The sequence below is a fragment of the Dyella soli genome (assembly GCF_054482295.1).
Genome location: NZ_JBTFFU010000003.1, coordinates 166,888 through 397,573, shown reverse-complemented (window position 1 = coordinate 397,573; position 230,686 = coordinate 166,888). Strand labels below are relative to the sequence as shown.

At 66.8% G+C, this 230,686-nt stretch carries 201 protein-coding genes, 2 tRNA genes and 1 riboswitch (2 of these 204 running past the window's edge); of the genes, 105 read left to right on the top strand and 98 right to left on the bottom strand.

The features are described from left to right. Positions 1-153, top strand: partial view of a LysR substrate-binding domain-containing protein gene (locus tag ACXU4B_RS16095; RefSeq protein ID WP_165583203.1) — the 3' end only. The gene continues 750 nt to the left of window position 1, outside the view; 153 of the gene's 903 nt are visible here — the last part of the coding sequence; the start codon falls outside the window, past its left edge; its stop codon occupies positions 151-153. 186 nt (positions 154-339) lie between these two features. Here ACXU4B_RS16095 and ACXU4B_RS16090 read toward each other — a convergent pair whose 3' ends face one another. The 4 genes from ACXU4B_RS16090 to ACXU4B_RS16075 form a co-directional block, all read right to left on the bottom strand. Further along, the gene (locus ACXU4B_RS16090) at positions 340-1,872 is read right to left on the bottom strand and encodes a CehA/McbA family metallohydrolase (RefSeq protein WP_131410666.1); all 1,533 of its coding nucleotides are present in this window, start codon (positions 1,870-1,872) and stop codon (positions 340-342) included. Between the two features lie 73 nt (positions 1,873-1,945). Next, a complete protein-coding gene (locus tag ACXU4B_RS16085; RefSeq protein ID WP_240734103.1) occupies positions 1,946-4,747 on the bottom strand; it encodes a TonB-dependent receptor in 2,802 nt (933 codons plus the stop codon). A 128-nt stretch (positions 4,748-4,875) separates the two neighbouring features. Next, positions 4,876-5,991, bottom strand: coding sequence for a FecR family protein (locus ACXU4B_RS16080; RefSeq protein WP_131410668.1), 1,116 nt, complete (start codon positions 5,989-5,991; stop codon positions 4,876-4,878). Then, positions 5,984-6,499: an RNA polymerase sigma factor gene (locus tag ACXU4B_RS16075; protein ID WP_131410670.1), complete on the bottom strand. Its 516-nt coding sequence runs from the start codon at positions 6,497-6,499 to the stop codon at positions 5,984-5,986. Before ACXU4B_RS16075 ends, ACXU4B_RS16080 begins: the two co-directional genes overlap by 8 nt. Before the next feature lie 296 nt (positions 6,500-6,795). Between ACXU4B_RS16075 and ACXU4B_RS16070 the strand changes: the two genes are divergently transcribed. Then, positions 6,796-7,728: a LysR family transcriptional regulator gene (locus tag ACXU4B_RS16070; protein WP_131410672.1), complete on the top strand. Its 933-nt coding sequence runs from the start codon at positions 6,796-6,798 to the stop codon at positions 7,726-7,728. A 204-nt stretch (positions 7,729-7,932) separates the two neighbouring features. After that, on the top strand, positions 7,933-8,796 hold the full coding sequence (locus ACXU4B_RS16065) for a pirin family protein (protein WP_131410674.1): 864 nt from the start codon (positions 7,933-7,935) through the stop codon (positions 8,794-8,796). Between the two features lie 130 nt (positions 8,797-8,926). Here the strand turns inward: ACXU4B_RS16065 and ACXU4B_RS16060 are convergent, their stop codons facing one another. Together ACXU4B_RS16060 and ACXU4B_RS16055 are read right to left on the bottom strand one after the other, a co-directional pair. Continuing rightward, the gene (locus ACXU4B_RS16060; RefSeq protein WP_205746577.1) at positions 8,927-9,859 is read right to left on the bottom strand and encodes an HNH endonuclease; all 933 of its coding nucleotides are present in this window, start codon (positions 9,857-9,859) and stop codon (positions 8,927-8,929) included. 216 nt (positions 9,860-10,075) lie between these two features. Next, positions 10,076-10,151, bottom strand: a tRNA-Ile gene (locus tag ACXU4B_RS16055). Positions 10,152-10,309: 158 nt separating this feature from the next. On the opposite strand from ACXU4B_RS16055, the gene ACXU4B_RS16050 reads away from it, so the two are divergent. After that, a complete protein-coding gene (locus ACXU4B_RS16050) occupies positions 10,310-10,681 on the top strand; it encodes a nuclear transport factor 2 family protein (RefSeq protein ID WP_131410678.1) in 372 nt (123 codons plus the stop codon). Here the strand turns inward: ACXU4B_RS16050 and ACXU4B_RS16045 are convergent. Next, a complete protein-coding gene (locus tag ACXU4B_RS16045) occupies positions 10,669-15,327 on the bottom strand; it encodes a DEAD/DEAH box helicase (RefSeq protein ID WP_131410680.1) in 4,659 nt (1,552 codons plus the stop codon). The two genes, ACXU4B_RS16050 and ACXU4B_RS16045, sit on opposite strands and share 13 nt — an antisense overlap. Before the next feature lie 188 nt (positions 15,328-15,515). On the opposite strand from ACXU4B_RS16045, the gene ACXU4B_RS16040 reads away from it, so the two are divergent. Next, the gene (locus ACXU4B_RS16040; RefSeq protein WP_131410682.1) at positions 15,516-17,777 is read left to right on the top strand and encodes a TonB-dependent receptor; all 2,262 of its coding nucleotides are present in this window, start codon (positions 15,516-15,518) and stop codon (positions 17,775-17,777) included. A gap of 150 nt (positions 17,778-17,927) precedes the next feature. Further along, positions 17,928-18,779, top strand: a complete 852-nt coding sequence (locus ACXU4B_RS16035; RefSeq protein WP_338069390.1) for an alpha/beta hydrolase — start codon at positions 17,928-17,930, stop codon at positions 18,777-18,779. 12 nt (positions 18,780-18,791) lie between these two features. On the opposite strand, the gene ACXU4B_RS16030 is transcribed toward ACXU4B_RS16035, so the two are convergent. Both ACXU4B_RS16030 and ACXU4B_RS16025 read right to left on the bottom strand, forming a co-directional pair. Next, positions 18,792-19,694, bottom strand: a complete 903-nt coding sequence (locus ACXU4B_RS16030; protein ID WP_131410684.1) for a cation diffusion facilitator family transporter — start codon at positions 19,692-19,694, stop codon at positions 18,792-18,794. A gap of 105 nt (positions 19,695-19,799) precedes the next feature. Beyond that, entirely contained in the window at positions 19,800-20,750 is a 951-nt protein-coding gene (locus ACXU4B_RS16025; RefSeq protein WP_131410686.1) for an AraC family transcriptional regulator, read from the bottom strand. Positions 20,751-20,876: 126 nt separating this feature from the next. Between ACXU4B_RS16025 and ACXU4B_RS16020 the strand changes: the two genes are divergently transcribed. The 4 genes from ACXU4B_RS16020 to ACXU4B_RS16005 all read left to right on the top strand — a co-directional run bounded on the left by ACXU4B_RS16020 (position 20,877) and on the right by ACXU4B_RS16005 (position 25,468). Further along, a complete protein-coding gene (locus ACXU4B_RS16020) occupies positions 20,877-21,413 on the top strand; it encodes a carboxymuconolactone decarboxylase family protein (RefSeq protein WP_131410688.1) in 537 nt (178 codons plus the stop codon). A 175-nt stretch (positions 21,414-21,588) separates the two neighbouring features. Further along, on the top strand, positions 21,589-22,299 hold the full coding sequence (locus tag ACXU4B_RS16015) for a gluconate 2-dehydrogenase subunit 3 family protein (protein WP_131410690.1): 711 nt from the start codon (positions 21,589-21,591) through the stop codon (positions 22,297-22,299). Continuing rightward, entirely contained in the window at positions 22,296-24,071 is a 1,776-nt protein-coding gene (locus ACXU4B_RS16010; RefSeq protein ID WP_131410692.1) for a GMC family oxidoreductase, read from the top strand. Before ACXU4B_RS16015 ends, ACXU4B_RS16010 begins: the two co-directional genes overlap by 4 nt. Beyond that, entirely contained in the window at positions 24,068-25,468 is a 1,401-nt protein-coding gene (locus ACXU4B_RS16005; protein ID WP_131410694.1) for a cytochrome c, read from the top strand. The genes ACXU4B_RS16010 and ACXU4B_RS16005 overlap by 4 nt, the downstream gene beginning before the upstream one ends. A 24-nt stretch (positions 25,469-25,492) precedes the next feature. On the opposite strand, the gene ACXU4B_RS16000 is transcribed toward ACXU4B_RS16005, so the two are convergent. Next, positions 25,493-26,080: a TetR/AcrR family transcriptional regulator gene (locus ACXU4B_RS16000; RefSeq protein WP_131410696.1), complete on the bottom strand. Its 588-nt coding sequence runs from the start codon at positions 26,078-26,080 to the stop codon at positions 25,493-25,495. Positions 26,081-26,211: 131 nt separating this feature from the next. On the opposite strand from ACXU4B_RS16000, the gene ACXU4B_RS15995 reads away from it, so the two are divergent. From ACXU4B_RS15995 to ACXU4B_RS15980, 4 genes are all read left to right on the top strand, one after another. Further along, positions 26,212-26,916: an SDR family oxidoreductase gene (locus ACXU4B_RS15995; RefSeq protein WP_131410698.1), complete on the top strand. Its 705-nt coding sequence runs from the start codon at positions 26,212-26,214 to the stop codon at positions 26,914-26,916. 217 nt (positions 26,917-27,133) lie between these two features. Further along, entirely contained in the window at positions 27,134-28,153 is a 1,020-nt protein-coding gene (gene glk, locus ACXU4B_RS15990) for a glucokinase (RefSeq protein ID WP_131410700.1), read from the top strand. A gap of 104 nt (positions 28,154-28,257) precedes the next feature. Continuing rightward, positions 28,258-28,941, top strand: a complete 684-nt coding sequence (locus tag ACXU4B_RS15985; protein WP_131410702.1) for an HAD family hydrolase — start codon at positions 28,258-28,260, stop codon at positions 28,939-28,941. 74 nt (positions 28,942-29,015) lie between these two features. Then, complete coding sequence (locus tag ACXU4B_RS15980; protein WP_131410704.1) at positions 29,016-29,339, top strand: hypothetical protein; 324 nt, start codon at positions 29,016-29,018, stop codon at positions 29,337-29,339. A 400-nt stretch (positions 29,340-29,739) separates the two neighbouring features. Here ACXU4B_RS15980 and ACXU4B_RS15975 read toward each other — a convergent pair whose 3' ends face one another. The 3 genes from ACXU4B_RS15975 to secB all read right to left on the bottom strand — a co-directional run bounded on the left by ACXU4B_RS15975 (position 29,740) and on the right by secB (position 34,418). Further along, positions 29,740-32,766 (bottom strand): DEAD/DEAH box helicase, encoded by a 3,027-nt coding sequence (locus tag ACXU4B_RS15975; protein ID WP_131410706.1) that lies wholly within the window; start codon positions 32,764-32,766, stop codon positions 29,740-29,742. A gap of 113 nt (positions 32,767-32,879) precedes the next feature. After that, complete coding sequence (locus tag ACXU4B_RS15970; protein WP_131410708.1) at positions 32,880-33,905, bottom strand: NAD(P)H-dependent glycerol-3-phosphate dehydrogenase; 1,026 nt, start codon at positions 33,903-33,905, stop codon at positions 32,880-32,882. A gap of 9 nt (positions 33,906-33,914) precedes the next feature. Then, on the bottom strand, positions 33,915-34,418 hold the full coding sequence (gene secB / locus ACXU4B_RS15965) for a protein-export chaperone SecB (protein ID WP_131410710.1): 504 nt from the start codon (positions 34,416-34,418) through the stop codon (positions 33,915-33,917). A 311-nt stretch (positions 34,419-34,729) separates the two neighbouring features. Here secB and rpmB point away from each other — a divergent pair, with 311 nt between their 5' ends. Both rpmB and rpmG read left to right on the top strand, forming a co-directional pair. Continuing rightward, positions 34,730-34,966 (top strand): 50S ribosomal protein L28, encoded by a 237-nt coding sequence (gene rpmB / locus ACXU4B_RS15960; RefSeq protein ID WP_131410712.1) that lies wholly within the window; start codon positions 34,730-34,732, stop codon positions 34,964-34,966. Positions 34,967-34,976: 10 nt separating this feature from the next. Further along, on the top strand, positions 34,977-35,144 hold the full coding sequence (rpmG, locus tag ACXU4B_RS15955) for a 50S ribosomal protein L33 (RefSeq protein ID WP_008211962.1): 168 nt from the start codon (positions 34,977-34,979) through the stop codon (positions 35,142-35,144). 954 nt (positions 35,145-36,098) lie between these two features. Here the strand turns inward: rpmG and ACXU4B_RS15950 are convergent. Continuing rightward, on the bottom strand, positions 36,099-37,292 hold the full coding sequence (locus ACXU4B_RS15950) for a DesA family fatty acid desaturase (RefSeq protein WP_131410714.1): 1,194 nt from the start codon (positions 37,290-37,292) through the stop codon (positions 36,099-36,101). A 177-nt stretch (positions 37,293-37,469) separates the two neighbouring features. Here ACXU4B_RS15950 and ACXU4B_RS15945 point away from each other — a divergent pair, with 177 nt between their 5' ends. The 6 genes from ACXU4B_RS15945 to mutM all read left to right on the top strand — a co-directional run bounded on the left by ACXU4B_RS15945 (position 37,470) and on the right by mutM (position 43,191). After that, a complete protein-coding gene (locus ACXU4B_RS15945) occupies positions 37,470-38,225 on the top strand; it encodes an ABC transporter ATP-binding protein (protein WP_131410716.1) in 756 nt (251 codons plus the stop codon). Beyond that, entirely contained in the window at positions 38,222-39,007 is a 786-nt protein-coding gene (locus tag ACXU4B_RS15940; RefSeq protein WP_131410718.1) for an ABC transporter permease, read from the top strand. The genes ACXU4B_RS15945 and ACXU4B_RS15940 overlap by 4 nt, the downstream gene beginning before the upstream one ends. Further along, positions 39,007-40,362: a GldG family protein gene (locus tag ACXU4B_RS15935; protein WP_131410720.1), complete on the top strand. Its 1,356-nt coding sequence runs from the start codon at positions 39,007-39,009 to the stop codon at positions 40,360-40,362. Before ACXU4B_RS15940 ends, ACXU4B_RS15935 begins: the two co-directional genes overlap by 1 nt. Beyond that, complete coding sequence (locus ACXU4B_RS15930; protein WP_131410722.1) at positions 40,359-40,850, top strand: hypothetical protein; 492 nt, start codon at positions 40,359-40,361, stop codon at positions 40,848-40,850. The genes ACXU4B_RS15935 and ACXU4B_RS15930 overlap by 4 nt, the downstream gene beginning before the upstream one ends. Before the next feature lie 100 nt (positions 40,851-40,950). Continuing rightward, positions 40,951-42,360, top strand: a complete 1,410-nt coding sequence (gndA, locus tag ACXU4B_RS15925; RefSeq protein WP_131410724.1) for an NADP-dependent phosphogluconate dehydrogenase — start codon at positions 40,951-40,953, stop codon at positions 42,358-42,360. A gap of 3 nt (positions 42,361-42,363) precedes the next feature. Continuing rightward, complete coding sequence (gene mutM, locus ACXU4B_RS15920) at positions 42,364-43,191, top strand: bifunctional DNA-formamidopyrimidine glycosylase/DNA-(apurinic or apyrimidinic site) lyase (RefSeq protein ID WP_131410726.1); 828 nt, start codon at positions 42,364-42,366, stop codon at positions 43,189-43,191. 37 nt (positions 43,192-43,228) lie between these two features. On the opposite strand, the gene ACXU4B_RS15915 is transcribed toward mutM, so the two are convergent. From ACXU4B_RS15915 to ACXU4B_RS15905, 3 genes are read right to left on the bottom strand one after another with little or no spacing between them, the layout of a single operon-like run. Further along, positions 43,229-43,993, bottom strand: coding sequence for a hypothetical protein (locus ACXU4B_RS15915; RefSeq protein WP_131410728.1), 765 nt, complete (start codon positions 43,991-43,993; stop codon positions 43,229-43,231). Positions 43,994-44,020: 27 nt separating this feature from the next. Beyond that, positions 44,021-44,653, bottom strand: coding sequence for a thymidine kinase (locus ACXU4B_RS15910; RefSeq protein WP_131410730.1), 633 nt, complete (start codon positions 44,651-44,653; stop codon positions 44,021-44,023). Between the two features lie 53 nt (positions 44,654-44,706). Further along, on the bottom strand, positions 44,707-46,047 hold the full coding sequence (locus ACXU4B_RS15905) for an NAD(P)/FAD-dependent oxidoreductase (RefSeq protein WP_131410732.1): 1,341 nt from the start codon (positions 46,045-46,047) through the stop codon (positions 44,707-44,709). A gap of 124 nt (positions 46,048-46,171) precedes the next feature. On the opposite strand from ACXU4B_RS15905, the gene ACXU4B_RS15900 reads away from it, so the two are divergent. Beyond that, positions 46,172-48,154: a UvrD-helicase domain-containing protein gene (locus ACXU4B_RS15900; RefSeq protein WP_131410734.1), complete on the top strand. Its 1,983-nt coding sequence runs from the start codon at positions 46,172-46,174 to the stop codon at positions 48,152-48,154. Between the two features lie 100 nt (positions 48,155-48,254). Then, complete coding sequence (locus tag ACXU4B_RS15895; RefSeq protein ID WP_131410736.1) at positions 48,255-49,832, top strand: tetratricopeptide repeat-containing sulfotransferase family protein; 1,578 nt, start codon at positions 48,255-48,257, stop codon at positions 49,830-49,832. Positions 49,833-49,928: 96 nt separating this feature from the next. On the opposite strand, the gene ACXU4B_RS15890 is transcribed toward ACXU4B_RS15895, so the two are convergent. Together ACXU4B_RS15890 and ACXU4B_RS15885 are read right to left on the bottom strand one after the other, a co-directional pair. Further along, a complete protein-coding gene (locus ACXU4B_RS15890; protein ID WP_131410738.1) occupies positions 49,929-52,781 on the bottom strand; it encodes a TonB-dependent receptor domain-containing protein in 2,853 nt (950 codons plus the stop codon). 263 nt (positions 52,782-53,044) lie between these two features. Beyond that, positions 53,045-54,076: an AI-2E family transporter gene (locus ACXU4B_RS15885; protein WP_131410740.1), complete on the bottom strand. Its 1,032-nt coding sequence runs from the start codon at positions 54,074-54,076 to the stop codon at positions 53,045-53,047. Positions 54,077-54,210: 134 nt separating this feature from the next. On the opposite strand from ACXU4B_RS15885, the gene ACXU4B_RS15880 reads away from it, so the two are divergent. From ACXU4B_RS15880 to ACXU4B_RS15855, 6 genes are all read left to right on the top strand, one after another. Next, entirely contained in the window at positions 54,211-55,110 is a 900-nt protein-coding gene (locus tag ACXU4B_RS15880) for a 5'-nucleotidase, lipoprotein e(P4) family (protein WP_131410742.1), read from the top strand. Between the two features lie 298 nt (positions 55,111-55,408). Further along, the gene (locus tag ACXU4B_RS15875; RefSeq protein ID WP_131410744.1) at positions 55,409-56,539 is read left to right on the top strand and encodes a hypothetical protein; all 1,131 of its coding nucleotides are present in this window, start codon (positions 55,409-55,411) and stop codon (positions 56,537-56,539) included. Between the two features lie 44 nt (positions 56,540-56,583). Next, positions 56,584-59,241, top strand: coding sequence for a glycerol-3-phosphate 1-O-acyltransferase PlsB (gene plsB / locus ACXU4B_RS15870; RefSeq protein ID WP_425481411.1), 2,658 nt, complete (start codon positions 56,584-56,586; stop codon positions 59,239-59,241). A gap of 88 nt (positions 59,242-59,329) precedes the next feature. Further along, positions 59,330-60,685, top strand: coding sequence for a metal-dependent hydrolase family protein (locus ACXU4B_RS15865; protein WP_131410748.1), 1,356 nt, complete (start codon positions 59,330-59,332; stop codon positions 60,683-60,685). A 932-nt stretch (positions 60,686-61,617) separates the two neighbouring features. Beyond that, complete coding sequence (ubiE, locus tag ACXU4B_RS15860) at positions 61,618-62,370, top strand: bifunctional demethylmenaquinone methyltransferase/2-methoxy-6-polyprenyl-1,4-benzoquinol methylase UbiE (RefSeq protein ID WP_131410750.1); 753 nt, start codon at positions 61,618-61,620, stop codon at positions 62,368-62,370. A 62-nt stretch (positions 62,371-62,432) separates the two neighbouring features. Further along, complete coding sequence (locus tag ACXU4B_RS15855; protein ID WP_131410752.1) at positions 62,433-63,092, top strand: Pr6Pr family membrane protein; 660 nt, start codon at positions 62,433-62,435, stop codon at positions 63,090-63,092. 6 nt (positions 63,093-63,098) lie between these two features. Here the strand turns inward: ACXU4B_RS15855 and ACXU4B_RS15850 are convergent, their stop codons facing one another. Together ACXU4B_RS15850 and ACXU4B_RS15845 are read right to left on the bottom strand one after the other, a co-directional pair. Continuing rightward, the gene (locus ACXU4B_RS15850) at positions 63,099-63,782 is read right to left on the bottom strand and encodes a glutathione S-transferase family protein (protein WP_131410754.1); all 684 of its coding nucleotides are present in this window, start codon (positions 63,780-63,782) and stop codon (positions 63,099-63,101) included. 12 nt (positions 63,783-63,794) lie between these two features. Next, positions 63,795-64,721, bottom strand: a complete 927-nt coding sequence (locus tag ACXU4B_RS15845) for a DMT family transporter (RefSeq protein ID WP_131410756.1) — start codon at positions 64,719-64,721, stop codon at positions 63,795-63,797. A 108-nt stretch (positions 64,722-64,829) separates the two neighbouring features. On the opposite strand from ACXU4B_RS15845, the gene ACXU4B_RS15840 reads away from it, so the two are divergent. The 10 genes from ACXU4B_RS15840 to ACXU4B_RS15795 all read left to right on the top strand — a co-directional run bounded on the left by ACXU4B_RS15840 (position 64,830) and on the right by ACXU4B_RS15795 (position 78,110). Beyond that, positions 64,830-65,339 carry an Lrp/AsnC family transcriptional regulator gene (locus ACXU4B_RS15840; RefSeq protein ID WP_131410758.1) on the top strand — a complete coding sequence of 170 codons (510 nt, stop codon included), beginning with the start codon at positions 64,830-64,832 and terminating at the stop codon, positions 65,337-65,339. A gap of 110 nt (positions 65,340-65,449) precedes the next feature. Beyond that, positions 65,450-66,991: a S10 family peptidase gene (locus tag ACXU4B_RS15835; RefSeq protein WP_131410760.1), complete on the top strand. Its 1,542-nt coding sequence runs from the start codon at positions 65,450-65,452 to the stop codon at positions 66,989-66,991. A gap of 27 nt (positions 66,992-67,018) precedes the next feature. Next, a complete protein-coding gene (locus ACXU4B_RS15830) occupies positions 67,019-68,593 on the top strand; it encodes a S10 family peptidase (protein WP_131410762.1) in 1,575 nt (524 codons plus the stop codon). Beyond that, entirely contained in the window at positions 68,590-70,287 is a 1,698-nt protein-coding gene (gene acpA / locus ACXU4B_RS15825) for an acid phosphatase (RefSeq protein WP_240734104.1), read from the top strand. The genes ACXU4B_RS15830 and acpA overlap by 4 nt, the downstream gene beginning before the upstream one ends. A 97-nt stretch (positions 70,288-70,384) precedes the next feature. Next, positions 70,385-70,726, top strand: coding sequence for an EF-hand domain-containing protein (locus ACXU4B_RS15820; RefSeq protein WP_205746578.1), 342 nt, complete (start codon positions 70,385-70,387; stop codon positions 70,724-70,726). Between the two features lie 103 nt (positions 70,727-70,829). Continuing rightward, a complete protein-coding gene (locus ACXU4B_RS15815) occupies positions 70,830-72,689 on the top strand; it encodes a M1 family metallopeptidase (RefSeq protein WP_131410764.1) in 1,860 nt (619 codons plus the stop codon). 81 nt (positions 72,690-72,770) lie between these two features. Beyond that, the gene (locus tag ACXU4B_RS15810) at positions 72,771-73,775 is read left to right on the top strand and encodes an alpha/beta fold hydrolase (RefSeq protein ID WP_131410766.1); all 1,005 of its coding nucleotides are present in this window, start codon (positions 72,771-72,773) and stop codon (positions 73,773-73,775) included. 112 nt (positions 73,776-73,887) lie between these two features. After that, positions 73,888-74,535, top strand: coding sequence for a cupredoxin domain-containing protein (locus ACXU4B_RS15805; RefSeq protein WP_131410768.1), 648 nt, complete (start codon positions 73,888-73,890; stop codon positions 74,533-74,535). Between the two features lie 9 nt (positions 74,536-74,544). After that, on the top strand, positions 74,545-76,887 hold the full coding sequence (locus ACXU4B_RS15800; protein ID WP_131410770.1) for a putative bifunctional diguanylate cyclase/phosphodiesterase: 2,343 nt from the start codon (positions 74,545-74,547) through the stop codon (positions 76,885-76,887). Next, complete coding sequence (locus ACXU4B_RS15795) at positions 76,881-78,110, top strand: porin family protein (RefSeq protein ID WP_131410772.1); 1,230 nt, start codon at positions 76,881-76,883, stop codon at positions 78,108-78,110. The genes ACXU4B_RS15800 and ACXU4B_RS15795 overlap by 7 nt, the downstream gene beginning before the upstream one ends. A 12-nt stretch (positions 78,111-78,122) precedes the next feature. Here ACXU4B_RS15795 and ACXU4B_RS15790 read toward each other — a convergent pair whose 3' ends face one another. The 4 genes from ACXU4B_RS15790 to ttcA form a co-directional block, all read right to left on the bottom strand. Beyond that, positions 78,123-78,893 (bottom strand): M48 family metallopeptidase, encoded by a 771-nt coding sequence (locus tag ACXU4B_RS15790; RefSeq protein WP_131410774.1) that lies wholly within the window; start codon positions 78,891-78,893, stop codon positions 78,123-78,125. Positions 78,894-79,027: 134 nt separating this feature from the next. Further along, positions 79,028-79,945: a recombination-associated protein RdgC gene (locus tag ACXU4B_RS15785; RefSeq protein WP_131410776.1), complete on the bottom strand. Its 918-nt coding sequence runs from the start codon at positions 79,943-79,945 to the stop codon at positions 79,028-79,030. A 143-nt stretch (positions 79,946-80,088) separates the two neighbouring features. Then, complete coding sequence (locus tag ACXU4B_RS15780; protein ID WP_131410778.1) at positions 80,089-81,288, bottom strand: amino acid aminotransferase; 1,200 nt, start codon at positions 81,286-81,288, stop codon at positions 80,089-80,091. A 23-nt stretch (positions 81,289-81,311) separates the two neighbouring features. Next, on the bottom strand, positions 81,312-82,175 hold the full coding sequence (gene ttcA, locus ACXU4B_RS15775; protein ID WP_131410780.1) for a tRNA 2-thiocytidine(32) synthetase TtcA: 864 nt from the start codon (positions 82,173-82,175) through the stop codon (positions 81,312-81,314). A gap of 101 nt (positions 82,176-82,276) precedes the next feature. Here ttcA and ACXU4B_RS15770 point away from each other — a divergent pair, with 101 nt between their 5' ends. Together ACXU4B_RS15770 and ACXU4B_RS15765 are read left to right on the top strand one after the other, a co-directional pair. Continuing rightward, entirely contained in the window at positions 82,277-82,483 is a 207-nt protein-coding gene (locus ACXU4B_RS15770; protein ID WP_131411341.1) for a YdcH family protein, read from the top strand. 21 nt (positions 82,484-82,504) lie between these two features. After that, entirely contained in the window at positions 82,505-83,101 is a 597-nt protein-coding gene (locus ACXU4B_RS15765) for a GNAT family N-acetyltransferase (RefSeq protein WP_131410782.1), read from the top strand. A 48-nt stretch (positions 83,102-83,149) separates the two neighbouring features. On the opposite strand, the gene ACXU4B_RS15760 is transcribed toward ACXU4B_RS15765, so the two are convergent. The 6 genes from ACXU4B_RS15760 to ACXU4B_RS15735 all read right to left on the bottom strand — a co-directional run bounded on the left by ACXU4B_RS15760 (position 83,150) and on the right by ACXU4B_RS15735 (position 90,613). Next, positions 83,150-84,172, bottom strand: coding sequence for a biotin/lipoyl-binding protein (locus tag ACXU4B_RS15760; RefSeq protein WP_131410784.1), 1,023 nt, complete (start codon positions 84,170-84,172; stop codon positions 83,150-83,152). A 9-nt stretch (positions 84,173-84,181) separates the two neighbouring features. Then, on the bottom strand, positions 84,182-84,382 hold the full coding sequence (locus tag ACXU4B_RS15755) for a DUF1656 domain-containing protein (RefSeq protein WP_131410786.1): 201 nt from the start codon (positions 84,380-84,382) through the stop codon (positions 84,182-84,184). Continuing rightward, positions 84,372-86,513, bottom strand: a complete 2,142-nt coding sequence (locus ACXU4B_RS15750) for an FUSC family protein (protein WP_131410787.1) — start codon at positions 86,511-86,513, stop codon at positions 84,372-84,374. Before ACXU4B_RS15750 ends, ACXU4B_RS15755 begins: the two co-directional genes overlap by 11 nt. 4 nt (positions 86,514-86,517) lie before the next feature. After that, a complete protein-coding gene (locus tag ACXU4B_RS15745; RefSeq protein WP_131410789.1) occupies positions 86,518-87,012 on the bottom strand; it encodes a MarR family transcriptional regulator in 495 nt (164 codons plus the stop codon). Between the two features lie 217 nt (positions 87,013-87,229). Next, complete coding sequence (locus tag ACXU4B_RS15740; RefSeq protein WP_131410791.1) at positions 87,230-87,649, bottom strand: DUF4156 domain-containing protein; 420 nt, start codon at positions 87,647-87,649, stop codon at positions 87,230-87,232. Positions 87,650-87,739: 90 nt separating this feature from the next. Further along, a complete protein-coding gene (locus tag ACXU4B_RS15735; RefSeq protein WP_131410793.1) occupies positions 87,740-90,613 on the bottom strand; it encodes a M16 family metallopeptidase in 2,874 nt (957 codons plus the stop codon). 274 nt (positions 90,614-90,887) lie between these two features. Here ACXU4B_RS15735 and ACXU4B_RS15730 point away from each other — a divergent pair, with 274 nt between their 5' ends. From ACXU4B_RS15730 to ACXU4B_RS15695, 8 genes are all read left to right on the top strand, one after another. Further along, the gene (locus ACXU4B_RS15730) at positions 90,888-91,091 is read left to right on the top strand and encodes a hypothetical protein (protein ID WP_131410795.1); all 204 of its coding nucleotides are present in this window, start codon (positions 90,888-90,890) and stop codon (positions 91,089-91,091) included. A gap of 60 nt (positions 91,092-91,151) precedes the next feature. Continuing rightward, the gene (gene trmL, locus ACXU4B_RS15725; RefSeq protein WP_131410797.1) at positions 91,152-91,616 is read left to right on the top strand and encodes a tRNA (uridine(34)/cytosine(34)/5-carboxymethylaminomethyluridine(34)-2'-O)-methyltransferase TrmL; all 465 of its coding nucleotides are present in this window, start codon (positions 91,152-91,154) and stop codon (positions 91,614-91,616) included. Between the two features lie 64 nt (positions 91,617-91,680). Continuing rightward, positions 91,681-92,334: a ubiquinone biosynthesis accessory factor UbiJ gene (locus ACXU4B_RS15720; RefSeq protein WP_131410799.1), complete on the top strand. Its 654-nt coding sequence runs from the start codon at positions 91,681-91,683 to the stop codon at positions 92,332-92,334. After that, positions 92,331-93,977: a ubiquinone biosynthesis regulatory protein kinase UbiB gene (gene ubiB / locus ACXU4B_RS15715; RefSeq protein WP_131410801.1), complete on the top strand. Its 1,647-nt coding sequence runs from the start codon at positions 92,331-92,333 to the stop codon at positions 93,975-93,977. The genes ACXU4B_RS15720 and ubiB overlap by 4 nt, the downstream gene beginning before the upstream one ends. An 82-nt stretch (positions 93,978-94,059) precedes the next feature. Further along, positions 94,060-94,761 (top strand): pseudouridine synthase, encoded by a 702-nt coding sequence (locus ACXU4B_RS15710; protein WP_131410803.1) that lies wholly within the window; start codon positions 94,060-94,062, stop codon positions 94,759-94,761. Positions 94,762-94,810: 49 nt separating this feature from the next. Further along, positions 94,811-95,233, top strand: coding sequence for an alternative ribosome rescue aminoacyl-tRNA hydrolase ArfB (gene arfB / locus ACXU4B_RS15705; RefSeq protein ID WP_131410805.1), 423 nt, complete (start codon positions 94,811-94,813; stop codon positions 95,231-95,233). Further along, positions 95,230-95,826, top strand: a complete 597-nt coding sequence (locus ACXU4B_RS15700; RefSeq protein WP_131410807.1) for a 1-acyl-sn-glycerol-3-phosphate acyltransferase — start codon at positions 95,230-95,232, stop codon at positions 95,824-95,826. Before arfB ends, ACXU4B_RS15700 begins: the two co-directional genes overlap by 4 nt. Before the next feature lie 6 nt (positions 95,827-95,832). Continuing rightward, complete coding sequence (locus ACXU4B_RS15695; protein WP_131410809.1) at positions 95,833-96,468, top strand: LysE family translocator; 636 nt, start codon at positions 95,833-95,835, stop codon at positions 96,466-96,468. 24 nt (positions 96,469-96,492) lie between these two features. On the opposite strand, the gene ACXU4B_RS15690 is transcribed toward ACXU4B_RS15695, so the two are convergent. After that, positions 96,493-97,533: a LysR family transcriptional regulator gene (locus tag ACXU4B_RS15690; protein ID WP_131410811.1), complete on the bottom strand. Its 1,041-nt coding sequence runs from the start codon at positions 97,531-97,533 to the stop codon at positions 96,493-96,495. Between the two features lie 123 nt (positions 97,534-97,656). Between ACXU4B_RS15690 and aceB the strand changes: the two genes are divergently transcribed. Continuing rightward, complete coding sequence (gene aceB / locus ACXU4B_RS15685) at positions 97,657-99,252, top strand: malate synthase A (RefSeq protein WP_131410813.1); 1,596 nt, start codon at positions 97,657-97,659, stop codon at positions 99,250-99,252. Positions 99,253-99,301: 49 nt separating this feature from the next. Beyond that, positions 99,302-100,606 (top strand): isocitrate lyase, encoded by a 1,305-nt coding sequence (gene aceA / locus ACXU4B_RS15680; protein ID WP_131410815.1) that lies wholly within the window; start codon positions 99,302-99,304, stop codon positions 100,604-100,606. Positions 100,607-100,721: 115 nt separating this feature from the next. Here aceA and ACXU4B_RS15675 read toward each other — a convergent pair whose 3' ends face one another. The 3 genes from ACXU4B_RS15675 to ACXU4B_RS15665 form a co-directional block, all read right to left on the bottom strand. Next, positions 100,722-102,509 carry a cation:proton antiporter gene (locus ACXU4B_RS15675; protein ID WP_131410817.1) on the bottom strand — a complete coding sequence of 596 codons (1,788 nt, stop codon included), beginning with the start codon at positions 102,507-102,509 and terminating at the stop codon, positions 100,722-100,724. A gap of 316 nt (positions 102,510-102,825) precedes the next feature. Next, positions 102,826-104,325: a YifB family Mg chelatase-like AAA ATPase gene (locus tag ACXU4B_RS15670; protein WP_131410819.1), complete on the bottom strand. Its 1,500-nt coding sequence runs from the start codon at positions 104,323-104,325 to the stop codon at positions 102,826-102,828. Positions 104,326-104,488: 163 nt separating this feature from the next. Continuing rightward, the gene (locus ACXU4B_RS15665) at positions 104,489-104,737 is read right to left on the bottom strand and encodes an accessory factor UbiK family protein (RefSeq protein WP_131410821.1); all 249 of its coding nucleotides are present in this window, start codon (positions 104,735-104,737) and stop codon (positions 104,489-104,491) included. Positions 104,738-104,928: 191 nt separating this feature from the next. Between ACXU4B_RS15665 and glnK the strand changes: the two genes are divergently transcribed. Continuing rightward, a complete protein-coding gene (glnK, locus tag ACXU4B_RS15660) occupies positions 104,929-105,267 on the top strand; it encodes a P-II family nitrogen regulator (protein ID WP_131410823.1) in 339 nt (112 codons plus the stop codon). A gap of 7 nt (positions 105,268-105,274) precedes the next feature. Here glnK and ACXU4B_RS15655 read toward each other — a convergent pair whose 3' ends face one another. Continuing rightward, complete coding sequence (locus tag ACXU4B_RS15655; RefSeq protein ID WP_338069392.1) at positions 105,275-105,784, bottom strand: DUF1453 domain-containing protein; 510 nt, start codon at positions 105,782-105,784, stop codon at positions 105,275-105,277. Between the two features lie 129 nt (positions 105,785-105,913). Further along, the gene (gpmA, locus tag ACXU4B_RS15650; RefSeq protein WP_131410827.1) at positions 105,914-106,657 is read right to left on the bottom strand and encodes a 2,3-diphosphoglycerate-dependent phosphoglycerate mutase; all 744 of its coding nucleotides are present in this window, start codon (positions 106,655-106,657) and stop codon (positions 105,914-105,916) included. Positions 106,658-106,809: 152 nt separating this feature from the next. On the opposite strand from gpmA, the gene ACXU4B_RS15645 reads away from it, so the two are divergent. Then, positions 106,810-107,469, top strand: a complete 660-nt coding sequence (locus ACXU4B_RS15645) for a DUF4097 family beta strand repeat-containing protein (protein WP_131410829.1) — start codon at positions 106,810-106,812, stop codon at positions 107,467-107,469. Positions 107,470-107,564: 95 nt separating this feature from the next. Here ACXU4B_RS15645 and hemF read toward each other — a convergent pair whose 3' ends face one another. Beyond that, a complete protein-coding gene (gene hemF, locus ACXU4B_RS15640; RefSeq protein ID WP_131410830.1) occupies positions 107,565-108,467 on the bottom strand; it encodes an oxygen-dependent coproporphyrinogen oxidase in 903 nt (300 codons plus the stop codon). Positions 108,468-108,559: 92 nt separating this feature from the next. After that, the gene (locus ACXU4B_RS15635) at positions 108,560-109,270 is read right to left on the bottom strand and encodes a YdcF family protein (protein ID WP_240734106.1); all 711 of its coding nucleotides are present in this window, start codon (positions 109,268-109,270) and stop codon (positions 108,560-108,562) included. A 157-nt stretch (positions 109,271-109,427) separates the two neighbouring features. Between ACXU4B_RS15635 and ACXU4B_RS15630 the strand changes: the two genes are divergently transcribed. Genes ACXU4B_RS15630 through ACXU4B_RS15620 form a run of 3 tightly spaced genes read left to right on the top strand, consistent with a single transcriptional unit; the run spans position 109,428 to position 112,176 of the window. After that, on the top strand, positions 109,428-110,627 hold the full coding sequence (locus tag ACXU4B_RS15630) for a beta-ketoacyl-[acyl-carrier-protein] synthase family protein (protein WP_205746579.1): 1,200 nt from the start codon (positions 109,428-109,430) through the stop codon (positions 110,625-110,627). Further along, entirely contained in the window at positions 110,624-111,421 is a 798-nt protein-coding gene (locus tag ACXU4B_RS15625) for a beta-ketoacyl synthase chain length factor (RefSeq protein ID WP_131410832.1), read from the top strand. The genes ACXU4B_RS15630 and ACXU4B_RS15625 overlap by 4 nt, the downstream gene beginning before the upstream one ends. Further along, complete coding sequence (locus tag ACXU4B_RS15620; RefSeq protein WP_131410834.1) at positions 111,418-112,176, top strand: glycosyltransferase family 2 protein; 759 nt, start codon at positions 111,418-111,420, stop codon at positions 112,174-112,176. Before ACXU4B_RS15625 ends, ACXU4B_RS15620 begins: the two co-directional genes overlap by 4 nt. A 27-nt stretch (positions 112,177-112,203) precedes the next feature. Here ACXU4B_RS15620 and fabG read toward each other — a convergent pair whose 3' ends face one another. From fabG to ACXU4B_RS15580, 8 genes are all read right to left on the bottom strand, one after another. Further along, positions 112,204-112,941: a 3-oxoacyl-ACP reductase FabG gene (gene fabG, locus ACXU4B_RS15615; RefSeq protein WP_131410836.1), complete on the bottom strand. Its 738-nt coding sequence runs from the start codon at positions 112,939-112,941 to the stop codon at positions 112,204-112,206. Positions 112,942-112,957: 16 nt separating this feature from the next. Then, a complete protein-coding gene (locus tag ACXU4B_RS15610; RefSeq protein WP_131410838.1) occupies positions 112,958-113,392 on the bottom strand; it encodes a phosphotransferase in 435 nt (144 codons plus the stop codon). Beyond that, entirely contained in the window at positions 113,376-115,694 is a 2,319-nt protein-coding gene (locus ACXU4B_RS15605) for an MMPL family transporter (protein ID WP_131410840.1), read from the bottom strand. The genes ACXU4B_RS15610 and ACXU4B_RS15605 overlap by 17 nt, the downstream gene beginning before the upstream one ends. A gap of 2 nt (positions 115,695-115,696) precedes the next feature. Next, positions 115,697-116,344 (bottom strand): outer membrane lipoprotein carrier protein LolA, encoded by a 648-nt coding sequence (locus ACXU4B_RS15600; RefSeq protein WP_240734107.1) that lies wholly within the window; start codon positions 116,342-116,344, stop codon positions 115,697-115,699. Then, positions 116,268-117,221 carry an LpxL/LpxP family acyltransferase gene (locus ACXU4B_RS15595; protein ID WP_131410842.1) on the bottom strand — a complete coding sequence of 318 codons (954 nt, stop codon included), beginning with the start codon at positions 117,219-117,221 and terminating at the stop codon, positions 116,268-116,270. Before ACXU4B_RS15595 ends, ACXU4B_RS15600 begins: the two co-directional genes overlap by 77 nt. Next, positions 117,218-117,517: a hydroxymyristoyl-ACP dehydratase gene (locus tag ACXU4B_RS15590; protein ID WP_131410844.1), complete on the bottom strand. Its 300-nt coding sequence runs from the start codon at positions 117,515-117,517 to the stop codon at positions 117,218-117,220. Before ACXU4B_RS15590 ends, ACXU4B_RS15595 begins: the two co-directional genes overlap by 4 nt. Next, entirely contained in the window at positions 117,514-118,239 is a 726-nt protein-coding gene (locus tag ACXU4B_RS15585; RefSeq protein ID WP_131410846.1) for a COG4648 family protein, read from the bottom strand. Before ACXU4B_RS15585 ends, ACXU4B_RS15590 begins: the two co-directional genes overlap by 4 nt. A gap of 80 nt (positions 118,240-118,319) precedes the next feature. After that, positions 118,320-118,589: a phosphopantetheine-binding protein gene (locus ACXU4B_RS15580; protein ID WP_131410848.1), complete on the bottom strand. Its 270-nt coding sequence runs from the start codon at positions 118,587-118,589 to the stop codon at positions 118,320-118,322. Between the two features lie 91 nt (positions 118,590-118,680). Here ACXU4B_RS15580 and ACXU4B_RS15575 point away from each other — a divergent pair, with 91 nt between their 5' ends. Beyond that, a complete protein-coding gene (locus tag ACXU4B_RS15575) occupies positions 118,681-119,673 on the top strand; it encodes a chorismate transformation enzyme, FkbO/Hyg5 family (protein ID WP_131410850.1) in 993 nt (330 codons plus the stop codon). Positions 119,674-119,696: 23 nt separating this feature from the next. Here the strand turns inward: ACXU4B_RS15575 and ACXU4B_RS15570 are convergent, their stop codons facing one another. The 14 genes from ACXU4B_RS15570 to queD form a co-directional block, all read right to left on the bottom strand. After that, positions 119,697-120,260 carry a hypothetical protein gene (locus ACXU4B_RS15570; RefSeq protein WP_131410852.1) on the bottom strand — a complete coding sequence of 188 codons (564 nt, stop codon included), beginning with the start codon at positions 120,258-120,260 and terminating at the stop codon, positions 119,697-119,699. Between the two features lie 113 nt (positions 120,261-120,373). After that, entirely contained in the window at positions 120,374-121,744 is a 1,371-nt protein-coding gene (gene glmU, locus ACXU4B_RS15565; RefSeq protein WP_131411349.1) for a bifunctional UDP-N-acetylglucosamine diphosphorylase/glucosamine-1-phosphate N-acetyltransferase GlmU, read from the bottom strand. 84 nt (positions 121,745-121,828) lie between these two features. After that, on the bottom strand, positions 121,829-122,371 hold the full coding sequence (locus ACXU4B_RS15560; RefSeq protein ID WP_240734108.1) for an energy transducer TonB: 543 nt from the start codon (positions 122,369-122,371) through the stop codon (positions 121,829-121,831). 83 nt (positions 122,372-122,454) lie between these two features. Further along, complete coding sequence (locus tag ACXU4B_RS15555) at positions 122,455-122,880, bottom strand: F0F1 ATP synthase subunit epsilon (protein ID WP_131410854.1); 426 nt, start codon at positions 122,878-122,880, stop codon at positions 122,455-122,457. 94 nt (positions 122,881-122,974) lie between these two features. After that, positions 122,975-124,387 carry a F0F1 ATP synthase subunit beta gene (gene atpD / locus ACXU4B_RS15550; protein ID WP_131410856.1) on the bottom strand — a complete coding sequence of 471 codons (1,413 nt, stop codon included), beginning with the start codon at positions 124,385-124,387 and terminating at the stop codon, positions 122,975-122,977. Between the two features lie 130 nt (positions 124,388-124,517). Then, positions 124,518-125,447: a F0F1 ATP synthase subunit gamma gene (gene atpG, locus ACXU4B_RS15545; protein WP_131410858.1), complete on the bottom strand. Its 930-nt coding sequence runs from the start codon at positions 125,445-125,447 to the stop codon at positions 124,518-124,520. Positions 125,448-125,540: 93 nt separating this feature from the next. Continuing rightward, positions 125,541-127,091 carry a F0F1 ATP synthase subunit alpha gene (atpA, locus tag ACXU4B_RS15540; RefSeq protein ID WP_131410860.1) on the bottom strand — a complete coding sequence of 517 codons (1,551 nt, stop codon included), beginning with the start codon at positions 127,089-127,091 and terminating at the stop codon, positions 125,541-125,543. A gap of 24 nt (positions 127,092-127,115) precedes the next feature. Next, positions 127,116-127,649 carry a F0F1 ATP synthase subunit delta gene (locus ACXU4B_RS15535; protein WP_131410862.1) on the bottom strand — a complete coding sequence of 178 codons (534 nt, stop codon included), beginning with the start codon at positions 127,647-127,649 and terminating at the stop codon, positions 127,116-127,118. A gap of 3 nt (positions 127,650-127,652) precedes the next feature. Beyond that, entirely contained in the window at positions 127,653-128,123 is a 471-nt protein-coding gene (locus tag ACXU4B_RS15530) for a F0F1 ATP synthase subunit B (protein ID WP_131410864.1), read from the bottom strand. An 86-nt stretch (positions 128,124-128,209) separates the two neighbouring features. Continuing rightward, positions 128,210-128,476, bottom strand: coding sequence for a F0F1 ATP synthase subunit C (gene atpE, locus ACXU4B_RS15525; protein WP_131410866.1), 267 nt, complete (start codon positions 128,474-128,476; stop codon positions 128,210-128,212). Positions 128,477-128,553: 77 nt separating this feature from the next. Continuing rightward, positions 128,554-129,387 (bottom strand): F0F1 ATP synthase subunit A, encoded by an 834-nt coding sequence (atpB, locus tag ACXU4B_RS15520; RefSeq protein WP_131410868.1) that lies wholly within the window; start codon positions 129,385-129,387, stop codon positions 128,554-128,556. Positions 129,388-129,390: 3 nt separating this feature from the next. Then, a complete protein-coding gene (locus ACXU4B_RS15515) occupies positions 129,391-129,756 on the bottom strand; it encodes a hypothetical protein (protein ID WP_131410870.1) in 366 nt (121 codons plus the stop codon). A gap of 243 nt (positions 129,757-129,999) precedes the next feature. Next, positions 130,000-130,392, bottom strand: a complete 393-nt coding sequence (locus ACXU4B_RS15510; protein ID WP_131410872.1) for a phasin family protein — start codon at positions 130,390-130,392, stop codon at positions 130,000-130,002. 153 nt (positions 130,393-130,545) lie between these two features. Next, positions 130,546-130,908, bottom strand: a complete 363-nt coding sequence (gene queD / locus ACXU4B_RS15505) for a 6-carboxytetrahydropterin synthase QueD (RefSeq protein ID WP_131410874.1) — start codon at positions 130,906-130,908, stop codon at positions 130,546-130,548. A 276-nt stretch (positions 130,909-131,184) separates the two neighbouring features. Between queD and ACXU4B_RS15500 the strand changes: the two genes are divergently transcribed. Further along, complete coding sequence (locus tag ACXU4B_RS15500) at positions 131,185-132,120, top strand: hypothetical protein (protein WP_458910901.1); 936 nt, start codon at positions 131,185-131,187, stop codon at positions 132,118-132,120. Positions 132,121-132,460: 340 nt separating this feature from the next. Then, positions 132,461-133,363, top strand: coding sequence for a DUF1796 family putative cysteine peptidase (locus ACXU4B_RS15495; protein ID WP_131410878.1), 903 nt, complete (start codon positions 132,461-132,463; stop codon positions 133,361-133,363). Positions 133,364-133,851: 488 nt separating this feature from the next. Here ACXU4B_RS15495 and ACXU4B_RS15490 read toward each other — a convergent pair whose 3' ends face one another. The 5 genes from ACXU4B_RS15490 to ACXU4B_RS15470 all read right to left on the bottom strand — a co-directional run bounded on the left by ACXU4B_RS15490 (position 133,852) and on the right by ACXU4B_RS15470 (position 142,410). Next, complete coding sequence (locus ACXU4B_RS15490) at positions 133,852-135,840, bottom strand: HAD-IIIC family phosphatase (RefSeq protein WP_131410880.1); 1,989 nt, start codon at positions 135,838-135,840, stop codon at positions 133,852-133,854. A gap of 185 nt (positions 135,841-136,025) precedes the next feature. After that, positions 136,026-136,532, bottom strand: a complete 507-nt coding sequence (gene tagD, locus ACXU4B_RS15485) for a glycerol-3-phosphate cytidylyltransferase (RefSeq protein WP_338069393.1) — start codon at positions 136,530-136,532, stop codon at positions 136,026-136,028. Positions 136,533-136,536: 4 nt separating this feature from the next. After that, positions 136,537-139,374 (bottom strand): DUF4214 domain-containing protein, encoded by a 2,838-nt coding sequence (locus ACXU4B_RS15480; RefSeq protein WP_131410882.1) that lies wholly within the window; start codon positions 139,372-139,374, stop codon positions 136,537-136,539. A 165-nt stretch (positions 139,375-139,539) separates the two neighbouring features. Continuing rightward, a complete protein-coding gene (locus tag ACXU4B_RS15475) occupies positions 139,540-141,105 on the bottom strand; it encodes a glycosyltransferase family 4 protein (RefSeq protein ID WP_131410884.1) in 1,566 nt (521 codons plus the stop codon). A 135-nt stretch (positions 141,106-141,240) separates the two neighbouring features. Next, a complete protein-coding gene (locus ACXU4B_RS15470) occupies positions 141,241-142,410 on the bottom strand; it encodes a polysaccharide biosynthesis/export family protein (protein WP_458910900.1) in 1,170 nt (389 codons plus the stop codon). A gap of 404 nt (positions 142,411-142,814) precedes the next feature. Between ACXU4B_RS15470 and ACXU4B_RS15465 the strand changes: the two genes are divergently transcribed. From ACXU4B_RS15465 to ACXU4B_RS15450, 4 genes are all read left to right on the top strand, one after another. Further along, on the top strand, positions 142,815-144,080 hold the full coding sequence (locus tag ACXU4B_RS15465; protein WP_458910899.1) for a capsule biosynthesis protein: 1,266 nt from the start codon (positions 142,815-142,817) through the stop codon (positions 144,078-144,080). Positions 144,081-144,150: 70 nt separating this feature from the next. Continuing rightward, the gene (locus ACXU4B_RS15460) at positions 144,151-144,954 is read left to right on the top strand and encodes an ABC transporter permease (protein ID WP_131410890.1); all 804 of its coding nucleotides are present in this window, start codon (positions 144,151-144,153) and stop codon (positions 144,952-144,954) included. 50 nt (positions 144,955-145,004) lie between these two features. After that, positions 145,005-145,598 carry an ABC transporter ATP-binding protein gene (locus tag ACXU4B_RS15455; RefSeq protein ID WP_458910898.1) on the top strand — a complete coding sequence of 198 codons (594 nt, stop codon included), beginning with the start codon at positions 145,005-145,007 and terminating at the stop codon, positions 145,596-145,598. A 9-nt stretch (positions 145,599-145,607) separates the two neighbouring features. Beyond that, complete coding sequence (locus ACXU4B_RS15450) at positions 145,608-146,807, top strand: hypothetical protein (RefSeq protein WP_131410894.1); 1,200 nt, start codon at positions 145,608-145,610, stop codon at positions 146,805-146,807. A gap of 99 nt (positions 146,808-146,906) precedes the next feature. Here ACXU4B_RS15450 and ACXU4B_RS15445 read toward each other — a convergent pair whose 3' ends face one another. Both ACXU4B_RS15445 and ACXU4B_RS15440 read right to left on the bottom strand, forming a co-directional pair. Continuing rightward, complete coding sequence (locus tag ACXU4B_RS15445) at positions 146,907-147,950, bottom strand: capsular polysaccharide export protein, LipB/KpsS family (protein WP_131410896.1); 1,044 nt, start codon at positions 147,948-147,950, stop codon at positions 146,907-146,909. Positions 147,951-147,963: 13 nt separating this feature from the next. Continuing rightward, a complete protein-coding gene (locus ACXU4B_RS15440; protein ID WP_131410898.1) occupies positions 147,964-149,217 on the bottom strand; it encodes a glycosyltransferase family 4 protein in 1,254 nt (417 codons plus the stop codon). A 258-nt stretch (positions 149,218-149,475) separates the two neighbouring features. Between ACXU4B_RS15440 and ACXU4B_RS15435 the strand changes: the two genes are divergently transcribed. Next, positions 149,476-150,627 carry an acyltransferase family protein gene (locus ACXU4B_RS15435; RefSeq protein ID WP_131410900.1) on the top strand — a complete coding sequence of 384 codons (1,152 nt, stop codon included), beginning with the start codon at positions 149,476-149,478 and terminating at the stop codon, positions 150,625-150,627. A 248-nt stretch (positions 150,628-150,875) separates the two neighbouring features. Here ACXU4B_RS15435 and ACXU4B_RS15430 read toward each other — a convergent pair. After that, positions 150,876-150,952 (bottom strand) — tRNA-Met (locus ACXU4B_RS15430). Between the two features lie 185 nt (positions 150,953-151,137). On the opposite strand from ACXU4B_RS15430, the gene ACXU4B_RS15425 reads away from it, so the two are divergent. The 8 genes from ACXU4B_RS15425 to ACXU4B_RS15390 all read left to right on the top strand — a co-directional run bounded on the left by ACXU4B_RS15425 (position 151,138) and on the right by ACXU4B_RS15390 (position 156,242). Beyond that, the gene (locus ACXU4B_RS15425) at positions 151,138-151,695 is read left to right on the top strand and encodes an RNA pyrophosphohydrolase (protein WP_131410902.1); all 558 of its coding nucleotides are present in this window, start codon (positions 151,138-151,140) and stop codon (positions 151,693-151,695) included. A 76-nt stretch (positions 151,696-151,771) separates the two neighbouring features. Next, the gene (locus ACXU4B_RS15420) at positions 151,772-151,972 is read left to right on the top strand and encodes a (2Fe-2S)-binding protein (protein ID WP_131410904.1); all 201 of its coding nucleotides are present in this window, start codon (positions 151,772-151,774) and stop codon (positions 151,970-151,972) included. A gap of 135 nt (positions 151,973-152,107) precedes the next feature. Then, positions 152,108-152,578 carry a bacterioferritin gene (bfr, locus tag ACXU4B_RS15415; RefSeq protein WP_131410906.1) on the top strand — a complete coding sequence of 157 codons (471 nt, stop codon included), beginning with the start codon at positions 152,108-152,110 and terminating at the stop codon, positions 152,576-152,578. Between the two features lie 111 nt (positions 152,579-152,689). After that, on the top strand, positions 152,690-153,442 hold the full coding sequence (locus ACXU4B_RS15410; protein ID WP_131410908.1) for a DUF6776 family protein: 753 nt from the start codon (positions 152,690-152,692) through the stop codon (positions 153,440-153,442). Further along, positions 153,429-153,851 carry a bactofilin family protein gene (locus ACXU4B_RS15405; protein WP_131410910.1) on the top strand — a complete coding sequence of 141 codons (423 nt, stop codon included), beginning with the start codon at positions 153,429-153,431 and terminating at the stop codon, positions 153,849-153,851. The genes ACXU4B_RS15410 and ACXU4B_RS15405 overlap by 14 nt, the downstream gene beginning before the upstream one ends. Before the next feature lie 46 nt (positions 153,852-153,897). Continuing rightward, complete coding sequence (gene erpA, locus ACXU4B_RS15400) at positions 153,898-154,275, top strand: iron-sulfur cluster insertion protein ErpA (protein ID WP_131410912.1); 378 nt, start codon at positions 153,898-153,900, stop codon at positions 154,273-154,275. Positions 154,276-154,288: 13 nt separating this feature from the next. After that, positions 154,289-155,260, top strand: coding sequence for an NAD(+) diphosphatase (gene nudC, locus ACXU4B_RS15395; RefSeq protein ID WP_131410914.1), 972 nt, complete (start codon positions 154,289-154,291; stop codon positions 155,258-155,260). Positions 155,261-155,372: 112 nt separating this feature from the next. Then, complete coding sequence (locus ACXU4B_RS15390; protein WP_131410916.1) at positions 155,373-156,242, top strand: cobalamin biosynthesis protein; 870 nt, start codon at positions 155,373-155,375, stop codon at positions 156,240-156,242. A 43-nt stretch (positions 156,243-156,285) separates the two neighbouring features. On the opposite strand, the gene ACXU4B_RS15385 is transcribed toward ACXU4B_RS15390, so the two are convergent. Then, positions 156,286-158,160 carry an MFS transporter gene (locus ACXU4B_RS15385; RefSeq protein WP_131410918.1) on the bottom strand — a complete coding sequence of 625 codons (1,875 nt, stop codon included), beginning with the start codon at positions 158,158-158,160 and terminating at the stop codon, positions 156,286-156,288. 122 nt (positions 158,161-158,282) lie between these two features. Here ACXU4B_RS15385 and ACXU4B_RS15380 point away from each other — a divergent pair, with 122 nt between their 5' ends. The 6 genes from ACXU4B_RS15380 (at position 158,283) to ACXU4B_RS15355 (ending at position 161,333) form a co-directional block, all read left to right on the top strand. Beyond that, positions 158,283-158,741, top strand: a complete 459-nt coding sequence (locus ACXU4B_RS15380; protein ID WP_240734109.1) for a hypothetical protein — start codon at positions 158,283-158,285, stop codon at positions 158,739-158,741. A 125-nt stretch (positions 158,742-158,866) separates the two neighbouring features. Beyond that, positions 158,867-159,382 carry a hypothetical protein gene (locus ACXU4B_RS15375; protein ID WP_131410920.1) on the top strand — a complete coding sequence of 172 codons (516 nt, stop codon included), beginning with the start codon at positions 158,867-158,869 and terminating at the stop codon, positions 159,380-159,382. 127 nt (positions 159,383-159,509) lie between these two features. After that, positions 159,510-159,962, top strand: coding sequence for a RidA family protein (locus ACXU4B_RS15370; protein WP_131410922.1), 453 nt, complete (start codon positions 159,510-159,512; stop codon positions 159,960-159,962). Next, entirely contained in the window at positions 159,944-160,453 is a 510-nt protein-coding gene (locus tag ACXU4B_RS15365; RefSeq protein WP_458910897.1) for a hypothetical protein, read from the top strand. Before ACXU4B_RS15370 ends, ACXU4B_RS15365 begins: the two co-directional genes overlap by 19 nt. 77 nt (positions 160,454-160,530) lie before the next feature. Next, positions 160,531-160,869, top strand: a complete 339-nt coding sequence (locus tag ACXU4B_RS15360) for a VOC family protein (RefSeq protein WP_131410926.1) — start codon at positions 160,531-160,533, stop codon at positions 160,867-160,869. 56 nt (positions 160,870-160,925) lie between these two features. Beyond that, entirely contained in the window at positions 160,926-161,333 is a 408-nt protein-coding gene (locus ACXU4B_RS15355) for an SRPBCC family protein (protein WP_131410928.1), read from the top strand. Positions 161,334-161,386: 53 nt separating this feature from the next. On the opposite strand, the gene purD is transcribed toward ACXU4B_RS15355, so the two are convergent. The 6 genes from purD to ACXU4B_RS15325 all read right to left on the bottom strand — a co-directional run bounded on the left by purD (position 161,387) and on the right by ACXU4B_RS15325 (position 170,330). Then, on the bottom strand, positions 161,387-162,670 hold the full coding sequence (purD, locus tag ACXU4B_RS15350; protein ID WP_131410930.1) for a phosphoribosylamine--glycine ligase: 1,284 nt from the start codon (positions 162,668-162,670) through the stop codon (positions 161,387-161,389). 536 nt (positions 162,671-163,206) lie between these two features. Continuing rightward, positions 163,207-164,583 carry an AMP-binding protein gene (locus ACXU4B_RS15345; RefSeq protein WP_131410932.1) on the bottom strand — a complete coding sequence of 459 codons (1,377 nt, stop codon included), beginning with the start codon at positions 164,581-164,583 and terminating at the stop codon, positions 163,207-163,209. Positions 164,584-164,773: 190 nt separating this feature from the next. Beyond that, positions 164,774-165,346 carry an L-threonylcarbamoyladenylate synthase gene (locus ACXU4B_RS15340; protein WP_131410934.1) on the bottom strand — a complete coding sequence of 191 codons (573 nt, stop codon included), beginning with the start codon at positions 165,344-165,346 and terminating at the stop codon, positions 164,774-164,776. Beyond that, complete coding sequence (locus tag ACXU4B_RS15335) at positions 165,347-167,869, bottom strand: DNA topoisomerase I (RefSeq protein ID WP_131410936.1); 2,523 nt, start codon at positions 167,867-167,869, stop codon at positions 165,347-165,349. Positions 167,870-167,994: 125 nt separating this feature from the next. Further along, complete coding sequence (gene dprA / locus ACXU4B_RS15330) at positions 167,995-169,110, bottom strand: DNA-processing protein DprA (protein ID WP_131410938.1); 1,116 nt, start codon at positions 169,108-169,110, stop codon at positions 167,995-167,997. A 92-nt stretch (positions 169,111-169,202) separates the two neighbouring features. After that, a complete protein-coding gene (locus ACXU4B_RS15325) occupies positions 169,203-170,330 on the bottom strand; it encodes a LysM peptidoglycan-binding domain-containing protein (protein WP_131410940.1) in 1,128 nt (375 codons plus the stop codon). Positions 170,331-170,520: 190 nt separating this feature from the next. Between ACXU4B_RS15325 and def the strand changes: the two genes are divergently transcribed. The 4 genes from def (at position 170,521) to ACXU4B_RS15305 (ending at position 175,119) form a co-directional block, all read left to right on the top strand. Beyond that, complete coding sequence (gene def / locus ACXU4B_RS15320; protein ID WP_131410942.1) at positions 170,521-171,030, top strand: peptide deformylase; 510 nt, start codon at positions 170,521-170,523, stop codon at positions 171,028-171,030. Further along, a complete protein-coding gene (gene fmt / locus ACXU4B_RS15315) occupies positions 171,027-171,962 on the top strand; it encodes a methionyl-tRNA formyltransferase (RefSeq protein WP_131410944.1) in 936 nt (311 codons plus the stop codon). Before def ends, fmt begins: the two co-directional genes overlap by 4 nt. Continuing rightward, positions 171,959-173,257 (top strand): 16S rRNA (cytosine(967)-C(5))-methyltransferase RsmB, encoded by a 1,299-nt coding sequence (rsmB, locus tag ACXU4B_RS15310; RefSeq protein ID WP_131410946.1) that lies wholly within the window; start codon positions 171,959-171,961, stop codon positions 173,255-173,257. The genes fmt and rsmB overlap by 4 nt, the downstream gene beginning before the upstream one ends. A gap of 131 nt (positions 173,258-173,388) precedes the next feature. Continuing rightward, positions 173,389-175,119, top strand: coding sequence for an ArnT family glycosyltransferase (locus tag ACXU4B_RS15305; RefSeq protein WP_131410948.1), 1,731 nt, complete (start codon positions 173,389-173,391; stop codon positions 175,117-175,119). A gap of 8 nt (positions 175,120-175,127) precedes the next feature. Here the strand turns inward: ACXU4B_RS15305 and ACXU4B_RS15300 are convergent, their stop codons facing one another. From ACXU4B_RS15300 to ACXU4B_RS15280, 5 genes are read right to left on the bottom strand one after another with little or no spacing between them, the layout of a single operon-like run. Then, on the bottom strand, positions 175,128-176,249 hold the full coding sequence (locus ACXU4B_RS15300; protein WP_131410950.1) for a glycosyltransferase family 4 protein: 1,122 nt from the start codon (positions 176,247-176,249) through the stop codon (positions 175,128-175,130). Next, positions 176,246-177,088, bottom strand: coding sequence for a glycosyltransferase family 2 protein (locus ACXU4B_RS15295; RefSeq protein ID WP_131411357.1), 843 nt, complete (start codon positions 177,086-177,088; stop codon positions 176,246-176,248). Before ACXU4B_RS15295 ends, ACXU4B_RS15300 begins: the two co-directional genes overlap by 4 nt. Before the next feature lie 40 nt (positions 177,089-177,128). Continuing rightward, positions 177,129-178,067: a glycosyltransferase family 2 protein gene (locus ACXU4B_RS15290; protein ID WP_131410952.1), complete on the bottom strand. Its 939-nt coding sequence runs from the start codon at positions 178,065-178,067 to the stop codon at positions 177,129-177,131. Between the two features lie 2 nt (positions 178,068-178,069). Then, on the bottom strand, positions 178,070-179,014 hold the full coding sequence (locus ACXU4B_RS15285) for a UDP-glucuronic acid decarboxylase family protein (protein ID WP_131410954.1): 945 nt from the start codon (positions 179,012-179,014) through the stop codon (positions 178,070-178,072). Between the two features lie 44 nt (positions 179,015-179,058). Next, positions 179,059-180,249, bottom strand: a complete 1,191-nt coding sequence (locus tag ACXU4B_RS15280; protein WP_165583205.1) for an O-antigen ligase family protein — start codon at positions 180,247-180,249, stop codon at positions 179,059-179,061. Positions 180,250-180,494: 245 nt separating this feature from the next. Between ACXU4B_RS15280 and ACXU4B_RS15275 the strand changes: the two genes are divergently transcribed. The 4 genes from ACXU4B_RS15275 (at position 180,495) to ACXU4B_RS15260 (ending at position 184,927) form a co-directional block, all read left to right on the top strand. After that, entirely contained in the window at positions 180,495-181,310 is an 816-nt protein-coding gene (locus ACXU4B_RS15275) for a glycosyltransferase family 2 protein (protein WP_131410957.1), read from the top strand. Then, positions 181,307-182,335: a CDP-glycerol glycerophosphotransferase family protein gene (locus ACXU4B_RS15270; protein WP_131410959.1), complete on the top strand. Its 1,029-nt coding sequence runs from the start codon at positions 181,307-181,309 to the stop codon at positions 182,333-182,335. The genes ACXU4B_RS15275 and ACXU4B_RS15270 overlap by 4 nt, the downstream gene beginning before the upstream one ends. Before the next feature lie 545 nt (positions 182,336-182,880). Next, on the top strand, positions 182,881-184,587 hold the full coding sequence (locus ACXU4B_RS15265) for an ArnT family glycosyltransferase (RefSeq protein ID WP_131410961.1): 1,707 nt from the start codon (positions 182,881-182,883) through the stop codon (positions 184,585-184,587). A gap of 4 nt (positions 184,588-184,591) precedes the next feature. After that, positions 184,592-184,927, top strand: coding sequence for a hypothetical protein (locus ACXU4B_RS15260; protein WP_131410963.1), 336 nt, complete (start codon positions 184,592-184,594; stop codon positions 184,925-184,927). Between the two features lie 17 nt (positions 184,928-184,944). Here ACXU4B_RS15260 and ACXU4B_RS15255 read toward each other — a convergent pair whose 3' ends face one another. Further along, on the bottom strand, positions 184,945-185,826 hold the full coding sequence (locus tag ACXU4B_RS15255; RefSeq protein WP_131410965.1) for an LpxL/LpxP family acyltransferase: 882 nt from the start codon (positions 185,824-185,826) through the stop codon (positions 184,945-184,947). A gap of 116 nt (positions 185,827-185,942) precedes the next feature. On the opposite strand from ACXU4B_RS15255, the gene dtd reads away from it, so the two are divergent. Both dtd and rpoD read left to right on the top strand, forming a co-directional pair. Beyond that, positions 185,943-186,398: a D-aminoacyl-tRNA deacylase gene (gene dtd / locus ACXU4B_RS15250; protein WP_131410968.1), complete on the top strand. Its 456-nt coding sequence runs from the start codon at positions 185,943-185,945 to the stop codon at positions 186,396-186,398. 165 nt (positions 186,399-186,563) lie between these two features. Then, positions 186,564-188,420 (top strand): RNA polymerase sigma factor RpoD, encoded by a 1,857-nt coding sequence (gene rpoD, locus ACXU4B_RS15245; RefSeq protein WP_131410970.1) that lies wholly within the window; start codon positions 186,564-186,566, stop codon positions 188,418-188,420. Positions 188,421-188,504: 84 nt separating this feature from the next. Here rpoD and ACXU4B_RS15240 read toward each other — a convergent pair whose 3' ends face one another. The 3 genes from ACXU4B_RS15240 to ACXU4B_RS15230 all read right to left on the bottom strand — a co-directional run bounded on the left by ACXU4B_RS15240 (position 188,505) and on the right by ACXU4B_RS15230 (position 191,559). Beyond that, positions 188,505-188,876, bottom strand: coding sequence for a nuclear transport factor 2 family protein (locus tag ACXU4B_RS15240; protein ID WP_131410973.1), 372 nt, complete (start codon positions 188,874-188,876; stop codon positions 188,505-188,507). A 93-nt stretch (positions 188,877-188,969) separates the two neighbouring features. After that, positions 188,970-190,574, bottom strand: a complete 1,605-nt coding sequence (locus ACXU4B_RS15235; protein WP_131410976.1) for a S10 family peptidase — start codon at positions 190,572-190,574, stop codon at positions 188,970-188,972. Between the two features lie 127 nt (positions 190,575-190,701). Beyond that, positions 190,702-191,559: an EamA family transporter gene (locus tag ACXU4B_RS15230; RefSeq protein WP_131410978.1), complete on the bottom strand. Its 858-nt coding sequence runs from the start codon at positions 191,557-191,559 to the stop codon at positions 190,702-190,704. Positions 191,560-191,803: 244 nt separating this feature from the next. Here ACXU4B_RS15230 and ACXU4B_RS15225 point away from each other — a divergent pair, with 244 nt between their 5' ends. Then, on the top strand, positions 191,804-192,109 hold the full coding sequence (locus tag ACXU4B_RS15225) for a DUF1272 domain-containing protein (RefSeq protein WP_131410980.1): 306 nt from the start codon (positions 191,804-191,806) through the stop codon (positions 192,107-192,109). 11 nt (positions 192,110-192,120) lie between these two features. Here ACXU4B_RS15225 and ACXU4B_RS15220 read toward each other — a convergent pair whose 3' ends face one another. Then, complete coding sequence (locus ACXU4B_RS15220) at positions 192,121-192,519, bottom strand: DUF302 domain-containing protein (RefSeq protein ID WP_131410982.1); 399 nt, start codon at positions 192,517-192,519, stop codon at positions 192,121-192,123. A 59-nt stretch (positions 192,520-192,578) separates the two neighbouring features. After that, on the bottom strand, positions 192,579-193,331 hold the full coding sequence (locus tag ACXU4B_RS15215) for a GntR family transcriptional regulator (protein ID WP_131410984.1): 753 nt from the start codon (positions 193,329-193,331) through the stop codon (positions 192,579-192,581). A gap of 219 nt (positions 193,332-193,550) precedes the next feature. Between ACXU4B_RS15215 and zwf the strand changes: the two genes are divergently transcribed. The 9 genes from zwf (at position 193,551) to ACXU4B_RS15170 (ending at position 210,479) form a co-directional block, all read left to right on the top strand. Next, complete coding sequence (gene zwf / locus ACXU4B_RS15210) at positions 193,551-195,017, top strand: glucose-6-phosphate dehydrogenase (RefSeq protein WP_131410986.1); 1,467 nt, start codon at positions 193,551-193,553, stop codon at positions 195,015-195,017. 135 nt (positions 195,018-195,152) lie between these two features. Beyond that, positions 195,153-195,866, top strand: coding sequence for a 6-phosphogluconolactonase (gene pgl / locus ACXU4B_RS15205; protein WP_131410988.1), 714 nt, complete (start codon positions 195,153-195,155; stop codon positions 195,864-195,866). Between the two features lie 70 nt (positions 195,867-195,936). Beyond that, complete coding sequence (edd, locus tag ACXU4B_RS15200) at positions 195,937-197,754, top strand: phosphogluconate dehydratase (RefSeq protein WP_131410990.1); 1,818 nt, start codon at positions 195,937-195,939, stop codon at positions 197,752-197,754. Between the two features lie 36 nt (positions 197,755-197,790). Next, positions 197,791-198,432, top strand: coding sequence for a bifunctional 4-hydroxy-2-oxoglutarate aldolase/2-dehydro-3-deoxy-phosphogluconate aldolase (gene eda / locus ACXU4B_RS15195; protein WP_131410992.1), 642 nt, complete (start codon positions 197,791-197,793; stop codon positions 198,430-198,432). Between the two features lie 254 nt (positions 198,433-198,686). After that, positions 198,687-200,918, top strand: a complete 2,232-nt coding sequence (locus tag ACXU4B_RS15190) for a TIR domain-containing protein (protein WP_131410994.1) — start codon at positions 198,687-198,689, stop codon at positions 200,916-200,918. 79 nt (positions 200,919-200,997) lie between these two features. Next, positions 200,998-201,441 carry a hypothetical protein gene (locus ACXU4B_RS15185; protein WP_131410996.1) on the top strand — a complete coding sequence of 148 codons (444 nt, stop codon included), beginning with the start codon at positions 200,998-201,000 and terminating at the stop codon, positions 201,439-201,441. 82 nt (positions 201,442-201,523) lie between these two features. Further along, a riboswitch (cobalamin riboswitch) is annotated at positions 201,524-201,751 on the top strand. Between the two features lie 127 nt (positions 201,752-201,878). Then, complete coding sequence (gene btuB / locus ACXU4B_RS15180; RefSeq protein WP_131410998.1) at positions 201,879-203,777, top strand: TonB-dependent vitamin B12 receptor; 1,899 nt, start codon at positions 201,879-201,881, stop codon at positions 203,775-203,777. Positions 203,778-203,938: 161 nt separating this feature from the next. Continuing rightward, entirely contained in the window at positions 203,939-207,094 is a 3,156-nt protein-coding gene (locus ACXU4B_RS15175; protein ID WP_131411000.1) for an efflux RND transporter permease subunit, read from the top strand. 229 nt (positions 207,095-207,323) lie between these two features. Next, the gene (locus ACXU4B_RS15170) at positions 207,324-210,479 is read left to right on the top strand and encodes an efflux RND transporter permease subunit (protein ID WP_131411002.1); all 3,156 of its coding nucleotides are present in this window, start codon (positions 207,324-207,326) and stop codon (positions 210,477-210,479) included. A 52-nt stretch (positions 210,480-210,531) separates the two neighbouring features. Here ACXU4B_RS15170 and ACXU4B_RS15165 read toward each other — a convergent pair whose 3' ends face one another. The 5 genes from ACXU4B_RS15165 to ACXU4B_RS15145 all read right to left on the bottom strand — a co-directional run bounded on the left by ACXU4B_RS15165 (position 210,532) and on the right by ACXU4B_RS15145 (position 217,299). Continuing rightward, a complete protein-coding gene (locus ACXU4B_RS15165) occupies positions 210,532-211,002 on the bottom strand; it encodes a DUF3617 domain-containing protein (RefSeq protein ID WP_131411004.1) in 471 nt (156 codons plus the stop codon). Between the two features lie 68 nt (positions 211,003-211,070). Continuing rightward, positions 211,071-213,113 (bottom strand): alkaline phosphatase family protein, encoded by a 2,043-nt coding sequence (locus ACXU4B_RS15160; RefSeq protein ID WP_131411006.1) that lies wholly within the window; start codon positions 213,111-213,113, stop codon positions 211,071-211,073. 294 nt (positions 213,114-213,407) lie between these two features. Then, on the bottom strand, positions 213,408-215,060 hold the full coding sequence (locus ACXU4B_RS15155; RefSeq protein WP_131411008.1) for a multicopper oxidase family protein: 1,653 nt from the start codon (positions 215,058-215,060) through the stop codon (positions 213,408-213,410). Positions 215,061-215,192: 132 nt separating this feature from the next. Then, a complete protein-coding gene (locus ACXU4B_RS15150) occupies positions 215,193-216,656 on the bottom strand; it encodes an MATE family efflux transporter (protein WP_131411010.1) in 1,464 nt (487 codons plus the stop codon). A gap of 49 nt (positions 216,657-216,705) precedes the next feature. Next, on the bottom strand, positions 216,706-217,299 hold the full coding sequence (locus ACXU4B_RS15145; protein WP_131411012.1) for a DUF2239 family protein: 594 nt from the start codon (positions 217,297-217,299) through the stop codon (positions 216,706-216,708). A 152-nt stretch (positions 217,300-217,451) separates the two neighbouring features. Here ACXU4B_RS15145 and ACXU4B_RS15140 point away from each other — a divergent pair, with 152 nt between their 5' ends. Beyond that, positions 217,452-218,372, top strand: a complete 921-nt coding sequence (locus ACXU4B_RS15140) for a bestrophin family protein (RefSeq protein WP_131411014.1) — start codon at positions 217,452-217,454, stop codon at positions 218,370-218,372. A gap of 252 nt (positions 218,373-218,624) precedes the next feature. Then, positions 218,625-219,140, top strand: coding sequence for a lipid A 3-O-deacylase (locus ACXU4B_RS15135; protein WP_131411016.1), 516 nt, complete (start codon positions 218,625-218,627; stop codon positions 219,138-219,140). A 71-nt stretch (positions 219,141-219,211) separates the two neighbouring features. Here the strand turns inward: ACXU4B_RS15135 and ACXU4B_RS15130 are convergent, their stop codons facing one another. The 5 genes from ACXU4B_RS15130 to ACXU4B_RS15110 form a co-directional block, all read right to left on the bottom strand. After that, positions 219,212-220,735: a DHA2 family efflux MFS transporter permease subunit gene (locus ACXU4B_RS15130; protein ID WP_131411018.1), complete on the bottom strand. Its 1,524-nt coding sequence runs from the start codon at positions 220,733-220,735 to the stop codon at positions 219,212-219,214. Between the two features lie 59 nt (positions 220,736-220,794). Continuing rightward, positions 220,795-221,997, bottom strand: a complete 1,203-nt coding sequence (locus ACXU4B_RS15125; RefSeq protein ID WP_131411020.1) for an efflux RND transporter periplasmic adaptor subunit — start codon at positions 221,995-221,997, stop codon at positions 220,795-220,797. A gap of 12 nt (positions 221,998-222,009) precedes the next feature. Beyond that, on the bottom strand, positions 222,010-223,479 hold the full coding sequence (locus ACXU4B_RS15120; protein WP_131411022.1) for an efflux transporter outer membrane subunit: 1,470 nt from the start codon (positions 223,477-223,479) through the stop codon (positions 222,010-222,012). Positions 223,480-223,507: 28 nt separating this feature from the next. Then, positions 223,508-223,879 (bottom strand): MarR family winged helix-turn-helix transcriptional regulator, encoded by a 372-nt coding sequence (locus tag ACXU4B_RS15115; protein ID WP_205746583.1) that lies wholly within the window; start codon positions 223,877-223,879, stop codon positions 223,508-223,510. A 351-nt stretch (positions 223,880-224,230) separates the two neighbouring features. Next, positions 224,231-226,666 carry a S9 family peptidase gene (locus ACXU4B_RS15110; RefSeq protein WP_131411028.1) on the bottom strand — a complete coding sequence of 812 codons (2,436 nt, stop codon included), beginning with the start codon at positions 226,664-226,666 and terminating at the stop codon, positions 224,231-224,233. Between the two features lie 220 nt (positions 226,667-226,886). On the opposite strand from ACXU4B_RS15110, the gene ACXU4B_RS15105 reads away from it, so the two are divergent. The 4 genes from ACXU4B_RS15105 to hemC all read left to right on the top strand — a co-directional run bounded on the left by ACXU4B_RS15105 (position 226,887) and on the right by hemC (position 230,395). Beyond that, a complete protein-coding gene (locus tag ACXU4B_RS15105; RefSeq protein ID WP_131411030.1) occupies positions 226,887-227,552 on the top strand; it encodes an alpha/beta hydrolase in 666 nt (221 codons plus the stop codon). Between the two features lie 46 nt (positions 227,553-227,598). After that, complete coding sequence (locus ACXU4B_RS15100; RefSeq protein ID WP_131411032.1) at positions 227,599-228,666, top strand: sensor histidine kinase; 1,068 nt, start codon at positions 227,599-227,601, stop codon at positions 228,664-228,666. Beyond that, positions 228,647-229,351: a LytR/AlgR family response regulator transcription factor gene (locus ACXU4B_RS15095; RefSeq protein ID WP_131411034.1), complete on the top strand. Its 705-nt coding sequence runs from the start codon at positions 228,647-228,649 to the stop codon at positions 229,349-229,351. The genes ACXU4B_RS15100 and ACXU4B_RS15095 overlap by 20 nt, the downstream gene beginning before the upstream one ends. 126 nt (positions 229,352-229,477) lie before the next feature. Beyond that, positions 229,478-230,395 (top strand): hydroxymethylbilane synthase, encoded by a 918-nt coding sequence (gene hemC / locus ACXU4B_RS15090; RefSeq protein WP_131411037.1) that lies wholly within the window; start codon positions 229,478-229,480, stop codon positions 230,393-230,395. A gap of 67 nt (positions 230,396-230,462) precedes the next feature. On the opposite strand, the gene ACXU4B_RS15085 is transcribed toward hemC, so the two are convergent. Further along, positions 230,463-230,686, bottom strand: partial view of a DUF481 domain-containing protein gene (locus ACXU4B_RS15085; protein WP_131411040.1) — the final stretch only. 604 nt of this gene lie beyond the right edge of the window; only the last 224 of its 828 coding nucleotides appear in the window; the start codon falls outside the window, past its right edge; its stop codon occupies positions 230,463-230,465.

Below are 230,686 nucleotides of genomic sequence, written 5' to 3'. Positions count from 1 at the left end.
GAGGCTGGGCGACTCGTCCATGTATTGCCCCGCTGGCATGTGCCGCAGGGCACGGTAAGCCTTGTCCTCCCGTCAAAACGCGGCACGTCACCGGCGGTAAGGGCGATGGTCGACTTTTTGGCCGAGGCGCTACCGAAGTACCTCAACGTTTGATGGCCGCGCTGAAGCGCCTGCTTCCGGCCCGAAGCGGACACATGGGCGGCGTTGACGACTGGATCATAAGCCTTCATCCGCAACCAGCCCGCCCCCTCGCGGCGCGCTATGGCCTGGGTGCCGCCGGATGTTTGCTACTGAAGGTGGGGCGTACCGGTTGCGACATGCGGCTTCGCGCACGTCGGTCTAGCGATTGACATAGACGGGGTTGCCAACAATCAACAATGATCCATCGGCCCCGCGCACGTTGGCACGAATCCAATGCGGCTTGCCGTCGCCTGGCCATTCGAAGGAAAGCACGCGATGGTCGCTGCGAATGGCGAGGTCCGCCTTCGGCTCAAACGTGTTGCCGTCCACGATGATCTCCGCATGCGCACCATCGAGTGCCGCCGTATGCATGAGCACGTGAACGATGCTACCGGACGGCGCGGTCAGTGCATCGCCCATGTCTGCAGTCTGGCCCGCCGAGTCGGCCACAAAGTCCATGAATCGATCGCGGCTGCCCTGCACATCGACAAAAACATGCCCCGCCCGAATGGCCTCAAGGACGGCCTGCATCGACAACGCCTTGGCGTGGACGACCGTGGTCGGCAGGCCGATGGCGGTGTTGCCCCCGGGCACCGATACGGAAGCCTTCGCGTTGTGGTTGTCGCTGCCGCCGATCGCCGTCAAGCGAAACCCCCTGTTCAACTGTTGCTCCCAGAACGGGATGCCGGTGAAGTGGGGGCTCAACGCGTCCATGCCGTTGACCGCCTCGATGGCCTGCACGCGATGCATGTCGACCGGCTCGGTCGGCGTCCAACCACAGCCCATGCAGGTTTCATCGTTGGGGCGATTGGGGTGGTTGATCGACAGCACACCATGCAGGCCGGCAGCCTGTTTCAGCAAGGCGTCCATGGTCGGCACGAACTTGCTGCCGAGACGGAAATCGAGCGGCTCAAGCGTACCGAACAGGTTGGCGTGCCCCTGGAACGTGGTGACCTCGCGCGCCGGAATCAGCAGCAAGCGGTCGAAGCCTGGCTGCAGCTCACGGATGTCGTTGGCCTGGGAAACGGTGTTGTGGTCGCTCAATGCAATGAAATCGAGTCCGCGCCTGGCGGCGTCTTCCACGGTGAACACGAGCGGACACGGCGCGCGACCCTCGCCGCTCTGCGGCACGCAACTGCCGTCGCTATGTGCCCCGTGCATGTGCAGGTCACCGCGATACCAGCCCGGCCCCTTCTTCAGCGGTGGATTGAGCACGGCCGGCAGCCATGCCGGATCCCCGCTATGCCCGAACCAGATCCTCGCGGTGAAATCCGATGTCGATGATGCCCGGATATTCGGCACACCGAGCAGCAGTGCCCAACGACCCGGTTGAATGGGGCCCGGCGTGAACGACGGCGTGGCATCGATGGCGCCTACGGTGAACAGCTGCTTGCTTCCGCCTGTCCAGCCACGCAGACCCTGCTGACCGTGGAAACCGGTCGGATCTTCCAGGCCTAAATCGATCGTAGTGTGTTCGGGGCGGCCGCTGTATTCGAAGTCCACCGTGATGCGATTGACGCCCCGGGGGACCTGGAACGGTACTTCGCGATACGTGTGGTTGTCGCTACCTTGCAGCTGACCGTGCAATACCACGTCCGGTGCAACGTCGGATGCGCATGCAACGGCAAGCACGGCCAGCCATAGCCCAAGCAGCCCGAGGAGGCGGAAGGTACGAGGGGAGTACTCACTCATGACGTGCATCCGAAAGCGGAAGGGGCATCCCACGCGCCGCCAGGCGGCGCGGCGCGCAGGACGCCGGAGACAGTCAGAACCGGTACATGACCGATGCGCGGAACGAGCGGCCAAGCAGCGGACGCGCTATGAACACGCTCTTGCTCGCATCACTGCTTGCCAACTCACCCGCGCGCGGGTTGCCCTCGGTGAGGCCCAGCGAATTGTTGAGGTTGTCGGCGTACAGGAAGAACGACAGCTCCGGCGTCAGCTGGTAGCGCGCGCTGAAGCCGATCGTGTGGTACTGCGGCAGCACCACCGAGTTGGCGGTATCCACGTAGCGGCGGCCTTCATATTCGTACGTCATCTGCAGGCGCAGCTTGTCGTCGAGAAGATTCACGCCAGGCACCACGCGGAAGCTGGTCTTGGGCACACGGATGAGCTGGTTGTCGTCGTAGTCGACCAGCGACGGCGCACCCGCCGTGATGGTGGTGTAGCGCAGGCCCTTGTATTGCGGATCCTGAAGCGTCGCCGTGTACTGCACGTCGAAGTAGCGCGACGGATAGAACGTGCCCTCCAGCTCGAGGCCGTAGGTCTTGGTGTCGGCATAGCCGGTCTGGGGCGTGGATACGCCCGTGTTGGGATCAAACACGTAGTTGCTGAAGCTGACGTTGTTGTACTTGGTGTAGAACAACGTGGCGTAAGCGTCCATGTAGCGGTTGCTGTACTTGTAGCCCATCTCCGGCAGGATCATCGTCTGCGTGATCGGCGTCGCCGTCGGCGTGGTGATGTACGAGCTCAGGTTGGGCAGGCGAAAGGTCGAGGTGTAGCGCGCGAATACGCCCTGGTGATCGCTGAACTGGTAGTTCGCACCGATGGTCCAGCCCAGCTTGTCGAAGCTGTGGTCATAGCTGACGACCTGGCCCTTGCCAGTGAGGATGCTGGAAGTCGGCGGCGTCCCGAGGTTTACCGTCTGCGACAGTTCCGTCCAGCCGCTGGTGTTCACACGCTCCCAGCGAGCACCACCGTCGATGCGCAGCTTGTCGTTGATCTGCCACTCATCGGAAAGGTAGAACGCGTTGGTGTTGGACGTACCGCTGGCGTGGGCCCACTCGTAGCCATAGTTGTAGATGCCGCCGTCGGTGAGCTTGCCGATGGGATTGCCGGCGGCGTCCACGGCGACCAGGTTCAACAGGCGCGCGTTGTTGGTGGCGGTAAGCAGGGCGGTCGACGAATAGCGGTCGAAATCCTGGTTGAAATGGGCGTAGTAGTAACCCAGCGTCACGTCGTGGGTCTGGTCGCCGAATTCGAACTTGCGCAGCAGGCGCGTATTGCTGGTCCACTCGTTCACCGGCATGGTGATGCCGCGCAGGCCGCCAAGGATCACGAGGCCATTGTTGCCCTGGTTGGGGATATACGCCTGGCCATTGTCGCCGTACTGCAGTTGCATGCCGGCGGCGTTCGGGTAGTACTGCGCGAGGCGCTTCTTGGCCGACGCGAACAGGTCGCTGGTCGTTTCAACCGCATTCGGATACACGCCGTTTCGCTGCGTGTCGGTGTCGCTGTAGCGCAGGTCTTCGGCGATCTTCCAGTCGTAGCCAAGGTTGTAGTCGAACTTCACCGTGAACTGCGTGCGCTTGACCTGCGTACCGAGGCTATTGTCGAAGTTGTACAGGCTGCCGTTGCCCTGGATCATCTGCACGTGCTCGGTCTCGGGGCCGGCCAGCGTGCCGTAGTTGCCGTTGAAGCCCGGCACGGCGACCAGATCGCCGCTGCCGTTGCGGTACATCGGTATGCCCAGATCCAGCGCCACCTTGTCGTCCAGGCGCTTGATGTCGAAGCTGATGTTGCCGTTCTCGAACTGCTTGGACAGCGTGGCGCGCAACTGGCCGCCCTGGTCGTTCTTGAAACCCGGCGGGCGAATGCCGTTGTCCTGCCGATAGAAACCGCCCGTGCTCAGCTTCCAGCCGTCGCCAATGGGCGTGCCGTACCAGAAGTCCAGACGATTGAGGCTGTAGTTGCCCACGGTGTACTTCACCAGGCCCTCGGCGGTGTCACCGACCTGACGGGGAATGAAGTTGATGGCACCGGCCGGGGCGTTCGAATAGAAGATGGACGACGGACCACCGCGCACCACCTCGATATGATCGATGGTTTCGTCCAGGCGGAAGGACTGGTCGGCGTTGAGGTAACCGAGTGCCGGATCGTGCTGGACGGGAATGCCGTCTTCCAGCAGGTTCACCGATCCATAGCCGTCCACCGGAATGCCGCGCGCACGAATATTGCCGCTCGCCTCGCCGCCGGATGCCTCGACCCAGAAGCCGGGCACCGACTTCATCGCCTCGGTCACGCTGGTGGGCGCCTGCATGCGCAAGCGATCCTCATCGATGGTGGTGATCGAGTAACTCGTCTGCGCCTTGGTGCGCTCGTCCACGCCGGAACGCGCCGTCACCACGACCTGGTCCAGGTCCTTGGTGGTCTTGCCGTCGGTGGACGCCGGTGCCTGGCCACGGCTCGAGTCGGAGCCGCTGCTACCGGCCACCGTCGCCGCAGCGGAGGCCGGCTTCCCCGCATTGGCCACCACGTTTCCCGAGACCACCGTCACCATGTTCGGCGTCACGAAGCGGTACGTCAGGCCCGTACCCGCCAGCAGCTGCCGCAGTTGCTGTTCCGGCGCGAGGCCGGCATCGGCACCCGGGCTTTGGACACCGTCAGGAATCTCCGAGCCATACACGACCTGCATGCCCGCTTCGTGCGAGAAGTTTTCCAGCGCCTTCGACAGGGCCATCGGCGCAATGGCCGTGGTGTGCGGCGTGGCGGGCGTCTCCGCCAGGACACCGAACGGTAGGCTCACGCCAAGCACAAGGGCGATATGCAATGCCAAACGATTACGCATGTGGGGAGGGACCTTGGGTGAGAGAGTCGAGTGGCCGGCATCCGTGCGCATCGCACTTTTCACTGGCCTATATCTCTCAGGACGCGTCCCGCGGGAAATCGGGTACCGCTCATTGCATGAATCTTTTCTTACAGATGCGCGGCTTTCGTTTCAATCACATGATTTGCGACGACACGGACGCGATCGCGCTCTTCCACCACGCGTACATCCGGCAACGTCGCGAGATAAGCAGCAAATGCCTCGGGATTGTTCGCGAGAAAGATGCCGCTGATCCGCCTGTCGGCGATACGTGCGTCGTCAATGATCAGCGGCTTGCTCGTGTAAGCATTGAAACGACGGGCCACGTTGCCAATGGTTTCGTGCCGAACCCGGATTTCCGAAGGAAGCCACGCTGTCGCCCTGGCGACCTGCACGGGCTGCGCCACACCGTGACCAGCGTCATTGAAGGAAATCTGCTGCCCTGCCGTCAGGTCGGCCACGGCATCGCCGGTCAGCTCAGCCAGGTCCGCATCCCTGCGTGATGCGTCCTTTGCTTCCAGCACGCGTACCCGCCCGCTGATGACGGTGAGCGTGTCGCCTCCCGCGTCACGCTTGACGCCAAACACGGTGCCGATGTCTTGCAGCACATGGCCGCCCACGCTCACCAGCATGGGGCGCGCCCGGTCCTTGCCAACGTCGAACAGCGCATTGCCGCGTACCACCTCGATGCGGCGGTAGCGTCCATCGAAGTGCACGTCGATGCGGCTGTTGCGGTCGAGCTGAACCAGCGTGCCATCGGCCAATGAGACCGAGCGAACCGCAGACGCGTCGGCGGCAATGCTCTGCGCGACATAGCCATGCATGCCACGCCAGTAGTCAACACCCAACCAGGCCATCGCGACCGACGCCGCGACGGCGGCGACGCCTGCGGCTTTCCGCCACGTCCGGCCGCGCCGTGGTTCCGGTGTCCGGCGATTCGTGGCACGGCGCCCCGGAAACGCCACGATGGCATCCTCGCCACGAGCGCGCTCCAGCAGTTCCTCGACGGTGTCTGTCTTGCGACTGGCGACGGATTTGAAGTCGCCATGCATCTGCGCGACCGCAAAGTATTCGGCGACGTGGCGCGGCGAGGCACGCAGCCATTCAAAGAAGGCCACTCGCCGAGCCGCCGTCAGCGGTTCCTGTTGCTCGATATACCAGGACACCGCCTCTTCGGTGATGCGCCGCGCCTGGCGCGTGGCATCGAACGGCGTTGAGTTATTCATAGTCGGCCATCCTTTGCCGGCATGCTGCCAAGCCTTTGACGATGTATTTCTTCACCATGTTCGTCGAGATGGACATGCGCTCGGCGATCTCGCGGTAGGACATCTCATCGCGGTAGTGCATGAGAAGCACGGCCCGGCATTTCGGGGACAGGCGATCAATCAATGCGCCCAGGCGCTCCTGCCGCGCGTCACGGTCCATGTCCGCTTCGAGATTCACGGGTGCAACCAGCTGGTCCACGACCTGCTCGAGCTCGTCGCTCCCCAGCGGCTGCTGGTGTCGCAGCGCGGCATGATCCCGCACCAGGTTCGCGGCCACCGTAAACAGATACGCCTCTGGACTGCGGATGCCGGCCGCGTCGGCCGCCTCGATACGCAGCATGCGCAGATAGACCTCTTGTACGAGGTCTTGCGCATCCCAGCGGTGCGCCACGCGCCTCATGAAGTATTTGCTCAGCGTCGCCCCTTTTTCTGCGAACAACGCCGACCACGCCGCATGCTTTTCGCGCACTCTTCCTCCTTCAACCGTATTTGCCGAAGGAGGCGACGGCTCTCTGACGGAAGGGGAGCCTAAGCAGCGGTTGTGACGTGTGTATGAAACGAGCGCGATCTGGCGACTTGCAAGCCCGGGGATGTGCGCTGTGCTGCATTAGCCCAGGCATGCAGTACTGCCGAGCACTGGCATTGCGAGCGTCCGGTCGCGTTGAGACTGGCCGAGCCGGGCGGATGATTCGCGCGGAACATCGCAGCCTCGGCGACAATGATCCGTCCTCCGAACCCGAGGGGGATCCCGGCAGGAGGAGCTCCATGGTGGACCTCAACGATATCGCCCTGTTCGTTCAGGTGGTCAAGGCAGGAAGCTTTGCCGAGGCAGCACGGCGCGCAGGCATTCCGTCGAATACAGCCAGTCGACGTCTGAGGCAGCTGGAAGAGAGCCTGGGGATCCGCCTGCTTCACCGGTCCACCCGTCGCCTGACGCTGACCGACGCCGGAGACGCGCTGTACAAGCGCAGCGCTGATCAGGTCGATGCCCTCGCCGAGGCCGCCCTGGACCTTGCCCAGGGAAGCCAGGTTCCCAGCGGAAAGGTACGCGTCGCCGCACCCGCTGACTTCTTCAACTGGTTCGAACTTGGGTGGATAAGGGAATTTCTCGCCACCTATCCCAAGGTACGGCTGGAGTTTGCACTCAGTGACGCCCGCGCCGACCTGGTTGCCGCGGGCATTGACGTTGCCATCCGCGCGGGTGAAGTCGCCGAACGATCGCTGGTTGCACGCCGCGTTGGAAGCAACAAGGCGTATCTTGTCGCCAGCCCGGCATACCTGGCTGCACGTGGCGTTCCGCAATCGCTGGAGGATCTGTCGACCCACGATTGCATCGCGACGCCGCCCGCTTTCGGCAAGGCAACCTGGCACCTCGATGGCCCTGACGGAACGACCGCGATTGATGTCCAGGGGCGCTTCCATGCCAATTCGGCACTCGCGCTGCTGAAGGCATGCATCGCCGACATGGGCATCGCCCTGCTGCCAGACGTGATGACCGCTCGCTACGTCAACGATGGCCAGCTTGTCCGCGTACTGCCTGGTTACGGCATTGATGGGCTTGACCTGTTTCTCGTCTACCCAAGCCGCCGCCAGACGCCCCGCGCCCTGACCGCATTCATCGAGTTCATCATGACCCGGATGGTCACCGCCGGATTGGTGCAAGCGACCGCCGCGTCCACGCCGGACAAAGACCGCTAAGGCGGCAACCCCGCCCTCCATTCCACCCATCCATGGATGAGTGCCATCCATCCGCGCCGGCTAGTGCGGGCGGAACACAGGCCACACATTGCATAGACCCGACAGCTATGCCGGGTGCAAGGCAGGCCTTGCACTGGCGACATGTCCATGCGGAACGCATGGGCGCACACCCTGGGCGGGCTACCTATTTCGGAGATTGCCAACATGCTCAATTCCTTGCCCCCCGGTGAAGCCACCGTCGGCAGCAGTCGCGCCATCGCCCACAGGACAAGAGGACACACGCATGGGCCGATCACCCGCCTGATGAGTCCCTCCGATCTGGGCGAGAAGCTCAAGCCGTTTGTGTTCCTGGACCTTATTGACGCCAAAGACCTGGGCCACATGCGTGAGCAGCGCCTGGGGCTGCATCCCCACTCAGGCATTGCAACCTTGACGTGGCTGCTCGAAGGTTCCGTGAGCTATGAGGATGACCTGGGCCGGAAAGGCGAGATCGAACAGGGATGGATGGAGTGGATGCATGCAGGCAGCGGCGCCTGGCATGGTGGCGGCTTCGGAAAGTCCGATCGACTCCGGGGCTTCCAGCTCTGGCTGGCGCTGCCTGCAGCGTCCGAGCTCGACCCGCCCCGTAGTCAATACCTCCAGGCTGGCCCTGGCGCCATGGAAGGCCCGGTGACGGTACTGCTGGGTCAATATGGACAGGCGAAAGCCTCGATCGAGGCTCCTGCACCTATCAACTATTTCTCCGTCAAGCTCAGGGCCGGCGAAACCTGGCGATATCAGCCACCGACGGGACATGAGGTCGCGTGGGCGGCAGTGAGTATCGGCTTGCTGCTGACGCCGGAACGCATTGAAGCCGGGGAGCTGGTGGCTTTCGAGGAAGGCGGAAAGTCCATCGAATTCCTGGCTGTACAGGACTCGGAATTCGTCATGGGTTCGGCGGCAAAACATCCCCACGACCTGGTGCTCGGCTACTACTCCGTCCACACCAGTGCGCAAACCCTGCTTCATGGCGAGACCCGCATCCAGGAGATTGGAAACGCATTGCGCCAGCAGGGGCGACTCCGGTAGTCACACCCCTGCTGAACCGACCCGTCTCCTTCCATGGCCCACAGAAGCAACGCCAGCTTGGCGTTGATGCATCCGATCTGGATTTGGCGTATTCGCCGGGGCGATTCCTTCCAATGCATCGCCCAACGAATCACCGCAGGAAGACATTGCTCCGGTGATAAGCGAGATAGGTCGCCTGCTTCGGATGGAAGACCCCACATCCGTTCGCACAAGCTTCGCTCAATCCAAGTCGATCCAAGTCGAGATGATCGAGCTTGCGCGACAGCAGAACATCACCATCGTCTTCAAAGCTAATAAATCCTCGATCGAACAGCCTGTCGACATGCGGCGTGAGCAAGAGGCCGTTGGCCCCATCTAATCGCTCAATCGAATCCTCGCAGAGTCGCCACGGCTTGATATGGCTCGCAATCAGCAACCGTGGATTGCTCACCTTAGTGAGCCTGCACGATGTCTCGAAGTTGAAGATGCGCCGACGAAAGAGCCCTTGCCCGTACCGAGAGAGGACCACTTGCTCTTTAGTCGTTGCATCCAAGCTCGGGTCATCGCGAATGATGGCCTGCATAGCATCGTCGATGCGCGTGAGTGGCGCATCGACCTGGGACGACTCCACCTCATCACCGACGTCGCGAATACCCAAGGGCCCGATGAGGAACTCATAGACCTCGCGACCCACCTCGGCGAGGTAAGCCCCTTGATTGCCGTTGCCCGTGCTGGGTTGGATGGGCGAATACTTATCTGGCAAAAGAGGACCAAGCTCTTTGATATGGTCCTTCGGTCGAACGGGCGTAGCTAACGGCTCCCACAACACAGGCAGCAGCCACCCCTCATCGTCCCAGTAATGCCCCGTAGAACCAAAGCTATCGGGCTTCGGGGCCGGACTCGCGTAGTCCTCGACATACCCGACATACCGAATCAGGCCGCCCGCGAAAGACAACACGACATCGCCAGGCGCCGCGCCTCGCATATTGTCGTAGAACAGATTCCGCGCCCCATGCGCCGCCCGATATGGCGACCACAGATACCCGCCCTCAATCTCCTGCCGCGCCGTCTGCTTGTGGTTCACCCACCAGTACCGCATTGCCACCCTCTCGCGCCAAGAGCTGGTATAGCGCGTAAGCATATACCTACATGAGGGCGCGGCCGGCGAAAGGCGTCACTTTAGGGCGGGCGCCGGCTTTCGGCCAAACCGTGGAGATCGGTAGTGGATAGCTGAGACAAGGATCGAAACAGAAGAACTCGCGAGGTCCGTGCGCACTCCGCGCGAAGGCCTCGGAGCAAGTGGTGGGCCCACCAGGATTCGAACCTGGAACCAAGGGATTATGAGTCCCCTGCTCTAACCGTTGAGCTATAGGCCCTGGCGGTGTCGGCGTGGAGCGCCGAGACGGGAGGCCGGTCATGTTAGCCGCGTTGGGTGGGGGGCGTCGACAAGGCGGCCACGGGTCGGCTTCCTTGCCCGGGTGACGTAGACTCGCGCCCAGCACGCCCGCTGACGGGCGAACCGACGGGAAGGCGCATGCGCGAATTGATCGAACGTTACCTTGACGCGTACAACCGCATGGATGTGGACGGCATGCTGGCCACAATGCATCGCGAGGTGGTGTTCGAGAATTACACGGCGGGCGTGCTGAGCGTGCGTACGCTGGGTGTCGACGAACTGCGCCACCTGGCGCAAAGCTCCCGCTACCTGTTCTCGGCGCGTCGCCAGCTGCTGCTGGCCTATGAAGAGCGCGACGGCACCGCCACGGCGCATATCCTGTTTGATGGCACGTTCGCCATGGACCTGCCCAACGGCGTGCGCGCGGGGCAGTCGATCACCCTGAGCGGGCGCAGCGAATTCCGCCAGCGCGACGGCCTGCTCGTCTATATCGCCGATTACAGCGAGTAACCGGCGGCCAGCGCGTCCGCGCCAGGCTCGCCGTGCCCGGCACGACGCAGCAGCGCGTTGCGCCAGCGTTGTTGCTGTGCCGGCGCTGCCTCCAGCAGCCATTGCGGCTTGCTGGCGACCATCGCGGCAACGGCCACGCCATCCTCGTACAGCACCCGCGTGCCGACCACGGCGGGCAGCCTGCCGCCGCTCAGCACGGTGCCCACCAGGTTGAGCGGATCGGAGCCGCTGAGGCAGACCAACTCGCCTTGCGGCTCCTGCTGGCGAATGGCGCGCAGGCGTGCGATCGCCTCCGGCAGCGCGAATTGCTCGCCGACGAGGCCTTCCACGAAGCGGCCGCCGCGGATTTCGCCGCGGGCTTCCAGGCGGTGGTAGACGCGCAGCAGTTCGCGCCAGCTGGGGAGCCAGGGGGCTTCGCGTTCGAGCAGCTTCCAGAAGACCACGCCGTAGCGGCGCAGGAGGGTGCGGGCGATGTGGTCGAGGGGGTCGGGGTCGGTTTTGCTTGCACTGGATGGGGGTTTCGCAAGGGCCGAACCCTCATCCGGCCCTTCGGGCCACCTTCTCCCGGGGGAGAAGGAAGTGGGTGTGCGCACTAATGACCAGCGGCCGGCGTCTTCGATGCCGGTGAGCATGTGGCGGCGGAGGCGGCGGTGACGGTGGGCGTCGCGGCGGGCGGCGGGGACCAGCAGGGCGCGCAGGCCGGCGAAGCTGTCGGCGGTGACGCGGCCGGCGGCCACCAGCTCGCCGAGGGCATCCTCCAGTTCGGTGCGCAGCAGGTGGGTGGCGGCAAGCAGTTCGTCGAAGAACAGTGCGCCCTGGTCGCGCAGGGTGTCGAGTACGGCCTGGGCGCGTGAGGAAACCAGGGTGTCCTGCACGTCGCCATGGTTGGCGGCCACGCCTGTCCATACCGGCAAAGTGCGCCGGGGCAGCAGCACGATGGGCGTGGCGCGCACCGGGCCGCCGCCACCGCCGCTGCCGCCGCGCAGCCGGCTCCAGCTGATGCGCCCGGCGCGACACTGCTCGTCCAGCCAGCTGATGGCGTAGTCGTCGATGCGCGCGGGCAGCAGCTCGCCCTCCCATGCACCGGCTGCCGCCTCGAAGCCTTCGAGCTGGGCGAGCACGGCCGGCAGCGCATCCGGCCCGCTCAGGCGTGAGCCCGGCGCCACGTGCTGCCATTCGAACAGGAAGCGCATCAGGTCGCGGCGACTGACGGGCTCGATCTCGCGGCGCAGGCGGCCGATGGTGTAGCGGTGGATGCGCGCCAGCAGGTGGCGTTCGCACCACTCGATCTCGATGGTGCCGGGGGTGAAGTGGCCCTGCATCACATAGCCTTCGGATTGCAGGCGCAGCAGGGTGAGGTCGATGTCCGATGCTGGGACCTGCAGGGACGCGGCGAGCTGGGGGACGGTGACGGGGCCCAGGCCGGTGAGGCGTGCGCGGACTAGTTCGAGCAGGGCGTTTTCGCGGGGCCAGTTTTGGGCTGCGTACTCGGCCGGGGCGGTGATGGTGGGGTGCAGGGGCGCGTCAGGGTGGATGGATTGCCAAGGGGGGAGTTTTTCGGCTGTGGTCCAGATTTGGGACTGGGGCAAGAGTGGCCCCTCACCCCGGCCCTCTCCTCGCTCCTCAGAGCCGAGGCCATCCATGGCCTCTCCCCGCGTGCCCCGGCGGGGAGAGGGAGCTAAGAGCGTCGCACGATGATTTTTTGCGAGGTCTTTTAGCCAGTCGTTCCAGCCTTCGTTGGCGTCGGCTTCGTGCTGGGTGATGCCGCCGAGGATGTTGAGGGCCTCGTGCATTTCGTCGGCGCTGCGGACTTGCGGCCAGGCTTCTTCGCGGACGGCGGCGATGGCGTCTTCGTCGAGGCGGCCGAGGTCGTCGGCGCTTTCGGGGTCGCTCCAGCGGCGTGACTGCACGGCCTGGGTGCGGCGCTCTTCGAGTGGCGCGTCATCGAGGAAGGCGTAGGGCGCCGCGTTGAGCACTTCGCCGGCCAGCGGGCTGGGCGCGGCGAGATCGCGTGCCACCACGGTGATCGAGCCATCCTCCAGACCGTGCAGCACGTGCAGCAGGCCGTCGATGTCCATCGCCTCGCGCAGGCAGTCGTGCAGGGTCTGGTTGACCAGCGGGTGATCGGGAATCTCGCGTTCGCCCACGATGTTTTCGAGGCAGGCCACCTGGTCGGGGAACACGGTGGCGAGCAGATCCTCGCTTTTCATGCGCTGCAGGGGCGGCGGCACCTTGCGGCCACCCTGGAAGCGCGGCAAGGCCAGCGCGGTGGTGGCGTTCCAGCGCCAGCGCGCGGGGAACAGCGGCGCATCCAGCAGTGCCTGCACCAGCACGTGTTCCGCCGTGGCGGAATGCAGGTAGCGAGACACCTCTTCCAGCGGAAAGCTGTGGCTGGTGGAAAGCGACAGCACGATGGCGTCTTCGGTCGCCGCGGCCTGCAGTTCGAAATTGAACTGGCGGCAGAAGCGCTTGCGCAGCGCCAGGCCCCACGCGCGGTTGATGCGGCTGCCCCATGGCGTGTGGATGACCAGCTGGGTGCCGCCCGATTCGTCGAAGAAGCGTTCGAACACCAGCGTTCCCTGCGTGGGCAGCACGCCGAGCGCCAGCCGGGCCGCGGCGAGGTAGTCGGCCAGCTGTTGTGCCGCCGACTCGCCCAGCCCCAGCGTATGCATCAGCCAGTGCATCACGGCCGGCACGCCGCCTTCGTCGAGGCGGGTGGCGACTTCTTCGCGCAGGCGCGACACGCCATGCGACAACTCGGCGGTGCGGCCGGGCGCTTCGCCCAGCCAGAACGGAATATTCGGCGGCACGCCCTGCGCGTCTTCCACGCGCAGGCGATCGCGCTCCACGCGCTGGATGCGGTAGCTGGCGTTGCCCAGCTGGAACACGTCGCCGGCGAGGCTTTCGACCGCGAAGTCTTCGTTCACCGTGCCGATGATGGTGGCCTGCGGCTCGAGCACGACCAGGTAGTCGGCCGTGTCGGGGATGGCGCCACCGGACGTCACCGCGGTCAGCCGCGCGCCGCGGCGTGCGCGCAACTGGCCGTGCACGGCATCGCGGTGGATGTAGGCCGCGCGTGGGCCGCGACGCGTGGAGAAGCCTTCGGCCAACATGCGCACGGTCGCATCGAATTCCCCTCGCGTGAGATCGCGATACGGCCGTGCGCTGCGCACGAGGTCGAACAGGGCGTCCTCGCTCCACTCGCGGCAGGCCACTTCGGCCACGATCTGCTGGGCGAGCACGTCCAGCGGCTGGCGCGGCTGGATCAAGGCATCGAGTTCGCCGCGGCGCACGCAGTCGAGCAGCGCCGTGCATTCGACCAGGTCGTCGCGCGTGGCGGGAAACAGGCGCGCCTTGGGCGTGCCTACCACCGCATGGCCGGAGCGTCCCGCGCGCTGCAGGAAGGCGGCGATCGAGCGCGGCGATCCCATCTGGCACACCAGGTCGACGTCGCCGATGTCGATGCCCAGCTCCAGCGACGCCGTGGCCACCAGCACGGAGAGCTCGCCGCGCTTGAGGCGTTGCTCGGCATCGAGGCGCTGTTCCTTGGCGAGGCTGCCGTGGTGCGCCGCCACCGCCGGCTTGCCGAGCCGCTCGGAAAGATGTCGCGCCACGCGCTCGGCCATGCGCCGTGTGTTGACGAACACCAGCGTGGTGCGATGGGTTTCGACCAGTTGCGCGAGCTGGTTGTAGACCAGCTCCCAGCAGTCGTTGGACATCACCGATTCGAGCGGCACCGGCGGAACAGCGATGGCCAGATCGCGTTCGCGCGTGTGGCCGACGTCGATGATGTTGACGTGATCCTTCTCCCCGTTGGGGAGAAGGTGGCCCGAAGGGCCGGATGAGGGTACGGGGCTTGCGGTTGCGGCCGGCAGAGCAGCTTTCTGCTTCGAATGGGCGGTGTCGCGAGGTTGGCCCCTCACCCCAGCCCTCTCTCCCACGGGACTACCTTCGGGTCGCCCGGAGGGGAGAGGGAGCAGAGCGTGCGAGCCCACCAGGAACTGTGCAATTTCTTCAATCGGCTTTTGCGTTGCCGACAAACCGATGCGCAGCAGGCGGCGTTGGCATAGCGATTCCAGTCGCTCCAGCGACAAGGCCAGGTGCGCGCCGCGCTTGCTGGAGGCGATGGCGTGGATTTCGTCGACGATCACCGTGCGCGTACTGGCCAGCATGGCGCGGCCGGACTCGGAGCCCAGCAGGATGTAGAGCGATTCGGGCGTGGTGACCAGGATGTGCGGCGGGCGCTTGCGCATCCAGGTGCGCTCGGCCTGCGGGGTGTCGCCGGTGCGCACGGCGGTGCGAATGTCCACGTCCGGCAGACCCTGGCGCACCAGTTCGGCGCGGATGCCTTCCAGCGGCGCTTCCAGGTTGATGCGGATGTCGTTGGACAGCGCCTTGAGCGGCGACACATAGACGACGGTGGTCGCGTCCGGCAGCTCGCCGTGGTTCGCCACGCCCTCGCGCACCAATGTGTCAATGGCCGAGAGGAAGGCCGTGAGGGTCTTGCCCGAGCCGGTGGGGGCGGCGACCAGGGTGTGGCGGCCCGCCCGGATCGATGGCCATGCGGCTTTTTGCGGCGCCGTGGGCGCGTTGAAAGCACCCTGAAACCATGCGGCGACGGCGGGATGAAAATCGTGCAGTGGCATGGACTTAGGACCGGGCCGGGGGACCTTGCATCGCTCCGAAGATGGGGCCTTGGCAGCGCTTTGGCAACCGCCCGAAGGAAAATTCGCTTCTGCCGGCACGCTCTTTCGATGACAATAGCGTGACGTCGCCGTACTTCTAAGTACGTTCTTTCGTTACGCCGTTGCCTTCCATTCTCGGGGAATTTCCAATGACCGCCGCCAGCCCGACGCGCTTTGCCGTGCTTGCCCTTTCCATTGCCAGTGCCCTTGCCCTGGGCACCAGCGCCACCGTCCACGCACAGGACGCCACCGCCGCCACGCCCACCAAGCCGCAGACCGGCAAGCCGACGGAACTTGCGACCGTCAACGTGACCGCAGAAAAGCGTGTCGAGAACCTGCAGAAGGTGCCGATCTCGATGACCGTGCTGACGCCGGACAAGCTCGAGGCCTTCGGCCAGTCCGGCGACACCGTGCTGCAGCTCGCCTCGCGCGCGCCCAGCGTGTACGCCGAAACCTCGTACGGCCGCGAATTCCCGCGCTTCTACATCCGCGGCCTCGGCAACAGCGACTTCGATCTCAATGCGTCGCAGCCGGTGTCGATGGTGTACGACGACATCGTGCAGGAGAACCCGATCCTCAAGGGCTTCCCGCTGTTCGACCTCGCCCAGGTGGAAGTGCTGCGTGGCCCGCAGGGCACCATGTTCGGCCGTAACTCGCCGGCCGGCGTGATCAAGTTCGACTCGGTCAAGCCGAGCCAGGACACCAGCGGCTACGCCCGCGTCTCGTACGGCAGCAAGGGCACGGCGAACGCCGAGGCCGCGCTGGGCGGTTCGCTCGGCGGCAACTGGTCGGGCCGCGTGTCGGCGCTGGCGCAGCACCGCGACGGCTGGATCGACAATGACTACACCGGCAAGAAGGACTCGCTGGGCGGCTACAACGACCGCGCCGTGCGCCTGCAGGCCATGTACGACGTGAAGGATTTCAACGCGCTCATCAACGTGCACGCGCGCTGGCTCGACGGCACGGCCGAAGTGAACCGCGGCAATGCCATTCCGCTGGGCAGCGACAGCTTCGTGCCGGGCTTCCAGCGCGACGTGGTGTACCAGGACGGCCGCAACAAGCAGCACCTGTTCACCTGGGGCAGCAACCTGCACCTGACCTGGAACCTGGGTGACTACACGCTCACCTCGATCACCGGCTTTGAAAAGGCCGACACGTACAGCCTCGGCGACGTGGACGGCGGCATCGCCATTCCGCTCAACCCGAGCCAGAACAAGTACGTCACCGCGTTCCCGGTGGAGACGGCCGATGCACTGCCGCACGACCAGCAGATCACGCAGGAAGTGCGCCTGGCCAGCAATCCGCAGGATCGACTGAACTGGCAGGTGGGCGCGTACTACTTCTACGAAGACATCGCGATCTCCAACTTCGACTACGCCACGCTCAACAACCACGCCCTGGACGGCTATGCGGAGCAGAGCCAGACCACGCGTGCGTGGGCAGGCTTCGGCTCGGTCGACTACCGCATCACCGACGAGTTCGACGTGCGCGCAGGCACGCGCTACTCGCACGATTCGCGCGACTTCCACGTCAACCGCCTGCTGTCGCCGATCGGCGGCGGCCCGCTGTCACTGAGCGCCAACCCGCATGACGCGCGCTGGAGCGGCGACCTCACCGGCACCTGGACGCTCAACCCGAACGTCAACGTGTACGGCCGCATCGCCAACGGCTTCCGCGCACCCAGCGTGCAGGGCCGCGTGCTGTTCGCCGACTTCATCTCGGTGGCCAAGCCCGAGACGATCACCTCGTACGAGCTGGGCATCAAGACCACCGGCATGGACAACCGCCTGCGCTTCAACGCGGATGTCTACAACTACATCATGCACAACGAGCAGCTCACCGCGGTGGGCGGCGACATCAACGTCACGCGCCTGATCAACGCCAAGAAGACCGAAGGCTACGGCGCCGAGTTCGACATGGAGGCGTACATCACGCCGAACTTCGTGCTCACCGCCGGCGGCAGCTACAACCACACCGAGCTGAAGGATCCGAACCTGGCCGTGGCCGTGTGCGGCTCGGGCTGCACGGTGCTCGACCCGCTCAATGCCCAGGGCAACGCCCTGATCGACGGCAACCCGCTGCCGAACGCGCCGAAGTGGATCGGCACGCTCACCGCGCGTTACGGCATTCCGTACGGCGAGAGCGGCGAGTTCTTCGTCTACACGGACTGGAACTACCGCAGCCAGGTGAACTTCTTCCTGTACCAGTCGGAAGAGTTCCGCAGCAAGCCGGTGCTCGAGGGCGGCCTGCGCCTGGGCTACAACTGGGCCTACGGCAAGCACGAAGTGGCGCTGTATGCGCGCAACCTGACCAACAAGCAGTACATCACCGGTGCCATCGACTTCAACAACCGCACCGCGTTCGTCAATGACCCGCGCATCATCGGCGTGGAATTCCGCACCGACCTGTAAGGTCCAGGCCCGCCGGGATCATCGATTCCGGCGGGCCAGCCGTTCCATGGAAGGGAGTGGCCTGGCCACTCCCTTCTTTTTTGGCGCAGTGCGGCGACCACAAGGCCGCCGCATGATGCAGAATTCGATCCTTCCCCTCGAGGACTTGCAGTGAACCACCCGGGCGACCTTGGCCGAGACAGTCTCCATCAGCTGACCATGGCCGATGGCCAGCGCCTGTTCGTGCGCGACTGGCCGCACGCCCGTGCGCAGGACGCCGTGCTGGTGGTGCATGGCCTGGGCGAGCACAGCGGGCGCTACCAGCGGCTGGCCATGTGGTTCCATGCGCGCGGCTACGCCGTGCGCAGTTACGACCAGCGCGGCCACGGCCAGACCGCGGGCGTGCGAGGTGGACTGCGGCACGCGGACGACCTGCTCGAAGACCTCGCCACCGTCTACAACGACTACGCCTCGACCCTGCCCCGCCCGCCGCTGCTTCTGGGCCACAGCATGGGCGGCCTGGTGGCGGCACGCGCGGTGCTGGACAAGCGCGTTCGTCCACCCGCGCTGGCGCTTTCCTCGCCGGCCTTCCGCAGCTGGGAACCGGCATGGCTGCGCCGGCTGGCCGCGCTGCTGACACATGTCGCGCCGAGCCTGCCGCTACCCAACGGGCTGCCGTTTGAGAAACTGTCGCACGACCCGCAGGTGGAACCGTCCTATCGCGGCGACCCCTTGCGCCATGGCTGGGTGACGCCGCGGCTGGCGGATTTCATCTTCCGCTCCGGCGAGGCCACCATTCGCGACGCGGCGCGGCTGGATGTGCCCACCCTGCTGCTGGTGGCCGGCGCGGACAAGCTGGTCGATCCCACCGGCAGCCGCGACTTCGCCGCCGGTGCCTGGGCGGGCCAGAAGCTCACCACGCGTTATTTCGACTCGCTCTACCACGAGCTGTTCAACGAGGCGGAGCCGGCGCGCAGCCAGGTGTTGAAGCAGTTGGGCGACTGGCTGCAGAAGCGCGCCTGAGCGCCCCGCCGGTCACAGCCACTCGCGCTTGCCGGTAAAGGTGATGGTCAGCCATTCCACGCGGATATCGCTGCCGATGCGCGTGGCGATCTCGTTGCGCACGGCATCCACCTCGCCCATCGTGCCGAGCTTCGTCGACGGCTCGATCAGGATGTGGATGTCGATGAAGCGCATGCGGCCGATCTTGGCCACGTAGCTGGCGAACTCGAGATAGCCGTGCTCGCGCTGCATGGCGTCCATCACGGCGCGCACGCGATTGTCCAGTTCGTCCGGCGCCAGTTGCAGCACTTCGCGCAGCGCCTGCCACAGGCTGCCCAGCGGCAGCGGCAGCAACAGGATGATCAGCCCCAGCAGGATCGACGAGTCGATGTAGCGCGTCCAGTGATCCAGCGGGCCGCCCGAGATGGCCGCGGCGACCGCGAAGCCCACCAGCACGGCGATGCTGATGCAGCCGCCGATCAGCCAGCCACGCGCATCCAGCTGCAACAGCACGGAGTTCAGCGCGACTGACTGGCGCCGCATGTAAGTGGCCATGCCCATGCTCACCACGCCCATGAACGCGGCCCACGCGGCGCCGAAGCCAAACGCCAGTTCGTGGCCGCCGCTGAGCAGGTCGTGCAGGGCGGAGAAGCCGGCGTAGCTGCAGATGGAGGTGAGCACGGCCGCGTTGAACACGACCATCAGCGGCTCCAGGTGCCAGTAGCCGAACTGGAACCGACGGCTGCCTTCGCTGGAGACCAGGTGGGAAACCGCCAGCGATCCGGCGGTGAGCACCACGTCGACCAGCGAATAGAAGCCGTCGAACGCGATGGATTGCGAACGCATGGCCAGGCCCACGGCCACGCAGGCCGCACCGACCAGGAAGGTGCCGACGATGGAGAGCCGCAGCTGGCGTTGTTCGCGTGAAGTATCCATGTCACTCGCCCGTCGCGATGGCGGCAGTTTGCCCGATCGCACGATGCCGATCATCTTGCCGCGGATCGACAAGCATACCGGCGACGCTGGTCTGCCACGGCGCGGTCATGCGCTGCCCGCCGCCATCGCGGCCTCGCGCCGTTGGCGCTGCTGGCGTCGAAACGCGCCCGGCGTCTCGCCCACGTGCTCGCGGAAGGCGCGCCCGAAGGCGGCCTCGGAGGCATAACCGCAGCGTTCGGCCACCTGGCCCGCGGTGAGGTTCTCGCGCGTCAGCAGGCGCGCCGCCAGCTCCATGCGCACGTCCGCCACCCATTCCATCGGCGTGATGCCGCCCGTTTGCGCAAACTGGCGCGCAAAGGTGGCGCGCGACATCAGCGCCTGCGCCGCCATGCCGGCCAGCGTCCAGTGTTGGGCCGGATCGCGCAGCACGGCCTCGACCGCACGCGACAGGCGTGGGTCGGCCATCAGCGCCAGCACGCCCGTGCCCAGCGCCTGCTCGCTCACCAGGCTGCGCAGCACCAGCGCGAACAGGGCCGTCGACAGTTCGCTGACCACCGCGGCGCCACCGGGGCGCGGCTCCATGGTTTCCGCGCGCATCATCTCGATCAGCGCGATCAGCCCCGTGCGTGGTCCCGCCACCACGCGCACCACTTCGGGCAAGGAACGCATCAGCGCGCTGCCGGCATCGCCGAGCACGAAGTTGCCGCAAAGCATGTCGTACGGCTCGCCCTCGCCTTGCTGCTCGACCTCGGTGACCACCCCATTGAAGTGCTGCGTCTCGGATGGCGTCGGCGGCGGCGCGAGGTCGTCCGCATCCACCGCGCTGACCAGCGTGTGGCGCGCGCCATGCGGGAACATCAGCACGTCGCCGGCCGCCAGCTCCAGCGTCTGCTGGCCGCTGCGCAGGCGGGCGCGCCCCCGCAGCACCACGTGGTAAGGCACGTGCCCGGGCGGCGCGGGGCCGTTGTCGAGCGCCCATGCACCGACGTAGCGGCACAGCAGGTCGACCGTGCCCGTGGGGGAAAGCATGTGTACCAGGTGACTGAGGCTGTCCATGACGGCTGCCGAGACGATGGAGCTAATTATCGAGACCTGGATGTGCGGATCGCGTCAAAGCCAGCGCCTAAGCTTTCCCCACGGTTCGGCAAGCGAACCGACATCCCCTCGATACGGAGTACCTCAATGAATCGTCTGCACACCCTCAACGCCCAGGACGCCACCGGCGAACTCGCCGAGATGTTCACCGCCATCAAGTCCGCCGTCGGCATGCTGCCCAATGCCTACGCCACCATCGGCAGCAACTCGCCGGCCGTGCTCGGCCATGTGCTGAAGACCGGCGCCCTGCTCAAGGACAGCGCGCTCAACGCCCGCGAGCTCGAAGCGATCAATCTTGCCGTGAGCGAAGCCACCGCGTGTGACTACTGTCTTGCCGCGCACAGCATGACGGGCAAGATGGTGGGTTACTCCGCCGAACAGGTCCGCCAGCTTCGAAACGGCGCCTACGACGGCGATGCCAGGATCGACGCGCTGGTGAAGTTCGCCGTGCGGCTGGTGACGACGCGTGGCACGCTGCCCGCCGACGCGGTGGCCAGCGTGAAGCAGGCCGGTTACAGCGATCGCCAGATCATCGAGTCGATCATGGCGGTCAGCGCGATCCTGTTCACCAACATGGTCAATCGCGTCAACGACACGGTGCTGGACTTCCCCAAGGCCGCCTGAGCGGCAGACGACGCGGGCGGAAGCGACACGCGCAGGGCTTCGCGCGTGGATGGCGAAGCCCGCGTCGATCCGGGGCCTGGGCAGGGCGTCCTTGTGACAGCCCTGCCTTCACGCCCTGCTCGCGCAAGGCTTGCCAGCATTTCCGGACGCACATGCGTGAGCGCTGGGGATGACCATGCCGAACCAACCCCGTTCGCCGTCGCGACGCATCTTCCTGCGACAGTCGCTGGTCGCTGTTCCTGCGGTAAGCCTGCTTGGCAGCTCGGCCCTCGCGCAATCGCAGGGCGCCGCCACGACACCGGCTGCCGCGTATGCACCGCGCTATTTCACCGCGCCGGAATGGGAATTCCTGCAGGCCGCGGTGGATCGCCTGATCCCCGCCAACGAAGACGGCCCCGGTGCACTGGAGGCCGGCGTGCCGGAGTTCATCGACCGCGAGATGGAAGGCGCCTATGGACACGGCGGCTTCTGGTACATGCAGGGCCCGTTCGTGCCCGACACACCGCCGACGCTTGGCTACCAGCTGCGCTTCATCCCGCGTGACCTGTATCGCACCGCCATCGCCGCCATCGACGACTGGTGCCAGAAGCAGCACGGCAAGAAATTCGCCGCGCTGTCGCCGGACGATCGCGACCAGGTGCTGCACCAGCTAGAGAAGGGCGACATCAAGCTCGAGCAGCTCCCGGCCACGGCGTTCTTCAGCCAGTTGCTGGCCAACACCAAGGAAGGCTACTTCGCCGATCCCATGTACGGCGGCAACAAGCACATGGGCGCGTGGAAGATGATCGGCTTTCCCGGCGCCCGCGCCGATTTCGCCGACTGGATCGAGCAGCCGGGCAAGGTTTATCCGCTGGCTCCCGTGTCGATCGAGGGAGACAAGTCATGATCCGCATGAAACCGGTCGACGTGGTGATCGTCGGCTTCGGCTGGACCGGCGCGATCATGGGCATGGAACTGACCGAGGCAGGCCTGAGCGTGCTGGCGCTGGAGCGCGGCAGCTATCGCGACACCTCGCCCGACTTCACCTATCCGCACAATGCCGACGAGCTGGCCTATGGCATCCGCGGCAAGCTGTTCCAGCCGCTGGCGAAGGAAACCATCACCATCCGCCATGCCCTCGGCGAGACGGCCGTGCCGTACCGGCAATACGGTTCGTTCCTGTTCGGCACGCACGTGGGCGGCGCGGGCATCCACTGGAACGGCCAACACTATCGCCCCTCACCGGAAGACCTGGAGTTCGCCAGCCATAACCGGCAGCGCTACGGCGCGAAGTTCATGCCGGAGGACATGCAGATCCAGGACTACGGCGTGACCTACGACGAGCTGGAACCGTTCCTGGACCAGTTCGAATACCTGTGCGGCACCTCGGGGCGCGCCGGCAACCTCAACGGCGAGATCCGCGACGGCGGCAATCCGTTCGAAGGACCGCGCAAGCGCGAATACCCGAACCCGCCGGTGACCGACAACTACGGCGCCAGGCTGTTCGCCGATGCGGCGCGGGCGCGTGGTTACAAGCCGTTTCCGCAGCCCTCGTCCAATGCCTCGCAGCCCTATACCAATCCGCACGGCGTGCGGCTCGGGCCGTGCAACCTGTGCGGCTACTGCGAGCGCTTCGGCTGCTTCATGTATTCCAAGGCCTCGCCGCAGACCACCATCCTTCCGGTGCTGATGCGCAAGCCCAACTTCGCGCTGCGCACGCAAAGCCACGTCACCCGCGTGAACCTCGACAACACCGGCAAGCGCGCCACCGGCGTCACCTACATCGACGCGCAGGGCCAGCAGGTGGAGCAGCCGGCGGACCTGGTGATCGTCGCCGCGTTCCAGATGCACAACGTGCGCCTGATGCTGATGTCCGGCATCGGCGCGCCGTACGACCCGAACACCGGCAAGGGCGTGATCGGCAAGAACTACGCCTACCAGATGATGAGCGGCGTCACGGTGTTCTTTGACAAGGACGTCGCGATCAACCCGTTCATCGGCGCGGGTTCCGGCGGCAACCAGATCGTCGACGACTTCAATTCCGATCACTTCGACCACGGCCCGCACGGCTTCGTCGGCGGCGGCTACATCCTCGGCGGCCAGACCGGCGGGCGGCCGATCCAGCAGCTGCAGCTGCCGCCCGGCACGCCGGCGTGGGGCGCCAAGTGGAAGCGCGCCGCCAGGGACAGCTACCTGCATACCACCGGCGTGCAGACGCATGGCTCGGTGATGGCCTATCGCGATCGCTACCTCGACCTCGACCCGACCTACAAGGACAGTTTCGGCCTGCCGCTGTTGCGCATGACCTTCGACTGGCACGACAACGAATACAAGATGACGCGCTTCCTGACCGACCGGGCGCAGGAGATCGCCGACCAGATGAAGCCGCGCCAGACCTCGCAGACCATCCGCAAGCCGGGCGACCACTACGACACGCGCCAGTACCAGACCACGCACACCACCGGCGGCGTGATCCAGGGCGCCTCGCCCGAGACCAGCGCGCTCAACCGCTACCAGCAGAGCTGGGACGTGCACAACGTGTTCGTCACCGGCGCCTCGGCGTTTCCGCAGAATCTCGGCTACAACCCGACGGGTCTGATCGGCGGCCTGACCTATTACTCGGCCCGGGCCATCCGTGAGACCTACCTCAAGCAGCCCGGTCCCCTGGTGCAGGCATGAACGCCTCGATCCCGCGTCGACATCAGGCTGGAGGCGGACTGCTGCGCGCCATCGTGGTGCTGATCGTGCTGGTGGCGGCGGCATGGCTTGCCACGCACCTGTTCCGCGGTGGTGGCGGCGATGCGTCGGCGACGGCACCCGCACCCACCGACGAGCAGATCAAGCAGGGCGAATACCTGGCGCGCGCCGGCGACTGCGCGGCCTGCCACACTGCGCCGGGCGGCAAGCCGTTTGCCGGCGGCCTCGCCATCGCCTCGCCGATCGGCAACATCTACAGCACCAACATCACCCCCGATCCCAGGACCGGCATCGGCGGTTACAGCTACGGCCAGTTCGAACGCGCCGTGCGGCGCGGCATCAACGCCGCGGGGCATACCTTGTATCCAGCCATGCCCTATCCCTCGTACGCGAAGGTCAGCGACTCGGATGTGCAGGCGCTGTACGCGTATTTCATGCGCGGGGTGACGCCGGTCGAACAGGCCAATCATCCCGAAGGCATCGCCTGGCCGTTGTCGATGCGCTGGCCGCTCACCTACTGGCGCTGGTTGTTCGCGCCGAAGGTGGCGCCGGTGGAGGTGGCGCCCGGGCAGGACGCGGCGCTTGCGCGCGGCCAGTATCTGGTCGAAGGCCTCGGCCACTGCGGCGCCTGCCATACGCCGCGCGGGCACGCGCTGCAGGAGCGATCGCTGGCCGCTGGCGACGGCACCAGCTACCTCAGCGGCGGCGAGAGCGACCACTGGGTCGCGCCGAGCCTGCGCGGCGAGCCGGCGAGCGGCCTGGGCAGCGTCAGCGAGCAGGATGTCGCCATGCTGCTGAAGACCGGACGCAGTGAGCGCAGCGCCGTGTTCGGCGGCATGAGCGATGTGGTCCAGCACAGCACGCAATACCTCACCGACGAGGATCTCGCTGCCATCGCGCACTTCCTGAAGTCGCTGCCACCGGCGCGGCAGGAGACGGCGCTGAGCTACGACCAGGCCACCCACGCTGCGCTCGGCAGCGGCAACGTCGGTGCGACGGGCGCCCAGCTCTATATCGACAACTGCGCCACCTGCCACCGCACCGACGGTCACGGTTACCCGCAGGTCTACCCCGCGCTGGCCGGCAACCCGGTGCTCAATGGCAGGCATGCGGGCGCGGCGATTCGCCTGGTGTTGCACGGCGGCACCATGCCCGCGGGCAACGGTGCGCCCACGCAGTTCAGCATGCCTGCGTTCCGCGAGCGGCTCAGCGACCAGCAGGTGGCCGATGTGCTGAGCTTCGTGCGTTCGAGCTGGGGCAATCGCGGCGGTGCAGTGACGGCCGAACAGGTGGCACCGCTGCGCAAGCTGCCGCCGGCGGGGCAGCCGCTGATGACCGGCTACGACCCGCGCGCCACCGAGCCATCGCCCAGGCCGTAGCGCCAGGCCGGACGGCCCGACGTGTCAGCCCGCCGACTCGACCAGGGAGAGCGCCGCCTTGCGACCGGAAGCGAGCATCTGCTCGGACACTTCCGGATCATCCACGGCGCGTGCGAGCGACAGCGTGCCGACCAGGGTGGAGAACACCGCCATCGCTGTCGCGCGCCGCTGTTTGGGCTTGAGTGTCCGGGGCAAGGCGTCGGCCAGCAGCCCGATGACGCGCTCGGCGCGCTCGCTGAATTCCTTGCGCACCACCGCCGGCCCGCGCGCGATTTCCGGGGCCAGCGCGGCGGCCACGCAGCCCTGGGCCACGTTGTCGCGATGGCTCGCGCTCAGGTAGCTGTTGATCACGCCCTCGATACCGCCGCGCACCGGATCGTGCAGCGCCTTCGACAGTCGCTCATAGGTGCCCTGCCAGCCCAGCCCGACGGCTTCGCGGGCCAGGTCGTCCTTCGACTCGAAGTGGTTGTAGAAGCCGCCCTGGGTGAGACCGATGTCGCCCATCAGATTGGCCACGCCGACGCTGGCGATGCCTTCTCCGCGGAACCGAGCCGCCGCGGTCTCGAGGATCCGCTGCCGCGTGGCTTCCTTGTGACCTTTGTCGTAACGCATGGGATCGCTTCCTGCCGGCAGCACGCCGGCCATTGAAATCCATGATACCGATCATATCGTATTACGGTTGTCATATATATAGCGGCGCAGCCGTCGTCCAGCCCACTCCCAGCCCAAGGAAACCCCACCCCATGAAGATCCAAGGTTCCATTGCCCTCGTCACCGGCGCCAACCGCGGCCTCGGCCTCGCCTTTGCCAAGGCACTGCTCGACGCCGGCGCCAGCAAGGTCTACGCCGGCGCACGCGACCCGTCCACGGTCACCCTGCCCGGTGTCATTCCGATCAAGCTGGACGTCACCAATGCGCAGGATGTGGCTGCCGCCGCGATCACCTGCGCCGATGTCGACATCGTGATCAACAACGCCGGCATCACCTCGCCCACGCCGCTGCTCGATAAGCAGGACGGCGCCGCCGCGCTGCGCCGCCTGCTGGAGACGAACCTCCATGGCATCCATGCCATGAGCCAGGCCTTTGCGCCGGTGCTGAAGGCCAACGGCGGCGGCGCGCTGGTCAACATGCTGTCGGCCCTGAGCTGGCTGAGCCTGGGCACCACCGGCGCGTATTCGGTCTCCAAGGCTGCCGCCTGGGCGCTCACCAACAGCCTGCGCAACGAACTGCGCGCGCAGGGCACGCAAGTGCTGGCCGTGCACGCGGGCTACATCGACACCGACATGGTGAGCCACCTGGATGCCCCCAAGAGCAGTCCCGCCGACATCGCCGGCCGCACCATGCAGGCCCTCGCCGCGGGCGAACTCGAGGTACTGGCCGATGACACCGCGCGGCGGGTGAAGGGCGGCTTCGGCGCCACGCCGTCGGCCTATCTCGCCACCGCCTGAGCGCTGCCGCGCCGCACGTCGGCATACATCGCAGGAACCTCGCAGGGCCGACCCGTCTGCGCTGCACGGTGGCGACGGGTCGGCCAGCCGTGGTGCGCGCCTGCGCATGGACTTTCCCGGCCGGACCGCGCCATAGCGCGCCCGGCGCGGTGGCGCAGTACTGGACGAACCGGCCCGGGGGCGTCACGCTTACCGTTCCCCGAAGCCAGGACCGTCCATGAGAACGCCAGCCCGTGCCGTCCCGACCTTGCTTGCTGACCTTGGCGGCACCAATGTGCGTTTCGCCCTGGCCGATCCGGGTCGTGCGGCGCCGTTGCTGGACGACAGCGTGCGGCGTTACCGGGTCAAGGACTACGCCTCGCTGGCCGACGCCATCCGCCAGTATTTCGACGACACCGGCCTGCGCGCGCAGCGCGCGATCATCGCCGCGGCCGGACGCATCAGCGAAGGCGAGACGGTCAAGGTCACCAACAACCCATGGGCCGTGGCCGCGCATGCACTGCAGGCCGAACTGCGCATGGATTCGGTGCACCTGGTCAACGACTTCGCCGCGCAGGCGATGGCGGTGCCGCTGCTGACCCACGACCAGCTGTCCCCGGTGGGCCCGCAGCCGATGCCGACGCTGGGCCTGCGCGAGCCGCAGACGTTCGTGGTGATGGGCCCCGGCACCGGCCTTGGCGTGGCCGGCCTGTTGCGTCGCGAAGGCCACTGGATCGTGCTCGAGACCGAAGGCGGCCACGCCGGCTTCGCCGCGCACACGGCGGAAGACGTGGAGATCCTGCATCGCCTCAACGACCGCTTCGGCCGCGTGTCCAACGAACGCATGATCTGCGGCAACGGCCTGGTCAACCTTTACCTTGCCCTCGCCGACATCGCCGGCCAGCCGGCCGAGGAATACACGCCCGAGGACATCACCGCCCGCGCCGAAGCCGGCACCGATCCGCTGTGCGTGCGCACGGTGGAAACGCTGGCCGGCATTTTCGGCAGCGTGGCCGGCGACCTCGTGCTCAGCCTGGGCGGCTGGGACGGCGTGTACCTGACCGGCGGCGTGCTGCCGATCCTGCTGCCGTGGCTCAAGCGCGGCGGTTTCCGCGAGCGCTTCGAGGCCAAGGGCCGCTTCCGCGAGACGATGGAACACGTGCCCACCGTGGCCATGATCCACCCGGAACCGGGCCTGCTCGGCGCCGCCGCGCTGGCCGTGATCGAAGCCGGCAAGCCGCTGGTCTGCAGCGAATAAGCCCGGCGCCGGCGGTTTTTTCCCGCCGGCCGCGACGCGCCAGGGTTTGGTCGCCCATCGCCGATCGGCGACACTAGCCGTCTGGCAGTGGATGGAGAGACCCCGTGGCACGCAGCAATTCCGCGCTCCTGTTCGATCTCGACGGCACCCTCGTCGACAGCGTCTACCAGCATGTGCTGGCGTGGAAGGAAGCACTCGACCGCGAAGGCGTCGAACTCTCCGTGTGGCGCATCCATCGCAAGATCGGCATGAGCGGCGGCCTGTTCGCCAACATGCTGCTGCGCGAAACCGGGCTGGAAATCACCGAGGAACGCCTCGAGCGTCTGCGCCTCTGGCACGCCGAGGCCTATACGCGGCAGGCCTCGCAGGGCGCGGTGCGCCCGCTGCCCGGCGCACGCGAACTGCTGGCCTTCCTCACCGACGAAGAAATCCCCTGGGCCATCGCCACCAGCGGGCGCATGCAGACGGCCGCGCACAACCTGGAGGCGCTCGGCGTCGATCCGTCCAGCGTGCCGGTGGTGACGCGCGACCAGGTGCGCTATGCCAAGCCGGATCCCGACCTGTTCATCACCGCGGCCCATCGCCTGGGCGTCGACATCCACCACAGCCTGGTGATCGGCGACAGCATCTGGGACATGCTGGCGGCGCAGCGCGCGCGTGCACTGGGCGTGGGCCTGCTGTCCGGCGGCTACGGCCAGGAAGAACTCGAGGACGCCGGCGCGTTCCGCGTCTACGAAGACCCCGCCGACCTGCTCCGGCACATCGACGAAGTGGCCGCGCGACGCTGACGTCAGGCGCGATTCATCGCCGCGCCGCCGCCTGCGGGTAGTCTCGGCAATGGATCCGTCCACTGGAGGCCGTCATGCGCCGTTATCTCGCCATGCTCATGTCCGCGCTGCTTGCCGCGTGCTCGCCTTCCTCGCCACCACCCGCGCAGAAGCCACCCAAGCCCCAGGCAGAGCAGGCCGCGCCCGCACGCGCCGAACTCGGCTCGGCCGCGTGGTACGCCTGGGTCGACGAACGCCTGCACATCACCGATGACGGCCACGGACCCGATCGCGGTTCGGACGAATGGAACCACGCGGTGCAGCACAAGCTGGGCCAGGAAGCGCCGCAATCGCCGATCGGATCGCCGCAGTGGCAACAGGCGGTGGATGCCTTGTTGCGGACCAGGCCGGCACTCTGATCGCTCTTTGCTCCCTCTCCTCGGATGGGAGAGGGAGCAACAGCGCGCGACTCCTGGCTTTAAGCCCTCAAGGCCATGGCGCGTTGCAGTGAAGCGGCTAGGCAGAGGCGGAGGTGTCCCGCCTCGAGACCCCAAGACCGTTCCGGCCTGTATCCAACCCGTTGCCGCGAGCTCTTGAGGCCATTCTCTTTGGGTTACTTTTCTCTTGGGCCAGCAAGAGAAAAGTGACTCGGCCTCCGGCAGGAGGTCGAAACGCCCGCTGCGTAAGCGGCAAGCTGGCGAAAGCGCTCGGGAGCGAAGCGAGAAAAAAGCCACGAGATCACGCCTGATCCACGCTACCGCGAGCACCCGCCCCTCACCTCAGTCCTCTCCCCGGAGGGGAGAGGAAGCAAGCGAGGCATCACCCAGGCGCCAGCAGCGCATCCAGGTCCGACTGGTCGAAGCTCAGCTTCTCGCGCGTGCCGCCACCTTCCAGCACCGCTTCGGCCAGTTCCGCCTTGCGTGCCTTCAGTTCCTCGATGCGCTCCTCCACCGTGCCGCCGGTGATCAGGCGGAACACGAACACGGGCTTGTCCTGGCCGATGCGATGCGCACGATCGGAAGCCTGCGCTTCGGCCGCCGGGTTCCACCACGGGTCGTAGTGGATCACGGTGTCGGCGGCGGTGAGGTTGAGGCCCACGCCACCGGCTTTCAGCGACAGCAGGAACAGCGGCACTTCGCCCTCCTGGAACTGCCGCACCGGTTCGGCGCGGTCGCGCGTTTCGCCGGTGAGCGTGACGTAGCGAATGCGGTGGCGGTCGAGTTCGTGCGCGATCAGCTTGAGCATCTCGGTGAACTGCGAGAACAGCAGCACCTTGCGGCCCTCGGCCAGCAGCGCCGGCAACATGTCCATCAGCAATTCGAACTTCGCCGAATCGCGCACGCCGCGCGCCGCTTCCAGTTTCACCAGGCGCGGATCGCAACAGACCTGGCGCAACTTGAGCAGGGCGTCGAGCACGACGATGCCGCTGTGCGAGATGCCGCGCTGCGCGATCACCTCGCGCAGTTCCTCCGCCAGCGACAGGCGCAGGCTTTCGTACAGCTCGCGCTGGCGGCCTTCGAGCACGACCCGGCGCGTGATCTCGGTCTTGGGTGGCAGCTCCGAGGCCACCTGCGACTTGGTCCGACGCAGGATGAAGGGCGCGAGGCGCCGGTTGAGGCGATCCTGGCAATCGGTGTCGCGATGCCGCTCGATCGGCACGCGGTAGTGACGGCGGAATGCGCCCTCGTCGCCGAGCAGGCCGGGCACGGACAGATCCACCTGCGACCACAGTTCGCCCAGGTGGTTTTCCAGCGGCGTGCCGGTGAGGCAGATGCAGCGCGGTGCGCGCAGGCTCAGCACGGCGCGCCGTGCCTGCGTGCGCGGGTTCTTCACCTGCTGGGCTTCGTCCAGCACGATCAGCGCGAACGGCTGCTTGCGCAGCGTCACCACGTCGCGCGGCAGCAGGGCATAGCTGGTCAGCACGATGTCCTGCGCGCCGAGCTGCGAGAAATCGCCGCCGCGCTGCGGGCCATGCAGGGCCAGCACGCGCAGGGCCGGCGCAAAGCGCGCGACTTCCGCCTGCCAGTTCGGGATCAGGCTGGTGGGTACCACCACCAGGGCCGGCTGCGTGAGCGCACCGCGCTCCTTCAGCGCCAGCAGGTGCGTGATCAGCTGCAGGGTCTTGCCCAGGCCCATATCGTCGGCCAGCACGCCGCCCACGCCCGCCTCGGCCAGCGCATTGAGCCAGCGCAGGCCTTCGCGTTGATACGGGCGCAGCTCGACGGTGAGGCCGTCGGGCACCACATCGCTGGCGCGCTCCGCGGCATCGCGCAGGCGCGCCGTGAAACCGCGCAGCGCGTCGGGCGCCACCAGCTCGCCGCCACTGGGCAGCGCATCGACCAGTTCTTCCAGGCGGCCGGCCTGCACGCGCGGCAGGTGCAGCTTCTTGCGCGGCCGTTCGAGATATTCGGCCAGCGGCGCCAGAAGGCCGCGCAGTTCCTTCAGGCGCACCGGCACGCGGCGACGCTCGTCCACCGGCGCGTACCACACGGCATCTTCCGGCTCGTTCGGCGCGGGACTCAGGTTCAACTGGTGCTCGGCCAGCGCCTGCGCCACGGCGGGCAGCAGGTTGTGGCGCTTGCCTTCCACCTCGATGCCGATTTCCAGGTCGAAGGCGTGGTCGTCGGTGTCCTCCACCGCATTGCCATACCAGCGCACCGGCCCTTCCAGCACTTCGAACGGGAAGCTGGGCGCGTAGTCGAGCAGGAAACCTTCCACTTCGAGCTTGGGACGCAGCGCCAGCCAGCGCGCGGGCGTGTTGACCTCCAGCGCACCGGCGTAGCCCTTGCCGGGGAACAGCCAGGCATCCTCGGGCAGCGTGTCCGCCAGATCCCAGGGCAGGCCCTCGGTGTCCACGCCGGGGGTCAGGCCGGCGCGTTCGAGCTGCTCCATGGCGGAGAGTTCTTCCGCGCGGCGGCGGGTGATTTCCAGCAGATGGCCGTTGCGCACGCGCCGTACCAGCGGCTCACCGCCGCGGCCAGGCAGGCGCTCGCCCGCGTAGTCGAAGGCAAGGCGCGCATACGCCAGCGGCGGCGTGCCGGCGGCCAGCCGCGCATGGCGGGTGAGTGCGTGCAGCGTGAGTACCGGCTTGGGCGCCAGTTCGGCCCGGCGCATCTCGCCCAGCACCTGCGGCAGCGGCAGGCGGTGCGACAGGCGGCTGTGCGGCAGGGCGTCGCGCAGGATCTGGCTGTATTCGTGCTTCAGCGGCGGCAGGTCAAGCCACTGGGTCTCTTCCAGTGGCGCCTCGAGGTGGCCCAGTTCGGCGCGCTCGGCGTCGAGGTACCACAGGGCATCGATGCGCAGCAGGCGATGGTTGGTCGGCATCGCCGGCTGCAGGCGCTGGCCGCCGTCCTTTTCCAGGTGCCATTGCCAGTTGAGCTGGTGCGATTTGCCGCGGGACAGACGCAGGCCGGCCAGGCCGCCAAGGAAACACGGCGAGGTATCGAGGATTTCGGCCAGCAGGGCGTCGCCGACGTGGCCGGACAGCCGCGCATAGCTGCGGCTCTTGCGCAGGGTCTGCGGCAGGCCGAGCACGGTGGCGGCCAGTCGCTGCTCGTGGGGCGCCAGCGCCTGCTGCGCGAGATGCTTGCTGTCCAGCGGCGTCGGCCGCACGAAGCGGCCCTGCTCGGCCACGGCCAGCACCACCGGCGCCACGTCGAGGTGGGCAAAGGCCACGCCCTCCTCGAGCATGACCTCGAGGAAGAAGCCCAGCACGCCGCGCTCATGCGTGGGGCCGGTCGCGGCGGAAGCCAGCAGCTTGCGCCAGACAACCGGCAGCGACTCGCCACCGCTGTCGCTGCGTTGCGTGGTCAGACCGTCGTGCTGTTTATCGTCCGGTGACTGCATGCGCATTCGGTTCGCCAGGGCGACCAAAAGATTCAGCTTAGCAAGGGTCCTGCACGAGTGCGCGTCTCATCGTCCGGTTTTTCGCACCGGACGCCAAGAGTTGGCGTCAGTGCTCAACACGGACCAAACAGGCCCCTCGGGTACTCCGGCTTCTGCTGGCGCCCCATCAGCGCCTTCAGGCCCTCGACCGGGGTGACCTCGCCATGCAGCACGGCGCGCACGCCGCTGCTGATGGGCAGGTCCAGCCCGTGCTTGGTGGCCAGGCGGACCACTTCGTCGGCGGTCAGCACGCTTTCCACCACCTGCCCGATCTCACGCACGGCTTCGTCGATGGCCCTGCCGCGACCCAGCGCCAGGCCCAGCCGGCGATTACGCGAGAGATCGCCGGTACAGGTCAGCACCAGGTCGCCCAGGCCCGCCAGGCCCATCAGCGTTTCCGGGCGCGCGCCCAGGGCCACGCCCAGGCGCAGCATCTCGTTCATCCCGCGGGTGATGAGACCGGCGCGGGCGTTGAGGCCCAGCTCCATCCCATCGGCCACGCCAGTGGCGACCGCCAGCACGTTCTTCATGGCGCCGCCCAGTTCCGCGCCGAGCACGTCGCTGCCCGAATACGCGCGGAAGTTCGGCGCATGCAGCAGCAGGGCGAGCTCGTTGGCGAAGGCGTCGTCATCGGAATGGACCGTGACGGCACTGGGCATGCCGGCCGCCACTTCCCTGGCGAACGACGGACCGGTGACCACGGCGGCCGCACGGCCCGGGAAGCGCTCCGCCACCAGCTCATGCAGGAAACGACCGGTGCCGGGCTCGAAGCCCTTGGTGGCCCAGGCAATGCGCGCGCCGGGCTCCAGCCACGGCACGATCTCCTCCAGCATGGAGGCGAAGGCATGGCTGGGCACCACGATCAGCACCACCTGGGCGCCGCGCAGGGCAGCGGCCAGGTCAGGCTCGTACGCCAGCTCGGACGGCAACTCGACGTCCGGCAGGTAGCGCTGGTTGCGCCGGTGTTCCGCCATGGCGCGCAGTGCGGCCGCATCGCGGCCCCACAGGCGGGTCGGCACGTGGTTGCGGGCGGCAAGGGCCGCGAGCGCGGTTCCCCACGAGCCAGCACCCAATACGGCCAGCGTCGGACGTTCAACCATGGTGCGGGATCAGCTGTTCAGCGTGGGAACGGCGCTGCCGGTAAGCACCCGGCGCTGCTGCTCGGCGTACAGGGCGTCAAAATTGATCGGCTGCAGCAGGAACGGCGGGAAACCGCCTTCCAGCACGAGCGAGGAAAGGATCTGGCGCGCGTACGGGAACAGCAGGTTCGGGCAGTAGCTGTTGATGATGCCGGCCTGGTCTTCCTCGCTGAAACCGGCGATGCCGAACACGCCGGCCTGCTGCACTTCGGCCAGGTAGGCGGTGCGCTCGCCCAGCGTGCAGGTCAGGGTCAGGCTGAGCACGACTTCGAACTGGTCGTTGCCCAGGTCCACGGCCTTCTGGCCCAGGTTCAGCTGCACCTGCGGCTGCAGGTCGGTTTCGCCCACGTCCTGGAAGATCTGCGGCGCATTGGGTGCCTCGTAGGACACGTCCTTCACATAGATCTTCTGCAGGACCAGCTGCGGCTGGCCGGCCGGGCCACTGGCCTGGCCATTGGCGGTGAAATCTGCCATTGGGGTATCCCTCTTAACGTGTGCGGTGCGTAATACGCAAAGAGATGGATTGTTCCATACATCCCCGCAGGCCGCCATGCGGTGGGAGCCCGGCGGGCAAAGATTGCGCACAGCCCTGTTTTTCTGGGAGAATAGCCGGCTCGACCATGCCGACCCGACCGATCGGGCATGTCCGCTACGCGATGCGGGCCTCACGGCAGACCTCGAAAGCTCCACCCACCAGCATCGCGTGGCGCCAGGCGCCGCTGGGCCGATGCCGCCCTGGCTAACGGGTGGCAAACGCGCCCCAGGGCGCTCTATAGGAGGTCATCATGGCCCGCATTTGCCAAGTCACCGGAAAGGGTGTGCAGACCGGCAACAACGTCTCGCATGCCAACAACAAAACCCGTCGCCGCTGGTTGCCGAACCTGCATGAGCGCCGCTTCTGGGTCCCGAGCGAGAACCGCTGGGTCAAGCTGCGCGTTTCCAACCACGCCCTGCGCACGATCGACAAGAACGGCATCGAAGCCGTGATTGCCGACCTGCGCGCCCGCGGCGAAAAGATCTGAGGATTGAGCCATGGCTAACAGCAAGCAAGACAAGATCCGCCTGATCTCTTCGGCCGGCACCGGCCACTTCTACACCACGCAGAAGAACAAGAAGAACACGCCGGAAAAGTTCGAGTTCAAGAAGTACGATCCGGTTGTTCGCAAGCATGTGATCTACAAGGAAGGCAAGATCAAGTAAGCCCTCTCGGGTTTGCTGCTTCCACGAAAAACCCGCCGCAAGGCGGGTTTTTTGTTGGCTGGGATGGGGTGCGGGCGGGGCGCGAACTGGGCAGGCTGTGCAAGCCCCGTACCCTCACCCCAACCCCTCTCTCCCACAGGGACTACCTTCGGGTCGCCGGTGGGAGAGGGGCTAAGGCCGGCTCCATCCTAGGAATCCTTCTCCCTTCGGGAGAAGGTGCCGGCCCCACAGGGACTCCCTTTGGTCGCAGGCGGATGAGGGTTCGGGCGGAGCGCGAGAATGAAAGGCTGTGCAAGCCCCGCACCCTCACCCCAACCCCTCTCCCGAGGGGAGAGGGGCTGACGCGACGTCAATCGAAGAAACCCTTCTCCCCACGGGAGAAGGTGCCGGCAGGCGGATGAGGGTTCGGGCGGAGCGCGAGAATGAAAGGCTGCGCAAGCCCAGCACCCTCACCCCAACCCCTCTCTCCCACAGGGACTACCTTCGGGTCGCCGGTGGGAGAGGGGCTAAAGCAGGCTCCATCGAAGGAACCCTTCTCCCCACGGGAGAAGGTGCCGGCAGGCGGATGAGGGTTCGGGCGGAGCGCGCGAGACAGAAACGCTGCGCAAGCCCCGCACCCTCACCCCAGCCCCTCTCCCGAGGGGAGAGGGGCTAAGCCAGGCTTCATCGAAGAAACCCTTCTCCCTTCGGGAGAAGGTGCCGGCAGGCGGATGAGGGTTCGGGCGGAGCGCGAGAATGAAAGGCTGCGCAAGCCCCGCACCCTCACCCCAACCCCTCTCCCGAGGGGAGAGGGGCTAAATCAACGTCGATCGATGCAACCCTTCTCCCTTCGGGAGAAGGTGCCGGCAGGCGGATGAGGGTTCGGGCGGAGCGAGACAGGAAGGCCACCCAACCCCCGCACATAAAAAAAAGCCCGCCTTGCGGCGGGCTTTTCATGTCACTGGATCGAAGCGATCAGGCGTTGGCCACCGAATAGCTCTTCAGGCGGGCGGCGAATTCCTGCAGGGCGCGGATACCGCTCTGCTCGGCTTCGGCGATCCACTGCTGCAGGCCCTTCAAGGCCTGGTCGGCGCCGCGCTGTTCCATCAGGGCAGCCAGGCGGTTGCGGAAGTCGCACACGGTGCTCAGCGTCGGGCGCTTGGCCAGCACGGCCTGCATGCGGTCGCGGCCTTCGCTGTCCAGCCAGCGGCCACCGTCGGCCAGCGCACGGCGCACGCGGCGCGGCACGGCCTTGATGCTGTCGCCGGCGTGCTGCGCTTCGTCGCGCAGGGTCGGCATGATCACGTTGCGGTAGTAGTCGGTCATCGCGGCGAAGCGATGGGTCAGCACGCCCTTGAGCGTCTCGGCATCCGGCAGGTGCACGTTCGGGCGGATGTCCAGCGTCGGCGCCACGCGCAGTACCTTGGCCAGGCCCACCGCACGCAGGGCGCAGATGGCGGCCCAGCCGATGTCGAACTCCCACTTGCGCAGGGCGAACTTGGCCGAGCTCGGGAACGCATGGTGGTTGTTGTGCAGCTCTTCGCCGCCGATCCAGAAACCCCAGGGGATCAGGTTGGTCGCGGTGTCGGCGCTCTCGAAGTTGCGGTAACCCCACCAGTGGCCGATGCCGTTGACGAAGCCGGCGGCCCAGAACGGGATCCACACCATCTGCAGCGCCCACAGGGCGGCGCCGATCACGCCGAACAGCGCGACGCTGATGAACAGCATCAGGGTCGGACCCCAGTACGGATGTGCACCGTAGAGGTTGCGCTCGATCCAGTCGTCCGGCGTACCGCGGCCGTACTTCTCGAGATCTTCCTTCACCTCGCTGGCGTCGCGGTACAGCGAGACGCCGTCCCAGAACACCTTCTTGATGCCGTAGATCTGCGGGCTATGCGGGTCTTCCTCGGTCTCGACCTTGGCGTGGTGCTTGCGATGCACCGCCACCCACTCCTTGGTGACCATGCCCGTGGTGAGCCAGCCCCAGAAGCGGAAGAAGTGCGAGATCGACCAGTGCAGGTCGACGCCCCGATGGGTCTGGCAGCGATGCAGGTAGAGCGTCACCGTGAAGATGGTGAGCTGGGTCATGATCAGCATGTAGATGGTCATGCTGAGCCAGCCGGCATGCGTGATGCCGTTGGACAGGAAGTTGAGGACTGCGTCGAGCATCAGGGAAGTACCCAGGTGTATGAAATTTCAGTCTAAGCGAGGGGTTGCCGTACCCGCCAGCATGGACAATGCCGAATATTGTCGCACCTATACCGTGCAACAAAGTTAATGTGCTGTGCCGCGCATTGGCGCCCTCACCCAGTTGTATGCAAATGGGGTCACCCTGACAATCATGCAATGAGCGCGCCTACCGTCGTATTGCAGCTGGATCAACTTACCCGCCACCGGGCCGGACGGCCTGCGGTCGCCGATCTCAGCCTGCGGCTGGACGCTGGCCAGGTGCTGGGCCTGCTGGGGGTCAACGGAGCCGGCAAGTCCACCACGCTGGCGATGATCGCCGGCGCCCTGGTGCCCGACAGCGGCCGCATCCGCCTGAACGGCCGGGACTTCCTTGAGCAGCCCGAACTTGCCCGCCGCGCCATCGGCTGGTTGCCGGAACGTGCCCCGCTGTGGCCGGAACTGACCGTCAGCGAGCACCTGGACGCGCATGGGCGCCTGCGCGGCCTGCGCGGCGCCGAACTGGCCAGGGCCCGCAAGGCGATCACCGAGCGGCTGGAACTGGGCAGCCTGTCGCGCCGTCTCGCCGGCGTGCTGTCGCAGGGCCAGCGCCAGCGGCTGGGCCTGGCCTGCGCGCTGCTGCACGGGCCATCGCTGCTGGTGCTGGACGAGCCCGCCAACGCGCTCGACCCGGTGCAGGTGGCGGCGCTGCGCGCGGTGATCCGCGAACAGGCGGCCGCCGGTACCGCGATCATTCTTTCCACGCACCTGCTGGCCGAAGTCACGGCCGCCTGCGACCGCGTGGCGATCCTGCACGAGGGCCGCCTGCGTTACGACGCAGCCATCAACGGCGACGACCACAAGATGCTGGAACAGACTTTCTTCGATGTCGCCATGCGTGGCGAAGGGAACGGCGACCGGATGCAGGCTGCATGAGTGTGCTCGCCGTGACGCGGCTGGAATTGCGCCGCCTGTTCGTCCGTCCGTTGGCCTGGGTACTGGCCGCCCTGACCCTGGCCCAGCTGGCCTGGCGCTTCATGCTGCTGCTGGGCGGATTTCTCGCCGGCCAGATCAAGCTGGCCGCGCTGCCTGGCGGCCCGGGTTATACCGACCTGGTCGGCGTGCCGATGCTGAGCAGCATTCTCACCGGCGGCATCCTGCCGTTCGGCGTGGCCGAGCTGGCGCTGGTGATCGTGCCCTTGCTGACCATGTCGGCGCTGGCGGGCGAACGCAGCAACGGCACCTTGCCGCTGTGGTTTGCCGCCGGCCTGCCCGCCTCGCGCATCGTGCTGGGCAAATACCTCGCGCTGATGCTGTGGCTGGTGCTGTGGCTCGCCCTGGCGCTGGCGATGCCGCTGAGCCTTGCGCATGGGATCACGCTCGACTGGGGCAAGCTCGCGGCCGCCTCGCTGGGCATGCTGCTGACGCTGGCCGCGCTTGCCGCCATCGGCATCGCGTGCTCGGCCTATGCGTCCCACTCGTCCATTGCCGCCACCATCGCGCTCACCATCGGCCTGGCGCTGGCGGGCGTGAACATCGCCGCGCAAAAGGCCGGTGCCACCGGTGGCGCCTTCAACTGGCTGGCGCTGAGCGGACACCTGGAAACCATGCTGCGCGGCCTGGTCTCGGTGGCGGACGTCGTCTGGTTCGCACTGGTGGTGGTGGTGGCGCTGGCCCTTGCCACGCAACGGCTCGCGGCCGAACGGGAGCGCGGCTGATGGCACGCCTGTTCCGGCACCTCAATGGATGGCTGTTTGCGCTCGCCCTGCTGCTGGCGGCGGGCGCCGTCGGCTACCTCACCTCGCGCCATGACCACGTGGCGGACTGGACCCATGGCGGCCGCGCCAGCCTCTCGTCCGAGAGCCGCGCCGTGCTCGATGCGCTGCATGGCCCGGTGGAGATCGTCAGCTACGCCAATCCGCAAAGCGACCTGCGCCACACGGTGGCCGGATTCGTGCAGCGCTACCAGCGCGTCAAGCCCGATCTTGCGCTGCGCTTTGTCGATCCGCAGCAGGATCCGGCGGCCATGCGCGAGCTGGGCATCACCGTCGACGGCGCGCTGATCATCCACTACCAGGGCCGCGAGCAGCGCCTGGACGAACTGTCCGAACGCAGTCTCACCAATGCACTGGAACGCCTCGCGCGTGGTGGCGAGCGCATCGTGGCGTTCGTTTCCGGCGATGGCGAGCGTCGCCCCGACGACAAGGGCAACGCGGACCTGGGCACCTTCATGGCGCAGCTGGAAGGCCGCGGCATGCGCGCCGTGCCACTGAACTTCGCGCAGGTCACCGCGGTACCGCAGCACACCGACCTGGTGGTGCTCGCCAGCCCCGAACTGGCGCTGCCCGATGGCGCGGTCAAGGCCTTGACCGACTATGTCGCCAACGGCGGCAACCTGCTGTGGCTGAGCGAGCCTTCCAACGACGACCTGCACCTCGCGCCGCTGGCCGATGCGCTGGGCGTACGCGTGTTGCCGGGCGTGCTGGTGGACGGCCAGGGCGCCGCGCTCGGCCTGCAGGATCCGCGCATGATCGCGCTGGGTGACTATCCGCAACATGCGATCACGCGTGGTTTCACGCTCACCACGCTGTTCCCCCAGACATCCGCGCTGGCGCTTTCGGCGCGCACCGACTGGCAGGTCGTGCCGTTCCTGCGCTCCGGCCCGCAGAGCTGGACCGAGTTCAAGGCGATCGACAACGCGCAGAGTTCCACCGTCCAGTACGACGCCGCTGCCGGCGAGCTGAAGGGCCCGCTGGATTTCGGCTTCGCCCTGAGCCGCCTGTCGCCCAGCCCGGACAAGGCGGAGCAGCGCGTGGTGGTGGTCGGCGACGGCGACTTCCTGTCCAACACCTTCCTCGGCAACGGCGGCAATCGCGCGCTGGGCGAGCGCATGTTCGACTGGCTGCTCGGCGACGACGCGCTGGTCAACCTGCCGCCGCGCGGCGCGCCCGACCGCGTGCTGCAGATTTCCCAGGCGCAGCTCAGCACGGTAAGCCTGGGTTTCCTGGTGTTCCTGCCGCTGCTGCTGCTGGCCACGGGCGGCTGGATCGCCTGGCGTCGTCGCCGCGCATGACGCGTGCGGGCCGCCAGCGCGCCTGGATCATCGCCGCTGCCGTGGCGCTGGTGGCCGTGGCCGCGTGGCAATGGCAGCACGATCGCGCGGCGGCGCCCGGCACCCTGCTGGCCGCGCCGCCGGCCAGCATCAGCAAGGTGGAGCTGAGCATCGGCAGCCGCCCTGCCGAGCATTACACCCGGCATGACGGGCACTGGTGGCGAACCGACGACGGCAACGTGCGGGCCGACGATGGTCGCCTCGGCGAACTGACCGACACCGCGGCCGCGGCCGTCCTGAGCTGGCGCCCGATCAGCGATTTCGAGCCGGCCCGGATCGGCCTCGCGCCACCGGCGGCGGTGCTGAGCCTGGATGGCCAGCGACTGGAATTTGGCGAGACCTCGGTGACCGGTCCGCAACGCTATGTGCGCGTGGGCGATCGCGTGGCCCTGGTTTCCGTGCGCTACACCCCGAGGCCCGTCAGCGGCCAGGCCGTGCACGCCCAGTAACCGCACCTGCGGCCGTCGTCCCGGCAAAGGGACCGGCTGCACCACTTGCACCCCGACCGCGCCTCCCCATATGTAGGTGATCCCTCGGCAGGAGCGTGACATGAGTCAGCAAGCGATCGGCGTGGTCGGCATGGCGGTGATGGGCAGCAACCTGGCCCTCAACATCGAGAGTCGCGGCCATGCGGTCTCCATCTACAACCGCAGCCGCGAGCGCACCGACGAAGTGATGGCCGAGAATCCCGGCAAACGCCTGGTGCCGGCCTATTCGCTGCAGGAGTTCGTCGATTCGCTGCAAAAGCCCCGGCGCATCCTGCTGATGGTGAAGGCCGGCGAACCGACCGATGCCACCCTGGCCCAGCTCAGGCCCCTGCTCGACAAGGGCGATATCGTCATCGACGGCGGCAACACCTTCTTCAAGGACACCATCCGCCGCGAGAGCGAAATGAGCGCGGCGGGCCTGCATTTCATCGGCACCGGCGTGTCCGGCGGCGAGGAGGGCGCCCTGCACGGGCCTTCGATCATGCCCGGCGGGCCGCGTGACGCGTACGACCTGGTGGCACCCATCCTCACCGAGATCGCGGCGCGTGCGCCCGATGGCGAGCCGTGCGTGGCCTACATGGGCCCGAACGGCGCGGGCCACTACGTGAAGATGGTGCATAACGGCATCGAATACGGCGACATGCAGCTGATCGCCGAAAGCTACGGCGTACTGCGCCAGGTGCTTGGCCTGTCCAACGACGAGCTTGCCGCGGTCTACGCGGACTGGAACAAAGGCGAGCTCGACAGTTATCTCATCAGCATCACCGCCGACATCTTCGCCAGGAAGGATCCCGAGACGGGCAAGGCGATGGTCGACGTGATCCTCGATCGCGCGGCGCAGAAGGGCACCGGCAAATGGACCAGCCAGAGCGCGCTGGACCTTGGCCTGCCGTTGCCGCTGATCACCGAGTCGGTCTTCGCCCGCCTGCTCTCCGCGCTGAAGGACGAGCGCGTCGCCGCCAGCCGCGTACTGCCCGGCCCGGCACCCGCCACGTTCAGCGGTGACCGCGCGGCCTTCATCGAAGCCGTGCGGCGCGCGCTGTACTTCAGCAAGATCGTTTCCTATGCGCAGGGCTTCGCGCAGTTGCGCGCCGCTTCCGACGAATACCAGTGGGACCTGCCGTACGGCACGATCGCGCGCATTTTTCGCGCCGGCTGCATCATCCGCGCACGCTTCCTGCAGAAGATCACCGATGCCTACGCACGCGACGCGCAACTGAAGAACCTGCTGCTCGACCCGTATTTCCGCGACATCGCCGCGCAATACCAGGGCGCGCTGCGCGAGGTGGTATCGGCCGCGGTGAACGCCGGCGTGCCGGTGCCCTGTTTCGCCTCGGCCATCGCGTACTACGACGGCTATCGCGCCGAGCGCCTGCCGGCCAACCTGGTGCAGGCGCAGCGCGACTACTTCGGCGCACACACGTTCGAACGCGTGGACAAGCCCGGCAGCTTCCACGCGGACTGGTCGTAGCGCATGCCCGAATTACCCGAAGTCGAGACCACCCGGCGCGGCATTGCACCCCACCTGATCGGCCGGCGCGTCACCGGCGTGACCTTGCGCCGGACGGACCTGCGCTGGCCGATTCCGCCGCAGATCACCGAGTTGCTGCCGGGCCAGCGCATCGACGCGGTCGAGCGTCGCGCGAAATACCTGCTGCTGCACACCGCCGCCGGCAGCGCGCTGCTGCACCTTGGCATGACCGGGGTGCTGCGCGTGCTGCCACCTGACGCACTGGTCGGCAAGCACGATCACGTGGACATCGCGCTGGAGGCCACCGCCACGGAAGCGCCACGCGTGCTGCGCTTTACCGACGCACGGCGCTTCGGCTGCCTGCTGTGGCAGCCGCCCGGGGCAACCCACGAGTTGCTGGCGGCGCTCGGCCCCGAACCACTCACCGACGATTTCGACGGCGACCTGCTGTGGCGGTTGTCGCGCGGGCGCCGGGCGGCAGTGAAGTTGTTCCTGATGGACAACGCGATCGTGGTCGGCGTGGGAAACATCTACGCCAGCGAAGCACTGTTCGCGGCGGGCATCGATCCGCGCAAACCGGCGGGCGACGTCTCGCGTGCGCGTTACGCGCGGCTGGCGGCCGAGGTGAAGCGCATCCTGGCGTGGGCGATCGAGCGCGGCGGCACCACGCTGCGCGACTTCATCAAGCCCGATGGCGCGCCGGGTTACTTCTTCCGCGAACTGCAGGCCTATGGACGCGAGGGCGAGCCGTGCCTCGCCTGCGGCACGCCGATCCGCCAGGTGGTGCTGGGACAACGTTCGACGTTCTGGTGCCCGAAGTGCCAGCGTTAGCCGCTGCACACGCGTGGCCCGGGGCCCGGGACGGCGGTCAGTCCGGCCAGCGGAATTCCACGAAGGTGTTGTTGAACTCCGGGTCTTCGTAGCCGCCACCCAGGTGCGCGGTAAGGCCGCCATGCAGGCCTTCGGCATCCAGTTGCTGGCCATCGCTGAAGTGCGCGCCCAGCGCCTCCAGTTCCACCAGGCGCTCGCACAGCAGGCCGGCGCGATCGGTGTCCTTTTCCGACACGTTGCGGATGCTGATGTCGGGGCGGCCGAACTTGCGCATGCCACGCGTGTGGATCCAGTAGCGGCCTTGCTGCTCCTCCGCATCGCGCAGGATCAGCAGATGGTTGCGGATTGGCGCGCCGTCGCGCACCAGGTACTGCCGGCGCCAGCCGTCGGCGTCGTACAGGCTGAGCACCTGCGGGTCGAGGATGGCCGTGCCGCCCACGTCGAGCAGGGCCGCGAGCACGCCGAGCGTGTCGCGCAGGTAGCCGGTGTCGGCGCTGTCGGGCAGGCGGCCACGCACCACCAGCACTTCCGGCGCGTCCAGCGCGAGCCGGTACACTTCCGGCGCATCGTTCTTGAACATGCGGCCCATGCCGCCCTTGAGCGGATAGCCCTCCCACTGGCGCAGCGCGTTGTGGTGGTGGCTGGTCAGCTCCATGCCCTTGGGCAGGCCATCGCTGCCATAGTCGGCGGACGGCGCGCGCACCGGCTCGAACTTGCCGAACACGTAGAACTGCAGCAATGCCTCTTCGCTACTGGGCTGCCAGTGCGGACGCTGCCAGGCGGGAATGGTGACCTTGGACATAGCTTTCCTTGTGTAAGTGCGCGGGGCTCAGCGCCCCTTGCCCAGCGGCAGCACCGTCTGCTGCAGTTCGATCCTGCCACGTCCCTCGGTAATGTTCTTGAACTCGGCGCGACTGACCGAGACATAGCGGTCGTTGCCGCCGATCTCAACCTGCGGGCCTTCGGTGACGGCGCGGCCGTGCTCGTCCACGCGCACCACCATGGTGGCCTTGCGGCCCGTGTGGCAGATGGTCTTGATCTCTTCGAGGTTGTCGGCCCAGGCCAGCAGGTAGCGGCTGCCCTCGAACAGTTCGCCGCGGAAATCGGTGCGCAGGCCATAGGCCAGCACGGGCACGTTCAGGCGGTCGACCACATCGCCGAGCTGCCAGACCTGCGCCTTGCCGAGGAACTGCGCCTCGTCCACGAACACGCAGTGCAGCGCGCCGCGTGCGGCGATATCGGCCTGCACCAGCTCGAGCAGGTCGTCGTTGGCGCCGAAACGGTGCGCGTTCGCCTTCAGGCCGATGCGCGAGGCCACCACGCCTTCGCCGAAACGGTTGTCCAGCGCGGGCGTGAGGATCAGCGTGCGCATGCCGCGCTCGTGGTAGTTGTACGCGCTCTGCAGCAGCGTGGTGGTCTTGCCGGCATTCATTGCCGAGTAATAGAAGTAAAGCTTGGCCATGACAGTTCCTGCGGCGGGGCGCTGATGTTACCCGGTTGCCCCCGGACGGCGGCTCATTCGCGATCCAGGGGTGTGTTGCCGCCGGTGAACTGGCTGCGCGCCTGGGCCAGCCGGTAGCGTCGCTCGCGGTTCCAGCGCCGCCAGTCGCGCAGCGCCAGCACGCCGTAGACCACGCGGAACGCGAGGATCCGGCTCCACACCCGGAACGAGTCGAACACGTCGCCGGCGAGCATGGAAATCACGCCCTGCTCGATCTGGAACGTATTGCGCGGCGAGCGGAACAGCTGGCTCATCACCGGGCCATTGAAGCGGTAGATGAAGAACGCAAAGCGCCGCATGCCTCGCCGCTGGCGCCGTTCCAGGGCGCGTTGCAGCCGCCGTTCCGTGCGCGGCTCGCGCATCGCGCGGTCCACCACGTCGACCGCCTGCTCGGCGCCGCTCATGGCCAGGTATACGCCGGAGGAGAACACCGGGTCGAGGAAGGCAAACGCGTCACCGATCAGCAGCCAGCCCGGGCCACCCATGCAGCTGGAGTCATACGAGTAGTTGCCGGTGACGCGCACCTCGCCGTCGATCAGCTCGGCCTGCTCCAGGCGCCGCCACAGGCCGGCGTTCTGGCGCAAGGTATCGAGCAGGAACTCCACCGTGCGCCCGCGCCGCTGCTTGAGATACTCGGGCCGGCACACCGCGCCCACGCTCATGACGCCGTCGGGCAGCGGAATCATCCACATCCAGCCGTGATCGAAGCGGTAGATGCTGATATTGCCGGCATCCGCACCGGGCCGCGGCTCGGCGCCCCGGAAGTGGCCGAAGATGGCCGCGCTCTGGTGCTCGGCATTCTTGCGCCGCAGCTTGCGGCGGCTGGACAGGAAGGCGTCGCGCCCGCTGGCGTCCACCACGTAGCGGGCCTGGACGCGGTAGGCATCGCCGTCGTCGCCCACCACGTGCAGCGTGCTGTCGCGCGGACCGGCATGCTCGACGTGGCGAACCTCGTGGCCCTCGCGCGCGTCGGCACCGCACTCGCGGGCGTGGGCGAACAGCATGGCGTCGAAATCCTGCCGCAGGACCTGGTAGGCATGTGGCGGACTCTGGCCGAGCGCGCGGTCGAACGCGTAGGTGTTGTAGCCGCGCTCGTTGTCGGCCTCGAAATCGGCGCCGGGCTTGTACACGCCGATCGCGCGTACTTTCTCCATCACGCCCAGACGCTCGAACACCGGCAGGTTCATCGGCAACAGGGACTCGCCGATGTGGAAGCGCGGGTGGCGGTCCTTTTCCAGCGCGATCACCCGGTAGCCGCGACGCGCCAGCAGGGCTGCCGCCGTGCTGCCCGCCGGGCCACCACCGATCACGGCCACGTCGCACTGTTGCGCGGCGATGTGTTCACCATCTGCCATGCTGCCTCCGGCCCCGGGTCCAGGCCTCATTATGACCAGACTTCGGGCCGCCGCGATGCCCAGCCGGGCGCCGGCCTGTTACGATCTGTCGCCGCGCACCGCGTCGACACAGCCTGCACGTCCCATGCTCAACCCCCAACAATTGGCCGCCGTCGAGCATTGCGACGGCCCGCTGCTGGTATTGGCCGGCGCCGGCTCGGGCAAGACCAGCGTGATCACGCAGAAGATCGCGTATCTCATTGCCCGCAAGAAGCTTTCGCCCTCGAAGATCGCCGCCATCACCTTCACCAACAAGGCGGCGAAGGAAATGCGCGAGCGCGTGGCCAAGCTGATCAGCAGCGAGGACGCCGCGGCGCTTACCGTGTGCACGTTCCACGCGCTGGGCCTGAAGTTCCTGCAGCTGGAGCACGCGCGTGCCGGCCTGCGCAAGGGCTTCTCGGTGCTCGACGCGGACGACAGCGAAGGCATCATCAAGGAGCTGTCGCCCAAGGGCGTGAAGCCGGACGTGCTGTTCGGCATCCGCAACCTGGTCAGCCGCGCCAAGAATGCGGGACTGTCGCCCGAGGAAGCCATGGCCGCCGCGCGCAGCCCGCGCGAGATCGACGCCGCGACGATCTACCTGATGTACCAGCAGCGCCTGGCGGCGTTCAACGCGGTGGACTTCGACGACCTGATCCGCCTGCCGCTGCGCATCCTGGAGGGCGACGAGGAATGCCGCACCGCCTGGCGCGAGCGCCTGCGCTACCTGCTGGTGGACGAATACCAGGACACCAACGACGCCCAGTACCGCCTGCTGAAGGCACTGGCCGGCGAGCGCGGCCGCTTTACCTGCGTGGGCGACGACGACCAGTCGATCTACGCCTGGCGCGGCGCCAATCCCGAGAACATCGACCAGCTCGGCAAGGACTGGCCCAGCCTGCGCGTGATCAAGCTGGAACAGAACTACCGCTGCGGCAAGCGCATCCTGCGCGCCGCCAACAGGCTGATCGCCAACAACCCGCACCTGCACGAAAAGAAGCTGTGGAGCGAGCACCCCGAAGGTCCGCAGATCCGCGTGCTGGAATGCAAGGAAAACGAACACGAAGCCGAGCGCGTGGCCGCCGTGCTCACTACCCTGGCGGAAAAGCACAAGGCGCGCTGGCACGACATTGCCATTCTCTATCGCGGCAACTTCCAGGCGCGTCCGCTGGAAAAGGCACTGCGCCTGGCGCGCGTGCCCTATCACCTCACTGGCGCGTTGAGCTTCCTCGATCGCCAGGAAGTGAAGGACCTGCTGTGCTATCTGCGCCTGCTCACCAACCCCAGCGATGACGCCGCCTTCCTGCGCGTGGTGAACGTGCCCAAGCGCGAGATCGGCTCCACCACGCTGGAGAAGCTCGGCCAGATCGCGCAGACACGCCACGCCTCGCTGCTCGACGCCGCGCGCAGCGACGCCGTGCTGCGCCAGCTGACACCGCGGCCGGCCGCCGCACTCGCCTCGTTTACCAACCTGATGGACGAGCTGCGCAGTGCCTCGGTGCACCAGGGCGCCGCCGACCTGGTCGAGACCGTGCTCAAGCGCACCGGTTACGCCGAGCAGATCGCCGCCAGCACCCCCGATGCCGCGCTGCGCGAACGCCGCCTGGGCAACCTGCGCGAACTGGCCGACTGGTTTCGCGCCATGCAGAAGGGCAACAACAGCGCGGGCGACCTCGCCGCGCAGCTGGCCCTGCTCAGCCACGCCGACCGCGACGAGCCCGGCAATGCCGTGCGCATGATGACCCTGCATGCGGCGAAGGGACTGGAATTCCGCTTCGTCTTCATCGTCGGCTGCGAGGAAGGCACGCTGCCGCACGAGGGCGCCATCGACGAGGGACGCATCGACGAGGAGCGCCGGCTGATGTACGTGGGCATCACCCGCGCCAAGGAGATGCTCACGCTGTCGTGGTCGGCCAAGACCAGGCGCTATGGCGAGGTGAACAGCAACCAGCCCAGCCGCTTCCTGCACGAACTGCCGCAGGACGATCTGCACTGGCAGGGCAAGGACCCGGAAGCGGACAAGGAAGTGGTGCGCGAGACGGCCGAATCGCACATGGCCAAGATTGCCGCGATGCTCGCCGGAAGCTGAGGCCCGCGCGAGCGCCAACCCCACGGGCATCGGGTTAGTATCCGGCAGGGGGTTGGCGCCGGTGGGGCGCGCCAGCCAGGTTTTCCGTACCTGGGTAGTCATGAACGATTCCGTCCAGCTATACGAACAGGCGCTCGCCGCCTTCAACCGGCGCGACTGGCGCCAGGCGCTCGACCTGTGCTCGCGCGTGTTGCCGCAAGCCCCGCAGCACGCCGGGCTGCACTACATCACCGGCATCGCCACGCTTGAGCTGCAACTGCTGCCGGCTGCTGCAAGGCATCTCGGGCAGGCCTGCCAGCTGGAGCCGGACAACAGCATGTATGCGGCGCAGTACGCGCGCCTGCTCTCCATCGCCCGCCTCACCAACGAGTCGCTGGCCGCCGCCGATCGCGCCATGGCGTTGTCGCCCCGCGAGCCGGTGACGCTGGACACGCTGGGCGTCGTCTACACCCAGGGCCATGCGCATGCGCGTGCCGCGGCGGCGTTTCGCCAGGCCACCACGCTCGCCCCCGGCGAGGTCCACCATCGCTACAACCTGGCGACCGCGCTGATCGCCACCGGCGACCTGGATGAAGCCGAACAGGCGCTGGAAACATGCATCGCCATGGAGCCCCGCTGGTGGCGTGCGCACCTGACGCTGGCGCACCTGCGCAAGGCCCGTCCCGACCGGCACCATCTGCCGCGCCTGCTCGAGCTGCTGCCACGGGCCGACGGCGATGCGCATGCCTCGATGTACATGCACCTGGCGCTCGCCAAGGAATTCGAAGACCTCGGTGACTACGACCAGTCGTTCCGACACCTCGCCGCAGGCAAGGCGGCAGGCGGGCAGACGCGCCAGTATGCGATCAGCCGCGACGAGGCGCTGTTCGAAGCCCTGATCCGCGCCTTTCCCGCGCCCGAGGCGGATACCGCCGGGTTCGCGTCGGACGCACCGGTCTTCATCATCGGCATGCCGCGCTCCGGCACAACCCTGGTCGAACGCATCATCAGCAGCCATCCAGACGTCCAGTCGGCCGGCGAGCTGCAGAATTTTGGCATGGTGCTCAAGCGCGCCTCGGGCAGCAACACGCCTTTCCTGCTCGACCCGCTGACCATCGCACGCGCGCGCAATCTCGACTGGCAGGGCCTCGGTCGCGCCTATATCGACAGCACGCGCTCCGTGGCGGGTTCACGCAAGCATTTCATCGACAAGCTGCCGCACAACTTCCTCTACGCCGGATTCATCGCGCGCGCGCTGCCGCAGGCCAGGATCATCTGCCTGCGCCGCGACCCGATGGACACCTGCCTGAGCAATTTCCGCCAGCTGTTCGCACTGACCGGCCCCTATTACGACTATTCCTTCGACCTGCTCGACACCGCCCGCTATTACGCGCTGTTCGACCGCCTGATGGCGCACTGGCAGCGGGTCCTGCCGGGTCGCATCCTCGAAGTGCGCTACGAGGACCTGGTCGACGACCAGGAAGCGGAGTCGCGGCGGATCATCGCGCATTGCGGCCTGGCCTGGGACGACGCCTGCCTGGACTTCCACGCCAACCAGGCGCCGGTGGCGACCGCCAGCGCGGTGCAGGTGCGCGAGCCGATGTACCGCACTTCGCTCGCCCGCTGGAAGCGCTACGGTGCCCATCTCGATGGCCTGCAGCAGGTGCTGCGCGAGGCCGGCATCCCGCTGGAATCCTGAGCAGCCCTGCGCGCGCCACGCCGCCCCTGGCGGCATCGCGCACGCAAAAAAAACGGCCCCGGGAACCGGGGCCGTCAAAGAGGCGGGTGTCAGGACTTACTTCGCGCCACCGAACAGGTACTTCGCTTCGATGTACATGGTGCGGCCATATACGTTGTAGTTCACGTTGTTGTACGGCTCGCCGGAGGTGCCCGGATAGCTGTGGTCTTCCGGCGGCATGTTGTTGAACAGGTTGTTGACGAGGAACGACAGCGACAGGTTCTTCATCGGGTTGTAGGTGACGCTCGCGTTGTACAGGATCCACGGCGCCAGCTTGCCCGTACCCTTGGCGGTGTAGTTGTCGTTCACCGTGGCCAGGTAGTTCGGCGTCGAGCCATAGCGGTTGAAGTAGATCGTGGCGCTCCACTGGTCGTTCGGCAGCCAGGTCATCGAGCCGTTGACCTTCGACTTGAAGTCGGTGCTGAAGTACGGGTGGCGCAGCAGGTCGAGCGTCGGATCGCCGGGGTAAGCCTGGTAGTCATGCTTGAGCGTGTCGCTGTAGGACGTGTCAAACGTGAGGCTGCCCAGGCTGCCGATCTTCACCAGGTAGCTGAAGCGGGCGGTGATCGCATTGACCTCCTCCTTCGACACGTTGACCTTGGGCGTGAAGATCTGCTGGATCTGGCCCAGCAGGGCCGGATTGGTGGACACGCCACGCACGATCTTGTCGAAGGCGTTCTGGCAGGTGGGCGAGCTCATGGCCAGCGTGCCGATGTCGCACAGGTACTCGGCCTTGGACAGGCCGTCGGCGCTTTCCGTGTTGACCTCGTTGTTGATGTCCCAGTGCAGGTAGTCGACCGTGAAGCTCATGCGCTCGATCGGCGACCACACTACGCCATACGTCCACACCTTGGCGGTGATCGGCTTCAGCTTGGTGTTGCCCGACTGCTGGCCGAAGTACTGGGTGCTGTCGTACGGGGTCTGGCAGTTGGCGATGTCGCTGGGACCATGGCCAAGGCGATTGCAGTTCAGGTAGTCCGGAACGTTGTCGTAGTAGCCGCTCAGGCCCTGGAACTCGTCGGACAGGGTCGGCACCTTGAACGCCGTGCCGTAGCGGCCACGGAACAGCAGCGAGTCGAACGGACGGTACTCGAGGCCCAGGTTGTAGGTGCCGTGGTTCACGTTGCCGCCATCGACGTTGTAGTTGTCGTAGCGGGCCGACACGTCGGCGGTCAGCTGCGAGAGCAGCGGCAGGCGCATTTCGGTCGTGCCGGCGTAGCGCGAACGATGGCCGGCGCCCTGCACGTCGGTGGTGCCCCAGATCTGGCCGTTCAACAGGCGCGGATCGGGCACGTAGGACCAGCCCTGGTTGCCGCCTTCGAGCACCATGGCGATACCCGCATCGCCACCCGGCAGTGCGAACAGCGAGGCGTTGGTCACCTGGCCGCGCAGCATGTTGTCCCAGGTCTTGGCGCGCGTGTCGGTGTACGCGGTGAAGCTGTTGAAGTCAGCCTTGGAGATCGGCTGGTAGAACGCCGCGTAGTTCGGCGAGAACACCGGGTAGGCGCCGTAGTACGGATCGAGACCCTGCTGCGGACCCAGCACATGGGTGCGGAAGTAGGCGTCGATCGGGCCGTCCAGGCGCTGCAGTGCGCGCGACACCAGGTGGTCGTCCGAGTGGGTGAAGCCCAGGTCGTAGTCCCAGTTGGACTGGCCGAACGTGCCCTTGCCACCGAGCGTCAGCATGTACGAACTCTCGTACTGCTTGTTCATGATGTTGTTGAAGCCACCCACTTCCTCCGGCGCAAACGCGCGCTGGAGGTTGACGAAGTCGTCGAGGTTCGGGTCGTAGTACGCACCGTAGTCGACGCCGGTACCCCACCACAGGAAGTTGGAGCCGACGTTGTACTTCTGCTCGTCGTAGTTGTAGAGCAGGTCGCCGTACAGCTGCAGGTTGTCGCTGACGTCGAAGGTGGCGTGGGTATAGAGGTTCGCCGTCACTTCGTCGTTCTTGATCGTGCGGTAGCCCGGCGAGTAGAAGGTGCCGCAGTAGGTGCGGTTGCCGCTGCGCGTCTGCTTGCCCTCGGTGCCGCCGAACAGGCCGGTCACGTTGCTGCAGTTGTTCGGGTCTTCGTAGTAGTAATGGCCGGAGAACGGGCTGTAGACCAGGAAGTCACGCGACGCGACCGGGGCACTCGTGCCCTGCGTGTAGAACTGCTTGGTCAGGTCGCGGTCGGCGCCCCAGATCGGGCTCACGTTTTCGTACTGGGCGCCGACGAGCACGTTCAGCTTGCCCATGTTGAAGCTGTCGGCGAAGCTGATGCGGCGATCGGAACCGCCGCCGTCGCTGGTCCAGCCAAAGCGCGCGTCGATGGTCGGTGCGTCGACCTTCTTCTTCAGCACGATGTTGACCACGCCGGCGATGGCGTCCGAGCCGTACAGCGATGACTGGCCGCCCGGCAGGATGTCGATGTGATCGACCATGTCCATCGGGATGCCGCTGAGGTTGTTGAACGTGTCGCTGCCGTTGTACAGGCCGGGGAAGTTGCCCATCGGGCGACCGTCGATCAGGTACTTGGTGAAGCCGACCGGCAGGCCGAACAGGCTCAGCGTCTGCGCGCCCTGCGTGAACGATGCGGACGACGATGCGCCCTGCACGCTGCCAGTGGAGAACGAGGCCTGCTGCAGGGCTTCAGCCACGGAGCTGAAGCCGCGGGCCTTCATGTCTTCTGCCGTGATGGTGATGACCGGCGTGGCCGTTTCAACCTGGGACTGCGGGATCAGCGAGCCGGTAACGGTAACGGCTTCGAGCTTCTTCGCCTTCTGGACGTCGGCGGCCTCGGAGGGGCCCTGCGCGGCGGACGAATTCTGCGGCGAGGGCGCGTCGGGCGAAGCGGTGGCAGCAAATGCGGACGAATAACCTAACGCCAAGGCTGCCAGCACGGCAGCCGTGAGCTTGGACTTCAACATATTGTCTCCCCGAAAAATGTTCTGTCGTTTTATGCAGACAGCACGCCAATCCATGGACAAGCGGTGGCGGCAACGAAGGCCCCTGGACGCGGTCTCTCCCACCGCGCCCGGAAGCTGACGGCAAACTGAATTCTGCCGCGGGAATGTGTACCACAGAACAAAAAGTTCACACAATCACCACATATTCACCGCAAGAACATGCGATTCAATGACTTACGTGATGATTTTGTGAAGACCAGCCGCCTGCCCGCGAAAGAACCGAGTCAGATCAGTCGCTCGGCTTCCAGCTCGCTCTTGAGGTAGGCGTAATAGATCGGCGCGGCGACCAGGCCGGGCAGGCCGAAGGCGGCCTCGAGGAACAGCATGGCGATCAGCAGCTCCCAGGCGCGGGCCCGGATCTGCGTGCCGACGATGCGGGCATTGAGGAAGTATTCGAGCTTGTGGATGAGGATGAGGAAGCCCAGCGCCGCCACGCCCACGCCCAGCGATACCGACAGGCCCGCGATGGTGATGGCCGTGTTGGAAATGAGGTTGCCGATCACCGGCAGCAGTCCGACCACGAAGGTCACCACCACCAGCGTCTTGGCCAGCGGCACGTGGATACCCAGCAAGGGCAGCACGCCGAGCAGGAAGATCGCGGTAAACGTCGTGTTGAGCAGCGAGATCTTGATCTGCGCGAACACCACGTTGTGGAACGCCTCGGCGAGGCGCTGGCAGCGCAGGCCGAGCATCGCCGCGAGCGGGCCCACCTGGTGCGCCGGCCGCGCCCGGCTCAGCGCGACGATGGCGCCCAGCACCATGCCGATCAGGATGTGCACGAACACGCGCGCGGCTTCCTTGCCCACCGTCTGCAGGCTCACCGAGTGCCGGCGCGTCAGGTCCAGCGCCATCACGCGCAGGTCGTCGACGCTGTCGGGCAGCCAGCCCACCACGGAGGCCGGCAACTGCTCGCGCGCCTTTTCCACCAGCGGCATCAGCTGTTGCTGCCACAGCAGTTCGGGGTTGCCGATCTCGTTGCGCAGGAAGCTCACCGCGCCAAGGATCAGCAGCACCAGCAGGCCCACCACGATGGTGCCCAGCAGGGCCACCACCAGCACGCGCGCGCGGTCCCCGGGCACGCGCTCGCCCAGCAGGGGCGCGGTGGACTGCACCAGTTCGTACACCAGCAGGCCGGCGAACAGCGCAGGCAGCAGGCGCAGGCCCAGCATCAGGATCAGGGCCACGCCAGCCAGCGCGTAGCTGGTCCAGCGGATGGCCGGCGAAACGGGGCGCCTGGGGGACGAAGCGGGTTCCATGCAACAGCTGCCAATGACGGGGGCGTGGGGGAGTCTGTCAGGCGCCCGCCCCAGCCGCCAGCCCCGCAGTGCCGACACGGTGCTGTCGTAAACTTGCCCGATCCTGACCGTTTCAGCCTCACCGGGAATCCTTCATGTCCGTTCGTCTGCCGGCGGCCCTTGCCGCCGTGGTCCTGCTTGCCGCCTGCTCCGCTGCCCCGTCGAAGGCGCCATCCGCGCCTGGCGCATCCACCACGCCCGTGGCCGAAGCGCCCGTCGCCACCCATGCCGATGACAACCTCAATGCCGTCGCCTGGAGCCAGACCGCGATCGAGCACGACCTGATCTATCGGCAGACCTACCGCGATGCGCAGTCCCGCCTGCTCGCGGCCCTGGCAGACAAGCAGTGGGATGCGCTGCCCAAGGACGATCGCGTCGCGCCGGCCAGGGGCCTCAAGCCCGCCGTCGTGCTGGACATCGATGAAACGGTGCTGGACAACTCGCCCTACCAGGCACGCCTGGTCAGGAGCGGTGGCGAATACAACGAGGCCGAATGGGCGGCCTGGTGCAACGAACAGCGCGCCCGCGCCCTGCCCGGCGTGGTGGCGTTCACCCAGTTCGCGGCCAGCCACGGTATTGCCGTGATCTATATCTCCAACCGCGCCAAGGACCTGGACCAGGCCACCCTGGCCAACCTGCGCAAGGAAGGCCTGCCCGTGTCCGGCCCCGAAGCGTTTCTCGGCCTGGGCACCTTCGTGGAAGACTGTGAGCAGATCGGCACCGAGAAGGGCTGCCGCCGCCAGCTGATCAGCCACAAATACCGCGTTTTGATGCAGTTTGGCGACCAGATCGGCGATTTTGTGACGGTCCTGGCCAATAATGCGGCAGGCCGCGAGAAGGCGATGACGCCGTATATGGACTGGATCGGCACGCGCTGGTTCGTGTTGCCCAATCCGACCTATGGCGCATGGGAGCCGGCATTGTTTAATAATGACTACACGGCCCCGCGCGACGAGCGCCGCCGCCAGAAGATCCAGTCGCTACGTTTCGACTAAGAAATAACAGCTAATAATCAGTAGCTTACGTAGCATAACTTAAAGTATTGCTTTAACTTCAGCGGGGAGCTAAGATCCTCCCCGCCAACACCTGCTGACCTTGAAACTGCCGCAGGCAAGGCCATTTCCCTTCCGGCTCTGCCGGATTACCCCGTGAGGCTCAACGCCCGCGGGGTTTTCTTTTTGGGCGCTCCTTAACGCCCCGGGCCATGGCCCCTTGTTCAGCCGGAGCCGACCCGCTTACGCTCGGCTGACCGCCCCGCAGCCAGTTCCACCGGGCGCCACCATTCGAGACTCCATGCGTCGCTCATCCGTCTACTTCGCCGTTGGCGCGTTTGTCGCCCTGCTGGTGCTGGCCTCGGTGCTCGCCCTGGTGATGACCACGTCGCACAAGAACGCCCCCGTGGTGGTCACGGTCGGCGGCGAAACGCCGGAGGCGTCGGTGCAGCAGTCGCTGGCCCTGATCAAGGCAGGCGACTTCGCCAACTTCTGGAAGCATGCCCTGCCGCCGGCGGACTACGAAACGCTGCGCGCCGACTGGGCGCGACCGCGTCCGGACGAACATCCGATCAGCCCCGAGGATCGCGCCGACTTCATCCGCAACATGCAGCAGCTGACCGCCCCCGACGCGGAGACCAGGCTCTATGCCGCGGCCCGGCCCAAGCTGGCCCAGCTGCAGCAGCAGTACCACGACCAGTTGCCGGTGATGATCGGCATCGGCCAGGCCATCGCCGCCACCGGCATCGCGCAGAGCAAGGAGCTGACCAACCTGCAGAAGCAGCAGGCCACGGAAGCCATCAACGTGCTGGCACCGTGGGCGCAACGGGTCGCATGGTTCGACCAGGCCAAGGCCAAGCAGGCCATCGCCATTGTCGTGGCGACCGCGCGCAAGCTCGACATCCAGACACCCGAGCAGCTGCACGGCATGGACTTCGACACGGCGATGCAGAAGTACAGCGCCGGCTTCCTCGGCATCAAGCAGGTGCTGGGCCTGTACGGCCTGTCGATCGACCAGATCCTCGACTCCGTCCGCATCTCCCCGATCGAAAGCCGCAATGGCCACGCCCGCGTACGCATCGACTACATCCTGCTCGGCAAACCGCTTTCCACCGAGTCGAGCCTGGTCGAACAGGACGGCCGCTGGTACAGCGAGGACATGCTCAAGAATGTGCGCGACGCGCATGACCGTCTGGTCGCGCCGCCGGCACCGGGTGAGAGCACGGCTCCCGCGCCTGCCACCAGCGCACCGGGCCAACCCACCCGCACGGCCTCCGGCAAGCCGGCCATGCCATCGCCGGCCGGCCAGCCCAATGAGGGCGCCAAGGCCGGACGCACGACCACGGGCAAGGCAGCGGATAGCGCGAAGGACCGGACCACGTCGCCGGGTCGCGCCAGCGGTGCCGACCCGCAGGCCGGCACCGGACACTGAACAAGCCCACCGGCCCGGGCACCGTCACCGGTTACAATCGCAGGATGCTAAATATGTCGACCACGGACACTCCCGCCCGTAGCCGCGCGCCCTGGTGGTTCAACCTGGCCGGGCAACTGCTCGAACCCTGGGTGCGCATTCGCCGCGATCCCGCCGAACCGGCCACCCTGCTCAAGGCCGGCGCGCCGGTGTGCTATGTGATCGAGCGCGACGGCTTTTCCGATGGGCTGATCCTCGATCGCGCCTGTCGCGAGGCCGGCCTGCCCAGCCCGATGCAGCCGCTGTCCGGCACGCGCCGCAAGCGCTCGGTGTTTGCCCTGGCGCGCCGCGATGGCTGGCTGTTCGGCCGCAACCGCAAGCGCTCGCCGAACGAACCGCTGGGCCAGCTGGTGCGTTCGCTCGAAGTCGAGCCCGATCGCGATATCCAGGTCGTCCCCGTTTCCATCTATGTCGGCCGCGCGCCCACCCGTGAGTCGGGCTGGTTCAGCGTGCTGTTCTCGGAAAACTGGGTGATGGTGGGCCGCTTCCGCCGCCTGCTGGCGCTGCTGCTCAACGGCCGCGACACCGTGGTGCACTTCTCCACCCCGGTGTCCCTGCGCAGCGTGATGAACGAGGCGGGCGACATTCTTCCAGAACGCCTCACGCGCAAGATCGCCCGCGTGCTGCGTACGCATTTCCGCCGCATCCGCGCGGCGGTGATCGGCCCCGACCTGTCGCACCGGCGCACCGTGGCCGATGCCGTGCTCAATGCGGAGCCGGTCCGCGCCGCCATCGCCAGCGTCGCGGCGAAGGAAAACATCAGCCACGCCAAGGCATGGCGCAAGGCGCACGACATGGTGATGGAAATCGCCGCCGACTACTCGCACCCGGTGGTGCGCTCGGTGTCGTTCCTGCTGTCGAACTTCTGGAACAAGCTGTACGACGGCATCGCCATGCACCACTTCGAGAAGGCCCGCGCCGCCGCGCCGGGCCACGAAGTGGTGTACGTGCCCTGCCATCGCAGCCATGCCGACTACCTGCTGCTGTCCTACCAGCTGCACATGTCCGGCGTGGTTGTGCCGCACATCGCGGCGGGCGTGAACCTCAACCTGCCGGTGATCGGCCCGATCCTGCGTCGCGGCGGTGCGTTCTTCCTGCGCCGCAGCTTCAAGGGCAATGCGCTGTACTCGGTGGTGTTCAACGAATACCTCGCGCAGCTGATCGACCGCGGCGTGCCGATCGAATACTTCACCGAGGGCGGCCGCTCGCGTACCGGCCGACTGCTGGCGCCGCGCGCCGGCATGCTGGCGATGACCGTGCGCGCGTTCCTGCGCGCACCGCGTCGCCCGGTGCTATTCCAGCCCGTGTACATCGGCTACGAAAAGCTGATGGAGGGCAAGAGCTATATCGGCGAGCTGTCCGGCAAGCCGAAGGAGAAGGAATCGCTGCTCGGCCTGCTGCGCGGCCTCAAGGTGCTGCGCCAGCGCTACGGCCACGTGGCGCTGAGCTTCGGCGAGCCGATCGAACTCAATCCGCTGCTCGATGCCGCCAGCGCCGACTGGCGCGCCGCCACGGCCGACCCGGATGCCAAACCGGAATGGCTGGGGCGCGTGGTCGATGACCTCGCCGAGCGCATCCAGATCAACATCAACCGCGCGGCGGACGTCAATCCCATCAACCTGCTCGCGCTGGCCCTGCTGGCCACGCCCAAGCACGCGATGGCGGAGAACGACCTGCTGGTGCAGCTGGAGCTGATGAAGGCGCTGCTGGAAGAGCTGCCCTACTCCGACCGCATGACGATGACCGCCATGGACCCGGCCGGCATCATCGCCTACGGCGAGCAGATGGGCTGGATCCGCCGCGTGCGCCATTCGCTGGGCGACGTGCTGGTGACCGAAGACGAACAGGCCGTCCTGCTCAGCTACTTCCGCAACAACGTGCTGCACCTCACGGCGACCGCCGCGTGGGTGGCATGCTGCTTCCTCAACAACCGCCGCATGTCGCGCGCCTCGGTGCTGCGCCTGGGCCGCATCATCTACCCGTTCATCCAGGGCGAGCTGTTCCTGCCGTGGGACTCGGACGGCTTTTGCGCGCAGCTCACGGCGACCATCGACTTCTTCGTGCGCCGCGGCCTGCTCGAGGCCACCGGCGACGGCCGCGTGCTCGAACGCGGTCCCGGCCAGGACGATGCGGCGTACCAGCTCAAGACCATTGCGCGCAGCCTGATCCAGGCGTTCGAGCGCTACTACATCACGGTCGCCGCGCTGGTGAAGAACGGCCCGCACACGCTCACCTCGGCCGAACTCGAGAACGCCTGCGCGCTCACCGCCCAGCGCCTGTCCCTGCTCAACGAACTGTCGGCGCCGGAATTCTTCGACAAGGCCCTGTTCCGCGGCTTCATCCAGAAGCTGCGCGAGAGCCGCATCGTGTGGACCGACGAAGGCGGCAAGCTCGACTACGACCGCGGACTGGAAGACATGGTGCGCGATGCGCGCGTGATCCTCGCGCGTGAAGTCCGCCATTCCATCCTCAAGATCACGCCGGGCGGCGATGGCGAGCGGGACACCGCGACGCCGGCCGAACTCGCGCAGCCCGTGCCGGCGGATGCCTCCAGCGAAGCGCTGCACGAGCGGCACGTGGCGGCCGAACACCAGGCGCACGCGCCGGCGGAAGTCACCCCGGTGGCGGAAGAAGCCGGCAACGACGCGCCGCCGGAAGACTGACTCCAGCCGACCCGAGGGGTGACGAAAGTCACCCCTCGCGGCGTGCGTGGCTCCCCCTAAGATGGTCGCTTCATCCGGGGAGCTCACCATGACCACACGCGTTGCCATTGCCATCGCCGCCGCGCTCGCGCTGCCGGCCGCCATCGCCGCCGAGGCGCCTGCCGCCAACCACGACGTCACCGTGCTGCATTGCGCGCGCATGGTCGACCCTGCCGCGGGCAAGCTGCTGGGCGAAACCACGCTGGTGATCGAGGGCAACCGGGTCAAGGAGATCAGGAGCGGCAACGCCGACGACAAGCCTTATCGCGACGCCGCCGGCGCAGCGAACGCGCACTTCGCGGTGCTGAGCCTGGCCGACGCCACCTGCCTGCCCGGCCTGATCGACTCGCACACGCACTTGTCGTTCGAAACCAGCCCCACCACCTATTCCGACCAGTTCCGCTGGAACGTGGCCGACTATGCCGTGCGCTCGACGGTCTACGCGCGCCGCACGCTGATGGCCGGCTTCACCGCCGTGCGCAACGTGGGTGACGGCAACAACGAGTCCATTGCCCTGCGCAATGCGATCAACGCCGGCATCGTGCCGGGCCCGCGCATGTTCACCGCCGGCAAGCCGATCGGCACCACCGGCGGCCATGCCGATCCGACCGACGGCTACCGTTCGGACCTGGCCGGCAACCCGGAAGCGAAGGACGGCGTCATCAACAGCCCCGAGGACGCCTACAAGGCCGTGCGCCAGCACTACAAGGACGGCGTCGACGTCATCAAGATCATGCCGTCCGGTGGCGTGCTGGACGAAAGCAGCAGCGCCGACAACGCGCAGATGACCACCGAGGAGATCAGGGCCGTGGTCACCGCCGCGCACGACTACGGTTTCACCGTGGCCGCCCACGCGCATGGCGCCGAAGCGATCCGTCGCGCGGTGCTGGCCGGCGTCGACTCGATCGAGCACGGCACCTTCATGAACGACGAGGACATGAAGCTGATGAAGGAACACGGCACCTGGTACGTGCCCACCATCATCGCGGGCAAGTACGTGCAGGAAATGGCCGCCAAGCCGGGCTACTACCCCCCGCAGGTGGCTGCCAAGGCCTTGCAGGTGGGCCCGATCATCCAGGCCACCGCCGGCAAGGCCTACAAGGCCGGCGTGAAGATCGCCTTCGGCACCGACTCCGCCGTCTATCCGCACGGCCAGAACGCCAAGGAGTTCGAGTACATGGTCCAGGCCGGCATGCCGGCGATGTACGTGCTGCAGGCAGCCACCACGCATGCCGCCGAACTGCTGCACAAGCAGAACGACCTGGGCCAGATCGCCGTGGGCCGACGCGCCGACGTGATCGCCGTGCCGGGCAATCCGCTGGATGACATCACCGCGATGCAGCGCGTGAATTTCGTCATGAAGGACGGCGTGGTCTACAAGCAGGACGGCAAGCCGATGATGTAACGCCGCCTGGCTCCCTCTCCCCCAAGGGGAGAGGTTGGTGGCGGTGGGGCGGACGGCCGGCAGGACTTGATTGAAGCCGTCGTCCCTGCGGAGGCAGGGACCCGGCGCCTTTCGCGCTGGCCAAGGTGGATTCGACTAGCGTGCCGCCTACGCGGCGGGCGTTTCGACCTCCTGCCGGAGGCCGAGTCACTTTTCTTTTGCTGGCCCACGCACGCGCAGAAGCGCGTGCGCACGGCGAAGCCGGCCCGAAGGGCGGAGGGCAGGATGCCCGGAGTCAAAGAAAAGTAACCCAAAGAAAATGGCCTTCAGAGCCAGGGCTCATAGCGTTATGCGGGATAGAAGCGTCGGGCGACTGGTGCGAGCCGAATCAGGGACGTGCTACCTCGAAGGGTGTCGCTGCACCGCAACGCGCCGTGGTGGTGAGGACTTAAAGCGGGGCTTGGGCACCGTTGGGTGTTCTCTGAAGATTGCCCCCTCACCCCGGCCCTCTCCCCGGCGGGGAGAGGGAGAGATGTGATGAACGCCCAACCCCCAAAAACTCGCCAGAACCGCAATAAGTCCTCACCGCCTCGGCGCGTTGCGGTGTAGCCACCACACAGCGGCGAAGGTGGTCGCAATCCGGGCTCCGGGACCTCCAAGGCTTTTCCCAACAGACCGCTGCCAGCTCTTCAGGTCGTTTTCTTTGGGTTACTTTTCTTTTGGACCCGCAAAAGAAAAGTGACTCGAGCGTCGGCAGACGATCGAAACGCCCGCCGCGTAGGTGGCAACCTGGCGGCAACGTGTCTATCGAAGGAAGGTCGGGCACCGGGTACACCCCTACAGCAGGAGGACGGACGACCATCTGGCGAGACCAACCTCACGCCATCGCCCCGTGCAGGCGAAAACCGCCCCCGCCAAGTGAGCCCGACACCCCAATCCGCTACCATGGACAGATGAACGAACAGCCCAAAACCACCCATTTCGGTTTCCGCGACGTCCCTGTTTCCGACAAGCAGAAACTCGTCGGCCAGGTGTTCACCTCCGTCGCGCGCAACTACGACCTGATGAACGACCTGATGTCGCTGGGCATCCATCGCCTGTGGAAGCGCCATTTCGTGGCGATCAGCGGCGTGCGTCGCGGCGACCGCGTGCTCGACCTGGCCGGCGGCACCGGCGACATCGCCGCGCTGCTCAAGCCGGTGGTGGGCGCCGAAGGCGAGATCGTGGTGGGCGACATCAACGCCGCCATGCTCGGCGTGGGCCGCGACCGGCTCACGGACCGCGGCCTGGTCTCGGGCCTGCGCTGGGCGCAGCTCAACGCCGAAAGCCTGCCATTCCCGGACAACAGCTTCGACGCGGTGACCATGGCCTTTGGCCTGCGCAACGTCACCGACAAGGACAAGGCGCTGGCCGATATCTGCCGCGTGCTCAAGCCCGGCGGACGCGCGCTCGTGCTGGAATTCTCGCGGGTGCAGAGCGACCTCTTCAGCAAGCTCTACGACTTCCACTCCTTCAAGGTCCTGCCGCGGCTGGGCCAGCTGTTCGCCGGCGACGCCGACAGCTACCAGTACCTGGCCGAGTCGATCCGCAAGCATCCGGACCAGGAAACCCTCAAGGGCATGATGGAACGTGCCGGCTTCGGTCGCGTGGACGTGCGCAACCTCAGCAACGGCATCGTGGCGATCCATCGCGGATACAAGTTCTAGACCTGCCCCGCAGCTGCGGGACCGCGAACGGCAAGCTGCATCGCAACGACCCGGAACCGCCCATGACGCAACCCTATCGCCCACTCGCTGCCGTCGGCGCCCTGCTCGGGTGGTTCGCGCTGGTCCTGCAGCTGTGGTTGTCGATCGAGCTGACCGAGGCGCAGGGCAAGGGCGCGCTGGCGGGTGTGTGGATCTACCTCGGCTTCTACACCATCCTCACCAACCTGCTGGTGGCCAAGGCGTTGTCGTCCGCGGCGATCGGCCCACGCAGCCCGGTGATCCGTTTTTTCCTGCGACCCGGCGTGCAGACGGCGCTGGCGATGAGCATCGTCATCGTGGGGCTGATCTACAACGTCATGCTGCGCCAGCTGTGGCACCCGCAAGGATGGCAGCTGGTGGCGGACGTGATCGTGCACGACGTGATGCCGCCGCTGTACCTGCTGTACTGGTGGCTGGCCGTGCCCAAGGACAGCCTGCGCTGGTGGCAGGTGCTGGTGTGGCAGTGCTATCCGGCCGCTTATTTCTTCTACGTGCTGGTACGCGGCGCGATCAATGGCTGGTATCCGTACCCGTTCCTTGATGTCGCCGCGCTGGGCTACCTGGAAGTGCTGGGGGACGCGATCGCCGTGCTGCTGGCCTTCATCGCGGTGGGCCTGGTGCTGGTGGCACTGGGGCGCTGGCAGGCACGGCGCAGCGGACGCGCGGCGATCGATCCGGCCTGAGGCGATTCACGCCACCCGCAGGTCTTCCAGCACGTCGCCGTGGCCGCGGATTTCTTCCTCGTGGGCTTCGTCGCGCCAGCTTTCGGCGAGCGCCGCCTCGTACCAGCGACGCATCGAGGGCAGCGCCAGCATGCGCCGGGCGTAGTCGGCGGCGGGACGATCGAGCTCGATGCCGTAGGTCTGCACGCGGAACACGACCGGCGCAAAGAACGCGTCGACGGCGGTGAAGGCCGGGCCGGCCAGGAACGGGCCGCCGAAGCGTTGCAGGCCCTGCAGCCACAGTTCGTTGATGCGCGCGATATCCGAACGCAGGGCCGCGTCGATGCCACGCAGGCGTACGCGCATGCCGCAGCTCATGCCGCATTGATTGCGCAGCGCGGCGAAACCCGAATGCATCTCGGCCGAGGCGCAGCGGGCCCAGGTGCGCGCCGCGTTGTCGGCAGGCCACACGCCCGGGTGGCGCTCGGCGAGATACTCGACGATGGCCAGCGAATCCCACACCACGGTGTCGCCATCGCGCAGGCAGGGCACGCGACCCGACGGCGAGAACTCGCGAAAGGCTTCCCAGTTCGAGCCCGGCCCGAAGGCGACGGCCTTTTCCTCGAAGGCGATGCCCAACTCGCTCAACAGCAACCACGGACGCAGGGACCACGACGAGTAGTTCTTGTTGGCAATGTAGAGCACGGGCATGGGCGACTTTCCTCAGTGCTGCTTGGCAGGCGTGGTGGCGGCGACGGTGGCGGTTGGCCTGGCGCTGCGGCGTCGCGCATTGGCTAGCACCACGCCGCCTACGGTGATCACGCCGCCGACCAGAGTCAACAGGGTCGGACGCTCACCCAGCCACACCCAGCCGATCAGTACGGCGATCGGCGGCGAGAAGTAGATGAAGCTGCTGACCTGGGAAGCCGACGCGCGATGCAGCGCGGCATTCCAGGCGATGTAACCGATGAAGGTAGGCGCGATGCCCAGCCACAGCAGCGCGTAGATGTGCGCGGCCGGTGCCACCGCCAGCGCGTGCGGCAGGCCCAGGCCGAACGGAAGCGTGCCGAGCATGCCCGCGAAGAAGGTGAAGCCGGTGACGCCCAGCATGCTGTTGCGCGTGAAGAACGGCTTTTGCCCGACGAAGAAGATCGCCGACGACAGCACGCTCACCAGCACCAGCGCGGCCATGGGTTCCACCTTGACTTCCTTGCCGCTGGTCAGCACCACCACGACGACACCGACCAGCGCCACGCCCAGGCCGGTGAGCGTGCGCGGCGACAGTCGCTCGCGCAGCCAGATCGCCGACAGCGCGGCGGTGGCGGCCGGAACCAGCGAGATCAGGATCGCGGCCGTGCCACTGGCCACGCGGGTCTCGGCCGTGTTCAGGCACAGGTGGTAGGCGGTCAGGCCGATCACGCCAAGCGCCGCCAGTTGCGGCCAGTCGCGGCGTGCCGGCATCGGTACGCGCTTGACCACCAGCAGCACGGCAAAGCAGATCGAGCCGATGGCAAGTCGCGCCAGCGCCACTTCGCCGGGTGTAAACGAGGCCAGCGCGTAGGCGATCGCGGCATAGGCCGAGGACCAGGTAAGCAGGGCGATGGCGATATAGGCGAGGGCCCGCCCGTCCAGGCGTTCCGGGGTCTGCATGGGAAAATTCCGAGTGGGGAATGTGCGCATCGTAGTCGTGGATGGCCTGCGCCCGGAATATTGAATCAGCGTAGGATGGGCATGTTTCGCCAACGATCGAAATGTCCAATGAACGCCATCACCTTTGAATCGAAACCGTCCTGGGACAGTACGGACTGGCAGCTGCTGGAAGCCCTGCAGCAGGACGCGCGCCTGGGCTATGCCGAACTGGGTCGCAAGGTGCGCCTGTCGGCGCCCGCGGTGGCCGAGCGCGTCAAACGCATGGAGGAAGCCGGCGTGATCACCGGCTACCGGGCCGTGGTCAACCCACGCAAGCTGGGCTATGAGATCGACGCCATGATCCGGCTGCGCTGCGACGGCGGCACCTGCTCGCGCGTGGGGATGCTGGTGGCGGACATTCCCGAAGTGCTCGAGTGTCGCCGCCTCGCCGGCGAGGATTCGGCCCTGCTGCACGTGGTGGCGATGTCGGTCGGCCATCTGGAAACCGTGCTCGACCGCCTGCTGAAGATCCACCCGAGCGTCAACACCACCACGCTCATCGTGCTGCAGACGGCGCACGAAAACCGGCCGATGACACGCGCCATGTGGAACAGCGCGCGGGCGATGCTGGACGACTGAGCCCGACCAAGGTCGCATCCGCATCCAGTACTTTTGTCACGGTCGCGCTGCGGCCGCGATACGCATACTCCGGTGGATTACATCGATCCAGAATCCTCCGGGGGAGTTGCATGCGTCGTCTGTTCCATCTGTTGTTGTGCGGCAGTCTCGTGCTGTCACCCTGCACTGCCCTGCTGGCCAGGGAAGCGCCCGCCGACAAGGCCGCCACCAACAAGGACGAGGACGTCCAGGCCCCCTCCAGCGAAACCGCCGTTCGCACCCGGCACAGCGTCAGCATCCACGGTCACTCCGTCGCCTATACGGCCACGGCCGGTACGGTGATCATCCGCGACGAGAAGGGCCAGCCACAGGCCAGCGTGTTCTACGTGGCGTACACCGTCGATGGCGGCAAGGCCGCGCAGCGGCCGGTGACCTTCCTCTACAACGGTGGACCGGGCTCCTCCAGCATGTGGCTGCACATGGGCTCGTTCTCGCCGGTGCGCATCCAGACGGCCGCACCGGAAGCCACCGCGCCCGCGCCGTACCAGCTGGTGCCCAATGACGAAAGCCTGCTCGACAAGACCGACCTGGTCTTCATCGACGCGGTCGGCACCGGCTACTCGCGCCCGCTGGGCAAGGCCACCGGCAAGGACTTCTGGGGCGTGGACCAGGACGTGTCGGCGTTCTCGCGCGCCATCCAGCGCTACGTGACGATCAACAACCGCTGGAATTCGCCGAAGTTCCTCTACGGCGAAAGCTACGGCACCACGCGCTCCGGTGCGCTGGTCGATGCGCTGCAGGACAAGGGCATGTCGTTCAACGGCGTGATCCTGATGTCGACCATCCTCAACTACGGCGTGCGCATGCCGGGCTATGACGAGATGTTCATCGGCTACGTGCCCAGCTATGCAGCAGCCGCCTGGTACCACAACAAGCTCGCCAACAAGCCTGCCGACCTGAAGGCCTACCTCGACCAGGTGCGCGCGTTCGCACGCGGGCCGTATGCCGCCGCGCTGGCCCAGGGGCAGGACCTGCCGGCCGCCGAGGCCGACGCCGTGGCGCGCCAGCTTGCCGGCTACACCGGCCTGTCGGCGAGCTACATCAAGGCCGCCAACCTGCGCGTGGAGCCGGCCCGCTTCCGCAAGGAACTGCTGCGCGACCAGCGCCGCACCATCGGCCGCTTCGACGCCCGCTTCGAAGGCGTCGACGACGACGCGGCCGGCGAAGCGCCCGACTTCGACGCTTCCGACGCGGGCATCAGCGGCGCCTTCGTCACCGCCTTCCACAACTACGTCACCACCGAGCTGAACTACCACAGCGATCTCGACTATCGCCCGACCTTCGGCGACATCGGCAAGGACTGGGACTGGAAGCACCAGGCGGCCGGCATCAAGCGCCCGCTGCAGACGGCCTACGTCGCGGGCGATCTTGCGCACGCGATGCGCACCAACCCGAACCTGCAGGTGCTCTCGGTCAACGGCTACTACGACTTCGCCACGCCGTTCTTCATCACCGAGTACGACCTGGCGCACATGAACCTGGATGCCTCGCTGCGCGGCAACCTGCACTTCGTGTACTACCCCTCGGGGCACATGGTCTATCTGAACACCGAGTCGCTGAAGCAGCTCAAGGCCGACCTGGCCCGCTACTACGACAGCACCAACCATTCCTGATTTCCGCCGTACCGGAGACGTTTTTCGATGCGTAATCTTTCGTTTGCCTCGCTCGCCCTGGCCACCATGCTGGCCCTGGGCACCCAGCCGCTGCATGCCGCCGACAAGGACACCAAGGACACCTCCAAGGCCCAGGCCGACACCGGCGACAAGGACAAGGGCGACAAGAGCGCCACCGACGAGCAGCCGGTTCCGGCCGAGCGCACCGTCGTGACCAAACACAGCGTGCGCATCGGCGGACGCACGGTGAACTACACCGCCACTGCCGGCACCATGCTGGTGCGCGACGACAAGGGCAAACCGACGGTGAGCTTCTTCTACGTCGCCTACACCGCCGAGGGCGGCAAGTCGGGCAAGCGGCCGCTGACGTTCTTCTACAACGGCGGACCGGGTTCATCCTCGATGTGGCTGCACATGGGCTCGTATGGCCCGGTGCGCGTGGCCAACGATGGCGACAAGCCGGTGCCGCCGGCGCCGTACCGCACCGTGCCGAATGAATTCAGCCTGCTCGACAAGAGCGACCTGGTGTTCATCGACGCGCCCGGCACCGGTTATTCGCAGCTGGTGGGCAAGGCCGAGGGCAAGGATTTCTACGGCGTGGACCAGGACGCCGATGCCTTCACCCGGCTGATCACGCGCTATGTCAGCCAGAACAACCGCTGGAACTCGCCCAAGTTCCTGTTCGGCGAGAGCTATGGCACCACGCGCTCGGCCGTGCTGGTCAAGTCGCTGCAGGAAAAGGGCATGGAGTTCAACGGCGTCGTACTGATGTCGTCGATCCTCGATTTCGCCGTGGCGGCACAGGGCATCGACCATGGTTACGTGGTGAACCTGCCGACCGAGGCCGCGATTGCCTGGTACCACAACAGGGTGCCGAACAAGCCGGCCGACATCGGCAGCTTCCTGGCCGACGTGCGCCGCTTCGCCTCGGGCGACTACACCCTGGCGCTGGCCAAGGGCGACGCCCTCGAGCCGGCCGAAGCCGATCGCGTCGCTGCCCAGCTGAGCCGCTACCTTGGCCTGTCGCCGCAGTACATCAAGGATGCGAACCTGCGCATCGGTCCGAGCCGCTTCCGCAAGGAGCTGATGCGCAATGACCGCCGCACGGTCGGACGTCTGGACGGCCGTTTCGAAGGCATCGACCCGGATGCCGCCGGCGAGACGCCCGACGGCGACACCGCCAGCGACGCCATCACCGGCGCCTACGTGGCATCGTTCAACCAGTACGCGGCCAGCGAACTGAAGTTCACCGAGGATCGCCCGTACCTGCCCAACAACTACGGCGTGATCGGCAAGGGCTGGGACTGGAAGCGCAAGGACAGCGGCGGCTGGACGCAGGCCACTTATGTGGGCAACGACCTGGGCGCCGCGATGCGTCGCAACCCGCACCTGAAGGTGTTCTCGGCCAACGGCTACTACGACCTGGCCACGCCGTTCTACGCCACCGAGTTCGACCTCACGCACCTGGGGCTGGAACCCGCGCAGCGCAAGAACATTTCCTATGGCTTCTATCCGTCCGGCCACATGATCTACATCGACCAGCCGTCGTTGCAGCAGAGCAAGGCCGACCTGGCGCGCTTCTACGACGACGCCGCTCCGTGACGAGGCCGTCTTCGCCTGACGACGGCGCGTCGATACCCGACGCGCCGCTGGATCCGTCACGCCGCCGCCTGCTCGGCGGCATGGCGGCCACCGGTGCCGCGCTTGCCGTGGGTGGCTACGGCGCCGCCGCCCGCGGCACCCCGCCGGCGGGCAGTCACGCGCCCACCGCGCTCGATGCGGCCCTGCGCGAACACATCAGGCAGGTCGTGGTGATCTATGCCGAGAACCGCAGCTTCAACAATCTGTTCGCCAACTTTCCCGGCGTCGAGAAGCCGCTCAACGCACTGAAGCCCGCGGACTACCAGCAGCGCGACCGCGACGGTTCGTTGCTGCAGACACTGCCGCCGATCTGGCATGGCCTGGCGCCGCAGGCGCAGGTGGTCAATCACCGCCGCTACGAGGTGAAGCAGGATGACCTGGTCGGCCTGCCGAATGCGCCGTGGGCGCTGCGTACCGGCCACGGCGAGCCGTTGCCGCATGGCGTGGTGACGCGCGACCTGGTGCATCGCTTCTACGAGAACCAGCAGCAGATCAACGGCGGCCGCAACGACGGCTTCGTCGCCTGGGGCGACACCGGCGCGATGGTGATGGGTCACTACGAGGACAGCGCCTCCCATCTGCGGCTGTGGCAGCTCGCGCGCCAGTACACGCTGTGCGACAACTTCTTCATGGGGGCGTTCGGCGGCTCGTTCCTCAACCACCAGTACCTCGTCGCGGCGCAACCGCCGTACTACCCGCAGGCGGACCAGGGCCCGGCGCGCTTCAACATCGCGGTGACCGCCAGCGGCGATCCGCTGGATCATCGCCTCAGGCTGGCGGACGACTCGCCGGCCAGCGCGATGGACGGCAAGCCGAAGTTCGCGTCGCGCAGCGCGCTCACGCCCGATTTCTGGGCGGTGAACACGATGTCGCCACCGTATGCGCCCAGCGCCACCGAGTCGCCGTCGAACGCGGCGCTGGCCGATCCCGACAGCGCCAACACGCTGCCGCCGCAGACGCACAAGACCATCGGCGATGTGCTCTCCGCCGCGAACGTGGACTGGGCCTGGTATGCGGGAGGCTGGCAGCTCGCCCTGGACGGCAAGGGCGACGGCGAGCAAAGCGAATTTCCGCAGCGCCCGAACTTCCAGGTGCACCACCAGCCGCTCAACTACTTCAAGGCCTTCGCGCCCGGCACCGAGGCACGCGTGCGCCACCTGCGCGACGCCGGCACCGGCGACACGGCGCGCGACAATCATTTCCTGGCCGATATCGCGGCCGACCGGCTGCCTGCGGTGAGCTTCTACAAGCCGCAAGGCGACCTGAACATGCACGCCGGCTACTCGGACGTGGATGCGGGCGACCGGCACATCATGCGCGTGATCGACGCGCTGCAGAAATCGCCGGCGTGGCAGCAGCTGCTGGTCATCGTCACCGTCGACGAGAACGGCGGCTGGTGGGACCACGTCGCGCCGCCGAAGGGCGATCGCTGGGGTCCGGGCTCGCGCGTGCCCGCCATCATTGTGTCGCCGTTCGCAAGGAAAGGGCACGTGGATCACACCATCTACGACTCGGGCTCGATCGCGCGCTTCCTCACCCGCCGCTTCGGCCTGGAAAAGCTGCCCGGACTGACCCTGCGCGAACAGGCGATGCTGGCCGCCGGCGGACCAGCACCGGGCGACCTGACCAACGCCCTGCACTTCGGCGCAGCCTGAACCATGCCCGGACGGCTCGCGCGGCGCGCGCCCGGGCGCAACGAAGCGCTCACAGAGTCGATGTGATACTCCGCGCAACCGCCAACGGAGCAACTCCATGCCTCGCACCCGTCTCCTTGCCGCCGCCCTCGCCATGGCCTGCGTGGCCGGCGGCGCCTACGCCCAGATCGGCCTGGGAAACATCGCCAACCAGGCCGACAATGCCTCGAAGAACTTCGACATTGCCGACAAGAACCACGACGGCCTGCTGACCAAGGAAGAAGCGCAGAAGGGCCCGGTGCCGTTCATCCGCGCGCATTTCGACCAGATCGACAAGGCCAAGCGCGGCGCCGTTTCCAAAGAGGACGTGAAGGAATACGTCCGCGCCATGCAGCAGCAGAAGCAGAAGCACGCACCGGCCCCGGCAGCGGCCCCGGCGCCGGCCAGCACCAGCCATTGAGCTTTCCGCGCGGCGCTTGGCGCGGCCGGGGGTGACCTTCGGTAGCGGCCGCCGCCGCGCCGTCGATGGCATACTCGGCGCTCCTGCTGATGGAGTTCCACCGATGCGCCCGTTCCATGCCCTTGCCGTCGGCGCCCTCGTGCTGCCGCTGAGCGCCTTCGCCGCCGACCCGCATTCCTATGCCCAGCCCGACCAGGTGCGCGTGACCCACCTGGACCTGGACCTGAAGATCGACTTCCCGCGCAAGCAGCTCGACGGCCAGGCCACGCTCAAGCTGGACTGGAAGGACGCCAAGGCGCCGTCGCTGGTGCTCGATACGCGCGACCTGAAGATCGCCAGCGTCGAAGGCGTGGATGACGCCGGCAAGGCCACCGCGCTGAAATATGCGCTGGCTCCGCGCGACAAGGAGCTGGGCAGCAAGCTCACCATCGACACCCCGCGGCACCCGGTGCAGGTGCGCATCGTCTACTCGACCGTGCCCACCGCCTCCGGCCTGCAGTGGCTGACGCCGGAACAGACCGCCGACAAGAAGCTGCCCTTCATGTTTTCGCAGTCCGAGTCCATCCATGCGCGCTCGTGGGTGCCGCTGCAGGATTCGCCGGCCATCCGCTTCACCTATAGCGCGCATGTCAGCGCGCCGAAGGACGTGCGCGTGGTAATGAGCGCGATCAACGATGCGAAGCATCCGCTCGACGGCGACTACCGCTTCAACCAGCCGCATCCGATTCCGTCCTACCTGCTGGCCATCGGCGCGGGCGACATCGCCGCCAGGGAAACCGGCCCGCGCTCGGCCGTCTACGCGGAACCCAGCGTCGTGGGCAAGGCCGCGCGCGAATTCGAAGACACCGAAAAGCTGATCGCGGCCACCGAAAAGCTCTACGGGCCGTATGCGTGGGACCGCTACGACCTGCTGGTGCTGCCGCCGTCCTTCCCGTTCGGCGGCATGGAAAACCCCAACATGACGTTCGCCACGCCGACGCTGCTGGTGGGCGACAAGAGCCTGGTGTCGGTGATCTCGCATGAGCTGGCCCATTCCTGGTCGGGCAACCTGGTGACGAGTGCCGCCTGGCGCGACATCTGGCTCAACGAGGGTTTCACCACCTACGTGCAGGGCCGCATCACCGAGGCCGTCTATGGCAAGTCGCTGGCCGACGAGGAAGCGCTGATCTCCGCGCGCGGCCTTGAGAAGTCCATCAAGGACAAGGCCATTGCGGAGAATGCGCAGCGTCTCGCGCCCAAGCCCGGCATCGGCGCCGACGATTCGATTTCCGAAGTGCCATACGACAAGGGCAGCTGGTTCCTGCGCACGCTGGAGCAGCGCTTTGGCCGCGACACGTTCGATGCGTATCTGAAGGGCTACTTCGCGCACTTCGCTTTCCAGAGCATCACCACCGAGCAGATGCTCGATTACCTGAAGGCGAACCTGTTCGACAAGAATCCCGGCAAGATGAGCTGGGATGAAGTGAAGCAGTGGGTGTACGAGCCGGGCATCCCGAAGGACGCCCCGCTGCCGGATTCGCCGCGCTTCGATGCGATCGACAAGCAGCGCGCCGCGTTCCTCGGCGGCACGCTCGCCGCCGACAAGCTCGACGCCAAGGGCTGGAACACGCAGGAGTGGATGTATTTCCTCGACGGCATGCCCGACGCGCCCGCGCTCGACAAGGTCAGGCAGCTCGATGCCAGCTGGCATCTCACCGGCACGCCCAACGCCGAAATCGGCATGCGCTGGTACACCCATGCCATCGCCGCCGGCGACAAGGACGTGTGGAACGCCGCCGCCGAGCACATGACCCGCATCGGCCGCCTCTACCTCACCATGCCGCTGTACAAGGCCTTCGCCAAGACGCCCGAGGGCCTCGCCTTCGCCGAGCAGGTGTATGCCAAGGCCCGGGGCGGCTACCACCCGATGACGCAGGACGCGGTGGAAGCGGTGTTCGCCAAGGCAAAGAAGGGCAGCAAGTAAGTGCCATCGACCCTCCTCCTTGCAAAAGGAGGAGGCTGACGCCATCGATTCCCGCGCCACCTCTTGCCATCGAGCCACTCCATGCCGTCACCTGCTCCGTCGTCCAAGGCCTCCCTCCCCGCGCGCCCGCTGTGGCAGCGGCTGGCGCTGCGCCGGCTGAAGTTCCTCGCCTTCGTGGCGGTCTTCCTGGCCGTGGTGCTGGGGGGCACGTACCTGCTGGCGCCGCAATGGCTGATGAGCGCCGACGTGAAGCGCCAGGCCATGGCTGCGCATGTCGAGAAGCACTCCGTGCAGGCCGGCGACACGAACTGGGTGTATTACGAGGGTGGCCAGGGCCCGACCCTGCTGATGCTGCACGGTTTCGGCGCCAGCAAGGAGGTGTGGCTCAAGCAGGCCGAACTGCTCACCCCGCACTTCCATGTGATCGCGCCGGACCTGCCCGGCTGGGGCGAATCGACGCGCACGGAAGGCGCCAGCTACAACATCGACGCCCAGGCCGCACGCCTGCAGGGCCTGGTCGATGCCCTGCACCTGCCGCCGTTCGTGCTGATCGGCCACTCCATGGGTGGCGCCATCGCCGGCGTGTACGCGGCCGAACATCCCCAGCAGGTGGCCGAGCTGGCGCTGATCGATCCCTTTGGCCTGCAGGCGAACGAAAACGATTTTTCGCGCGAGGCCAAGGCCGGCAAGAATCCCTTCCTGTTCGACGACCGCCAGCAGTTCGGGCAGGCGATGGCGCTGGCTTTCGCCAGGCCGCCGTCGATTCCCGGCCGCTTCGTGGACGTGCTGGTCGAGCGCAACCAGGCCGATCGCGCGTTCTTCAAGCGTACCTTCGATGAACTGCGCGAGCCCTCCCAGTACCTGGCGGTGCAGAACCGGCTCGACCGGTTGCCCATGCCGGTGCTGGGCATGTGGTGCCACGACGACAAGATCATCGACATTTCCGCCCTGGACAGCCTGCGCAACGGCCTGAAGAACGCCAGCGCGATCAGCACCAGCACGCTCAGCGGCTGCAATCACATGCCGATCCTGGAAAAGCCCGAAGAAACCGCCCGCATCCTGACCGCTTTCGCGCTGTCGCACTGACTCCCGCCGGGGCCGCCGGGGCCGCCCGCCACGGCGTTTTTCCGCGCCGGGGCGGCGCTTGCCAAGCCATGCGGGTGGTGTAGGCTTGGGCTGGGGAATCCAGGGGAAGGTTATGCGTTGGCTACTTGTCGTGGTCATCGCCTTCGCGCTGTTGTATGGCCGTCAGGCCGTGGCGGGCGATCTGTTGGTGCACGTGGCGGACGAGGCCCATCGGCCCGTCAGTGATGCCGTCATCACCCTGACCTCCGAGCTGGCGCCGGCCGCGCGCCATGCCGCGCCGGCGGTGAAGACCATCGACCAGAAGAACGAAACGTTCCTGCCCTACGTGCAGGTGCTGCGGCCTGGCGACATGGCGGTATTCCGCAACAGCGATACCACGCGCCACCACGTGTACTCGTTCTCGCCGGTGAAGTCCTTCGAGTTCGTGCTGCGCCCGGGCGAGAGTTCTCCGCCGCTGACGCTTGAGCGCGTCGGCATCGCGGCGGTCGGCTGCAACATCCACGACCACATGATCACCTACCTGTACGTCTCCGACGCCGACAGCATCGCGGTGTCGGGCGTGGACGGCCACGCCACGCTCACCGACCTGGCGCCCGGACGCTACACGCTGCACGTATGGCATCCGCAGCTCCATCCCGGCCGGCCCGAAATCACCCAGGTCGTGCAGGTCAACGAACATGCCGCGCCGCCGGTGGCCATCACCCTGTCGCTCCTGCCCGATCCGCGCATGCAGATGGATCGCGAGCACATCGGGTACTGATCCCCAGCCATGGCCGCCCTCGGATTCCGCCTGCGCCTGACCCTGTTCGTGGTGACGACCATCGTCGCCGTGCAGGCGCTGACGGCCGTGCTGGTCACGCAGATCACGCGGCACCAGCTGATCGCCGAAGGCGGCCGACAACTGACCATGTCGGCAAACACGTTCGTCAACCAGCTCGACGATATCTCGGCGCGCGTGGCCGAGAGCGTGCAGGTGCTTGCGCTGGACTATGCCTTGCGCGCGGCCATCGCGCAGCGGGACCGCGACACGGTGCTCTCGGTGCTGCGCAACCATGGCCGCCGCGTCGGCGCGACGCGCATGCTGATGATCGGATTGGACGGTTCCATCCAGGCCGACACCGCGGCCAGTGGCTCCGGGCTCCAGCGCTTCCCGTTCCCCGAGCTGATGGACAGCGCCTTCACCCGGCGCACGGCCGCCGTGGTCGCGCTGGACGGGAAGGCGTACTGGATGGTGGTGGTACCCATCTATGCGCCGCAGCCGGTGGCGCTGGTGGCGGCCGGCATCCCGGTGGACGATGCCTTCCTCGCGCGCATGCAGCGCCTGTCAGCCTTGCCCAAGGACATCCAGCTGATCGCGCAGACGCGGACGGCAGCGTGGGAGGTGGTGGCGCGCAGCGACTCGCACATCGACCTGCTCGGCGGCCTGTCGGCGGCCGGGCATCCGCTGGCCGAGCAGCCCGTGCTCGAGACGGTCGACGGGCGCGAATACCTCGTGCTGGCGCGTGCGCTCGGCGATCCGCGCGCGGGTGCACCGGTGCAGGCGATCATCGGCTATTCGCTGGACGACGCCTTGCGACCCTACAAGTCGGTGCTGTCGACCTGGCTGGGCCTGCTCGCCCTCGGCCTGCTGGTGGGGCTGGCGGGCGCGTGGCTGATCGCCCGCGGCGTGTCACGCCCGGTGGAAGCGCTGGCCGCGTCGGTGCGACGCATCGAGCGCGGCGACTACAGCGCGCCGGCCCTGATCGATCGCGAGGACGAACTGGGCCAGCTGGCCGCTGCGTTCTCGACCATGACCCTGGCCATCCGCCAGCGCGAGGAGCACATCCGCTTCCAGGCGCTGCACGACGCCGTCACCGCCCTGCCCAACCGCAGCGCCGCCGAGGCCGCCATCCAGTGCAGCCTGCACGAACACGACAGTGGCGCGTTGTTGATGGTCGGCCTCACGCGCATGCCCGAGATCATCAAGACCGTAGGCCACGCACTCGGTGACCGCCTCATGCGCGACGCCGCCGAACGCATCCGCGAGGCGACAACCCGCGGCGTGGTCGCGCGCGCGTCCGATACCTCGTTCCTGGTCTGGCTGCCGGAGGCCGACCGGACTGCCGTCATCGCGCTGGCGCTTCATCTGATCGACGTGCTCAACCCGCCCTATCAGGAACGCGACGTGTCGATCGACGTGGTGCCGGCAGTGGGCATTGCGCTGTATCCCAGGCACGCAGCCGATACCAGCGAACTGCTGCAGCGGGCGGAAGTGGCGCAGTTCGCCGCCCTGCGCGTGCCGGAAGCGGTCGCCTTCTACGACGCGGCCAGCGACCCGCATCGCCCCGGACGACTCTCGCTGATGGGCGACCTGCGCGAGGCCATCGCCCACGACGACGTCGCCTTGCACTACCAACCCAAGCTCAACCTGCGCAGCGGCGTCATCGACAGCGCCGAAGCGCTGATCCGCTGGCAGCATCCGAAGCTGGGCCCCGTGCCGCCGGACGCCTTCATCACGCTGGCGGAAGAAACCGGCAACATCCACCGCGTCACCCGCTGGGCGCTCGCCAGCGCCATCGCGCAGCTGCAGCGCTGGCTGGCGCAGGGCCTCAACGTGCGCGTCGCGGTGAACCTGTCCGCGCGCGACCTGCACGACCCGGAACTGCCGCGCCGCATTGCCGACCTGCTGACCCTGCATCAGGTGGAAGCCCGCTGGCTAGAGCTGGAGATCACCGAAAGCGCGGTGATCGGCGAACCGGCAGCGGCGATCCAGGTGTTGCGCGAACTGGCCGGGCTCGGCCTGCATGTGGCCGTGGATGATTTCGGCGTGGGCGAATCGTCGCTGGCCTATCTGCGCAAGCTGCCGGTGCACGCGCTGAAGATCGACAAGATGTTCATCCAGCGCCTCGCCACCGACGCGAGCGACCGCATGATCGTCCATTCCATCGTCGAGCTCGCCCATCGCCTGAACCACCGGGTGGTCGCCGAAGGCGTCGAGGATGCAGCAGCGCTGGCCTATCTCGGCGAGGTCGGCTGCGACCATGCCCAGGGGCATCACATCGCCGCGGCGATGCCGGCCGATCACTTTGCGTCCTTCGTCGCCCACTTCGGCACGGCACCTTCCGCATGCTGAAGCGCAGGCTTCCATGGGCAGGCCTGGTCGCCTTGGCGCTGGCGGGCCCGGTGCTGGCGCAGGACGCGTCGCTGCACGCGTACATCGATGCACGGCTGGTGTCCGCGCCCGACCAGCCCAGCTGGACCCAGGGTGGCGTCGGCAAGGCACGCTACGGCCGCGGCGACAACGGCCTGCAGTTTGGCGGCGGCGCCGTGGTGGGAACCATCCAGGCGACGCCGTCGCTGCTGCTGTACGCGGACATTCAATACCAGACCACCGACCGCTCCACGCTCAGTGTGGTCGAGGCCTATCTGCGCTACCGACCGGTCTCGACCGGCGCGTGGCGCGGTTCGCTCAAGCTTGGCGTGTTCCTGCCGCCAGTGTCGCTGGAGAACGATGCCATCGGCTGGACCAGCCCCTGGACCATCACGCCTTCGGCGATCAACAGCTGGGCGGGCGAGGAACTGCGCGCCAAGGGCCTGCAGGGCGAGCTCGAATGGCGTGGTGAACGCCAGACGCTGGCGTTCGGCGGTTCGCTGTTCAAGGGCAACGATCCCACCGGCACCTTGCTCGACGTGCGCGGCTGGTCGCTGAGCGACCTCACCTCCGGCCTGGGCAGCAAGCTGCGCGAACCCGACTCCTACCTGCAGGCCTTCGGCGATCCCGACCGCCCGCGCTACGACCCGTTCCAGGAAATCGACGGGCGCTGGGGCTGGTACGCCAACCTGGCATGGCGCTCGCCGGAGCATGGCCAGCTGACCCTGATGCGCTACGACAACCGTGGCGACCCGGCGGCGCATACCACCTACGACGGCTCCGCCGACGTGTTCGCGTGGCGCACGTATTTCTGGAGCGCGGGTGCGCGCACCGATACCGGGCCGGTGACATGGATTGCACAGGCGATGGACGGCACCACCGAGATCGACCCCTTCACCGGGCTCAGGCTGGAGACGCGCTTCCGCTCGGCGTTCCTGCTGGCTGGCTGGAATCGCGGCGCGTGGCGACCGGCGCTGCGCTTCGACCATTTCAGCACGGGGGAATACCGCAACGGCGCCAGTGAGCACCAGGGCGAGAGCGGCAACGCCATCACCGCGGCGCTCAACTGGCGACCGCGGCCGTGGCTGCGCCTCACCGGGGAAGTACTGCACATCGAAGGCACGCGCTCGGTGCTGCAGGCCTTCGGCCTGCCGACGCGATTCAACGACACGCAGCTGCAGTTGAATGCGCGGCTGATCTACTGAGCGCGGACGGGCTCAGTCGGCGACGTCGGCGATCAGGCGGTCGAGCTCGGTCTTCAGCCACGCGCCGTTGAGGCGCAACCAGTCGCGCTGCTCGCGCCAGTCGGGGAAGATGCCTTCGACCTGCGCCCAGAATCGCGGCGAATGACTGCGCACCCTGAGATGGCACAGCTCGTGCGCCAGCACGTAGCGCAAGGCCGCGGGTGGCGCCAGCGCGAGGGCGAGGTCGAGATTGATGCGGTCACGCGTATCGAGGCTGCCCCACAGGCTCTTCATCGGGCGCACGCGCAATGCGGTCGGCGCCAGGCCCAGCAGCGGCACGTAACCAGCCAGCCAGCGCGACACGTCGCGACGAATCTGCGCCTCGAAGAACGAGGCGAGCAGCCCGCGCGCCACCGGCACCGCACGCGTATGCGGACGCGGGATCACCAGCGTGAGCGCGCCTTCGCTCGCCTCGACGCGCGGATACGGGCCTTCGGCCCAGTCCAGCTGCACGGTTTCACCGCGCAAGGGAAATTCGGTGGGCGTGCCGACGCGCAACGGCGGCAACGGCTTGACGATCAGGTGCAACTCGTCGAGCTTGCGCTCCAGCCAGTCGGCGTGATGGCGCAGGAACGCACTCACCTGCGCGGGATGCGTGCCATGCGGATAGGAAACACGCGCACCCTTGGGCGTGACCGTGAGGCGCAGGCGACGCGCACGCGGATGCGCGGCCTTCAGCACGCGGATCGTGCTGCCGCTTGCCGTCGCCAGTTCCAGCCAATCGCCTTCAAGATGCTGCGTCATGTCCCGCCTGCTCAACTGCCAGGGCGTACCACCCGACCGCCAGTGTCCCTCAGCCTATGTGGGGGAAGCATGCAGGCTTCGCAAGACGAGCCGGTGACCGGCGGCCCTGGCCATACGGCCAGGGCCGGCCCGGATCAGCCCTCGGCCGGCCGCGGCAGGCCGAACCATTCCTCCAGCTTGCCCAGCAGGCGCTCCAGCTCGAGCGTAAGCAGGGCAAAGGTCGCGTCCGCCTCGGCGGCGGCGTCCGGGTGGCTGTCGCCCAGCTCTTCGGTCACCACGTCGAGGAACTTCAGCTTGCGCACGATCAGGTCCTCGCCCAGCACGAAGCTCATGCGCTCATCGAAGGTGAGACCCAGCTGGAAGACCTGCTTGCCGTTGCGCAGGTGTTCCTTGACCTCTTCGCTGTCCAGTTCCTGGCGACGGCACTTGGCGATGGCACCGGTGGCGCTGGCGGGGTCGCGCAGCTCCACCTCGTCGCCCAGGGCCAGGCCGGCGGGCAGGTTGCCGGTGGCCAGCCAGTCGGTCATCAGCACGCGCGGGCCTTCCTCGGGCGCCAGCGGCACGGCCGGGAAGCTGCCCAGGGCCTCGCGGACCTGGGTCAGGGCGTTTTCGGCCGACTTGCGGCTGGAGGTGTCCAGCACCAGCCAGCCCAGCTTCTTGTCCACATAGGCACGCATCCGCGAGCTGCGTACGAAGGCCCGCGGCACCAGCTCGGTGAGCACGTCTTCCTTGAGGCGCTTGCGCTCGCGGCCACCGACCTTGCGGCCTTCTTCTTCGGCGATCTTCTGCACACGGCGGTGAAGTTCGTCATTCACCACCGAACCGGGGAGCAGCTTGTCTTCGCTGCCCACGGTGACCATGGTGCAGGCATTGACCGCGTGGGTGAGCGGCGCTTCATCGCCACGGCCCACCGGGGGCAGGAAGCCCTTGGTGCCCATTTCCATCGGCCCGCACGGGCGCAGGCGGTGCTCGCCCAACGCCTCGTCCAGGCGGTTCAGGTCTTCGGCAACGGCGGGGGAAAAGCGGAACAGCGTGAGATTGCGAAAGAACATTCGGTATCCGGAATCGATTCTAGGCCGTCATCCCCGCGCATGCGGGGATCCAGCGACTGATGTGAGCGCGCGAAGGCACTGGACCCCCGCTGTCGCCCCCTTCCGGGGGCCGCGGAGATGACGACGGGATTGGGCGGGAGGACTCAGCGGCTGACGGCGGCGACGGCGTTCACCACGGTATCGAGGTTGGCGCGATTCAACGCCGCCACGCAGATGCGGCCGGTGCCGATCGCATAGATGGCGTATTCCTCGCGCAGGCGGTCGACCTGGGCCTTGCTCAGGCCCGAGTACGAAAACATGCCGGCCTGCTGCTGGATGAAGGCATAGCCCGGCGCACCCGCCGCGGCCAGCTTCTCGACCATGCCGGCGCGCATGGCGTGGATGCGTCCGCGCATCTCGCCCAGCTCCTGCTCCCACATCGCACGCAGCTCGGTGCTGACCAGCACGCCGGCCACCAGGGCGCCGCCGTGCGTGGCCGGGCTGGAGTAGTTGGAGCGGATGGTGCGCTTGACCAGCGACTGCACGCGCAAGGCCTCTTCCCGGTCCTTGCCGACGATGGACAGCGCGCCCACGCGCTCGCCATACAGCGAGAACGACTTGGAATAGGAGTTGGCCACCACGAAGGAGTCGATGCCCGAGGCCGCGAACAGGCGCACGGCGATGGCGTCGGCATCGATACCTTCGTCGAAGCCCTGGTAGGCCATGTCGATGAAGGGCATCAGGCCGCGCTCCTTCACCAGGTCCACCACCTGCTGCCACTGCCCGGCGGTGAGATCGACGCCGGTGGGGTTGTGGCAGCACGCATGCAGCAGCACCACGGTGCCCGGCTCCAGCTTGCCGAGGTCGGCCAGCATGCCGGCGAAGTCCAGGCCGTGGGTGGCGGCGTCGTAGTAGGTGTAGTCCACCACTTCGAAGCCGGCGGCGCTGAACACCACGCGGTGGTTTTCCCAGCTCGGGTTGCTGAGGGCGACCCGGGCCTTGGGCAGCACCTTCTTCAGCAGATCGGCACCGATGCGCAGCGCGCCGCTGCCGCCGATGGTCTGCGAGGTGGCCACGCGGCCGGCGGCCAGCAGCGGCGAATCCTCGCCGAACACCAGCTTCTGGGTGGCGACGTTGTAGGTGGCCAGGCCATCGATCGGCAGGTAGCCGCGCGGCTTGGCCTCCAGCGCCAGCGCCTGCTCGACTTCGCGCACCGCGCGCATGAGCGGAATGCGGCCCTGCTCGTCGTAGTAGATGCCCACGCCCAGGTTGACCTTGCCCGGGCGGGCATCGGCCAGATAGGCCTCGGTGAGTCCCAGGATCGGATCGCCCGGGGTCATTTCAACGGATGCAAAGAGAGACACGGCGTTACTCGATTGGCGTTGGGTCACGACTCGTCCGGCGTACCGGCAAGCCACTGGTGCGCATCGGCGCGGGCGACACCCTCGCGCGCGCCCAGCGCGGCGAAGTCAAACAGGTTGCGATCGGTGAGCTGGGAGGGCTGCACGCTGCCCAGCGCGCGGAAAATGTTCTCGCAGCGCCCGGGCTGTTGCTGCTCCCAGTCCTCCATCATGCGCTTAACCGCCTTGCGTTGCAGGTTTTCCTGCGAGCCGCACAGATTGCAGGGGATGATCGGGAACTCCCGCTGCTGCGCGTATTGGGCGATATCGCTTTCCCGGCAATAGGCCAGCGGGCGGATCACCACGTGGCGGCCGTCGTCCGAGCGCAGCTTGGGCGGCATCGCCTTGAGCTGGGCCTGGTAGAACATGTTCAGGAAAAACGTGCCCAGGATGTCGTCGCGGTGATGGCCCAGCGCGATGCGGGTGATGCCGTTGGCCGCCGCCCACTGGTACAGCGCGCCGCGCCGCAGGCGCGAGCACAGGCTGCACATGGTCTTGCCCTCGGGGATCACCCGGGTGACCGTGCTGTAGGTGTCCTGCTCGATGACGTGGAAAGGCACGCCGCGCCCGGCGAGGTATTCGGGCAGCACGTGCTCCGGAAAGCCCGGCTGCTTCTGGTCCAGGTTCACCGCGACCAGCTCGAAGCGCACCGGCGCCTTCGCCTGCAGCGACAGCAGCATGTCCAGCAGGGTGTAGGAATCCTTGCCGCCGGACAGGCACACCATCACCTTGTCGCCGTCGTCGATCATGTTGAAGTCGGCGATCGCCTGGCCTACCTGGTGGCGCAGGCGCTTGGCCAGCTTGGCGGCCTCGTGGTGCTGCTTGCGGGTGGCGTCGGGCTGGGCGGACATGGTCGAGATCGGGCAGGTCGGCTGCCCATTGTAACGGCCCGACCGCCCGAGGTCCGGCGGCGTTACACTTGCAGTCCTCTTTCTTGCCACCGCCCGCCGTCATGCAGGTCCAGGACCAAGCCGAGATCGCCCACCTGCTGGCCGAACTGCGCGTCGAACATCGCGACCTCGACGTTGCCATCGAGCACCTGGCCAGCTCACTCGGCCGCGACGAGCTGCAGCTGACCCGCCTGAAGAAGCGCAAGCTGCTGCTGAAAGACCATATCGCGCGCCTGGAAAGCAGGCTGATCCCCGACCTGGACGCCTGAACCCCATCCGCCGGAGCCCCGATGCCCACGCTTGCCCCGCTGCGCCTGGAAGACGACTACGTCGTGCTTGAACCCCTGGCCCACGCACACGCAGCCGCCCTGGAGGCCGCTGCGGCCGACGGCGAACTGTGGAAGCTCTGGTTCACCAGCGCGCCGGCGCCCGGGCAGGCCGAGGCGTATATCGCCAAGGCGCTGCAGGGGCTTGCCGACGGCGCCATGCTGCCGTTCGCGGTGCGCGAGAAATCCACCGGCGAGATCGTCGGCACCACGCGCCTGTACGAGTTCGTGCCGGACTTGCCCCGCGTCGCCATCGGCTACACCTGGTATGCGAAGCGCTGGCAGAAGAGCCACCTCAACAGCGCCTGCAAGCGGCTGCTGCTCCGCCATGCGTTCGAGTCGCTCGGTTGCGTGGCGGTGGAATTCCACACCGATCACCGCAATCTCGATTCGCAACGCGCGATCGAGCGCCTCGGCGCGCGCCGCGACGGCGTGCTGCGCGCCCACAAGCGCCGCCCGGACGGCAGCCTGCGCGACACGGTGTGCTTCAGCATCATCGCCAGCGAGTGGCCGGACGTCTCGCGCTGGCTTGCCATGCGGCTGGAGCGACTTGCCGGCTGACCGTCGCGCCGCCCCTTCCACGAAGCGGTCGGCGACGCAGCTGCGGCGCTAGTTGGCCTGGCGGTCCCGCGCCCGCCGCTCCTGCACGTCGATGCTGGCCGTCATGCCGGCGGCAAGCACCACGTCCTTGGGCACGCTGGCCTCGTCGATGGCGATGCGCACCGGCACGCGCTGCGCCAGGCGCACCCAGTTGAAGGTCGGATTCACGTCGGCCAGCAAGTCCTTGCCGGTGGGGTTGTCGCGATCGGTGATGCCGCGCGCCACGCCGGTGATGTGCCCCTTCAGGTGCGTGCCGCCGCTCATCAGGCGGATATCCACCGGGTCGCCCACGCGCAGGTGCGGCAGCTTGGTTTCTTCGAAGTAGCCGTAGATGTAATAGCTGTGGCGATCGATCAGCGCCAGGCGCGGGCTGCCCGTGGCGGCATAGTCGCCCACGCGCACGTCGAGGTTGGTCACGTAGCCGTCCACCGGCGCGCGCACTTCGGTGCGCTGCAGGTCCAGCCTGGCGCGATCGACCGCCACCTGCGCCTGCACCACCGCTGCCTCGGCCTGCTCGCGCGAGGCACTGGCCTGGTGGCCGCTGGCCTGCGCCTGCTGCCAGATGGCCAGCGCCGTATCGGCGGCGGACCTGGCATCGACGCGCTCCTCCTTGGGCACCACGTCGGCCAGTTCCTGGCGACGCTGGGCCTGTCCCTGGCGCATGTCGTACTCGGCCTTACGCGCGGCGGCACTGGCCAGCACGGCATCGATGTTGGCGCCGGCCGCGCGCGCGCTGGCCTTGGCTGCGTTGAGGTTGGCTTCCGCCTGCGCCAGCGCGATGTGATAGCGATCCAGGTCGATCACGAAGAGCACGTCGCCTTTTTTCACCTCCTGGTTGTCTACCACCGCCACGCGGGTGACCAGGCCCGCCACGTCAGGCGCGATGCGGATGACTTCCGCGCGCACGCGGCCATCACGCGTCCACGGCGAATACATGTAGTGCCGCCACAGCAAGTGGCCAAGTATCAGCGCCAGCACCACCACCACGGCGGTGATGGCAAAACGAATCAGAGGCTGCGGTTGGAAGGTCATGTCCAGGACTCACGGATACAGCAAAAGACCGGCCGCGCCGAACAGCACGAAGAACACGGCGACGCGAAACAGGGAGGGATGCCAGACATGGCGGTACAGACCATACCGGCCGGCGAGGATGTCGATGCCCCACAACGCCAGCAGACAAGCGAGGAAAACCAACAGAAGGCCGGGTACCAGCGCATCGGCCAGCGCGACTTCACGAGGCATGAGCCGTCTCCGGTACCCTGGCCATATAGGGAGCGAGCGCCGACTGATCATCGCGCAGCGCCGATCGCAACAGCAGCAGGTGGCCGATGGCGGGCTGGCAGCTTGCGCGGGCGTGGGGGAGCGCCTGCATGGTCAGCGAAAGCGCCTGATCCACCGCCTGGTCGGCCTCCACCCACCGGGCGCGATCGGGTTCGTCGTAGAGCGCGCCCACGGCAAGCACGGCGCGTCGCATGGCTTCCTGCAACGGCGACGGCAGGTCGGCATGCGTCATGTCCTGGCGCAGCTCGATCACGGCGCGACCGCTGTCGTGAACGGCCAGGCCCCACGCGAGCGAGTCGCGGGATTCCTGACTGCCGGGCTTGGTGAACTGCACCATCTGGTGGAACAGGTCGCGATTGGCGCTTTCAAACTCGTAGAGAAGGCCTGCCATGGGCGCCGTGGCGGCGAACGACACCTGCCGGCGCAGCTGGCGCAACTGGCGCTGACGCAGCCACGCCGTGCCGATGACGGTGGGAATGATCATGAACGCGGCGCCGGTCACCATCAGTCCCAGCAGCGATGCGATGGCGTCGTTGATGAAGCGCTCGGGGGCGTAGGTCATCGGGTTCTTGAGCGCAAGGATGTACACGTAACCGAGCGTGTATCCGGGGCCCATGCCCGGCAACGTTGCGCTGCGCGTCGTGAGATACGGGCCGATTAACAGGAACGGGGCAGTGACCAGGAACATCATCAGGAAGCCGTCGCTGCCCGGCATCAGATGGAATACGACGATGTAACCGGCGATCAGTCCCGTGGCGTAACTGATCCACGTATAGACCACACCCTTCACGGGCGCCGGCGAGGTGGCCAGCAGGCCGCTGAAAACAGTGGCCAGCAGCAGCGCGCTGGGACCGAACGGCCAGGCCGTGGCCAGCCAGAACACGCTCAATGTGATCATGGTGAGGAACGTGCGGATCACCGTGACCACGGGCGGCAGGATGTCGTTGGCACGCTTGAAGTCGACGCGCTCCACCGAGCCACCCAGAGGCCCATGCGTTTCGCGCAGACTGGCCTCCAGCACCACGAAGTCGCGCAACTCGTCGACGAAGCGGCGCAACAGCATGGCGCCGCTGTCGAACTCCAGCAGCAGCTCCGGGTCCTGTCGCAACCCCTCGCGCAACGTAGAGGCCAGGGGCCCCAGCGTGGGCGCGCATGCCTCCAGGCGCGTGGCCAGATGGCGCGGTCTGTCGTGTTCGGCGACGGGCGTCGACAGCGCCTCGCCTACCGGAGCGTACAGTTTGATGAGGGCGCTCGCCGTGTGCGGATGGCTGTTGCGCTGCAGCCGATTGATGAGGTGGTGCAGCGACTGGAAGCTGGTTGCGGCCGCCATGTAGCGAAGGTTGAGCAACTGCATCCGACTGCTGCGCGCGCGGGTTTCCGGGTCTTCGAAGATCACCGACGAACGAAGATCCTCCAGCTGCACGGCGGCGCGCACGAAGCGCAGGTGTGCTGCCTCCATGTCCGAGCGCGGAAGTACGCCCCCGAAGCTGCGCCGGGCGAATTCGACGAAATGCGCATAGCTTTCCCGCGAGGCGCGTCGCAGAACATCGCGAAGTTTTTCCGGCAACACGGTGTCGCTGATCAATCCTGCCACGATGATGCCAAGCATCACTTCGCTGACGCGAAGCACCGCCGAGTCGAACACCGCGGTGGGATGGTCGATGGCAGGAAGCACCACGATGACAGCGGTGTAGCCCGCCAGCACGAAGCCGTAGGACATGAAGTTGCGATAGAGCACGGCGCCGCCGGCGCACAGCGCCACCCATAGCGACAGGCAGAACAGGAACGGCTCGCGTTCCTGGGGAAAGACCCCCATCAGCAGCAGGGCGAAGGCACTACCGGCGAAGGTACCGATCGTGCGGTAGAAGCTCTTGGCCAGCACCATGCCGCTTTGCGGATGCATCACGATGGACACGGTGATCATCGTGGTCGACGGCTGTTCCAGCTGGAACACCATCGACAGCCATGCCGCGACGTAGAACGCCAGCAGGCTCTTGAACACGAAGATCCAGGCCTGCCCCTCGCCCGTCAGCAACTCGCCCAGCCAGGGCCACGGACGCTGCGACGGAAGGTCGGGCGAAACGGCGGACATGGCGCTATTCACGCTCCAGCTGCGCGAGGAATTTCTTCAGCAGGCGTTCGAGCACGAGCATGTCCCGCGGCTGCATGTCGCCCACCTGCCGCTCGAGCAGGGCGCACACATCCGGCAGGAAGCTTTCAATCAGCGCCACGCCCACCGGGGTCAGCGTGAGCGTGACCTTGCGGCGGTCTTCTGCGCTGGCGTTGCGCGCGATCAGACCCTTGTCGCACAGCTCGTTGGTGAGCCGCGTGATGTTGGCGGACTTCTCCCCCGCCGCATCGCCCAGCTCGGTCGGGTGCAGCACGTAGCCCTCGGTGCCGTAGAGCATCATCAACAGGTTGTATTGCGGATGATTGATGCCGTACGGGCGCAGCATCGCGTTGGCGTCGTCATGCACGCGCTTGAAGATGTGCTTGATGAGCCGCACCAGCACCGCCGGCTCGCGCGGAAACGCCGGATAGCGCTGGCGCGTCACGGCGAGGCGCTGCTCGGTCGGAAGAAAGCTGCTCATGGCGCGGCCCAATTAGTACATATATGTACTATATATATGTAAATTTTATGGCTGATGCGGAATACGTGCAAGAGCGTCATCCCCCTGACGTGAAAAAGGCGCCACGAGGGCGCCCTTTTCGCTTGCTAAACAGGTTTTGCCGTATCGCTCATCGGTGGCGGCGAAGCCTGGCTTCTCCAGGCAGGGCGACCCATCGCGGCTTTACCTGGACCAGGGGTCAATTGCCCTTTGCCGGATAGGTCTCGAATCCGCCAGGCGTGGTGGACTGGTTGGCCGGATTGGTCGGGCTACCTGCCGGGCGCTTTGCCGGCGCCAGCTGCGCGCTGCCGCACTGGTAGACGCCCCACGGCTGCGCGCCGTCGGCCGGTTCGCCCAGGGGCTTGATGGTGTCGGCGTGCATCTTGGCCGCTTCGTTGCGCGCCATCACTTCCAGCTCGTCACGCACGGTGATGTTGTTGCGATTGACCGGACCGACGTGGTCCATCACGGATACCGTGACCTTGCCGAGTTCATGGCAGGAGGAAACATCGCCGCTCCACGCCGTGCGCACGTTCTTCCCGGCATCGTCGAGCGTGATGCCGTAGGTGCAGGCGCCGAGCAGCACAGTGGGAACGAGCAACAGCAGGGTCTTGCGCATGGGTAACTCCGCGACGTGGAAATAGAGAGGCCGGGCGGTCGGGCCCGGCCTCCATCCTAACCCGGGGACGTGAACAGTCCCCACAGGAACTTACTTGGACGGCGCAGCCTTGCCGTTGCCGTCGATCACCTGCACCTCACCCAGCTTGAGATCGCGCACGGGTTTCTCGATCTTCTTGAGATCGCCCACGATCACCCAGGTGAGTGCGGCGGGCTTGATGATCTCCTTCAGGGCCGCCTGCGCATCGGGCTGGCCGACCGCCTCGGTACGCGCCTTGAGCGTCTGCACATAGTCGTCCGGACGGCCGTACTGGGTGATCTCGCTCATGGCACCGAGCACTTCGGTGGCGGTCTCGAAGCTGCCGGGCAGGCCGCGGATGTTGGAGTCCTTGATCTTGTTGACCTCCTCGCCGGTCAGCGGGTGCGCGCCGACCACCTCGGTGGCTTCCTTGAGCACTTCGCGGGCGGACTCAGCCGTCTTGTCGGTCTGCACCGGCGCATACATGAGGAACGGGCGCTGCCCGATCGCATCGCGCATGAAGCTGAAGGCACCATAGGCCCAACGCTTGTCCTCGCGCAGGTTCATGTTGAGGCGCGAGGTGAAGCTGCCGCCGAACGCACCATTGGCCACGTCGATGGCCAGCTCGTTCGGCGCCTTGCTCGACGGCGCCAGCAGGCCGGCCAGGATCAGCGACTGCGGTGCATCGGGCTTGTCGATCAGGAACACGCGCGGCTTGGCCTGGACCTCGACCGCGGCGATGTTCTTCTTCGGCACGGCGCCGGCCGGTGCCTTCCAGTCGCCGAAGGCGGCATCGAGCTGCGGGATGATCTGCTGCAGCGTGGTGTCGCCGGCGACCATGATCTTGACGTTGTCCGGGCGCAGCCAGTCGCGCTGGAACGCCGTCAGGTCCGCCGCCTGCATCGACTTGATCGCCGCTTCCGTGCCGGTACCGGTGAACGGGATGCCGTACGCATGGTTGGCGCCATAGAGCAGCGGCGGCAGCGTGCGCAGCGCCAGCGCGGTGGGCTGGGTCTTCTCCTGCGCGATGCCGGCCAGCCACTGGCCGCGGATGCGCTCGATGTCCTCCGCCTTGAACGCAGGGTTGCGCACGATGTCGGCGAACAGCGCCAGCGACGGCTGCAACTGGTCATTCAGCGCATTGAGCGAGGCCGAGCATGCATCCAGTCCGCAACCGACACGCGTGATCGCACCCAGGCGCTGCTTGCGCTTGGCCACTTCCACCGAGTCGAGATCCTTGGTGCTCTCGTTCATCAGCGTGGTGGTGAAGCTGGCCGTGCCGAGCTTGCGACCCTGGTCGGCGGCATAGCCGGCGTCGAACATCAGCTGCACGTGCGTCACCGGGATGGTGTGACGCTGGGCCAGCACGACCTCGATGCCGTTCTTGAGCTTGCCGCGCTCCAGCGTGGGGAAGCTCAGGTCGGGGAACTGGCTGACCTGCGGCACGCCCTTGCTGCGATCGAGCTGGCTCTTGGCCACCGTGTATTCGTGCCCGGCGGGCACCTTGGCCGTCGGACGGCCGTCGGTCGGGCCCAGTGCCACGACCTTGGCGTCTTCCGTGTCCGGATTGAAGTCGTTGCCGGCCGGCAACACGGTCAGCAGGTAGTCGCCCTTGCTGAGCCACTTGTCCGCCGCCGCCTTGACGCTGGCCTGGGTGGCCGCATCGGCACGCGCGAGATCCTTCTTGTAGGCGCCCGGATCGCCACGATAGACCTGGCCCTCCGCCAGGATCACCGCCTTGCCGCCGAAGCCACCGACCTTTTCCAGCCCGCGCACGAAGCTGGCGCGGTTGCCGATCTTGGCGCGTTCCAGCTCGTCGGCCGTCGGGCCTTCGGCGAGGAATTTCTTCAGTTCTTCATCGATGACAGCCTCGACCCGGGCCGGGTCCACGCCGTCCTTCACATCGGCCTGGATCTGGAACTGGCTGGCCAGCGCGAACGGCGAGATGCTGGCGGAAACGTCGTCGACCAGCTTGTCCTGGTAGACCAGGCGCTGGTACAGGCGCGAGGTCTTGCCGCCACCCAGCGCCGTGGAGGCGAGGTCGAGCTGGATCGCATCGTCCGTGCCCAGTTGCGGCACCACCCAGGTGCGATAGACACGCGGCTGCGCCACATGGTCGTGCTGCACGCCGCGCGTGGACTTGCCCAGCGGCGTGATCCACGCCTGCTGGCGCGGCACCGGCGGACCGGCGGGAATGTCGCCAAAGAATTTCTCGGCCTTGGCCTTGGCCTCCGCCACGGTGATGTCGCCGGCCAGCACCAGGGTGGTGTTGGCAGCGCCGTAGTAATCATGGAACCACTGCTTCACGTCGCCCAGCGACGCGGCATTGAGATCGGCCATCGAACCGATGGTGTCGTGCTGGTACGGGTGGTTGCCCGGATAGGTGTTGGAGAGGATGTTCTGGTCCACGCGGCCATACGGACGGTTCTCGCCCTGGCGCTTTTCGTTCTGCACCACGCCGCGCTGCGTATCGAGTTCCTTCTGGCCGATCGCGCCCAGCAGGTGGCCCATGCGGTCCGACTCCATCCACAGCGCCATGTCCAGCGCGGTCGTGGGCACGGTTTCGAAATAGTTGGTGCGGTCGAACCAGGTGGTGCCGTTCATGTCGGTGGCACCGGCCAGCTCGAACGGCTGGAAGTAGGTGCCCTTGTGGTTCTCCGAGCCGGAGAACATCAGATGCTCGAACAGGTGGGCAAAGCCGGTCTTGCCCTTCGGCTCATCGGCCGACCCCACGTGGTACCAGATGCTGACGGCAACCACGGGCGCCTTGTGGTCCTCGTGCACGACCACGGTGAGCCCATTGGGCAGCGTAAAGCGGGTAAAGGCGATATCCGGTACCGCCTGGGTGGCCGGCTCGGCAGCCGCCTTCGGCGCCGCGATCACGGGCAGGCCGGCGGAAACACTGAGCAGTCCTGCGACCAGCAGGGCGAGGGGCTTTCGTGCCATGACAACACTCCTGTTTTTTTGCCGAGTGAACGATCGGAGGCTAGCCACGCCTCCGGACCTTGGCAAATGACCAATGGCAGGGTGTCCGACCCGGTCCGGACTGTCCGGGTGGTTGTCCGGCTTCGCTCGGCCGCTGTCCGCGGACAGCCTGGCCCGACCCACGCCTTCCACCAAACACTAGTTATTTCATGCACTTAGTGCGTCTCGAGGGGTTGGCACGGCCCTTGCCATATCTACCGTGCAGGACCTACCCAACTTCATCGGAGACATGATCATGAAATTCGAAGCCTTTATGCTGCGCAGCCTGTTCGTTGCCTGCCTGTTGGTTTGCGGTTTGGTGCTGGGTGCCATGGTCAATGCGTCGCCCGACGCCATCCGTCTCGCTTCCGCCGGCAGCGCCGGCCAGCTGCTGATCGCTGCCCCCACCTCATGCGCCCTGCCGGCCGACGGCGTGGTGTGCCCCCGTACCAACGGCTGAGCAAGGACGCTCGCCGTGCCGGCGATGCACGGGTGGCTGTTCTGACCCGATAATGGCCGGATGTTGCATGTCATTCTTTTCAGACCCGAGATACCGCCGAACACCGGCAACGCGATCAGGCTCTGCGCCAACACGGGCGCCACGCTGCACCTGATCCGGCCGCTGGGATTCGAACTGGACGATGCGCGCCTGCGCCGCGCTGGCCTGGACTACCACGAGTATGCGCAGCTGGCCGTGCATGACGATCTCGCCAGCTGCCTGCAGGCCATCGGCCAGCCGCGCGTGTTCGCGTTTTCTACGCGCGGCCGCGTCGCCCACGTGAACGCACGCTTCAGCGAGGGCGATGCCCTGCTGTTCGGGTGCGAAACGGCCGGCCTCCCCGCCGACGTGCTCGAGGCGATTCCCGAGGACCGGCGCCTGCGCCTGCCGATGCGCGCCAACAGCCGCAGCCTCAATCTTTCCAACACGGTAGCCGTGGCGGTGTACGAAGCCTGGCGGCAGCTCGGCTTCATCGGCGCGACCTGAGCCTGCCGGCTCTCCTCGCCGGGGGAGCGGAGGCTGGACGCCGCCAGCCGCTACAATCTCGCCCATGACTGACCCCTCTCCCCGCTCCCTGTTGCCGCGCCCGCTGCGCGTCCTCGCCGGTCGCGCGCTGGAAACGGCGCTGAACCACACGCTTTCGCTCGATCCGGAAACGGTCACGCGCCTTGCTGCCCTGGATGGCCGCAGCGTGCAACTGCATTTGCGCGGCCCGGAGCTGTCGCTCGCGGTGACCGTCGACGGCGGGCGCCTCAAGGTAGGTCCCGCGCAGGACGACAACCATCTGCGCGTCGCCGCCACCCCGGGAAGCCTGCTCGCCATGCTTCTCAAGCGTGACGACGACGGCGTAGCGCCGGGCAAGGTGGAGATAGCCGGCGACGCCGAACTCGCGCGACGCCTGGAGAAACTGGCCAGCAAGTTCGCCCCGGATTTCGAGGAAGCCTTTGCCCGTACCTTCGGCGACGTGCTCGGCGTGCCGCTGGCCGGGGCCGTGCGCAAGGCGCTTGCGCATGCGCGCGAGACGGCCAGCCACCTCACCGTGGATACCGCTGACTGGTTGCGCGACGAGGCGCGCATCGCCGCCGCACCGGGCGAGGTGGAGGCCTTTCTCGATGACGTGGACCAGCTGCGCGAACGCAGCGACCGGCTCGAAGCCCGGCTGGCGCGCCTGGAACAGCGCCTCCGCAAAGGACCCGCCACGTGACGCCGCTCAAAGTCGTGCCGCGCGTGCTGCGCGTCGCCTCCGTCCTGCTGGCCTACCGGCTCGATGAACTGGTCGATGCGGCGCACCTGTTTCGCCCGCTCAAGCTGATCCGCCCGTTCGTGGCGCGTCCCAGCGTGGACGTGCGCGGCCTCTCGCGCGGCGCACGCTTGCGCCTGGCGCTGACCGACCTTGGCCCGATCTTCGTCAAGGCCGGGCAGGTGCTGTCCACGCGCCGCGACCTGGTTCCCGCCGACATCGCCGAAGAACTGGCGCAGCTGCAGGACCGCGTGCCGCCCTTCCCGGGCGCCGAAGCGCGCGCCATCGTCGAGCGCGAGCTCAAGGCCCCCGTCGGCGCGCTTTATGCGCGCTTCGACGAGGTGCCGCTGGCCTCCGCCTCCATCGCGCAGGTGCACGCGGCCACCCTGCATGACGGCAGCGAGGTGGTGGTGAAGGTGCTGCGGCCCGGCATCGACAAGCAGATCGACCGCGACGTGAAGCTGTTGCGCTCGCTGGGCGAACTGGCCCAGCGCTGGCATCCCAATGCCGACAAGATCCGCCCGCTCGACGTGGTCGCCGAAGTCGAGAAGATGCTGGAGAACGAGCTGGACCTGCAGCGCGAAGGCGCCAGCGCCAGCCTGCTTCGGCGCAACTTCGAAAGCGGCGTGGACCTGTACGTGCCGGCCGTGCACTGGGAGCTGACCACCGGTGGCGTGCTCACGCTCGAACGCGTGCATGGCGTGAGCTGCGATGACATCGCCGCCATCGACGCCGCGGGCATCGACCGCAAGGCACTGGCGGTGAAGGGCGTGCGCCTGTTCTACGAACAGGTGTTCCGCGACAACTTCTTCCACGCCGATGCGCATCCGGGCAACATCTGGGTCGACACCGCGCGTCCGGGCGAACCGCGCTTCATCGCGCTGGACTTCGGCATCATGGGATCGCTGCCGGAGCAGGACCAGTACTGGCTGGCGCAGAATTTCATCGCGTTGTTCGAACGCGATTACGCCCGTATCGCGCAGCTGCACGTGGACGCCGGCTGGATGCCTTCCACCGTGCGCATCGACGAGCTGACCGCCGCCGTGCGCACGGTGTGCGAGCCCTACTTCACCCGCCCGCTGTCGCAGATCTCGCTGGCCGAACTGGTGGTCAAGCTGTTCCAGACCGCGCGCCGTTACGAGCTGACGCTGCAGCCGCAGCTGATCCTGCTGCAGAAGACCCTGCTCAACATCGAAGGCGTGGGTCGCGTGCTCGACCCCGAGATCGATATCTGGGCCGTGGCGCACCCGGTGCTCAAGCGCATCCTGCGCGAACGCTACAGCCCGCTGCGCACCTTGCGCGAGGTGCGCAAGCGCCTGCCGGAATGGTTCCACGCCGCGCCGCAGTTTCCCGAGCTGGTGCGCGATGCGTTGCGCCAGGTGGCGCGCGGCGAGCAGCGCAGCGTGGGCGACCCGGCCGAGTTGGCGGCACAGCGCGAGGAAGCGCAGCGCACGCGCCGCTCGCTGGCAGCGGCCCTGCTTGGCGCCAGCTTGCTGGTAAGCTGTGCCGTCCTGTGGTCACAAGGGACGCTGGGCGCATGGCCGCCGGCGCTCACCGGCGTGGCCGGACTGGTCGCCTTCGCCGCCGGCTGGCCCCGCCGCCCCTGACCCCCACGCCGTCGTCCCCGCCTGCGCGGGGATGACGCTACTGCCGAAGGGCGCAGCCCGTGCGCCTCCGCGAGTGCCCCGCATGCTCGACATCCTCTACCAAGACGACGCGCTGATCGCGGTGAACAAGCCGGCGGGTCTGGCCGTGCATCGCTCGAAGATGGTCGGCAACGCGGAAGAATTCCTCATCGACGTGCTGCGCGCGCAGGTCGGCGGCATCACCTATCTGGCGCACCGGCTCGATCGCGCCACCAGCGGCGTGCTGCTGATCGCGCGTTCCGCCGGGATCGCTGCCGCGCTGGGCGAGCAGTTCATGGGCCGCGACGTGCACAAGCAATACCTGGCCGTCGTGCGCGGCTGGCCGGAGCCGACCGAGGCACTGATCGACTACGCCCTGCCCGGCTCGCGCGAGACGGGCCCGCGCCGCGATGCGCGCACGTCCTATCGTCGCCTCGCCACGGTGGAGGTGCCGATCGCGCTTGGGCGCTATCCGCAGCAGCGCTATGCGCTGGTCATGGCCGAACCGGAAACCGGCCGCTTCCGCCAGATCCGCAAGCACATGGCGCACATCCATCACCCGGTCATTGGCGACTGCCAGCATGGCCGCGGCGACCACAATCGCCTGTACAAGCAGTACTTCGGTTGCCACCGCATGCTGCTGCACGCCTGGCGGCTGCGTTTCTCGCACCCGGTGACGGGCGCGCCGATGTGCATCGAGGCACCGCTCGACGCCGCCTACCAGGCCCTGCTCGAGCGTTTCGACTGGGCCCTGCCTGCAGGGTGACGCACTGCCGCATGACGGCTGGCCACGCGCGCCCGCTAAACTTCGCGCCATGCTCACCGTCAGCCGCTCCATCGTCCTGCCCGAGACCGAACTGACCGAGCGCTTCCTGCGTGCCGACGGTCCCGGCGGCCAGCACGTCAACCGCACCGAAAGCGCCGTGGAACTGCGCTTCGACGTGGCGCATTCGCCATCCCTGCCCGACCCCGTGCGCGAACGCCTGCTGGCGCGTCGCGACCGCCGCCTCACGGACGACGGCGTGCTGGTGATCCAGGCGCGCCGCTTCCGCGACCAGTCCCGCAACCGGGAGGATGCGCGCGAGCGCCTGGTCGAGGTCATCCGCGGCGCCCTGGTCGCGCCCAAGGCGCGGGTCGCCACCAAACCCACCCGCGGCTCGAAAGAGCGCCGCCTCGCCGGCAAGCAGCAGCGGGGCAAGATCAAACAAACGCGTTCGCGTGACTGGAGTCGTGAATGAGCACCCCGATGCTCCCCCCCACCCCGCCTGAAGCACCGAGGCTCAACAGCCGTTTCTGGCCCTGGCTGGCCCGGACACTGCTGCGCCTCAGCGGCTGGCGCCTGCTGGGCGAGCTGCCGAACCTGCCGAAGCTGATCCTGATCGGCGCGCCGCACTCGTCCTACTGGGACGGCTACTACGGCCTGCTGATGAAAATCGGCCTGGGCGTGGACATCAACATCATGGTCAAGCGTGAGGTGATGGACGGCCCGCTGGGCATCATCCTGCGCCCGATCGGCCTGATCCCGATCAACCGCAGCGCCGCGCTGAACGTCGTCGACCAGATGGTGCAGCGCTTCGCCGAAAAGGACCGCATGTGGCTGGGCATCACGCCCGAAGGCACGCGCAAGAAAGTCGTGCACTGGAAATCCGGCTTCCTGCGCATTGCCGAGAAGGCCAACGTGCCGATCCTGACCATCTTCATCGACTATCCCAGCAAGACCTTCACCTTCGGCCCGGTGGTGCATGCCACCGACGACCATGACGGGGACATGGCGAAGATCCGCGAAATGTTCACGCCGTACCGCGGCAAGCATCGCAACGCCAACGGATAAGCCGTGATGGCAGCGCTCGGCATCCAGCACTTCGACGCCTTCCTGCTCGCCTGCATCGCGCTGAACATGGCTCCGGGGCTGGATACGTTCTACATCCTCACCCGCAGCGGTCGCGAAGGTCGCGCGGTGGGCGTGGCGGCGGCGCTGGGCATCAACGCCGGCTGCATCGTGCACACGCTGGCGGCAGTGCTGGGCATTTCGGCGATCCTGATGACCTCGGCGATCGCCTTCAGCGCCTTGAAGTATCTCGGCGCCGCCTACCTCGCGTGGATCGGCCTGCGCATGCTGCTCACCCGCGGCAGCGCCCGCGAGGCGACGGTGACGCGCGGCAAGGGGCTCGCAGCGGCGTTTCGCCAGGGCATGCTCACCAACGTGCTCAATCCGAAGGTCGCGCTGTTCTTCCTCGCCTTCCTGCCGCAATTCGTGTCGATGCAGGCAATGCATCCGCAGCTCGGCTTGCTGGTGCTCGGGCTGAGCTTCATCGGCACCGGCACGTGCTGGTCGATGGTGCTGGCCCTGCTGGGCGGACACATCCACCACGTGCTGAAGACGCGTCCTCGCGTTGGCCAGTGGATGGATCGCCTGTGCGGGTTCGTACTTTTGGGCTTCGGCATCAAGCTGGCGCTGCAACGCCCACAATGACTTCGCCGGTTCCGGGCACGCCGCCTAGCGCTCGGAATGCCCTGAATCGTCGTAGTCGCGATGGGTCAGCAGACCCGGCCGCACCAGGTCCACGAAGGCGCGCGCCTCCGCGCTGAGGAACTTGCCCTTGCGCATCACCACGCCGTAGCTGCGCTGTGGGAAGTACTGTTTCATGTTGCGCACGGCCAGGCGCGAGCGATCGGCATCGGTGATGCAGATGCCGGTGACGATGGAGATGCCCAGGCCCATCGCCACGTATTCCTTGATCACATCCCAGCCGCCCACCTCGATCGCCACGTGGTAAGGCACCTGGCGCTGCTGGAACACCAGGTCCACCAGCCGGTAGGTGGACAGGCGCTGCGGCGGCAGGATCAGTCCATACGGCGACAGATCCTGCAGCGTCACCGTGGCCCGGGATGCCAGCGGATGGTCCGGCGGCGTGATCAGCATCGGGTCGTAGTGGTACACCGGCGCCCAGGCGATGTCGTTCGGCACGTCGAGCATCGAGCCCACCGCAAAATCCGCCTCGTCGGCGCGCAACAGCGCCAGGCCGTCCTTGCCGGTCACGTTGGCCAGCTGCAGCTGCACCTGCGGGAAGCGCTCGCGGTAGCGGCGCACGATGTCGGGCAGCAGGTACTGGATGGTGGAGCTGCCGGCCGCGATGGTGAGGCGGCCGCCCTGCAAGCCCTTTACCCGGGTCTGGAAGTCCCGGTCCAGGTTCTCCCAGCCCTCGACCAGCGGTCGCGCCAGCTCGTACAGGGCCTCGCCCGCATCGGTGAGGTTGATGCGGCGCCGCCGGCGCTCCAGCAGGTTCACGCCCAGCTCCCGTTCCAGCGCCTGCAGCTGCAGGCTCACCGTCGGCTGAGACAGGAACAAGGCCTCGGCGGCGCGGGTCAGCGTGCCCAGTTTCACGGTGTAGACGAAGGCCCGGATCTGCTTCTGGCGGTTGCCCTTGTAATAGAACCGACCCGCCTCGCTGGCGGCCGTCTCGTCGCCTTTTCGTCGCCGGGCAGGCTCCCGGCGAGTTTTTTTGGCCTTCTTGAGCGCTGGCGTAGTCGATTTCATGGCTTATCGCTCAATAGGTTGCGCATGACATTGAGAAAGACAATACCAAAAATTGAAACATTTGCTTTGTCAAAGCAATTCTCCGTGACCTAGTGTCATGCCATCGTCATCACGGAGATTCCCATGGCCGTCCCCAAGGAACGCATCCTCCCGTCGCCGGCCCAGCTCCAGGGCGACGTCGGGACTGAATACGGCACGATCCTCACCCCGGACGCACTGGCTTTCCTGGCCAGCCTGCATCGCCAGTTCGACGTCCGCCGCCGCGAACTGCTGGCGGCCCGCGAGGCGCGCCAGGCCCGCTACGACGCCGGCGAACTGCCCGACTTCCGCGCAGACACGCTCGCCATCCGCGAGAGCCAGTGGACCGTCGCTCCCATCCCGGCCGCCCTGCGCGACCGCCGCGTGGAGATCACCGGCCCGGTGGAGCGCAAGATGATCATCAACGCGCTCAATTCCGGCGCCAAGGTGTTCATGGCCGACTTCGAGGACTCCTCGGCGCCCACCTTCGCCAACCAGATCGACGGCCAGCTCAACCTGCGCGACGCGGTGAACGGCTCGATCGAGTACACCTCGCCCGAGGGCAAGCCCTACCGCGTCAATGCCAATCCCGCCGTGCTGGTGGTGCGCCCGCGCGGCTGGCACCTGCCGGAGCGCCATATCACCGTCGACGGCGAACCGATGGCCGGCGCCCTGGTCGACTTTGGCCTGTTCGCCTTCCACAACGCGCGCCAGCTGCAGGGGCGCGACCGTGGCCCGTACTTCTACCTACCCAAGCTGCAGGCGATGGAAGAGGCTGCGCTGTGGAACGAGGTGATGGCCAGCGCCGAAGCCGAGCTCGACCTGCCGCCCGACTGCATGAAGGCCACCGTGCTGATCGAGACGCTGCCGGCGGTGTTCCAGATGCACGAGATCCTGCACGCCTTGCGCGGTCGCGTGGTCGGCCTCAACTGCGGCCGCTGGGATTACATCTTTTCCTACCTCAAGACTTTCCGCGCGCATCGCGACCGGCTGCTGCCCGACCGCGGCCAGGTGCTGATGACGGTGCCGTTCCTGAAGGTCTATTCGGAGCTGCTGATCCAGACCTGCCATCGCCGCGGCGCCTTTGCGATGGGCGGCATGGCCGCGCAGATCCCGATCAAGGGCGACGAAGCCGCCAACGAGGCCGCGCTGGCCAAGGTGCGCGCCGACAAGCTGCGCGAAGTGCAGGCCGGCCACGACGGCACCTGGGTCGCGCACCCGGCGCTGGTGCCGGTGGCACAGGAAGTGTTCGACCGCTACATGCCCTCGCCCAACCAGCTGGGCGTGATGCGCGCCGACGTCTGCGCCACGCGCGACCAGCTGATCGCGCCCTGCTCCGGCTCGATCAGCCGCGCCGGCTTCGACAACAACGTGGAAGTCGCGCTGCGCTACACGGCCTCGTGGCTGGACGGCCAGGGCTGCGTGCCGATCCACCACCTGATGGAGGACGCCGCCACGGCGGAGATCGCGCGCGCCCAGTTGTGGCAGTGGCTGCACCGGGGGCCGCTGGAATTCACCGACCACGCGCCCATCGACTTCGCTCTGTTCGACCACGCCCTGGCCACGCACACGCACCGCCTGATCGAAAGCGGCGCCCCCACCGCGGCCCGCGCCGAGCAGGCGGCTGCCCTGCTCCGGCAACTCACCCACGCCGACGAACTCGGCGACTTCCTCACCCTGGCCGCCTACGCGCAGCTCTGACCTTCAACCACGTTGCATTGACGCATCACGGATACGCAGGAGACATGCCATGAAGACCACGCTGCCCACCGCCGACCAGCTTGCCCTCGACTGGGCGAACAACCCCCGCTGGAACGGCATCCAGCGCAACTACAGCGCCGACGACGTGGCACGCCTGCGCGGCACCGTGGCGGTGGAACACACGCTTGCCCGCCGCGGCGCCGAGCGCCTGTGGACGTCGCTGCACAAGGAAACCTTCGTCAATGCGCTGGGCGCGCTGACCGGCAACCAGGCCATGCAGCAGGTGAAGGCCGGCCTGCAGGCGATCTATCTCAGCGGCTGGCAGGTGGCCGCCGATGCCAACCTTGCCGGCGAAATGTACCCGGACCAGTCGCTGTATCCGGCCAACTCGGTGCCGCAGGTGGTCAAGCGCATCAACAACACGCTGCTGCGCGCCGACCAGCTGCACCACGCCGAAGGCCAGAACGACATCGACTGGATGGTGCCGATCGTGGCCGATGCCGAAGCGGGTTTCGGCGGTGTGCTCAACGCGTTTGAACTGATGAAGGCGATGATCGAGGCCGGCGCCGCCGGCGTGCACTTCGAAGACCAGCTCGCCTCGGTGAAGAAGTGCGGCCACATGGGCGGCAAGGTGCTGGTCCCCACGCGCGAAGCGGTGGACAAGCTCAATGCCGCGCGCCTCGCCGCCGACGTGCTGGGCGTGCCCACGCTGATCGTGGCGCGCACCGATGCAGATGCTGCCGACCTGCTCACTTCCGACATCGACGCCAACGACCAGCCGTTCGTCACCGGCGAGCGCACGGTGGAAGGTTTCTACCGCGTGCGCCCGGGCCTGGACCAGGCCATCAGCCGCGGACTCGCCTACGCGCCCTACGCCGATCTCGTGTGGTGCGAGACCAGCAAGCCGAACCTGGACGAAGCGCGCAGGTTCGCCGAAGCCATCCACGCGAAATATCCGGGCAAGCTGCTCGCCTACAACTGCTCGCCCAGCTTCAACTGGAAGAAGAACCTCGACGACGCGACCATCGCGACCTTCCAGAAGGAACTCGGCGCAATGGGCTACAAGTTCCAGTTCATCACCCTCGCCGGCTTCCACAGCCTCAACTACGGCATGTTCGACCTCGCTTACGGGTATGCTCGTCGCCAGATGAGCGCGTTCGTGGAGCTGCAGGAGAAGGAATTCGCCGCCGCCGAGCGTGGCTTCACCGCGGTGAAGCATCAGCGCGAGGTGGGCACGGGTTACTTCGATGCGGTGACGCAGGCCATCCAGCAGGGCCAGTCGTCCACCACCGCGCTCAAGGGCTCCACCGAAGAGGCCCAGTTCCACGCCTCGCGCCAGGCCAGCGCTGCCTGACGATGTGATCCTCGTTGCGTGAGCCGGCACGGACGCCGGCGCGTGCGCGGAGAGTGCGGCCCTGTCCGGCACTCTCCGCGTGCGCCACGCAGGGAATGCGATTCCATATGGACGGCTAAACGTTTTCTGGCGGCACCAGCACGATCACGGTCCAGCCCGCGCGCGGCTCCAGCTCCCGCTTCACCGATGCCACGCGCAGCGCACCCTTTTCCTCCACGCCAAACAGCAACACCGCTGTCGATCCATACTGCTCGATGAAATGCGGCCAGTCGAAGGTCGGCGTCAGCCGGGTCGACTTGATACGCCAGCCCAGCGCGAGGCGTTCGACGAAGCGTTCATGCGTCAGGTCCTCGCCAAACAACACCGGCGCCAGCAGGTAGCCACCCAACTGGATGCGGCCGCTGCCTTCCTGCGGCTCTTCGTTTTTCAGTCGATAGACCCGTGCCCGTCCGAATTCCTCCCGGTAGTACACGCAGGCCAGCGCGTTGCGTTCGCGGTGGGGTGACATCGCAAGCAGGCGCCCGATGCCGCTGAGGTCGAGATGGCGCTCCGCGTAGGCCGTGGCCGGATGACCGTAGAACGTGGGCAGTCCCTCCATGCGTGCCCGCCGGATGCCCTCCCACTGTTCGTCGGCCACGAGGACGCGAAAGCCCGCTTCCAGCAGCGCCGACGCCACCACGCGCGCGACGGCGTCGGCCCCGTAGATGAGCACGCCGTTTGGCTCGGGCTCGGCCACCTTCAGCCAGCGCGCCAGCGGCCTCGCGGTAGCGCTCTGCAACACCACCGTGCCGATGATCAGGATGAACACCAGCGGCACCAGCTTCTCAGCGCCGGGCAGGCCGAGCGTGGCCAGGCGCAAGGCGAACAGCGCCGAAACCGCCGCCGCCACGATGCCGCGCGGCGCCACCCACGCGATCAGCGCGCGCTCGCGCCAGGTCAGCGCGCTGCCGATGCTGGCGATGGCCACCGTCACCGGCCGCACCACCAACTGGGCGGCGACGAGAATCGCGAGTCCCGACCACAACACGCCGTCGGGCAGCGGCCAGTGCAGGCGCGCCGCCAGCAGGATGAACAGCACGGACACCAGCAGCGTGGTGAGGTTTTCCTTGAAGTCGAGGATGTCGTCGATGTGCACGCCACGCATGTTGCCCAGCGCAATGCCCATCACCGTCACCGCCAGCAGACCCGACTCCTGGGCGACGAGGTTGGCCAGCGACAGCGCCAGCAGCACCGCCACCAGCGTGCCGTAGTTCTGCAGGTATTCGGGAATCATCTGCCGGCGCAACAGGAAGGCGAGTGCCCACGCGGCGACCAGGCCGATCAGGGTGCCGCAGGCCAGCACGGTGAAGAACACGCCGATGGTGTGTCCCTGCTGGCGCGACACGATCGCCTCGTACACCAGCACGGCGAACAATGCGCCGAGCGGATCGATCACGATGCCTTCCCAGCGCAGCGTATTGGCGATGCGCGCATTCGGCCGCACCGTGCGCAGGATCGGGGCGATCACCGTGGGGCCGGTGACGCAGGTCAGCGCACCGAACAGCAGTGACACCTCCCAGCTCAGCCCGGCCAGGTAATGCGCCGCCACGGCCAGCAGCAGCACGGCGATCACCGCGCCATAGGTCACCAGCCCGCGCACTACGCTGCCGATGCCCGGCAGTTCGCTGAAGCGCAAGGTCAGGCTGCCTTCGAACAGGATCAGCGCCACCGCGAGCGACACCATCGGAAACAGCAGCGGGCCGAGCAGCTTGTCCGGCTGGATCTCTCCCACCACCGGGCCCAGCACGATGCCGGCCACCAGCAGGAACAGGATCGCCGGCAATCGCACCCGCCAGGCCAGCCACTGGGCCAGGAAGCCGACGCCGAGCATGGCCACCAGCAGCAAGCCGAGATCCGCCGACATGCACGATCCTTCGAGCCGTTGCGACAGGGGTATCGGAGCACGCCCGCGCCGACGCCGTCCACCGGACGCTGATCGGAGCCATACAGGGGGGGCCGAAGGGGAGGCCGGGCCCCGGTATCGGACGGGGGAGGGGGAGGGGGGTACCGATACCGGGCCGGCGGGCTGAGTTCATTTGCGAACTAGCGGGTACAGATAATACCCGGGGCCGGGCACAAGTCAATACTCTTTAGTACAAAAATTACCCCGAGCGCCCGCCCGACCGGAACTGGCTGACCCCGAGCGTCCCGGGCCGTGGCCATCGGCACGGTCAACGCCCTCAGAAACGCCGGTAGGTCAGGGCTTCGGCCAGGTGCGTGCGGTCCAGCAAGGCTGCCCCGCCGTCCAGATCGGCGATGGTGCGGGCGACCCGCAAGGTGCGGTGATAGGCGCGCGCAGACAGGCCCAGCCGCTCCAGCGCCGCATCGAACCAGCGCCGCTCGGCCGACCCCAGCGCGCAATCGCGCTCCAGTTCGCGCGTGCTGATGTCCGCATTGGGCCGACCCGCCCGCATCAGCCCATGTTGCCGGGCACGGATCACGCGCGCCCGCACCGTGGCGGTATCTTCGTCATGTTCGCCGCGCGCGGCGCCCAGCTCGCCCAGTGGCACCGGTGGCACTTCCACCCCCAGGTCGATGCGGTCGAACAGCGGGCCGGAGATGCGGGCCCGATACCGCTGGACCTGGTCGGGCGTGCAGCGACAGGCATGCCGTGCATCGCCGGCATAGCCGCAGGGGCAGGGATTCATCGCCGCCACCAGCTGGAACTGGGCAGGAAAGGTCGACTGGCGTGCCGCCCGGGAAATGACGATATGCCCCGACTCCATCGGCTCGCGCAGCACGTCCAGCACATGCCTGCCAAATTCGGGCAGCTCGTCGAGGAACAGCACGCCGTTGTGCGCCAGCGAGATTTCACCCGGCCGCGGTACCGAACCCCCGCCCACCAGCGCCACCGCCGAGGTGGTGTGGTGCGGGGCCCGGAACGGACGCCTGCGCCAGCGCGCCGGGTCCAGCGGGTGGCCGGCGACCGATCGCACGGCGCAAGTTTCCAACGCCTCCGATTCGCTCAGCGGCGGCAGAATGCCCGGCAGGCGCTCCGCCAGCATGGTCTTGCCGGTACCCGGCGGTCCGGCCAGCAAGAGGTGATGGCCCCCGGTGGCGGCTATCTCCAGCGCGCGGCGGGCCTGCCGCTGGCCACGCACGTCGGCGAGGTCCGGACCACCCGGCTCGTCGCCCAAGTCGGTGGCTTCGGTCGGCAGGGAGAGGTCCTGTGCCCCGCGCAGCCAGCCGCAAACCTCGGCCAGGGTGTCAGCCACCAGCACGTCGGCGTCGGAGACGAGCGCAGCTTCAGCCGCATTGGCGCGGGGCACCACCACGCGCCGACCACGCGCCCGGGCGCGCAACAGGGCCGGCAACACGCCCGACACGCCCCGCAGTGCGCCCGACAGCGCCAGTTCGCCGAGGAATTCGCAGTCATCGAGCTTTTCCCGCGGCACCTGGCCACCCGCGGCAAGGATGCCCAGCGCGATGGCCAGGTCGAAGCGCCCGCCGTCCTTGGGCAGCTCCGCCGGCGCGAGGTTTACCGTCACCTTGCGGTTGGGATATTCGAAGGCCGTGTTCTGGATGGCCACGCGCACACGGTCGCGCGCCTCGCGGACGGCCGCCTCGGGCAAACCCACGATATTGGTGGCAGGCAGGCCGCCGGAAAGATGGACCTCCACCATGACCTGCGGCGCCGCAACCCCTTCCTGGGCGCGGCTGAGCGTGACCGCGAGACTCATGGGGCCGGGGCGTGGCGATCGGGACGGGAGCGGCTGCCAGCTTGGAACACGGAGCAACTCCCACTAGCGGCCTGCGGTGAAAATAGCCGCCCCCGATCGCTTCTCGGGGTGAGGGTGACAGATCGGGGGCGGCTCCCGGGACGTGGGCCCGCGCCAAGCCCCGTCAGGTGGCTGCGCCGGCCTCGAGATCTGCGATTCGCTTCTCCAGCGCCTCGACTTTGGCGCGGGTACGCGCCAGCACCTGGCTCTGGACTTCAAACTCCTCGCGGGTGACTAGGTCAAGGCGGCGCAATCCCTGCGCCAGGACATCGCTGAAGTTGGTGCGCAAATCCTGATGCGCCTGAGCCAATCCTGGCGGAACCAACGAAACAAGACGCTGGGCAAGCTGATCGATATCCTGCCTATCCATCATGGATAGCACCTCGAACTCGTCGTGAAGGAGTGTAGGTTCATGTCCATCAGCGCCACCATCGGCTTGCTCCGCTTCGAAATGTAGGCATTGTCCTACACGGATGGGGAGCAGGCGACAGCCCGGGGCGCGACAGGCAAAATGAGCGCATGGCGGCGCGCCGGTGCCGCGCCCCTGGATCCCGAGGAATTTCCATGAAGCTGGTGGTTGCGGTCATCAAGCCGTTCAAGCTGGACGATGTGCGCGAGGCGCTGGCCGACGTGGGCGTGCAGGGCATCACCGTCACCGAGGTGAAGGGGTTTGGCCGTCAGAAGGGTCATACCGAGCTCTACCGCGGCGCCGAGTACGTGGTGGACTTCCTGCCGAAGATCAAGCTGGAGGTGGCCGTGGCCGACGACCAGCTCGAGCGCGTGGTCGAAGCCATCCAGCAGTCGGCGCGGACCGGCAAGATCGGCGACGGCAAGATTTTCGTGAGCTCGCTGGAACAGGTCATCCGCATCCGCACCGGCGAACTGGACAACGACGCGCTCTGAACCGTGGTCAGGGCGCTGCCTGGGCGCGCTCGAAGCGGCGGTGATGGATCAGCAGGCCGCTGAAATAGGCGATGTAGTAGCCGACCATCAGGCCAATAATGACCAGGGTCAGCGGACTGTTGCCAAAAGCCGGCGCGCCGCCTGCCATCGCCGCGTCCTGCGTCTGCGGCATCAGCACCATGAAGCGCCAGCCAAGGCGCGCTAGCAGCAGCACGCTGAGCAGGCCGCCGATCCAGGGACTGGGGATATAGGCGTCCGCGCCGTCGGCATCGCGCTCGAAGCGCGTCAGGCGCAGGCCGACCAGACCCAGCACCGCGCCAGCCATGACGCCAGCGAGCAAGCCCTCCAGCACGCGTGGGTTGTGCCACGCGCCCCATGCCAGCAGGCCGCCAATGACGCTGAAGATGGCGATACGACCGAGCATCCTGTTGCGCCGGATCGGCTGGCGGCCAAAGGTGCCGTGCACGCGACGCCAGACGGCAAACGCCATCAGCGGCAGCATGATGAAGGGAACCACGCTCGGAGCCATCGGCCATCACTCGCCAGGGATGAAGCCTGCAGCTTATCGGGACCTGCGCACGCCGGCGACTGACGCCGCGCAGCCGTCGCGGGTGACGCCTGTCACCCGCGCTGCGTGGAAGCAGACTTACCTGGCCTTGCCCTGGTTGGCCACGGCGGCCATTTTTGCGGCGATGGCCGCCGCATCGCCCAGGTAGTAATGGCGCAGCGGCTTGAGGTCGGCGTCGAACTCGTACACCAGCGGCACGCCGTTGGGGATGTTCAGCTCGACGATCTCCTCGTCGGACATATGGTCCAGGTACTTCACCAGCGCGCGCAGCGAGTTGCCGTGCGCGGCCACCACCACGCGCTGGCCGTCGCGGATGGCCGGCGCCAGCACGTCGTGCCAGTACGGCATCACGCGCGCCACCGTGTCCTTGAGGCACTCGGTGTCGGGAATGAGCGCCGGGTCGAGCAGCGCATAGCGCGGATCGGTCACCGATTCATTGGCGGCGCGGTCGAGCGGCGGCGGCGGGATGTCATAGCTGCGGCGCCACACCTTGACCTGGTCCTCGCCGTACCGGGCCGCCGTTTCGGCCTTGTTGAGACCGGTGAGGGCACCGTAGTGGCGTTCGTTGAGACGCCAGTCGGTGACCACCGGAATCCACATCAGCCCCATGGCGTCCTGCACGCCCCACAGGGTGCGGACCGCGCGCTTTAGCACCGAGGTGTGCGCGACGTCGAAGGTGTAGCCTTCGGCCTTGAGCAGGCGACCCGCCTCGGCGGCCTCGGCCACGCCCTGGTCGGTGAGATCCACGTCGGCCCAGCCGCTGAAGCGGTTGTCGAGGTTCCACTGGGACTGGCCGTGACGGATGAGTACGAGCTTGTACATGGCAGGGATTCGCGGCGGGAAACCTGAAATGGTGAGGCCCGGCCCCGGGCCCGTCAAATGGCGCGGGCTGGGCGCCCCTGTCATTGGTCATGCTAAACCCGGCGGCGCGCCGGAGCATCCTACCGGGGGTCAACCCTTACACGGAGTTCGTCATGCGCTTCAACCTGCTTACGCTGGGCCTCGCCCTGGCCCTCCCGCTGACCACGCTGGCGGCGGACAACGATATCGACAAGGTCAACGGCAGTGTGCACGTCGACGCCGGCCAGCGCGCCGGCAATGTCAGCACCGTCAATGGCGCGGTGCATATCGGCGACAACGCCGTGGTGCAGAAGGCCAGCACGGTGAACGGTTCGGTGGAGATGGGCGACCGCGCCCAGGCCACCGCCGTCGACACCGTCAACGGCTCGGTGACGCTGGGCTCGAGCGGCCGCATCAGCGGCGCGGTCGACACCACCAATGGCGCCATCCGCCTGGCCAGGGGCGCGGACGTGGCCGGCAAGGTCGGCAACGTCAACGGCTCCATCTCGCTGGACGGTGCACACGTGGCCGGCGGCATCCAGACGGTGAGCGGCGACATCAACGTGGGCGCCAACTCGCGCGTGGAAGGCGGCATCCTGGTCGACAAGCCGGGCGGCTGGTTCAACTGGAGCAACAGCCATCCGCCGCATGTCGTGATCGGTCCCCACGCCGTGGTGCAGGGCACGCTGGAGTTCCGTCGCGAGGTGGTGCTGCAGGTCAGCGACACCGCGCAGATCGGTGCCGTGAAGGGCGCTACGCCGGTGAAGTTCAGCGGCGATGCGCCGACCCAGTAACGAGCAAGGAGCGAGCAGTGAGGAGTGAGTAGAGCAAGGAAAAGCGGGACATCGCTGCTCCCCCACCACTCACTTCTCTCTACGCACTCCTGCCCTCACACCCAGTCGCGCGGCTTGAGGTAATCGGCAAGCCGCGCCTCGGCCGAGCCCGCTTCGGGCTCGTACGCGTACTCAAAACGCACGCGCGGCGGCAGGCTCATCAGGATCGATTCGGTGCGGCCGCCCGACTGCAGGCCAAACAGCGTGCCGCGGTCGTAGACCAGGTTGAACTCCACGTAGCGGCCACGGCGATAGAGCTGGAATTCGCGTTCGCGCTCGCCCCACGGCGTGTCCCGGCGGCGCTGGACGATCGGCAGGTAGGCATCGAGGAAGCCCTGGCCCACGTCGCGCGTGAAGGCAAAGCAGCGCTCGAAGCCGCCTTCGTTGAGATCGTCGTAGAACAGCCCGCCGACGCCGCGCGTCTCGCCGCGGTGCTTGAGATAGAAATACTCGTCGCACCACTGCTTGTAGCGCGCGTACACGTTCTCGCCATACGGCGCGCACAGGTCGCGCGCCACCGTGTGCCAGTGCGTGACGTCCTCATCGTGCGGATAGAACGGCGTGAGGTCGAACCCGCCACCGAACCACCACACCGGATCGACGCCTTCCTTGCTGGCCTCGAAGTAGCGCACGTTGGCGTGGGTGGTCGGTACGTGCGGGTTGCGCGGATGCAGCACCAGCGACACGCCGGTGGCCACGAAACTGCCGCCGGCAAGATCCGGTCGATGCGCGGTGGCGCTGGGCGGCAGCTGGTGCCCGTAAACACGCGAGAAATTCACCCCGGCCTGCTCGAACAGCGCGCCATCGCGCAGCACGCGCGTGCGCCCGCCGCCGCCCGCGGGGCGTGTCCAGGCGTCCTCCTCGAAACGGGCCTTGCCGTCGAGCTGCTCGACGGCCGCACAAATGCGGTCCTGCAGCTCGCGCAGGAAGCCTTCGGCAAGATCGGCTTGTTGACTCATCGCGTGCCCGTGGTCGTGGTGGAAGCCCGGCAAGCTTAGCAAGCGCCGTCGACCCGGCCGATGCGGTCGGGCGTCGCGGCGCCGGCGGACCGCTAGCTCATGCGCGCCACGATGCGGCGGTGGCCGATCAACTGCCCCCAGCGCACGCCGAGGTCGATCCACATCAGGTAACCCGACTCCACCAGCAACCGACCCAGATAGCGGCGGCTGAGCACCAGCGCCGGCTCGGCCGCCACGGGCACACTGTCAAAGCCCAGCCTCCTGGCCAGCAACAGGCAGCGGGCAAGGTGGTAGCGACTGGTCACCAGTGCCACCGGCGGCAGCACGCGCGTCACCGGGCCGTCTTCCTGCAGCAGGCTGCGGGCGTGGCGGAGGTTCTCCAGCGAATCGACCGACGCCTGCTCCAGGCGCAACGTCACCCCGGGCGGCAGTTCATGGCCGAGCAGCCAGTCACGGCCGGCGGCTGCCTCGCTGACCTGCCCGCCACTACGCCCGCCCAGCAGCAGCACGTGGTCGGTCTGCTCGGCGCGCATCAGGGCCAGTGCCCGTCCCAGCCGCTGCTGGTAGTCGGCCTCCGGCTTGTCACACACCAAGCGCCGGCCGAATACCAGGACCGTCATCGGCTGCGGTAGCGTCAGTGGACTGCGGGCGGCGATCCGCCAGACATGGATGAGATAACCGACCCAGACCAGGCCCAGGCTCAGCACCAGCGCCGCCAGCGTGACCACGGCCGCATGCAGCACGTCCCGGTCGCTCAGGTAGCGCCAGGGTCCGCGTTTGAGCTGGGCAATAAACGGCGTCACGACAGGGCAGGGCGTCAGCGAACCGGAAGGGGGAGTGTGCGCAGCGGCGGCAGGAAGCGCAATCGTGGGCGAGGCCGCGTCGGCCGAACATGAATGCCCGCCCGACCGCGATTTGTCCAGACTAGGCAATGCGGCGGTCGCTGGTTAGGCTCGCGCGATGTCAGTACCGATCCAACCCCTCGCCGTCAGCGCCTTCACGGCCACTTCGGCGCTCGGCCATGGTCTCGAAAGCCAGTTTGCCGCCCTATCCGCCCGCCACGGCGGGCTTCGCCCGAACGACTTCAGCAGCGCACCGCTCGACTGCTGGATCGGTCGCGTCGATGGCGTGGAAGACACGCCGCTGCCGGCCGCCCATGCGACGTGGGAATGTCGCAACAACCGGCTGGCCTGGCTGGGCCTGCACCAGGACCGCTTCCTGGAGCACGCACTGGACGCCCGCCAGCGCTACGGCGCCGCGCGCGTGGCGCTGGTGCTGGGCACTTCCACCGCCAGCATCGGCGCCACCGAGGAAGCCTATCGCCGGCTCGACGCCGACGGCCGCATGCCGGCCGACCTGCGCCGGCCGCTGATCCACGCGCCCCATTCGCTGGCCGGCTTCGTCGCCGAGGCCCTGGGCCTCGAAGGACCCTGCCTCACCGTATCCACCGCCTGCTCGTCCAGCGCCAAGGTGTTTGCCAGTGCCGAGCGCCTGCTGCGGCTGGGTCTGGCCGACGCGGCGGTCGTGGGCGGGGTGGACACCCTGTGCGACAGCGTGCTGTTCGGCTTCAACGCGCTGGAACTGGTGTCGCCGGAACCCTGCCGCCCCTTCGACGTGGCGCGGCGCGGTATTTCCATCGGCGAGGCGGCGGGTTTCGCGCTGCTCGAACGTGCCGACGCCGCGCCCCAGGCACCGCGCCTGCTCGGTTATGGCGAGTCCAGCGACGCCCACCACATGTCCACGCCGCACCCGGCTGGCCTGGGCGCGGAGCTCGCCCTGCGCGACGCCCTGGCCCGCGCCGGGCTGCGTGCCGAACAGGTCGACTACATCAACCTGCACGGCACCGCCAGCCAGAAGAACGACGAGGTCGAGGCCGCGCTCATCGCACGCGCGTTCCCGGCCACCACGCGGGCCAGTTCGACCAAGGGTTTCACCGGCCACACCCTGGGTGCCGCCGGCATTGTCGAAGCGGTGTTCGCGCTGCTGTCGATCGAGCGCGGGCTGGTGCCGGGCAATCTCGGCTGCACGACACCGGACAAGGCCTGCGGGCCGCAGTTCGCCTTCGCCAACGAGCAGCGCCGGATCGACGTGGCGCTCAGCAATTCATTCGGCTTCGGCGGCAACAATGCCTGCCTGGCGTTCGGCAGGGCGCCGGCATGACCACGCTGAAAGTCCATGTGGAAGGCGTCGGCCTGTGGTCGGCGGCACTGGGCGATTTCGCCGCGCTGCAGGCGCACATGCAAGGCGCCGAGCCGGCGCCACCGCCCGCGCGTCCGCCGGCGACCGCACTGCCCGCCAACGAACGGCGCCGCGCACCGGAGACCGTGCTGCTGGCCGTCGAAGTGGCCGGGCAGGCGGTGGCGATGAGCGGCCGGGCCGCCAGCGAGCTGCTCTGCGTCTTCAGCTCGACCTACGGCGACCAGCAGATTTCCGATTACATGTGCGCGACGCTCGCGCAGGCCCCGGCAGAGCTCTCGCCCACGCGCTTCCACAATTCCGTGCACAACGCCCCGGCCGGCTACTGGACCATCGCCACCGGTTGCCATGCGGCGTCCAGCGCCATCAGCGCCGGCCACGCCAGCTTCGGTGCCGGCCTGCTGGAGGCAGCGACGCTCTGCCTCACCGAGCAGCGCCCCGTGCTGCTGGTGTGCAGCGACATTGCCGGCAGTGGCCCGTTGCGCGAAATGAGCGCCTCGCGCGACACCTTTGGCTGCGCCATGGTGCTGGCGCCGCAGGCCGGTGATCACTGCCTGGCGACGCTGGACCTGACGCTGTCACCCCATGCCGGCCAATGGCTGCGCCCGGCGCCCCCGGCGGGCGCCTGGCACGAGGCGAACCCCACCGCTGCGTCCGCGTGGCCGCTGTTGCAATATCTTGCCCAGGGCGAGGGCAGCTGCACGCTCGCCGCGGCGGAAACCCTGGCGTTACACGTTGTCATGGAGAGGCGCGCTTGAATACATCCGATGTCCGCTGGTGCGTCCTGATTCCCTGCCTCAACGAAGAGGCTGCGATCGGGAAGGTGGTCCAGTCGGTGCTCGAACTGGGTGTGCCGGTGATCGTCGTGGATGACGGCTCGGACGATCGCACGCCCGAGATCGTCGGCGCCCTGCCGGTGACGCTGCTGCGTCACCAGCAACGACGCGGCAAGGGCGAAGGCCTGCGCACGGGTTTCCGCGAGGCCCTGCGCCAGGGCTACGACGCCGTGCTGACCATGGACGGCGACGGCCAGCATCTGGCCAGCGATATTCCGCGCATCGTGGCCGCGGCCCAGCGCTATCCCAGGCACATCGTGATCGGCGCCCGCCTGCTTGATCGCGACCAGCAGCCCAAGGGCCGTCGTCGCGCCAACAACGTGGCCGACTGGGGCATTTCGTGGGCCTGTGCGCAGCCGGTGGCCGACACGCAGAGCGGGCAGCGCTGGTATCCGCGCGCCGCGCTCGACCTGGTCGACTTGCCGGCCGAGAACTTCGTCTTCGAGGCAGCCATCCTGATTGCCGCGTCGCGCGAGAAGGGCCTGGGCGTCGCCTCGGTGCCGATTGCCTCGCGCTATCACGGCGAGTTTCGCATCAGCCATTTCAGCCCGGTGCGCGACGTCTCGCGCATCACCGTGTACACGATCGGCCAGATCCTCCGTCATGGCGACATCTTCGCCAGTTATCGACGTTCGCGCGCCTCGCAGCCGATCGTGTACGACACCGCGGTAACCTGAGCCCGACGGCCCGTCAACGGCGGCTGGCTAGGCCATGCCGCCGTTGACACCGATCACCTGGCCGTTGATGTAGCTGGCCGCGTCCGAACACAGGAAGGCGACCAGCGCGGCCACTTCTTCGGGACGGCCCGCACGCTGCGCCGGCACCATGTCGCGAATGCGTTCGGGCGGAAAGTCCGCGCCGATCATGCGACCCTCGATGACGCCGGGGGCCACCACGTTGGCGGTGATGCCGCGCGAGGCCATCTCCCGCGCGAGCGAACGCGTGGCGCCGTGCAGGGCGGCCTTGGCCGCCGCATAGTTTGCCTGCCCGCGATTGCCCAGTTGCGCCGCCACCGAACTGACCGAAACGACGCGACCGAAACGCGCGCGTGCCATCGGCAGCAGCAAGGGCTGGGTCACATGGAAGAAGCCGTGCAGCGAGACGTCGATCACGCGCCGCCAGGCCTCTTCGGACATGCCGGCCAAGGGCGCATCCTCGTGCACGCCCGCGTTGTTGACGACCGCGTGAATGGTGCCGTCGGACAGCAGTGCCTCGATGGCGTGCCGGGTCGCCGCGCCGTCGGTGAGGTCGAATGCGACGGCCTGCGCGCTGCCACCTTCGTCGCGGATGGCCGCCGCCACGTCGTCCGCGCGGGCCAGCGCGGTGTTGGCGTGCACGATCACGTGGTAACCCCCGCTGGCCAGCGCCTGGCAGATGGCGCCACCGAGATCGCCGCTACCGCCGGTCACGAGGGCGCGGCGCGGGAGGCTGGCTTGTGACATGGACACCTCGTTTGATTCAGACGTCGGGATGGATCACCGCGGCGCGGCCACTGGCGATCACCTGGCCACGATGCTCGACACGAAACGCATACTGCGCGCCCGCATGGTCGGCGTACAGGCACTGCGCATGGACATCCAGCTCGCCTTCCAGGGCATCGATGTATTCCTGTGCGAGCACGAGGTCACGCAGGCTCACCAGTCGCCCCGGGCGCGCTGCCTCGATGCCGCGGCGACGTGCCAGCAGGGCGCCATGCAGCGCCATCGCCTGAGCACCGTACTCGGCCAGGTGCACGGCGTGCAAACCATCCGGGCCGCGCAGCGGGTGATCGGCGCGCGCGTGTCCGGCGCTGGTCGCGTGCAGCGTGGTTTCGTCCCACGCGAGCACGACATCGAGCAGGCACATCGCGCCCTGGTGGGGAATCAGGTGCGCCCAGTCAGTCTTGGCGAGCATGCGGTGCCATCAGGATCGAGAGACAGAAATGGAAGGCCACGCCAAGGCTCACGGTGAGCCCGATGGCGCGCAGCACGGGAATGGAGCTCCACGCGAGCATGCCGAACACCAGCAGCGCAGACAGCACGCACACCAGCGTGGCGTGCAGCGTACGCCGCTGCTCGGCCGGATCGCCGGTATCGCGCTCGAAGAACAGCGCGTAGTGCAGGCCCAGCCCCGCGGCGAGGATCAGCGCCACCAGGTGGAACAGGGAAATCTCCACTCCGGAGGCGCGCTCGACCGCCAGCACGAGGAAGGTCGCCAGCGTCATCGGCGCCAGCACGTGCCAGGCACGCCGCAGGCTGCGCAGGGCGAAGGTGATCGCCAGCACCAGCAGCACGGTGGCTGCCGCCAACGCCTGCAGGATGCGCGTGCGATAGTCCACCACCAGCGATTCGGCGGCATCCTTCAGGTCCAGCAGGCGCACGCTGCCGTGGCTGTCACGTGCCAATGCCTGCAGCGCGGCCACATCGTGCACGCCGCTCAGCGTGCCCAGCCCCAGCCAGCGGTCACCGCGATGCACCAGCATGGCGGACAGGCGTTGACCCAGGGGCGACGTCGCGAACGTCGCGGGGGTCAGCAACGGCAGTTCGCGCGCCGTCTGCACGTCGTCGACGAACGGCGCGAACAGCCTGGGCTGGAATGGCATGCCCCGTTCTGCTTCGTCCAGCATTTGCTGCAGCGCCTCGCGGCCGGGCAACTGCTGCTGGCGCGCGCGTTGCACGGCTTCGCTGGGCAGGTAGCGCGAGGGCAGTTCCACCGCATCCAGCGCGTGACGCGCGATCAGTGCATCAACGGCCGGCTGCAGGCGCTCGGACAAGGCGAGCACGCCCTGTTCGTCCGCCGCGTCGAGGATCAACAGGTAGCGCACATCGGGCGCACCGAGGGCCTCGCGCAGGCGTGCATCGCGCAGCAGCAGGTCTTGCGGGAGCGGCGTCAGCGCCGCCAGGTCGTTCTGCCAGAACGGCGCCGGCGCCCACGCCAGCATCAAGGCCGCAGCCAGCGCCACCACCCACGGCAGCCAGCGGGGTCGCGGCAAGGCATCGACGATGCGACGCGCGGCGATCAGCCAGCGCATCTGCGCCACGTCGTGCACGCGCGCCGGCAACAGGTATGGCAGCAGGTAGCGTGTGCTGAACCCGGCGACCAGCAGGCCGGTCACGGTAAACACCGCGAGCTGGCGAAGTCCGTTTACGCCCGACGCATAAAAGGCCATGTACGCGATGCAGGCCGAGGCGATGGCGGTGAGCAACAGCGGCCACAGGTCGCGCACGCTTTGCACGGCGTCCTCGCCGGCCCGGCGATGGCTGAGCACGCGGATCGGGTACTCCTGCGCCACGCCCAGCAAGGTAAAGCCGAATGCCAGCGTGATGCCATGCACCTGCGGGAACAGCAGCACCAGCGCGGCAATGCCGGCGAGCGCGGCGCTGGCGATGGGCAAGGCCGACAGCAGCAACGAACCCACGCTGCGATAGGCCAGCAACAGCAGCAGGATGAACCCGACCGTGGAGACGCGGCCGATCCATTCGGCCTGCCCGCGCGTCTGCGCGTTCACTACCACGCTGAAGTAGCCTGGACCACTCAGCGTCAGGCGCGCGTGCGCATGAGCGGGCAAGGCGTCGAACGCCTTGCGGATGCCGTCGATGGCGACGGCCTGCGCGTCCGGGTCGAACCCCGCCGCACGGGTCTGCACCAGCAGCAGCGCTTCGTGCTGGTTCGAGAACCAGACGCCGTCGCGTAGTTCGGGTGACTTCGGTGGCGTCCAGCGTTCGGCCAGCTTCAGCACTTCCAGCGTCGGGTCGCGCGGCAGCAGGCCCTTGAGCAGGCTGGCGGCGGGCGAGGACAGGTCCTCCAGCCGTTGCTCCAGTTCGTCGCGCAGGAAGGCCGCGTCCATGCGCTGCGTATCGAGCGTAGGCGACAGCAGGTAGCGATAAGGCAACAGGTGTTCGTCGAGCGCACCCAGGTCGAAGCTGCCGTTGATCACCTGGTTGTAGTGGTCGTCCTTGCGCAGGGCGCTGGCCAGTTGCTGGCTGAGTGTGGCGAGCTGCTCGTCGGCAGCGCCGTCGATGGCCAGCAGCAGCAGGCGCGAGCCCGGGCCTTCGCCGACCTGTTCCATCAGCAGGCGCTGGTCGGGCGTGCTGGGCGCGGGCATGAAGCTGCGCAGGTCGGTGCTGACGCGAAGCCGCTGCGCCACCAGCCCGCCGAGCGCGGCCAGCGCCGCCAGCCAGAGCAGCAGCAGGACCAACCGCCGGCCATGACGCATCGTCAGCCGCCCTGGCAGAGTGCCGCCAGCGCTTCCCGCGTGGGCACCGCCGGCATTTTCGAGGCGAGCTCGCCCAGCAGGTCCACGGCCAGGTCACCGTCGGCTTCCTGCATGCGCATGCAGCGTGGCTCATTGCCACGGCCCTGGATTTCTATGCGGCTGACGCTATGGGCCAGCTTCGGATCGCGCGGCGTCAGCGTGAGCGTCCAGCCCCTGGCGTCATCGCCGGTGTGCTGCACGGTGAAGGCCTGTTCCAGTCGCGAGGAATCGCCGCCGAGCAGCGCGACGAAACTGTCGAGCAGGATCTGCAGCTGCGGCGCGCGCTTGAGCGAGAAGCGGCGCGGGTCGCGGCCTTCGCGCTGCTGCGTCACCTCGCCGTTGGCGATGGTCGAGAGTTCGCGGTTCGGGTGCTCGACCTGGCGCTCCAGCCGATCGTCGCCCAGCCAGGCCAGCTCGCCGGAAACGACCAGCGGTTGGTCGAGCACCTTGAGGAAGCGGGCTTCGGCAAACGGCGTGCGGGCAGGGGCGGGGCGACCCAGCGAGGTCACCAGCGCGCGCGCGGTGACGGCGTCTTCAGGCGCCGACGCGCTCGCGCACAGGGACAGCATCAGGCTGCACAACAGCACCAGCGTCTTGCTGCCAGAAGTCATAGAAGTTGAACCAGTTGTAGGGGGACACATGGACGTAGTGTTCCACGCGATGGGCGTAGCGGGCGATGTACGCATCCAGCCCGTGCGCGCGGTCGTGCCGGGGAATTTCCACGCGTTCGGCGAACGGCTCGAAGATCAGCCGGTAACGGTTGGCGCCTTCGTAAAGCCCGAAGCACAACATCACCGGCACGCGCAGCGAATGGGCCAGCAGCCACGGCCCGACCGGAAACGGTGCGGGCGTGCCGAGGAAGGTCGTACGACGCAGCACCTCATGCTCGCGGCCGCGATCGGCCAGCAAGGCCACGATCTCACCCTGCGCGCAGGCCTCGGCCATGGCCAGGGTGATGGAGGCGCCACCGAGCGAGGCATCGATCACGTTGGCGCCCACATCCGGTGCCAACGCTTCCAGCAGTTCGGTCAGGGCCGGCGTCTTCTGCTTGTCCAGCACGACGCGCAGGCGGGTGTCCGGACGACGCGAGCTGATCGCCCGCAACGCCTCGAAACTGCCCTGGTGCGAACCCAGCAGCAACAGGCCGCGCCCCTGCTCCAGGCAGGCCTCGAGTTCGTCCAGTCCTTCCACCGTGATGTCGAATCCCTTTTCGCCCTTCGCCAGCAGGAAGATGCGATCGAGGATGGTCGCGGCAAAGCGATGGATGTGCTTCATCACCTGCCACGGGGTCACCGGCTGCCCGAGCACGCGCTCGAGGAAGGCGCGCGATGCGCGGCGCTCGGGTCCGCGGCGCCAATAGAAATACAGCGTGATCGGGTAGAGGCACAGGCGCCCCAGGGGCCGCCCACCCACCAGGGCGATGCTGCGGATCAGCCACAGCGCGAAATGCCCACCGCCTTCCGGGCGGGCCTGCCAGTGCTCGCTCACGAGGCACCCTCGATCACGCCGCGCGCCAACAGCTCGCCGTCCCGTCGCACTTCGAAGCGCAGGCGCCCGGCGGCGTCCGTCAGCGTCAGCGATGCACGCTCGTCCGGCAGCAGCGGCGCCAGGAACTTCGCCTCCAGCACGCGTGCCAGGCGCTGGTTGCGCCACGCGCGCAAGGCCACCGCCACCTGCTCCAGCAACAGCACGCCCGGCACCAGCGGCGCGCCGGGAAAATGACCAGGCAGGCTCGGATGATCGGCGCCCACGTGGATCTCGCGATGAAAGGCGGCGTCACTCATGGCGAAGCGGGATCCTCGCCGCGTACCAGCTGCGGCCAGCGCGCCGCGATGCCGAGCGCCAGTTCGTGCACGCGCGGGTGCGAAAGGTGGCGCAGATGCCAACGCCGGAACAGGTTCTCCAGCACGAAGGCCGCCGTAATCAGCACATAACCGCCGACATGCACATAGGCCTGGGCCAGGCCGGCCGGCACGGGCCATGGCGAGGCCAGGCCGAGCGAGCCGAGCAGGCCACCGGGTTCGGCGCACAGCAGCAGCACCGCCAGCACCAGCGCCTGCGTCGCCATCAGCAGGGTCCAGAACCAGGTGAGCCGACGTGCATAGGGCGCCAGGCCCGGCATCTGCAGGCGCTCCGGGCCTTCCACGGCCTCGATGAAGCGCGCGATCAGCGGCGTGGAACCCGACACCAGGCTGCGACCGAACAAGGTGGCCAGCAATACGTTGATGGCAATGGGCACGCACTCGAGCAGCAGCCCGACCATGCCATGCACCCACAGCCAGCCCATCCCCGCCAGGGTCAGCGACCACACGACCCAAGCCAGCGGGCGACGCGTGACCAGAGCGGGCGCCATCAGCACGGTCAGCAGCAGCCCACAGGCCGCCAGCGAGAAGCCCTGGCGATGCGTCAGCGCCCCGGCCATCGCCAGCACCGGATAGGCGCAGACCAGCAGCGGCAGCCAGCGCTTCAGCGGGGCTCTCGGGTGGGTGGCGGAATGGGGCGACATGTCTGGGTCTGCCTGCTCGCTGGACGTACGGACGACGGCGGCGAAAGCTTGCCGTGCGACTACAGCATGCCTGATGAACGTTACGCGGCGCGATGGCGCTCGACGTGGTCGGAGAGTGAGCGCAGGCTGGTGAAGATCTGCCGGTTTTCCGGGTTGTCCGAGCGCAGCTGGAAGCCATAGCGCTTGGACACGGCCAGCGCGATCTCCAGCGCATCAATGGAGTCGAGGCCAAGATCTCCGCCGAAAAGCGGCGCATCCGGGTCGATCTGGTCGGCCGTCACCGTTTCGAGGTTGAGGCTTTCCACGATCAAAGTGGCCAGTTCGTGTTGTGCGGTGGTCTGCTCGGCCATGCCTGTTCTATATCCGGTACGTACGCCTCTCCCCCAGAGGCGACAGCCGTCGAGTGTAACATAGCGCCCTCATACCCCCTTGTTGGATCCCATGGTTCAGGGTTTTGAAAAAGTCATCGCCGGGCCCGAGCCCCGGCGCGCGCCGCTGGTCTCCTACCGCTATGCCCATCCGGCCGCCGTACTGGCCGAGCCGGGCACGCTGGCAGTGTTCGGCTTCGGCGCGGGCGCCACTCGCAACGCCGATCCGCGCTGGCTGGGCGTGGAGCTGGAATGCTTCGACGCGCCGGCGCCGCTGGAAATCTGGCAGGTGCAAGGGCCGGTGACCCACGGCCGCGTCGGCGACCTGCGCTGGTCGGCCGGCGACGGCTGGCTGTTCGCCGCGATCGAACTGGACGAACGCCACCATGGCGGCCCGAACGGCACCGGCGCGGCAGCCTACGCGCAGCTGTGCGAATTCCTCGCCACGCGCCGCGAGCGCCACGTGCAGCGCATCTGGAACTACCTCGCCGACATCAACCAGGGCGACGGCGACGACGAGCGCTACAAGCAGTTTTGCGACGGCCGCGCCGTGGGCATGGGGGCGTTCTTCGCCGATGGCTTTCCCGCCGCGACGGCCATCGGCCACCATGCGGCCGAACCGCTACAGCAGATCTACCTGCTGGCCAGCGACCAGCGCGGCACGCGGGTCGAGAATCCCCGCCAGGTGAGCGCCTGGCGTTATCCGCGCCAATACGGCCGGACGCCGCCCAGCTTCGCCCGCGCAATGGCGCTGCCGGCGCAGGACGCGCTGGCGATCTCCGGCACGGCCGCCGTGGTGGGTCACGCCTCGGCCCACCAGGACGACCTGGTCGCGCAGCTGGAGGAGACCCTGACCAACCTCGAGGCCCTGCTGGCCAGCGCCGGCATGAACGCCGGCTTCGACACGCAGTCGCCGCTCAAGGCTTACGTGCGGCACCCGGTGGATGCCTCGCACGTGCACGACTTCCTGCAGCTGCGCCTGCCCGGCGTTCCGGTGCTGCTGCTGCACGGCGACATCTGCCGCCAGGAGTTGCTGGTGGAAATCGACGGCTGGCGCTACGCGTAAGCGAAGGGCGCCCGCGGCGGCGCCTAGGGATTGGCGTAAGCGGGATCGAGGCTGGCCAGGAAGCTGTCGACCTGCTCATGCAGATAGGGATTGGCCACGCCCTTGCGTTTATCGGCGCTTTTTTCCGCACGGGCGGGCATTGCCTGCAACAGCTTGCCGGTCGCCGAGTCGAACACATAGATCGTCGCGGTATAGCCCAGTAGCGGCGGATAGGAACCGCCGTTCTTGGTCAACGTGGTGACCGTATAGCTGGGTTTCATCCAGGGCTGGTAGTAGACGGCCAGGCGGTAAGGCAAGGCCTGCTCCCTGGCGCGCGAGGGCTGGCCATCCTGGAAGGAAGGATCGGTCGGCTCCGCGCCGCGCAGGGTAACGTGCCGGTCGGTCGCCCACTGCTCGAACCAGTTCCTGACGTTGACGCAGTTGACGGTGTCGCTGGTGCAGGCCAGGTAGAAGGTGAAGCGCGGACTGGTGTCCGCGTTGAACAGCTGCAGCGACTGCAATTGTCGTTGTGCGGCGGCATTCACGACCGGCTTGTCACCGACGCAACCCTGCAGGGCCATCGCGGCGAGGATTGCTGCTGCCGACATCCGTATCCGCACGGCACGCTCCTTTGCTGGTCGACCAAGCCTTGGGTACCACGGAGGGATCGCCGTGCCCGGCGCCTGCCCCCTTTCGGCGAAAGCCTGGGGGCGGGCCCAGCTTAAGATTTTTTGGTCGGCCGGTGCCAGCCCGGCAAGGTGGCCTGGCGCGCGCGCGCCAGGGTCAGCTCGCCGGCCGGCGCGTCCTTGCCGATCACCGAGCCGGCGCCGATGGTGGCCTGTGCGCCGATCGTCACCGGCGCCACCAGCGCCGTGTTGGAACCGATGAATGCCCCGTCGCCAATGCTGGTGAGGTGCTTGTTGACGCCGTCGTAGTTGCAGGTGATGGTGCCCGCGCCGATGTTGACGCCGCGACCGATGACGGTATCGCCGAGATAGCTCAGGTGATTGGCCTTGCTGCCTTCGCCAAGCTGCGCCTTCTTGGTTTCGACGAAGTTGCCGATATGCACGCCGGCGGCCAGTTCGGTGCCCGGACGCAGGCGCGCGAACGGACCGATCGTGCACGGCCCATGCGTGACCACGCCCTCGAGATCGCAATGCGGCTGCACCACCGTGCCGGCGGCGAGGCTGACGTCCTTCAATCGCGTGAACGGTCCGATGCGCACGTCATCGCCCAGCGTCACGTGGCCCTCGAAAATCACGTCGACATCGATCTCCACGTCCATGCCCGCGCTCACCGTGCCACGCACGTCGAGGCGCGCGGGATCGGCCATGCGCACGCCGTCCAGCGCGAGCGCCCTGGCCGCGCGCAGACGGTATTGGGCTTCCAGTTCGGCCAGCTGCCATGGGTTGTTGGCACCGGCCGCCTCGACTTCGTCGTCGCATTCGACACAGGTGGCAGCGCGGTTTTCGTCGGCGGCCATGGCGAAGATATCGGTGAGGTAGTACTCGCCCTGGGCGTTGTTGCGGTCCAGCCGGGCCGTCCAGCGCTTCAGCGCCACCGCTTCGGCGGCAACGATGCCGGTATTGATCAGGTTGTTGGCGCGCTGGCTGTCGTCGGCGTCCTTCTCCTCGACGACCATGCGGACGAAGCCGTTGCCATCGCGCAGCACGCGGCCATAACCCTGCGGCTCGGCCACGCGCGTCGCCAGCAGGCTTACCGTGCCGTCGGCCAGCACCAGCCGCTGCAGGGTCTGCGCGCGGGTCAGCGGGACGTCGCCGTAGAGCACCAGCACGGTGGCATCATCGGGCACGTCGAGCAGCGCTTCGCGCACCGCGTGCCCCGTACCCAGACGCTGCGACTGCAGCACCCAGCGCAAGTCCGCCTGTCCCTCGAACGCCGCCCGCACCTGCTCGCCGCAATGACCGTAGACCAGGTGGATCGCCTGCGGCTGCAGCGCCCGCGCGGCCTCCAGCACATGCGCCAGCAAGGGGCGGCCGGCCAGCGGCATCAGCACCTTGGCTTTCCTGGACTTCATGCGCTTGCCTTCGCCGGCCGCGAGGACAATGACGTGCAGGGGGGCATTCTTGATCATGGCGGGACCTGTCATGGCTAGCGGCGGAGCATACCAGCGACCGAATGGCGCGCCGCGGGCGTTTCACGGCGGCCGGGCGGGCTAACGGACAGGCACTGCCGGCGAGGCGGCAATGTTCACCACCGGCCCGCCTTGCGTCCACTCGAAACGGAACACGTACCGCGCCCGAAAGGGTTGTGCCTCGCTGTCGACGTCGTGCGGCGTGCCATTGACATCGGCTGCCCAGCGACTGGCGCGAAGGGGCTCGAACGTCCATTGCAGCACGGCCTCGCGGACCGCCCGGGCAAACAGGCGTTGGCGTGCATCGTTCTCGTCCACGATGCGCACCTCGCGGACCTTGCCCTGGGTGTCGACAACCAGCAGCGCCTCCAGCGACTGCGGTGGCAGCCGCGCGGCCACCAGCTCGGGCGGGTAGACAGGTGCAGGCCGGTCACGCGGCACGCCGCCGGTAAAGATCTGGCCCAGCGCGAGCGGATAGTGCGCGATGCGGCCGTCCGGCCCGGCCTGGTCGGCGTGTGGCGGCGGCGTGGCGCAGCCCAGCAACCCGGCGCCAAGGGCCAGCGCCAGTCCATAGCGCCAGCGAGGCGCACGCGTCACCCCGGTGGAGGTGCTGACTTGCGACATGGCGCGAGCATAAACAAAACGCCGGCACGAGGGCCGGCGTTCCGTATCGCTGCGACGGGCGCCCAAGGCGCCCGCACAGACGGTCAGTGCTTGAGGGTCTTGCGCATGCGCTCCAGCGCCTGGAGCTGCGTGAGCGCCTGGGCCAGCTTGGCCTGCGCGTCGGCGATCTCCACCGCGTCGGTGCGGTTGGCCAGGGCGTCTTCGGCTTCCTGCTTGGCGCGCTGCGCCGCGACTTCGTCCAGGTCGGACGCGCGCGCGGCGGTATCGGCCAGCACGGTGACGACCTGCGGCTGGACTTCCAGGATGCCGCCGGAGATCCAGAACTGCTGACGCTCGCCGTTGCCCAGCACCACGTCGACGTGGCCGGCCTTCAGACGGGTGATCAGCGGTGCATGGCGGGGCGCAATGCCCAGCTCACCCATTTCGCCGGTCGCGACAACCAGCTGCGCTTCGCCCGAAAAGATTTCGGCTTCGGCGCTGACGATGTCGACACGGAGGGTATGACTCATGACGGTATTCCGGTGCGTACGGTGAAAAGCAGACGATGCTGTATGGAGCGGGTGAAGCGCGGTCGTCGCGCTTCACCGTGATGCCTCACACCGATCAGGCCGCCTTCTTGGCGCCCATTTCCTCGGCCTTCTTGATGGCCTCGTCGATGCCGCCGACCATGTAGAACGCCTGCTCCGGCAGGTGGTCCACGTCGCCGTCCACGATCATCTTGAAGCCGCGGATGGTTTCCTTCAGCGCCACGTACTTGCCCGGCGAGCCGGTGAACACTTCGGCCACGTGGAACGGCTGCGAGAAGAAGCGCTCGATCTTGCGTGCGCGCGACACGGCCAGCTTGTCGTCTTCCGACAGCTCGTCCATGCCCAGGATCGCGATGATGTCCTTGAGCTCCTTGTAGCGCTGCAGCGTGCCCTGCACGCGACGGGCCACGTCGTAGTGCTCGGCGCCGATCACGTTCGGATCGAGCTGGCGGCTGGTGGAGTCCAGCGGATCCACGGCCGGGTAGATACCCAGCGAGGCGATGTTACGGCTCAGCACCACCGTCGCATCCAGGTGGGCGAAGGTGGTGGCCGGCGACGGGTCGGTCAGGTCGTCCGCGGGCACGTACACGGCCTGGATCGAGGTGATCGAACCGGTCTTGGTCGAGGTGATGCGCTCCTGCAGGACGCCCATTTCCTCGGCCAGCGTCGGCTGGTAACCCACCGCCGACGGCATGCGGCCGAGCAGTGCGGACACTTCGGTACCGGCCAGCGTGTAGCGGTAGATGTTGTCGACGAACAGCAGCACGTCCTTGCCCTTGCCGGTCTCGTCCTTCTCGTCGCGGAAGTACTCGGCCATGGTCAGGCCGGTCAGCGCCACGCGCAGGCGGTTGCCCGGCGGCTCGTTCATCTGGCCGTACACCATGGCCACCTTGTCGAGCACGTTGGAGTCCTTCATCTCGTGGTAGAAGTCGTTGCCCTCACGGGTACGCTCACCCACGCCGGCGAACACGGACAGACCCGAGTGCGCCTTGGCGATGTTGTTGATCAGCTCCATCATGTTCACGGTCTTGCCCACGCCGGCGCCGCCGAACAGGCCGACCTTGCCGCCCTTGGCGAACGGGCACATCAGGTCGATGACCTTGATGCCGGTCTCCAGCAGGTCGGCTGCGGCCGCCTGGTCGTCGTAGCTCGGGGCTTCGCGATGGATGACCCAGCGGTCCTGCTCGCCGATCGGGCCGGCTTCGTCGATGGGGTTGCCGAGCACGTCCATGATGCGGCCGAGCGTCGCCTTGCCGACCGGCACCTTGATGCTCTCGCCGGTGTTGCGGGCTTCGAGGCCGCGCTTGAGGCCGTCGGTCGAACCGAGGGCGATCGTGCGGACGATACCGTCACCCAGCACCTGCTGGACTTCCAGCGTGATGTCGGTGCCGTCGATCTTCAGCGCGTCGTAAACCTGCGGCACCTGATCGCGCGGGAATTCCACGTCGATGACCGCGCCGATGATCTGTACAACTTTGCCCTGACTCATGGATGTGCTCCGGATGGATCTTTTAGTGTCTGTTTCTAACGACAGCGCCCGTTCAAGGTCGCCTGCTCTTGGTGAATAGTGCGGCCATGGATGGCCGCTTCTTGATCTTCGCGATCAGGGACGATCGCACTTATACAGCTGCGGCACCGCCCACGATTTCGGAAATTTCCTGGGTGATCGCGGCCTGGCGGGCCTTGTTGTAGATCAGCGTCAGTTCGCCGATCACCTTGTTCGCGTTGTCCGACGCGCTCTTCATCGCCACCATGCGCGCCGCGTGCTCGCTCGCGAGGTTCTCCAGCACGCCCTGGTAGACGATGGACTCGATGTAGCGGCCCAGCACGTGCTCCAGCACGGTCGCGGCATCGGGTTCGTAGATGTAGTCCCAGTCATGCTTCTGTTCGAGCTTGAGGCCGGCGACGGCAAAGTCCGGCGCATGCGTGGACTCACCACTGGCGCCAAGCATCTCGGCGGCCACCACCGGCAACGGCAGCAGCGCCCGCACCGACGGCTTCTGCGTCATGGTGTTGACGAAGTCGTTGCTGGCGACGAACACGCGATCGAGGCGGTTGGCCAGGTACGCGTCCAGCATGACCTTGATGACGCCGACCAGGCTGTCCAGCTTCGGACGCTCGCCGAGGTGGCTGGTGCTGCCGATCAGGTTGACGCCCTTGATTCGGCGGAAAAACTGGATGGCCTTCTGGCCGATGGCGACCACGTCGACCTCGACGCCCTGGTCCTGCCATTCGCGAATGACCGGCAGCAGGCGACGGAACAGGTTGGAGTTGAGGCCACCGCACAGGCCGCGGTCGGTGGTGATGACCAGGTAACCCACGCGCTTGACCGTCTCGCGCTCCTGCAGGAACGGATGGACGAAGTCAGTGTTGGCCTGGGCCACGTGCGCGATCACCTTGCGCATCGAGCGCGCATAGGGACGCGAGGCCTTCATCAGATCCTGCGCCTTGCGGATCTTCGAGGCCGAGACCATTTCGAGCGCGCGCGTCACCTTGCGCATGTTCTGCGTGCTCTTGATCTTGGTTTTGATTTCGCGTCCGCTTGCCACGTTTGCCTCAACCTGTTGGGTTATTGCGATCCCGGCCCGTGGGCCGGAGTGCTGTACGACCGCCCGATGGAGCGGCCGTACACCCGGTATTGCTTACCAGCTACCGGTCTTCTTGTACTCGTCGAGCGAGGACTTGAAGACGCCTTCGATCTCGTTGTTCCAGTCACCGGTGGCGACGATCTTCTTCATCAGGTCGCCGTGGTTCTGGTGCATGAACGCGTGCAGGCCCTTCTCGAACGCCAGCACCTTGTTGACCGGCAGGTCATCGATGTAGCCCTTCTCGGCGGCGTACACCGACAGCGCGAGCTCGGCGATCGACAGCGGCGCGTACTGCGACTGCTTCATCAGCTCGGTCACGCGCTGGCCGCGGTCCAGCTGGGCGCGGGTGGCCGGGTCCAGGTCCGAGGCGAACTGCGCGAACGCAGCCAGCTCGCGGAACTGCGCCAGGGCCAGCTTCACGCCGCCGGACAGCTTCTTGACGATCTTGGTCTGGGCGGCACCACCGACGCGGGACACCGAGATACCGGCGTTCACGGCCGGGCGGATGCCGGCGTTGAACAGGTCGGTTTCCAGGAAGATCTGGCCGTCGGTGATCGAGATCACGTTGGTCGGCACGAACGCGGACACGTCGCCCGCCTGCGTCTCGATGATCGGCAGCGCGGTCAGCGAACCGGTCTTGCCCTTCACTTCGCCGTTGGTGAACTTCTCGACGTATTCCTCGGAGACGCGCGAAGCGCGCTCGAGCAGACGCGAGTGGAGATAGAACACGTCGCCCGGGTAGGCTTCGCGGCCCGGCGGGCGCTTGAGCAGCAGCGAGATCTGGCGGTAGGCCACGGCCTGCTTGGACAGATCGTCATAGATGATCAGCGCGTCTTCGCCGCGGTCGCGGAAGTACTCGCCCATGGCGCAACCGGAATACGGCGCGATGTACTGCAGCGCAGCCGACTCGGAAGCCGAGGCCACCACGATGATGGTGTTGGCCAGCGCGCCGTTCTCTTCGAGCTTGCGCACCACGTTGGCGATCGACGAACGCTTCTGGCCGATGGCGACGTAGATGCACTTAATGCCGGAGTCTTTCTGGTTGATGATCGCGTCGATGGCCAGCGCGGTCTTGCCGGTCTGGCGGTCGCCGATGATCAGCTCGCGCTGGCCACGGCCGATCGGGATCATCGAGTCGACGGACTTGTAGCCGGTCTGCACCGGCTGGTCGACCGACTTACGCCAGATCACGCCCGGCGCCACCTTTTCGATGGCCGAACTGTGCGGCGTGTTGATCGGGCCCTTGCCGTCGATCGGGTTGCCGAGCGCATCGACGACGCGGCCGAGCAGCGCGGTGCCGACCGGCACTTCAAGGATGCGGCCGGTGGTCTTGGCGGTGTCGCCCTCGCGCAGGTGCTGGTACTCGCCCAGCACCACGGCGCCGACCGAGTCACGCTCGAGGTTCAGCGCCAGCGCGTAGGAGCTGCCCGGCAGCTCGATCATTTCGCCCTGCATCACGTCGGCCAGGCCGTGGATGCGCACGATGCCGTCGGACACGCTGATGATCGTGCCCTCGTTGCGGGCCTCAGCGCCGAGCTTGAACTGCTCGATGCGGCTCTTGATCAGCTCGCTGATCTCGGACGGGTTAAGAGTGGTGCTGGACATGGTCGTATCCCGAAATTTAAAAATTCAGTGCGTCAGCGCGCTGGTCAAGCGCGCCAGACGTCCACGGGCGGAGCCGTCGATCACTTCGCTACCGGTGTCGATCACCACGCCGCCAAGCAGCGAAGCGTCCACGCTGGTCTCCAGTTCGATCTCGCGCTTGAAGCGGCGCTTCAGCGAAGCCTTGAGCTGTTCGGCCTGCGCGGCATCCAGTGCGAAGGCGCTGGTCACCTTGACCAGCAGCTGCGACTCCGATTCGCGCTTGTACTGCTCGAACAGATCGGCGACCTCCGGCAGCAACGCCACGCGGCGGTGCTCGGCCAGCTGGCCCAGGAACTGTGCAAACGGCGCGTCAGCAGCCATGCCTTGCGGCAGGTGCAAGGCCACCAGCTGGGACGGCTGTACGCGCGGATCGTTGCCGAAGCCGGCCACGCGCGGGTCCTTCGCTACCTGGGCAGCGAAGGCCAGCGCCTGCGACCATGCGCCGAGCGAGCCGGCCTCGTGGGCCAGCTCGAAGGCAGCACGCGCATAGGGGCGGGCGAGCGTGATTGCCTGGGCCATGGCTTAGATCTCGGCCACGAGCTGGTCGAGCATGGCCTTGTGGGCCGTGGCATCGACTTCACGCTGCACGATCTTCTCGGCACCCTGGACGGCCAGGCGGGCCACCCAGCCACGCAGCTCTTCGCGAGCACGCTGCTGCATGCTGACGATTTCGTCGGCGGCGGCGACCTTCAGGCGGTTGGCTTCGGTCGTGGCTTCGGCGCGAGCCTTGTCCACGATCTGGTTGGCCTGGCTCTGGGCGCGCTCGATGATCTCGTTGGCCTGCTGACGGGCCAGCTTGATCTCGTTGGCGACCTTCGCGTCGGCGTCCTTCAGCTCGGCGCGCGCCTTCTCGGCGGCGGCCAGGCCGTCGGCAACCTTCTTCTGGCGCTCTTCAATCGCATGATTGAGCTGCGGCCAGATGAACTTGGTGGTGAACCAGACCAGGATGGCGAAAGAAACCATCTGGCCCAGGAAAGTCAGATTGATATCCATGAGCTTTCCAATTAACTCCGGTAACGCGTTAAACCGCCGATCGCCGCAACGGCACGGGCACGCTGCGGCGACTCATGTCGCGTCAATTAACCCTTGAGCGCGGCGAGCAGCGGGTTCGAGAACGCGAACAGCAGCGCCACGGCCAGACCGATAATGAACGCAGCGTCGATCAGGCCGGCGAGCAGGAACATGCGGCCCTGCAGCAGCGGCACCAGCTCCGGCTGACGGGCGGCGGATTCAAGGAACTTGGAACCCATGATGGCGATACCCAAGCAAGCGCCCAGAGCGCCGAGGCCGATGATGATGCCGATGGCAATGGCGGTCAGGCCCTGCACGTGTGCGAAGAGTTCCATGGTGTTCTCCTGTGAATCGATAAAGGTTTTGGTTAGAACGAAAAGGTGAAACAGAAACCGGGTGGAGCAGAAAAACGTCAGTGATGCTCACGCGCCGTGGCGATGTACACGATGGTCAGCATCATGAAGATGAACGCCTGCAGCAGGATGATCAGGATGTGGAAGATCGCCCATGCCGTGTTGAAGATCACGCCCGGCAGGAAGCTCAGCCAACCGGCGAACAGGCCCGCGATCAGCATGAACACCAACTCGCCGCCGTACATGTTGCCGAACAGTCGCATGGCGAGCGACACCGGCTTGGACAGGTATTCGATGACGTTGAGCGCCAGGTTGAACGGCATCAGGATGATCTTGACGATCATGTTGTCCGCGTGAAACGGCGCCGTGATCAGCTCCCAACCGAAACCACCCACACCCTTGGCCTTCATGCCGTGCGCCAGCACGATGAAGAACACAGCCAGGGCCAGGCCCATGGTGGTGTTGATGTCGGCGGTGGGAACCCAGCGGAAGAAGGTGTGATGCGCGGTTTCTGCACCAGCAAGCGTTTTCACGCCCCAACTGGGCGCATCCAGCGGCAGCAGGTCCATCGCGTTCAGGAACACGACCCACATGAAGATCGACAGCGCCAGCGGCGTCACCGTGCGACGGTCACCGTGGAAGGTGTCCTTCACCTGGGTATCGACGAACTCGACGATGATCTCGACGAAGGCCTGGCCCTTGGACGGCACGCCCGAGGTCGCCTTGCGGGCCTTCAGCCAGAACCACAGGCAGAACAGTGCGCCCAGCACAAAGGCCACCAGGATCGAATCCAGGTGGATCTGCATGAACGCACCCTCACCCAGGCTCACCGTGTTGTGGTGAAGGTGATGCTGGATGTATTCGGTTAGTCCGCCCTGCGGCTCGCTTGCCATGTATTAGCCCTTGAATCTGAACGCCAGCAGATTTATTGCGTAAGCAGCCACCAGCCCCGTGATGGCGGCTAGCGGCGGCAGTTTCCATTGACCCAGGATCGCGATCAGACCCCCTAGGATCACGATCCACTTCATGACCATGCCTGACATCACGCGCCACATCGTCATGCCGCCACCACCCAACCCGGCAAAGGTACGCCACGCCAGAAGCGAGGTACCCAGCGCCACGATCGCGGCGCCCACAGCGGCCGCCAGTGCATCGCGGCGCCCCTGCGTGAGGAAGGCGAGACCCACAATCACCGCCACGGCAAGCTGCAGCAAGATAATGCGCAGCGCCAGACGACGACCGGAAGCAAGACTGTTGAGCACGTGTTGTTCCCGCGCGGTTTCGCTCTAGGCGGCACCGAACCAGCTACGGGCCACGGTCCAATCCCAAAAAGTATATCAGCGGGGCACTTACAGCGACAAGCCGCGCGGGCTGCGGCAACTCGTCATGCAACGATTCGTTCACATTTCGCTTCGCAGGATTTCACGCAAAGAAAAAGGGCCGGACATGGGTCCGGCCCTTTGACGCAACTGGGGGGAAGAAGCGCTGCGCCGATAAAGCGTGGATTACTTGCCCGCGGCAGCCTTCTTGACTGCGGCAACCGGCGCCGCCACGGCGTCGTTGGCGGCCTGCTGCTGCTCCTGCACGAGCGCATTGAGCGACTCGGCGGTCTTCTGCGTCACGGCGATGATTTCCTGGGTCACGGCGACGGCGCGCTCGGCGTTCTCGCGGCTGACGGCGGTGCCCTTTTCCCACAAGGCGCGCAGGCCATCCATGTCACGAGCCTCGAAGGCATCGGTGAAGAAGGTGGCGGTGACTTCCGCCTGCTTCTCGAGCGCCTTGATCTGCAACTCGGCTACCTTTTCCAGACCCTTGAGCGCCACGGACTGGGCCTTGAAGGCGCTGTCGGTCAGCTGCTTGGCGTAGGCAAAAATCTGGGAATTCAGTTGCTGCGTCATGACTTGGTCCCTCGGCGGGAGTGGGGGTGTTGGCGAAGATCCTACCAAGTCATTTGGTGCGGTGCAATATATTTTTCCTGAACAAAGCGACGCGTCACGAAAAATTCAATAATTTCCGTCAATTAAGACAGCGCCATGAATTTTTGCGACGCGTCAAAAGCTGTCGCGGCTGCAACTGGCGCCGGACGTGCAGGTCTCGTGCACCACGACCTTGTCGAGCCCGGGCAGCGACGACTCCAGGTGGCGGAAGATCCAGCGCGCCAGCACTTCGCTGGTGGGGTTTTCCAGCCCTTCGATGTCATTGAGGTAGTGATGGTCGAGCTGATCGTAGATCGGCGCAAAGGCCGCCTTGACGTCCGCGAAGTCCATGACCCAGCCCAGAGCCGGATCGGGCTCGCCCGCGACGTGAATCTCGACGCGGAAGGAATGCCCGTGCAGGCGCGCGCATTTGTGCCCCGGCGGCACGTTGGGCAAGCGGTGGGCGGCTTCGAGATGAAAGACTTTGAAGATATGCATGGCGGCATTCTACCGCCAGGACCATGCAGCTTCCGCAGCCGGGCCGAAACGAGCTGCGCCATTCGGGTCACCCGGCATGTGCAATGCATACGCTCGCTGCACGCGAGATTGACGCGAACGATGGCTAAATAGCATTTCGAGCGCGCGTGCCGCCGGCATGTCGATGATGCCAGGCAACCAAAACCGCCCGGTGTGTCACCTACGACCACACGACGCGTTCCGTTGTAGACGATGTGTCGCAGATGCTCTTTCAATGAGGGCACGGAGATGTGCACGTTGCTGTCTACCGCCACCGCCCTGGCTTTGCTGGCGGTGATGGGTCCAGGTATCGCACTCGCTGCCGACAGCGGCACGGGAGTGGTGATGCCGGATGGCTCATATGCGAAACCCCTCCAGGCTTATCGCAACAGCCTGCTGACGAGGACTGCAGCCAGCGGGCCGGGCCTGCTGGCTCCCGCCACCACCAATGACGCCAGCACACTGACCCGCGACATGGCCGCCGCCTGGGCGTTTCCCGCCACGGGGAGCAACGGCGCCTGGAGCCGCAACTACGGTCGATGGACATTTGCCTCGGTGACCACAGCGTATGCTTGGTCGCCCAATGTCGCAGGCGGGCAGGCGGGCGCCTCTCCGACCAATCCCCTGTCCGGCGCCAGCGGCGATGCTGCCGTCGGGCTGGCGCAGTTCGTAGCGAGCTATCGCATCACACCGACGTCGCGCATTGCGGTCTCGTATGGAGTCACCGGAGCCACCAGCAATTTCCAGAGCGCGCGCCGCAATTACTCCGCCTACAACTTCTGGACCTTTACGCCCAAGGTCGCGTACATCAAGGCACTGGCAACAGCCGATGGCGACGCATCCACCGTACTTGCCGTGGGCATGTTCTCCAGGAAGACCACCGCGGTCTACCAGAACAGCGCAGTCGGCCGCATCGAGACCCTGGTCATGCGGCAGACCACCGGCGGCTGGAGCTATGGAGGCGTGGCGGCGGCGATCGAGAAATACACCATCGATCCGACCGAGCCGACGTACGGCAAGACCAATACCGGCAATTTCGACGGCGTCGGCATCGGCGTTGGCCCCCAGGTCAACTGGAACACGCGCTGGCACGGCAACAACGTCGAATTCCGCTGCCGCTGGATCTACGAATTCAACGGCCCCGGTGGACGCCCCAGCCAACCGATGCTGCTGTCGGCCACGGTGCATCTGTAGCACTGCATCGCACGACCCCCGCACTGAGCGGATCTCTGAGGCCGCCCCAACCTTGGCGCGTCTTGCCGAACGTATGGGCCGTGCATGAGTCGATGGCACACGGACCAGAGGTGGATGCTCGCGCTTGTCATCAGGACGGCAAAGCCACAGACACAACGACTCGCCGCCCGCGGCAACCACGGTCGCGCGCAAACACATTGCCTGTCGGCACGGTCCGCCCCCCCTCGAAGCCATCAGCCAGTTGCTGGTCGGGCACCTTTGCGACGACGCGGCGCAGCGCGTTTTTCCGTGTAGACCCGATAGACTGGCGGGCCATAAAAACGCCAATCGTACGCACCCCATGGACCATGCAAATCGCCAGCTCATCGACTCGCTCTACCGCCAGATCCTCGGGCGCGCAGCGGATGAGGGCGGACTCGTTACCTATGATCGGCTCCTATCAGGCACGGACCGGGATAGGGCCATTGCAGAATCCGTACGCTGCCTGCTTGCAAGCGCCGAATACAAACAGCGGGCGACGGCAACCCACGATTCACCAAGGCCGGAGTTCAGCGCCGCGGGTTCTCGGCTGATCAATGGGAAGAAGATTGGGCACATCGTATCGATTGGCACGCATTGCCTTACAAGCTTCCTGTTGAAGAAGCATGGACTGAAGCAGTACTCGCTGCCATTCGACTGGTTGTTTTCTTCGCCAGCAACGATCCTGCATTGCCTGGAGGACAGCTTCGCCACCTTCCTGGATGCGAAACACTATTCGCCGGTAACAAGTCGTCGCGCGTCGAAAGAGCCGGGCGCAGACCATCTGTTCTACAGGCATCGCCATGGCGTCGGCGACATGTTTGCGCACCGCGATCCAAGCACGCCCGACGATTATCGATACCTCCAGAAGACGGTCTATCGATTCAACAAGCTGATGGCTCTACCAGACGCCAAGCTATTTGTGATGATTGCGCGTCCCGTGCACAACGCCATCCGGGCGTTTCCGCTGATCTCTGACAAGATTCGGTCCATGACGGAAAACAGCGCCTTCCTGTGCATTCAATTGAGGGAGCCGACACTGCAACCAGGTTGCCACTCGATGAACCTGCTTCGCTCCAACGACGATCACGCCCTGTATGAGTTCCAGCCTTCCTCGGGTGAGCTCGGGATCGGATTCGATGAACTAATAGACGACTTGGCGATCATGCGCCTGGTGCGGCAATTTGATCGTGACCTGACCGACATCCACGTACCGATTGAATGAGTCCGGCGTCTGCCACGGCAGATGTCTTCGGGCGCTCGAAAAAGAGGGCCTCGATGCAACACGGTCGCACCATAGGCAGCAAAGCGAGCCAACATCAGAAACCTCGGTGAACGAGACTTGGCACGATTAGAAGACAGGCGAGGCTCGCATGTCTTGAATGGCGCCAGGCTTCCATGGCCGTGGATGCTCGATCGCGTGCCTACCTCCGAACCTTTCTGCCTGCTTGCCGGGCTGGTCTGTTCGTTAGGCGTTGGCGCCGACATTACCCGCCAGATCGCCAAGTGCGTCTTTGTGCACGACCAGGTCGCGCCCTCGAACACACATGGAACTCGCAAGGTCGTTGCGCTCGCTGCGTGTCATCGGCAGAGCAGCGTGAAACGCTCGCATCCGGAACTTGACATGGGCTTCACTAAGCGACGCCCCAAACATCGTCACTCACGCCGCATCACGCAGCCAAGTCAGGCTGCGCGCCTGACGCGAGCCAGCTTTCACACTTCCACACTGATGTATGAAGGAGCGTCCCAGCCGGCCATGTCAAGTGACCGCTTCCACTCGCCGTTCGCGCCAAGGAATCCGCATCGTGCGAACAAGTCGCGGGACAGGAAGTTAGCCTCGGTTTCGATCACTTCGCCGGTTATCTCCAGCACGCCCTTGGCAGCGAGCAGACTGCCGATCTGTCGCATCGCGGCCAGTTCCACGTCAAGTCCAAGCACCCTGCAACTCATGGCCCACTGCGCAACGTGCCGCTCCGCCACTACCACGACACCGACCAGTCCATAGTCGGCATAGCGATCACTGACGTTGAACGCGTAGAAGATCCCGCCTTCGGCAAAAAAGGCAACCGCCTGCTCGTGCGTCCAGCGCTTGCCCGTGGTGTTGAACTGATTGGTCTTGTTGAGCAGCTCGAGTGCGCGCACGAATGCCTTCGACTCCGCACTGTCGATCACCTGCAGGTTCAACCTGATGCCAAGGCCTTCCACGAAGGCTTCATGCGAAGCGTCCTTTCGATCGGTCTCGCGCTGAACCTGTGCCTGAATCATCTGCGTGCGCCGATCCGATTCGTCGGTGACCACCGCCACCTGCGTTTCCGCCGACCAAAGCAGCGCGCGACGCGTCACATATGGGTTCTCGCCCAACGTACGGATCTCGGGGAAGGCCTGCTTCACGGCGGCGCGCTCGACCGGGTTGTCGTCGACAAACACCACGCTCTTGGGCAACAGGCAGACATCACGCAGGATCTCGGCGATGTTTTCAGCCTTGGGCCGCCAATTGATCTTGCGTACCGCGAAATCGCTCAGCTGGATGCGATTGCCCACGATGCGCGGCCAGAGCTCCTCAATTCTCGCCTCATCGTTCTTGCTGACAATGGCAAGAAGCACGCCGCGCCGCTTCAGGTACTGCAAGGCCTCGATCACGCCCAAGGGCCAGCCCGCAACGATGTTTTGGCCGTAGGTATCCAGCGCATCTTCCGCCGCAACGCCACGCCACAGGCTGTCGTCGAGGTCCATGATGACAAGCTTGACCGAGTCCACCTGCTTGATGGTGCGGCACATCGAGAGAAGTTCGGCCCACAGGGCACCGACGATCTGGTCCGCCTGGACCTGATACTGCTCCGTGGCGCGAGTTACCGGCTCGATGCGTTGGCGATCATACGGGTAGTCGAAATTATTCAAGACACCATGATGGACCGTCAGAGCAAGACCGTCGTCCTGGTAGTACTTCCGCCCGAACACCGCGATGATCTGGTCTATATCGAGAAGATGTGCATTCTTGTATGCCGAAAGCTCTTCGTAGAGCCGAATATTCAGCTGCTCGATGAAGTAGACCGGATTGCGCAGATCGTAACGCCCGAACATCCGCCCCATCGGGTTGCGTTGCGGGAGATAGAAATTGCTGACGAAACTGAGCATGCGATGCTCGGTATTCCATCGCATCATGGCCGAGAGGGACCGCCGCATGCGCTCCACCGAGCGCGCGAACAGCGCCTCATGCTCAGCCAGATCGCCGTACCCCAAGGGCAAGCACTCCGTCTCCGGAAGCACGTGCCTAAGCGGCATCTGCAAAATCTGGAAGTCGTATGAACTTGCTTCTTTCGGCGGATTTGCCGGCAAGCGCATGCCATTGTTAACCGTCAGGAAATCAACTTCGCAATACTTGGCGAGCTGATGCTCCCAGGTTTCCAGCAAGCACGAGCCAATCAGCAAAATCCTTTGAGGCAAGTATTCGGAAATCCTGAGCTGCTGAGGCGACAGATAGGATGCCACCTCGTCGATCCTGAGCTCCTGACTCGCCGCCTTTTGCCGCTTCCGTACGGCCTCATCGCTTTGAGCGAATCCTCGCACCGCCTGATGGGGTTCGATGGCCCCGGAACTCAGGCCCGCAACCCAATTTGCGAGCCCGTTGGGGTCAGGCTCACGGCCGAGGATCGTTTTATAGAGGGAACGCACGAACTCTTCGACTGGATACGAATTACTCACGAAACACTCCGTTACTTTCCTTTATGGCCTGTGCCCAGGGAGTCACAATGCCTTGAATCGCGCAGCAGGCATGGGATCTGATGCATTGTCAGCATCACGCGCAATCGAGTAGGCGGCGCTAGTCCAGTATCGCACCTGGGAAGGCCGGCGCAGGCGGACACGCGCAGCCAGAACGAGCGCACGAATCAACGACCCGTGTCAGCCAGGCTCGCAATCATCCTGTTGAGCCGGTCAGCCGCCTTGGCCACTTCGTCGATGGCCGAATGGAGCTCTTGCCTGGCAAGGCTCTTCACTTCCGTGCTCGAGATGTCCTTGGTCCTGGGCAGGTAGACGACTTCGCACAGCTCCGACAGGTCGTCGAACTTGCCTATCCAGTCATCGCCCATGGCAAAAATGTCGGCTCCGAAACGCCGGACATCGGCGGCCTTCTGCTCCCAGGATGACTCCGGAAACACGGCGTCCACGTATCTGACCGCCTCGACGATCTGCACACGATGCTCGTAGGGAATGACCGTCTTCTTGCCCTTCTGGTCGTTGAATGCATCGGTCGACACACCAACGATCAACCTGTCGCCAAGCCTTTTCAGATTCCTGAGCAGGTTCAGGTGGCCCACATGAAAGAGATCGAATGTCCCATAGGTCAGCACGACGGTTTTCTTGACCGCAACCAATTCAGGTGTACTCATCGACATGGCATCAAGCGCTCATCACAGGGGAAGAGGAAGTAAGGAAGCGCTCGATTTCATCGACACAGCGATCCGCTGCCTCGGTGCCACGGCAGGCGATCATCTGCCCAACGGAAGGTGCCGGACGGGCACGTCCGACCGAGTCATTCATCACGGCCAGCGCCTCTTGCAAGGCAGCATTGATGGATTCCGGGCCGACGAGTTCGCAGAAATCCCAGTACACGTCGGTATGCGGCACCCTCAGGCGCGCCGCATCCTCATGGAACGTGCGATCGAAGTCCGGAATCCTTTCCATTGCGATACACAATGTCGGCTTGCCCAGCGACGCGAACTCGATGGCCGTCGATGAAACGTCCGAAATCAGCAGGTCCGCCAGTCCGTAGTAATCTGAAATGGTCTCGCCCGGCTGAAGCGCGTAGATCCGATAGCCCGCCGCCATCAATTCACCGCTGAAGCGGACGTCTCCATCATGGGGAATGGTGAAAACGTTATCCGACTCGTCAATGTGACGAATATTGAACACGCCGCAGTTCCTGTTGCCGCCGCTCCAGGTTGGCGCGAACAGTACCAGCTTCTTCGCGGGATTGAGCCCAAGCTTCTCGCAAAGCGCGACTCGTCTCTCCGGCGGCACGCCGGCCTCGGCTGTGAGCTTCGGATAACCCACGACGCGGCACTTCCCACGTGTAGAAGGATAGAGTTTCTCGATGCGCCCCTTCCACAATTCACCCGGAAGAAGAGTCAGGTCATAGCGTTTGTAGTGCGGGTTGTAAGTATATTTCTTTAACGGCGATACGCCGTGCTCGGCGTAGATGTAGGGCCCGGCGCAACCCTCATTGAACAGCCTTGCATAGGTCTCGGCAGCGGCGACCAGGTAGCTCTTCCGCCCGAACGGATTAGTCCGTGCGAAGTCGACGGCCCCTGCAGCATCCAGGAACTTGGCAGTATGGCCCCTCGCCAAAAGTCGCTCGAAGATTGGGCGGAGACTGTCGGCCTCCTTCTTTGAACCGAAGGCGCAGATGATCGATGTTCGGTCAACCTCGGCTTCTCGATTGACAACATAATTTCCGGGCGGCGACTTAAACCAGAGCTGAAATGCCAGCGATCGATGATCGGCACCAAAGCCACTGTCACTGGGGATCACAAAACCATCGGCCTTGAACTGCACGCAGCACGCTCGCTTCGGATCCAGCTGGATCTCGTAGCAGGCGAAAGCGTCGTCCAGGATGACGGTCTCGGTTCGCGTCCCTACGGTGACAACCACCTCGCGCACATCGCCCTGCGACAGGTAGTTGCAGCTGAGAAAGATCCGCTCGCAACCCGTCGCGAGCAAGGCCGAGGTTGCGTCGCTCCAGACGTATAACGATTCCCGCCCATGGAAACCTTCCATCAGCACGAGTGTTTCCGCGCCGCGGCAATCTTCCAGCCTGGCTACGGCCGGGCCTTGGCCCGGGACATTGGCCTGCCGCGCCGGCAAATGAAACCCCGGGGCTTTGGACAGCACGGCTTCGATCAGCTTCCCGACGTCGGCCGCTTCCGTTGAAGCTGGCGTGTCACGCTGAAGTTCGTCAGCCGTGGGCGACCTGCCAAGCAATGATTTGTAGAGTTCAGTCACCAGGCCCGTGCGCAACGATTGATCAATGCGTTGACCAACCACCGCATGTCCGCAGATCGTCGACGTGATTGCCGCGAGGTCGCTGCTGGAACCGACTTCGTGCCGCAGGCGCCTCAGGGCATCTTCCGAGATGGGCCTTCCAGCCATGCCCTCGAATACCGACGCGACGACAGCGTCGACATGTGACCCGACCATGTTGCGCAAATGGTCGGGATGACTGGCGATTTCCCTGATCAACTGCTCGATGCTGGCGCTTGATTCGAACTGCCGGCAAAGCTCCTCCCGCAACGACGCGTCCGGCTCGCGACCTGCCATCGTCTTGTACAAGCCGCAGACCAGGGCATCGGCGCGGCGCTTCTGGGCAAGTTCCCAATACTCCTGCGAGCCGGCCAGCGTTGCGAACAACTGGCCCAGGTCGCGGCTATCGCGCAGGTTTGCCGAATAGTGCGCCAGCGCAGCCGCATCGGGCTCACGCTCGAGCAGCACACGAAAAGCCAACTCCACCACACGCTCGGCATGGCTCGCGATCGACTGCTGCCAGTGCTCTTGGGACGCGCCGATCGCAGCGATCACATGCACGAGACCGTCGTCCTTCGCCACTTCACGACCGTAGACGCTCAGGGCCTCCGGTTCCGGCAATCGTCCGAGCAAGGCCAGATAGACCCCGTTGACGATGCTCTCCGCCTCGGCGGCGCGCACCGACTGCCAGACTTCGCCCGACTCTCTTAGCGTGGACAGCAATGCGCTCAGATCCGGCAACGCACCTAGCGATGTCCGATGCGCCGAAAACAGCGCTTGGCCAGTCGACGAACCGAAAAGGCCATGGAAGATGGCAAGCAGCAGGTCGTCGGAATGCCGGCCGAGACTACGGCCCCATGATTCGTCGGAGTTACCCACAGCGGCAAGCGTCGACTCGAGGCTTCCCGAGGCAGCAATCTCGGCCTCGTACGCCTTCAGGGCTTCCTCGTCGGGTTCCCGTCCAAGTACGCCACGGAAGATGGCGCGCACCGTTGCTGGCGCCGCGCTCGAAGTCTGGAGGCGCTTGAACTCATCAGATTCAACCAGGTGCGACAAGACCTGCGCCAGGTCTCCCGACTGGGCGAGGGCCTGGGCATACCCATCAAGACCGGCCGTATCCGCAGGCCTGCGCAAAAGCCCCGCGTAAGCCTCCTTGACTAATCTTGAGCGTAATAGCCTGAACACCTTCTTCCAGGTGTACGCGCCGAGTCGTTTCATCCCCAATTGCCTCGCGACCAATGAGTCACCTTGTGACCGCCCCTCGTTGGGCCGTTCTTATGTCGCCATCGCAAAGGTGAGGCATCGCCTCACGTTTGCGCTTCCGTCCAGACGGGAATGCAGGCCCGTGCCAAGCCAACCACTTGGAAGTGGCGGCTCAGTGCATCAGGCACCCGTCCAACCGAGATCTCCCGTGGCGGCCGTCAGATTCGCGCTCTTGAACGCCCCCTTCTTGACGCGCTCGAAGAACTCCTGCCAATAAGGCTCGATGTTTTCTCGACGATAGCGGGGAGAATGCAACAGGCCCTCGGCCACGAGCTCGTCGCGTCGCACACGATTGGCGGGTTCAATAACGCGCTGGATGGCCATCGCCTGTTCAAAGGCTGAGTACGGATTGAAGTACTCGCAACCCTTGCCGTAGATCTCGCGATGCACCGGGATGTCCGACGCAACCACGGCGCCACCGCAAAGCATTGCCTCGATGCCGCTGAGGTCAAAGCCTTCGGCAACAGATGGGCACACCACGGCCTCGGCGGCGCGATAGAGCAGGCGCAACTGGGAAGCGGGAACACGCTCAAGATGGAACAATTCGCCACGCTGCTGCCAGGGTGCCATCGACTCCAGGATCTTGCTGTATTCCCAACCGCGACTTGCCACCAGGACCAGCTTCAGGTCCGGCATGCCGTGATTCTTCAGGTAGTCCCACGCGCCAATCAGCTTCGCATGGTTCTTGCGCGGCTCCAGCGTCGAGACCATCAGCAAGAAGCGCGACGGCTTCGACATCAGGTTCTTCTGGTAGAAATTTTCCTTTTCCCTGGAGGTCAGGAATTTTGGTTCCGTTTCCTCGGAAATGTGGTTGCGAATGATGTTGGAAATGTACGAATGACTCGTCGTTTCCTCACGGTATTCATGCGAGACAATGTCCGGGATGATGACCGCACGCTTCTCCAGTTCAGGATGGATCTTCAGGAGGTCATCCCTGGTCGCGCCGCTGGTGCAGGCGAAAAGTGCGTGCTTGTGGTTGACCGCCAGCCCCGCCATGTGCGCGGCCTGGTGCAGGCTTGCGCTGCTGATGGTGTGCGGCAGGAACACCGGGATGGCATCGTGATAGCGAACGACCAGCTGGGTGGAAGGTGCGACGTTGGCCGGACAGGGCGTCTGCGAGACGAACACGTCGTAGCCCTTGGTGTTCAGTCGCGGCATTCTCGTGAGCGGATTCTGTGCCTTGGCAATGGCAACACGATTGAGCGTGTCCCACGAGGGCTTCACGGTCGCGTATTTCGCGTTGGTGATTGTTCCCATTTCGCTCGGCGGCAGCGTCTTTGAAAACGCGCTCTGCCAGATGAAGTCGCCAAAGTCCCTTGCGTCGAAGTCGTACAGAGGGATGTCCCGGCCGAAGTTGGCCGCCGCCGACTGACGCCACGTATCGACGCGCTTCCAGGCGAAGTGGACCGCCTTTTCCCACCAGAAATCGAGCGGATCGACTTTCACGGAGATAGCGAAGCGCGAGAGGCGCTGCATCCGTCGCGCCGTCGTGAGCTCTTTGGCGAACCAACCCTTCTTCAGGCCGGGCCACAACCGTCGATTCGGATGATTGATCAACCCGGTCACGTCGACATTGTCGATTTTGTTCAGGGACAAGAAGACGAGCCTCGTTTCCTGCGGAATGCCGGCAAAGCCTTCCAAGCAGGGACGCAGCTCCATCAGGACTTTGAGGTTGTTGTTCTTCATCGTTTGAGATCTGCCATTTTTATCTTCTTACTCACGCCTGGCTTCACCGGCTCGACTCCGTGGACCGTCGACATCGGCAAGACAAAAGGCGCCCCCTTTTTCTTTAAGTCCCACGCAACGTCATGGGCCCGGTCATCACCAGGTCGTCGTGTTCTGTATCGTCTGCACGTTCACGATGGGACTCGTGAATGCCCCCACGATGCTCATGAATTTCTGCAGCTCTGCCAGCGGAGCATTCGCCACGTACACGATGTCCTTGTTCTCGACCTGGAAGTTCTGGGCGATGAACAGGCTCTGCGGATTGCGAAGGTCGATCTGGTAGATCACCGGCACGCGGCCGTCCGCAGTGACGTTCTGCTGTGACGTCGACGGCGGGAGGGCACTGGCATCCTCGAACCGGAAGATGAAGACGCCGCGCGGGTCGGAACGCGAGTCGGCCAGGCCACCCATGCGTCCCAGCGCCTCGGCGAGGGACACGCCGGTCGCCTCGAAGTTGATCTCGGCATTTCGACCCGTGGCCCCCATGGCCACGAAGCTCAGCGGCTGGTACGCGGCCGTGACCACGTCATCCGGCTGCAGCACGATGTCCTGGCTGGGGTCCTTGATGATGGCTTCCAGCGGCAGCGATCGGACGATGCCGCCACGCGCCACCTGGATGGTCATTTTCTGCACCGGCTGGCGCACGCCACCGGCGACGGCAAGCGCGTCGAGCAGCCGTTCGCCATGGGGCGTCAACGGAACGCGCATGCTGTTGGTCACTTCGCCCACGACGGTGACGTAGGAGGATGCGTTGCGCGCCTGTCGAACGATGACCTGCGGATGATTCGCCTTGCCTGCGAGTTTTTGCGCAATGGCGTCCGCGGCTTGCGCAACCGTGAGCCCCGCGACGCGTACGCGACCGGCAAACGGGACCCCGATGGCGCCATCGCTGCTCACGACCTGCTCGGGCAAGGTGGTCGGACGCGTTGCGGACGTCCCGTTGCTGGCGGAGGCCAGCACGTAGTCGCCAAAGAGCAGTGCGGGAGGGGCCTCCCAGATCGACACCTCAACGGCATCGCCGGCGCCAAGCAGCTCATTGGATGCATGCGAGGCAGGCAAGGCGCTCGCCAACTGCTGGCCCAATCGCTTGGACGCCAACTGACGCGCAACCGATTCGTCGACCTGCACGACATGGATCTTGCTGGGGGGTGCCTTCTGGCTGGCAGCCTCGACGTCGGATCGCGACGGACCATTGGCAGGCAGCGTCGAACAACCCGTCAAACCGACAAACGCCCCCAAGGCGAGCACGACGCAACGTCGGCTCACCGCGCTAAAAACCTGCATCCCCTGTTCCCTGCTTGCTTGCGACCTTGTGTTCGATCCTCGAGCGGTGCGCGACGCCGATTCCATCCTGACGCCAAACTTGCTCTTGTCACCATACTGCCAATAAGCTGAAACATAAGCAAATGGCGCGCATGCGCCTGCACGGGGGGCTTCGTCTGCGCCGACAGGGGGGTGCGCCCTCGCGTATGCGCGACAAGGTCAAGCAGCTATGGACATCCAGGCATCCATGACTTTTGGCATGAAGAGACGACACGGAACCGACTTGGCGACGCCTCCAGCAATGGACGCAGGCTCCTTGAAACCGCAATAGACTCGCAATTTCAAGGGATTGTTTGGCGTGCGGGCGACTGCACCAATGGATTTGCTCGACAGGGGGCTGGGGAGCTTTGCAACACGCGTATCTGTTTCTTCAGGGGCCCGTCGGGTCCTTTTTTCGCCGTCTCGGACGCGAACTGAATCTCCAGGGTCACGTGGTCCACCGAATCAATTTCAACGGTGCCGACCTGCTCGACTGGCCATCTCCGCATATGTTCCGGCAGCCCGAGGAGCAATGGGCCTTCTTTGTCCGTCGATTCGCGGCAGAGCGGGACATCACCGACCTCGTTCTGTTCGGCGACTGCCGCCAGCCGCACCGGACGGCCATCGAGGTGCTCAGGAAATGGCGACCTTCCCTGCGCATCCACGTGTTCGAGGAGGGCTACATCCGCCCCGACTGGATTACGCTCGAACGCAACGGCGTCAACGCGCACTCGCCGCTGATGGCCCTGCGGGGAGACTTCATCGACGAGCCGGAAGCCATTGAGCCGGCACCCACGGGGGAACACGCGGGCGCATCGGCGCTCAGCATGGGGCTGCACGCCGTCGCCTCCTACCTGGCGATGTTCTTCCTCGGCCGCGTGTTCTCGTTCCACGAACATCATCGCCCGCTAAGCCCTGCCCAGGAGGCCGGTGCGTGGCTGCGCAAACTGTCCACGCAGTGGCTCCGCAAATCGCAAGCCAGGCGTGACCAGGCTCGCCTGCTAAGCAGCCACCACCCGTTCTTCCTGGCCTTGCTGCAGATCAATTCGGACAAGCAGGTTCAGATTCATTCGCCGCTCAGTTCGATCGAATCGTTGCTTGAGAGCATCATTCCTTCGTTCGCGGCGCACGCTCCCGCCGACACGAGGCTGGTGGTGAAGGCCCATCCCCTGGATGTGGATTCGGTGGCCCATGCGCGCAGTGCACTGCGCATGGCGAAGCAGTGCGGGATCGCTGATCGACTGGTGTTTCTCGACGGCGGCGACCTCGGCGCCCTCGCCGACAGGTGCCGCGGGGCAGTGACCATCAACTCCACGGCGGGCGTATCCGTCCTGCATCGCGGCAAGCCCCTGTTCGTTTTCGGAAGTGCCATCTACCGGTCCCCTGCGCTTACCCACCAGGGTTCCATTCATTCGTTCTGGTCGGCGCCGTCCGCACCTGACATGGCCCATTACGAAGCCTTTCGCCGTGTCATCATTCGTCGCTCGCAGGTGAACGGCGGCTTCTACACGCGCCAGGGTCAGGCACTGGCATTGAAGTCGGTCGCCCTGCGCCTTACCGAGGCCCCTGCGCGCAAATCTCCGCTGCCGGCAACGCCCACTCACGAAGAAGCGATCGTGGCCGATGCCGTCTGAACCCAATACAAGAAGTTCGACATGTCCGTTGCCGTAACACCTATGACACCCGACCGCCCGTGGGCCAGCCATGAGCTCCACTGACGGCACCACGCTGCGCGATGCAGCGGCCATCCAGGCTCGCGTGATCGGCGCACTGATGATGCGCGAGCTGCATACGAAGTTCGGTCGACACAATATCGGCTACCTGTGGGCCCTGCTGGAGCCCATGACGCTGGCGCTAGGTGTCACGGCCATTCACCTCGCCATCTCCAAGTCCCACGTACTTCCGTTTGGCATGGAAAGCGCGCCGTTCTGGCTTACCGGCTACGGCTCCTTCGTGCTGTTTCGCTCCATCGTGCTGGGCTCCATGGGCGCCATCGCGGGCAACCGCGGCCTGCTTTACCACCGCGTGGTGACGTTGCAGGACATGCTGGTTTCGCGCGCGCTGCTCGATGGCGCGATGACGACCCTGGCGATCATGCTGCTGCTGGGCGGGATCACCGTCGTTGGCCTGGGGCACATGCCCGACCGCCCCCTGCTGATGCTCACCGGACTCGCCTTGATGCTCTGGTTTGCCCTGGGCGCATCCATGCTCATCGCGGCGCTGTCGGAGTGGAGCCATACCTTCGAGCGGCTCATGCATCCGATTCTCTACCTGATGATGCCGATCAGCGGCGCCTTCTACGTGGTGGAATGGCTGCCGACGCGATACGCCCAGATCGTGTCGTGGATACCGCTCGTGCAGATCATGCAGATCATCCGCGAAGGTGAGTGGGAGCAATTCGACAGCATCTACGTCTTTCCCGCTTACACGGTGTTTTGCTGCATGGTGACCATGCTCTCCGGCCTGTTCGCGCTGCGCATGCTGCGCCGGCATGTGGAGATCGAATGATCGAGTTCGAACACGTCACCCAACGCTACAAGACGCGCGCCGGAGAGCGCGTGGTGCTCAACGACGTCTCCTTCACGATCGGGCACCGCCAGTCCATCGGCATTTGTGGGCGCAACGGCGCGGGCAAGTCCACGCTGATGCGCCTGATCTCCGGCATCGAGTTTCCGACCAGCGGGCGCGTTCGCCGCCACATGTCGGTGTCCTGGCCCCTAGGCTTTGCGGGTGGATTCCAGGGGACCCTCACGGGTGCCGACAACGTGCGGTTCATCGCGCGCATCTACGGCAAGTCGATCGAAGACACGCTGGCGTTTGTCGACGACTTTGCCGAACTTGGCAGCTACCTGCACATGCCGGTGAAGACGTACTCCTCCGGCATGCGTGCGCGCCTTACTTTTGCCGTTTCACTGGCGATCGATTTCGATTGCTACCTCATCGACGAAATCACGGCCGTGGGCGACTCGCGCTTTCATCAGCGATGCCACGAAGCACTGAATCGCCGCATGCAAACCGGCTCGCTGGTGATGGTGTCGCACGCACCGGAAACCCTTCGTCAGTTCTGCAACACGGGCGCCCTCCTGGCCAATGGCAGCCTGACCTTTTTCAATTCGATCGATGAAACCATCGCCGCCTACGAGGCGTCTTAAGGCACCGTAATGACAGATTTTCCGAAGGATCTCGACAGGTCCAACCACGACGACAAGGCACTGGGCCCACGCCTCGATCGAGCCATTCTTCGCGCCGCCACCTGGCTTCGCCTGAAGCAATGGCTTGGACGGCATCGCTACCCGATGGTCCTGATCGTCCTGCCGACCCTGTTTACCGCGTTCTATTTCTTCCTGATTGCGGCAGACCAGTACCAGGCTGAAGCGCATTTCGTGGTGCACAGCAGCGATACCCGCTCATCCGGTGCCTCGATGCTGCAGCAGATGCTGCAAACCACGACGGGCGGTGCGGCCATGGCCGAACAGTTCAGCGTCGGCGACTACCTGATGTCTCACGATGCCGTGCAGGCGCTGGAAGCGAAGATGGACCTCGTCGCGATGTTTCGCGCGCCGGAAGCCGATCCGCTGGCGCGTCTCTGGCACGAGCACCCGACGGACTACCAGCTGCTCAAGTACTACCGTGGCATGGTCAGCGTGTACCTGGATTCGTCCACGGGTATTACCACGCTGAAGGTGCGTGGCTTTCGCCCGGCCGACGCCCACCGTATCGCCAGCGCCCTGCTGGAGCTTGGCGAAAAGCGTGTCAACGATTACAACGGCCGCGCCGAGCAGGACACCATCCAGGTCGCCAGGGACGAAGTCGCGCGCGCCGAAAAGCGCGTGCTCGCCGCGCAACAGCAGCTCACCCGATTCAGGCTCAACACGCAGGACATTGACCCCCAGAAATCGGCCACCGGCGTGCTCACCGTGATCGCCGGCCTCGAGAAAGAGTTGGCCGACTCGCGTGCGCAGCTCGCCAGCACCAGTGCACTGCTTGATGCGAACAGCCCTCAGCGGCTCGCGATGAATCAGCGCATCAAGGCACTCGAAGGACAGATCCGCGACCAGGGCGCCCGCCTCACCGGCAACCAGGGTGGCCTGGCACCGCGGTTGTCGAACTATGAGCAGCTCTCGCTGGAGAAGGAAGTTGCCGATCGTGAGTACGCGGTCTCGCTGGACTCGCTCAAGGCCGCCAACCTGGAAGCCATCAGGCAGCACCTGTTCGTGTCGCGCGTGGTGGAGCCCAACCTTCCGGAGGAAGCCGAGTTCCCGCGCCGCATCATCATCGTGCTGAGCGTATTTGCCATCTTGCTGGTGGGCTATGGCATCGGCTGGCTGATTGTTGCGGGCACCAAGGAGCACGCAGGCTGATTGTCCATCGACGAGGCCTCGCCCGCGCTGCGAGCATGCGGGCGAGGCTGTTGCACCGGGCTGCAGAGGAACCCCGTTCGCCGTCAGCGAACCGATGGCTCAGCGGAACCGGGCGGCCCAGCGGAGCACCGGGCGCATCAGGCGCCGGCGCAGGGTCATCCTGACGGGCGCGGCATCGCGCCAGGCCGACAATTCATCAAGTGCCGATTCGACCGTGATGAGCTGGCCGCTGACCCTGCTGATGTAGCGGGGATAGAGAATCAGCACCGCTGCGACAAGGTCATCCAGCGCCAGGCGCCGCGTCCTGCGCGTCACCGGCACCACGTCCTTGGTGAGGCCCCACCCGGCATAGAACGGCTGGCCGTACGCTGTCACCGCCTTGTGGCGAAGCAGCGCCTCAAATCCGGCCAGCGAGGTCAGCACGTGCACTTCGTCAACCTGCGGAAGCATGTCCGCCATGGCGGAGTCCACCACGATCTCGTCCGCCAACGCGGTGGCGTCGTGCTCGCCGTTGCCTCGAGCCCGCAGCCCCGCAACGACATCCGGATGCGGCTTGTAGACGATGTAAGCGTCCGGATTTGACTGGCGCACGGCCCGCAGCAAATCCATGTTGGTGCGTATGCCGGGCGCACCGAGCGCGATGGACGCATCACTCTCGACCTGGCCAGGCACCAGGATGACGCGACACGTTCGCGCGGGCCGCTGCCAGCGTTGACTGCCCACGTTGTATTTGGTGATGCCCGACTCAACCAGACGCTTCCTCAGCACGGCGGCGCGCTCAAGCAGCGCCGCATCGAAGGAGGCCTTTTGCAGCAGATACTCGACATCCGACTCGCGGGTCGCGTCGTAGTAGACGCCGCGCGTATCCACCACCCAGGACAGCGGCTGCACCAGGTCGGCACCAAGCCCCACGGAGCGCAGGAACCCGTCCTCAAGGCGAATCACCTTGATGTTGGGGCGCAGCGACGGACAAACGGCTTTCGAACCCCACACGGCGAGCGTCGCCCCGGCGGGAACGCTCTGCGCGCGACGCACGAAACGCAACTCGCGGCCCTGCAGGAATCGCCGCACGATGGGGCGCTTCCAGGCCGAAAACCCCAGGGCGTAGATGCGATCTGGCAAGACCGTTGCGATGTCTTCCATGTCCGGCGCCAACTCAGCAGGGGCTTGCAACGAGTTCACCAAGAAACCGCTCCACTTCGGCCATATGCGAGTCCCAGGTGGGCGCCTCGTAGTCCGCGATCCGACGCAGCTGCTCGGCACGGCGCAGGCTGTCCGGATGGATGTAGTCAAGCACGGCATCCCTCCAGCCCAGCCCGTCGAGCGGATCGACGAATTCCGGAACGGATCCGGCCACTTCACGAAACACGGGAATGTCGCTGGCGATGACGGGCACACCGAGCGCCAGCGCCTCGACCAATGGCAGGCCGAAGCCTTCGATGAAGCTGGGAAACAGCAGCGCGCGAGCGTGCAGCAGGTAGTTGGCAAGCTCATCGTCGCTGCAGTGACTGCGCTCGATGACTGTGGCGCCAAGGGCGGCACAGCGCTCGAGGAGATCGAGCACCTGCTCGCATTCCCAGCCGCGCTGCCCGACCACGACGAGCCTGGGTGCCGCGTCGCCCATCTGCTCCGCCAGGGCGCGCCAGATGTTCAGTAGCAGGAGATGGTTCTTGCGTGGCTCGATCGTTCCCAGCATGACGAAGTAAGGCCCGGCGACGGGACAGGCCACGGCCGCTTGTGCCGGAATGGCAGGCGCAAGCGGCGCCACGACAATCGGCGGCACTTCCAGGCCGATGGATGCCGCGGCCCGGCGAAAATCGCGGGACGTCTGCTCGGAATTGGCGATGACGCCTGCTCCGAGGGTGGCTGCATGGCGCACGCGGGCCCAGTGGCGCTTCGCTTCACCCGGCCTGCAGTACTCGGCATGGGTGATGGGAATGAGGTCGTGCAGGACGAAGACAGGTCGTGCGCCACGTTTGCGCAAACTCGCCGCATAGTTGTGGCGTTCAAGGCCACGATGACCGGTGTTCAGCAGCAGCGATGGGGATGACAGGCGGCTTCGCATGCCGCGCAGCACACCCCATGCGACGATCCAGGCGGCGCGCGAACTGGCGCCCTTCCAGGGTGCGAGCAGCAATTCGAAGAGCTTCGCGGACTCGGCTTTCGACAGCACGACGGCGTGACGCCCCAGCGCGATGATGGCACGGGAGCGATCGCCAAATTGCTTGATGTAGGCCAGGCCGACCCGGTCGACTCCCGTTGGCAGTCGCGAGCGCATGAACCTGCCAAGCAGGCGGGTCACGTCGATCAGGAACTCCTGCGTGATGTCGCCCCTGCCATCCGGCCATGCGTTTTGTCCCGACACTCCGTGTGCTGGCCGGATGTGCCCCGTGCTTTTCAAGATTTGCATCGCGCCATTCTACCGGCAAGGAGGCTCCCGACCGGGCCCGCGCCGCTTCCAGCGGGCCTCTGGCCAGGACATCGCCCGCATCGACGGCACCCGCCTGCGGGCGGGAGCCCGGCCCGGCGATCGAGCCATCCGTGCCACGGACCCGGCTACGCCTTATGGCGCCCACCGAATGGCCAAGGGTCGGCCCCGCAGGCCCGTGCTAACGTCCTTCCGTGTACCGGTCCCAGGGGAGCGACGCCGTCGTTTAGGGCCATCCGCATGAAAGCCCCGATCAAGATCAACAATTTCGACCTGATCCGCCTGCTGGCGGCCTGCCAGGTGGTGGCGCATCACGCGATCGACCACCTGGATCTGGATCGCAGCGCGCTGCCGGTGGCCTTGCTGGCGCAGCTCATCCGCTATTTCCCTGGCGTCCCGGTTTTCTTCTTCGTCAGCGGCTTTCTGATCAGCAAGTCCTACGAATCCAGCGCCAGCGTGTTCGATTACGCGCGCAATCGCGTGCTTCGCATTTATCCGGCGCTGATCGTGTGCACGCTGCTGGCGGTGGGTGCCGTGTTCGCGCTCGACTACCTGCCACGCGCAGATGCTCCGTTGCATGGCGTGCTTACGTGGATGGTCGCGCAAATGACCATCGTGCAGTTCTACAACCCGGGCTTCATGCGCGACTTCGGCGTGGGCGTGCTCAACGGCAGCCTGTGGACGATCACGGTGGAACTGCAGTTCTACGTCGTCACGCCCATGGTCTACGCGCTGTGCGGACTTCGGCACCGACGCGGCACGCTGATGCTCATGCTGCTGACGCTGGCCCTGCTCGTGCCCAACCTGGCCTACTGGCATGCCGACCCGGAACACCATCCCGCCACGACGTTGAAGCTGTTCGGCGTGACCTTCCTGCCCTGGTACTACATGTTCCTGTTGGGCGTGCTGGCGCAGCGGCATTTCCATCTGCTGCACGGCTGGCTGTCGGGCAGGGCGATCCCACTGGGTGTCGCGTACGTGCTGGCCACCATGTTGGCCACGCACCAGCTTGGCTGGAATGCTTCCAACGACATCCACCCGGTGCTGTACGTCCTGCTCGCCGCCTTCGTGTTTTCGCTGGCCTATACCGCGCCCACCTGGGCGGATCGCCTGCTTCGGCGGCAGGACATTTCGTATGGCATCTACATCTACCACATGCCCTGCATCAACGTGCTGCTCTACCTGGGACTCAAGGGACAGACCATGGCGCTGGCTTTCACCTTCGCGGCGGCGGTCCTGATCGCCATGCTGTCCTGGATCGCGATCGAGCGACCCTGCCTGCAGATGAAGCGCGGTGGTCTGGAGCACAGCCCGCTTCCCGGCGCCCGCCCTGTCACGCCGGACACGCCGGACACGCCGACGACGCTGCCAGTCTCAGAAGAGACGCGATAGCTCAGCAGTCGCGACACGCACTCGTGCCACGAGCAAGCCACGCCATGTGGATCCGACGTTTCGCACCGATCGCGCAAGCTCAGTGCGAATGGTCGACGCGCGGGAAGCGGACAAGCCGTGCGTGACATCCCAGGCGGCCACACGCCGCAAGGTCGCAAGGTCGCAAGGTCGCACTGCACACAGCAACCCCTGAAACGAAAAAACCCCTGAAATATCAAGGGTCATTTGGCCGCGCGCTGGCGAAATCTTGGTGGCTATGGGTGGACTCGAACCACCGACCCCAGCATTATGAGTGCTGTGCTCTAACCGGCTGAGCTACATAGCCTTGGGTGCCGCCCGCCGCGGGTGTCGACGTGATGTCGATCAGGCGGGGCGCGGCAGTTTAGTCGTCCCTGCCTTTTGGTTCAAGTGTTCGGCTTGCTGCCAGTTTGTGCGCTATGGTTGAATCGACCGCGAGCCGCGGCGTACATGACCTGCCGATTCGTCGTGTCGCTGGCTCCAGGAGGCAACATGATCGACGTCGATGGCTACCGTCCGAATGTGGGCATTGTTCTGCTGAACGCAGACGGCCGACTGTTCTGGGCGCGCCGCGTCAATCGTGACGGCTGGCAGTTCCCCCAGGGCGGCATGCGCAGCGACGAGACGCCGCTGGAAGCGATGTATCGCGAACTGGAAGAGGAAACCGGCCTGCGCCCGCAGCACGTGGAAGTGCTTGGCGCCACGCGTGGCTGGCTCCGCTATCGGCTGCCCAGCCGCTATGTGCGGCATCACCAGCGCCCGACCTGCATCGGCCAGAAACAGGTGTGGTTCCTGCTGCGGCTGGTGGGCGAAGAGGATGCGCTGCGCCTGGACGCCTGCGAGAAGCCCGAATTCGACCTCTGGCGCTGGGTGGATTTCTGGTACCCGGCTGCCCACGTGGTCAATTTCAAGCGTCAGGTCTACGAGCGGGCGCTGCGGCACTTCGCACCCCTGGTGGAGACGCTGTTGAGCGTTCAGCTGGGCGACTTGCCCCAGCCCAAGGGGCAGGACCCCGGCGATCGCCCGCGCAAGGGCAAGGCCGCTGCCTGAACGAATACCCAGGCCCGGGCTCCTGCCACGGGCCACTGGTTGACAATCATTCGCATTTGCGTTCCCATATGCACCCATGTATATCTGCATGTGCAACGCCGTCACCGACAGCGACATCCGCCGCGCCGCGGCCGATGGCGTTCACCATTTCGCCGACCTGCAGGCACGCACGGGTTGCTCGGACTGCTGCGGCTGCTGCGAGCAGGAAGCGCGCGCCACGCTGGACAAGGCGGTAGAGCAGGTCCGCTTCCAGCTGCCGGTCATCGCAACCGCCTGAAACCCCCTGGTTTCCCCGCCAGACGCGCAGCCTTCGCTGCGCGTTTTTGCATTGGCGATCCATAGTCATTCTCGTTTCGTCACCCCTCGGAAGTACGCCGTATAGTTGCTGGCTGTAGCGGCAAGGAGACTTCCCATGAAGGGCGACGCGAAGGTCATCGAGTTCCTCAACAAGGTGCTCTACAACGAGCTGACCGCCATCAACCAGTATTTCCTGCATTACCGGATGTACAAGGACTGGGGCTACAGCGAGCTTGCCGAGCACGAGTACAAGGAATCCATCGAGGAGATGAAGCACGCCGATCACCTGATCGAGCGCATCCTCTTCCTGGACGGGCTGCCGAACCTGCAGCACCTGGGCAAGCTGCGCATCGGCGAGAACGCACTGGAATGTCTGCAGGGCGATCTCGACCTGGAGATGGCGGCCGTGAAGGACCTGCGCGAAGCCATCGCCCACAGCGAAGGCATCGCCGACTACGTCAGCCGCGACCTGTTCAAGAACATCCTCCACGATGAGGAAGAGCACATCGACTGGCTGGAAACGCAGTTCAGCCTGGTCAAGGACATCGGTGCCGAGCGTTACCTGCAGGCGAAGATGGCCGGCTGATATCCGGCGGGCGTCACACGCCCGGACCCTTGCGGCGCAAAGCGTGGCACGGTTCCTTGACGCTCTCGCCGCGGCGCGGCTATACCGTGGTTTTCCCTGGGAAGGCCACGCATGGCTTCACGCCCACCACCGCGTTTCGTGGTCCGCCCGCATGACGCCGGCGGCCTGAGGCGTCGTGCCTTGTGGTTGGGTGCCGGCTGGCTGCTCAGTCTGGTGTTGACCGGACTTGTGGTTGGCGGCCTGGTCCGCCATGCGACGCCCGCCGCCACGGAGAAGCGCCAGCTCGATGCGCTCGCCAAGGACAACGACGACTTGCGCCAGCAGGTGGCCAACCTGCAGCGCGCGACCCAGGTGGGCGATATCGCCACGCGCTCACTGCGCCAGACGCTGGCCGAGCGGGAGGAAGAGATCAGCGGCCTGCGCGCCGACCTCGGCTTCTACTCGCGCCTGACCGGCGGTGATGCGCAGCGCGAGGGCCTGAAGGTGCAGGAAGTACGCGTCCAGCCGGTCGCCAGCTCGCACGCCTGGAACCTCACGCTGAGCCTGACCCAGAACGCCAGGCGCGGCGAAGACGTGGACGGCACCGCCACGGTGAGCGTGGAAGGCCTGCGCGGCGAGAAGGTCGTGAAGCTCGACTGGCCAGCCCTCGGCGACGCTGCCCAGAGCAGTGGCATTCCGTTCCGCTTCAAGTATTTTCAGCAGTTGCACGCCACCATCGTGCTGCCCGCCGACTTTCGCCCGACCCGCCTCCTGATCCATGCTCAACCTTCGGGTGACGAAGCCGTCAGCCGTGCCGTGGCGTGGAACGATGCGGTGTCCGGCCACCTCACACCGACCCAAGGAGAACAGGATGCTCAACCGTAAGCGCGCCGAGCGCACGCCCGCCAGCGCGGATACCAGCCTGATTGCGCACGGCACGGTCATCCGTGGCGACGTGCGCTTCAGCGGCATGCTGCACCTGGATGGCCGCGTCGAGGGCTCGGTGTCGGGCGACGACGATGGCGCCGTCTTCACACTGAGCGAGAACGGTGTCGTGCAGGGTGAGATCCACGTGTCGCACGCCATCATCAACGGCCAGGTGCACGGTGACATCCATGCGGGCGAGCGCCTGGAGCTGGCGCCGCAGGCCCGCGTGACCGGCGATGTCCACTACCGCACGCTCGAAATGGCAGCCGGCGCCCAGGTGAACGGCCGCATGAGCCACCGGCTCGGCGAGGCCCCGCGTGAACTGCCTGCACCTACGCTGATCGGCGCGGAAACCGTACCGGCCTGATCGCGCTATCCTTGCACCTCAGCCGCCACGCCCCCACTTGAGCAGCATGGATACCGTCCTCCCCCTTCCGATCGTCCCCGACTACCGCAGTGCCGGTGCGCCGCTGGTGTTCTCCGAGGCTGCCGCCCGCAAGGTGCGGGAGCTGATCGTGGAGGAGGGCAATCCGGAACTGAAGCTGCGCGTGTACATCACCGGCGGCGGTTGCTCGGGCTTCCAGTACGGCTTCACCTTTGACGAAGCCCGGGCCGAGGACGACTTTGCGCTCGATCGCGAAGGCGTGACGCTACTGGTCGATCCGCTGTCGCTGCAGTACCTGACCGGCGCCGAGATCGACTATTCGGAGAGCCTCAGCGGCTCGCAGTTCGTCATTCGCAATCCCAACGCGAAGACCACCTGCGGCTGCGGCTCCTCCTTCTCCACCTGAGCGCGCGCCCGGCATGGATCGCACCACCCTGCCGCGCCTCAACACCTTCGCGGGCCTGAGCCTGATTCTCGACCGGGTGGCCGAGAAGCGCGACGAAGCAACCTGGGTCAACGAGCAGGCCGCATCCGCGCACGCCCGCTACCTGTTGCTGGATGCGCTGGGCCAGACCTACCTGCTGCCCGGCCGCGACGCGCTGCGCTGGCTCGACAGCGGCGAGCGCGAACAGCTGCTGGGTGAACTGAAGGCGACCTTCCTCGGCTTTGCCGGCGAGCGGCCGCACTTCCTGCTGGCGCTGGACGATGGCGACCACGCGGCGGAACTCGAGACCCGGCTGAGCGCGCGACGCGCCGGCCTGCGCGACGTGGGCCTGCAGCTGGCCGCGGACGAAGCGGGCCTGTTTGCCTACGCCAAGGGCCTCGCGCACTGGCAACGCGAGACACGCTTCTGCGCCCGTTGCGGCTCGCCAGTGGTGCTGGTGGCGTCCGGCCACCGTGCCCAGTGCACCAACGCCGAATGCGGCCGCATGCATTTCCCGCGCACCGACGCCGCCGTCATCGTGATCGTGGAACACGAAGGCGCCTGCCTGCTCGGTCGCCAGGCCGGCTGGCCGAAGGGCCGCTATTCCACCCTGGCCGGCTTCGTGGAACCGGGCGAAGCACTGGAAGACGCCGTACGCCGCGAAGTGGCCGAGGAATCGGGCGTCATCGTGGGCGACGTGCACTACCACTCGTCGCAACCCTGGCCGCTGCCGCAGTCGCTGATGGTGGGTTTCACCGCGACCGCAGTCTCGCGCACGATCCGCCTGCGCGATCACGAACTGGAAGACGCACGCTGGTTCACGCCCCAGGACATCGTCGACGGACTGGCCGACGGCAGCTTCCTGCCCTCGCCGCCGCTGTCGGTCTCCTTCCGCCTGCTGGCGCACTGGCTGCAACAACGGGCCGGGCTGGATCTCGAGGCGCTCGTCGCCCGCCGCGCCGGCTGATTGCTGCTGCAGATGCCGGCAACGGCATGTCGCCCAATTGTCATCGGTGTCGCGCGGCGACATTTCCCGCCCTTGGCCTACAATGCGGCTCATCCCATCAAGAGCCGCATCCATGGCTGTCAGCCTGCTTACTGCCCTTATCGCGCTCGGCCTGCTGCACGTGCAACCGCAGCTCACGCACTGGCGGGGGGATGGTGGATTCCGGCGCTGGGTAGCCCAACTGGGCGACACCAGCGGACCTGGACGCGTGGCCGTGACGCTCGGCGTGCCGGTGGTCGCGTGCCTGCTGGTGTCGTGGCTGATCAGCCTGCTGCCGGGCAGCGACGTGCTGCGCCTGATCTTCTCGCTGGTCGTGCTGCTGTACAGCCTCGGCCCGCACGCCTTCGAGGAGGATCTGGAGGCGATCATCAAGGCGCCCGACCAGCCCAGCCGCGAGGCGGCCGCACAGGCGCTGTCCGAAGAAGGCGAGCCGGTGGCCTGGCATGCGGTAGCCCTGGGCGAGGCCACCGCCTATGCGGCACTGCGCCGGCGCTTTGGCGTGCTGTTGTGGTTCTTCCTGCTCGGTCCGGCCGGCGCGCTGCTCTATCGGCTCGCGCAGACGCTGGGCCGCGACCACAGCCTGCACGTGGACGCCCAGGCCCGCGCATCGGCGCGTGCGTTTGCCAACCTTGCCGACTGGCTGCCGGCGCAGCTGCTGGTTTTCACGCTGGCCCTGGTCGGTCACTGGGATGCCGTGATCCAGGCATGGAAGCGCTGGCACCAGCAGCAGCCACCCAACAGCTGGTACGTGGAAGGTCCGGGTTTCCTCGGCGCCGCCGCGCGCGCCGACGTGCAGGTGGATATCGAGGCCGGTGACGGCTACGCCGAGGAACGCACCGACCCCGTCGCCGAACTGATCCGCCTGCGCAGTGCGCTGCTGCGCGCCCTGCTCTCATGGCTCAGCGTGGTGGCGCTGATCGTGCTGGCGGGCTGGATGGGCTGACGCCCGCCCTTCCCGGCTTCCGGGAAGCCCACCGCCTGCGGCGTCAGGCGAAGTCTCCGCGCAACTCGCGCACCCGCGCTTCCAGCATCGCCATCTGGGCATCGGTCGGGGCCATGGGCGCGCCGGCCACCAGTTCCACGCGTGCACGGAATCGCCGCGGCAATCGTGCGCGATGCAGCATCGAATCGCGCCGGCTCCACACGCTGCCCCACAGCCCGCGCAGGGCCAGCGGCACCACCGGCACCGGGCGACGCCCCAGGATCCGTGCCACGCCGGGCCGGAACGGCGCGATGTCGCCGTCGCGGGTCAGGCCGCCTTCCGGAAAGATGCACACCAGCTCGCCGGCCGCCAGCGCGGCATCCACTTCATCATAGGCGCGCTCCAGCACCGCGGCGTCTTCCTTGTGCCCAGCGATGGGTATGGCCCTGGCCGTGCGGAACACGAACTTCAATACCGGGATGTTGAAGATCTTGTAGTGCATGACGAAACGCGCCGGTCGACGCAGGTTCGCCATCAGCAACAGCGGATCCATGAAGCTGACGTGGTTGCAGACCAGCAAGGCCGGTCCTTCCGCGGGAATCTGCCCGAGCCCGTCCACACGCACGCGATAAAGCGTGTTCACCAGCACCCAGGTGATGAACCGCATGAGGAACTCGGGCACCAGGGTGAAGATGTACACCGCGACGGCCACGTTGAGCACCGCGGCAACGAGGAAGATCTCCACTGCGGTAAGGCCCAGCGCCCCCAGCCCCAGGCCGAAGCCCGAGGCCAGGCAGATCAGCAGCGCGTTGAGAATATTGTTGCCGGCGATCACGCGACTCAGGCGATCGGGCGGCGTGCGCGCCTGCACGAAGGCGAACAGCGGCACCACGTAGAAGCCGGCGAACACACCAATCAGGGTCAGGTCGAGCACCACGCGCCAGCTGCCCACGCCGTGCAGGAAGGCCAGCCAGTCCAGGCCGTGCACCGCCGCCACGTGCGGATGTGCGAAATACAGGTCCACGCCGAAGGCCGTGAGTCCGAAGGCGCCCAGCGGCACCAGGCCCACTTCCACGCGTCGGCCCGACATGCGCTCGCACAGCAGCGAGCCGATGCCGGTGCCCAGCGAAAACAGCGTCAACACCAGCGTGTTCACCGAGCCGTCGCCGCCCAGGTTCACCCGCGTGTAGTTGGGCAGCTGCGCGACCAGCACGGTGCCGAAGAACCAGAACCAGGAAATGCCCAGCACGGCATTGAACACGCTGCGGTCTTGGCGCGTGATGCCCAGCACGCGCGCCGTTTCCGTCACCGGATTCCAGTTGAAGACCAGGTCGGGCGCCGTCGCCGGCGCGGGCGGAATGCGCCGGCTGGCGAGATAGCCGGCCACCGCGACCAGCACCGTCGCTGCCGAAGCCGCGACCGGACCGGCGCCGGCAATCAGCATCAGTGAATTGCCGGCGATCATGCCGATCAGCATGGCCAGCTGCGTGCCCATCTCGACCAGGCCGTTGCCGCCGACCAGTTCGTCGGGCTTCAGTGCCTGCGGCAAGATCGCGTACTTGATCGGGCCGAAGGTGGTCGAATGCAGGCCCATCAGGAACAGCACCACCAGGAGCAGCGTGGTGTGGTGGGTATAGAACCCCACCGCCGCCAGCAACATGGCGCCGATCTCGAACAGCTTCACGTAGCGGATGATGCGCGACTTCTCGTATTTCTCGGCCAGCTGTCCCGCCGTCGCCGAAAACAGGAAGTAGGGCAGGATGAACAGCGCGGGCGCCAGGTTGGTGTAGAGCGACACCGTCCTGTCGTCCAGCCCCATCTGGAACGCCACCAGCATGACCATCGCATTGCGGAACGCGTTGTCGTTGAACGCGCCCAGTGCCTGGGTCCAGAAAAACGGGGCGAAACGGCGGCTGCCAAGCAGGTTGAACTGGCTCATGCGGGGGCCTGGATGAGTGACGCCCGGAAGCCTAGCGCGAAAACCCTTGCGGCCACATGCCGGCGTGGTGCCAGGTCAGGCGCCGGCGCGGCTTGCCCCGTGCGCGTTCTCCGTGAAAGGATGTGGCGGCGCGGCGCTCGCCCGATCCGGGTTCTCCGGATCCGGACACGACGACTGGCCGCGTCGAGGGGATCCAACGGCTGTTGCTTGCCGACCAGGGCGTCCGGCTGAAACCGGCATCGTCCCCGGACGCGGACCGGCACAACCCGATGACTCCCGCCTTGCGTCAGGCCATCCAACAGGGGGATCGCATGCTGGCAGAGTTCAAGCGCAATACGAATATCGGTGTCGGCCTAGGCATCATCGGCGAAATCGTCGGTCGCTCATTGTCGACGTCCGGCAGTCCCGGACTCGGCGCGATCGTCATCCTCGCTGGCTTCGCCGTCTTCATCTGGGGATGCTCGCAGTACGCCAGGGCCAAGGGCCATTCGGCCTGGTTCGGCGCCTTCGGCGTGCTCAGCATCATTGGCCTGCTCGTGCTGGTGTTCCTTCCGGACCGGCACAAGGAAGCGCGTGCCTGAGGCCAGGCCGGGCGGTGCGCCAGACGCGCCGCCCGCTGCGGTATCGACGCCGTGCGCGGTGGTCGACCCGCAAACCCATCGTTGAGGCGAACGCCTCACTGCTGCCCAACCCCGGCGTCGGATCTATGTCCAGGATCACTGCAGCCTTGTGGCTTTGCCTGGTGTGCTCCGTCGGCTTGGCCGAGCCTGCGTCCACGCCGACGGTCACGTTCAGCGCGTACGGCGCCGTGCATGTCGGCATGAGCCGCCACGAGCTTGAGTCCGCCCTTGGCACCGCGCTCAAGAGCATCGATCCGGATACCGACTCCGAAGGCTGTCGTTATGTGGCCCCGTCGCACGGACATGACGGCATCAGCTTCATGCTCATCAACGGGCACCTGGCCAGGATCGACGTGCAGTCCGACCAGGTGATGACGCTCACCGGCGCCCACATAGGCGCCACGCAACAAGAGGTGCTGGATCGCTACCCGGGCCGCGTGGAGATATCACCCCATGCCTACACGGAGCCCGACGGCACGTATCTCACGATCTACTCGCCCGACAAGCGTCATGGCATCCGTTTCGAGACGTATCACGGCCGGGCCACGACGTTTTATGCAGGCACGGCCGACGCCATCCAGTACATCGAGGGCTGCCTGTGAACTCCGGCGTTTGCACGCGGGAACGCGATCGCCGAGCTTGATGGCAGGCAGTGGCCCACCATCGGCCGCGTCGCTCACCACGACGTCGCCGGTCATGGCACCAACCTGACGGTAAAGGAGAGAGGAAATGAGGGGAACCCTGTTGCTGCTCGCTGCACTGGCCCTGGCCAGTCCTGCGCACGCCTTCGCCGCCGAGCGGGCGAACGTTGAATTCCTGAACTCGGGCAAGCCGCTGCCAACGAACCCTCCGTTCTCGGAAGCGGTTCGTGTCGGTAACACGCTCTATCTTTCGGGCCAGATCGGCATCGACTCTGGCAGCATGAAGCTCGTCGAGGGCGGCATCAAGGCAGAAGCCCGGCAAGCCATGACGAACATCAAGGCGACCCTGGAAGCCCACGGATACGCGATGACGGACATCGTCAAATGCACCGTGATGCTGGCGGACATGTCCGAATGGGGCAGTCTCAACGAGGTCTACAAGACGTTTTTCCCCGGCCGCTATCCGGCGCGCAGTGCGTTTGGCACCACCGGGCTGGCCCTGGGTGCGCGAGTGGAAATTGAATGCATGGCGGCGAAGTGAAGCCGATCCTACCTGCTGCCACGCGGCAGTCACCGGCCGGGCGAACGCGCGCAAGCGGCGACGCGCGGGACCGACATCGGCTTCATGCGCACGTGATGCGCCAACTCGCCGCCGTGGTGCTGGCTCTGTGCATCACCATGGGCGTCTGCGCGCAGGCGTTGACCTGGCGTTACCCCGGCGACCGCATCACCTTTGACCAGTGGACGGCGTACTTCGACGAGCTGGCCCACCGGAAGGGCGCCATCGTTACCGAACAGTCGCAGTACTACATCATCAACTTGTTCAGCGACCGGGAGCAGCCGGCGCTGTACGTGTTTACCAAGCCCAATCACCCGGCGTACCCCGCGGTAGTGATTCGTGCCGTCGAGACCAGGGACGGCGAGTCACACATCGTCCGGCACGGCCACTATGCCGGTGATCAGGCACAATTCGACCGCTGGTGGCACGCGTTCGACGCCCTCGACAAACAGAATATCGAGGATGCCAGGTAAGGCCATGGTGGCGTGGGCGTGGGCGCGTGCGTTACGTCGCTGGTCCGTTCGACCAGCCGCGCCAACCGGAGGTCGACATGGCGAATGTCTATCAATCGTCGCGCGACGTCATCCTGCGTACCCGTGACTGGGAGCAGGCGACCGCCTTCTACGGATCCGTGCTCGGCCTGCCGGTCACGCACCAGAGTCCCGGCCTGATCGGTTTCGAAACAGGCGCCTATTGCCTGTACGTGGAGCAGGGCGCGGCGCACGGGCCGGTCTTCGAGTTCCTGGTCCACGACCTGGCGTCGGCGAAGGCGCAACTGCTCGCTGCCGGGTGCGTGATCCAGGAGGAACAGGATGCGGTTCCGCGCTGTTATTTGCGAGATCCGTACGGGCTCGTGTTCAATCTGCGGGCTCGTGCCGCCGCCGGATGAAACGTGGTCGTGCGGGCAACCGATGTGACTCGACGACACAGGACCAGGGAGCTGTCATGTGGATGCATGAAGAGAGCATGGAAACCACCGCCAGGCCGGAGCGCATCTGGCAGTTGTTTGCCGACGTGCCGGGCTGGAAGGCTTGGAACGCCGGCATCGAACACATCGAACTGCATGGCCCGTTTGCCGCGGGCACGAGCTTCACCATGCAGCCGCCGGGCATGGAGCCCTTCACCAGCACGCTGACGGCAGTGCGCGAGAACGAGGGCTTCACGGACGAAACGGTGGTCGACGGCACTCGCGTGGTGGTGGAGCATCGCATCGAGGTCCTCGCACCGGGACGCACGCGCATCGTTTACCGCACGCGCATCGACGGCGTGGCCGCCGACGACATCGGACCGCTGGTAACGGGCGACTTTGCCGATGTGTTGCGGGCGCTCAGGCGGCAGGCCGAGCTGGACTAGCCCGCATCGCCCCCGCCGGCACCGGCTGCGCGCCGCCCGCGGGGGTGAGTGCGTCAACCGCGGTGCAACGCGCGGTGGGCGATGTCGCGACGGCAGAACGCGCCGTCGTAGTGGAGCTTGCCGACGGCGGCATAGGCGTTCTCGCGCGCGGCGGCAATGTCCTTGCCCAGTGCGCACACGGTGAGCACGCGGCCGCCGGCGGTCACCACCTGGCCCTGCGCATCGAGCTGGGTGCCGGCGTGGAAAACCTTCGCGTCGGCGCTGAATTCACTGTCCAGGCCATGGATGACATCGCCACTGCGCACCTTGCCCGGGTAGCCGCCCGCCGCCATCACCACGCCGAGGGAGGGGCGCGGATCCCATTGCGCATGGGTGTGGTGCAGTTCGCCGTCGAGCGCCGCCTCGATCAGGTCGACCAGGTCGGACTTCAGGCGCAGCATGATCGGCTGCGTCTCCGGGTCGCCAAAGCGCACGTTGAATTCGATCACCTTGGGCGCGCCACTCTTGTCGATCATCAGGCCGGCATAGAGGAAGCCGATGAAGGGCGCGCCTTCCATCGCCATGCCGTGCAGGGTGGGCTCGATGACTTCCTTGAGGATCCGCTTCTCCACTTCCGGCGTCACCACCGGCGCGGGCGAGTAGGCACCCATGCCACCGGTGTTCGGGCCCAGGTCGCCTTCGTCGCGGCGCTTGTGGTCCTGGCTGCTGGCCATCGGCAGGGCATGCTGGCCGTCGCTCATGACGATGTAGCTGGCTTCCTCGCCGTCGAGGAACTCCTCGATGACCACGCGGGCGGAAGCATCGCCGAAGGCATGCGCGCCGAGCATGTCATGCAGTGCCTGCTCGGCGTCGGCGAGCGTGAGTGCCACCACCACGCCCTTGCCGGCGGCGAGGCCGTCGGCCTTGATGACGATCGGCGCGCCGTGTTTGCGCACATAGGCCAGCGCCGGATTGAGCTCGGTGAACACCGCATAATGGGCGGTGGGAATGTTGTGGCGATGCAGGAAGTCCTTGGCGAAGGCCTTGGAGCCTTCCAGCTGCGCGGCGATGGCACGCGGGCCGAAGCAGCGCAGGCCGGCGGCGCGGAACTTGTCGACCACGCCCGCCACCAGCGGCACTTCGGGGCCGACCACGGTCAGCCCGATCTTTTCGTCCCTGGCCAGCTTGAGCAGGCCGTCGAGGTCGGTCACCGCCACGTTGACGTTGCGCACGCCCTTTTCGCGAGCGGTGCCGGCGTTGCCCGGGGCGACGATCACTTCGCTGACACGCGGCGATTGCTTGAGCTTCCACGCCAGCGCGTGTTCGCGCCCGCCGCTGCCGATGACCAGGACTTTCATGCTTGCTCCAACGACCGAAGAGTGGCGCCGGGGGCGGCGCAGCTCGTCATTGTAGAGGCTGGGCTGGAATTGCGCAGCGCAGCAGAGCCGTCAGCTCCCTCGCCCCGCAGGGGAGAGGGAGCAAAAGCGCGCGGCGCCCGGCTTTAAGTCCTCTACGCCGCGGCGCGTTGCGGTGAAGCGGCTGTGCAGAGGCGGAGGTGTCCGGCATCGAGACCCCGGGACCGGTCATGCCTGTATCCAACCCTTTGCCACGAGCTCGTCAGGCCATTTCTTTGGGTTACTTTTCTTTGGGCCAGCAAAGAAAAGTGACTCGAGCGGCGGCAGCCGTTCGAAACGCCCGCCGCGTAGGCGGCACGTTGGCGACACTGCTTGGAAACGAAGCGAAAAAAAGACCACACGATCACGCTCGATCCACGCTACCGCGAGCACCCGCCCTTTACCTCCTTTTTGGGGGCTCACCCTGACCTTCTCCCCTTCGGGGCACGCGGAGAGAGGCCATGGCTGCCCTCGGCTCTGAGGAGCGAGGAGAAGGCGTGCTAGATCCGGCCTTCCAGCAGCGCCAGCAGCTGCGAGCGCGGCAGCTTGCCGGTTTCGTTGCGGGGCAGGCCATCCACCAGTTTCAGCGGACGCGGCAGGAATACAGGGTCGACCGCAAGGCGCAGGGCGTCGAGGATGGCGTGCTCGTCCAGGCCGGGCGCTACGGCCAGTGCGGCCACGCGCTGCACGCCCAGCGCATCGCTGCTGTCGAGCTGGAAGACGACACCATCCCTCACGCCGGGGACGGCCAGCAGCCGGCGCGTGAGGTCGCCCAGCGAGGCGCGCTTGCCGGCAATCTCCAGCAGATCGGCATGGCGGCCGCACAGGCGGAAGCGGCGGCCGCCATCGTGCAGGGTGACCAGGTCAGCCAGGGTGACCGGCTCGGCCAGCTGCGGCGCGCGCACCTGGGTGCCGTCCGGCTGCGGGTGCAGCTGGACGTCATCAAACAGGGTCCATGGTTCATCGGCGGCGGATCGCCGGCTGGCGAACACGCAGGTCTCGGTGGAGCCGAACACTTCCAGCAGCGGCGCGCCGTAGCTGGCTTCCGCCGCGCGCGCCAGCTCCACCGGCAGCGGCGCCGTGGCGGACACCATCGCGGCGATCGGCGGCAGGGCCACGCCCGATTCGATCAGCGCACGCAGGTGCACCGGCGTGGTCACCAGCACGCGCGGGGCAGGCACCTCGGCCAGGGCCGTGGCCACGTCGGCAGGAAAGAACGGCCGCCCCGTGTGCACGCCCACCTCGTCGAGCAAGGGCAGCAGCACCGACATCTCCATGCCGTACATGTGCTGCGGCGGCACCGTGGCGACCACATGGAGCCCGCGGCCGACCGCGCCATGCAGCATGCGCAGGTTGCCGGCGTTGCTGGCGTGGAAGCTTGCCCAGGTCTTGGCATTGGCCTTCGGCGCCCCGGTGGAACCCGAGGTGTAGCCGATCGCCACGACCTGGTCGGCCGGGATCAGCAGTTCGGCGAAGTCGCCGGCGCGTTCCGGCGTCACGGACAGGGCGGGCAGGTGGCGGTAATGCGCCGGCGGGGCATCCAGCTCGAGTTCTCCCACCGCATAGCAGCCCGGGTGGGCGGCCATGACTTCGGCCACCGCCTGGGGTGCACGCGAGGAGGGCAGCAGGTTGGCCTGCCCACGCAGCGCAATGGCGCAGAAGGCGACCAGGAAGGCGTAACGGTCTTCGCACAGGTTGACGGCCGAGCTCGCGGGCGGCAGCAGCGCGGCGACCGCCTGCACGTGCGCGACGAAGCGCGCGGCACTGACCGGCTGGCCGTCGCGCCAGGCCACCGTGCGCTGCGCGTGACCGGCCACCAGCAACGGCAGGCCCTGGGCCGCCTGGTCCTGCCGGTAGTTTTCGAAAACAATGGCCAAGCTGTTCTCCGGCAACTGCAATCCGCTCGACGAGGGCCGCCTCGTGCTGTTTCGGCGTGCGGACGATGGAAACGAGAGCCCGTAAGGATCCCCATCCTCAGGGCAGCCACTGAATCTGCCCCTACCGGCGACTCCGGGCTGGTGGAGCCCGTTCATCAAACGCAATAACTTGCGCTTCGAACGAACTCGGTCAGGCGCGGATGATAGCGCCTGAGATGGCGTCCCGGATCACCGTGGGTCGCTGCTGGTCGCCAAGAGGGGCATCGAGCAGGCCGTCCAGCGCCTCGCCGAAGTAGGTTTCCACCGTGGCCGGCGTGCGGGCCGGCGGCTCGCCGTGCGGATTGGCGCTGGTGGATACCAGGGCGCCGCCGAACGCGTTGCATAGCGCGGCGGCGGGAGCATGGGCGGTGACGCGCAAGGCGATGCCGGCGTGCGCGCCGGCGACCCAGTCGGGCACCGCCGCCGAGCGCGGGAAGATCCATGTGAACGGTCCGGGCCAGCTGGCCTTGACCTGGGCCAGCACGGTCGCCGGCACGGACGAGACATCGATGTAGCGTTCGACCTGGGCAAAGTCCGCCGCAATCAGCAGCACGCCCTGCGTGGGTGGCCGCTGCTTGAGCGCGAAAATGCGCTCGAACGCCTGGCGATCATGCGGATCGCAGCCGAGGCCATAGACCGCCTCGGTCGGATACGCCAGCACGCCGCCGCGGCGCAACAGCGCGGCGGCGGCATCGAGCTCGCCCAGGCTGAAACGCGACGCCATTCAGCTGTCGGCCCTGGCCGCCGTCTTCTTGCTGGCGGCCTTTTTTGCCGCGGTCTTGGCCGTAGCCTTCTTGGCGGTTGTCTTCTTGGCCGCCGCTTTCTTGCTAGCGGTCTTCTTGGTGGCGGCCTTGGCCGGGGCCTTCTTGGCGGCCGGCTTCTTCTCGGCGGGCGCCTTCTTCGCGGCAGCCTTCTTGGCCGCGGACTTCTTGAACGCGCCACGGCCCTTCTTCACCGGCGCGGCAGCCAGCAGTTCCATGCACTGCGCCTCGGTCAGGTCCTTGGGTTCCTGGTCCTTGGGGATCCGCGCGTTCTTCTCGCCGTCGGTGATGTACGGGCCGTAGCGGCCGTTGAGCACCTGCACGCCGTTGCCGAAGTCCTTGATGGTGCGGTTGGCGATCATCTCCAGCTTTTCCTGCACGATCTGCAGGGCGCGGGGCAGCTCGATGGTGTACGGGTCGTCCTCGACCTTGAGCGAGGCATAGGTGCTGCCCTGCTTCACGAACGGACCGAAACGGCCCACGCCCACGCTCACCTCGTCGCCGTTGTCGGCATTGCCGAGCGTGCGTGGCAGCTTGAACAGCTCCAGCGCCTCGGGAAGCGTGATGGTGTGCATGCTCTGGCCCGGACGCAGGCTGGCGAACTGCAGTTTCTCGTCGATGTCCTTGTCGCCGATCTGCGCATACGGCCCGTAGCGGCCCAGGCGGACCGAGACCGGCTTGTCGGTCTTGGGATCGCGGCCCAGCTCGCGCGCACCGGTGGCTTCGCTGCGGTCGACCGATTCGGTCTTCTCGTCCACCTGTTGCTTGAACGGCAGCCAGAAGCGCTCCATCAGCGGCACCCAGGCCTCTTCGCCGCGGCTCACCGCGTCGAGCTCGTCCTCGAGCTTGGCGGTGAAGTCATAGTCGACGTAACGGGTGAAGTGCGAGGTGAGGAACTTGCTGACCGCGCGGCCCACGTCGGTCGGCTTGAAGCGACGGCTGTCGAGCAGCACGTACTCGCGGTTGAGCAGCACCTGGATGATGCTGGCGTAGGTCGACGGGCGGCCGATACCGTATTCCTCCAGCGTCTTGACAAGGCTCGCTTCGGAATAGCGCGGCGGCGGCTCGGTGAAGTGCTGGTCGGCCACGATGTCGTGCAGGGCGATCTGCTCGCCCACCTCGAGCCTGGGCAGGCGACGGCCTTCGTCCTCGTCCTCGGCACTCTTCTGGTCGCGGCCTTCCTCGTACACGGCGAGGAAGCCCGGATCGACCACGGTGGTGCCGGTGGAGCGGAATGAGGCGTCGCCACCCTTGACGTGCGACAGCGCGAATTCGACCGACACCGTGTTGAGCGTGGCGTGGACCATCTGGCAGGCGACGGTGCGCTTCCAGATCAGCTCGTACAGCTTGCGCTGTTCTTCGTTGAGGTACGAGGACACCTCGCGCGGCGTGCGCAGCGCGGAGGTCGGGCGCACGGCTTCATGCGCTTCCTGCGCATTCTTGGATTTGGACTTGTAAACCTGCGCGTGATCCGGCAACGCCTTGGCGCCGAAATCGCGCTTGATCAGCTCGCGCAGCTCGCCCAGCGCATCCTCGGACAGCGCCACGGAGTCGGTACGCATGTAGGTGATCAGGCCGACGTTGCCCTCACTACCCAGCGAGACGCCTTCGTACAGGCCCTGGGCGATCTTCATGGTGCGGCTGGTGGAGAAACCGAGCTTGCGCGCCGCTTCCTGCTGCAGGGTGGAGGTGGTGAACGGCGGCGCCGGTCGACGCTTGCGCTCCTTGCTGCCGACCTCACTGACGGTCAGGCGACCGTGGGCGGCCTCCTTCAGCGCCGCGCGCGCGGCCATCGCATCGTGTTCGTTGGTAAGGTCGAACTGCTCGAACTTCTTGCCGTGCAGCTTGGTGAGGCGGGCGGTGAAGTCGCCTTCGGCGTGGCGCAGCGCCGCCTCGACCGTCCAGTACTCGCGCGCCTTGAACGCCTCGATCTCTTCCTCGCGCTCCACGATCATGCGCAGCGCGGGCGACTGCACGCGGCCGGCGGACAGGCCGCGCTGCACCTTGCGCCACAGCACCGGGGACAGGTTGAAGCCCACCAGGTAGTCCAGCGCGCGTCGCGCCTGCTGGGCGTCGACCATGTCCAGCGACAGCTGGCGCGGGCTGGCCACGGCGGCCTTGATCGCCTTGGGCGTGATCTCGGAGAACACCACGCGATGCAGCTGCTTGCCCTTGGTCAGGCCGCGCTCCTTGAGGATCTCGCTGATGTGCCAGGAGATCGCCTCGCCTTCGCGATCCAAGTCGGTCGCCAGATAGATGTCGTCGGCCAGCTTGGCCGCCTTGGCGATGGCGTCGACGTGCTTCTCGTTGCGGTCGATCACCTCGTAGGCCATGGCAAACCCATTGTCGGGATCGACGGCGCCCTCCTTCGGCTTGAGGTCACGCACGTGACCGTAGGAGGCCAGGACCTGGAAGTCCTTGCCAAGGTATTTGTTGATCGTCTTGGCCTTGGCCGGCGACTCGACGATAAGCAGGTTTTTTGCCATGTAACTCGGTATCCGCCATCAATGGCCAGGCCCATCCGGGGCCGACCTCTTATTTAGTTAAAGGCATGGCCGCGCGACTGCGTCAAGCTCGACCATGTGAAAACGCGCTGCAGGTCGGCTTCGCCTCAGCCCGGCAATCGCTGGTAACGGTTGCCGGGCAAGGCTTCGACCCTGCCGTCCAGTTCGAGCATCAGCAAGGCCGACGACAGCGTGGCGACAGCCTGGCCCGTGCTCGACGCCAGTTCGTCCAGCGCCACGGGGCCATCACCGAGCGCGTCCAGCAAGGCCTGGCCGGCAGGATCGAGCGGAGCGACCACGCCGCGGGGCGTCGCCGGCAGGGCATCGAGCCGGCTGGCCAGTTCGTGTCCCATCGCGACCGCGGCCGGTGCAAGCACCTCCACGATCTCATGGGCCGTTTCCACCAGCCGCGCGCCGTCGCGGATGAGCTGGTGGCACCCTCGAGCCAGCGGATTATGAATGGAACCGGGCAAGGCGAATACCTCGCGCCCCTGTTCGGCGGCGAGCCGGGCGGAAATCAGTGAGCCCGACCTCACTCCGGCCTCGACCACCAGGAGGCCGAGCGAGAGCCCGGCGAGCAGCCGGTTGCGCCGCGGGAAGTGGTCGCTGCGTGCCGGCGTCCCGGGCGGGAACTCACTGACCAGGGCGCCCTGGGCCGCGATGCGCCGGGTCAGCGCATGATGCTTGCGCGGGTACACCCGGTCCGGCCCGGTACCGATCACGGCCAGCGTGGGCAGGCCGGCCTCCAGCGCCGCCACGTGGGCAGCACCGTCGATGCCGTCGGCCATGCCGCTGGTGATGGTGAACCCCGCCAGGCCCAGTTCCCGGGCAAAGGCGCGGGCATGGGCGCGACCGCCCAGGCTGGCCGCACGGGCGCCCACGATGGCCACCTGCGGATGCAGCAACAGGCTGGCGTCACCCACCACGAACAGGGCCGCCGGCGGCTGCGGAATGGATGCCAGCAAGGGCGGGAAGTCTTCGTCGGTGCAGCACAGCAACCGATGGCCGGGCTCGGCCAGCCAGGCGGCATCGGCGGCCAGCCGCCCGCGGTCCGGCTGCTGCAGCCAGCGGCGCGTTTCGTCTGGCATCGTCGTCGAACACCGAAGCAACGTCGCCAATACGTCTTCAATCGCGCCGCCGTGGCGGGTCAGTTGGTCGCGCAGGCCAGCGGGCCCAAGTCCCGGTGCGCGCAGGAGCATCAGCCAGGCATCCAGAGCATTCATGCCAGCAAGCCTAGGGGCGGCTCCAAAAGGAAACGGCGCGGGGTTAGCCGCGCCGTCCTGTGGTCCTGCGCCGTTGCCGGCTGGCGACCTGTTTACTCGGGCAGTTCGAGCTTGTCGTGGCGATGGACCGGACGCAGGCCGTCCATGATCAGGCCATAGCTGACGCGGTCGAAGGTGCGGAACACCATCACGTGGCCCACGAACTCCTGCGGCAAGGTCACATCCTTGCCGGTGCCACGGTTCCAGCTGTTGCTGGCGACGTCGTCGGGAATGGTCTCGCCCGGCTGGTAGACCGAGTAGGTCTGGCCGTTCTCGACGCCATCGGCCGAGCCGATGTTCAGCGCGACGACCTGGTGCGGACCCACGGCATCGTAGGCATCGGCGAAGGCGACGACGCGTGCATTGCCCGGCAGCGACTTGGGCGCATGCGGGTAGTAGTACGGGTCGTACGGCTTTTCGTCGATCGGCAGGATGCGGTCGCCCTTGCGGATCTCCATCTTGGAGTCCAGCAGCAGCAGGGTGGTCGGATCGCCGGTGCGCAGCACCTCGGCGGTGCCGATCACGCTGACTTCGGTACCGATGTCGTCGCCCTTGCCGTAGTGGCCGTCGGCGCGGAAGTCTTCCTTCCACGGCGTCTGCACCATGGAGACGTCGCTGTCGAGCGGATGGGCCACCAGATCCGAGCCGTTGTCGCGCGAATCGTTGCCGTTGAAGTTACGGAAGGTCTGGGTCGGACGCACGATGGCAAACCGCTGGCCGGGCTCGGCCTGCAGGTTGCGCACGTAGACGTTGCGGCCCACGGTGCCGCGCAGGTCGGCCTCTTCGAAACCGACGACGTACGGCAGCCCCTTCACTTCCTCCGAGTTGAGCACGCGCATTTCCTTGAGGAAGGTGCGCAGCCCGGACAGCGGAATGGCGGGAATGGCCTCACCCTCGGTGTGCACGCGCGGCTGCAGGCCGACGCGGGGACCGTTGATGAAGGACAGGTTGAGCACATCACCCGGGTAGATCAGGTGCGGATTCTGCACCTGCGGGTTGGCCTGCCAGATCTCCGGCCATAGCCAGGGCTTGGACAGGAACCGCGCCGATATGGCCCAGAGCGTGTCGCCCCTGTGCACCGTATAGGTATCGGGATGATCGGTGCGCAGTTGCGCGCCCGCAGCATAGACAGCCACTGTGACCAGCATGCCGGCCAGCAGCCCAATGGACTTTCTGATCATAAACGGGAATCCCCCATCCCCCGACGCTCGGGCGAGTGTAACCGAACAGTTCAAGCGTGCAACTGGAGCCAGTTGGCAAAATGGCATGCCAGACACGAGCTTGGCGACGTACAATAAGGCCCATTCTAGATCGCGGCCGGGCTTGGTTTTTACCGATTTGCCCGCAGTTTGCGCGCAGAGGTGAAACCCCATGTCCGTGTTGTCCATTCTCGAATTTCCCGATCCCCGCCTGCGCACCAGGGCCGAACCCGTGCGCGAGTTCGACGCCGGGCTCAGGCAACTGGTGGCTGACATGTTCGAGACCATGTATGACGCCAACGGCGTCGGGCTGGCTGCCACGCAGGTCAACGTGCACCGGCAGGTGCTGGTCGCCGACATGAGTGATGAACGCAACCAGCCGCTGGCGCTGATCAATGCGCAGATCATCGAGAAGGACGGCGCCCAGGTGTACCAGGAAGGCTGCCTGTCGTTTCCCGGCATCTATGCCGACGTGACGCGCGCGCTGAAGGTGAAAGTGAAGGCGCAGGACGTGGACGGCAACGAGATCGTGGTCGATGCCGATGGCCCGCTCGCGGTGTGCATCCAGCATGAGATGGACCACCTCGCCGGCAAGGTGTTCGTCGATTACCTCTCGCCACTGAAGCGCACCATGCTGCTCAAGCGCATGGAAAAGCAGCGCAAGCAGGCGGCCAGCGCTTGAGCGGCAAGCCGCTTCGCGTCGTCTTTGCGGGCACCCCCGACTTCTCCGTTCCCTGCCTCGCGGCCTGCCGCGCCAGCGGTGCCGAGGTCGTGGCCGTCTATACGCAACCCGATCGCCCGGCCGGCCGCGGCCGCCAGTTGACGCCCAGCCCGGTCAAGCAGGCCGCCCTGGCGGCCGGCATCGCGGTGGAACAGCCCGAGTCGCTGAAGCCTGCCGAGATCCAGGCCAGGCTCGCCGCCTACCAGCCGGACCTGATGGTGGTGGTGGCCTATGGCCTGATCCTGCCACGCAAGGTGCTGGCGGTGGCGCGCCTGGGCTGCTGGAACGTGCATGCCAGCCTGCTGCCGCGCTGGCGCGGCGCGGCGCCGATCCAGCGCGCCATCCTGGCCGGCGACAGCGAGAGCGGCGTCGACCTGATGCAGATGGAAGCCGGCCTCGATACCGGCCCGGTGCTGCTCGGGCGCCGCACGCCGATCGTGCGCGAGGACACCGGCGGCTCCTTGCATGACCGTCTTTCGGCCCTTGGCGCCGACGTGCTGGCCGAAGGCCTGGCCCGCGTGATGGCGGGCGAGACACTGCAGCCGCAGGCGCAGCCGGACGAAGGCGTCACCTACGCCCACAAGCTGGACAAGGCCGAAGCGCGACTGGATTTCAGCCGCCCCGCCATCGAACTGGAACGCCAGGTGCGCGCGTTCGATCCGTGGCCGGTGGCCGAAGGCGAGATCGCCGGCGAGTCGCTGCGCATCTGGGCCGCCCAGGCCGGCGAGCGTGCGCACGACGCGGCACCGGGCACGGTGCTGGCCGCTGGCCGCGACGGCATCGAGATCGCCTGTGGCGTCGGCACGCTGCGCGTCACCGCGCTGCAGCGCGCGGGCGGCCGGCGCATCGGCGCGGTCGACTACCTCAACGCGCGTCCCGACCTGCGGCGATGAGCCAGGATACCCGCGCCCTCGCCGCCCAGGCGCTCGCCGATATCGCCCTGCGCGGCGCCTCGCTGCGCGATGCAATGGAGCGCTACGCACCGAAGCTGGTCGATGCGCGCGACCGCGCCCTGCTGATGGCCCTGCTGAGCGACGGCGCGCGCTGGTGGATGCGCTTCGATCCTGCCCTCGACCGCCTGCTCGACAAGCCGTTGCGCCAGAAGGAGCCGGCCATCCACGCGCTGCTGGTGCTTGGGCTGGTGCAGCTGGAGGTCCTGCAGTTGCCCGATTACGCCGCCGTCGCCGCCACCGTGCAGGCCACGCGGACCCTGCAGCGCCCGCGCATGGCCGGCCTGGTCAACGCCGTGCTGCGGCGCTGGCAGCGCGAGCGCGTGGAACTGCTGGCCGCGCTCGATGCCGAGCCACGTACACGGCACGCCCACCCGGCGTGGCTGGCCGGGGCCATCGCCCGTGACTGGCCGGCCCAGGCCGATGCCGTGATGGCCGCCAATAATCTCGAGCCGCCGCTGATGCTGCGCGCCAATCGCCGGCGCAGCGGTCGCGACGCACTGATCGAGCGCCTGCGTGCGGACGGCTATACGGCCGAACCCCATGCCTGGCTGGCCGACGCCATCGTGTTGCCGCACAGCAGCGACGTCACTCGCATGCCCGGCTTTGCCGAGGGCGCCTTCGCCGTGCAGGACGGTGCCGCGCAGATCGCCGCGGATCTCGCCGACGTGCGCGACGGCATGCACGTGCTCGATGCCTGCGCCGCACCGGGTGGCAAGGCCTGTCACCTGCTGGAACGCGCCGGGCTGACGCTCACTGCGCTGGAGTTCGACGCAAAACGCACGCAGCGCATCAACGCGAACCTCGAACGCCTCGGCCTGAGCGCCAGCGTCGTGATCGGCGACGCCGGACAGCCGGCGGACTGGTGGGACGGCAAGCTGTTCGACCGCATCCTCATCGATGCACCCTGTTCGGCCACCGGTGTGCTGCGACGACGCCCCGATGTGCGGCTGCACCGTCGCGAGAGCGACATCGCCGCCATGGTGAAACAGCAACGACGCATCCTCGGCGCGCTGTGGCCTTTGCTCGCGCCGGGCGGACGCCTCGTCTACATCACCTGCTCGCTGCTGCGGGCGGAAAACGATGCCGTGGTCAACGCCTGCCTGCCCGCGCTGCCGGGCGCCAGCGCCGTCGCCTTTACCTTGCCGGTCGGGCAGGCCGCCGCCACGGGCTGGCAGGTACTGCCGGGCGATGGCGATCTGGACGGCATGTACTATGCGGTCCTCCAGAAGGCCTGAGCGCGGCGCGCTGGCGTTCCGCGACCGGCTGGGTCGGCGCAGAATGACCAGGTCCCCGCCGGGCCAGACGTACCGCCCCTCGAGGCATTGACTGTTTGCGACACGGCCTCCCGCCGCCCCGGAATCCACGCATGCTCGCTTCTTCCCAAGCCACCTCCCAGGAACGCCGCCTGTTCTGGCTGTTGCTGCTGTTCGCCGTGATCGTCGTCGGTGCCGGCATCGGCCTGCGCGACCCCTGGCCGTCGGACGAGCCGCGCTTTGCGCTGGCCGCCAAGCAGATGGTGGAGAGCGGCGACTGGCTGTTCCCGCATCGCGGCAGCGAGCTGTATGCGGACAAGCCGCCGATGCTGTTCTGGCTGGAGGCGGCCAGCTACACCGTGGTGCGCAACTGGCGCGTCGCCTTCCTGCTGCCGTCGTTGCTGGCCGCGCTGGGCAGCTTGCTGTTGGTCTACGACCTGGGCCGTCGCCTGTGGAACCGGCAGGTGGGGCTGTACGCCGCGTCGGCGCTGTTGATCACCTTCCAGTTCGTGTACCAGACCAAGCGCGCGCAGATCGACCCGCTGGTGATGTTCTACATCACCGCGGCAAACTGGGGCCTGCTCGTGCACATGCTCAAGGGACCGAACTGGCGCGCGTTCTGGTTCGGCTGTTTCTGCGCGGGCCTGGGCGTCATCACCAAGGGCGTGGGCGTGCTCGCGCTGCTGATGTTCCTGCCCTATCTCGTCGCCGTGGCCGGACAATGGCATGGCGTGGCGCGGATGGGCCAGGGCGCCTGGTGGCGCTGGGCACTGGGTCTCGTCGCCCTGCTGGCGGCCATGGCGCTGTGGCTGGTGCCGATGCTGCTGGGCGCCAAGGCGCATGCGGGCGATCCGGCCTATGCCGCCTACGTCAAGGACATCCTGTTCCACCAGACGGCGGGCCGCTACAGCAAGTCGTGGGATCACCACCACTCGCCGCTGTATTACGTGCCGATCGTGCTGTTCACCTGGCTGCCGCTGTCGCTGACCTACCCGGGCACGCTGCCGCGCTGGTGGCAGAGCCTCAAGGCGAAGGACGCGCGCATCCTGCTCCCGCTGGGCTGGATCGTGCTGTTGCTGGTGTTCTTCTCGATTCCCAAGGGCAAGCGCGACGTCTACATCATGCCGGCGCTGCCGATGCTGGCGCTGGTTAGCGCCCCCTACCTCGACGAACTGCTGCACAAGCGCTGGCTGCGCGTGGCGGGCTTGCTGTTCATCGGCGTGATGGGCGGCGCGATGCTGGCCGTGGGTGGCGTGGCGCTGGCGGCGCATCCGAAGTTCGCCAGCGAGTTCGCCACCGCGCGTGGCTTCAATGACGGCGGGCATGCGTTGTGGTGGATGTTCGTGGTGATCGGCGCCACCCAGCTGCTGCTGATCGCCACGCTGCGCGTGCGTCGCGCCGTGGCGGCGGTGGCCGGCGGCATGGCCGCGATGTGGCTGGTGTGGAGCCTGTGGGCCTATCCCATCCTCAATGATTCCAGCTCGGCCGCCAGCGTGATGCAGGACGTGCGCGAGCGGCTGCAGCCCGGCGACGAACTGGGCATGGTGGCGTGGAAGGAACAGAACCTGCTGATGCTCAACCACCCCGCCACCGACTTCGGCTTCACCCAGCCGTGGCATGACCAGTACGCCGCCGCGACGAAATGGCAGGCGCAGGATCCGGCGCACCGCTGGCTGTTCGCGCTCGACCCGGTGATGGGCAACTGCGTCGACCGCAGCAAGGCGGTCAGCCTGGGCCACGCGAACCGGCGCGAGTGGTGGATGTTCAAGGCCGACGCCGTGGTCGCGAACTGCCTGCCGGACGAGAGCGTCGACCGCGTGCCGGCGGCCTCGCTGGAAGAGTAGGTCGCGAATCAGCCCGCGCGCGAGGCGAGCAGGCGTTCGTAGACCATCTCGGTCCGCGCGACAAACAGGGGCAGGCCGAAGTCGCGCGACGCATGTTCGCGCGCGGCGGCACCCATCGCCGGCAAGCTGGCGCGCTGTTCCAGCAGGCGGGTGACGGCTTCGGCGATCGCCGCGCGGTCGCGCGGCGGCACCAGCCAGCCATCGACGCCGGCCTGGATGTTCTCCGGCAAGCCGGCGTAGCGACTGAGCAGTACCGGCTTGCCCATCGCCATCATCTCGCGGCAGGCAAACGAGATCGTTTCCACGTCGTACGAGAGCACGAAGCCGGCGTCGAGCGAGGCGATCATGGCGCGCGCATCGGTGAGCACGCCGGGGAACACCACCTGGCCGGACAGGCCCAGCGCGGCGACCTGCTCGCGCTCGGGCGCCGTCGGCGGCACGCCGGCAATGACCACGCGCACGCGCTCCCTGGTGGCGGGCGGCAGCGACGCGAGTGCTTCGAGCAGGTCCATCCAGCCCTTGTAGCTCGCGGTGCCGGCGTTGCTGCCGAGCAGCAGCACGCCCTCGTCGCCACCACTCCAGCGCCGGCGTTCGGCACGGGCATCCTCGGCCGGCCAGGGCGCCCAGTGCTCGACATCGACGCCGTTGTGGACGGTGTCCAGGCGACACCGGCGATAGGCGGTATGCGCCAACTCTTGCCGCGTGTACTCGCACACCGCGATTACCTGGTCGGTCCGTCGCGCGCGCAGCCAATGACCCAGGCCACGCACGGGCTTGGAATTGTGCTTGGTCCACACCAGCGCCGGGTGCTGCGGCGGCATCGCCGAAAGCACCAGCCGATGGTCGGCCGAGCCGTTGACGTGGACCAGGTCGAACGCATGCGCCCGCAGGTATTGGGCCAGTTGCGCCCTGGCCCGGCGACGCGCCTTCCATCGGTTCAGGCCGTTCGGAAACGGCTGGTCGAGTACGAACACGCCCGGCAGCATGCGCGCCTCGCGATTGAGGCGGCTGCCCGGCGGTGCCGCCACGTGGACTTCGTGATGCGCCGCCAGCGCCGACGCCAGCGCCCGGATGTAGGTGGTGTGGCCACCGCCATCGCCATCGTGGAAGTTGGTGTAGAGCAGCTTCATGGTGCGTGGTCGCCGTGGCCCAGCAGCTCGACGTGGCGGTCGATGCCCTGTTCGCATCGCACGATGCCCTGGGTCCGGGTGGCCAGGAACAGGCGGTTGTTGGGCAGGCTCATGTCGTCCACGTCTGGCGGCGAGCGCGAGTCGTGCCACAGATGCACGGCCAGCGCCGACCACTTCAGCGCGCGGCGGCGCAGGCCCGCGTTCTCCAGCCGCGCGGCCAGCTCGCGATCCTCGGCGCCATAGCCCTCCATGCGCTCGTCGAAGCCATTCACGCGCAGCAGGTCGTCGCGCCAGAAGCTCATGTTGCAACTCATCACGCGACCGCCACTGCGCGAGCGCGCCTTCCAGCGCGCAAGCAGTGGCTGGCGGAACGCGTACAGCCGGCGCGTGCCGTCGAACTCGTCGAAATCGGCCTGCACCCAGGGTGCGAAGACGGGACGTCCGCCAGCGAGCAAGCGCGCCGATTCGCCGGGCGTGGCCTTGAGGCGGCCGCCCTGCAGGAAATAGCCGCGTTCGGCCAGCATCAGGTGATCGGCGATGAATTGCGGGTGCACCAGCATGTCGCCGTCGAGCAGGATCACGTACTCGCCCCGGCTGGCGGCGATGCCGCGATTGCGCGCGCGGGCCGCGCGGAAGCCGAGGTCTTCCTGCCACAGGTGACGCAACGGCACGGGGAAGGTCGCTGCCGCCCGCTCGATCACCGCGGCCGTGTCCGGCCGCGAGCCGTCATCGGCGACAATCACCTCGAACGGAAGCAGGACCTGCTTCGCCAGCCCTTCGAGCACACGCTCCAACGCCGTCGGCCAGTTGTAGGTCAGCACGATGACGCTGGCCCGCAGGCCCGGGGCGATGCTCATGGGCGACCTGCGTCGTCAGGCTTCATGGTGCCGCTCCCGCAGCGCGCTTCTGTCGCAGGCCATGGCGCAGGATCGAGATGGCGCGTTCCACGCGCTTGGGCCAGCCAGCGCTGCCGCGGCGCAAGGCGATGCGGGCGTAACGCCATGCTTCGTCCATGCCCGGCGCGGGCTTGCTGCGGAATTCCGCCTTGGCCAGGTCCAGCGTATGGACGTCCATATGCATCTGGCTGGCGTAGTGGTTGATCAGGCTGCGCGAGCGGAACAGGTTCGCGAACTGGTTCTCGCGGTGACGGGCGTGCCACCAGCCGTTCGCGCCATGCACGCGGTAGTGCACCTGGCCCGTCGGCAGGAAGTACTTGCGCGCACCGAGCAGGCTGCTGCCGAACACCAGGCAGTTGTCGGCGGAGATGCGCCAGCTGTGCAGGAACGCCGCCGGCAGGTCCAGCGCGCGCTGGGCCCAGGGGCGTCGCATCGACAGGGCGGAAGTGGCCGCCCCGTACCAGTACGCGGTCACCCAGGTGCTGATGGCGGTGTAGCCCAGGTCGGTTGCGCGGTCGGCATAGCCGATGATGCCCTCCTCGTTGCCGAACAGGCTGACGTCGGTGAACACGAAGTCGAGGTCCCGGCGCGCGTCGTACAGCTCGCCGATGCGGGCGAGGTAGTCCTTGCCCCAGTGATCATCGGCGTCCAGGAAACAGACCACGTCGCCGGTCACGCCGTCCATGCCCTTGACGAAGGCGGACAGCTGGCCGCCATTGCTCACGCAGCGCAGCGTCACGCGCGGATCGTCGCCGTAGTGTTCCGCCAGCCAGGCGGCCGAGCCGTCGGTGGAGCCATCGTCCATCACGATGACCTGGGCGGCGGCGCGTGTCTGCGCCAGCACGCTCTCGACCGCCACGCCTACGTAGTCGCGGTAGTTGTAGTTGGTGATGATGACGCTGAAGCTCACCCCAGCCTTCATGGTCACGCTCCGGCGCCGAGCAGCTTGCGGAAGTACGCAATCGTCTCGCCCAGCCCGTCCTCGAGGCTCACGCGCGGCTCCCAGCCAAGCTTCTGCCTGGCCAGCGCGATGTCGGGCTGGCGCTGGCGCGGATCGTCCGATGGCAGCGGGCGGAACACCAGCCGGGACCGGCCGCCCACCAGCTGCAGCACCTTCTCGGCCAGTTGCAGCATGGTGTGCTCGACCGGGTTGCCGATGTTCACGGGCCCGGTGAAGCCGGCCTCGCTGTTCATCATGCGCACGATCACGTCGATCAGGTCGTCGACGTAGCAGAAGCTGCGCGTCTGGCTGCCGTCGCCATAGATGGTGATGTCCTCGCCCCGGAGCGCCTGCACGATGAAGTTGCTCACCACGCGGCCGTCATTGGGATGCATGCGCGGCCCATAGGTGTTGAAGATGCGCACCACCTTGATGTCGAGCGCGTTCTGCCGGTGGTAGTCGAAGAACAGTGTCTCGGCGCAACGCTTGCCCTCGTCGTAGCAGCTGCGGATGCCGATGGGATTGACGCGGCCCCAGTAGTCCTCGCGCTGCGGATGCACCTCGGGGTCGCCGTACACCTCGCTGGTGGAAGCCTGCAGGATGCGCGCACCCGTGCGCTTGGCCAGGCCCAGCATGTTGATCGCGCCATGCACGCTGGTCTTGGTGGTCTGCACGGGGTCGTGCTGGTAGTGCACGGGCGAGGCAGGGCAGGCGAAGTTGAAGATGCGGTCGACTTCGACGTAGAGCGGAAACGTCACGTCGTGGCGCATCAGCTCGAAGTAGGGGTGGCTGAGCAGGTGGGCGATGTTCTGCTTGCTGCCGGTGAAGAAGTTGTCGACGCACAGGACGTCGTGGCCATCTTTCAGCAGCCGGTCGCAAAGATGCGAGCCGAGGAATCCCGCACCACCGGTTACCAGCACCTTGTTCATCGTGAAGCCCCCGAGTCCCCGTTCCGCGTCGGGGTACTTTAGTTTTATTGGAGAGGAGTTGCTTGGCCCTGCCAGCGCGCCCGCCAGGCCAGGCCCAGCGCCAGCGCAAACGGCATCCACACCAGCAGCCAGGTCGGGCGCGGACTGTCCAGCATCTGCGGCATGTCGAACTGCAGCACGACCGAGGCATATACCCAGATCGCCAGCACGACCCGCCCCTGCATGAGGCCGCGATGCCGCCAGCCCTGCCAGGCGACCATCAGCCACATTGCCACCGTCAGCAGCAGGCCCGGGATGCCCAGCTCAACCGTCATCTGGGTCAGCAGGTTATGCGTATGGGTATACGGCTGGCCATACACCATCAAGGTGAAGTGGACGCCCTCCCCGAGGCCGAGCCACGGCCGCTGGGCAATCAGGTGCAGCGACTGCGCGAACAGTTCCGGGCGCAGCGACATGCCGCGCTCCATCAGCCATGACGACCGCCACAGCAAGGCGAGCGCGATGCTCGCCAGCACGCCGGCGGCGAACCAGCGATAGCGCCGCTCCGACCGCCACAGCGGCATCAGCATCACGGTGACGCACAGGGCCAGCCAGACGTTGCGCGTCTGGGTCAGGCCGACGAACACGAACAGCACGGCCATCGCCGCATAGCGAAGCACGCACCAGCGGCGCTCACGGAGGTCGAGCTGGCTCAGCCACAGCGCCACGGCGCCCATCATGGCCGCGGCATAGTTGGAGGTGGCGATGGTTCCGCCGCCGACGATGCGGTTGTCGACACCCGGCGCAATGAGGAAGCTGACGCAATAGAAGCCGGCGCAGGCGGCCAGGCCCACGCCGACCGCCAGCAGCAGCGTGCGGATGCGCGAGGCCTCGTCGGCGGCAAAGCCATGCCAGCCGAGCACGAAGGCCAGCACGCTGAGCATGCGCCCGACACCGTCGCCGGGACGCGACAGCGTGCCCCAGACCAGGGACGCCATGGCCCAGGCCAGCAACAGCAGGAACACGCGGAATGCCGGCAATGGCCACAGCTGGCGCCACACACGCGCACGCGCCGAAAAAGCCAGGACCAGCGCCGGCAGGTACAGCAACAGGATCAGGCTGGCCTGGTAGGCCTTGCCCGGATTGAACGACGCACCGGCCGGCATGATGGCCATGCCGAGCATCATCCAGGCAATGCCGACCCCGACGATCCAGCGTCCGATCTCGCGACTGCGCGGCTCAACATTTGCGTTCAACGGGGTCGCTCTGCGTTCCATACTGCCTGCTTGCTTCGATCGTCGTTGCGGCCCCCGGGGATACCGCCCCCGTGCGGCACATCCGGCGCCGATGCCTCCAATAGTCTGTGGCCTGGCGACGCCTTTGTCAGCAACATAGTGCACACCCGCAGCTGAAAAAGAGCCGACCACGGCGCCCCTGCGGGCCAGGCCGGGGTACCGTCAAGCGCACGGTAAGCCGGCCAAATACGGCTAGAATTCACGCCATGCCTACCTTTCCCCTCACCCTCGTGGTCATCACCCACAACGAGGCGAACGCCATCGGACGCTGCCTCGACAGCGTGCCGTTTGCGGCCGAGAAGCTGGTGATCGACAGCGGCAGCACCGATGACACCGTGGCCGTCGCCCAGGCGCACGGCGCCCGGGTGGTGCAGCAGCCGTGGCTGGGCTTCGGTCCGCAGCGCAATTTCGCCACGACCCAATGCCAGCACGACTGGATCCTCGCACTGGACGCCGACGAATACCTTTCGCCGGCGCTGGCCAGCGAACTGGAGCAGCGCCTGGCGGAACTGATGGCCAGTGACATCTGCGTCGCCTACCTGCGCCGCGCCACCATCTTCATGGGCGCGCCCATGCGCTGGTACTTGCCGTCGGTGGGCGAAAAGATGGCGCGGCTGTTCCATCGCGACCGGGCCCGCTGGACCGACGCACGCGTGCACGAGTCGCTGCGTTTCGACGGGCCGTCCGTGCTGCTGAAGGCCCCGTTCAACCACGAGAACAACCCGAGCCTGCCGCAGAAGCAGATCAAGGTGTTGCGCTACGCCGAACTCAAGTGCCGCGACTGGCTGGAGAAGGACAAGCCGGTGCGCATGTGGCAGACGCCGTTCGTGTACCTGCTCTCCTTCATCAAGGACTACCTGTTCCGGCTGGGCTTCCTCGACGGCTGGCGTGGCTTCGTGATCGCCCAGACCGGGGCCTCCTATGCGGCCTACAAGCGCATGCGCTACTACGAAATGCGCCGCAATCCGGCCTCGCTGGACAGCGCGACCGATGCCCTGGTCCGGCACGGCATCGATCGATGAGCAGGCAGCACTACCTTCTCTACGGCTCCGAGCGCTACGCGCTGGCCATCCTGCGGCCGATCCAGGACGCGATCCGCGCACGCGGCGACGAGGCCGCCTGGTTCTTCGACGGTCCCGGCGCGGAAGACCTGGTGGAAGGCGAGCGCCTGTTGTCCGTGCAGGAAGTGCGCGCGTGGCAGCCCCGTGCGGTGATCACGTCGAGCAACGCGGTGCCGCACTTCTTCCCGGGCGTGAAAGTGGAAACCTTCCACGGCTTCGACGCCGGCAAGCCGCGGCACATCTACGTGCGCGGCTTCTTCGACCTGTACTGCACGACCGGACCGCGCGATACGGCGAAGTTCACCGAAATCGCCGATCGCGTCGGCCATTTCTCCGTCATCGAAACCGGCTTCCCCAAGCTCGACCCCTTCATGCGCGAGATCAGCGGACCGATCCCGCCGGTGCGCCAGCCGCCGGTGATCCTTTACCACTCGACGTTCTCGCCGTCGTGGAGCGCCGCCGAGACGCTGTACGAGGAGGTGAAGCGGCTTTCGCGTGACGGCCGCTGGCGCTGGATCGTCACCTTCCACCCGAAGATGAACCCGGACACCGTCGCCAGGTACAAGGCGCTGCAGAACGAATACCTCGCGTTCGCCGAGAACGACAATATCCTGGAGCTGTTCCCCCAGGTGGACATGATGTGCTCGGACACCTCGTCCGCGCTCAACGAGTTCCTGCTCACCGGCAAGCCGGTGGTGACCTTCAAGAACCGCCGCCCGGGCCCGCAGCTGATCGATATCCACGAGGCATCGCAGTTCGAGCCGGCGATCGAGCGCGCGCTGGCGCGGCCACCGGAGTTGATGCAGGCCATCCGCGAGTACGGCGACGCCATCCATCCCTACCGCGACGGCCACTCCAGCGAACGCGTGCTGCAGGCCATCGACACCTTCATCGCCGCAGGCGGCCGCAACCGCCGGCGCAAGCCCTGGAACTTCTGGCGGAAGCTGAAGATCCGGCGACGGATCGGGTATTGGGGTCCGGCCTGACGGGTAGCGTGGAACGAAGGAATCCTTCTCCCATCGGGAGAGGGTGGCGGTAGCCGGATGAGGGTTCGGGCGAAGCGAGCCGTTGAAGGTTACGCAAGCCTCGTACCCTCTCCCCAACCCCTCTCCCAAGGGGAGAGGGGCTGACGCTGTCCCCATCGAAGGAATCCTTCTCCCTTCGGGAGAAGGTGGCGGTAGCCGGATGAGGGTTCGGGCGAAGCGACCCGTTGAAGGTTGCGCAAGCCTCGTACCCTCACCCCAACCCCTCTCCCAAGGGGAGAGGGGCTGACGCTGTCCCCGTCGAAGGAATCCTTCTCCCTTCGGGAGAAGGTGGCGGTAGCCGGATGAGGGTTCGGGCGAAGCGAACCGTTGAAGGTTGCGCAAGCCCCGCACCCTCTCCCCAACCCCTCTCCCGACGGGAGAGGGGCTAAGGCAGCGGCGAACGGAGAAATCCTTCTCGCATGGCGAGGGGCCTGGTCACGACGACCTGGGCCACCGCCTGCACCCGCTCGGGCTAGAATCGCCCCAACTCATCAAGAAGACTGCCCGTGGCATCCAGCAGCTACAGCCGCTCCGAATACCTGCGCTCCCTCTGGCCATGGCTGCCCCTGTGGGGCCTGGCGGCCTTGCTGGCGATTTTCTCGCACGGGCCGATGCCGCTGTACTCCACGCGCACCCTGGCGGTGGCATGGGAAATGTGGAACCACCAGCACTGGCTGGTGCCGCATATCAACGGCCAGCCTTACAGCGAGAAGGTGCCCTTGCTGTTCTGGATGATCCATGCCGGCTGGTTCGTGTTCGGCGTCAATGACGTCTGGCCGCGCGTGCTTGAGGTGATCTTCGGTGGCGCCGAGCTGGTGCTGGTCTCGTTGTTGGCGCAGCGCCTGTTCCCCAGCCGCCCCTGGGTGGCCAAGGCTTCGCCGTGGATGCTGCTGGCGCTGGGCTACGCCTTCCTGTTCGGCCTGCAGATCATGTACGAGGTGCTGCTGGCCGTCTGGGTACTGGCCGCCTTGCTGTGCCTGACGCCCAGGCCGCAGCGCGCCGAGCCGCGTTGGCTGCTGTTCGGCCTGTGCATCGGCGCGGGCCTGCTGACCAAGGGCCCGGTGATGCTGCTGCACGTCGCCTTCCCCTGGCTGCTGGGGCCGCTATGGAGCGACTGGGCCCGCGACAACCGCGCGCGCTGGTACGGGCGCGGCGTGCTGTCGGTCCTGCTGGGTGGCGCGATGTTGCTGGCCTGGGCGCTGCCCGCCGGCTTCAGCGGTGGCGAGGCGTATCGCCAGCGACTGTTCTTCACCCAGACCGCCGGGCGCGTGGTCAATGCGTTCGACCATGCCCGTCCGTTCTGGTGGTACGTACCGATGGTCCCGGCGCTGCTGTTCCCCTTCAGCGGCTGGCCGCGCGCGTGGGCCGCGCTGATCACGCTGCGCCGACCGTTCGACCACGGCATCCGCTTCGCGCTGTGCTGGCTGCTGCCGGTGATGCTGGTGTTCTCCTTCATCAGCGGCAAGCAGCTGTATTACCCGCTGCCGGAATTCGCCGGTGGCGTACTGCTGCTTGCCGGTGCCGTGGCGGTGCTGCGCGACCAGCGCCCCGCACTGGCCAGTACGCCCTGGCTGGGCACCTGGCCGCTGGGCGTGGGCGGCATCCTGTTCGGCGCGTTCCTGTTCGTGCTGCCGGTGCTGGTGGCGCACAACGAGCTGCATGGCGAGTGGTTCGACAATACGCAGCGCTATAGCCGCTATTTCAGCGTGGTGTTCGTGCTGCTGGGCGCGCTGCTGCTGCTGCGCGGCCGCGGTGAGATGCGCCGGCTCGCCTTCGCCGGCCTGGTCGGCACGCTGGCGCTCAATACGCTGTTCACGCTGACCATGTGGCAGAACTTCGACCTGCGCCCGTCGGCGCACCTGCTCGGCGCGGCCGATGCCGAAGGCCGGGCCATCGGCTATGTCGGTAATTACGAGGGCCAGTTCCATTTCGAGGGCCGCCTCACCCGGCCGATCGAGCGCCTGAGCGAGGGCGAACAGCTGCAAACGTTCGCGCTCGAGCATCCCGATGGGCTGGTGATTGCGCGTCCCGAGAAGCTGCAGCCGACCGACCTGCGTTACCCGCTGCTGGTGCAGCCATTCCGTTCGTCGTGGGTGGTGATCTGGCCGGCCCGGTCGCTGGCGGAGCTGCGCGCCGGCCGCGTGCCGCCCGAGCCGGCGCATCCGACCCGGGTTTACCAGGTCGACGAATGGCGCTTCCGCGCCCTGCAGTGAGGCCATGAACGAGACCCTGATCGCCAACCTGCGCGCGCAGTGCGGCGGTCCGCGCGACGGCGCGTTGTTGCGCTTCTCGCTGGGCAATGCCCTGCTGGCGACCGGCGACGCGGTCACCGCTGCACTGGAGCTGCGCCAAGCGGTGGCCTTCGACGCGAACTATTCGGCCGCCTGGAAACTGCTGGGCAAGGCCTGCCTCGCCCTGGACGACAAGACCGGAGCCGCCGATGCATGGCGGCAAGGCATCGCTGCCGCACAGTCGCGCGGCGACAAGCAGGCCGAGAAGGAGATGGTGGTGTTTCTGCGCCGGGTGGAACGCGATTCCTCTGGGGGGGCGTGACCGCCCAGGGCCCGCGCTCAGTCGTACGGGCTCTTCCAAGTATCCGAGGAATAGCGCTTGTAGTGCCACTGGTACTGCGCGAAGGCCAGTTCCACGCACTGCTCGACGCCACGATTGAGCGCACGGCACGACACCGCCACGTCGGTGTCCGCCAGCCCGTCGGGTGCAGGCAGCACATGGATGCGGTAGCCCTCGCCGCGCGGCAGCCGCTCGGCCAGGGCGAACAGTACGGTGGCACCGGTGCGTGCCGCGAGGCGCGGCAGCAATACCATGGTCAACGCATCGCGACCGAAGAACGGCGCTACTTCGCCTTCGCCGGCGCGCGGCTTCTGGTCGGGCAGGATGCCGACGGTGCCGCCCGCAGCCAGGCGCTTGTACAACGTACGCACACCCGCGCCCTCCGCGCGCACCTGTTCCGGCGCCAGTGCACCGCGCACCTTGCGCAACAGGCCTTCCACGGCGGCGATGCGTGGCGGCCGATAAAGGATCGCCATCGGCGTCTTGCGGCATAGCCAGTAGTTGAGCAGCTCCCAGCAACCCAGGTGCGGCGCGGCGATGATCACGCCCTTGCCGGCCGCCAGCGCGGCATCGAACAAGGCTTCGCCGCGCACCTCGCGCACCAGGTCGAGGGCGCGCTCGGCGTCGTTGCCCCAGATCCTGGCGATCTCGGTGGCCGACTTGCCGCTCTCGTCCATGACCGTGCGCAGCAAGGCCGCCTGGGCTTGCTCGCCGAGGTCGGGCCGCGCGATGCGCAGGTTGACCGCGGTGTTGTGGGCGGTGCCACTGCGGCACCACAGGGAAAGGCGGCCGATGCCCGCGCCAATGCCGTGCAGCACGCGCAGCGGCAGCCGTCCGAACAGGCGCAGCAGGAGATAGAGGAGAAGGATGTCGAATCGCATGAGGGGGTGAAGGGTAAAGGGTAAACGCCAAGGAGTGAGAGCCCGGGCCGCTGGCGGCCTTGGCATCGCCGCCTGACCATTTACTATCTGCCCCTCACCACCAGCATCGCCCATCCATGATCGCCCTGATCCAGCGCGTCCAGTCCGCCCGTGTCGATGTCGAAGATGCCGATGGCGCGCCGGAAACGGTGGGGTCCATCGGGCCGGGCCTGCTCGCACTGGTCGCCGTGCAGCCGGGCGACGACGAGCCACGCACGCGCCGCCTGCTGGAACGGTTGCTCGGTTACCGCGTATTCCCCGACGAGCAGGGCCGCATGAACCTCTCGCTGGCCACGACCGGTGGCGACTTGCTGCTGGTCAGCCAGTTCACCCTGGCCGCCGACACGCGCTCGGGCATGCGCCCAAGCTTCACCGGCGCCGCCACGCCGGACGAGGGCCGGCGCTGGTTCGAGCGCCTGGTGGAGCTGGCGCGCGCGACGCATCCGAGGGTGGAAATCGGGCGCTTCGGCGCCCATATGAAAGTCCATCTGGTCAACGATGGCCCGGTCACTTTCTGGCTGGAGACGCCATGACCCCGGTCGATGCAGCCATCTCGCCCCCATTCCGACAAAATCATCGCAAGATGCCTATTTGGCGCGATTTTTGCGTGTCGACCGTCCCGATTCCTTTACTTGAAAACTGGTCAAAAAAGCATCACATGGGTATACTGATCGGTTCCTGCATACGCGGCGGTAGGTATGAATAGCAAAGCTCCCGAGCAACAGTCTGAAATCAAGGCGCTCATTTCCAAGGGTCTGGAGCAGGGCTACCTGACCTACGCCGAGATCAACGACCACCTGCCCGACGACATCGTCGATCCGGAGCAGATCGAAGACATCATGGCGGTGCTCAAGGGCGTCGGCATCGAGGTGCACGACGCTGCGCCCGATTCGGACCCGCTCTCGGACAACGCCCCGGGCGCTTCCACCGACGACGAAGCCGCCGCCGAAGAAGCGGTCGCCCTGCTGTCGGCCGTGGACTCCGAGGTGGGCCGCACGACCGACCCGGTGCGCATGTACATGCGCGAGATGGGCACGGTCGAGCTGCTGACGCGTGAAGGCGAAATCGCCATCGCCAAGCGCATCGAGGAAGGCCTGGGCCAGGTGCAGACCGCGCTTGCCAGCTTCCCGCTGACCATCGAGCTGCTGCTCGAGGAATACGACCAGCACCTGGACGGCAAGCGCCGCCTCAGCGAGATCCTGGCCGGCTTCGCCGACCTCGAGGAAGCCGCCGACGCGGCCCAGGCCGCCGCGGCCGAGGCCGAACTGGACGCGGTCGACGAGGAAGTCGACGAGGAAGAAGAAGCCGCCACCGAGGACGAGGAAGCCGGCCCGACCGGTCCCGACCCGGAAGAGGTCAAGCGCCGCATGGAACTGCTGCGCGACTACTACGTCAAATTCCAGAAGGCGGCCCCCAAGGCCACCGACATCACCGACAAGAAGATCGTCAAGCTGCGCGACCAGATGGCTGAGGAATTCCTCAAGCTCAAGCTGCCGTCGGCGCTGATCGACGGCTTCGTGCGCAAGCTGCGCGAGGTGGTCAACGACATCCGTCACCACGAGCGCGTGCTGATGGACATCTTCGTGCGCCACGTGAAGATGCCCAAGGCCGAGTTCCTCAAGGCGTTCCCGAGCAACGAGGGCAACCTGGAGTGGGCCGCCGAGCTGGGCCGCAAGCGCCAGAAGTGGTCGCCCAACATCAAGACCCACAAGGAAGCGATCGACGCCGAGCAGGAAAAGCTCGCCTCGATCGAGCGCCAGCTGTTCCTGCCGCTGACCGACATCAAGGAAATCAACCGCACGATGTCGATCGGCGAGGCCAAGGCTCGCCGCGCGAAGAAGGAAATGGTCGAGGCCAACCTGCGCCTGGTCATCTCCATCGCCAAGAAGTACACCAACCGCGGCCTGCAGTTCCTCGACCTCATCCAGGAAGGCAACATCGGCCTGATGAAGGCCGTGGACAAGTTCGAATATCGCCGCGGTTACAAGTTCTCGACCTACGCCACGTGGTGGATCCGCCAGGCCATCACGCGCTCGATCGCCGACCAGGCGCGCACCATCCGCATCCCGGTGCACATGATCGAGACGATCAACAAGTTGAACCGCATTTCCCGCCAGATGCTGCAGCAGTTCGGCCGCGAGCCGACGCCGGAAGAGCTGGCCAAGGAAATGGAGATGCCCGAGGACAAGATCCGCAAGGTGCTCAAGATCGCGAAGGAACCGATCTCGATGGAAACCCCCATCGGCGACGACGAAGATTCGCACCTGGGCGACTTCATCGAGGACACCAACGCGTCCTCGCCGATCGAGTCGGCGACCGAAACGGGCCTGATGGAAACCGTGCGCGACGTGCTGGCCGGCCTCACCCCGCGGGAAGCGAAGGTGCTGCGCATGCGCTTCGGTATCGACATGAACACCGATCACACGCTGGAAGAGGTCGGCAAGCAGTTCGACGTCACGCGTGAACGCATCCGCCAGATCGAGGCCAAGGCGTTGCGCAAGCTGCGTCACCCGAGCCGCTCGGAGCAGCTGCGCTCGTTCCTCGACATCGACTGAGCACGACGCCGGTACGTGTAGAAAAGCCCCGCGAAAGCGGGGCTTTTTGTTTGGGCGACGCCCTCCCGTCCAGGCAGGGACGACTCACCCCATGTCGTAGAAGAACTGCTCCTGCACGATCTTGTCGTCCTTGACGTGATAGACGCAAACCTCGGTCATGGAGATGCGACCGTGTTCCTTCATCGTCACATCCAGCGTCATCACGACGCTGAACCAGTTGCCGGCCACCAGCGGATCGCTCACTTCGACGCCGTGGAACTGGGCAACACCCGCCTGGAAACGCTTGCCCTTCTCCAGGATCGCATCCAGCCCCTTCACGTTGCCCATCGGCCCGTTCGCGGCGGCCTCGGGCTCGATGCTGACTGCATCCTTGGCGTACAGCTCGTGTTGCGCTTCCTCGAACTGGCCATGGCGGCACATGGCGACCAGGCGCTTGGCGACGGTTTCGGTACTCATCGGGGCATCTCCGGCGAAAGGGTCGGGCGAGCCTAGCGCCGGCCACCGCAGCCGGGCGTGAAGGCGCGGCGGAACACCGCCGCGCCCGCACGATCAATGCTTGCTGACGTTGTCGGTTTCGCCGATGAAGCGCGCCACGTTGTCATGCAGCTGCTTGAGCGAGTCCTCGTGGGCGTAGACCATGTGTCCCGACGGGTACCACGCGTACGAGATGTTCTTCTGCAGGGCCGCCGGGATCGGCATGTGGTGCATCTCGTAGTCGGCCGCGTAGTACGGCGTGGCCAGGTCGTAGTAGCCGCCGTGCAGGGAGACGCGCAGGTTCGGGTTGGTCTTCATCGCCGTGGCCAGGTCGGGCATCACATTGGTCGACTGCTGCAGCGCCTCGACGGCGCCCGGCGCCTTGTGCGCGAACTCCCAGTGGTCGATGTCGGCGAACAGGCGGTAGGTCTGGCCATCGCCGAACTTCAGCTGGCGGCGCACGTAGTCGTTGAAGGCGGCGACATAGGCCGAGCTGATGGCCGAGGACTGCGGATCGTATTCCGACGCCTTGCTCAGCGGATCGAGCGACGGACCGGAGAAGCGGCTATCGAGGCGGCCGGTGGTGATGTCGCCGTCGGCCTGCAGTTCATGCTCGAACATGCCGCCGTCGACGCGCAGGTTGGCCTTGACCAGGTAGGACACCGGCAGGCCGGTGTACTGGTGCAGCTTCTGGGCGACCGCCTGCTTGCGCGCATCGTCCAGCCGCACGCCCGCCATCAGGGCCGAGGCGTATTCGGTGGTCGCGTACTGCTCCACTTCGCGCAGGAACGGCTCGAGTGCAGCGGGCTGCTGCGGCAGCCTGTGGTGGTAAAAGGCGGTGGCGGCGAAGGTGGGCAGCCCCACGACATACGGCAGGTCCACGCCGGGGTTGTTGGCGGCACCATCGATGCTGGTGTCGAAGTTGAGGATCTGCGAGAGCAGGATCACGCCGTTGAGGTCGACGCTGTTCTCGTTTTCCAGGATGTTGGCCACCACGGCCGAGCGCGTGGTGCCGTAGCTTTCGCCGAACAGGTACTTGGGCGAGTTCCAGCGGTTGTAGGTGGACAGGAACTGCGAGATGAACTGGGCGAAGGCATGACCGTCGCCGTCGACGCCGTAGATCTGCTTCTTGCGCTCCTTCATCAGCTCGTCGCGCTTGCCCTTGTCGGCCTCGTCGGCAATCAGGCGGCTGAAACCGGCGCCCGGGGCGTCGATGAAGACCAGGTCGGAGGCGTCGAGCAGGCTGTAGTCGTTGTTGACCAGTCCATAGGGCGCAGCCGGCGTGTGCGAATCATCGCTGGTCACCACGCGCCTGGGACCGAAGGCGCCCATGTGCAGCCACACCGTGGCCGAACCCGGGCCACCGTTGTAAATGAACGTGATCGGGCGCTTGCCCGGCTCGGCACCCTTCTTGAGATAGGCGGTATAAAACATGCTGACCTGCGGCTCGCCTTCCTTGTCGCCGCTGCCGTGCAACACCAGCGTGCCCGCCACCGCCTTGTAGTCGATGCTCTTGCCTTCGACCTTCACCGTACCCGAGGTCTCCGACGACTGTGGCTTGACCAGCGCCGCATCGGGCTTGTCGTCGGACTTGTGGTCCTTGTCGTTCTTGTCGGCGGCATAGGCGCTCGTGCCGAGCGTGAGCGCGGCAAGGGCAATCGTGAGGCGGAGCTTGCGCATGACGGTGAGACCTCTGGACGGGCGCGAGATGCGCGAAGCGCCCAGCTTAGGCAGCGTGGCCCGCCGCTTTCATACCCCAGAAGTCACCCTGTCGACGTATTTGTGGTCCCGCGTGAGACCTGGCCGCTCACGCCCACGCGATCAGGCCGATCGCGACCAGGGCCAGGGCCAGTCCCAGCGCGTTTACCAGGCTCAGGCGCTCGCGGAACACCAGCGTGCCAACCACGGCGCCGAGCGCCACCACGCCGAGGTTCATGCTGGCGAAGACCAGTGAAGGGTGGTCGGGCAAGGCCTGGTGACCGCGCACGTAGAACACGATGTTGCCGAAGTTCGCCAGGCCCAGCAGCGCGCCTGCCACGGCGTCGCGCAGGGTGAAACGCACGCGGTCATGCCAGCGGCGCCAGAGCTGCAGCGCAAAGGCGACCAGCAGCGCCAGCGCGAACATCGCCTGCAACGACGACGCGAAGGGCGTCCCCGCCAGGGCAATGCGCTTGAACATGATGTCGATGGCGCCAAAACCGGCAAAGACCACCAGCGGCCACAGCCAGCCGGGGCGACCGTTCTCGCCCTGGCGCTGATCGATCTTCCATACCATGCACAGCAAAGCGAGCAGGCCCAGTGCGATGCCGGCAGCCCTGTGCGCATTCAGCGTCTCGCCGAACAGCACGAAGGCGGCGAGCAGCGAGATCAGCAGCGACAGGCGCTGCGCCGCGTCGGTGCGCACGATGCCCGCGCTGCGCACCGAGGCAGCCAGGGCCAGGAAGATCACCGGCAGCAGCAGGCCCAGACCGACGAAGCCGAGCCAGGGAGCCTGCGGGCTGCGCAGCACGTCGAGCGACGGATGGAACACCATGGCGGTCAGCGCACTGGTGGCCACGTAGTTCCAGGCAATCGCCTGGCCCACGTCGACCTCCAGGCGGCGCGCGAGCTTGAGCAGCACCGACACCAGCACACTGCAGGCCACGCTCATCAACACGTAGATCATGAAAGGCCCTTGGCTGAGGCAATGAAAAGCCCGTCGCTGGCATGAGGCCACGAAGGGAGGTGAGCTCCAGCGCGCGAAACGCCAGCGCTCACGCGTGGAGCCATCTGCCCGATGGCGGACGGGGTGCCGCATTGTATCGACGCTGCCGCAGTCGCACAGGCCTGCCGAGCGTGCCACCGGACTGCGCTGGGCGCGACCGCAGGCCGGTGCGATGATTCGCGCGAACCTGCGCCGGGAGTCCCCCATGCTGGAACTTCGCCCCACCTGCGAGCATTGCAACAAGGCACTGCCGCCGTCATCCGCCGCGGCGATGATCTGCTCGTTCGAGTGCACCTTCTGCCGTGATTGCGTGGAGCTGCTGCACAACGTCTGCCCGAATTGCGGCGGCGGCTTCACGCCGCGGCCGGTGCGGCCGGCCCATGACTGGAAGCCGGGAGTCTCGCTGGGCCGATACCCGGCGACCACCAAGGTCACGCATCAGTCGGTCGACCTCGCCGCGCACGCGGCACTGGTCACTGCGGTGGCAGCGGTGGCGCCAGAACAGCGTTGACCTCCCTGGCGTCAGCCGGCGACCTGTCGCAACAAGGCGACGGCACCCGCAAGAGCGCTCGCCATGGCAGGCGGCAGGCCATGGCGGGCCACGATGTACTCGGGTGCGTTGTAGCCCACCCAGGTGACGCCCTGGGCGTCCTCCCACACCAGCACCTTCAGCGGAAGATCCAGCCCGACCGTTGGCGCGGCCTGCATCAGCGGCGTGCCGCCCCTGGGGTTGCCGAAGATGAGCATCTGTTGCTGGCACATGCTGAGCCCGGCACGGGCGGCGTCGCCGCTGAAGTCGATGAGGGCGAAGATGGTGAGGCCATGCGCCTCGAGTAGCTGGCGCAGGCGGTCGACGGTGGTCGGCACGTCGCTGGCGGCGCGAAAGCGGACGACGCCTTCCACATCCTGGTCGCTGGACATGATCGCTCCCCGGGCACCTGCCACAGCGCGAACAGCCGGCCGCAGCGGACCTTGGCAAGTCAGTCTGTCTGAAGTTCCGCGACGAAATCGTAGATGTCGCCGCGATACCACGAGGTGGTGAACTCCACCACGCGGCCGTCGTCGAGGAAGCTGCGGCGTTCGATGTTGAGGCCGGCGCTTCCGGCCGGCACGTGCAGCAGGCGCGCCTGCTGCGCACCGAGCGACACCGCGCGCAACCGCTGCAGCGCGCGGCGCGGGCGGCTGCCCAGGGTTTCCAGCACTTCGTACAGCGAGTCGTGCACGATCATCGGGTCGGGCAGGATGCTGGCCGGCACCACGCTGCGCTCGATCGCCAGGGGCTCTTCCTTGGCGTAGCGCACGCGATACAGCCGCGCCACCAGCACGCCGGGCGAAAGATTGAGCGCCATGGATTCTTCCGGCGTCACTTCGCCCACGCCGCGTTCGAAGAATTCCGATCGCGGATTGAGTCCGCGGGCCCGCAGGTCTTCGGTAAAGCTGGTGAGCCGCGACATCGGCTTGATGATGCGCTCGGCCACGAAGGTGCCGGCGCCGTGGCGCTGGTTGAGCAGGCCTTCCTCGACCAGGCCGGCGATGGCCTTGCGCACCGTCACCCGCGACAACTGCAGCAGGCGCGACAGGTCGCGTTCGCTGGGCAGCGCCTGGCCGGGTTCGATGTCCCGGTGTTCCACCACGTTGCGAATGGCCCGGCGCAGCCGCAGATAGGCCAGAGGCTGGCTGGTGGCCGGGTCGCGGCTGAGCCGGCGGTATTCGTTGACGAGGGCGGTTTCCATGCCCGAACGATACCAATGACCATACCAATCTTGCAATCGGCCGATGTGGCGCGGCCTTGCAGTGGTACCAGTTTTGCTTGCAGATCGTTACGCCAAGCCATGTCGCAGGGTGAGGCCCGGGAACTGGTTTTGTCTGGTATGTCACTGGTACGATCAACAGGCATTGCACGTGGTATGCATGCCACGTGTCACTCCCCGCATGGCGTTGAGGTGACTGAAGTGACTGCTTCTCCCCAACCGGTCGAGCCCTTCGACCTGGTCATTTTCGGCGGTACCGGCGACCTCGCCGTACGCAAGCTGCTGCCCGCCCTGTACCACCGTTTTGTCGACGGACAGATCCCCGACAGCAGCCGCATCATCGGCATTGCCCGCGAAGGGCTGGACGATGACGGTTACCGCACCACGATCCGCAAGGCGCTGCTCGAGGGCGGCGGCGACACCGCCAAGGTCGACGTGTTCCTGCGCCTGGTGGGTTACCGCTCGCTGGACGCGCGCAAGGACGACGGCTGGGACGACTTCGCCGCGCTGATCGGCGAACAACCCGAGCACGTGCGCGTGTTCTACCTGTCGACCTCGCCGGAACTGTTCGTCGATATCTGCAACCGGCTCGGTGGCCATGGCCTCAACAAGGGCAAGGCGCGCGTCGTGCTGGAAAAGCCGATCGGCCGCGACCTGGCCAGCGCCAACCAGATCAACGACGCGGTGGGCCACGTCTTCGACGAATCGCAGACCTTCCGCATCGACCACTACCTCGGCAAGGAAACGGTGCAGAATCTACTGGCGCTGCGTTTCGGCAACGCGCTGTTCGAACCGTTGTGGAATGCCGAGCACATCGACCACGTACAGATCACCGTGGCCGAAACCCTGGGCGTGGGCCAGCGCAGCGCGTACTACGACCGCGCAGGCGCCTTGCGCGACATGGTGCAGAACCACATCCTGCAGTTGCTGTGCATGGTGGCGATGGAACCGCCGTCCTCGCTCCAGCCCGATGCCGTGCGCGACGAGAAGCTCAAGGTGCTGCGCTCGCTCAAGCCCATCGACGAGGGCAACGCGGCGCAACTCACCGTGCGCGGCCAGTACCGCGCCGGCGTCGGCGAGAAGCAGAGCGTGCCGGGATACCTCGACGAACTGGCGGGCGGCAAATCCCACACCGAAACCTTCGTGGCACTGAAGGCGGAGATCGCCAACTGGCGCTGGGCCGGCGTGCCGTTCTACCTGCGCACCGGCAAGCGCCTGCCCGAGCGTGTGTCCGAGATCGTGGTGGTGTTCAAGGCGGTGCCGCATTCGATCTTCGATGCGTCGGCCGGCGTGCTTGCGCAGAATCGCCTGGTGCTGCGACTGCAGCCGGACGAAGACATCAAGCTGTGGCTGACCATCAAGCATCCGGGTCCGGGTGGCCTGCGCCTGCGCCACGTGCCGCTGGACATGAGCTTTGCCGAAGCCTTCGGCGTGCAGCAGCCCGACGCCTACGAGCGCCTGTTGCTCGACGTGGTGCGCGGCAACCCCACGCTGTTCATGCGCCGCGACGAAGTGGAAGCGGCATGGCGCTGGGCCGATCCCATCCTCGCCGCGTGGGCGGACAGCGGCGAGACGCCGCGCCCGTATACGTCCGGCACATGGGGCCCGAGTGCAGCCGTGGCGCTGATCGAGCGCGACGGTCGTACCTGGAACGAGGACAGTGAGTAGGCCGGTTGATGACGCGGCATCTCGCGATGCGCCGGTGTTTCACCTGCGCGTCGCGATGCCTTGCCTAGACTTGCCACCCTCCCTGTTCCACGGCTCGCGTGCCTGTCCACCGCGACGCCCCGCATCGTCATCGCCATGCTCCCCACGCTGAACGTCACTACGCACAGTTTCACCGAATGCCAGGCGCTTGCCGCCGCCTTGGCCGAGCGCGTCGCCGACCGCCTGCGCGAAGGCATTGCCGCGCGCGGCACTGCTTTGCTGGCCGTATCCGGCGGCAGCACGCCGCGGCATTTCTTCGAGAAGCTTTCGCGCGAAGCGGTGGAGTGGTCGAAGGTGCAGGTCACCCTGGTCGACGAGCGCTGGGTGCCTGAAAGCCACGAGCGCTCCAACGCCGGCATGGTCAAGGCGACGCTGTTGCAACACGCCGCTTCCAGCGCGCATTTCGTTCCGCTGTATGCCGATGCGCCCACGCCGGAGGCTGGCCTCGCCACGGTGCGCGCCCGCATGGCCGCGCTCACCCTGCCGTTCGACGCTGTCGTGCTGGGCATGGGCAACGACGGCCATACCGCTTCCTTCTTTCCCGGCGGCGATCGCCTGCCCGAGGCGCTGGACGCCGGCAGCCACGTCCGCGTGCTGCCGATGCGCGCGCCCGGCGCGGGCGAGCCGCGCATCACCTTCACGCTCGCCGCCCTGCTCGAGACGCACGCGCTTTACCTGCATATCGAAGGGGAGACCAAGCGCCACCTGCTTGCGGATGCGCGCCTGGGCCTGGGCGAGGCGGTCGACTATCCCGTGCGTGCCGTGCTGACCCAGCAACGCGTGCCCGTGGCGGTCTATTGGTGCCCCTAGGGCCTGCGCGGAACCCCATCGACGAATGGCGCGCGCGGTCGCGCGCTGCATCACACCCCGGAGTTCGATCATGAGTGTGCTTCACCCCGTCATCGCCGAAGTCACCGAACGCCTGCGCGAGCGCAGCCGGGACTCGCGCGCCGCTTATCTCAGCCGCATCGATGCCGCGCAGGGCAACGGCACGCACCGCGAGCGACTTTCATGCGGCAATCTCGCGCATGGCTTCGCCGCGTGCGGCACGGATGACAAGCAGCGCCTGCGCGAAGGCCATACGCCCAACCTGGCCATCATCAACGCCTACAACGACATGCTCTCGGCGCATCAGCCGTACGAGCGTTACCCCGAACTGATCCGCAAGGTGGCGCGCGAGGCAGGCATCACCGCGCAGATGGCCGGTGGCGTGCCGGCAATGTGCGATGGCATCACCCAGGGGCGCTCCGGCATGGAGCTGTCGCTGTTCTCGCGCGACCTCATTGCCATGGCGACCGCCGTGTCGTTGTCGCACGACATGTTCGATGGCGCGCTCTACCTGGGCATCTGCGACAAGATCGTGCCGGGCCTGCTGATCGGCGCGCTGAGCTTTGGCCATCTGCCGGGCCTGTTCATTCCCAGCGGCCCGATGCCCAGCGGCATCAGCAACGAGCAGAAGTCGAAGGTGCGCCAGGCCTACGCCGAGGGCAAGGCGACCAAGGCCGAGCTGCTCGAGGCGGAGGCAGGCTCGTACCACGCTGCGGGGACCTGCACCTTCTACGGCACCGCCAACTCCAACCAGATGCTGATGGAGATCATGGGCCTGCACCTGCCGGGCGCCAGCTTCGTGGCGCCGGACACGCCGCTGCGCGATGCCCTCACGCGCGAGGCCGTGCTGCGCGTGGCGGAGTTGAGCGCACCGGGCTCGTCGCACCTGCCGCTGGGCCACATCATCGATGAACGCGCGATCGTCAACGGCGTCATCGGACTGCATGCCACCGGCGGTTCGACCAACCACCTGCTGCACCTCGTGGCCATCGCGCGCGGCGCCGGCATCGAGCTGCGTTGGGACGATTTCGATGCGCTGTCGGCGGTGGTGCCGCTGCTGGCGCGCGTGTATCCCAACGGCTATGCCGACGTGAACCAGTTCCATGAAGCGGGCGGCATGGGTTTCCTGATCGACCAGCTGCTCTGCGCGGGCCTGCTGCACGGCGACGTGCGCACGGTGTTCGGTACCGGCATGGACGGCTATACGCAGGTGCCGCAGCTGGAGGAGGATGGCCGGCTGGTGTGGAAGCCGGTGTCCCGGGAGAGCGGCAACCGCGGCGTGCTGCGCGGCGCGGCCGAGCCGTTCCGCGCCGACGGCGGCCTGCGCATGCTGAGCGGCAACCTGGGACGCGCAGTGATCAAGGTGTCGTCGGTGCCCGATGATCGCCTGGTCATCGAGGCTCCCGCCATCGTGTTCCACGACCAGGACGACGTGCGCAAGGCCTTCGAGCGCGGCGAACTGAATCGTGATTTCGTCGCCGTGGTCCGCTTCCAGGGCCCGCAGGCGATCGGCATGCCGGAACTGCACAAGCTGACGCCCACGCTCGCGGTGCTGCAGGATCGCGGCCACCGCATCGCCCTGCTTACCGACGGCCGCATGTCCGGTGCGTCAGGCCGCGTGCCGGCCGCCATCCACGTCACCCCCGAAGCGCAGGACGGCGGTGCCATCGCACGCATTCGCGACGGCGACATCGTGCGCGTGGATGCGGTGCATGGACGCCTGGAGGTGCTGGTCGAGGCGGCGGAATTCGCGGCCCGCGAACCGGCCACGGCCGACCTTTCGGCGCATCAGTACGGCATGGGACGCGAACTGTTCGGGCTGTTCCGCCGGGCCGCCACCACGGCCGACCTCGGCGCCGGCGTGCTGTAACGCGCCACCTCTTCGTCATCGATTCCACGGAAAGCCATGAGCATCGTAAACAAGCAGAAGCTGATCGAATCCACCCTGGCGCTGGCGCCCGTGGTGCCGGTGGTGATCATCGAGGACGCGCGCGCGGCCGTGCCGATGGCACGCGCGCTGGTGGCCGGCGGCATTCCCGCCATCGAGGTCACCTTGCGCACGCCCGCGGCCCTCGACGCCATCAAGGCCATCGCAGACGAAGTGGAGGGTGCGGTGGTCGGCGTGGGCACCGTGCTCAGCGCGCGCGACCTGCGCGCCGCGCACAAGGCAGGCGCGCGCTTTGCGGTGTCGCCGGGCGTGTCGCCGGGGCTGCTCGACGCCGCCGACGACAGCGAGCTGCCTCTCTTGCCGGGCGTGGCCACGGCCGGTGAGGCCATGACCCTGCTGGAACGTGGCTATCACTACCTGAAGTTCTTCCCGGCGGTGCCTGCTGGCGGCACCAGGCTGCTCGGCGCCTGGGCCAGCCCGCTACCGCAGATCCGCTTCTGCCCCACCGGCGGCATCAGCCTGGCCAGCGCCCCGGAATTCTTGTCACTCCCCAACGTGGTCTGCGTCGGCGGCTCCTGGCTCACGCCGGCCGACAAGCTGCACAGCGGCGACTGGGCCGGCATCGAGCAGCTCGCACGCGAGGCGGCGGCGCTGCGCTGATCGGCGGCCCGCGCAGGAGGCCTGTTCGATCCCGGCTGCCCGGTTTCCCGCACCGGCCGGTCTCCCGGCCGCCGGTGGCGGACGCCCCGGTGCCTCCTACGGCCCTGAAATGTGATGTACATCACACTTTGCGTGCTAGGCTTCCCCGCCATTGAGGCTAACAGGCCTCCGCGCCGCGGCGACTGAGCTTCAACGCGGTGCGAGGGGACCCCCCGCAAGGGAATGCATGACCTCGTGCGGGAGTGCGGTGTGTCATGACCCAGGCCTCGGCGGTACCGGTCTTCCGGTATCGCGCCTTCATCAGTTACAGCCACCAGGACAAGTCCTGGGCCGACTGGCTGCACAAGGCACTGGAAACCTATCGGCTGCCCTCGCGCCTGGTCGGCACGCAGACGGCGGCGGGGACGATTCCGCGGCGACTCGCGCCGATCTTCCGCGACCGCGAGGAACTGGCCAGCGCCACCGACCTCGGCAGCAAGGTCAATGAGGCGCTGGAGCAATCGGCGAACCTGATCGTGATCTGCTCGCCGCGCTCGGCCAGCTCGCGCTGGGTCGAACAGGAGGTCCTCTCGTTCAAGCGGATGGGGCGCAGCGAGCACATCTTCTGCCTGATCGTCGACGGCGAGCCGCATGCGGCGGAATGCCCGGGACGCGAGGAGGAGGAATGCCTGGCACCGGCGCTGCGCTTCCGGGTGGATGCCGACGGCCAGCTGGGCACCGAGCGTACGGAGCCGATCGCCGCGGACGCGCGCGAGGGCAAGGACGGCCGCGGCAAGGCCAAGCTCAAGCTGATTGCAGGCATGCTCGACATCGGCTTCGACAGCCTCAGGCAGCGCGAACTGCAGCGGCGCAACCGCCGCCTCACCGCGATCACGGCGCTGGCCTTGTTCGTCACGGCGGTGACCACCACGCTGGCCATCGCGGCGATGTTTGCGCGCCATGCCGCGGTGGTGGCGCGCGTCGATGCCGAGGTGGCGCGCAACGACGCCGAGCGCAGGCAGAAGCAGGCCGAGGACCTGGTCGGCTTCATGCTCGGCGACCTCTACGACAAGCTCCACCAGGTCGAGCGCCTCGACATCATGGAATCGGTGAACGACAAGGCGATGTCGTATTTCGCCTCCCTGCCGACCAAGGATGTCACCGACCAGGCGCTCGCCCAGCGCGCCAAGGCGCTGGAGAAGATCGGCAGCGTGCGCCAGGACCAGGGTCACCTGCCCGAAGCGATGGCCGCGTACCAGGCTGCCTCGATACTCAGCGCCCGGCTGGCCAGGGAAGCACCGACCGACATGGCCAGGCAGCTGCAATATGCCCGCGCGCTGGCCTTCATCGGCACCACCCATTGGTTCCAGGGGCAGCTCGATGCGGCACAGCACAGCTTCGACGAGGCCAGGGACGTGCTGCTGCGCGCGCAACCCCATGCCCCGCACGACCTCGTGCTGAAGTTCGAACTCGAGATGCTGGACAACAATCTCGGCCACGTGCTCGAAGCGCACGGACGACTCGATGAGGCCAGGGCCCCGTACCAGAGCGCGCTCGAACTCTCGCGCCAGCTCGTTGCCGCCGACCCCCGGCGGCCGGAGTGGGCGGTCGAGCTCGGCGGCGCCCACAACAACCTCGGCAAGCTCGCCCTGCTGCACGGCGACCTGGGCACCGCCATCGCCGAATACAGCGCCGACGATGCGATCGAAGCGGAACTGGCGGCGCGCGACCCCAAGGACATCAGCCAGCGCGACGCCATGCTCACGGTACGCGCCATCCTGGGGCGCACGCTGGCGCTGGCGGGCGCGGACGAGCTCGGCATGCGCCACCTGCAACAGGCGGTCGACCTCGCCGCCGGGCTGGTGCGCGACAACCCGCACAACAGCAGCTTCCAGGAGGATTTCGCCCACTATGCGCAGCAACTGGCGCGGCTGAAGCGCCTCAACGGCGACCAGGCCGGAGCACGCGCGCTGATCGAATCCTCGTTGTCGACCCTCACCGCGCTGGTGGGGGAGAGCCCGACCGACATCGGACTGCAGCGCGAACTGGCCGAGGCACGCACGGAACAGGCGGCCCAGGCCCTCGCCGACGGCAGGCTGGCGCTGGCCCGGTCCCAGTTGCTGGCGGCACTGGGCACGCTCGACCGCCTGCTCGAGCACCAGCCCCACGATCGCGCCAACCTGCTCGCCACGATGGCCGCGCAACTGCTGCTGGCGCGCATCAGCACCGATCCGAACACCGCCAGGCAGTTGCGTCGCGCGATGGTGGCCGAAGCGCAGGCCCAGCCGAGCGGACAGGGCGATCCACGCCTCGTGGCCCTGCAGGTCGAGGCGCTGCTGGCCCTGGGTGCAAGGGCCGACGCGCAACCGCTGATCCAGCAGCTGTGGAGCAGCGGTTATCGCGACGCCGGGCTGCTCGCCGTGCTCAATCGCGAGCGCATCGCCTATCCGGTCAACGCAGCCTTCCAGAAGCAGCTGCTCGCGGCCAACGGCAGTGGCCGCCACTGATCCGCCCTGATCCGAAGCCAGGGGAAAACCAGGCCTCAAGCGGCAACAGGAACCCACCTCTCAGCGACAGGAGTTCACCATGAAGAACGACAGCGCAGACCACCTCGAACTGAAAGTCGAGCTGGAGCACGACCTACGCGACGGCGACGACCTGAACCTGCTCGTGATCAACAAGGGTGGCCACCACCACGCCTTCGACAAGGTCGCCAATACTGATCATGCGCATACGATCACCTGGACCCTCGCCGGCAACGCGGCGGGCGGTGAATTCTGCGCCCTGGACGACGAAGAAACCCCGGGCTTCCTGTGGCTGATGAAAACGCCGAGCGAAAAGATCTTCCACAAGCTCCAGCGCATCGGCAAGGACACGCTGACCATCCACAACCATCACCACGACAAGAGCAGCGAAGGCACCTGGCACTACCAGCTGTTCGCGCGCTTCGGCGACAAGGTCTACGGCGTGCCCCTGACCTACGCCTGCGGCAAGGCGAGCAGCCCCAATCCGACCATCAAGAACACCTGACCGGCGCCGGCCGCCCGCGCGCCACGCCGGGCGCGGGCGGGGCGCAACGGCGGCGTGCATTGCCGGGCCCCTGCCTGGCCACTAGAATCGCGCCCGTTTGGGTGTTCCGGGGCTCTTTGCCCGGAATGAAACGGGAAGCCGGTGCGCTGCAGCTGCAGCCCAAGCCGGCGCTGCCCCCGCAACGGTAGGCGAGTGATCCACCCGAGGGCGAAATGCCACTGTGCCAAGGGCACGGGAAGGCGCCCGACGGTGCATGCAGCAATGCATGCCACCCGCAAGCCCGGAGACCGGCCCGGACACGTAACGGTTGGCTCGCGGTGGGCGAGGCCGGACTTCGTGTCATGGCGCGTGTTTGCCTGCCGTCGTTCCGCTCTCCACGTGTGGCCGCCGTCCCATCACCAGGGGACGCGCGAGGGTGCGCGCCCGAAGGAACACGCATGAAGAAGACTCTGCTGGCAGCCGCGCTGCTGTCGTGCACGATGGCCGTCCAGGCCGCTGAAACCGATGCGGCGAAGTCGCTGTCCACGGTCATTGTCACCGCCACCCGCACGGCGATCACCACCGACGAGGCACTGTCATCGGTCACGGTGATCACGCGCACGGATATCGAACGGCTGCAGCCGGCATCCGTGCGCGACCTGCTGGTGGGCCTGCCCGGCGTGGCGTTTTCGCAGGCCGGCGGCATGGGCGAGCAAAGCTCGATGTTCCTGCGCGGCACCAATTCCACCCACGTGCTGGTGCTGATCGACGGCATCCGCATCGGCGCCGTGGGCGCGGGCCTGCCGGCCTTCGAGCAGATCCCGGTGGACCAGATCGAGCGCATCGAGGTCGTGCGCGGCCCGCGCTCGAGCCTGTACGGCGCCGATGCCATCGGCGGCGTGATCCAGATCTTCACCCGCCACGGCCAGCAGGACGGCGCGCTGTCGCCGTCGCTCAGCGCGTCGGCCGGCAGCCGCAGCTACATGGACGGCCACGCCGGGCTCAGCGGCGGCGATTCGCATGCCTGGTTCAACGTGGGCCTGGGCGGCCAGTACACCAGCGGCATCAATGCCTGTCGCGTGGGCGCGGCCGAAGCGGGCGCGGGCTGCTTCGCCGACGAACCGGACCACGACGCGTACCGCAACTGGAACGGCATGGCCAACGGCGGCTATCGCTGGGACAACGGCACCGAACTGTCGGCTACGTGGCTGCGCAGCAAGAACTTCGTCGAATACGACGGCAGCCCCTATGGCGGCAACCAGGCCGTGAACCAGCAGGAAGTCGCCGGTGCGCGCCTGGCCTTCACCCCGCTCGACGCCTGGAAGGTCACCCTCAGCGCCGGCCAGAGCCGCGACGATGCAGCCACGTACTACCAGGGCACCTACGACGATATCTTCGCCGGCGTGCAGACGTATTACCCGCGCACGCCGGTGGGCTTCGCCAATTCGCGCCGCAACCAGGCCTCGTGGCAGAACGACATCACGCTGGCGACCAACCAGCTGCTCACCGCCGGCGTCGACTACCAGCAGGAGCACATCGACAGCGATACCGGTTACCTGAAGAGTTCGCGCCAGGACACCGGCGTGTTCGCCCAGTACATGGGCACCTTCGGCCGCAACGAAGTGCAGCTGGCGGCGCGCCACGACCACAACGACCAGTTCGGCAATCACGCCACGGGCTCGGCCGCGTGGGGCTACGCCTTCGATCACGACCTGCGCCTGTCGGCGAGCTACGGTACGGCGTTCCATGCGCCGACCTTCAACGACATCTACTACCCGTTCGGCCTGGGTAACCCCAATCTCCGGCCGGAAAAATCGCGCTCGGGCGAGCTGGGCCTGAGCCAGAAGCAGGGCGCCTGGAACTGGGCGGTCAACGCCTACCAGACCCAGATCGACCAGCTGATCGCGCTGGACCCGAACTTCGTGCCGCAGAACATCAGCAAGGCACGCATCCGCGGCCTGGAAGGCCAGCTCGGCGCGAGTCTCGCTGGCTGGCAGGTGCAGGGCTACCTCACCCTGCAGAAGCCGGAGAACCGTGACGACGTGAACAACGACAAGCTGCTGCCGCGCCGGCCGGAGCAGACCGCACGCGTCGACGTGGATCGCCAGTTCCAGGCCTTCGGCCTTGGCGCGACGTGGTTCGTTTCGGGCAAGGCTTACGACGACCTGGCCAACCAGCATCGCCTGGCCGGCTACGCCACCACCGACCTGCGCGCCAGCTACGCGTTCCTGCCGGACTGGCGCGTCGAGGCGAAGCTGGCCAATGCCTTCGATCGCCATTACGAGACGGCCTATTACTTCAACCAGCCCGGCCGTACCTGGTTCCTGACCCTGCGTTACAGCCCGTCGACGCGCTGACGCCGGTCGCGATGGCGTTCCAGGGAGGGAGCGTCACCGACTAACGGCACATTCGCCGGCGTCCCTTTAGGGGCATAAAGTGCCGGGTGGTCGCTGCCTTGCCGTCGTCACGGCGGCCGGCAGCGACCCTTTTGGTGCCAACAACGGCGGTCCGGATACCGGTGAACCTGTTCGCGCCCTTCATACGCCGCCCGATCGGCACTTCGGTGCTGGCGATGGGGCTTGCCCTGGCCGGGCTGTGGGCGTACCTGCTGCTGGGCGTGGCGGCGCTGCCTTCGCTCGAGTTCCCCGGCATGGTGGTCTACGTGGAGGTGCCGGGCGCCAATGCGCAGACCATGGCCTCCACCGTGGCGGCCCCGCTGGAACGGCACCTGGGCCGCATTCCGGGCATCAAGGAGATGCATTCGGAGAGCAACGACGGCTCCAGTTCGATCCGCCTGCTGTTCAACTTCGGCAACAGCACCGACAAGCTCGCGCGCGACGTGCAGGCGGCGATCAACGCGAGCATGGCCGACCTGCCGTCGAGCATGACCATCCCGCCGCGGTACTTCAAGTTCAACACGGCGAACATCCCGGTGCTGCTGCTTTCGCTCACCTCGCACACCTTGCCGCCGGACAAGCTGTTCGACCTCGCCGATACCCTGATCAACCCGGCGATTTCGCAGATTCCCGGCGTGGCGCAGGTGCGCGTCATCGGTGGCCGCCCCCGCGCGGTACGCGTGGAACTGGACACGCAGGCGCTGGCGTCCAAGGGACTGACCGCCAACGACGTCGCCAATGCGCTGCGCGCGGCCAATGTGACGTCGCCGCAGGGCACGCTCAACAATGGCCGCATCCAGATGACGGTCAGTGCCAGCGATTCGCTGCACACCCCCGCCGAATTCGCCCGCCTGTTGATCGCCACGCGCAATGGCGCGCCGGTGCGCCTGTCGGACGTGGCGCACGTGGCCAACGGCCAGCAGGACGAATTCCAGGCCGCGTGGTTCAACAACCAGCGCTCGGTGGCGATCCGCATCAGCAAGCGCCCGGAGGCCAACGCGGTGGCGACGGCCGATGCGGTGCGCGCCAAGCTGCCACAGATGCGCGCATGGCTGCCGGCCGACCTGCAGATCACGCCGATCTTCGACCTCACCCAGACCACCAAGTCTGCGCTGCACGAAGTGCAGGTGGCGCTGATGCTCAGCGTGGTGATGGTGGCGCTGGTGATGCTGGTATTCCTGCGGCGGATCGGTCCGACCCTCATTGCCATGCTCAGCGTGCCGCTGTCGCTGGCCGGTGCCTTCACGGTCATGTGGTCGCTCGGCTACACGCTCAACACGTTGTCGCTGGTGGCGCTGGTGCTGTGCATCGGCTTCGTGGTGGACGATGCCATCGTGGTGATCGAGAACATCGTGCGCCACATGGAGCAGGGCGAGGAACCCCTGCCCGCCGCCCTGGACGGCGTGAAGGAGATCGGCTTCACCGTCGTCTCGATCACGCTGTCGCTGATCGCCGTGTTCGCGCCGCTGCTGTTCGGCAACAACGAATTCACCACCTTGCTGCGCGAGTTCTCGGTGACGCTGACCGCCGCCGTGGTGATCTCGGCCGTGGTGTCGTTGACGCTGACGCCCGCGCTGTGCGGCCGCTACCTGAAACTGGCGCATGCGGGCGGACGCGAGCCCGGTCGCCTGGAACGCGCGCTCGAACGCTTCGATCGCAGCCTGCACCGCATTTATGAGCGCGCGCTCGACTGGGCCATGGCGCATCGCCGGCTGATGCGCTGGCAGCCACTCATCCTGCTGGCGCTTACCTTCGCCATGGCCACGGCGGTGGTGAAGCTGTACGGCTTCAATTTCATGCCGCCGGAAGACATCGGCATGATCCAGGGCGACGTGCGTGCGGACGCGAATATCTCGCCGACCCTGATGGCCGCGCGCGCGCAGCGCGCGGCGGCGATCATGAAGGCCGATCCGGCGGTGCTCGACGTCACCACCTTTCTCGGCAGCGACAACGCCGGTGGCGCGGTGGGCAACCAGGCCACCATGTTCGTGGACCTCAAGCCGCGCGGCTCGGGGCCGGGCGAGCGGCCCGAGCGCATCAAGGACGTGATCAAGCGCCTGTCCACGACTTACGAGAAGCTGGCCGAGTTGCGCGTCTCGCTCAATTCGATCGGCTTCTTCAACGACAACAGCGACAGCAACCGCGGCAGCCAGAGCTTCCAGCTCATCAGCAGCGACAACATCGACCTGCAGCCGTGGGCGTTCAAGGTCACCCAGCTGCTGCGCCAGCGCAAGGAATTCCACGACGTCAGCAGCGACTACGACAGCATCGACAAGCAGCAGATGCTGACGGTGGACCGCGCGGCCGCCAGCCGCCTGCACCTGAACATGGGCCTGGTCGACTCGGCGCTGTACAACGCCTTCGGCCAGCGCCAGGTATCGATCATCTATTCGGACATCAACCAGTACTGGGTCGTGCTGACGTCGTCGGCCGGGCGCTCGCTCGGTCCCGACACCCTGCTCAACACCTATGTGCGCGGCGAGCAGGGCAACATGGTGCCGCTGTCGGCGGTGGCGCATATCGCCCCCAACGTGACGCCGTCGTTCGTGATCCACACCAACCAGCTGGAAGCGGCGCAGATCTATTACAACGTCGAGCCAGGCATGCCGCAGGACAAGGCGATGGCGCTGATCGAGCAGATGGTCGCCGAGGCGCGCCTGCCGGCGGGGGTGCAGCTGGGCTATACGGGCGACAGCCAGCGCCTGCAGGAAACCAAGTCCAACGCCAACGAACTGCTGATCGGTTCGATCCTGGCCATGTACATCGTGCTGGGCATGCTCTACGAGAGCCTCGGCCACCCGCTGACCATCCTTTCCACGCTGCCGGCGGCGGGTGCCGGGGCGTTCCTGGCCATGCTGGCGACCGGCATGTCGCTGTCGCTGATGGCGATCATCGCGATCCTGATGCTGATCGGCATCGTGAAAAAGAACGCGATCCTGATGGTGGACTTTGCCCTCGTCGCCCAGCGCGAACACGGCCGGTCTCCCCCGGAAGCGATCCGCGAGGCGGCGCTGGTGCGCTTCCGCCCGATCACCATGACCACGCTGGTGGCGATGGGCGCGGCCCTGCCGCTGGCCATCGGCTTCGGCATCGGCTCGGAACTGCGCCAACCGCTGGGCGTGGCCATCGTGGGCGGCCTGCTGGTCTCACAGCTGCTGACATTGCTGAGCACGCCGGCGATCTATCTGTGGAACTACGACCGCAAGCTGCACAAGGCCGCGCGCAAGGCGCGTCGCGAAGCGAAGCGCGCGCTGAAGGCGCAGACGGCAGCGGGGTAAGCGCACCGCAAGCTTCGTCGCGTCGCCACGAGGGTGCGTGTGGCCGCAGCAGCCCCTGTCTTTCGGCATGGAGCGACTTCAGGCACATTCGCGCAGCGGGTCATTGAGGGCATAAAGTGCACATGACTGCGCCTTTCGCCCGCTCCGCGCGTGAACGCGCGACCCATGCGCCCCGCGGCCGCCGCGGCGGCAAGCAGCGAGCGCAGCCTCTTACCGGTATGGAAACCACGTGAATATCTTCGCCCCCCTGATCCGCCGTCCCGTGGGCACCTCGCTGCTGGCCCTGGGCCTGCTGCTGGCCGGCCTGTTCGCCTATCGCCTGCTGGGCGTGGCGGCGTTGCCGTCGCTGGAATTCCCTGGCGTCTACATCACCGCGTCGATGCCAGGGGCCAGTGCGCAGACCATGGCGACCACGGTGCTGGCGCCACTGGAACGCCATCTCGCCCGCATCCCCGGCATCGACGACATGTACGGCAACGCCACCGAAGGCGCGGCGGCCGTGCAGATCCGCTTCAATTTCAGCCGCACCGCGGACAAGGCCGCGCGCGACGTGCAGGCGGCGATCAACGCAGCGCAGGCCGACCTGCCGGTGATGCCCTCGCCACCGCAGTATTTCAAGTTCGATACGTCGCAGATTCCGGTGCTGCTGGTGTCGCTCACCTCCACCGGCCTGCCGCCGGACAAGCTCTATGACCTCACCGACACGCTGCTGAAGCCCGCCATCGCGCAGATTCCCGGCGTGGCGCAGGTGCAGGTGTTCGGCGGCACCCCGCACGCCGTGCGCGTGGAGCTGGATGTCAATGCGCTGGCCGCCAAGGGCCTGACCGCCAACGATGTGAGCAACGCGCTGACCGCCGCCAATGTCACGTCCCCGCAAGGCGTGCTCACCGACGGTCGCACGCAGATGACGGTGACCGCCAACGACGGCCTGCGCGAGGCGCAGGATTTTGGCAACCTGCTGATCGCCCAGCGCAACGGCGCGCCGGTGCGCCTGTCGGACGTGGCCAGGGTCACCAGCGGCCAGCAGGATATCTACCAGGGCGCGTGGTTCAACGACAGCACCACCGTGGCGATGCAGATCAGCAAGCGCCCCGAGGCGAATGCCGTGGCCACGGTGGAGGAAATCCGCGCGCGCCTGCCTGAATTCCGCCAGTGGATGCCGGCGGACGTGCAGATCACGCCGATCTTCGACCTCACCCAGACCACCAAGTCCGCCCTGCACGAAGTGCAGATCGCGCTGATGATCAGCGTGGTGATGGTGGTGCTGGTGATGCTGGTGTTCCTGCGCCGCCTGCGCCCCACGCTGATTGCCACGCTCAGCGTGCCACTGTCGCTGGCCGGCGCCTTCGTGGTGATGCTGGCCCTGGGCTATACGCTCAACACGCTGTCGCTGGTGGCGCTGGTGCTGTGCATCGGCTTCGTGGTCGACGACGCCATCGTGGTGATCGAGAACATCGTGCGCCACATGGAGCATGGCGAGGCGCCGCTGCCGGCGGCGCTGATCGGCGTGCGCGAGATCGGCTTCACCGTCGTCTCGATCACGCTGTCGCTGGTGGCGGTGTTCGCGCCGCTGCTGTTCGGCAACAACATGGTGATCATGCTGCTGCGCGAATTCTCGGTGACGCTGGCGGTGGCGGTGGTGATCTCCGCCCTGGTCTCGCTGACGCTTACGCCGGCGCTGTGCGGTTATTTCCTCAAGCATGAAGAGCCGGGCGAGCGCACGCCGGGCCGCATCGAACAGGCGCTGGAACGCTTCGACCGCGGCTTTCACCGCGCGTACGAACGGGCGCTGGACTGGGCCTTGCACCATCGCCGCCTGATGCGCTGGCAGCCGCTGCTGCTGCTGATCCTTACCTTCGTGCTCGGTTACGCGGTGGTGCAGACCGCGGGCGGCAACTTCATGCCCGAGGAAGACATCGGCATGATCCAGGGCGACATCCGCGCCGACGCCAACATCTCGCCAACCCTGATGGCGGCCCGTGCGCAACGCGCCGCCGCGATCATGAAGGCCGACCCGGCGGTGCTCGACGTGCTCACCACGCTGGGCAACAACGACGGCAACGGCGCCGTGGGCAACGCGGGCACCATGTTCGTGGACCTCAAACCGCTCGGCAGCGGTCCGGGCGAGCGCCATGACAGCGCCAAGAAGGTGATGGAACGGCTGGCCAAGCAGTACGACGTGCTGCCGGACATCCGCGTATCGCTGAGCCTGGTGCAGTTCCTCGGCGGCGGCGGCAGCGGCGACAAGGGCGGCCAGTACGAATTCCAGCTGATCGGCACCAATGGCGAGGACCTGCAGCCGTGGACGCTCAAGATGGTGCGCAAGCTGCGCGCCATGAAGGAACTGCGCGACGTCGGCAGCAACTTCGACCTGGTCGGCAAGCAGCAGTTGCTCAAGGTCGACCGCGAGGCCGCCAGCCGCCTGCAGGTGACCATGGGCCAGGTCGACACGGCGCTGTTCAACTCGTTCGGCCAGCGCCAGGTGTCGGTGATCTATTCGGACATCAACCAGTACTGGGTGGTGCTCACCTCCGGCGCGGCGGCGTCGCTGAGCCCCGAATCCCTGCTCAACGTGCGCGTGCGCAATGCGCAGGGCCAGATGATTCCGTTGTCGGCGCTGGCGCATATCCAGCCGAACATGACACCGACGCGCATCCGCCACCACAACCAGCTGCAGGCATCCACGATCAACTACAACCTGGCCAAGGACATCACCCAGGACGTCGGCGTGAAACTGGTGGAGAACGCCGCCATTGCGGTGGGCCTGCCCGAGGGCGTGCATGTCGAGTGGACCGGCCAGAACCAGCGACTGCAGCAGGCCAAGTCCAACGGCATGGTGCTGCTGCTGGGTTCCATCGTCGCCATGTACATCGTGCTGGGCATCCTCTACGAGAGCCTGGGCCACCCGTTGACGATCCTGTCCACGTTGCCGGCGGCGGGCATGGGCGCGTTCCTGGCCATGCTGGTGACGCAGATGCAGCTCACGCTGATGGCGATCATCGCGATCCTGATGCTGATCGGCATCGTGAAGAAGAACGCCATCCTGATGGTGGACTTCGCCCTCGTCGCCCAGCGCGAGCGCGGCTTGTCGCCGCCGGAGGCGATCCGCGAGGCGGCGCTGGTGCGCTTCCGCCCGATCACCATGACCACCCTGGTCGCGATGGGCGCGGCACTGCCGCTGGCGATCGGCTTCGGCGTGGGCTCGGAAATGCGCCAGCCGCTGGGCGTGGCCATCGTGGGCGGCCTGCTGGTGTCGCAGTTGCTGACGCTGCTCAGCACGCCGGCCATTTACCTGTGGAGCTTCGACCGCAAGGTGCGCAAGGCCGCACGGCGCGAACGTCGCGCCGCGAAGCGGGCGCTGAAGGCACAGACGGCGGCGGGGTGAGCGGGGCTCCCGCTCCCCCAACGCAGAGGCCGGCGAACCTGCCGGCCCTCGCCTAGTCCTTCGGACTCGTGCACGCCGCCACACGCCGGCCCTCGGCCTGCACGACCTGGCGGCCCTGGAGGTTCACGCTGGCCGTGTAGTGTTCCGGTGAGTCGAAGTCCACGCGGCCACGGCCGGGGGACGACAGGCCGGGACAGCTGAGTGTCCACGCCAGCGCGGTGCTGCTGCGATGGGCGCTGGTGCGTTGGCACGACGCGTGGCCGGGCAGCGGCAGTTCGGCGAATTCCGTCCACGGGTCCGGACCTTCGTCCACGCAATGCCAAAGCACGGATGGCTTGCCTGGATGGCCGTGGTCGACGCTGCGCACGCTGATCTTCCACAGGCCAGGCATGGCCTGGAAATCACCCGGGTCGGCGCGGCTGGGCTCGCCCAGGAAGGCTGCGGCCAGCAGCACGAGCAGTGCCAGGGCGCGGGCCACCGCGTGGCTGCGCGGTGCGGGCGGGGGTGGAGTGAAGGCATGCATCGGGTGACGACTCCGGACCGGCGAGAGGCCCTGCCCGCGGGTGCGGGCGGGGCCGTGTGGGCATGGAATCAGTCCTGTGTTTCAGCCGATGCCATGCTGGCGTGACCGTTCGCACCGAAGTCGAACATGTTCATCAGGTTGCCGATCGCCGGCGCATTGAGTGGCACGTACGGATTGTTGGGCAGCGACACCGGGTTGGGCAGGTTGTCGCGGCTGCGGCCCGAGATCGTCTCGCGCAGGCCCCAGTTCGCTTCGACGAATTTGTCGAACGAGACATGGTCGTAGTACGTGTGCACCACGCGGCCGCCTTCGGAATAGCGCGAGATCACCAGCAGCGGGATGCGCGAGCCATCGCCGAAGAAATCGATCGGCTGGATGTAGCCCGAGTCGTAGTAGCCGCCGCCTTCGTCAAACGTGACCATGATGACGGTGTCTTCCCATACCTTGGGGTTGGCCTTGGCCATGTCCACGATCTTCTTCACGTAGCCCTCGAAGAGATCGAGCTTGGACGATGCCGGATGACCGTCCAGGATGCCGTCCGGCTTGGCGATGGACACGGCGGGAAGCGTGCCGTTCTGGATGTCCGTATAGAGGTCGTTGAGGTCCTGGTTGTTCGCACGCAGGGCCGGGTTGGTCATCACCTGGGTGGAATACAGGAACGGGTTGCAGATGTTGCAGAAGGTGCCGGCCTCGCCGTTCTCCTTGCCGCCGCCCCAGCCTTCGCCGTAGTACTTCCAGCTGACATGGTGGCGCGTCAGCAACAGGGCGAGGTTGTCCTGCTGCGTGGGCGGCAGGGTGAACTGGTTTGCGCCCAGCGGTGCCGGCGTGCCATCGCCGAGATAGCCCGGGTTGTAGTTGTTGACCAGGTAATAGGCATTGCGGCGGCAATCCGTGCCGTGGAAGGTGCGATAGGGCAGCGACTTGAGATAGCCCTTGACCGCGGCGACGCCCGGCTGCTTGTCGTCGGCACAGTTGACGTAGGAACCGCCACCGTAGCCGTCCTGCACGTACCAGTTGTTGGTGCCGGGCTGCGCATCCGGATTTTCAATCTGGTTGGATGGCGGCGTGGCCGGGTTGCCGTTGGCGTCGGCGTAGTAGATCAGGTCACCGAAGCCGAGCATGATGTGATTGGCACCGGTGCCGCCCATCACCGACTGGTGGAAGTTGTCGCTCAACGCATAGGTGCGCGCCAGCTCGGCGAAGTAGGGTGCATCGCCTTGCGCCATGTTGAGGAACTGCATGGCGGTGGCGCCTTCGCCGGTGGTCTGGTCGTTGAAGTTCGCCGGTTGCGCCTTGCCGTTGTTGCCGGCGCCGATAGTGGTTTCCACCCACGGGAACAGGTCGTTGCGGCAGCCGCTCGGATTCTGCGCCGTGGCGGCGTGCACATCGCAGTCGAGCTGCTGCCACATCTGGAAGAAGCGGTGCACCGGGCTGTTGGCGTAGTCGTCGTAGCTCAGCGACGCGTGCATGTCGACCGGGCCATTGGGCAGCTTGGTCGGAAAGCGCGTGTCGATCACTTCATTGGGCAGGCCCGTGCCGCCGTTGGCCAGCTCGCCATAGGCGGCAACCGGCAGGCCCGGTTCCACCGCCTGCGCCTGTGCCGCCGAGGCGAACGGTGCCTGCGTCGGTGCGCCGCCAGTGTTCATCGAAGGCAGCAGCGCATAGGCCGTCGTGTGCGTGGGCGCCAGGCTGAACGCTCCCGTGCTGGTCGCCTGCCACTGCCGTGCCGCCGCGATGTTCGGACCCGCCGTGCCATCGGCATTGACGATCCCCTGCGAGAGCAGGTTGTGCACGCTCTGGCCCTTGGGCGGCGTGTAAGTGGCGTACACGTGGTCGAACGTGCGGTTTTCACCGATCAGCAGGATGACGTGCTTGATCGGCGTGTTGGTGCGATCGCTGCGGTCGTCGCCACGCCCCGGTGCGTGCAGCACCGTGACGCCGCCCGGCATGCCCGAACGATTGGCTACGCCGGCCGCGGGAACGTTGCCACGAAAATTGTCGTCGTGGTCCGATGCATCATTGCTTTGTGCGCTGACAACGCCGGCGAGGCCGGCGGCGAGAGTGCCGATGACAAACGGCAGCAACCGCTTTCGAACATACGTCGTGGACATGACTGGTCTCCTGCAGGCTCCCTGAGGGCTGCAATCGAGTGATCCCCCTGATATCGGCCTGCATGCAGTGGCAACGTTGGCCATGCCGGCCGGCGGGGAGTCTGGTCCGCGCACATGACGACCCCTTGGCACTTCTGCGACAGCGAAAGCCCCGGGCATGACAGTGCTGCTACGTCGCAGAAGCTTGCGTCGCGCCCTTGGAAATCAGCGACGCGCGAACCGTTGCGGGAGCGCGCTTCGTGCGTGAGTGATGCTTGAACGAAAGACCATCGCGAGCGCAATCGACGTGGATTCTTACGTTCTTGCCGTGGCTGCAGGCGGCAAAAGTGTGAAGGGGCGCATCATTTCGTTGTCTTCGTGCTCGAGCAGATGGCAATGCCACACGTAGCGGCCCGGCTCGCCCTCGAAGCGCATGATGATGCGCGTGACCATGCCGGGGTCGGCGCGCACGGTGTCCTTCCAGCCCGACTCATGCGGCGGCGGCGGCATCGCCGGTCCGGTATACCTGAGCGTCCTGCTCGCATTCCATGCGAACAGGTCGAACGGCCGCCGCTCCAGTACCTGGAAGCGCACGAGGTGCAGGTGGACCGGATGCACGTCGCCGGTGAGATTGACCAGGCTCCATGTCTCCACGCTGCCCTGTCGCGGGTTCTCGGTGACCGGCGCCGACCAGTGCTTGCCGCCGAGCATCATCATCATCGGATTGCCGCCCGCGTCGTCCTGCTCGCCCAGCGTGAGCACGCGATCGCGCACCGACGTCGCCGGATCGATGCGTGGCACCGCGCGCAGCGTTGCCGGCAGCAGGCCCTTGTCAGTGCGGCCGCGATCGCGCACGCGAAATTCGAGAATCGCCTCGGACTGCTGGCGCAGCTGCACGCGCTTGCCGTCGAGCCCGGCAAAGTCCACCACCACGTCGGCGCGCTCGGCGGGATAGAGCTCCACGCGCTGGCGCGGCAATGGCGCGGCCAGCAGTCCCTGGTCACTGGCCACCTGCTGGAACGGCTGGCCCGTGGACAGCGAGAGATCGAAGAAGCGCGCGTTGGCTGCGTTCACCAGGCGCAGGCGATAGCGTCGCGGTTCGACCTCGAAGAACGGATAGAGCTTGCCGTTGCAGAGGATGGCGTTGCCCTGGCACTCGGACACCCACGGTGCATCCGGATCTTCGGACACCGGGTAGTAAAGCTGGCCATCCTGGCCGATCAGGCGATCGCACAGGATCAGGGGCAGGTCGCAGTCGTCCGACGGCAAACCCAGTGCCTGCTCCTCCGCATCGCGCACGATGAATGCGCCGAACAGCCCCGCGTAGATATTGAGCCGCGTGATGCCCATCGCATGGTCGTGATACCAGAGCGTCGCGGCGTCCTGTGCATTGGGATAGTGATAGACGGCCGAATGGCCAGGCGCGAACCAGTCTTCCGGATAACCGTCGCTCGCCGCCGGCGCGCGTGCTCCGTGCACGTGCGCCACGGTGCGTACCTCGGGCTTGCTGCGTTCGGCGCCATGAATGGTGTGGTCGATCGGCAGGAAGTGCCGCTCGGGCAGCGCATTGATCCACTCCACCAGCATCGGCTCGCCGCGCACGGCCTGGAGCGTGGGGCCTGGCATGGTGCCGGCGTAGCCCCACAGCGGCGTGGGTGGCAGGTCGCGATGCAGTTGCGCGGTGAAGGCGCGCATCTCCATCCGGTAGTAGGGCAGCTGCCGGCCGGGGTAGGCGGGATGGGCGCGTTGGCCCGCCGGAGTCGCCACGGCAGGCACGGGCAGCGGATCGACGAAACGCGCCAGCGTCACCGGATTCACCAGCGGCAGCTTCGGGGCAGCCAGCGCAGGCATCGCCATGCGCATCTTCGGCGCGGCCGGCGCCACGGCCGCGAGCAAGCCGGTCTCGGCCGCGAGATAACCGCCGACCAGGCTCACCGCGCCACGCACGAACCGGCGGCGCGAGTTCATTCGCTCGCACCGCTGACGACAAGCCTTGCTGCGATGGCGAGGTAACCAAAAGCTGGAACTGTCATCCGGCCACCCTAGGCAGCACGGATGACAGTCATGTGGCAACGCGCGGTGGCGCCTGCGCGCCGCCGGTCAGTCCACCGACGCGGGCACGCCCTGGCCGGTGGTCGGCGCCTGCTGGCCGGCCACCGCCGCCTTGCCGGGCTGCACACCGACGGGCGTGGACAACATGTGCGCCTTGCGCCAGCCGCCCCACCGGTAGTAACCCATCGCCATCAGCATGGAGGCGAGCGAGCCGAGCGGAAAACTCCACCAGATCGAATCCGCACCGAGGTGCGGCGCCAGCAGCACGGCGAATGGCGGGCGGATCAGCCACATCGAAATGAACAGGATGACCAGCGGCGGCAACACCGCGCCGGTGGAGCGCACCACGCCGAAGAGCACGAAGGTGACACCGAAGAACATGAAGGACCACACCGCGATGCCATTGAGGTGCTGCGCCTGCGCCAGCGCCTCGCCGTCGTTGGGCAGGAACAGGTTGAGCGCGCTGTAGTTGAAGACATAGATCAGCGCGATCAGCGAACCGCTGAGCAGGAAGTTGTACGCCACGCCCACCTTGGTGATGCGGCTCACGCGATCCCACAGTTTCGCGCCCACGTTCTGCGCGGCCATCGACGACACCGCCGCACCGATCGCCATGGCCGGCATCTGCACGTAGGTCCACAACTGGGTGGCGGCACCGTATGCCGCCGTGGTCTTGGAGCCGTAACCGTTGACCATGTGGATCATGATCATCGCCGAGCTGGAGATCACGATCATCTGCAGGCCCATCGGCAGGCCCTTGAACACCAGTGAGCGCAGGATGGCGCCATCCGGCCGCAGGAAGCGCAATTCGCCACGGGTCAGCCGCAGGAAGTGCTTGCGCGCGTAGAGCGTCCACAGCAGGGCCATCAGCGAGATGCCCTGGGCGATCAGGGTCGACGTCGCCGAGCCGGCGATACCCATGCGCGGAAACGGCCCGACGCCAAAGATCAGCAGCGGATTGAGCACGATGTCCAGCACCACCGACAGGCCCATGAAGACGAACGGCGTGCGTGAATCACCGGCACCGCGCAGGGTCATCATCATGAAGTTGTAGAAGTACATCGACGGCACGGCGATGAAGATGATGCGCAGGTACGGCACCGCGAACAGTTGCGCGTCGACCGGCGTGTTCAGCAGTCCAAGCAGCCATGGCGTGGAGAAGTAACCGCCGATCGCCACCAGCACCGACACGGCGACGAAGAACGTGACGCCGGTGCCGACCACGCGCTTGGCCTCGAGCATGTTGCGCGCGCCCAGGCTTTGCCCGATGAGGATGGTGCAGGCCATGCTCAGCCCGAACACCGCGCCCAGCAGCAGGAACAGGATGAGGTTGGCATTGCTGACCGCGGTAAGCGCCGCCTCGCCCAGGTAGTGGCCGATCCACATGGCGTTGACCGAACCGTTGAGCGACTGCAGCACGGTGCTGCCCAGGATCGGCAACGCGAACAGCAGCAGCGTGCGCGCTATCGGGCCTTCGGTGAGCAACGGCTGCCTTCCGGCAATAGATGACATGGAATGGGTTCCGCGGATAAGGGTGAAGTGAAAGCGGTTCGTGAATGGCTCAGCTGGCGCTGCCGTCGTCCCATGCCTGGCTCGCCAGTCGACGCACATGCTCGCGCACATCGGTGGGCCACGCCTCGGTCCAGCGCATGAAGAGTTCGCGGTCGTGACGCCAGAACGCACGCGTTGCCTCTTCATGACCTGGCAGGTCGCCCGTCATCGCCAGCATGAAGCGGTCCACGGCTTCGCCGGCGAGGCGGGCGCGCTCGCGACCACCATGCTGGCGACGCGCGTCCTCGATCAAGCGTCGCAGTGTGGCAGAGGCGCCGCCCGGTTGTGCGGCGAGCCATGCCCAGTGGCGGGGCAGCAGGGTCACTTCGCGCGCCACCACGCCGAGCTTCGGGCGCCCCGGTCCACGCACGGGAGACTCGATGCCTGCTGCCGGCGTGGACAGGCGCGCCAGCACATCCTGCAGGGTGCCGCGAAAGTCGAACTCGAGCTGGCGACTGCTCTGGTCGTCGAAGATCAGCAACGGTCCTGCGGCGCCGGCATCCACCACCTGCTTGGCGGCGGCCACGACGCCGGCGAGGTCGCCCGAGGCGATCAGCCGGTGGCCATCAAAGGCCGTGCAGCAGCGGACGTCGTTCGGATCCATGTTTTAACCCGGGTGTAATTTGAGGCCATATTGCCCGGGTTAAATACCCGGCGTCAACCGGAGTGCCGCCCGGCCGGCGCCGGCGTCGCCTCCACCCGCCGCTACGCTGGTCCGCGCTACAGTTGCCCGCCTGCCCTGCCCGTGCGCGATCCATGGTCATTCATCCGACGTCCCGTCCGCTGTCGCTGATGCTGTTCACCCTGCGCGGCTCGATCGTTCCGGCCATCTGGAAGCGGGTGGTCGGCATGATGCTGCTCGCCGTGCTGATGGTGGGGCTGGAGCGTCGCCTGCCGCACGCCGGCGTCGATCTCGGCGCCGTGCCCCTGACCCTGATGGGCCTGACGCTGGCGATCTTCCTGGGCTTTCGCAACAACGTGGCGTATGAGCGCTGGTGGGAAGCACGCACGCTGTGGGGTGAACTGCTGATCGTGCTGCGCAACCTGGCGCGCCAGACCTGCAGCCTGCCCGACGACCTGCCACGCGAGCAGCAACGCCTGCGCGTGCATCGCCTGATCGCCTTTGCCCACGCGCTGCGCCATCAGTTGCGCGGCACGCCGGCGGCAGAGGACCTGTCGCGCTGGCTGCCGGCGGCGGAAGCCGCGGCCCTGGCCCATTCACCCAACCCTCCCAACGCCTTGCTGGGCAGCATTGGCGAGAGCTATGCGCAGCTGCGGCGCGAGCACCGGCTGGACAGCATCCTGCTCGCCGGCATCGATGCCCAGGTCAGCCGCATGTCGTACGTGCTGGGCGGTTGCGAGCGCATCCACGGCACGCCGATTCCGTTTGCCTACATCCTGCTGTTGCATCGCACGGTGTACATGTACTGCCTGCTGCTGCCGTTCTGCCTGGTGAGCAGCGTGGGCTGGCTGACCCCGCTGATGGTGGGCGTCCTGTCGTACACCTTCTTCGGGCTGGACGCGCTGGGCGACCAGATCGAGAACCCGTTCGAACGCCTGCCGAACGACCTGGCGCTCGATGCCATGTGCCGCACCATCGAGATCAGCCTGGGCGAGTTGCTTGGCGAGCAGGAGCTGCCCGCCCCGCTGCAGCCCGTGGACGGCGTGCTGCTCTAGCGCGCACGACGCAGGCAGCACTTCCGGCACCACCCTGGGCCTGGCGGACCACGCGGCCCGCCTGCGCGGCTTCCGCGCGGTATTCACGCGCCCGGCGCGATACTGCTTCCACAGGGGATCTCTGACGTGCGCACCGCCCACCCGACGCATGGCTGCGTCCATGCGACTTATTTTCCTTTTCGGCCGGCCCATCGTATTAGTACACTACGCGGTGCATTAATCTCCTCCCCCACGTAAGAGAAGTAGAAACTCATGCCTGCCCTTTTACGACGCGGCGCTGCCGCGCTCGCCCTCATTGGTGTCGCTGCACCGGCCATGGCCGCCACCCGTATCGAACTGGAGGCTGGCCCCAGCGACTCGGACGGCTACCTCACCACGGCGGTCTTCGTCGAAGGCGTGTTCAACGAACACCGCTTCGGCAACAGCCGCTTCAGCTGGGCTCCCGACGTGTCAGCCGGCTATATCGACGGTCGCAACGTGAACCGTTACGGCACCGCGGTTTCCGACAACATCTGGCTGCTCGCCGGTGGTGCGCGCCTGCGCATGGGCGGCGCGGACGACTGGTATCACCACTGGTTCTGGACCTTCCAGCTGGCCGCGCAGAAGGGCCGCACGCTGGCCTTGAGCAGTGCCGGCGAGTTCGTCAATTCGATCGGCTGGCAGGGCGATCGCTGGACCTTCCAGCTGCGCCACATTTCCAATGCCGGACTGGACGGCTCCAACCGCGGCGAAACCATGGCGCTGGTGGGCTGGGCCTTCGATCTCTGAGCGCCGTCGTCCGGCGCGGATAGCAACACGGCCCCTTGCGGGGCCGTGTTGGCTTGCGTGCGCGGGGAACCTCAGTGGCCGCTGGCGCCCGCTCCCGCCTTGGCGGTGAACGGCGGCCGCGCCATCCACACCACCGCGATCAGCACCATGAAGACCCAGCCCAGCAAGTGGAACACCTCGTTGAACGAGATCTGGTAGCCCTGCTGCGTGATCAGCTGCTCGAGCAGGGCATTGGACGACTGCGCGCTGACTCCGGCCGCCTGCAGGGTCACCTGCGGGGAGCTGTCGTACGGGGTGATGTGCTCGGTCAGGTGCGCGTGGTGCACGATCGCGCGGTGATCCCACAGGAAGGTGGTGAGCGAGGCCGAGAAGCTTGCGCCCAGCGTGCGCAGGAAAGTCGCCAGGCCACCGCCCCCGGCGATCTCGTTGGGCTGCAGGTCCGACAGCAGGATCGTCGTCACCGGCATGAAGAACAGCGCCACGCCCAGGCCCTGCAGCAGCTGCACCAGGGCGACGCTGTTGAAATCCACCTGCAGGAAGAAATTCGAACGCAGGAAGCAGGTGATGCCCATCACCAGGAACGCGCACGAGGCCAGCAGGCGCATGTCGGTGCGGCCGGCGTACTTGCCGACGATGAAGGTCAGCATCACCGGCAGGATGCCCAGCGGCGCCGCGGCGAAGCCCGCCCAGGTGGAGGTGTAGCCGAGATTGCGCTGCAGCCACTGCGGCACCAGCAGGCCGATGGCGAAGAACGCCCCGTAGGCCAGCACCAGCGAAATCGTGCCGATGCGGAAATTGCGATGGCGCAACAGGCGCAGGTTGACGATCGGATCCTCGTCCGTCAGTTCCCAGATCAGGAAGATCGCCAGCGCAATGGCCGACACGAGGCTGGTGATGATGATGAAGGATGAATTGAACCAGTCCTCGTCGTTGCCCTTGTCCAGCACGATCTGCAGCGCGCCCACGCCGACGATCAGGGTGATCAGGCCGACATAGTCCACCTTGGGCCGCGTGGTGGTGTCCACGCGCAGCTTCATCTGGTTGGCGACCACCATGCTGGCGAAGATGCCGATGGGCACGTTGATGAAGAAGATCCACGGCCACGAATAGTTGTCGGTGATCCAGCCGCCCAGGATCGGGCCGGCGATCGGCGCCACCACGGTTACCATCGCCAGCAGTGCCAGCGCCATGCCGCGTTTGGCCGGTGGATAGATCGAGATCAGCAGGCTCTGCGTGATCGGGTACATCGGGCCGGCCACGGCGCCCTGGATGGCGCGGAACAGGATCAGCATCGGCATGCTCTGCGCGAGGCCGCACAGGAAGGACGCGATCGAGAACAGCAGGGTCGACCAGATGAACAGCTTCACCTCGCCGAAGCGGCGGGTCAGGAAGCCGGTCAGCGGCAGCGCGATGGCCGTGCTGACCGCAAAGGAAGTAATGACCCAGGTGCTCTGGTTCACGCTCACGCCGAGGTTGCCGGCGATCGTCGGCAGCGACACGTTGGCGATGGTCGTATCGAGCACCTGCATGAAGGTCGCCAACGAGAGGCCGATGGTGGTCAGCGCCAGGTTGGGGGGACGGAATTCACTGCTCATCGCACGGATAACCCTGGGGGAGGGGGAGGCGCCGGCCGCGTGGCCGGCACCAGGGGGACTTACGGCTTGCCGTGGTTGTCGCCGGCCGTATTGGCGTGGATGATCTCGGCGATCAGGCCGTCCGCCTTGGCCAGCTGCTGCTGGTACACGTCCGTGTTGAAGGCCGGCTGGCTCGGCACCTGCTTGGCGAGCAGCGGACCGCTCTGGTCGCGCAGGTTCACCTCGACCCGGGTCGACAGGCCGATGCGCAGCGGGTGTTCTTCGAGCTGCTTGGCATCGGTGAAGAACACGCGCACCGGCACGCGCTGCACGATCTTGATCCAGTTGCCGGTGGCGTTCTGCGCCGGCAGCAGCGAGAACGCACTACCGGTGCCCACGCCCAGGCTCTGCACCTTGCCCTTGTAGGTCACCGAGCCGCCGTACAGGTCGGCCTTGACCTCGACCGGCTGGCCGATGCGCATGCTGTTGAGCTGGGTTTCCTTGAAGTTGGCGTCGATCCACACCTCGCGCAACGGCACCACCGCCATCAGCGGCGTGCCCGGCGCGATGCGCTGGCCGAGCTGCACCGAGCGCTTGGCCACATAGCCGTCCACCGGCGCGATGATCGAAGTACGCACGTCGTCGAGGTAGGCGGCGCGGAGCTTGGCGGCGGCCGTCTGGACGTCCGGATGCGAGGCGACCACGGTATCGTCCACCAGCACCTTGCTGGTCTGGAACTGCTGCTGCGACGAGGTCAGCGCGCTCTGCGCCGAGGTCAGCGTGTCGAGGGCGTGCGACAGTTCCTCGGCCGAAATCGCGCCGGTCCTGGCCAGGTCGCGACGGCGGTTGAAGTCGGCCTGCGCCTTGTCCACCGCAACCTTGCGCGCGGCCACGTCGGCCTGCGCACCGGTCATGTTGCTGTACAGGCCGCGCACCTTGCGCACTGTGCTGGCGAGATTGGCCTTGGCCTGGGCGAGGGCGACGTCGGCATCGGCCGGATCGAGCCTGACCAGCACGTCGCCGGCATGGACCAGGTCGCCGTCATCGGCGCCAATGGTGATCACCGAGCCCGGCACCTGCGGCGTGATCTGCACCACGTTGCCGTTGACGTAGGCGTCGTCGGTGCTCTCGTACCAGCGGCCTTCGAAGAAATACCACAGGCCCGAGCCGATCAGGCCCAGCAGCACGACGGCGCCGAGCGCGCGCAGGAGGAAGCCGCGGCGGCTCTTGGGAGGTTGGGCGGCGACCGTGTTGTCGGGCGCAAGCGGGGTTTGGCTAGACATGGGGGATAGCCTTCAGAGCGATGGTTCGGGGGAGGATTGGACGGCCACGTCGGCCGCGCCCGCCTGCGGGCGGAAACCGCCGCCGAGGGCCTGGATGAGCTGCACGGACAGCGCCACCTGCTGCGATTTCAGTGCGGCCATGCGCTGCTGCGAGAGCAACAGCTGCTGGCGCACGATCAGCGCCTCCAGATAGCTGCCCACGCCGGCCTTGTAGCGCTGCTCGGACAGCTGCCACGCCTGGGAGGCGGCATCGAGCGCGCGCTGCTGCTCGGCGACCTGCTGTTGCGCGGACTCGACGGCGTCGTAACCGTCGGCCACTTCGTTCACCGCGGTGACCAGCGTGCGGTTGTAGTGCGCCACGGCTTCGTCGTATTGCGCGTCCTTGCCGGCGAGGTTCGAGCGCAGGCGGCCACCATCGAAGATCGGCAGGCTCAGCGACGGGCCGAAGGTGTAGAAGCGCGCCGGCAACTGCAGCGGGTTGATGCTGCCGAAGGCGGCCACGCCAGCCATGGCGCTGATGCTCACGTTGGGCATGAATTCGGTCTTGGCGACCTTGATCTCCTTGCCGGCCGCCTCGACGCGCCAGCGGGCGGCGACCAGGTCGGCGCGGTGGCCCATCAGCTCGGTCGGCAGGTCGGCCGGCACGGCCAGCGCGGCCGGCTCCAGCGCCTGCGGACGGGTGATGTCCAGCCCGCGATCCGGACCCTTGCCAAGCAGCACGGACAGCGATGAACGGGCCGCACTGATGGCGCGGTTCGCCGCCGTCAGCTGCTCGTCGGCATTGGCCACTTCGGTGTCGCTCTGCTTGAGCTGCAGCTGGCTGTCGATGCCGGCCGAGACGCGCTGCTGGGTCAGCTGGTGCGTGGTGTCGGCGCGCTCGTGCTCGCCCTTGGCCACGTCCAGCTGGGCGAAGGCATAGCCCAGTTGCACATAGGCACGCGCGACGTTGGTGGAAAGCTCGATGCGCGCGGCCTGCGCTTCCACTTCGGCGGCGCGCTGCTGGCCGACTGCGGCTTCCCACGCGGCGCGCTTGCCGCCCCACAGGTCCAGGCCCCAGCTGAAGCTGGCGCGCGCGTCCTTGAACCAGGTGAAGTGGCCGCCGCCGAGTTCGGGCGGCGCGGCGGTGAGCGGCAGGCGCTGGCCGATGATGTTGGCACCGGCGGTAACGCTCGGGCCGCGCTCGGCATCGGCGGCGCCGGCTTCGGCCTGTGCCTGGCGGGAGCGGGCGTCGGCCACGGCGAGGTCCGGGTTGCCTTGCAGCGCCTCGGTGATGAGGGCGCTGAGCTGGGGATCACCCAGGCCGGTCCACCAGTCGTCGGACGGCCAGGCGGCGGGGGACAGCTGGGCGCCGGACAGGCTGCGGTCGGCTTTCAGCGACGAGGCATCGGTCAGCGTGCCTTCCGGGTGCAGGCCACCGCTGCTGACGCATCCCGCCAGGGCGAAGGTGAGGCCGGTGGCTGCCGCAAGGAGTTGCAGGCGCATGGGCATGGCTTCCAGAAATTGAACGGGTTCAGGTCTTGTCGCGGAGCGCTTGCAGGACGCGATGGAGGTAGTCGTGCAGTTGCCTGCGCTCGTCGTTGTTCAGGGCCCGCTGGGCTGCTTTCAGCACGCGGTCGTTGCATGGCGTCATCTGCCCCCAAAGCTCGACACCGGCTGGGGTCAGCTCGATACGCAGCGCGCGGCGATCCTGTTCGTGGGGCAGGCGACGCAGGTAACCCCGGCCTTCCAGCTGGTCGAGCTGTCGCGTCATGGCACCACCGTCCAGCTCCACGGCACGAGCCAGCTCACTGGCCGACATCGGGCCCATCATCGCCAGACGCTTGAGTATCAGAAACTGGGTAAAGCGGAGATCCACGCCCGATGACTGCAGCTCGGCTTCCATGGTGCGGACCAGCTCGCTGCGCACGAGTCCGATCAGGACACCAAGGTTTTCGGAGGAGGGCGGCGGGCTGGCAGGAGGAGTCATGGCCGCGCATTCTATTGCCGCACAGATATTTGTCAAGGCAAATATATTCAGGGCCGCATTTGTCGGGGCAAGCGCCTCCGGGTCACGGCAGGCACGCGCCGGCCTCCGGGCGTCGGCCCGGCGATCAGGAAAGTGGCAATGCAGTGCGGGCGCCAGCGCGCCCCGCGGGCCGGTTGCGGCCCGGCCAGGCATGGCCCGCGACCTCGCGCCGCGGGCAGGAGCTTCCGTCAGGCTGCCCCTCCCGGCGGGAGAGGCAGCCAGCCGCCGTTACTGGCGGACCGGTTTCACATACGCATTGAACAGTTCGTCGATGCGGCGGTATTCGTCATACCAGGAATCGGCATGGGTGAAGCCGTGGCGTTCCATCGGGTACAGCGACATCCAGAAGTTGCTCTTGTGCAGCTCGATGAAGCGCTGGTACAGGCGGATGGTGTCGCTGGCCAGCACGTTGTCGTCGATCAGGCCATGCTGCATCAGCAGCGGATCCTGCAGCTTGTCGGCGTAGGTGATCGGCGAGCTGGTGGCGAAGGACTCCGGGTCCAGCTGCGGGTCGTTGAGGATGTTGGAGGTGTACTCGTGGTTGTAGCTGGTCCAGTCGGTGACCGGGCGCAGCGCGGAACCGGCGGCGAATTCACCCGGCGCACGCAGCAACGACATCAGCGTCATGAAGCCGCCGTAGCTGCCGCCATACATGCCCACGCGTCGCGGATCGACGCTGCGGTTCTTCACCAGCCAGGCCTTGCCGTCGAGCAGGTCTTCCAGTTCCGGATGGCCCATCTGGCGATAGATCGCGGTGCGCCAGTCGCGCCCATAGCCCTCGGACGCGCGGTAGTCCATGTCCAGCACCACGAAGCCCTGCTGCACCAGCAGGTTGTGGAACATCTGTTCGCGGAAGTAATTGGAGTACGACAGCGTCACGTTCTGCAGGTAGCCGGCGCCGTGCACGAAGATCACCGCCGGACGCGAGGCGGCCGCGGCCTGGTCAGCCGGACCGTAGTACTTCGCCCAGACCGTGCCCGCGCCATGCGCGGAAGGCACCGGCACGATCTGCGGCTGGATCCACGCATGCGCGGTGAATTCCGGCTTCATGGTGTTGGTGAGCTCGCGCGGCGCGCCACCCGCGGCGTCCTGCACCGCCAGCTGGGCCAGCATGTAGGGCGCGGAGTGCAGCAGCGCCAGCTGGTGGCCATCAGGCGACAGCGCGAAATCGTCCGTGCCCTGGTACTGGGTGAGGCGGGCCAGCTCGCCGCCGGCCGTGGGCACGCGATAGACGTCGTAGCTGTACGGCGCGACCTGGTTGGTGCGCAGGTAGAACCACTGGCCGTCGCTGCTGAGCACCGGATGGCTGACCTCGAACTTGCCGCTGGTCAACGCCCTGGCCTTGCCGCCCAGGCTCTTGGTGTAGAGCTGCGAATAGCCGGTTTCCTCGCTGAGGTACCACAGCGTGCGGCCGTCCTTGAGCCAGCCGAAATCGTTGAAGCTCCAGTTGATCCAGGCGCGGTCGGTGAGGCGGTGCTGGTTCACCAGCGCGTGCTTGTCGAAATCGACGCTGGCGATCCAGCGGTCCTTGTTGTCGATGGCGCGCAGCTGCACGGCCAGGTTCTGGCCGTCGTCGCTCCAGGAGATGCCGCCACCGCCGCCGTCGTCGGCATTGGAAACGATGCGCACCGCGCGCAGGTCCGGCGCCTTCAGCGCCCGGGCCTGGTCAGCCTTGCCGGCCTTTTCCAGCGCCGCGATGGTCTTGCCGCGAATGTCTTTGAGCGGATCGTCCTTGATGCCAGGCAGGATGTCGGTCTTGAGCGGATAGAACTTCGCCGCCTTCAGGTCGACCAGCACGAGCGACTGCGGCGCGGGATCGTCGCGACCCACATAGGAACGCGTTTCCTGCCGCTCGGCGTAGCCCGAGTCGGTGACGTAATGCGTGACGTCCGGCTGCTTGCCGCCCTTGGCGCCCTTGGGCTTGGTCACCACCAGCATCCAGCGGCCGTCGGGCGACAGCTCGGTGGCCAGCGGCTCGCCGCTTTCGCCCAGGTAGATCGGCCGGGGCGCGCGGCTGGGGTCGGCGGCGGCCAGCGCCTCGTCGTTGGCACGCGCCGCGTCCTTGTCGGACTTGTTTTCCTGCAGCGCGCGGAACATCTCCAGCTGCTGCGCGCCCAGCGCATCGGGCTGCTTGGCCTGCGGGTCATCGACAAAGCGCAGCACCGCGGCCGGCGCGCTGACGCCCGCGGCGATGTCGTAGACGAACCAGTTGTTGCCCTGGCGGTACTGCAGCGAACGGGCGTCGCTGGAGAAACGCGGGGCCGATTCGGCTTCGGTCGTGCGCGTCACCTGCACGCGGCGGCCGTTGGCCAGGTCCACCATGAAGATGTCGCCATGGCGCACGAAAGCGCCATAGCGATGGCTGCGGTCGAACACGGCCGGGCCATCGGACTGGGCCAGGGCGGCGGCGTCGAGCTTCATCCCCTGGCCCGTGGCCGGGTCGACCCGGTACAGGTCACGCACCTTGCTGCCGTCTCGCTTGAGCGAGTAGTACAGGCTGTGCCCGTCCACGCCCCAGTAGGGAGACTCCACCGCGGCACCGATCCATTCCGGATTGGCCATGATGGTTTCCAGGTCGAGCTGCCCGCTGCTGGCGGATGGCGACAAGGCCGCCGCGGGCAACGCGGCGAGGGCGGCAAGGCCGGCGAACAGCATTCGGCGCATGGAGTGCTCCACAGTCAAAACGCCGGAGCATAACCAAGGCAGCGCGACTGGCAAGCGCCGATGGTCCCGTTTCGCCGCCAGGGGGGGCCGGTTAGGCTTCCCGGTTAGCCCACCGGCGCCGCACCGTGTCGGCGCAAGGTGCCGGTCGTGCGTTTGCCGGGGTTCGTGCGGTACCTGCGCGTTCTCTCCCCGTGTTCGTCCCTGCCCCCAGCGAAGCCCTATGCCCCTGCCTACCGTCGACCTCGAAACCGCCGCCCATCCCACCCACAGCGTGATCTGGCTGCATGGCCTGGGGGCGGACGGCAATGATTTCGCGCCCATCGTGCCCGAACTGGTCTCGCCGGCCTGGCCCGCGCTGCGCTTCGTGTTTCCCCATGCGCCGGTGCGGCCGGTCACGGTCAACGGCGGCATGCCGATGCGCGCCTGGTACGACATTGCCGGCGTGGACCTGGTCTCGCGCCAGGACGAAAGCGGCATGCGCGCCTCGGTCGCCAGCGTCGAATTGCTGATCGCCCGCGAGAACGAGCGCGGCGTGCCCACCTCGCGCATCCTGCTGGCGGGCTTTTCGCAGGGCGGTGCCATCGCGCTGTCGGCCGGCCTGCGCCACCAGCACGCGCTCGCCGGCGTGATCGCGCTGTCCACCTACCTGCCCATGCAAGGCTCGTTCGCCGCCGAGCGCAGCGTGGCCAATGCCGGCACGCCGGTTTTCTGGGGGCACGGCACGGGTGATCCGATCGTGCCGCTCACCCGCGGCGTCCATTCCCGCGACCTGCTGCAGTCGCTCGGCTACACCGTGGCCTGGCATACCTATCCCATGCCGCACTCGGTCTGCGCCGAGGAAGTGGGCGACCTGCGCGAATGGATGACCTCGCGGCTGGCAGGCTGAGCCGAGGTCGCAGAAGCCCCTGCGCGCATGCGGCATACTCCGCCGCATGACGGAACCCGCCACCATTCCGGTTGCCGGCACGCGCGCCGAACGCGACCTGCTGCCTGATTTCTGCACCCTGCCGGTGATCTTCGCGCTGCTGGTGGTGGGCGCGCTCACCGTCACGGTGATGTGGCTGGCGCCGAACAACAGCCACGGCTGGCGCGGCTACAGCGTGGGCATGCTGTTCGCCGACTGGCTGGCGCTGGTGGTGGGGGTGGCCCTGTGCAAGCTGCGCCCCCTGCTGCAGCGCCTGCCGGGCCACGCGCCGTATGCCGGCGTGTGGCTGGTCATGGTGCTGATCGTGGCCGGCGGCAGCGCGCTGGTGCACTGGATCGACGGCGCCATGCAGATGGAACTGCTCAGCGACAGCACCGGCACCTTCGTCAGCTACAACACGCTGATCGCGGCGCTGCTCGGCGCGGCGCTGCTGCGGTACTTCTACCTGCAGGCGCAATGGCAGACGCGCCTGGCGGCGGTCACCACGGCGCAGGTCGCCGCCCTGCAGGCGCGCATCCGCCCGCATTTCCTGTTCAACAGCATGAATACGGTGGCCGCGCTGGTGCGCGTCGACCCCGAGGCCGCCGAGCGCACGGTGGAAGACCTCTCCGAACTGTTCCGCGCTGCGCTGGGCGAACATGGCTCGCGCGACGGCACCCTAGGCGAAGAACTGAACCTGGTCGAGCGCTACCTGGCCATCGAGCAGCTGCGCCTGGGCGAACGCCTGCGCGTGCGCCGCGAACTGGACGACCTGCCGCCGGCGTTCCCGCTGCCGCGCCTGCTGCTGCAGCCGCTGGTCGAAAACGCGGTGCGCCACGGCATCCAGCCGCTGCGCGATGGTGGCGAGGTGATCCTGCGGGGACGCCGCGAGCGCGGCAACATCATCATCGAGATCGACAATCCGCGCGTCGGCGAGCCCACGCCGGGAGGCCACGGCCATGGCCTGGACAACGTGCGCCAGCGCGTGGCCTATCGCTATGGTCCGCGCGCGCGGGTGCTGGCCGGCCCGCAGGACGGGCGCTTCGTGGTGCGGCTGCAACTTCCGGAAGAGAACCATGCGCGTACTGATCGTTGACGACGAACCCCTGGCCCGCATGCGGCTGGCTGCGTTGCTCGGCGAGTGCAGCGACGTCGAAGTGGCCGGCAGCCTGGGCGACGGCGAGGCCGCGCTCGATGCCCTCAGCGAACTGCAGCCGGACCTGTTGCTGCTGGACATCAACATGCCCGGCATGAGCGGCACCACCCTGGCCCAACGGCTGGCGGGTCGCAAGCGACCGCAGATCGTGTTCTGCACGGCGTACGAAAACCACGCCGTGCACGCGTTCGAACTGGGCGCCGTGGATTACCTGCTCAAGCCGGTGCGGCTGGAGCGGCTCAACGAGGCCCTGCAGCGCGTGCGCCAGCGACTGGCGCATGCCTCGCGCGAAGCGGGCAGCTACCTGCACGGCCGGCTTCGCGGCGAACAGGTGCGGGTCGCACTGGAAGACGTGATCTGCCTGCTCGCCGAAGAGAAATACGTGGTCGTGCAGCATCGCGGCGGCCAGTTGCTGCTGGAGGAATCGCTGCGGCAGCTGGAGGAAGGCCATCCGGACGAACTGATCCGCCTGCACCGCAATTGCCTGGTGCCGTCGCAACGCCTGATCGGCCTCAAGACCCTGGCCGATGGCCGCGTGCTGGCGCGACTGGCCGGCACGGAACTCACGCCGGAAGTCAGCCGACGCAACTTGCCGACGCTGCGCAAGTTGCTGCGCATGGGCTGAGCGCATCCGCGCCGGCACCCTGGCGCGACACGGCGCCGCTGGCGCGACCACTGCGCCGTGCGTTCAATTACGCGACAATGAGTGCCCCCGCCGGTGCTCGCGCCCGGTGCTTTGATCGAGATCTCCATGACCCCATCCATCCTGCGCATCGCCACCCGCAAGAGCGCGCTCGCGCTGTGGCAGGCCGAGCACGTGGCCGCCGAACTGCGCGCGGCCCACCCCGGACTGGTGGTGGAGCTGGTGCCGATGTCGACCCGCGGGGACGAAATTCTCGACAAGCCGTTGGCCACCATCGGCGGCAAGGGCCTGTTCCTCAAGGAGCTCGAAGTGGCCATGCTGGAAGGCCGCGCCGACCTGGCCGTGCATTCGCTCAAGGACGTACCCGCGGAACTGGAAGCGGGTTTCACCCTGCCGGCCATCCTGCCGCGCGCGGATGCGGCGGACGCCTTCGTGAGCAACGACTACGCCGATCTGGCCGCGCTGCCGCTGGGTGCGCGCGTGGGGACGTCGTCACTGCGCCGGCAGGCGCAACTGCGCGCCGTCCGTCCCGACCTCAGCCTGCTGGACCTGCGCGGCAACGTGGGGACGCGCCTGGGCAAACTCGATGCGGGGCACTACGACGCCATCCTGCTGGCCTGCGCCGGGCTGGAGCGGCTGGGCCTGGCCGCCCGCATTCGCAGTCGCCTGGCCGCACCGGACTGGTTGCCGGCACCGGGCCAGGCCGCCATCGCCATCGAGGCACGCGACGACCAGCCCTCGGTGCTTGAGTTGCTGGCCGTGCTCGACGACGCCGACACGCGGCTGGCGGTCACCGCCGAGCGCGCCATGAACCATGCACTCGGCGGCAGTTGCACCGTGCCGGTGGGTGCCTGGTGCACGGTGACCGAACACGGCCTGCACCTGCGCGGCATGGTGGGTGATGTCAGCAGCGGCCGACTGCTGCTGGCCGAGGCCCAGGCCGAAGGTGACCAGGCCGTGGCGCTGGGCCAGCGCGTGGCCGAGGCGCTGTTCGCCGAAGGCGCCGCCGCGCTGCTCGGCCACTGAGCCGGCTGGCCGCGCTCCCCGGCGGCCGCGGCAAGTCGCAGCGGCAGCACGGGGCGCAGGGCTGCGATCAGAAGTTGTAGACCAGGTTGGTGGTCACCAGCGTATCGGTGTTGTCCGTACCCGGCTGCACGTCGCTGTTGTAGCGAACCTGGTAGCCGAGCTTCAGCGCCACCTTCCGGGTCATGCTGACCGACAGGCCGATGTCGTTCTGGTAGTACTTGTTCTTCGAGCCCGCTTCGAGCAGCAGCGTGTCTTCGAGCGCCGTGTTGTCGGTGAGGCGGTACTTGTAGT

Coding starts and splice junctions, on each gene's coding strand:
- ACXU4B_RS16090 (WP_131410666.1), bottom strand. CDS start 1,872: ATGAGTGAGTACTCCCCTCGTACCTTCCGCCTCCTCGGGCTGCTTGGG.
- ACXU4B_RS16085 (WP_240734103.1), bottom strand. CDS start 4,747: ATGCGTAATCGTTTGGCATTGCATATCGCCCTTGTGCTTGGCGTGAGC.
- ACXU4B_RS16080 (WP_131410668.1), bottom strand. CDS start 5,991: ATGAATAACTCAACGCCGTTCGATGCCACGCGCCAGGCGCGGCGCATC.
- ACXU4B_RS16070 (WP_131410672.1), top strand. CDS start 6,796: ATGGTGGACCTCAACGATATCGCCCTGTTCGTTCAGGTGGTCAAGGCA.
- ACXU4B_RS16065 (WP_131410674.1), top strand. CDS start 7,933: ATGCTCAATTCCTTGCCCCCCGGTGAAGCCACCGTCGGCAGCAGTCGC.
- ACXU4B_RS16050 (WP_131410678.1), top strand. CDS start 10,310: ATGCGCGAATTGATCGAACGTTACCTTGACGCGTACAACCGCATGGAT.
- ACXU4B_RS16045 (WP_131410680.1), bottom strand. CDS start 15,327: ATGCCACTGCACGATTTTCATCCCGCCGTCGCCGCATGGTTTCAGGGT.
- ACXU4B_RS16040 (WP_131410682.1), top strand. CDS start 15,516: ATGACCGCCGCCAGCCCGACGCGCTTTGCCGTGCTTGCCCTTTCCATT.
- ACXU4B_RS16030 (WP_131410684.1), bottom strand. CDS start 19,694: ATGGATACTTCACGCGAACAACGCCAGCTGCGGCTCTCCATCGTCGGC.
- ACXU4B_RS16025 (WP_131410686.1), bottom strand. CDS start 20,750: ATGGACAGCCTCAGTCACCTGGTACACATGCTTTCCCCCACGGGCACG.
- ACXU4B_RS16020 (WP_131410688.1), top strand. CDS start 20,877: ATGAATCGTCTGCACACCCTCAACGCCCAGGACGCCACCGGCGAACTC.
- ACXU4B_RS16015 (WP_131410690.1), top strand. CDS start 21,589: ATGCCGAACCAACCCCGTTCGCCGTCGCGACGCATCTTCCTGCGACAG.
- ACXU4B_RS16010 (WP_131410692.1), top strand. CDS start 22,296: ATGATCCGCATGAAACCGGTCGACGTGGTGATCGTCGGCTTCGGCTGG.
- ACXU4B_RS16005 (WP_131410694.1), top strand. CDS start 24,068: ATGAACGCCTCGATCCCGCGTCGACATCAGGCTGGAGGCGGACTGCTG.
- ACXU4B_RS16000 (WP_131410696.1), bottom strand. CDS start 26,080: ATGCGTTACGACAAAGGTCACAAGGAAGCCACGCGGCAGCGGATCCTC.
- ACXU4B_RS15995 (WP_131410698.1), top strand. CDS start 26,212: ATGAAGATCCAAGGTTCCATTGCCCTCGTCACCGGCGCCAACCGCGGC.
- glk (WP_131410700.1), top strand. CDS start 27,134: ATGAGAACGCCAGCCCGTGCCGTCCCGACCTTGCTTGCTGACCTTGGC.
- ACXU4B_RS15980 (WP_131410704.1), top strand. CDS start 29,016: ATGCGCCGTTATCTCGCCATGCTCATGTCCGCGCTGCTTGCCGCGTGC.
- ACXU4B_RS15975 (WP_131410706.1), bottom strand. CDS start 32,766: ATGCAGTCACCGGACGATAAACAGCACGACGGTCTGACCACGCAACGC.
- ACXU4B_RS15970 (WP_131410708.1), bottom strand. CDS start 33,905: ATGGTTGAACGTCCGACGCTGGCCGTATTGGGTGCTGGCTCGTGGGGA.
- secB (WP_131410710.1), bottom strand. CDS start 34,418: ATGGCAGATTTCACCGCCAATGGCCAGGCCAGTGGCCCGGCCGGCCAG.
- rpmB (WP_131410712.1), top strand. CDS start 34,730: ATGGCCCGCATTTGCCAAGTCACCGGAAAGGGTGTGCAGACCGGCAAC.
- rpmG (WP_008211962.1), top strand. CDS start 34,977: ATGGCTAACAGCAAGCAAGACAAGATCCGCCTGATCTCTTCGGCCGGC.
- ACXU4B_RS15950 (WP_131410714.1), bottom strand. CDS start 37,292: ATGCTCGACGCAGTCCTCAACTTCCTGTCCAACGGCATCACGCATGCC.
- ACXU4B_RS15945 (WP_131410716.1), top strand. CDS start 37,470: ATGAGCGCGCCTACCGTCGTATTGCAGCTGGATCAACTTACCCGCCAC.
- ACXU4B_RS15940 (WP_131410718.1), top strand. CDS start 38,222: ATGAGTGTGCTCGCCGTGACGCGGCTGGAATTGCGCCGCCTGTTCGTC.
- ACXU4B_RS15935 (WP_131410720.1), top strand. CDS start 39,007: ATGGCACGCCTGTTCCGGCACCTCAATGGATGGCTGTTTGCGCTCGCC.
- ACXU4B_RS15930 (WP_131410722.1), top strand. CDS start 40,359: ATGACGCGTGCGGGCCGCCAGCGCGCCTGGATCATCGCCGCTGCCGTG.
- gndA (WP_131410724.1), top strand. CDS start 40,951: ATGAGTCAGCAAGCGATCGGCGTGGTCGGCATGGCGGTGATGGGCAGC.
- mutM (WP_131410726.1), top strand. CDS start 42,364: ATGCCCGAATTACCCGAAGTCGAGACCACCCGGCGCGGCATTGCACCC.
- ACXU4B_RS15915 (WP_131410728.1), bottom strand. CDS start 43,993: ATGTCCAAGGTCACCATTCCCGCCTGGCAGCGTCCGCACTGGCAGCCC.
- ACXU4B_RS15910 (WP_131410730.1), bottom strand. CDS start 44,653: ATGGCCAAGCTTTACTTCTATTACTCGGCAATGAATGCCGGCAAGACC.
- ACXU4B_RS15905 (WP_131410732.1), bottom strand. CDS start 46,047: ATGGCAGATGGTGAACACATCGCCGCGCAACAGTGCGACGTGGCCGTG.
- ACXU4B_RS15900 (WP_131410734.1), top strand. CDS start 46,172: ATGCTCAACCCCCAACAATTGGCCGCCGTCGAGCATTGCGACGGCCCG.
- ACXU4B_RS15895 (WP_131410736.1), top strand. CDS start 48,255: ATGAACGATTCCGTCCAGCTATACGAACAGGCGCTCGCCGCCTTCAAC.
- ACXU4B_RS15890 (WP_131410738.1), bottom strand. CDS start 52,781: ATGTTGAAGTCCAAGCTCACGGCTGCCGTGCTGGCAGCCTTGGCGTTA.
- ACXU4B_RS15885 (WP_131410740.1), bottom strand. CDS start 54,076: ATGGAACCCGCTTCGTCCCCCAGGCGCCCCGTTTCGCCGGCCATCCGC.
- ACXU4B_RS15880 (WP_131410742.1), top strand. CDS start 54,211: ATGTCCGTTCGTCTGCCGGCGGCCCTTGCCGCCGTGGTCCTGCTTGCC.
- ACXU4B_RS15875 (WP_131410744.1), top strand. CDS start 55,409: ATGCGTCGCTCATCCGTCTACTTCGCCGTTGGCGCGTTTGTCGCCCTG.
- plsB (WP_425481411.1), top strand. CDS start 56,584: ATGCTAAATATGTCGACCACGGACACTCCCGCCCGTAGCCGCGCGCCC.
- ACXU4B_RS15865 (WP_131410748.1), top strand. CDS start 59,330: ATGACCACACGCGTTGCCATTGCCATCGCCGCCGCGCTCGCGCTGCCG.
- ubiE (WP_131410750.1), top strand. CDS start 61,618: ATGAACGAACAGCCCAAAACCACCCATTTCGGTTTCCGCGACGTCCCT.
- ACXU4B_RS15855 (WP_131410752.1), top strand. CDS start 62,433: ATGACGCAACCCTATCGCCCACTCGCTGCCGTCGGCGCCCTGCTCGGG.
- ACXU4B_RS15850 (WP_131410754.1), bottom strand. CDS start 63,782: ATGCCCGTGCTCTACATTGCCAACAAGAACTACTCGTCGTGGTCCCTG.
- ACXU4B_RS15845 (WP_131410756.1), bottom strand. CDS start 64,721: ATGCAGACCCCGGAACGCCTGGACGGGCGGGCCCTCGCCTATATCGCC.
- ACXU4B_RS15840 (WP_131410758.1), top strand. CDS start 64,830: ATGAACGCCATCACCTTTGAATCGAAACCGTCCTGGGACAGTACGGAC.
- ACXU4B_RS15835 (WP_131410760.1), top strand. CDS start 65,450: ATGCGTCGTCTGTTCCATCTGTTGTTGTGCGGCAGTCTCGTGCTGTCA.
- ACXU4B_RS15830 (WP_131410762.1), top strand. CDS start 67,019: ATGCGTAATCTTTCGTTTGCCTCGCTCGCCCTGGCCACCATGCTGGCC.
- ACXU4B_RS15820 (WP_205746578.1), top strand. CDS start 70,385: ATGCCTCGCACCCGTCTCCTTGCCGCCGCCCTCGCCATGGCCTGCGTG.
- ACXU4B_RS15815 (WP_131410764.1), top strand. CDS start 70,830: ATGCGCCCGTTCCATGCCCTTGCCGTCGGCGCCCTCGTGCTGCCGCTG.
- ACXU4B_RS15810 (WP_131410766.1), top strand. CDS start 72,771: ATGCCGTCACCTGCTCCGTCGTCCAAGGCCTCCCTCCCCGCGCGCCCG.
- ACXU4B_RS15805 (WP_131410768.1), top strand. CDS start 73,888: ATGCGTTGGCTACTTGTCGTGGTCATCGCCTTCGCGCTGTTGTATGGC.
- ACXU4B_RS15800 (WP_131410770.1), top strand. CDS start 74,545: ATGGCCGCCCTCGGATTCCGCCTGCGCCTGACCCTGTTCGTGGTGACG.
- ACXU4B_RS15795 (WP_131410772.1), top strand. CDS start 76,881: ATGCTGAAGCGCAGGCTTCCATGGGCAGGCCTGGTCGCCTTGGCGCTG.
- ACXU4B_RS15790 (WP_131410774.1), bottom strand. CDS start 78,893: ATGACGCAGCATCTTGAAGGCGATTGGCTGGAACTGGCGACGGCAAGC.
- ACXU4B_RS15785 (WP_131410776.1), bottom strand. CDS start 79,945: ATGTTCTTTCGCAATCTCACGCTGTTCCGCTTTTCCCCCGCCGTTGCC.
- ttcA (WP_131410780.1), bottom strand. CDS start 82,175: ATGTCCGCCCAGCCCGACGCCACCCGCAAGCAGCACCACGAGGCCGCC.
- ACXU4B_RS15770 (WP_131411341.1), top strand. CDS start 82,277: ATGCAGGTCCAGGACCAAGCCGAGATCGCCCACCTGCTGGCCGAACTG.
- ACXU4B_RS15765 (WP_131410782.1), top strand. CDS start 82,505: ATGCCCACGCTTGCCCCGCTGCGCCTGGAAGACGACTACGTCGTGCTT.
- ACXU4B_RS15760 (WP_131410784.1), bottom strand. CDS start 84,172: ATGACCTTCCAACCGCAGCCTCTGATTCGTTTTGCCATCACCGCCGTG.
- ACXU4B_RS15755 (WP_131410786.1), bottom strand. CDS start 84,382: ATGCCTCGTGAAGTCGCGCTGGCCGATGCGCTGGTACCCGGCCTTCTG.
- ACXU4B_RS15750 (WP_131410787.1), bottom strand. CDS start 86,513: ATGTCCGCCGTTTCGCCCGACCTTCCGTCGCAGCGTCCGTGGCCCTGG.
- ACXU4B_RS15745 (WP_131410789.1), bottom strand. CDS start 87,012: ATGAGCAGCTTTCTTCCGACCGAGCAGCGCCTCGCCGTGACGCGCCAG.
- ACXU4B_RS15740 (WP_131410791.1), bottom strand. CDS start 87,649: ATGCGCAAGACCCTGCTGTTGCTCGTTCCCACTGTGCTGCTCGGCGCC.
- ACXU4B_RS15735 (WP_131410793.1), bottom strand. CDS start 90,613: ATGGCACGAAAGCCCCTCGCCCTGCTGGTCGCAGGACTGCTCAGTGTT.
- ACXU4B_RS15730 (WP_131410795.1), top strand. CDS start 90,888: ATGAAATTCGAAGCCTTTATGCTGCGCAGCCTGTTCGTTGCCTGCCTG.
- trmL (WP_131410797.1), top strand. CDS start 91,152: ATGTTGCATGTCATTCTTTTCAGACCCGAGATACCGCCGAACACCGGC.
- ACXU4B_RS15720 (WP_131410799.1), top strand. CDS start 91,681: ATGACTGACCCCTCTCCCCGCTCCCTGTTGCCGCGCCCGCTGCGCGTC.
- ACXU4B_RS15710 (WP_131410803.1), top strand. CDS start 94,060: ATGCTCGACATCCTCTACCAAGACGACGCGCTGATCGCGGTGAACAAG.
- arfB (WP_131410805.1), top strand. CDS start 94,811: ATGCTCACCGTCAGCCGCTCCATCGTCCTGCCCGAGACCGAACTGACC.
- ACXU4B_RS15700 (WP_131410807.1), top strand. CDS start 95,230: ATGAGCACCCCGATGCTCCCCCCCACCCCGCCTGAAGCACCGAGGCTC.
- ACXU4B_RS15695 (WP_131410809.1), top strand. CDS start 95,833: ATGGCAGCGCTCGGCATCCAGCACTTCGACGCCTTCCTGCTCGCCTGC.
- ACXU4B_RS15690 (WP_131410811.1), bottom strand. CDS start 97,533: ATGAAATCGACTACGCCAGCGCTCAAGAAGGCCAAAAAAACTCGCCGG.
- aceB (WP_131410813.1), top strand. CDS start 97,657: ATGGCCGTCCCCAAGGAACGCATCCTCCCGTCGCCGGCCCAGCTCCAG.
- aceA (WP_131410815.1), top strand. CDS start 99,302: ATGAAGACCACGCTGCCCACCGCCGACCAGCTTGCCCTCGACTGGGCG.
- ACXU4B_RS15675 (WP_131410817.1), bottom strand. CDS start 102,509: ATGTCGGCGGATCTCGGCTTGCTGCTGGTGGCCATGCTCGGCGTCGGC.
- ACXU4B_RS15670 (WP_131410819.1), bottom strand. CDS start 104,325: ATGAGTCTCGCGGTCACGCTCAGCCGCGCCCAGGAAGGGGTTGCGGCG.
- ACXU4B_RS15665 (WP_131410821.1), bottom strand. CDS start 104,737: ATGATGGATAGGCAGGATATCGATCAGCTTGCCCAGCGTCTTGTTTCG.
- glnK (WP_131410823.1), top strand. CDS start 104,929: ATGAAGCTGGTGGTTGCGGTCATCAAGCCGTTCAAGCTGGACGATGTG.
- gpmA (WP_131410827.1), bottom strand. CDS start 106,657: ATGTACAAGCTCGTACTCATCCGTCACGGCCAGTCCCAGTGGAACCTC.
- ACXU4B_RS15645 (WP_131410829.1), top strand. CDS start 106,810: ATGCGCTTCAACCTGCTTACGCTGGGCCTCGCCCTGGCCCTCCCGCTG.
- hemF (WP_131410830.1), bottom strand. CDS start 108,467: ATGAGTCAACAAGCCGATCTTGCCGAAGGCTTCCTGCGCGAGCTGCAG.
- ACXU4B_RS15630 (WP_205746579.1), top strand. CDS start 109,428: ATGTCAGTACCGATCCAACCCCTCGCCGTCAGCGCCTTCACGGCCACT.
- ACXU4B_RS15625 (WP_131410832.1), top strand. CDS start 110,624: ATGACCACGCTGAAAGTCCATGTGGAAGGCGTCGGCCTGTGGTCGGCG.
- fabG (WP_131410836.1), bottom strand. CDS start 112,941: ATGTCACAAGCCAGCCTCCCGCGCCGCGCCCTCGTGACCGGCGGTAGC.
- ACXU4B_RS15610 (WP_131410838.1), bottom strand. CDS start 113,392: ATGCTCGCCAAGACTGACTGGGCGCACCTGATTCCCCACCAGGGCGCG.
- ACXU4B_RS15605 (WP_131410840.1), bottom strand. CDS start 115,694: ATGCGTCATGGCCGGCGGTTGGTCCTGCTGCTGCTCTGGCTGGCGGCG.
- ACXU4B_RS15600 (WP_240734107.1), bottom strand. CDS start 116,344: ATGACTTCTGGCAGCAAGACGCTGGTGCTGTTGTGCAGCCTGATGCTG.
- ACXU4B_RS15590 (WP_131410844.1), bottom strand. CDS start 117,517: ATGAGTGACGCCGCCTTTCATCGCGAGATCCACGTGGGCGCCGATCAT.
- ACXU4B_RS15585 (WP_131410846.1), bottom strand. CDS start 118,239: ATGTCGCCCCATTCCGCCACCCACCCGAGAGCCCCGCTGAAGCGCTGG.
- ACXU4B_RS15580 (WP_131410848.1), bottom strand. CDS start 118,589: ATGGCCGAGCAGACCACCGCACAACACGAACTGGCCACTTTGATCGTG.
- ACXU4B_RS15575 (WP_131410850.1), top strand. CDS start 118,681: ATGGTTCAGGGTTTTGAAAAAGTCATCGCCGGGCCCGAGCCCCGGCGC.
- ACXU4B_RS15570 (WP_131410852.1), bottom strand. CDS start 120,260: ATGTCGGCAGCAGCAATCCTCGCCGCGATGGCCCTGCAGGGTTGCGTC.
- ACXU4B_RS15560 (WP_240734108.1), bottom strand. CDS start 122,371: ATGTCGCAAGTCAGCACCTCCACCGGGGTGACGCGTGCGCCTCGCTGG.
- ACXU4B_RS15555 (WP_131410854.1), bottom strand. CDS start 122,880: ATGAGTCATACCCTCCGTGTCGACATCGTCAGCGCCGAAGCCGAAATC.
- atpD (WP_131410856.1), bottom strand. CDS start 124,387: ATGAGTCAGGGCAAAGTTGTACAGATCATCGGCGCGGTCATCGACGTG.
- atpA (WP_131410860.1), bottom strand. CDS start 127,091: ATGTCCAGCACCACTCTTAACCCGTCCGAGATCAGCGAGCTGATCAAG.
- ACXU4B_RS15535 (WP_131410862.1), bottom strand. CDS start 127,649: ATGGCCCAGGCAATCACGCTCGCCCGCCCCTATGCGCGTGCTGCCTTC.
- ACXU4B_RS15530 (WP_131410864.1), bottom strand. CDS start 128,123: ATGGATATCAATCTGACTTTCCTGGGCCAGATGGTTTCTTTCGCCATC.
- atpE (WP_131410866.1), bottom strand. CDS start 128,476: ATGGAACTCTTCGCACACGTGCAGGGCCTGACCGCCATTGCCATCGGC.
- atpB (WP_131410868.1), bottom strand. CDS start 129,387: ATGGCAAGCGAGCCGCAGGGCGGACTAACCGAATACATCCAGCATCAC.
- ACXU4B_RS15510 (WP_131410872.1), bottom strand. CDS start 130,392: ATGACGCAGCAACTGAATTCCCAGATTTTTGCCTACGCCAAGCAGCTG.
- queD (WP_131410874.1), bottom strand. CDS start 130,908: ATGCATATCTTCAAAGTCTTTCATCTCGAAGCCGCCCACCGCTTGCCC.
- ACXU4B_RS15495 (WP_131410878.1), top strand. CDS start 132,461: ATGGACCATGCAAATCGCCAGCTCATCGACTCGCTCTACCGCCAGATC.
- tagD (WP_338069393.1), bottom strand. CDS start 136,532: ATGTCGATGAGTACACCTGAATTGGTTGCGGTCAAGAAAACCGTCGTG.
- ACXU4B_RS15480 (WP_131410882.1), bottom strand. CDS start 139,374: ATGAAACGACTCGGCGCGTACACCTGGAAGAAGGTGTTCAGGCTATTA.
- ACXU4B_RS15475 (WP_131410884.1), bottom strand. CDS start 141,105: ATGAAGAACAACAACCTCAAAGTCCTGATGGAGCTGCGTCCCTGCTTG.
- ACXU4B_RS15460 (WP_131410890.1), top strand. CDS start 144,151: ATGAGCTCCACTGACGGCACCACGCTGCGCGATGCAGCGGCCATCCAG.
- ACXU4B_RS15450 (WP_131410894.1), top strand. CDS start 145,608: ATGACAGATTTTCCGAAGGATCTCGACAGGTCCAACCACGACGACAAG.
- ACXU4B_RS15445 (WP_131410896.1), bottom strand. CDS start 147,950: ATGGAAGACATCGCAACGGTCTTGCCAGATCGCATCTACGCCCTGGGG.
- ACXU4B_RS15440 (WP_131410898.1), bottom strand. CDS start 149,217: ATGCAAATCTTGAAAAGCACGGGGCACATCCGGCCAGCACACGGAGTG.
- ACXU4B_RS15435 (WP_131410900.1), top strand. CDS start 149,476: ATGAAAGCCCCGATCAAGATCAACAATTTCGACCTGATCCGCCTGCTG.
- ACXU4B_RS15425 (WP_131410902.1), top strand. CDS start 151,138: ATGATCGACGTCGATGGCTACCGTCCGAATGTGGGCATTGTTCTGCTG.
- ACXU4B_RS15420 (WP_131410904.1), top strand. CDS start 151,772: ATGTATATCTGCATGTGCAACGCCGTCACCGACAGCGACATCCGCCGC.
- bfr (WP_131410906.1), top strand. CDS start 152,108: ATGAAGGGCGACGCGAAGGTCATCGAGTTCCTCAACAAGGTGCTCTAC.
- ACXU4B_RS15410 (WP_131410908.1), top strand. CDS start 152,690: ATGGCTTCACGCCCACCACCGCGTTTCGTGGTCCGCCCGCATGACGCC.
- ACXU4B_RS15405 (WP_131410910.1), top strand. CDS start 153,429: ATGCTCAACCGTAAGCGCGCCGAGCGCACGCCCGCCAGCGCGGATACC.
- erpA (WP_131410912.1), top strand. CDS start 153,898: ATGGATACCGTCCTCCCCCTTCCGATCGTCCCCGACTACCGCAGTGCC.
- nudC (WP_131410914.1), top strand. CDS start 154,289: ATGGATCGCACCACCCTGCCGCGCCTCAACACCTTCGCGGGCCTGAGC.
- ACXU4B_RS15390 (WP_131410916.1), top strand. CDS start 155,373: ATGGCTGTCAGCCTGCTTACTGCCCTTATCGCGCTCGGCCTGCTGCAC.
- ACXU4B_RS15385 (WP_131410918.1), bottom strand. CDS start 158,160: ATGAGCCAGTTCAACCTGCTTGGCAGCCGCCGTTTCGCCCCGTTTTTC.
- ACXU4B_RS15375 (WP_131410920.1), top strand. CDS start 158,867: ATGTCCAGGATCACTGCAGCCTTGTGGCTTTGCCTGGTGTGCTCCGTC.
- ACXU4B_RS15370 (WP_131410922.1), top strand. CDS start 159,510: ATGAGGGGAACCCTGTTGCTGCTCGCTGCACTGGCCCTGGCCAGTCCT.
- ACXU4B_RS15365 (WP_458910897.1), top strand. CDS start 159,944: ATGCATGGCGGCGAAGTGAAGCCGATCCTACCTGCTGCCACGCGGCAG.
- ACXU4B_RS15360 (WP_131410926.1), top strand. CDS start 160,531: ATGGCGAATGTCTATCAATCGTCGCGCGACGTCATCCTGCGTACCCGT.
- ACXU4B_RS15355 (WP_131410928.1), top strand. CDS start 160,926: ATGTGGATGCATGAAGAGAGCATGGAAACCACCGCCAGGCCGGAGCGC.
- purD (WP_131410930.1), bottom strand. CDS start 162,670: ATGAAAGTCCTGGTCATCGGCAGCGGCGGGCGCGAACACGCGCTGGCG.
- ACXU4B_RS15340 (WP_131410934.1), bottom strand. CDS start 165,346: ATGGCGTCGCGTTTCAGCCTGGGCGAGCTCGATGCCGCCGCCGCGCTG.
- ACXU4B_RS15335 (WP_131410936.1), bottom strand. CDS start 167,869: ATGGCAAAAAACCTGCTTATCGTCGAGTCGCCGGCCAAGGCCAAGACG.
- dprA (WP_131410938.1), bottom strand. CDS start 169,110: ATGAATGCTCTGGATGCCTGGCTGATGCTCCTGCGCGCACCGGGACTT.
- ACXU4B_RS15325 (WP_131410940.1), bottom strand. CDS start 170,330: ATGATCAGAAAGTCCATTGGGCTGCTGGCCGGCATGCTGGTCACAGTG.
- def (WP_131410942.1), top strand. CDS start 170,521: ATGTCCGTGTTGTCCATTCTCGAATTTCCCGATCCCCGCCTGCGCACC.
- rsmB (WP_131410946.1), top strand. CDS start 171,959: ATGAGCCAGGATACCCGCGCCCTCGCCGCCCAGGCGCTCGCCGATATC.
- ACXU4B_RS15305 (WP_131410948.1), top strand. CDS start 173,389: ATGCTCGCTTCTTCCCAAGCCACCTCCCAGGAACGCCGCCTGTTCTGG.
- ACXU4B_RS15300 (WP_131410950.1), bottom strand. CDS start 176,249: ATGAAGCTGCTCTACACCAACTTCCACGATGGCGATGGCGGTGGCCAC.
- ACXU4B_RS15290 (WP_131410952.1), bottom strand. CDS start 178,067: ATGAAGGCTGGGGTGAGCTTCAGCGTCATCATCACCAACTACAACTAC.
- ACXU4B_RS15285 (WP_131410954.1), bottom strand. CDS start 179,014: ATGAACAAGGTGCTGGTAACCGGTGGTGCGGGATTCCTCGGCTCGCAT.
- ACXU4B_RS15275 (WP_131410957.1), top strand. CDS start 180,495: ATGCCTACCTTTCCCCTCACCCTCGTGGTCATCACCCACAACGAGGCG.
- ACXU4B_RS15270 (WP_131410959.1), top strand. CDS start 181,307: ATGAGCAGGCAGCACTACCTTCTCTACGGCTCCGAGCGCTACGCGCTG.
- ACXU4B_RS15260 (WP_131410963.1), top strand. CDS start 184,592: ATGAACGAGACCCTGATCGCCAACCTGCGCGCGCAGTGCGGCGGTCCG.
- ACXU4B_RS15255 (WP_131410965.1), bottom strand. CDS start 185,826: ATGCGATTCGACATCCTTCTCCTCTATCTCCTGCTGCGCCTGTTCGGA.
- dtd (WP_131410968.1), top strand. CDS start 185,943: ATGATCGCCCTGATCCAGCGCGTCCAGTCCGCCCGTGTCGATGTCGAA.
- rpoD (WP_131410970.1), top strand. CDS start 186,564: ATGAATAGCAAAGCTCCCGAGCAACAGTCTGAAATCAAGGCGCTCATT.
- ACXU4B_RS15240 (WP_131410973.1), bottom strand. CDS start 188,876: ATGAGTACCGAAACCGTCGCCAAGCGCCTGGTCGCCATGTGCCGCCAT.
- ACXU4B_RS15235 (WP_131410976.1), bottom strand. CDS start 190,574: ATGCGCAAGCTCCGCCTCACGATTGCCCTTGCCGCGCTCACGCTCGGC.
- ACXU4B_RS15230 (WP_131410978.1), bottom strand. CDS start 191,559: ATGATCTACGTGTTGATGAGCGTGGCCTGCAGTGTGCTGGTGTCGGTG.
- ACXU4B_RS15225 (WP_131410980.1), top strand. CDS start 191,804: ATGCTGGAACTTCGCCCCACCTGCGAGCATTGCAACAAGGCACTGCCG.
- ACXU4B_RS15220 (WP_131410982.1), bottom strand. CDS start 192,519: ATGTCCAGCGACCAGGATGTGGAAGGCGTCGTCCGCTTTCGCGCCGCC.
- ACXU4B_RS15215 (WP_131410984.1), bottom strand. CDS start 193,331: ATGGAAACCGCCCTCGTCAACGAATACCGCCGGCTCAGCCGCGACCCG.
- pgl (WP_131410988.1), top strand. CDS start 195,153: ATGCTCCCCACGCTGAACGTCACTACGCACAGTTTCACCGAATGCCAG.
- edd (WP_131410990.1), top strand. CDS start 195,937: ATGAGTGTGCTTCACCCCGTCATCGCCGAAGTCACCGAACGCCTGCGC.
- eda (WP_131410992.1), top strand. CDS start 197,791: ATGAGCATCGTAAACAAGCAGAAGCTGATCGAATCCACCCTGGCGCTG.
- ACXU4B_RS15190 (WP_131410994.1), top strand. CDS start 198,687: ATGACCCAGGCCTCGGCGGTACCGGTCTTCCGGTATCGCGCCTTCATC.
- ACXU4B_RS15185 (WP_131410996.1), top strand. CDS start 200,998: ATGAAGAACGACAGCGCAGACCACCTCGAACTGAAAGTCGAGCTGGAG.
- btuB (WP_131410998.1), top strand. CDS start 201,879: ATGAAGAAGACTCTGCTGGCAGCCGCGCTGCTGTCGTGCACGATGGCC.
- ACXU4B_RS15165 (WP_131411004.1), bottom strand. CDS start 211,002: ATGCATGCCTTCACTCCACCCCCGCCCGCACCGCGCAGCCACGCGGTG.
- ACXU4B_RS15160 (WP_131411006.1), bottom strand. CDS start 213,113: ATGTCCACGACGTATGTTCGAAAGCGGTTGCTGCCGTTTGTCATCGGC.
- ACXU4B_RS15155 (WP_131411008.1), bottom strand. CDS start 215,060: ATGAACTCGCGCCGCCGGTTCGTGCGTGGCGCGGTGAGCCTGGTCGGC.
- ACXU4B_RS15150 (WP_131411010.1), bottom strand. CDS start 216,656: ATGTCATCTATTGCCGGAAGGCAGCCGTTGCTCACCGAAGGCCCGATA.
- ACXU4B_RS15145 (WP_131411012.1), bottom strand. CDS start 217,299: ATGGATCCGAACGACGTCCGCTGCTGCACGGCCTTTGATGGCCACCGG.
- ACXU4B_RS15140 (WP_131411014.1), top strand. CDS start 217,452: ATGGTCATTCATCCGACGTCCCGTCCGCTGTCGCTGATGCTGTTCACC.
- ACXU4B_RS15135 (WP_131411016.1), top strand. CDS start 218,625: ATGCCTGCCCTTTTACGACGCGGCGCTGCCGCGCTCGCCCTCATTGGT.
- ACXU4B_RS15130 (WP_131411018.1), bottom strand. CDS start 220,735: ATGAGCAGTGAATTCCGTCCCCCCAACCTGGCGCTGACCACCATCGGC.
- ACXU4B_RS15125 (WP_131411020.1), bottom strand. CDS start 221,997: ATGTCTAGCCAAACCCCGCTTGCGCCCGACAACACGGTCGCCGCCCAA.
- ACXU4B_RS15120 (WP_131411022.1), bottom strand. CDS start 223,479: ATGCGCCTGCAACTCCTTGCGGCAGCCACCGGCCTCACCTTCGCCCTG.
- ACXU4B_RS15115 (WP_205746583.1), bottom strand. CDS start 223,879: ATGGAAGCCGAGCTGCAGTCATCGGGCGTGGATCTCCGCTTTACCCAG.
- ACXU4B_RS15110 (WP_131411028.1), bottom strand. CDS start 226,666: ATGCGCCGAATGCTGTTCGCCGGCCTTGCCGCCCTCGCCGCGTTGCCC.
- ACXU4B_RS15105 (WP_131411030.1), top strand. CDS start 226,887: ATGCCCCTGCCTACCGTCGACCTCGAAACCGCCGCCCATCCCACCCAC.
- ACXU4B_RS15100 (WP_131411032.1), top strand. CDS start 227,599: ATGACGGAACCCGCCACCATTCCGGTTGCCGGCACGCGCGCCGAACGC.
- ACXU4B_RS15095 (WP_131411034.1), top strand. CDS start 228,647: ATGCGCGTACTGATCGTTGACGACGAACCCCTGGCCCGCATGCGGCTG.
- hemC (WP_131411037.1), top strand. CDS start 229,478: ATGACCCCATCCATCCTGCGCATCGCCACCCGCAAGAGCGCGCTCGCG.